This window comes from Pseudomonas sp. SCB32 (assembly GCF_009189165.1).
In the GTDB taxonomy this organism is placed as follows: domain Bacteria; phylum Pseudomonadota; class Gammaproteobacteria; order Pseudomonadales; family Pseudomonadaceae; genus Pseudomonas.
Genome location: NZ_CP045118.1, coordinates 3,384,790 through 3,615,475 on the forward strand (window position 1 = coordinate 3,384,790; position 230,686 = coordinate 3,615,475).

Here is a 230,686-nt window from a genome sequence, read left to right on the forward strand (position 1 = left end):
GGTACTTGGAGAGCGCGTCATGGCTGGAGAACAGGAAGGTGGCCAGGACGATGAGCAGGATGCCCTTCAGCGGCTGGTGGGCGCCGGACAACGGCGATTGCGGGGTACTCATCGGCTTGGGCGTGTGGCTGGTGGAAACGGGCACGACAGACTACCCAAGAAGTACGCCGGAAGCACCCACGACCTCGCCCCTCACCCACCGCGCCGTGCTGGCGTAGGGCCTATGACGCTCCGAGTTATACGCAGACTTTCGTGGTACCAGGGGTGCCGAGTCAGATCACAAAGCTGGCAATCAGGCGGGGTAAATAGGCGGAATCGGGAATCCCATCGCGGACGGAGTCCGCTCCTGCAAGATCAAAGGCCCCTCACCCTGACCCTCTGGGAGACGACGGCATGGATGCAGGAGGTAGAGCGACGCAGGATGCCAAAGCTGAGGCTGGGGTGAGGGGAAGCGCAGGCAGGGATTAACCCGGTAGACGACAGTTGCTCCTACGAGAGCAACGCGTGCCTCGTTACCTGTAGGAGCGGACTCCGTCCGCGATGCCTTTGCACTTCGCAGGGTGTGCTTTTCATACGGAATCAAGGTGCAGCGTTATCCGCCTGGACGGGTACCGTTTCGCCCTACGCCATCCTGCGAACCTTTCAAAGACCGTTGTCCCCGCACAGGGCACAAAAGAAAGCCCCGGCATGCCGGGGCTCTTCATCGACGGAGCGCGACCTATTGCCCGGCCTGCTTGCTCTCCGCGTCCTCGGCCTCGATCTCTTCCAGTGCCAGCTCCAACCCCCAGCTGGAGGCTTCCGTCACCGGAGCCGCCGCAGCAACGGACGCCGGCGCGGGGGCGGCAGCTGCCGCGGAGTTGGTCACCATGGCCGGGTTGTCCTTGTAGAGCTTGAGTTTCAGACGCAGGTTGTTCGCCGAGTCGGCGTTCTTCACCGCTTCGTCTTCACTGATCGCCCCTTCCACCGCCAGGTCGAACAGCGCCTGGTCGAAGGTCTGCATGCCCAGGGCGCGGGACTTGTCCATGATTTCCTTGATCGAGCTGAAGTCACCGCGCTTGATGATGTCGCTGATGGTCGCCGTGCCCAGCAGCACTTCCACCGCGGCGCGACGCTTGCCGTCCTGGGTGCGTACCAGGCGCTGGGAAACGAAGGCCTTGAGGTTGTTGCCCAGGTCGTTGAGCAGTTGCGGCCGGCGCTCCTCGGGGAAGAAGTTGATGATGCGGTCCAGCGCCTGGTTGGCGTTGTTGGCGTGCAAGGTGGAGATCGCCAGGTGGCCGGTGTCGGCGAAGGCCAGGGCGTGCTCCATGGTCTCGCGGTCGCGGATCTCGCCGATCAGGATCACATCCGGCGCCTGGCGCAGGGTGTTCTTCAGCGCGGCATGGAAGCTGCGGGTGTCCACGCCCACTTCGCGCTGGTTGATGATCGACTTGCGGTGCCGGTGCACGTACTCGATCGGGTCTTCGATGGTGATGATGTGGCCGCCGCTGTTGCGGTTGCGGTGGTCGATCAGCGCCGCCAGGGAAGTGGACTTGCCCGAGCCGGTACCGCCGACGAAGAGCACCAGGCCGCGCTTCTCCATGACGACCTTGAGCAGCACTTCCGGCAACTTCAGGTCTTCGAACAGCGGAATGTCCAGCTTGATGTTACGCGCCACGATGGACACTTCGTTGCGCTGCTTGAACAGGTTGATACGGAAACGGCCCACGCCCTGCACCGAAATGGCCAGGTTCATCTCCAGTTCGCGCTCAAAATCGGCACGCTGCTCCTCATCCATCAGGCCGTAGCCGATGCGCGCCACGTCACCGCTCTTGAGCGGTTCGTTGGACAGCGGCTTGAGGACCCCGTTGAACTTGGCACAGGGCGGCGCGCCGGTGGAAAGGTAGAGGTCGGAACCATCCTGGGTGGCCAGGATCTTCAGCATCGACTGGATATCCATAAGAACTGCATCCGTTCGCAAGGAGAGGTGAGGGGCGTCGTCCGATTCAACGACGCCTTCGGTATCGGAATTTTCCTTCGACTCTAGGCAGCGGCCAAGTAAGGCACAATGCCACCCCCTGAAAAATGCGACGTACGTCACCGCTCCCGTACAATGCCCATCCCGCCTGACTTTCCGAGGTAATACCTATGCCCGTCGCCATGGCCCGCCATATCCTGGTCAAGACCGCCGCCGAAGCCGAGCAGATCAAGCAGCGCCTGGCCCGTGGCGAGGATTTCGCCGCGCTGGCGCGCAAGCACTCCACCTGCGCCTCCGGCAAGCGCGGCGGCGACCTGGGGGAAGTCCGCCCGGGGCAGATGGTGCGCAGCATTGACCAGGTGATTTTCAAGAAACCCGTCGGCGTAGTGCACGGTCCGGTGAAGAGCCAGTTCGGCTACCATCTGGTCGAAGTCTATTTCCGCGACTGAGCCCGGTATGACCCCACAACAGATCGCCCGTTTCTGCCTGCAACTGCCCGGCGCCCGCGAGGACATCAAGTGGGGCAGCAACCGCGTGTTCTCGGTGGCGGGCAACAAGATGTTCGCCATCCTCGACTTTCTCGACGAAGGTGCCGGCGGCCTGGCCTTCAAGGTCGGCCCGGAGCTGTTCCTGGGCTATGTGGACCGCCCCGGCATCCGCCCGGCCCCCTATCTGGCGCGGGCCTTCTGGGTCGCCATGCAGCGCCCCTACCCCATGGGCGAGGCTGAACTGCGCGAGGCCCTGACCCGCTCGCACCAACTGGTGGTGGCCCGCCTGCCCAAGCGGCAACGCCTGGGCCTGCTGCTGGACGACGTACTATGAAGACCTTGAGCTGGGAAGGTCTCTGGCACTCGCCGAACGCCAGCTGGGAGTCGCTGCAACTGGGCGACGGCAATGCGCAAAGCCAACTGCGCGCCATCGACGAAGGCGGCGGCCCGTCCTATCAGCTGGACTATGAACTCAAGTGGGATGACCACTGGCGGCTGCGCGAGGCGCGCTTTGCCGTCGAGAGCAGCCGTGGCGTGCGTCAGCTTCACCTGCTGACCGATGGCGAAGGCCACTGGCGCACGGCCGAAGGCGAAACGCTGGGCGAGCTGGAGGGTTGTCTGGATATCGACATCTGGCCCACGCCCTTCACCAATACCTTCCCGATCCGCCGTCTGAATCTGGAAGACGGCCAGCGCGTGGAACTGGCCGTGGTCTACCTGGAAGCCCCGAAGCTGAAGCCGGTGCGCATGCGCCAGGGCTATACGCGGGTGGATGCGCGGCATTACCTCTACGAAAACCTCGAAGGCACGAATTTCCAGGCACTGCTGACCGTAGACGATGACGGGCTGGTGCTCGATTACCCGACGCTGTTCCGACGGACCTGAGGCCAATCGGCGTATAACGCGGGGCTTTATACGCCCTACGCTCGGCCCACCACCTACCTCTTCGTCCTACGAGAGCCTCTTCGACCGGTTTGCACGACACATCCGGCGCATTCCCTGTAGGAGCGAGCTTGCTCGCGAACAATGCCCCGCTGCGGAGCCAGGTTCGCGAGCAAGGACTGGGCGTCCCCCTCGGTCCTATAAAAACAGCCTCCGGAAAGAACGGCACTCATACATCCTCAAGGTAGTTCGTTAGCTTTCTTTCCTACACGCCTGGGCGGGTCCATCATGTCTTACCCACCCGCCGTTCCGATCCAAAGCTGCACATGCCCGCCGAATCCCGCTCCAGCGCCGCCACCACCCTGCAGGTGGTTTCCGTCGTCCTCTTCACCTTCCTTGCCTACCTGACCATCGGCATTCCGCTGGCGGTGCTGCCCGGCTACGTGCACACCGACCTGGGCTTCGGCTCGGTGCTGGCCGGTCTGGTGATCAGCATCCAGTACCTCGCCACCCTCCTCACCCGCCCCTATGCCGGGCGGGTGATCGACACTCTCGGCCCCAAGCGCGCGGTGCTCTACGGCATGGCCGGCTGCGCCGGCAGCGGTGCGCTGATGCTCGCCTCCTGGGCAACCCAAGGCGTGCCCTGGCTCAGCCTGGCGATTCTGATGCTGGCGCGACTGGTACTGGGCACCTCGGAAAGCCTGGTGGGCAGTGCGTCTATCAGTTGGGGTATCGACCGGGTCGGCGCGCCGCACACCGCCAAGGTGATTTCCTGGAACGGTATCGCCAGCTACGGCGCGCTGGCGGTCGGCGCGCCGCTCGGGGTGCTGATGGTCCAGCACCTGGGCCTGGCCAGCATGGGCCTGAGCATCATCCTGCTGGCGGCCCTGGGCTTCGCGCTGGCCTGGCCGAAGCGTCCGGCGGCACTGGTGCACGGCGAGCGGATGCCCTTCCACCATGTTCTCGGCCGCGTGCTTCCCCACGGTATGGGATTGGCCCTGGGCGGCATCGGCTTCGGCACCATCGCCACCTTCATCACGCTGTATTACGGCAGCCGCGGCTGGACCGACGCGGTGTATTGCCTGACGGCCTTCGGCGGCTGCTTTATCGGTGCGCGCCTGCTGTTCGCCCAGGCGATCAACCGACACGGCGGCTTCCGCGTCGCCATCGTCTGCCTGTCAGTGGAAAGCCTCGGCCTGACGCTCCTTTGGCTGGCACCCTCCCCCTGGCTGGCACTGGCCGGCGCGGCGCTGAGCGGATTCGGCTTCTCCCTGGTGTTCCCAGCCCTGGGCGTAGAAGCCGTCGGCCTGGTGCCTGCCTCCAACCGTGGCGCTGCACTGGGCGCCTATTCGCTGTTCATCGACGTGTCACTGGGCATCACCGGCCCATTGGTGGGGGCCATCGCCGGGGTCTTCGGCTTCGGCTCGATCTTCCTCTTCGCCGCGCTGGCGGCACTCAGCGGACTCGCACTCAGCCTGGTGCTGTACCAGCGCTCGTTCCGTCATTGAGCCTGGCGCCAAGGGCGCACAGCACTCGCTGAACCCGTCGGGGGCGCGCACGCGCAGCCCGACTGGCCGAGCCCGGACAGGCGGGGTATCACCCATGCCGGGGAAAATGCTCCTGCCTGAGGACCAGCAGCAAGGTCAACCTTGGTCGTATCAAGTCCGAAAAGTTTCGACCCCCTGCTATCATCGCGCCGCTGCGGCCTGCAAGAGGCCGACTACAACCAAAAGAACCAGCCAGAACAAGACGCCACTTCCCTGGTGACACACACCGGGGCGGGACGCCTTTTTCGTCTTGTCGGCACTGCACCATTAGCACAAGGGATACACCATGCTGCACCACCGCATCAGCCTGCTCGCGCTGGGCATTCTCGCGTCCACCGCGGCCCTGGCCGACGACCAGTCCACCGCCAAGGGCTTCGTCGAGGACGGTCACCTCGACCTGTTCTTCCGCAATGGCTACATGTACCGCGACTACAAGCACGGCCGTGACGACAAGTCCGAATGGGGCCAGGCCGCCACCGCGACCTTCACCTCCGGCTTCACCCAGGGCACCGTTGGCTTCGGCACCGATGTCTTCGGCATGTACGCCCTCAACCTGGACAAGAACGGCCAGCGCGCTGGCGCTCCGGGCATCGACTTCTTCAAGGTCGACGGCGACGGCAACCCGGCCAGCGACCTCGCCCGCGCCGGCGGCGCGGTGAAAGCCCGCGTCTCCAACACCGTGATCAAGTACGGCGACCAGATGCCGGCCCTGCCGGTACTCAGCTACGACAACTCCCGCCTGCTGCCGGAAACCTTCTCCGGCACCCTGGTCACCTCCAAGGAGATCGAAGGCCTGGAGCTGAACGTCGGCCGCTTCACCTCGGAAGTCCGCAAGAGTGCGGAAGGCCATGACAGCGGCGGCCTGAAGCGCATCGACGTCTACGGCGGCAGCTACAAGTTCACCAACAACTTCAGCGGCGCCCTGTACGCCCAGGACAACGAAGACGTTGCCCGTAAGCAGTACATGAACCTGAACTATGTCATCCCGATGGCGGATCGCGAGTCGGTGACCTTCGATTTCAACGGCTACAAGACCAAGCTGAACAAGGACTGGGCCGACGAGTTCAACAGCGGCAACCGCGACAACACCATCTGGAGCCTGGCGGCGACGTACAACATTGGCGTACACACCTTCATGGTCGCCCACCAGCGCAACAACGGCGATACCGGCTACCTGTACGGCGGCTACCAGAGCGGCGACTACATCGGCGACGGCGGTACCACCATCTGGCTGGCCAACTCCTACTGGTCCGACTTCAACGGCGAGGACGAACGTTCCTGGCAAGGCAGCTACAGCCTGGACTTCTCCGAGTACGGCGTGCCCGGCCTGAGCTACACCGTGGCCTACGTCTACGGCGACAACATCAAGACCGCCGACACCAGCAACGGCAAAGAGCGCGAAATCTTCAACCAGCTGAAGTACGTGGTACCCAGCGGCCCGGCCAAGGACCTGTCGGTCAAGCTGCGCGGCTCCTGGCTGCGCGTGTCCAACGACGCCCGCGCCTACAACGACGACGGCAACGAAGTCCGCGTATTCGTCGAGTACCCGATCAGCATCTTCTGATGCATTGACCGACGCTTGATGTGCAATGCCCCGTGGCAGCGATGCCACGGGGCGTTTTTCATTCCAGGCCGCGACGGCTGCGTAAACGCGACGGGCTCAGGGGCGTCAGTGACAGACGCGGGATAAGCAGGCACAGCAGCAGGATCAGCATGCCGGCCACGAAGAAGCCCAGGCGCCTGCCGCAGGGCCAAGGCCCGCAGCAGCGCCAACCGATGAACGGCGGGACTCAGCGCACCACGCTGTTGATGTCGTGGCGGTTGAGCGAGGTACGCATTTCCTCGTACCACTCCGGAATCGATTCCTTCAGGCGGTCCTTCGCCTCTTCCAGCTTGAACGGCTGGGTGTAGCGCTTCTTGCGGTACGAGTAGATGTAGTAGGTGCCGTTGCGGTAGAGGATGCGGTCGAAGGTGTAGAAGCCGATGTGCGTGCCGTTGCAGCGCGCAGTCAGCACCATGTCGCCCTCTTCGTAGGGCAGCACGCCCTCGGCGCATTCGTAGGTGAAGAACTCGCGCACGTCGTCCCAGTCCACGCCATCACTGCTGGCCCGCAGGAAAGCCTCGGCCTTTTCCTCGGAATCATCGGAATGATCGCTGTACCAGATGAACAGCGGGATACTCTGGTTGGTCTCGTCACCCAACCAGCTCTCGCCGTCCAGGTACTGCGCACCGCGCGCCAGGCTCGCCTGCATGCGGCGATGGCTCTGGCGGTACTCCTCCAGCGCCTCGTCAAAGGCCGGGTTGTCCTCGCCGAGCATCACCCCATCGATCGCCTTGATCGCAGCCACGCGTGCCTGGTAGTCGGCGTACAGCGCGGCATCCTGGATGACGGTGCAGGTGTCACGGGTCAGGCTCAGGCCAATCTCGGTGAAGTTGGCGCTGCCAAGGATCACAACGTCCGGTTCGACCAGGATCAGCTTCCAGTGCACGCTGTTCTGCGCGCGGAAGTCCACGTGCAGGGTCACGTTCGCGTCGGTGTCGCGCACGCAGAAATCGATGAACTCCGGCGACGAGAAGGAGTTGATGGTGCCGACCAGCAGATCGACCTTGTTGCCGTTCTCCACCAGGGTCTCGACCAGCGACTCGGTTTCACTGGCGGAGGCCGAGACAATGGTGATCAGCTTATCGCTGACCTGCTCCAGGTACTGCCTGAGCGAATTTTGCGCGTTTAAGATTTTCATACAGCCCCCACCGGAATTCTGAACACCCGAATTCTGAGGCAGGACAATGGGGGGTTTCAACTCTCACGCCGCTGACGCATGCAGGGAAAGGCCCTTCACCGACAAAATGAGGCCACTAGCGCCTCGGAGATCCCCCCGACTACCACAACCTATCCAACGACCGCAACCTCCAACCGAAGGGCCGGCGCCATTGTATTTACTCTGAAATAGAACTGACCTATTGTCAGAAGCTTCTTACAAGAAGTACCTGCCAGCCGAAGGAACGTGCTATGCATCTTGACGAGCTTAAGAATGCTGTGCTGCATCGTTGGAATCTACAACAGATCCATGACGTCGACTTCAACGGTCTTCCCCTGCTCCAACGCAGCCCAAGAACGATACTGGACATCGGTGCCAACCTGGGACAAAGCATTGTCTCCCTTCGCGTCCTCTTCCCGGATGCAGTGATTCACTCGTTCGAAGCCAACCCTCTGCTACTGCCCAGCCTCACTGAAGTGTCACAAGCCCTTCCTGGCACCAATTCAGTTCATGGCTTTGGCTTGAGCAACATAGAAGGGACGTTCGAACTGAACGTGCCGTACTCCGGCGAGACGCCCTATCTAGAAGAGTCATCCATCAAGATCGATTACTACGAACTCCCTTGGGTAAAGGAGAAATTCGAAGAGCGCGGCGGACTTTCGAAGCTCGAGAAAATTGAATGTCGCATCAGAAAAGGAGACCTGTTGCAGCTCTCACCAGACATCATCAAGGTGGACGTGGAAGGTGCAGAGGCGCTGGTACTGGAAGGCCTTCGCGAGACGATCCACAAGTATCACCCCACCATTCTCGTGGAAAACTCGGACTGGGCGAATGTCACGCAGCTTCTGAATTCACTGGGCTACCTACCGAGGAAATACGATCCGACGACGGCATCCATAGTTCCCATGGACGGCCCCACCACCAATACCTTCTATATCCACGAAACATCGCTCGCTTAGAGCCGCGGCTGCAATTTCAACCGAGTAGTGGCGACGCATCGGTAGCGCGCCACACTCTCCAACCTGTACACCGGGCCAGTCATGGCTGGGCCGAAACGGCTCGCTGGTTCAGCTAGGAAAGCGACACGTTGTACATCGCCGCGACGTTAGCGAAGCGCCCTACCAGTTGCCGGACATCTGCCTCTGCGACCGCCCTCCGGGGCTTGCCGCGCGCGAGGATGGACGTCTTCAGCGACGTCTCCCAAAGCGCTCTCTTCTTTGCTCGACCCTGGTCGTCGCCCTCGATGATCCAAGGGGCGACGACCAGCAGAAGCCGACAACCTGTCAACCGCACCGTGGGTGATGCCGTCCCAACACAACACTCAACAACTGACTGCGCTGCCTCTACGGCGACCGGGGATCAGTTCGAGTGAATGAAGGCCTGCAAACGCGATGGCGACCCTTAGGTATTCAGGGTGACCGGAGCTGCTGGCCGAGCGCGATTACTAACCCGCATTTCGCCGCGCAATATTCGCTGCTCGCGCCCGCTCCAACATCTCGACTTGCCTGCGAGCTTCCCCACGCTTTCGGGAGCGGGACACAAACGAGAGGATTAACAACAAGACTGCGGCCCCATAGGAAATGAATATCTGCATCAGAATGCACACAACCAATTCATCTCGGCCAAGCCGCTGACCACGTGTCATCAACAACGTCGGCACAACGGTGAGGCAGATAAAGGACAACAGCATCACGCTGAAGCGCTTCATCCAAGCGGTGGCAACAAGCATCAGCAAGGCTGGGATTAGCGCAAACACCGCCACATAGAACAGAAAGTTAGAAAGGTACTCAAGAGTGACCGGCTCTCGGTTCGATATGGGCAAAAGCGTAGCGTTGAACAGGAACGCAATTGCTATCAGCAGCAAATTGCTTGGTGCGCCGAGCTTCGGCACGGATTCCCTTCTCCTATTTGGCTCGTGGCATTCAAGCACGAACTTCATCTAATAGCTTCTCCGTTTCCCCCCATCTTCGCCCAACCCCGGCCGGGCTCTTTCCCCCATCTTCGGGAGCAATCACCTCCGCTCCCGCCGGCATCCAGCGGAGCGATCGACTGCTGCCGAATGCCGACACCGCCATTTGGCTTTCCGAATCCCGCTGGCGCGCTCACTTCCGCAGCGCCCAGGCGGCCTACGACCCGCGCGGCGATCCCTTGCGGGATGGCTCTGACCCCGAACCCGAAGAGCTCGACGAGCCCGAGGAGCAACCCCATGTGAAGCCGAGCGAACAGGGCCCTGCAGCTGATCAAGCAAGAGATCGAGCGGCTGTCGTGGTCGCGGCTCCCTAACGACAAGATGGCCGTCGGGATGATCCAGATGGCCTACGCCCAGGGCGACATCACCAACCAGCAGGAGCTGAACCTCCCCCAGGAGGCGGCCGACACCATTCACTGGCGCCACGCCGAGCTGCGCGAGACCCACATCAAGGCATGCATTGAAGGAACCGCAACATGACTACCCACCCCGTTGCTTCGATCGTTGACGACCAGGTCGCCGGCCTGATCATGCCGGCTGGAGCCAACATTGCCGCCGTACTCGGCCTGCCGCGCGAGACGCTGGTGGTAAATCTGCGGCGCCGTATGGCGCTAACCATCAAGCGGGACAGCAAGAACCTGGGGTGGGCCGTGAACGCCAAGCGTACAGCCACTCTCATCGGCGCCCTGCACACCTGCGCCTTCTTATTGTTCCTGATCATCGGCCCCGCCACCGCCGACCACATCACCGGCGAGCAACCCACGACGGCATTCGCCGCGAAGTGAGTCCACATGCAATCGGTCACCACGGTGCGCGCCTCATCCTGGGGCGCACTGTTCGACTGTGCCTTCAAGTGGGAAGGCATCCACCTCCGCAATATCCGCAGCCGTTCGGAGCCACGCGCTCTGCTCGGCACCGGGATCCATGCCAGCACGGCCACCTTCGACGCGGCACGGGTGAACCGCGAGCCGATCAGCGCCTATGACGCCTCCGAACTGCTGGCGCACACACTGCTTCAGCCGGAATTCGATGTGGACTGGCGCGGCTCCGACATCACTATGCGCGATGCCGAGTCCATCGGCCTCGCGCTGCACACGAAGTACTGCAACGACATCAGCCCCCCACTACGACTTCGTGGCCGTTGATCAAGCTCGCCAGCATCACAGCCGCCGCAATGAAAGAAGGCCTGACGACGAAGGACCCTGCGACGTCGATTGAGGAGCCTGGCCGCTCCAAAGAGCTGGCCGATCCCTTCAACCGGGAAGAGCCCGAGCGCGTCATCGCCCACCTCTACGAGAACCTTGGCAGGTACTCGCGCATCTACGCGGCGCTCTATGAGTTCCTGTTCTTCACCGGCATGCGGCCTGGCGAAGCCTTCGCTCTGCGTTGGGATGAGGTGGACGAGGAAGCCCGGCGCGCGCACGTGTGCCGAATCGTCGTCGATCGCGGCATCGAGGAGCGGGTCAAGACCAGGCACGAGCGGGACGTGCTCCTCAACGAACGGGCCCTGGGAGCGCTGAAAGAGGCCCGGCGGATCGCAAAATTGAAGGAGATGTCGTCGGTTTCTGAGTACTCCACGAGCCCATTCGTCTTTCCTCCAAGCAAGGGTGGGCTGTGGATCAAGGAGCCAAGTGTTACCATTAAGCACTTTCACGCCGCTCTTGATGTCCTTGGCATCCGCAGACGCCGGCAATACGACGCCCGACATACCTACGCAACCATGTGCCTAATGGCCGGGATGAATCCAGCATTCATCGCGGGACAGCTCGGCCATAGCGTTCAAATGTTGCTCTCGACCTACGCCAAATGGCTGAGTTCTACCTCCGATTGGAGCGAGCTCGAAAAGCTACCGACCAGAATCAAAAATGGTACGGAATTGGTACAGGAAGCAGAGGTAGGCAATTAAACACCTCTGGAAAGCCCGCAGGATAAGGTCTTGATCTCTACCGCTAACATCACCATGCAGTTCGGCGCCAAGCCGCTGTTCGAAAACGTTTCCGTCAAATTCGGCAACGGCAACCGCTATGGCCTGATCGGCGCCAACGGTTGCGGTAAGTCCACCTTCATGAAGATCCTCGGCGGTGAGCTGGAGCCGTCGGGCGGCCAGGTGATGCTGGAAAACGGTGTGCGCCTGGGCAAGCTGCGCCAGGATCAGTTCGCCTATGAAGACTTCACCGTGATCGACACCGTGATCATGGGCCACGAGGAGCTGTGGAAGGTCAAGGCCGAGCGCGATCGCATCTACTCCCTGCCGGAGATGAGCGAGGAAGACGGCATGGCCGTGGCCGAGCTGGAAGTCCAGTTCGCCGAGTTCGACGGCTACACCGCCGAATCCCGCGCCGGTGAGCTGCTGCTGGGCCTGGGCATTCCGCTGGAACAGCACTTCGGCCCGATGAGCGCCGTCGCTCCGGGCTGGAAGCTGCGCGTGCTGCTGGCCCAGGCGCTGTTCTCCGATCCGGATCTGCTGCTGCTCGACGAACCGACCAACCACCTGGACATCAACACCATCCGCTGGCTGGAAAACATCATCACGGCGCGTAACAGCACCATGATCATCATTTCCCACGACCGTCACTTCCTGAACAGCGTCTGCACCCACATGGCCGACCTGGACTACGGCGAGCTGCGCCTGTTCCCGGGCAACTACGACGAGTACATGACCGCGGCCGAGCAGGCCCGCGAGCGCCTGCTGTCGGACAACGCCAAGAAGAAAGCCCAGATCGCCGAGCTGCAGACCTTCGTCAGCCGCTTCTCGGCCAACGCCTCCAAGGCCAAGCAGGCCACCAGCCGTGCGCGCCAGATCGACAAGATCCAGCTGGAAGAGGTCAAGCCGTCCAGCCGCGTCAGCCCGTTCATCCGTTTCGAGCAGCACAAGAAGCTGCACCGCCAGGCGGTGACCCTGGAGAAGGTCAGCCAGGGCTTCGACGGCACCTCGCTGTTCAAGAACCTGAGCATGCAGGTGGAAGCCGGCGAACGCATCGCCATCATCGGCCCCAACGGTATCGGCAAGACCACCCTGCTGCGCACCCTGGTCGGCGAGATGGCGCCCACCGCCGGTGAAGTGAAGTGGACCGACAGCGCGGACGTGGGCTACTTCGCCCAGGACCACGCCGAGGACTTCGAGGACGACTACAACCTGTTCGACTGGATGGCCCAGTGGACCCAGGGCGGCGAGCAACTGGTGCGCGGCACCCTCGGCCGCATGCTGTTCTCCAACGACGAGATCAAGAAGTCGGTGAAGGTGATCTCCGGTGGCGAACAGGGCCGCATGCTGTTTGGCAAGCTGATCCTCAAGCGCCCCAACGTGCTGGTGATGGACGAGCCGACCAACCACCTGGACATGGAGTCCATCGAGTCGCTCAACCTGGCGCTGGAGAACTACCCGGGCACCCTGATCTTCGTCAGCCACGACCGTGAGTTCGTGTCCTCCCTGGCCACCCGCATCATCGAGCTGTCGGAAACCGGCGTGACCGATTTCAGCGGCACCTATGATGACTACCTGCGCAGCCAGGGCGTGATCGTCTGACGCTTCGCCGTTCATGAAAAAGCCCCGCCGATGCGGGGCTTTTTTCTGTGCGCTTTTCGCGGGCGCGGACTTTGTCCGCGATCGCGGGCATGGCCCGCTCCTACAGGGGAAATCCCAGGCCTCTATCTTCTTAACGTGACCTGCTTTCGTAAGAGCGGAGCAAAAGCGCAGCGCCTGTCAGCGCCCGGATGTCTGCATCAGCGCACTGCCCAGGCTGACGTCGAAGAACTGCGCCGCCGACGCCGCGAGATCACGGTGGATGGCTTTGCGATCCAGCCCCTGGCTGTCCGTACACAGGTCCGGAGTAGCCTCCAGCTCCTCTTCGGAACAGGGCGACATGAACACGAAGTGCCCCGCGCCATCGAGCACCCGCAGGTCCGGCTGCTGCGGCAGCTTGCGCGCCAGCGCGCCGGCATTCTTCTTCCAGTCCAGGACATGATCCTGGTTGCCGGTATAGAGCAGCACCGGCACTTGCACGTCTTCCAGCTCGCGGGCGCCGTACATCAGACTCAGCGGCGCCAGCAGCAACAAGGCCCCGACGCGGGGGTCGGCCATCGGCACCAGGTCGCTGCGGTCCGCGCGCAGTTTGCCCTGGTCGCTGCAGGCGTCGGCGTCATCCGGATGCTTCTGGCAGTACTTGATCAGCCGATCCAGGCTCGGCTGCGCGCCAGCGAGGATCAGCGCCGTCTCACCGCCCGCGGAGTATCCGATCACACCGATCTTGCGCGGATCGACAATCCGCGCGACCTCAGGGTCGAGCAGCGCCGCACTGATGGTTTCCGAGACCTGCAAGGGTCGGCCGTAGAGGTTGCTCACGGCGCCCAGGCGGCTGTGGTCATGCAGGTTGTCGCCGGGATGCAGCAGCGTCACCACGACGAACCCCTTGCGCACTAGCGCCTCGATCAGGTCACGCTGCGCCAGGGGTGTGCCGTAGTTGCCATGGGACATCACCAGCAGCGGAAAGCGACCGTTGGCAGTCTTGCCTTCATAGGCGACATCAACAATGAAATTGCCCAGGTGCAGCGGTCGCTCCGGGGCGCGCGTTGGATAGAAGGCAATGGCCTTCATCGGTTCCAGGTCCAGCGGATCACTTACCTGCAGGCGATGAAAACCCACGTTCCAGCCCGACACCGCCCAGGCTCCGCTACTGAAGGTAACGAGCAATAGAATCCACAACAGACGCTTCGCCATGGTGCAGTCCGCCCCGATGCGCATCCAGCTCAGGCGCCACGGGCCTCCACCACGCGTCATTTGGGAGCCTTGGGCGCCGCCTGGGAGATTCCTTGCATACTACGCGCCAGCCTGCAGGCGCCGGGAGAAGCGGACGGGCGGCCAACCCCCACAAACAAAAAAGCCCCGCAATGCGGGGCTTTTTCCTGATGCCTATTCGATCAGGCAGCGGCGAACTGGCTCGCGATGCTCGCCTGGGCGCCAGCGATGGCGTTGCGGCGCGGCTCGTCACCGTAGGCCAGACCTTCGGCGCGCACCACTTCGATGTCGGTGATGCCGAGGAAATTCAGCACCAGCTGCAGGTAGTTCTCGTGGGCGACACCGGTCGGCTGGCCGGCATGGATGCCGCCGGCGGTGGAGACGATGATCACTTTCTTGCCACCGGCCAGGCCGACCGGACCGCTTTCGGTGTAGCGGAAGGTCTTGCCGGCGACAGCGATGCGGTCGATCCAGACCTTCAGCTGGCTGGGGACGGAGAAGTTGTACATCGGTGCGCCGATGACGATGGCGTCGGCGGCCAGGAATTCTTCGATGCTGGTTTCACCCAAGGCCGCTTCGTGCTTCTGCGCGGCGTCGCGCATTTCAGCCGGGGTACCGGCGGCGACCAGGCTGGCGGACGACAGGTGGCTGATGGCGTCGGCGGCCAGGTCACGGTAGGTGACTTGAACGCCCGGCTCGGCGGCAACCCAGGCGGCAACCAGTTCGGCGCTGAGCTGACGGGAAGCGGAGTTGTCGCCGAGGATACTGGAATCGATGTGCAGAAGTTTCATGTGTGCGTTCTCCAAACAGGTAAGCCAGGTGGGTGGCGGAGTAATTCGTCGTTGGAGAAAAGACTACGCATGTAGCCAATCATCGATAAGTCAGCAAAAATGTGATGATTCGTCTCACCAGTAGGACAATCCCATGCAGGACCTCAATGATCTCTACTATTTCGCCAAGGTGGTGGAGTCCGGAGGGTTCGCCGCCGCCGGCCGCCTGCTGGGGCTGCCGAAGTCACGCCTGTCGCGGCGCGTGGCTGAGCTGGAAGCGCGCCTGAACGTGCGCCTGCTGCAGCGCACCACGCGCAAACTGGCCCTCACCGACCTGGGCGAGCGCTACTACCGGCACTGCCAGGCGATGCTGGTGGAGGCGGAAATGGCCGATGAAGTGGCCGCCCAGCTCAGCGCGGAGCCACGCGGGCGGGTCCGGTTGACCTGCCCGGTCGCCCTGGCGGAGACCTCGCTGAACGAGATGCTGCCTGGATTCCTGGCGGCCTATCCGCAGGTGAATCTGGAGCTGGTACTGACCAACCGTCGCGTCGACCTGCTCAACGAGGGGGTGGATGTGGCCTTGCGCGTCCGCGCGCCGGGCGATGAGGATCTGTCGCTTATTTCGCGCCGACTGCGCCCGGCGATGGCGGCCCTGGTGGCGGCGCCTGCGCTCCTGCAGGGACGGCAGCTGAGCCACCCGCAGGACCTGGCCAGCCTGCCCATCCTCGGCGCCATCGAGAGCGACCGGAAGGTGCACATGAAACTGCTCGGACCGCAGGGGGAAACCTGCGAATTGGCGCTGGAGGCACGCCTGGCGGTGGAGGACTTCAACCTTCGCAAGAACGTTGCCCTCGCAGGGCTCGGCGTGACCGTGCTGCCGAACTACTACTGCATCGAGGAACTGGCGGATGGGCGCCTGGTGCGCGTGCTGCCGACGTGGCGCGAGCCCGAAGCCAACCTGCAGGCGGTCTACCCGCACCGGCGCGGCGTTCTGCCGGCGGTGCGGGCGTTGCTGGACTATCTGGAAGAAGAGTTCTCGAAGGACGACTCGCCGTTATGAGGCGCCCTGCCCCAATCCCAGCACGACGCCAACCCAACCCAGCAGGCGCCCGCCGCTGAGCCAGTCGATCCAGAACAGCTGGTGCACCAGGACAATCGCCCAGAACACCAGCTGGAACGACAGCTTGCGGGTCTTGTGGCGGAACACCTGCTGGGCAAGCAATGCGCCCGGCCAGCCGCCGAGCAGCTCCAACAGGTGCAGGCTCTGTTCGGGGGTGCGCCACGCGTCCCGCTCGGCGCTGCGCTTGTCCCGCCAGTAGGCGAGGAAGGTCAGTACGCTGAACAGCGGATAGAGCAGCAGGAACCAGGCGAAGTAGCCGTCCTTCAGCCACACCATCGCGCCGCTGACCGGCAGCGCCAGCAGCACGGCCAACAGCAGCAGGGCCCGGCCGATGGAGCGTCGAGGTGGCGTCGGGAAGGCGACTTCCCGACCGCTGCGGGCCCGCTCACGGGTCGCCGCAGCACCCGGCTTGCGGCGGATATCCGGCTGGTCGATGGCCAGGCCAGCGAGTCGCGCGTGCTCCGCGCGGAGCCGGCCCTGCTTGTCTCTTCCCGGGACATAGCACACCGGGTCGCCACTCTGCGGACGGCGGTCGCCGCGAAATGCCGAGATGTGCAGGAAGAGTTCTTCGCCACCGGATTGCGGACGGATGAAGCCGAAGCCCTTGTCATCGTCCCAGCGGCTGATGATGCCGTTCTTTTCCATCGCCTTCGGACTCAGGGTTTGACGCTGCTCCAGTCGATCAAGCCGAACTGCCAGGTCGCCAGAATCAGCAGGCCGAACGCGATACGGTACCAGGCGAACACCGAGTAGCTGTGGCTGGCGATGAACTTCAGCAGGCCGCGCACGGCGATCATGGCGAAGATGAAGGAGGTCACGAAGCCCACGGCGAACACCGGCAGGTCATCGTGCTGGAACAGATGACGGTACTTGTACCCGGAGTAGACCGCCGCCCCCACCATGGTCGGCATCGCCAGGAAGAAGGAAAACTCGGTGGCGGCCTTGCGCGACATGCCGAACAGCAGGCCGCCGATGATGGTGGCCCCCGACCGCGAGGTGCCGGGCACCAATGCCAGGCACTGGGCACAGCCGACCTTGAGGGCATCCTTCCAGGTCATGTCGTCCACCGTCTCGGCACGGACAGTGTGCTCACGCCCCTCGGCCCAGAGGATCACCACGCCACCGATGACCAGTGCCACGGCGACGGTAATGGGGTTGAACAGGTAGTGATGGATCTTGTCGGCGAAGGCCACACCCAGTACCACGGCCGGCGCGAAGGCGATCAGCAGGTTGACGGTGAAGCGCTGGGCCCGCGCCTGGGTGGGCAGGCCGACGACGATGTCGAGGATCTTGCGGCGGAATTCCCACATTACCGCCAGGATGGCCGCCAGCTGGATGATGATGTTGAACGCCTCGGCGCGTTCACCGCCAAAGCCGATGACGTCCGCCACGATGATCTGGTGGCCGGTGCTGGAGACTGGCAGGAACTCCGTGAGCCCCTCGACCACCCCGAGAACGAATGCCTGGAAGGCACTCCACAAATCCATATCGCTTCCCCCGCGCGGCTCGATGGCTCGCCTTTTCTAATGATGTGTTCCGGCTGGGCCGGCCAACGAGGCCAGGACACAGGGTCCTGAACCTCGACAAGGCGTCGGCATGCTAAAGCATTGGCCACTGCTTACTACGTATTTAACGAAAAATTCTCATCCAGCCGGTACCTCCGATGGCCCCGGCCGCGACAGTCTATCGGTCGCGTGAAGCAGACCACCGAAGGGAGATGGCGTTCGCCAGGCGGTGAAAAATGCCCGCACGGAGTGATGCAATGACACACACCCGCCGGAAAGCCCATGGCCAGAGCCAGTTGTTAAATCCTTGAAACAGCTCGATCCCGCGCAAGGCCCGGCGAGCCGGGAAATACCAACCCAGGTCCGGCGAGGTGTTTCATCCACGAAACAGTAACTGATTCATCCTTGATCCAGGCCCGATTCCAGAGCCTTCGCCTGGATTTCCCCACGGCGCCACTGTAATGCCGATGCAACAGCTGCCCCACTACAGCGTCGACCGGACTCTCCAAGTCACTGATTCTGCAAGACAACGTAATTCCGGCACAGCAACTGCTTCCGCTCTGCATCGCTGGTACCAGCTCGGTGCATCACGTAGGAGCTACGGGCATGCCGGAGAGTATTGCAAGGACAATCGCCACCTGCTCGGCCCTGGTCGCAGTCTTTTGCGCCGCGCTTGCGCTACTGCCGTGGGCGGTGGCTCAGGGCGCCCAGGAGTCTGCGCTTCTCGACGGTGCCGGCCACGACGTCCATGGCAACCTCTCCAACGGCGCCGGGAACCCACGGGTAGCTGACGACGGTGAGCAACAGGTCTCCGAAACACTCGGCAGCGATTCGACCGCCGCCTTCAGGAGCCTGGCGAACTCATCGCAACGCACGACCAGCAACTTCCGCATCGACATGACTGCGGCCATCGATCACTCACAGAAAAACAGCAAGGCGGCAACCAGTCCCTACGGTCAGCACGCCAACTCCGCTGGCAGCGCAATGCGGCCCAGCCCTGGCAACATCACCGTCAAAGACGCCACCCTCCAGACCGGATCTGCATCAGCCGGCATGACCTTCGCTAATGACGGTTGCTACTCGGGTATCTCCGAGCACAATGGCGATACCTATCCCAATACCTGGAGCAACATGCTATGCCCCGGGGGCAACGAAACCGGCAATGCGGACAGCCGGGCCCTATACGCTCAGGGCCACCAGAACGGCTCCGCCACCGACAACGCAAGCGTCCATATGGCAGCCAGTGGTGGCCCCCCGCACCGCCACTCGCTGCCCATCGACGCCGGCTGCCCAGCCCGCGTTTCCGCCGGCAAGTCTCTCTTCAGCTAAACACGAAGGCCCCGTTTCCGGGGCCTTCGCCTTGTTCTCGTGAATCGCAAGCTCGCCATCCTGATGCCAGCCCTTGCAGGAGCGGGCCATGCCCGCGATCGCACGCTTGGCGTGCTCCTGCAGTGGAGCCTGTGCGTGGGAACATCCGCGATTGACTCGGCATGGAGCATCGCGGACAAAGTCCGGACCTATCGCAACTGATGCTTGTGCAGCAGCCGGTAGAACGTCGGCCGCGAAATCCCCAGCATCCGCGCCGCCACGCTAAGGTTGTCGCCGTGTCGCGCCAGGGCATCGCACATCGCCTGGCGCTCGGCGCCGAGCTTGTATTCCTCCAGGGTCACCAGCGGCTGGTGCGTGGGCTTGCCCTTCTGCCGCTCCAGACCCAGGTCGCGTGCTTCGATCTGCCGCCCCTCGGCCAGCACCAGTCCCCGGCGCACCCGATTGGCCAATTCGCGGACGTTGCCAGGCCAGTTGTGCTCCGCCATCGCCGCCAGGGCATCGTCGGAAAAACGCCGTGGCCGGCGGCCGGTCTCAACGCTGTAGAGGTGGGCGAAGTGATTGGCCAGCAGCGCCATGTCGCCATTGCGGTCGCGCAGCGGCGAGGTCGAGACCTGCAGGACGTTGAGGCGGTAGTACAGGTCCTCACGGAAGGTTCCCGCGCGAATCGCCGCCTCCAGATCGATATGGGTGGCCGCCAGCACCCGCACGTCGACATCGATCGGCTGACTGCCACCGACCCTCTCGAATTGCTTCTCCTGCAACACGCGCAACAGGTTGGCCTGCAGCTCCAACGGCAGATCGCCTACCTCGTCGAGGAACAGCGTGCCGCCATTGGCCTGCTCGAAGCGACCAATCTTGCGCTGGTGCGCGCCGGTGAACGCGCCCTTCTCGTGACCGAACAGCTCCGACTGGATCAGGTTTTCCGGGATCGAGCCGCAATTGATCGCCACGAACGGACGCACCGAGCGCCGCGATAGCCGGTGCAGCGTGCGCGCCACCAGTTCCTTGCCGGTGCCGCTCTCGCCACGTATCAGCACGGGGGATTCGGTCGGCGCGAACTTCGCCAGCAGTTTGCGCAGCTCGCGAACCTCGCGGCTCTCGCCCAGCAGCTCGTGCTGCCCTTCCTCGCTATGCACGCTGCCGCGCCCACGCAGGCGCGCCATGCCGAAGGCGCGCCCCAGGGTGACCTGCACCCGCGCCACGTCGAACGGCAAGGTGTGGAAGTCGAAGAACCACTCGCTGACGAAATCGCCGACCTCATGGATCGGCAATATGTCGGGACTCAGCACCGCGATCCATTCAGTGCCGCTGCGACTGATGAGCTCCTTGATCGACTCGGGACGATCCAGGTGCTCGGGCTGCAAGCGCAACAGACCGACGTCGCAGCTGCGCTCGCCGGCCAAATCCAGCCCGCAACTGTCCACCTCCCATCCAGCCGCCCGGAGTCCGGGTAATAGCCGCCGACAGTCATCGCAAGGATCAACTACCAGCAAGCGTCGAAGATTCGATGCCGCCTCAAGCATGCTCCCTTCCTTGGCGCCATTTTTTTGAAAAACTTTAAAAAACAGTCGTTTGGCGCTCCAATTTGTAACGCTAGCAATATATTGACGGCTCCATCGACCGTTTTTCTATAAGGTCAATGCCGAATCGGTCTCACCAGCCAAGCCCGCGCCGCTTGACTTCGAGACGGCGCACGAACTCCTCCAGCACCAGCTTGTAAAGTTCGTCGCCGAGGTACACATCCTCCACGCCGCAGTCGATATTCGGGTTGTCATTCACCTCGATCACCACCACCCGATCCCCGGACTGCTTCAGGTCCACCCCGTACAAGCCATTGCCGATCAGATTGGCGGTCTTCACCGCCAGCTCCACCACCTTGCGCGGTGCCTCGTGGACCGCCATGGTGCGGAAATCTCCACTGAGCTCTTCGGCCTCGGGGCTGTGGTCGTAGATCTGCCAATGGCCCTTGGACATGAAGTACTGGCAGGCGAAGATCGGTTTCTGGTTGAGCACGCCGATGCGCCAGTCGTACTCGGTATAGAAGAACTCCTGGGCCAACAGCAGCACCGAGCGCTCGAACAGCTCGGCGCTGGCGCTGAGCAGCTCCTCCTGGTTCGACACCTTGATCACCCCACGGGAGAAGCTGCCGTCGGGAATCTTCAACACCAGCGGGAAGCCCAGCCGCTCTCCAACCTTCTCCAGCTCCTGCGGGTTGTCCTTGTAGAGAATCTCGGTGGCCGGCATGCCCAGCTTGTGGCTGCGCAGCAGGTCCGCCAGGTAGACCTTGTTGGTGCAGCGCAGGATCGACACTGGGTCGTCCATCACCACCATGCCCTCGCTCTCGGCCTTCTTGGCGAAGCGGTAGGTGTGGTCGCTGACGCTGGTGGTCTCGCGGATCAGCAGCGCGTCGTATTCGGCCAGCCGCGAGTAGTCCTTCTTCTCGATCAGCTCGACGTCAATGCCGAGGCTGCGGCCGACGCGGATGAAGTTCTTCAGCGCCTTGGCGTCCGACGGCGGGAAGGCCTCTTCCGGATCGTGGAGGATCGCCAGGTCGTAGCGGTACTGCTTGCGCGAGCGCGGCTTGCGCCAGATCTGCCGGCTGAAGCTGTCCAGCGCATTGGCGAACAGGTCTTCCTGATCCTCGCGCAGCTTATGGATGTTGCCTGGCTTTACACCCTCGATGTGCCAGCCGCGGGTCTTGCGGAACTCCACCAGCAGAATCGGACAGGGAAACACCTCGAACAGCTGGCGCGCCAGGTCCTGCAGCGGCTCCATGTCGGTGCGACCGAAGTACAGGGTCAGGGTGAAACCGTCGGTATTGCCGTAGGGATGGTCGGCCAGCGCCTTGTCGAGGGTCTTCTCCAGGTCTTCCAGGGCCAGGCTGTAGAGGGATTTCTTCGCCAGCTCGCTGATGCTGCGTACCGACGGAATCACCTTGTGCCCGCGTGCCTCGGCCAACAGCGAGCAGTAATAACCGTGGCCCAGGTATTTGTAGTTGCGGCACAAGTTGATCACCTGCACACGCTTACCGTTGTCGTCATCGATGGGCATCTCCAGGTATTCCTGGGCGCTGACCACATCTTCACTGGGGTAGTAGGACGCCCAGTCTTCCTTGCGTTCGACGATGATGAACAACTTGCTCACGACACCTCCAGGGCGCAGGGGATAGCGCTTGCCGCGCTTTGAGTCAGGGACAATACTCCGCTGAATGCTGCTTCGACCGCGTGGCAGGGCAGTACGTTCGCGCCCTTCACCCAACCAACGTGCTCCATTCAGGTTAACGAATCCTTACCGGTATGAACCTGCACCTTCGCGCCGCCACCGCTGATGATCTGAACGCCCTGGTCGAGCTGGAAAACCGCTGCTTCGACTATGACCGCCTGTCGCGGCGCAACTTCCAGTGGATGATCACCCGGGCCCACGCCTCGCTGATCGTCGCCGAAGCCGACCGCAGCCTGCTGGGCTACGCCCTGGTGCTGTTCCACCAGGGCACCTCCCTGGCCCGTCTGTACTCCATCGCCCTCGACGAGCGCGCGCGCGGCATTGGCCTGGGGCAGAAACTGCTGGACCGTGCCGAGGCGGAAGCGATCGAAAACGACTGCGCCTACATGCGCCTGGAAGTCCGTCCGGACAATCGCGGCGCCATCATCCTCTACCAGCGCAACGGCTACCGTCCCTTCGCCACGGTGCGCGACTACTACGAGGACCACAGCGAAGCGCTCCGCTTCGAGAAACGCATCCGCCAGATCAGCGGCCACGCACCACGGCACGTGCCCTTCTACCGCCAGACCACCGAGTTCACCTGCGGTCCGTCCTGCCTGCTGATGGCCATGGGCGCACTGGAGCACGAAAGGGTTCTGGAGCGCCGCGAGGAGCTGCGCCTGTGGCGCGAAGCCACCACTATCTATATGACCGCCGGCCACGGCGGCTGCAGCCCGCAGGGCCTGGCCCTGGCCGCCTGGCGCCGGGGTTTTCGCGTGCAGCTGCAATTGTCGGAGGACGGCCCGCTGTTCCTCGACGGTGTACGCAGCGAAGAAAAGCGCGAGGTGATGCGCCTGGTGCATGACGACTTCACCCGCGAACTGGCGCAGAGCAACGTGGAGCAACTGCTGGTCAGTCAGCTGGACATCGACACCGCGCTGGAAGCCGGCGGCCAGCCACTGGTGCTGATCAGCAGCTACCGCCTGACCCGATCCAAGGCGCCGCACTGGGTGGTGGTCACCGACTGCGACGAGGACTTCGTCTACCTGCACGACCCCGACGTCGATCACAGCCAGCACCGCGAGCCACTGGACTGTCAGCATATTCCGGTGAGCCACGGAGAATTCGAGCAGATGAGCCGCTTTGGCCGCAGCAAGTTGCGGGCGGCGGTGGTGCTCTACAAGCGCTGAACGACAAAAATCGCGGGCATGGCCCGCTCCTACAGGGAAGCACCACGCCCCAGGCGACTGTAGGAGCGGGCCATGCCCGCGATAAGCGACCGGAGGACGCTCCAAATACGAAAAAGGCGCCCGCAGGCGCCCTCTTCCATCAGTCCCGATTCAAGGCACCAGCGCCATGCCCACACCAAAGCGGTTCCACGCATTGATCGTGGCAATCGCCAGGGTCAGGTTGACGACTTCCACCTCGCTGAAATGCTCGCGCAGGGCGTCGAACTGGTCCTGCGGCGCGTGTTTCTCGGCCAGCAGGGTCAGGCTTTCTGTCCAGGCCAGCGCGGCGCGCTCGCGCTCGGTGAAGAAGCGCGTTTCACGCCAGGCGCTCAGGGTCTGCAGGCGCGCCTCGGTCTCGCCGGCCTTGCGCGCGTCATTGGCGTGCATGTTCATGCAATAGGCACAGCCGTTGAGCTGCGAGGCGCGCAGGCGCACCAGTTCCAGCAGCGGGAGCTCCAGGCCGGATTTTTCCAGTGCCTGCTCCAGGCCGAGCATGGCCTTGTAGGCATCGGGGGACTTCTTCGGCCATTCGATACGTGCACTCATGATCTTCTCCAGTGGGTCCGCGGGATTGCGGGAATGGCGCTACGTTACCGCTGCGGGGCGCCGCTTCGAATAGCCAATTCCCGGCAATACCGGCAGACCAATGGGACCAATCGCCCGGCAGGCCTTGTAGAAGCGCGCCATGCGCGCGATTCGCGGGCATGGCGCGCTTCTACGGCAGGGCACAGATTCAGCGATCGATCCGCGTCGACAGGATGATCGACGACATGGTCCGCTCCACCCCGTCCAGCGCGCCAATGCGGTCAAGCACCGCATCCAGGTCGCGGATCGACAGCGCCTCGACGATCACGATCATGTCGAAGTTGCCGCTCACCGAATGCAGCGTCCTCACCTCAGCGATCTTCTCCAGCGCCTGCACCACCTGGTGTGACAGCTTCGGCAGCGCCGTGACCAGCACATGGGCACGCACCAGGGACTGCGCATAGCTGTCCGACACCTTGATCGAATAGCCGCTGATGATGCCCTGCTGCTCCAGCCGCTCGATCCGGCTCTGCACCGTGGAACGCGACACACCCAGTTTGCGCGCCAGCTCGGAAATCGACTCGCGGGCGTTGGCGCGCAGTAGGTTGAGCAGCATGGAATCGGAGTTTTTCGTGCTTTTGTTCATTTCATCTATCAATCTGTATAAAAGCTCTTAAGCATTTTGCAGATTCACGGATTCATTTCAACGACCCCCTTTGTAATAGTTAGCGCCAAGGCGAGCCCTCACAGCTCGCCATTTCTTTGCCCGCGCACCATCCATCGACTGGTCCCTGCGGGCCGCGATAAGCCTTGCCAAGCTGGTTGATCAAAACCGGCACGCCGAACAAAAGGGAGCCTCCAATGCACAAGAACCGCCACCCCCACACCCCCGGCAAGAAACCGGTAACCATCTTCGGTCCGGACTTCCCCTTCGCCTTCGACGACTGGATCGAACACCCCGCCGGCCTGGGCAGCATCCCCGCCGACAAGCATGGCCAGGAAGTGGCCATCGTTGGCGCCGGCATCTCCGGCCTGGTGGCGGCCTACGAGCTGATGAAGATGGGCCTCAAGCCCGTGGTCTATGAGGCCTCGAAGATGGGCGGTCGCCTGCGCTCGGAGACCTTCGAAGGCGCCGACGGCATCATCGCCGAGCTGGGCGGCATGCGCTTCCCGGTGTCGAGCACCGCCTTCTACCACTACGTCGACAAGCTCGGCCTGGAAACCAAACCCTTCCCCAACCCGCTGACGCCCGCCTCCGGCAGCACCGTGGTGGACCTCGAAGGCACCAGCCACTACGCCGAGAAGATGGCAGACCTGCCGGAAATCTTCCGCGAAGTGGCCCAGGCCTGGGCCGACGCCCTGGAAGACGGCGCACGCTTCTCCGAAATCCAGGACGCCATCCGCGAGCGCGACACCGTCAAGCTCAAGGCCCTGTGGGACGAGTTGGTGCCCAAGTGGGACGACCGCACCTTCTACGACTTCGTTGCCACCTCCAAGGCCTTCTCCCGCCTCTCCTACCGCCACCGTGAAATCTTCGGCCAGGTCGGTTTCGGCACCGGCGGCTGGGACTCCGACTTCCCCAACTCCATGCTGGAAATCTTCCGCGTGGTGATGACCAACTGCGACGACCACCAGCACCTCGTTGTCGGCGGCGTCGAGCAGGTGCCGCGCGGCATCTGGAGCCACGTGCCGGAACAATGCGCGCACTGGCCGGCCGGCACTTCCCTCGCCACGCTGCACAATGGCGCACCGCGTCCGGGCGTGAAGAAGATCGCCCGCGCCGCCGACGGCACCTTTGCCGTCACCGACTACTGGGGCGATACCCGCCACTACGCCGCCGTTCTGGCGACCTGCCAGACCTGGCTGCTGACCACCCAGATCGAGTGCGAAGAAGCGCTGTTCTCGCAGAAGATGTGGATGGCCCTGGACCGTACCCGCTACATGCAGTCGTCGAAGACCTTCGTGATGGTCGACCGCCCGTTCTGGAAGGACAAGGATCCGGAAACCGGCCGCGACGTGATGAGCATGACCCTCACCGACCGCCTCACCCGCGGCACTTACCTGTTCGATAACGGCGACGACAAGCCGGGCGTGATCTGCCTGTCCTACTCCTGGATGAGCGACGCCATGAAGATGCTGCCGCACCCGGTGGAGAAGCGCGTGCAACTGGCCCTGGACGCGCTGAAGAAGGTCTACCCGAAGGTCGACATCGCCAGCCACGTCATCGGCAACCCCATCACCGTCTCCTGGGAAGCCGACCCGCACTTCCTCGGCGCCTTCAAGGGCGCGCTGCCGGGTCACTACCGCTACAACCAGCGCATGTACGCGCACTTCATGCAGGACGACATGCCGGCCGAACAGCGCGGCATCTTCATCGCCGGTGACGACGTGTCCTGGACCCCGGCCTGGGTGGAAGGCGCGGTGCAGACCTCGCTCAACGCCGTGTGGGGCATCATGAAGCACTTCGGCGGCGCCACCCATCCGCAGAACCCCGGCCCGGGCGACCGCTTCGCCGAACTCGGCCCGATGGAGCTGCCTGACTGAGCCCCCGGCTTCCAAAGACGGTTACCCAAGCCTGACTCGCGCGGGATCGGAAGAAAGCGCACACTTTCCCGATCCCGCCTGCGCTCATTCGAGGAGATCACCATGTACCTGGCCCTATACCAGTGCCCACCCGGCCCCGACGACGTCGCCGGCAACCTGCGCCGCCTCGAGCAGGCCGCCCGGCAGGCGGTGCAGAGCGGCGCGGATCTGCTGGTCCTGCCGGAAATGTTCCTCAGCGGCTACAACATCGGCGCCAAACGCGTTGCCGAACTGGCTGAAGCCAGCGACGGCCCCTCGGCGGCACGCATCGCCGAAGTCGCCCGCCAGCACAGGATCGGCATTCTCTACGGCTACCCGGAGCGTGATGCCGGCGGCGCCATCTTCAACAGCGTGCAGCTGATCGACCGCCAGGGCGAACGGCGCGCCAACTACCGCAAGACCCATCTCTACGGCGACCTCGACCGCACCCAGTTCAGCGCCTCCGACACGCCGCCGGCGATCTTCGAGCTGGACGGCTGGAAGATCGGCCTGCTGATCTGCTTCGACGTCGAATTCCCCGAGGCCGTGCGCACCCTGGCACTGGCCGGCGCCGACCTGGTGCTGGTACCCACCGCCAACATGCGCCCCTACGAGTTCGTCGCCCAGGTGCTGGTGCCCACCCGCGCCTACGAGAACCAGGTGTTCCTCGCCTACGCCAACTACGCGGGCCCTGAAGGCGAACTGGAGTACTGCGGCCTGAGCTGCATCGTCGCGCCGGATGGCCAGGTGATGACCCAGGCCAAGCACGGCGAGGAACTGCTGGTGGCCGAGCTGGACCCGCAACGCATCGCCCTGGCGCGCGAAGGCTACAGCTACGTGCACCTGCGCCGGCCGGTGCTGTACCGGTCGTAAGCGATCAGCGCATTCGCACCCGGAAAAGTATCGCGGGCATGGCCCGCGATCAGATTCAGCCCCGCCTGAAGCCCCCCACAATGAACAACGGCGCCCGCAGGCGCCGTTGTTCATTCAGCCACGATCACCCATTGGCCTTCTTGATGATTGCCTCGGCGATATTCGCCGGCGCCTCGGCGTACTTGGTGAACTCCATCGAGTAGCTCGCCCGCCCCTGGGACATCGACCGCACGTCCGTGGCATAGCCGAACATCTCGCCCAGCGGCACCTCGGCGCGGATCACCTTGCCCGCAGGGGTGTCTTCCATGCCCTGGATCAGGCCGCGCCGGCGGTTGAGGTCGCCCATCACATCGCCCATGTATTCCTCCGGCGTCACCACCTCGACCTTCATCACCGGCTCCAGCAGCACCGCGCCGCCCTTCTGCGAGAGCTGCTTGGTGGCCATGGAGGCGGCGATCTTGAACGCCATCTCGCTGGAGTCCACGTCGTGGTAGGAGCCGTCGAACACCGAGGCTTTCAGGCCGATCAGCGGGTAGCCGGCGAGCACGCCGTTCTGCATCTGCTCCTCGATACCCTTCTGGATCGCCGGGATGAACTCGCGGGGGATCACGCCGCCCACCACTTCATTGACGAACTCCAGGCCATCCTTGCCTGCCTCGCCCGGTTCGAAGCGAATCCAGCAGTGACCGAACTGGCCGCGACCGCCGGACTGGCGGACGAACTTGCCCTCGATCTCGCACTTCCTGCGGATCGCCTCGCGGTAGGCCACCTGCGGCTTGCCGATGTTGGCCTCGACGTTGAACTCGCGGCGCATGCGGTCGACGATGATGTCCAGGTGCAGCTCGCCCATCCCGGAGATGATGGTCTGCCCGGTCTCCTCGTCGGTCTTCACACGGAATGACGGGTCTTCCTGGGCCAGCTTGGACAGGGCGATACCCATCTTCTCCTGGTCGGCCTTGGTCTTGGGCTCCACGGCCACCGAGATCACCGGGTCCGGGAAGTCCATGCGCTCGAGGATGATCGGCTTGTCGATGGCGCACAGGGTGTCGCCGGTGGTGACGTCCTTCATGCCGATCAGCGCGGCGATGTCACCGGCACGGCATTCCTTGATCTCCTCGCGCTGGTTGGCGTGCATCTGCACCATCCGCCCGACGCGCTCCTTCTTGCCCTTCACCGAGTTGAGCACGGCGTCGCCGCTGGAGAGCACGCCGGAATAGACGCGGGTGAACGTAAGGGTGCCGACGAAGGGGTCGGTGGCGATCTTGAAGGCCAGTGACGAGAACGGCTCGCTGTCGTCAGCGTGGCGCTCGTCGTGCTTCTCCTCGTCGTCCGGGTGGGTGCCCTTGATCGCCGGGATTTCCGACGGCGCCGGCAGGTAATCGATCACCGCATCGAGCACCAGCGGCACGCCCTTGTTCTTGAACGAGGAGCCCAGCACCGCCGGGACGATCTCGTTGGCCAGGGTGCGTTGGCGCAGGCCGGCCTTGATCTCCTCGACGCTCAGCTCCTCGCCTTCGAGGTACTTGTTCATCAGCTCCTCGTTGGCCTCGGCGGCGGCTTCGATCATGTGCGCGCGCCACTCTTCGGCCAGGGCCTGGAGTTCGGCGGGAATCGGTTCCTCGATGTAGCTGGTGCCCTGGTCGGCGTCGTTCCAGACGATGGCCTTCATCTTCACCAGGTCGATCTGCCCGGCGAAGGTTTCCTCGGAGCCAATGGCCAGCTGGATCGGCACCGGGTTGTGCCCCAGGCGTTGCTGGATCTGCTTGACCACCCGCAGGAAGTCGGCGCCCTGGCGGTCCATCTTGTTCACGTAGGCCAGGCGCGGCACGTGGTACTTGTTGGCCTGCCGCCAGACCGTCTCGGACTGCGGCTCGACACCGTCGGCGCCGCTGAACACCACCACCGCGCCATCGAGCACACGCAGGGAGCGCTCCACCTCGATGGTGAAGTCGACGTGACCGGGGGTGTCGATGATGTTGAAGCGGAACTTGTGGCCGTACTGCTTGGCGGAACCCTGCCAGAAGGCCGTGGTCGCCGCCGAGGTGATGGTGATGCCGCGCTCCTGCTCCTGCACCATCCAGTCCATGGTCGCCGCGCCGTCGTGTACCTCACCCATCTTGTGGTTCACCCCGGTGTAAAACAGGATGCGCTCGGTGGTGGTGGTCTTGCCGGCGTCGACGTGGGCGACGATGCCGATATTGCGGTAAAGCTCGATGGGCGTGGTGCGAGCCATGGCGTGCTCCGTATCTACTGGTTGACTGCCGGGCCTGCAGCTGCAGATCCGTTGCCTGCGCGGGACGGCGGGAAGCGGTGCGTCGGAAAAATCTACGCACAACAGGGTCAAGGTAGCGCGTCTTCGTGGCAATTCCAGTAGCGCAACGTTGCCGTCATGACCGTCCGACCGATTGCGTCGGCGGGCGCGGATAGCGTCGACTGACAGGCGTTTGCAGCGGACATGCAGGGTCGTTCGGCGCCCTGGTCCTCAGCTGTCCCGATGTTCTTCGCAAGCAGAAGCGGCAGCCCTGGGAACAGCCTGCGCCGGCCGAGACACCGCCGCCGCAAGCCTCCCACAACCAGACGAATACAAATATTTTAAATATCAACTACTTATAGATATAACTTAATCCATAAAATTACTATCATCCTGGAAAAACAATCCTCCCCACAGCCCTGGAAAGCCCGCATCCCTAGGCGTGCAGACCTAGGGCAGGCGCCAGACTGTCGCGACAGTTAAAGTAATTTCTAGAATATATTAATCGTTACATATCAATGTTTTATGGAATATTCAGAGAAATTACATAAGAAACGACCCAGCCTGACAACTCCGCTACTGGATTCGAACACCCTTCCGGGTCCATCCTTGAGCCACGCCCATTTGCCGGAGATCGCCACCATGAGCGATAGCATCACCATTGATTTCGTCTCCGACGTGGTCTGCCCCTGGTGCGCCATTGGCCTGAACGGCCTGCTGGAAGCCATGCGCCGCGTGGACGACGAACTGACTGTCGAGCTGCGCATCAAGCCCTTCGAACTCAACGCGGACATGCCCGCCGAGGGCGAGGACCTGGTGGAGCACCTGCAGCGCAAGTACGGCAGCAGCGCCGAGGAGATCGCCCGCAATCAGGAACACCTGCGCGCCATGGGCGAGGAAGTCGGAGTGCACTTCGACCTGAAGAAGCGCAACCGCATCTACAACACCTTCGATGCCCACCGCCTGCTGCACTGGGCGGCGGAGTCGCACCGAGACGTAGCCCTCAAGCAGGCCCTGCTGCACGCCTACTTCGGCGAAGGGCGAGACCCGAGCGATGCTGAAGTGCTGCTGGACGTAGCGGTCAGCGTCGGCCTGGATGCAGTGCGGGCGCGGGAAATCCTCGACAGCGACGCCTATGCCGACGAGGTGGTGAGCGAAGAGGACTTCTACACCAGCCACGGCATCCGTGCCGTGCCGGCGGTGATCCTCAACGGTCGCCAGCTGATTTCCGGCGCGCAGAGCGTGGATTACTACGAACAGGCGCTGCGCCAGGTAGCGCGCAAGCAGCCGCTGCCGGAGTGACGGCCGGCTCGCAGACCTGGGCGATTGGCCATACAGGCTTCATAGCGCCGCTACGGTAGCTTTCCCGAAGCGGGGTACAGCGCCGCCTGAGACTTGGCGGCAGCGTCATGGGCGGCGGCCGAACCTGGCGAATCCCTCCAGCAACACCATGATCGGCCTACCACCCTGGCCGCCAATCCGCTCATCGCAGATGGGCGCCTGCCTGACCGGCAAGGCCATCCCGGTCGCTGGCTGCTTCGTCCTGCCCCCCGGTCGGCGGGCCCTTCGGCGTGGGTGGTGTCTGCTAGCGTTATTAATGAGGGCAGTATCCGCTTCAGATCAATCAATGAGGAGGTGCGCCATGGCGATGGCTGACTGGCGCCTCGAAGGCGTCGAGTTCGTGTCCTGTAACTGCAACTGGGGTTGCCCGTGCCAATTCAGCTCCCCGCCGACCCACGGCAAGTGCGAAGCAGTGGTGAGCATGCGAATCGACAAGGGGCATTTCGAGAACCAGGTGCTCGACGGGCTCTGCTGGGTCGGCACTTTTGCCTGGCCTGGCGCCATTCATGAAGGCAATGGTCGCTGCCAGGTCTTCATCGAAGAGCGCGCCACCCCGGAGCAACGCGCGGCCCTGCTGACCATTCTGTCGGGTGCGGAAACCGTGCCGGGCGCTACGGTGTTCCAGGTATTCAGCACCACCCTCTCCGAAGTCCTCGAGCCTTGCTTTGTCCCTATCGAATTCACGATCGACATCGATGAGCGCAACGCGCACACCCGCATTCCAGACGTACTCGAGGTCAAGGGCGAACCGATTCGCAATCCCGTGACCGGTGAGCCGCAGCGGGCCCGCCTGACGTTGCCGGATGGCTTCGAGTTCACCGACGCAGAAATGGCCAGCGGCAGCTTCAATGCGCAGGGCGGCATCAGAATCAGCTCGCAAGGCAGCCACGGGCACTTCGCCCGCTTGCGCTTCACGGGACAGGGCGTGGTGCGCTGACGGTGTCGGAGCCCGGCTCCGGCCCCCGTGCGGCGTCCAGGTGGTTGAGCCGGCAATCGGCATTGCTGGTGATGTTGCTGTCCGTCCTGACCATGGTCGCATGGGTATTTCTGCTGGACCTTGCACGGCGCATGGCCGCTCCCGGGAGCATGCTGGAGATGGCCATGGAAGGCATGCCGATGCCATGGACACTGCGCGACGCCCTGCTGATGTTCGCCATGTGGAGCATCATGATGGTCGGCATGATGCTCCCCAGCGCGGCACCGATGTTCCTGCTTTATCAGCACACCCTCCGCCAGCGGCTCCCCGCCGACCAGCGAAACCTGGCGCTGCTGCTCTTCTGCGGCGCCTACGTGCTGGTCTGGGGCGGTTTCAGCCTGGTCGCCACGCTCCTGCAATGGCTGCTGGACCAGCGGGCGCTGCTCAGTATGGAGATGCGCAGCCAGAACCCATGGCTGGGAGCGGCCTTTCTGCTGGGCGCCGGCCTCTATCAGTTCCTGCCCGCCAAAGGCGCTTGCCTGCACCATTGCCAGTCTCCGCTGCAATTCCTGCTGGCCTACTGGCGGCCCGGCCCGTCCGGTGCGTGGCACATGGGGCTGGCCCATGGGCTGTATTGCCTGGGTTGCTGCTGGGCGTTGATGGGAGTGCTGTTCGTCGTGGGCTTGATGAACCTGCTCTGGGTCGCCCTGATTGGCGCCTATGTGCTGCTGGAAAAGTATCTGCCAGTGGGTGCCTGGCTCAGCCGCACGTCGGGGCTACTGCTGGTGTTGTGGGGCCTCCTGCTGCTGCACGGCGGCTAGTCACGACGTTTCCATGCTCCAGAAACACCAACGCCCCGAACCTGTCGGGGCGTTGGCTGAGCCTGCAGTCAGTGCACGCTCACGCGGCCTGCTGAAGCACCGCTCTCATGACGCATCGGCCGCTCAGAGCGCCGACCAGCCATCCAGCTGGCCGCCCAGGTCGGCGGAGTGCTCGGACAGCAGCGCGGCGTAGCCGCTGATGTGCTCGTGGCTGAGCTCCATCACCGGGTAGGCCAGGACCTGCCAGGGCAGCTGGTCGTTACCGTCGTACTCCGAGTAGGCCACTTTCTGGCCGTTCTGCAGCAGCATGATGGCGAAGTCCAGGGCGGACTGTTCGTCCGGGAAGATCACCGCGAACTCTACCTCGTGCTCGACGGAGAGGTCCTCACCGTCCTCCTGCAGGGCCCACAGGGCGTCGCCGATTTCGTCGTCCGGGAAAAGCTGCTTGTCGCGGCTCATGTCACTGCTCCAGTTGTAAGTCAGCGTGGCCGTCTGGACACGCGTGCGCAGGATACCCGTCCTGCATGACAAGTGCCGGAAAATCTCGCCGGCACCATCGTCAGCCGTGATGTTCATCATCACGCCTATTCACTTCAACCCTAGCCCAGTCGGCGAGATTATTCAGCAATCGGGCCTGTGGCCCTCCCACATCGAGTTGCCGATCATGAACCGCATCGACGAGGCCTACCGGATCACCTACGTCACCCTGGACGAGCTGCAGCTGCAGTTCGAAACCCAGATCGCGGTCACCGAAGCCGACGGCAGCCTCGCCCTGCACCGTGCGGCAACCCTGCCGGACGAACGCCGGGCCCTGCGCGAGCTGATCCGCCAGGAACCGCTGAATTCCGCCGCCTGAGAACCCGACAACCACTTTTGCCTGTAGGGCGTACAACCATTCGCGGTTGTACGCCGAACACCCAGCCTGCCCTCGCTTCTACCGCCAAGCCCGCACTGCCCTGAACCAAAGGGCGGATAACGTCAAAGGTCATCCGCCCCCCTCCCGCTCCAGCCAGTCCCGACTCACACCTGCAGCTGAATGCCGATCGGCAGGCTGCGAATGCGCTTGCCCGTAGCGGCGAACAGCGCGTTGGCCAGTGCCGGCGCCAAGGGCGGCACGCCGGGTTCGCCGACGCCGGTGGGCGGTACCGCCGAAGGCACGATATGCACCTCCACCGCGGGCATCTCGTTGATGCGCAGGACCTGGAAGTCATGGAAGTTGGACTGGTCCACCTTCCCGTCCGTGAGGGTGATGGCGCTGTGCAACGCCGCCGACAGCGCGAAGCCGATACCGCCTTCCATCTGCGCCTTGATCACGTCCGGGTTGATCGCCAGGCCACAGTCCACCGCGCAGACCACGCGGTCCACCTTGAAGCTGTGGTCCGCCTTGACCGTCACCTCCACCACCTGGGCCACAAAGCTGCCGAATGACTCATGCACGGCGATGCCCCGGCCACGCTGCTCGCCCTCGGCGCCCTTGGTCAGCGGCGCCTGCCAGTTGGCCCGTTGTGCCGCCAGCTCCAGTACGCCGCGATGCCGGGGATGATCCTTCAGCAACGCATGGCGGAACGCGTACGGGTCCTTGCCTGCGGCGATGGCGGCCTCGTCGATCAGCGTCTCGGTGGAGAACGCCGTATGGGTATGCCCTACCGAGCGCCACCACTGGGTCGGTACCGTGACGTTCTGGGCCAGGGCCTGCTCGATGCGCAGGTTGGGTACGGCGTACGGCAGGTCATCCGCACCTTCCACGGCGATCTTGTCGATACCGTCCTTCACCATGACCTTCTCGAAGGGGGTACCGACGATGAAGGACTGCCCGACCAGCCGTTGTTCCCACCCCACCAGGTTGCCCGAGGCATCCAGCGCCAGCCGCGCGCGATGCAGGAACGCCGGACGGTAGTAGCCGCCGCGCATGTCGTCCTCGCGGGTCCAGACCATTTTCACCGGGGCCTTGATGCCCTGCTCGCGGGCTGCCTTGGCGATGGCCGCCGCCTCCAGCACGTAGTCCGAGTGAGGATTGGCGCGCCGGCCGAAGCTGCCGCCGGCATACAACTGGGTGATCGACACCTGCTCCGGCGCAACGCCCAGCAACTGCGCCACTGCCGCCTGGTCGGCGGTCTGCCACTGCTCGCCATTCCAGATCTGGCAACCGCCGTCGTCCTTGAGCTGGACCACGCAGTTCAACGGTTCCATCGCCGCGTGCGCCAGGAACGGAAACTCGTACTCCGCCTCGATGACCTTGGCCGGCGGCTGCTTCAGGACCTTGTCGACATCCCCCTCACTGCGCGCCACCAGGCCGGGCTTGCCGGCCATCTCGCGGTACTGGGCGAAGATTTCCTTGCTGCCCATCCTGAAGGCCTTGCTCTCGTCCCACTCGACCTGCAAGGCATCGCGGCCCTGGCGCGCCGCCCAGGTGTTCTTCGCCAGCACCGCGACACCGGCGAAGCGCCGCTCGCTGCCGGGGAACTGCACCACCGCGACCACACCCGGCACCGCCTTGGCCTTGCTCGCATCGACCTTGGCCGGCACCCCGCCGAAACGCGGTGGGTGGGCGACGACCGCCACCAGCAGGTCCGGCAGCTGGATGTCCTGGGTGAACAGCGCCGAACCGTCGGTCTTGCCGTGGCTGTCGATGCGCGCCAGCTTCGCCTGGCCGATCAGCTTGAAGTCCTTCGGCTCCTTCAGCTTCACCTCGGCGGACACCGGTTGCCTGGCCGCCGCCTCAGCCAGTTCGCCGAAGCTGGCCTTGTGCCCGGAGGCAGCGTGGGTCACCACGCCGTCATGCACGTCGATCTGCGCGGCGGGTACCTGCCACTGTTCGGCGGCGGCGCCCACCAGCATGGCGCGGGCGCTGGCGCCGGCCTTGCGCAGTTGTTCGAAGGAGTTGGCCAGCGCTGTGCTGCCGCCAGTGCCCTGGATGCCGAAGGCCAGGTTGGCGTAACGCTTGGCGTCAACCGGCGCGCCCTCCACGCGCACCTGGGCCCAGTCGGCATCCAGCTCCTCGGCCACCAGCGTGGCAAGACCGGTGTAGCTGCCCTGCCCCATTTCCACGTGCTTGGCGATCACCGTCACCGTGCCGTCCGGGGCAATGCGTACAAACGCGTCGGGTTCGAAGTCGCCGGCCGCTTGCGCATCGCCGATGCGCGCGAGCAACGGCGCGAAATAAATGCCCAGGGCCAGGCCGCCGGCGCCACGAAGGAAATGCCGGCGGCTGAGGTTGAGGATGCCGCGCGACTGCGCCTCATCCTGATCGATGCGGGTATCGAGCATGTCGGTGCTCCTCAGGCCAGGGTCTTGGCGGCGTCGTGGATGGCGGCGCGAATCCGCGCATAGGTGCCGCAGCGACAGATGTTGCCGCTCATGGCGGTATCGATGTCGGCGTCGCTGGGCGCCTTGTTGGCGGCCAGCAGCGCGGTGGCCGACATGATCTGCCCGGACTGGCAGTAACCGCACTGCACCACGTCCAGCCGCCGCCAGGCATCCTGGACGGCCTTGCCGGCGGGCTGTTCGCTCACCGCTTCGATGGTGGTGACCTTCTTGCCCGTCACCGCCGACAACGGCGTGACGCAGGAGCGTGTCGGCTGGCCATCGATGTGCACCGTGCAGGCGCCGCACAACGCCATGCCGCAGCCGTACTTGGTGCCAGTCAGCCCGGCGACATCGCGCAGGGCCCAGAGCAGCGGCATCTCGCCAGGCGCATCGAATTCATGGTCCTTGCCATTGAGGTTCAGGGTAATCATCGGCGACTTCACCTCTTCCGCGGGTGATGGAGTGGCCGGCGCCTGCTGGCCCCGGCACGGATCGATTCAGCCTAGGCGCTTAGCCCGGCACGCGCCGCGACGATACGCGAACAATGCGCCAAGCGGTTTGCCTGGTCCTGCGCAGGCTTGCCTGAAACTGCCGGCGCTTGAATCAGACCGTGCCGGAATCCGCGCGCTCGCCCAGTGCCAGCGGCTCCCGCGGGTGCGTCCGCTCGCTGCGATCCCAGCCGTAGCGCCGTGCAAACCAGCCCTTCACGGCCTGGGTCAGCACCATGTACCCCAGCAGGATGCCCACCAGCCACGGCCAATAGGCCAGCGGCAAGGCCTGCATGCGGAACGAATGAGCCAGTGGTCCCATGGGCAGGAACAGCGCCAAGGCAACGATCGCCAGGGTCATCCCCAGCAGCGGCCAGGCCGCGCGGCTCTGCAGGAAGGGAATGCGCCGCGTGCGGATCATGTGAACCACCAGCAGCTGCGAGATCAGCCCCTCGACGAACCAGCCCGACTGGAACAGCGCCTGGTGCTGGGGTGCATTGGCATCCAGGGCGAACCACAGGACCAGGAAGGTGGCAATGTCGAACAGCGAGCTGATCGGCCCGAAGAACACCATGAAGCGCCCCAGCCCTCCTGGGTTCCACTGCTGGGGGCGGCGCAGCTGCTCGTCATCGACGTTGTCGAAGGGAATGGCGATCTGCGACAGGTCGTACAGCAGATTCTGCACCAGCAGTTGCAACGGCAGCATCGGCAGGAAAGGAATGAAGGCGCTGGCCACCAGCACGCTGAAGACGTTGCCGAAATTGGAGCTGGCGGTCATGCGGATGTACTTGAGCATGTTGGCGAAGGTCCGGCGGCCTTCGATCACCCCCTCTTCCAGTACCAGCAGGCTCTTTTCCAGCAGGATCAGGTCGGCGGCTTCCTTGGCGATGTCCACCGCCGAGTCCACCGAGATACCGATGTCCGCCGTACGCAGCGCCGGGGCGTCGTTGATGCCATCGCCAAGGAAACCCACCACGTGCCCGCGCTCGCGCAGCACGCGCACCAGGCGCTCCTTGTGGCCAGGGGTGAGCTTGGCGAACAGCGTGGCGTGCTCGGCCAGCTCGCCCAGCGTCACGTCGTCCAGGCTGTCCAGCTGGGGGCCAAGGAGCACGCCCTGCACCGGCAGGCCAACGTCGCGGCAGACCTTCAGGCTGACCCGCTCGTTGTCGCCGGTCAGCACTTTCACTGCCACGCCGTTTTCCGCCAGCGCACGCAGCGCTGGCGCGGTAGTTTCCTTCGGAGGATCGAGGAAGGCGATGTAGCCGGCCAGGCACAGCCCCGTCTCGTCGACCACGCCATAGCCATCACGCTCCGGCGGCAGCTCGCGGGTCGCCACCGCCACCACGCGCAGGCCCTCCTGGTTCAGGGCCTCGGCCACCGCACGGATGCTGGCCAGGCGCTCGCCGTCCAGCGGCACTACGGAGTCGCCCGCTTCCACCGAGACGCAGACGTCCAGTACCTCCTCCAGCGCGCCCTTGCAGATCAGCAGGTGGTAATCGTCAGGCTCGCGGACCACCACCGACATGCGCCGGCGAGCGAAGTCGAAGGGAATCTCGTCGACCTTGCGGTAGCGGCTGTCCACCCGCAACGCACGGCGCAACTCGACATGCTCGAGCACGGCCACGTCCAGCAGGTTCTTCAGCCCCGTCTGGTGGTGGCTGTTGAGGAAGGCCAGTTGCAGGACGCGGTCCTGGACCTGGCCGAAGGCGTCGGTGTGACGCTCCAGCACGACGCGGTCCTGGGTCAGGGTGCCGGTCTTGTCGGTGCAGAGGATGTCCATCGCACCGAAGTTCTGGATGGCGTCCAGGCGCTTGACGATGACCTTGCGCCGGCTCAGCGCCACCGCGCCCTTGGCCAGGGTCGAGGTGACGATCATCGGAAGCATTTCCGGAGTCAGGCCCACCGCCACGGACAGTGCGAACAGCGCCGCCTGCAGCCAGTCGCCCTTGGTAAAGCCGTTGATCAGCAGCACCAGCGGTGCCATCACCAGCATGAAGCGGATCAGCAACCAGCTGATCCTGTTCACCCCGGTCTGGAATGCGGTGGTCGCCGGCGCCGCCGCGATCACCCGCTCGGCCAACGAACCGAAGTAGGTCCGCGTCCCGGTGCCCACCACCACGGCCTGCGCCGAGCCGCTGATGACGTTGGTCCCCATGAAGCAGAGATTGTCGCGCTCCAGGGGATTGCCCTGACGGGCATCGCGCAGTTGGGCGAACTTCTCCACCGGCAGCGATTCGCCGGTGAGCGTCGCCTGGCCGACGAACAGGTCCTTGGCGCTGAGCAGCCGGACATCCGCCGGCACCATGTCGCCAGCCGAGAGCCACAGTACATCCCCGGGCACCAGCTGGCGGATCGGCACTTCCTCGCGGCGCGGCAGGCCTTCGCCATCCGGGCTGCGAAACACCGTGGCGGTGTTACTGACCATCGCCTTGAGCCGCTCGGCGGCGCGGTTCGAGCGCTTTTCCTGGACGAAGCGCAGCAAGGTGGAAATCACCACCATGCTGCCGATCACCACGGCGGCCTCGGCGTCCTCGGTCAGCCAGGAGATCGCCGCCAATACGCTCAGCAGCAGGTTGAAGGGGTTGCAGTAGCAATACCAGAGGTGCAGCCAGGCGCCGATCGGGCGCTCCTGTTCCACCTCGTTCAACCCCTCGCGCAGGCGTCGCTCCTCGGCCTCCGTCTCGCTGAGACCTTCACGGCGGCTGCCCAGGCGATCGAGCGCGGACTGGGGCTCCAGTACCGACCACTCGAGCAGGCTCCTGGCCACCGGCGCGGAAGCCTGTCGCCCCGCTGCGGCCCCACGCAGCAGGTCGCGCGCGGCGGGACGGCGCAACTGTCGGGCCGGAAAGCCCTTGTTGATGAATTCCAGCAAGTGTGTCCTGAAGCGATCCAGGCGCATGTTGACTCCCCAGTCCCGCCGGGCAATCGGCGGCAAAGGAAGTCTGTAGGGCCATTCTTAAGGACCAATGAAGACCGGCGGCGAGCCCTTGCCGTGCGTGGCCCTCAGGGTTACGGAGGGGGCTGCCGGCAAGCCAGCCCCGCCCAGACTCATCCTGCCTGCACGACGTCTGGCGCCTCAGAAATCGCGCTTGTAGAAGATATCCAGCGAACTGGCCAACCCGCTGGCCGCCTCCAGATAGACTTTCTTGCTCAGCAGGTAGCGCAAGGCGATGGTATTCGCCGGCTCAAACACCCCTACGCCATAGCGCAGGCTGAGCTTGTCGGAGAGCTGGCCGCTGGCGACCACGCTGGTACTGTTGCCGGTGCCTTCGGTATCCAGCTGGAAGTCCTGGATACCCAGCTTCTGCGCGACCTCGCCAGTGAGCGGCGCGCTACCGGCAAGACCCAGGGCCAGTGCCGCCTCGCCCATCATGTTGCTGTCCTCGCCGGTACTCATCGGCCGGCCCAGCACCAGGTAGGACAGGGCCTGCTGCTGGCTCATTGCAGGCTCCGAGAACACCTCGCTGCGCGGCTGGTCGGCACTGCCGGTGAGGCGCAGACCGGCGATCACGTCATCGACCTTGCGGATCGCCTCGATGTCCAGGTACGGCTGGTCAATGGGACCGGCGAACAACAAGCGGGCACGGCGGATCGTCAGTTTCTGTCCGTAGGCGCGATAGCGACCCTTGTTCAGGCGCAGCTCGCCACGGGTATCCAGGTTGTCGCCCACGTGCACCTGGCCAGCCAGCTCCGCGTTCAGGCCAAAGCCGGAAAAGGTCAGCTTGTCCTCGCCGACGACCACATCGACGTCCATGTGCAGCGAGGTGGCGGCCTTCTGCTCCTGCTTCTGACCGACGATCACGGTGTCGTCCGAGACCTTCACCGTCGACGGCGGTAGTTGGCGGATGGTGATCGCGCCACGGGGCACCTGTACCTTGCCGGAAATGGCCAGGCCCTCGCCTGCCATACGGATCGCCAGGTCAGGCTCAACCTCCAGCTCGGCGTACGGCTCGACCGTCACTGGCAGACGGTTGCCGCGTACGTTCAGGTCCACTTTCAGCGCCTCATTCCAGGCGATCCGCCCGGACAGGTTGCCGTTGCCTTGCTTCCCCGCCGTCCAGTGGCCGCTCAGGTCGACCTGCTCGCCGGCGATGCGTGCCTGCACCTGCAACTGCTCCAGGCGGGTCGGCAGATCGCCACCGGACACCTCGCCATCGACCAGACGCAACTCGCCGTCCACGCGGGGCGCCAACAGCCCGCCGGAAATCCGTCCATTACCGTGGAGCCGCCCCTTGAGGGTTTCCACCGCCGAGACGAAAGGCCGCGCAATGGACAGGTCCAGCCCGTCGAGGCTGAAGCTGCCGGTCAGGGGCTTGGATTTTGGTCGTGGGTCAAGCTGTACCTGGGCATCCAGGGTGCCCAGCTTCTCGCCATGGAACTGCAGGCTGGTATCGATGCGCCGGGGCGTCAGGCGGCTTTCCAGTTGCAGGCTCTGGTAGGGGAAGTCGACCCAGTCGTCCTGCTCCTTCAGGCGCAGCGTACCGCTGCCGGCATTGAGCAGGATCGAACCATTGGGGCCGCTGGCCGGCAGGTCCAGTTGCACGTCGCCATCCAGCTGGCCGCGCCAGGCGAAGTCCTCGGGCAGCCAGCGCGCCAGGCTGTCCAGCGGGAACTGGCGCAGGTGCAGGCGCAGGCGCGGGTCAGGCATCAGGCGCTGGTCTTCGGCACACAGGCTGGCCGGGCCCGACGCCCAGCAATGCGCGCCCAGGTTCAGCCGGCCATCGGCCAGCCGCTCCAGCTTCGCCGGCTGCTGCAGGCGCCAGTCCTGCCCACCGCTCTGGATGTCGCCTTGCGCCAGTCGGCCGCGCCAGTCGCGACCGTTCCAGGTGCCGTCCAGGCCCAATTCGAGAACCAACGGTTTGCCTTGCAGGTTCAGCGTGAGCTGTTGGCGCTGGCGGTCGCCGCTGCCTTCGAGCTTGAGCGTGCCCAGACGCGTGTCGCCGCTGCGCAGGCCCTGTACCTGCACGTCCAGACGGCCACGCTGGGCGGCGTCCAGTTTCGCCTCCGCGACCAGGGTGCGCAGGCTCTGGCCGCCATAGGCAACGCGCTGACCATTCAACGCCAGCTGGCCTTGCGGCGTCTGCAAGGTGCCCGCCAGGTCGAGCCGCCCACCCAGCTGGCCCGCCAACTGCGGCCATAGCTGCCCCAGCTGATTGAGGGCGAGATCCAGCCGCCCGGAGAGACGCTGGTCCAGTGCAGCCTGGCCGGTGATGCGGTTGTCGCCCAGTTGCAGGGTCAGCTCGTCCGCCTTCCAGGCCTGCCCGGCGCCCTCGGCGCGGGCCTTGAGCAGCGCCGGCTGGCCGCGCAGGCGCCCTTGCAGGTCGAGGTTCGCGGACAGGTTCAGGCTGCCGCCCTTGAGCGAGCCCTGGCTGCGCAGCGGACCACCCAAGCGGCCCGGCATTTCCTTCAGCCAGTAGGCGGGATCGAAGTCGCGCAGGTCCAGTGCGGCATCCCAGCTGACAGTGTCGGTAAAGCCGACTTTCACATGCCCCTCCGCCTTGCCCTGCCCCGCCACCAGCTGCAGCGACGGCAGGAAGACTTCCGAGAGATTGCCGGAAACCGGGCTGGCCAGGGTGAACGCACCCGCCGGGCCGTTCAGCGCGGCGTCAAAGTTGCCCAGGTAGGCACCGTCGCGGTACTGCACTTCAGCCTTGAGGCTGTGCACGCTCACCGGCGGCTCCTCGATGGCCGGGTACAGGCGCCGCCAGGGGAAATCCAGCCAGTCGAGCGTGGCGTCAGCGGCAAAGCCGTCCTGCCAGTCGAGCCGCCCCTGCACACCCAGCCGCTGCGCCTGTGCGGCGCTCAGGTCGAGTGCGGCGATATCCGCACCCTGGGCATCAACGCGGCCGCGCAGGGTCAGTACCACCGGACTGTCTTCGGCCGGCAGCAGGGCAGCGCCGGCGATCTGGTAGCCATTCTTCAAGTCGCCACCGGCATCCAGGCGGACCTGATTCAGCGTCAGCGTATCGGGTAGCGAGGCATCCGCCTTGAACCCATCGGCCAGCACCTGGGCCTTGGCCGGCAGGTTCTCCGCCAACGGTTGCAGATCGCCTTCCAGCGTGCCGTTGAGGTAACCGCTGCTCTGCGCCTGCAATTTCAGATGGCCCTGCAGCTCACCCTCGACCTGCAGCTGCAACGACCAGGGCTTGCCGCCCACGGCCGGAAGATCGAGGCTGCCCTGTGCCTGCAACGGCCAGCCGCGGGTGGGCTTGAGCAAGCCGGACAGCGACAGGTGCAGATCGCCACGGGCCAGCTTCGCCGACTCGATATGCAGGCCCTCCTGATCCCAGTGCGCTACCAGGTTGGCGTCGCGCAGCTGCTCCTGGTCATCGAGCAGGAAACGGCCAACGCGTACGTCGCCCAACTCCAGCGACAACGGCAGGTTAAGGCTCGGCAGTTGGACCGGGCCGGTAGACTCGCCCTTCTCGCTCGGCGGCAAGGTCAGCCGTATCTCACTAGCCGCCACGCGATTCAGGCACAGGGCCATGTGCAGCAAGCAGCCCGGCGACCAGGCGATGTCCGGCTCATCGAGCACCAGGCGGGTCGTGCCGTTGCTCCACTCCAGATGTTTCGCAGTGAAGGCGCCGGCCAGTCGGCCACTGAAGTCGTCTACCCTCAGTCCCGGTACCCGCTGCAGAGCCATCCGGCTGCCCGCTTCGGTGCCCAGCAACGCCGCCAGACCCGCGACCGCGAGCAGGATCAGGCCAAGCAGCACGCCCAGCAGCCAGCGCAGTGTGCGCATCCACTCGGCGCGGCTCATAGCTCAGGCCCCATGGAGAAGTGAATGCGGAGGCCGCCGTCCTCGTCGAGGCCGTCGGCCAGGTCCAGACGCAACGGCCCGACCGGGGACACCCAGCGGATGCCGATGCCCACACCGGTCTTGATTGAAGGGAAGTCCAGCGAGTTGAAGGCGTTGCCCTGGTCGACGAAGGCCGCCAGCCGCCAGCGCTCCGCAATCGGGTACTGGTATTCGACGCTACCGGCGACCATGTAGCGTCCACCGATGCGGTCGCCTTCGGAGTTCTTCGGCGACAGTGTCTGGTAGTCATAACCGCGAACGCTCTGGTCACCGCCGGCGAAGAAGCGCAGCGACGGCGGGATCGAGGAGTAGTCGTTGGTGGCGATGCCGCCCAGCTGGATACGCCCGAGCAGGCGCTGGCCGCCCCAGAAGCTGGTCAGCCCCTTGGCCAGCGCGTTGACATGGGCGACGTCGGCGTCCGCCAGGAAGCCCTGCTTGGCGCCCTTTACATCGAACTGCAGGCGATAGCCGTGGCTGGGGTCGACCTTGTTGTCCGCCTCCAGGATCGAGTACCCGATCCCCGGCATGAGGAAACTGCTCAGGCCCGAGTCATCGCCCAGTTTGTATTCTTCGCGCTGCCAGTTCAGCGACACCACCCGCTGCCAGCCGCTGTCGAGCTTGTGCTGCCATTCGCTGCCCAGCGTGAGCAGCTTGCTCTGGGTGTCCACCAGGTCTTCGTTCTGATAACCACTGGTGAAGCGCAACTTGTCGGTCAGCGGCGGGTCCAGCGGGATCTCGTACCAGGCGCCGACGTTCTGCCGGGGCGCGGACACTTCCGACTCGAAGCCCAGGCTGTGGCCCTGCGGGTTGACCCAGTGGCGCGTCCAGTTCGCCTTGGCGCGCGGCCCGACGTCGGTGGAGAAGCCCAGGCCCAGGCCCATGGTCCTGGGCTTGCGCACCTGCAGGTGGACATTGACCGGAATCACGTCGGAATCGGCCTTGGCCTGCGGCGCCGCGTCCACACGCACCCCGTCGAAGTAGCCGGAGGACTGCAACGCCTGATTGAGATCGGCGATCAGCTCGGAGTCATAGGGCGTGCCGTCCTTGAACGGCACCATGCGTTGCATGAGCTCGTCGTCGAACGGATAGTCGCCACTGAATTCGACCTTGCCGAGTGTCGAGCGCGGTCCGCTGACATATACCAGCTCGATGTCGGCAGCACCGGCCACCGGATCGATCCGCAACTGCTGCTGGCTGAATTGCCCGCGAAAGAATCCGAAGCGCGACGCCTGGTTCTGGATCAGCCGCTTGGCGTCCTCGTAGGCACCGTGATTGAGCTGCGCACCGGGTTTGAGTGCATCGCCACCGGGCACGCGGAAGCTCTTGAGCTGGGCCGCCGGCCCCTCCACCCGGATGGTGACGTTGCGCAGGCGCACCGGCTCGCCGGGTGTCACGTTCAGGCGCAGGGTCGCAGGCTCCCCGTCACTCACCCGGCTGCGAATGCGCGCCTGGTAGTAGCCCAGTGCCTGCGCGGCCTTCTGTGCCTGTTCCTCGGCCGTGCGCCGCATGCGCCGCAATGCCGCCTGATCACGCTCGCCAAGGCTGCCCACATAGGCCTCGATATTGGCCTTGAGCGCAGGGGTGGCAGGCGTGATGCGAACGTCGAGATGGGCTTCGGCCGCCAGCGCCCTCTGCAAGCAGAACGCCATTAACAGCAGCAGCCCAAGCAATCCTTGGACAAATCTCATGGCGCGGAATGCTAGCACGGGAAGTGGCGATCAAGCCGTATCCCAGAGCGCCGGAGTCCTCAAAAGCACTAGCCGCCCTGGCTGGCCAGCTGGCTTTCCGGTCTCGGATTGGGATGGAACAGCACGTGCTCGCGGATCGGCCCCAAGGCCACCTCACCCAACTCCTCGTAGCCGTGACGGCGGTAGAAATCCAGGTAGCGCGCGTTACCCGTGTCGAGCACCAGGCCCTGGGAACTGCCCTCCTCCGCGCACCAGGCATGCAGCGCATCGAGCAACTGCTCACCCAGGTGCTTGCCCTGGAATTCCGGGTGAATGCCAATCAGCGGCAGGATGTGGTACGGCCCTGGCGGCAGACAACCAAGCACGGCGGCGTGGTAGTCCAGGTAACGACGGGTGCAGCGAAAGCCGGTGGTGAGCAGCATGCGCATGCGCCACGCCCAGCTCTCGGTGATGTCCAGGCGCTGCTGGGGCGGCGCGATCAGCGCCACACCCACCAGGCGGTCCTCGCGCAGCAGGCCAATGGCCGGAAGCTCTTCGAGGAAGTGCTGGTTGGTCAGCTCGCGCACCGTGGCGCGCACGCGCTGGTCGAAGCCTGGGCGGTCGGCTTCGAACAGATAGGCGAAGGTGGGTTCGTGGCGGTAAGCGTGGTACAGCAGCGAGCGGACTTCGCGGCTATAGCCGCTGTCGAGCAGGCGCACTTCGGCGATCGAGTCAGGCATGCGGACGCCTCTTCTTGTGGTCGCTTCTTATGGTTGTCGGGCCCAGCCACGAAACACTAGCAGCGGCTCGCCAGGGTCGCCAGAATCGGCCTCATTGGGCTAGCATCATGCTTTTGCCAGGACGTCCAGGATGAAAATCGTCTCCTTCAATATCAACGGCTTGCGCGCACGTCCCCATCAACTGCAAGCCATCATCGAGCGCCATCAGCCGGATGTGATCGGCCTGCAGGAAACCAAGGTCGCCGACGACCAGTTCCCGCGCGAGGAAGTCGAAGCCCTCGGCTACCACGTGCACTACCACGGGCAGAAAGGCCACTACGGTGTCGCTTTGCTCTCCCGCCAGGAGCCACTGGAACTGCAGCGCGGCTTCCCCGGCGATGGCGAAGACGCACAACGCCGCTTCATCTGGGGCACCTTCAAGGATGCCCAGGGCAATCCCGTCACCGTGATGAACGGCTACTTCCCGCAGGGCGAAAGCCGCGAGCACCCGGTGAAATTCCCCGCCAAGCAGCGCTTCTACGCCGACCTGCAGGACCTGCTGGAAACCCGCTTCCAACCCAGCCAGCCGCTGGTGGTCATGGGCGACATCAACATCTCGCCGGAAGACTGCGACATTGGCATCGGCGAGGATAACCGTAAGCGCTGGCTGAAGACCGGCAAGTGCAGCTTCCTGCCGGAAGAGCGCGAGTGGCTGGCGCGCCTGAAGGGCTGGGGCCTGGTGGACAGCTTCCGCCTGCAGAACCCGGAGGTGAGCGACCGCTTCAGCTGGTTCGACTACCGCAGCCGCGGTTTCGAGGACGAGCCCAAGCGCGGCCTGCGCATCGACGTCATCCTCGCCTCCGAAGCGCTGCGCGAGCGCATCGCCGACACCGGCGTGGACTACGACATCCGGGGCATGGAAAAGCCCTCGGACCACGCGCCGATCTGGCTGCAACTGAAGTAACCCGGACAAACGACAAAGCCCGGTATCACCGGGCTTTGTCGTCCTTCACTCCGACCTCGGCATTACGCCGGATCAGGACTCATCCCCAACCGTGCCAACGCTCTTGCTGATAGCGCTGTAGGTGGTATTGAACCGCACGGTCTCGTTGAAGCCCTTGACGATTGCACCGAAGCGTTCCTTGGCGTCGAGCAGTTGCTTGAAGCGTGCGGCCAGGTCGGCGCCCTGGCGCTGCAGGCCGACTTCGCGGTCATCCAGCTCCTGTGCCCGAGCGCGTACCTGGCTCAGCTGACGCTCGATGCTCTGCTGTTCCTGCTGCAGGACGTCCGCACGCTTGGACGTTGCACGGTCACGACTTTCCACGGATTCCGCCAGGGCCTGAAGCGCACTGCTACGTTCGGCGAGGATCGCCGCGTTCTGCTCAGCCACACGCTCGATGCTGTGCTTTTCCTCCTGCAGACGCTGCTCCTGCTGGCACAGGCGCTCCTCCCGTTCGGCCAGCTGGCGCTCACGTTCCAGCGCTGCGGTGCGGCGTTCTTCGAGCGCCTCGCGCATATTCACCAGCTCCAGCTTCTGCTGCGACAGGCCTTGGGCCATACCCGCCAGCGAGTCGAGGGTGGATTGCACATCGTGCAGGACGCCATCGGTTTCCATCTCCGGCGACTGGAATGCCGCCGCAACGGACTCCACCGACGCCCGAGCAATGGCGGCATCAGTGCTGACATGTTCCTGCTGGAATTGAGCTTGGGCATTCATGGCGGAAAATTCCTTTGGGGAGAATTGGGGAAGAGTCTGGCTGGAAAGGAGAGTGGTTGCGGCGTCAGCCGAGAAGCTTTCGGATTCGGATATCTCCACGTCGGACGGCCCCTGGCAGATGACATCGGCCGCCGTACCGGAATGCCCGCTGGACGGCTGATCCGAAGCCCCCAGGCCCGAGCAGGCCGATTCGAGCTCGGCCAGGTCCTTTTCAAGCAATTCGAAGGCATCGACGACCTGCGCTGCGGGAGGCATATGCTCGACGGCGTTCTCCGTAGTGGTACACAACGAATCGATCGACATGTCCGACTCCTCTGCGCGAATAGAGATGTGGCCCGCCGAAAGAGATGGGCGAGGCGCATCCTGGGTACGAAGGGCCACGGAATGCACGAGAAGGGATTGAGTACTGCTTTCCTCCCCGCCCATGCCGGATGAGTGAGATACGGCGGTCTGTGCGGACGGCTGGGAGATGGTGATGGCAGGGAAGCCTTGCTCCTCCTGTCCGTCGAACCGCTTCGCATGTGAAGTCATGAAACGTCCTACCCTCAGGGTGATCGACCGCACCCCAGCCTTCGCACCGGTCGATGTTCCGATCAGTGCCTCTGGCCAGGTGGTGATTGCGCCTCGTCGCAGGTCTCCAGTCGAAGGGCAATCAGGCCGATGAGAAGAGTCGATGGGCTGCCACGCTCATCCGGTGATTGGGACGTGCAAGGCAGGTTGCAGGACGAATTCTTACAACTGCGCCTCATGAGGAATGTCAGAGGACTCCTGCATCGATGAAGGAAAACTATGCAAGGCTCCTTGGCTACCCCATCAAATGACAGGCAGGAAACTGCATCCGCTGGCGGCCGGTGGCGTGAGCGGCGGCGAACCGCCGAGCCACTTGCGGGAAATAAGGCCCCGTACGATCAGTTCCGGAGAGAGGCTGGAGGAGCCGCTGCTATAGCAGGCCGATCTCTTCACTGATACGAAACAGCTCGTCCAGTGTGTTGGCCGAAAGCTTCCGCATCAGTTGCCGCTTGTGCTGCCCAATGCTGGCTCCCGAGAGCGCAAGCAGCTCTGCCAGCGACGACACAGAATTTCCGCGATGCAGGCCATGCAGCACGGCAACCAGATGGGTGGGGAACACCAGCGCAGATTTCAGCCTGGGATCGTCCCCGATTGACAGGCGCGCATGCTCGGGAAAGATAGTCCCCCCGGACAGAACGGTCTCGATGGCACGTCCGATCAAGGCCGGACGATCATCCATCCGCAGGAAGCCAGACACACCTGTTCGAATGGCACGCTGAATGTTCAGCGATGTGCCGAGACTTGAGCACACCAGGACTGGGGTAGACGCTTCGAGCTGACCACCACGACGGAGCATCGAGACCAGCTCCATGCCATGAATATCGGGCAACTCCAGCGTCACCACCAGCAGGTCGCAATCACCCATCTTCAATTGACTCAGCGCCTGCCGAGCAAGCTTGAAATGGAGCTCGCACTGGTGGCCGCAGGCCTGCAAGAACCGACGGATTGCGATGAATTCGCGCCGTGACGGTTCGATGATTACGATTCGGGCCATATTGCTCCTTGTTGCGAAGGCCTCGATTCGCTGACCACAGGTGGGGCCTGACTCGGTGCAGCAAAGGCTCTCACTGTACCGGCCGGCCCCACAGGGTTCCGTTGAGCATTCTGCAAACGACGATGAACGCAACCTGGGACCCGATGGTTTAGGACATTCCCTTGTCCCGGGCACCATCTATCGCATCTGCGCTAGCACATCAGCCGATAAGAACGGTCAATACGTCTCCCCTTACGCATTGGCCCGCAAATTCACTCAACTACGGTTTTCGAAATGGCGGACAAGGTGCTGTTGAACTGCACCGTCTCGTTGAAGCTCTTGACGATGGTGCTGAACTTGTCCTTCGCACTCTGCAGTTGCTTGAGCCGTACTCCGAGCTCCTCGCTCTTGCGCTTGAGCGAACTTTCACGCTCGTCCAGCTCGCTTGCGCGCGCGCGCAAATTGGCCGACTGCTCGTCGATACGTTGCTGTTCGATCTGGATAGACTCGGCTCGCTTTGCCGTTGCCTTGTCACGCAGATCGACGGTCTGGGCCAGATCCTTGAGCGCTTCACTCCGCTCAGCCAGCAAACGAGTGTTCTCGGACGCCATGCGATCCAGATTGGCCTTGGCCTCCTTCAGATGGCTCTCCAATTGCAGCAGATGCTCCTCCTTGTCGCCGGCCAGGCGCTCGCGTTCCAGCAACTGATTGCTCCACTCGTCCAGCTCTTCCTGCAGGCGCCCTGCTGCCTGCTTTTGCTGGCTCAACCCCTGGGCCATGCCCGCAAGCGAGTTGAGCGTGCTCTGGACGTCGGAAAGGACATCATCCGGATCGGCATCGAGCTGAGGCACGCTCAGTGCGGCAGCCACTTCCTGCAACTCCGCCGAGGTGATCGGAACGGAGGCGCCCGGCGGCATATCAGTTTCAGGTAACACGTCATGCAGTTCTGTCATTGCAGATTCCTTATGGATCAAGATTCCTTGAAGCACCGCCGCTTCAAGGTTGCTGTTGGCTGCCTCCCAGCCGTCCTGGGTTCGCGCAGCGGGCGCGAATGCCGGCTCGTCCGATGCATGCGCCGCAGCTGTATCGATTACTGTTGCGTGGCTCGCCTCTGCGAGGCTCGATGCAAGCGCCTCAAGGAGCTCATACGCACTCGCTGCGTCCGCATCGGGAATTGAGCCCTGAGCCTGATCGAGTGCGACGGGCTCGGTCATCTCCAATTCCTTCACTTGATCCTGCTCTGCGATCACGCATTGCAAGTCGATACTCGGCACGTCCACCTCTCGCGGCTGGGCGAACGCCATCGCTGCAGGTGCTGGAAGTTCCTGTGCTTCCGATACGGACTGCTCAACAACGCCCTCGGATATCGGCTCATCCAGCACCACAACACTCGGCACTTCAGCCTGTTGATGCGGGGAGATCTCCATCGAAACGGGCTGATCAACAACGTCCGCAGCTACGGGCTCATCCATCAACGCGGTGGCTGGCTCCGCTGCCACTTGCGGCTCGGCGACTGCCATCGATTCCGCCGCAGGCAGCTCAACAACACCCGCAGATGCCGCTTCATCCGTCACCGCAACGACCGGCACCTCCTCCTCTTGCGGCACAGACAGTTCCATCGCTTGCGAGGCGGGTTGTTCACTGTCCGCAGCTACCGGCTCGTCCATCAACACTGTGGCTGGCTCCTCTGCCACTTGCGGCTCGGCGATTGCCATCGATTCCGCCGCTGGCAGCTCAACAACACCCGCAGATGCCGCTTCATCCGTCACCGCAACGACCGGCACCTCCTCCTCTTGCGGCGCAGACCGTTCCATCGCTTGCGAGGTGGGTTGTTCAACGTCCGCGGCTACCGGCTCGTCCATCAACACTGTGGCTGGCTTCTCTGCCACTTGCGGCTCGGCGATCGCCATCGACTCCACCGCTGGCAGCTCAACAACACCCGCAGACGCCGTTTCGCCCATGGCCACAGCGACCGGCACTTCCGTCTCTTGTGGCACAGACCGTTCCATCGCTTGCGATACGGGCTGTTCAACAACGTCCGCAGCAACCGCCCCATCCAGCAGCACTTCGGTCGACATCTCCGCTTCTTGCCGCTGGATGAGTTCCACGCCTTCCGACACGGGCTGTTCAGCCGTGTCCGCGGTGACCAGATCAGCCGTCACAACAAGGGATGGCACTGCTGCCCCGCGTGTCTCGTGGAATGCCTTCGCTTGCGCTACGAGCTGCTCGACCGGTTCCGCTGCTGTGGCGGGTGATTTGACCAGCCCTACCAGCCCGGGCAGTTCAGGCTCGGCCGGCACCTTCCCAGCGTCGCTGGATGCGTTGGCCAAGTGGTGTTGCAGGAAGTCCAGATCCACGGAGTCGGGGGGCACGGTATCCGGCAGCCCGAGCTCAACCGGCTCATTCAAGTCAGTCTCCGAAGCCACGCTGGGCACCTCCTGGTCCTGGCCGGAGTCATCCGACGTCTCGCCGGAGTGAGCTTCCGCCTGCTCATCCGCGACTCTTTGCCGCGACAATCGGGCAACCTGGGCAAAGTCCAGAATCATCTCGGTGCACAGCTCGAATCCCAGGCCTGCGATCGTCGGGGATGCGTCCGGTTCCTCTGGTTTTATCAGCGTGCTAACGGCGGCAGGCCGCCTGAACATCAAACCGGTCTTCGCCAGCAGATGCAGCCACGACCGCAGAGCCTGTGGCGGTAGTCTTATGCCTTTGAAAGTCAACTCTCGCGTTGCAGGCAAACTCAGCGCGCGCCTGCGCCAGGGACGTCCCCAGCACGTGGCCGAGGCATGGTGTACTGCCAGCGGAATCAGCTTGACGCGATGACCGGGGCCAGACGGGAGTGGCCTGGAAGCGATATGGGATTGGGTCATGATTACCTTCCAGCGAGGCGTGGAAACGGCGCAAGTGTCGCTCGGTCAATTGGCTGGCGTTATCAGGCTTTCCTGAAGCGCCCCGGGATTTTTCCGATCACCCCACCAACCTCCTGTCGCCACACCCGAGCAGGCTCAGCCACGTCGGGGCTGGCGCGTTTGCTTCGACTGAAAGTTGCCCGTCGAACGACCTCGGAGGATGCCTGCCAGATCCAGCAACGTCGTCAGCACGAACAACGGCACGATGAGCATGAGCATTGACGGCACCAATGCTGCGGCCCTATCCGGTAGTACGATCAATGAACCAGCCACCAGCATGATCGCCAGGATGATCACCAGCTTCATCAGCACCGACGCGAAATCGACGATCTCGTCCATCACGATCTCCACAACTCCCATCACAGACGCTTGTATAGCTGCGCCCGAAAGGAGCAGAAATCGGAAACTTCCGACAATCCACCGGTCATGTCCGAAGGCTGCGCCAACGGCTCTGCAATGAAGCAAAGCGTCATATCGATGCAATGATTCCGACTTAATCTGCCGCGCCATCGATGCCTCAAATGGAAATTGCTCAATGTCGTACAAGCCGAGCGCCAGCGATGCCCAAGCCTGGCCAGTCACCATCGCCTGGCTCATCATCGGATTCATCTGTTACGCATTCCCCTGGCAAGCGTTCGCTGCCCTGCCCTCATCCCATGGCGGCGAACCGGTGTTGCGCATCCAGGGCTCCAACACCATCGGTGCCCATCTGCTCCCGGAACTGGTCAAGGGGCTGCTGGCCAGCGAGGGTTATGCCAGCGTCAGCGCCCAGCCGGGCAAGGCTGAAAACGAACAGCGCATCGTTGGTCGCAGCGCTGACGGCAAGGAAGCCATCGTCGACCTGGCGGCCCACGGCTCCAGCACCGGCTTCGTCGCCCTCAAGGACAACACCGCCGAACTGGCGGCAGCCTCGCGACCGATCAAGGATGCGGAAGCGACTGGCCTCTCGGCGTCGGGAAACCTGCGTAGCGCCAAGGCCGAGCAGGTAATCGGCATCGATGGCCTGGCGATCATCGTCAATCCGGCGAACGCCCTGGACGAACTGACCACCGACAATCTGGCGCGCATCTTCTCCGGCGAAGTGAAAACCTGGGAGGAGCTCGGCGGCCGCGGCGGTGCGATCCACCTTTACGCCCGCGACGACAACTCCGGCACCTTCGACACCTTCAAGGAGCTGGTACTGGCCAGCCACGGCAAGGCGCTGGCCAGCGGTGCACAGCGCTACGAATCCAGCGACCAGCTTTCCACCGAGGTGAGCAAGGACCCGCAAGGCATCGGTTTCGTCGGCCTGTCGTCGATCCAGAAAGCCAAGGCGCTGCGCATCGCCGATGGCAACTCCCAGGCGATGCCGCCGTCGGCCACGTTGATCGCAACCGAGGACTATCCTCTCTCGCGCCGGCTGTTCCTCTACATGAAACCCGAGGAGTCCAACCGCTGGGCCCACGCGCTGCTGCAGTTTGCCCAGGGTGACCAGGGCCAGGCGCTGGTCAGCGCCAGCGGCTTCGTCGGCCAGCGCGTGCAAGCGGTGAAAATGACGCCCAGAGCAGGCATGCCCGAGGCGTACCAGACCCTGGCGCGCGACGCCCAGCGCCTGTCGGTGAATTTCCGATTCCGCGAAGGCAGCGCCACCCTCGATAACAAGGCCCAGCGCGACGTGGACCGTCTGCTGGCGTACCTGCAGCAGAACGGCAAGATGAACAAGCAGGCTGTGCTGGTCGGCTTTGGCGATCCGAAGCAGGACCCCGCTCGCGCCGAACTGCTCTCCAAGCTTCGCGCCATGGCGGTGCGCCGTGAGCTGGCGAAGGACGGTGTGATGTTCCGCGAGATCAGCGGCATGGGCGATGCCCTGCCGGTTGCGGCCAACAACGACGATGACGGCCGGGTCAAGAACCGCCGCGTCGAAGTCTGGGTTTACTGACCGTAACTGCGATCGGCGCCTGGACTTTTTCAGGTGCTGATCGCCCGGTCTGTGCGGATGTAGGAACTTGTTACGTTCCTTCGCTTGCCTACAGCCGGCGCTCTGCTATTTTTCCGCCAGTGACGCCGGGCCCCTCTGACGGTTGCCAACCGCCATGTCGGAGTCACTTTTCGACAACGACACTAAGGGAGGGGCCACATGACAGCTCTGCACGCTTTTTTGACCGAACCATTCCTCGGAACCGCCACCTGGTTCTGGCTGGCCTTCCTGGCCATCGTGATTCTTCTGCTCGTACTCGATCTGGGCGTTCTGCAACGCGATCACCATGAGATCGGCGTGCGCGAAAGCCTGGTGCTTTCCGCCGGTTACTTCGCCTGCGGCCTGGCCTTCGGTGGCTGGGTCTGGTTCGAGTTCGGCGCTACCCGCGCGGTGGAGTACTACACCGGTTTCCTCGTCGAACAGTCGCTCTCGATGGACAACGTGTTCGTCATGGCGATGATCTTCGGCTTCTTCGGCATCCCCCGCCGCTACCAGCACCAGGTCCTGTTCTGGGGCATCCTCGGCGCCATCGTCATGCGCGCGCTGATGATCGGCCTGGGCGCCGCGCTGGTGAAGGAGTTCGAGTGGATCATGTATGTGTTCGGCGCCTTCCTGCTGTTCAGCGGCGTGAAGATGCTGTTCTCCAAGCATGAGGACGAGCCGGACCTGGCCAACAATCCGGTGCTCAGGTTCCTGCGCAAGCGCATCCGCATGACCGACACCATCCACGAGCATCACTTCTTCGTACGGATGCCGGACGCCTCGGGCAAACTGGTGCGCTACGCCACCCCGCTGTTCCTGGCGCTGATCCTGATCGAACTGGCCGACCTGGTGTTCGCGGTGGACAGCGTGCCGGCGATCTTCGCCATCACTCAGGACCCGTTCATCGTCTACACCTCGAACATCTTCGCCATCCTCGGCCTGCGCGCCCTGTACTTCTCGCTGGCGGCGATGATCCACCGCTTCGTCTACCTGAAGTACGCCCTGGCCCTGGTGCTGGTGTTCATTGGCACAAAGATTTTCCTGCACGGCTTCATCGGCAAGATTCCCGCGGCCCTGTCGCTTGGCGTAACCTTCGGTCTGCTCGCCGGTGGCATCCTGCTATCGTTGATCAAGACCCGCAGCACCGGCGAGGAGCCGCTGGAAATCGTGAGCCAGGAGACTGTGCATGCAAGCACTGGAGGTGAGGATCGAAGCCGTTGAGTTTCGCGGCCGGGCCTATTGGCAGGTCCGCCTCGGCCGCCGCGCGCTGCGCTTCCCCCATGAGGCCGCCGCGCGCGCCTTCGCCGCCCAGTTGCATACGCGGCGGGAATGGTGGCTCGAACAGGCCAGGACCGACACGTCGGAGCCCTCAGAGCCGTAACCTCGCCTGTAGGAGAAGATTTGTCCTCGATGCTTCAGCGCAAGGGCTGTCGCAGGCATGGCCAGCTCCTACAACAGCCTGTGAACCCAGCGTTCCCCTGTAGGAGCGGGCCATGCCCGCGATTGCGCCCAGAGGGCGCCGCTGAAAAAGAAAAAGGCCCGCATCAGCGGGCCTTTTTCATGACTGCCGGGGATCAGCGGCCGCTGCGCAGCTCGTCACGCGGCACGTACTTGCCGATTTCGAACTTGCCGATGGCCGCGCGGTGCACTTCGTCCGGACCGTCGGCCAGGCGCAGGGTGCGCTGCATGGCGTAGAAGTAGGCCAGCGGCGTGTCGTTGGAGACACCGGCGCCACCGTGCATCTGGATGGCGCGGTCGATCACCTGCAGGGCGACGTTGGGCGCCACCACCTTGATCTGGGCGATCTCGCTCTGGGCGATCTTGTTGCCGGCGGTATCCATCATGTACGCGGCGTTGAGGGTCAGCAGGCGTGCCTGGTTGATCTCGATGCGCGAGTTGGCGATGAGGTCGATATTGCCACCCAGGCGGGCCAGCGGCTTGCCGAAGGCGGTACGGCTGACGGCGCGCTTGCACATCAGTTCCAGCGCGCGCTCAGCCATGCCGATGGACCGCATGCAGTGGTGGATGCGACCCGGGCCGAGGCGGCCCTGGGCGATCTCGAAGCCACGGCCTTCGCCGAGCAGGACGTTCTCATAGGGTACGCGAACGTTCTCGAAGAGCACTTCGGCGTGGCCGTGCGGGGCGTCGTCGTAGCCGAACACCGGCAGCGGGCGGAGGATCTTCACGCCGGGGGCATCGGTGGGCACCAGGATCATCGAATGCTGTTGGTGGCGCGGCGCGTCGGGGTTGGTCAGGCCCATGAAGATCATGATCTTGCAGCGCGGATCGCAGGCGCCGGAGGTCCACCACTTGCGGCCGTTGATGACCCACTCATCGCCGTCACGCACGGCGTTGGCCTGCATGTTGGTGGCATCGGAGGATGCAACGCCCGGCTCGGTCATGGCGAAGGCGGAGCGGATCTCGCCGCGCAGCAACGGCTCCAGCCAGGTGCGCTTGTGCTCTTCGCTGCCGTAGCGCACCAGCACTTCCATGTTGCCGGTGTCCGGCGCGGAGCAGTTGAATGGCTCGGAGCCGATCATCGAGCGCCCCATGATTTCGGCCAGCGGTGCGTATTCCATGTTGGTCAGGCCAGCGCCCAGCTCGGACTCGGGCAGGAACAGGTTCCACAGCCCCTCGGCCCTGGCCTTGGCCTTGAGCTCTTCCATGATCGGCGTCGGCTGCCAGCGGTCACCCTGGGCCACTTGCTCGTCGAACACCTTCTCGGCGGGATAGACGTAGGCTTCCATGAACGCGGTGACGCGCTCACGCAGGTCCTGAACCTTGGCGGAATAAGCGAAATCCATGGGGGGCTACCTTCTGGCGGCGAGTTGTTTGTCGTGGTGATGATGCTAGAACAGCGACGAGGATTTACCCAGTCTATTATCCGAATCAATGAACATTCATAACCCATATGGACCTGTGCGCCGGTTCGGGTATGATCGGCCTCAGAACAAATACAAGCGGAGCCCTGGAATGAACCTCAGCAAGGTCGACCTGAACCTGTTCATTGTCTTCGACGCGATCTATACCGAAGCCAACCTGACGCGCGCCGGACAGATCGTCGGCATCACCCAGCCCGCTGTCTCCAATGCCCTCGCCCGCCTGCGCGAAACCTTCAATGACCCGCTGTTCGTGCGCACCGCACAGGGCATGGTGCCCACCCCCATGGCGCAGAACATCATCGGGCCGGTGCGCAACGCGCTGCAGCTACTGCGCATCTCGGTGCAGGAGAGCCGCACCTTCACGCCCACCCAGGCGAACAAGACCTATCGCATCAGCATGACCGACCTCACCGAGGCCGTGATCCTCCCGCCGCTGTTCCAGCGCCTGCGCCGCCAGGCGCCGAACGTGCACATCGAGAGCTTCCTCTCCAAGCGCCGCGAGACCACCAAGGAGCTGGCCGCCGGCCGCCTGGACTTCGCCGTGGACGCGCCGCTGAACACCGATCCGCAGGTACGTCACGTCAAGCTGATGGAAGATCGCTACGTCTGCGCCATGCGCCAGGGCCATCCACTGGCCAAGGACAAGCTGAACCTGGAAGAGTACCTGTCGGTGGCGCACATCCAGATTTCCAGCCGCCGCAGTGGCCTGGGCTACGTCGATCTGTCGCTGGGCAAGATGGGCCTGCAACGCAAGATCGCCCTGCGCTCGCAGCACTACCTGATGGCATCGACCGTGGTGCAGCAGACCGACATGGTGGTGACCGTGCCCGAGCGCTTCGCCCGCCACCACGGGCTGCACTTCGTCGACCTGCCGGTACACGATGTGCCCAAGCTGGAAACCCACCTCTACTGGCACGAAAGCACCGACCAGGACCCGGCCAACCGCTGGATGCGCGAGCAGATCATCGAGCTGTGCCAGCAGGTGACGGCGCGTGAAGCGCGCGAGGCGGCGGAACGCGCGTGATGCATCGGGCGATGCCCGTCGATGGGTATCGCTTCGCTCCACGCCATCCTACGCAGCACCTGAGCACCTTGTAGGAGCGAGCTTGCTCGCGAACCGCCCAGCTGGGAAATTCCCGGCGAGCATTGTTCGCGAGCAAGCTCGCTCCGAAAGGGAAACTCCGCTGCATAAGCCACCCGTAGCCCCCGCCCTGCCGAAGTGCCTGCCCAACGAACAGGTCGGGGTCTGCCGGTGAACCCGTACGGCGTATAACGCTCCGCGTTATACGCCGATTGGCCTTGGCTTCAGAGCACCCCGGGCTTTGCCCCAGCGCTGGCGACAAGGCCAGGTGTACCGGCGTACAACCGCAAACGGTTGTACGCCCTTCCGCCCCGTTACAGGCTCCGCGCGATCACCAGCCGCTGCACGTCGCTGGTGCCTTCGTATATCTGGCACACGCGCACGTCGCGGTAGATGCGTTCCACCGGGTAGTCCTGCAGGTAGCCATAACCACCCAGGGTCTGGATCGCCGCGGAGCACACGCGCTCGGCCATTTCCGAGGCGAACAGCTTGGCCATGGAGGCTTCGGTCAGGCACGGCAGGCCGGCTTCGCGCAGGCTGGCGGCGTGGTGGACCATCTGCCGGGCCACGGCAATCTCGGTGGCCATGTCGCTGAGGCGGAAGGCCACGGCCTGATGCTGGATGATCGGCTTGCCGAAGGTCTCACGCTCGTGGGCATAGTCGCGGGCGTACTCGAAGGCCGCGCGGGCCATGCCGACCGCTTGCGAGGCAATGCCGATGCGCCCGCCTTCCAGGTTCGCCAGGGCAATGGCGTAACCCTGCCCCTCCTCGCCCAACCGGTAGCTGGCCGGGATGCGCACGTCATCGAAGGCGATCTGGCAGGTATCCGAGGCGTGCTGGCCGAGCTTGTCCTCGACACGCACCACGCGGTAGCCGGGCGTGTCAGTGGGCACGATGAAGGCGCTGATGCCCTTCTTGCCCGCCGCCGCATCGGTCACCGCAAAGACGATCACCAGGCCGGCATGTTTGCCGGAGGTGATGAACTGCTTGCTGCCGTTCAACACGTAGTGGTTGCCGTCGCGGCGCGCGCGGGTCTTCAGGAAGCTGGCGTCGGAGCCGGCCTGGGGCTCGGTCAGGGCGAAGGCGCCGATCATCTCGCCACGGGCCAGGGGCATCAGGAACTGGCGCTTCTGCTCGTCATTGCCGAACTTGGCGATGGGCATGCAGCCCACCGAGTTGTGCACGCTCATGATGGTCGAGCAGGCGCCGTCACCGGCGGCGATCTCTTCCAGCGCCATGGCGTAGGCCAGGTGGCCGGTCTGCGCGCCGCCCCACTCCTCTGCCACCAGCATGCCGAGGAAGCCGAGGTCGGCCATTTCCTTCAGCGCTTCGGCGGGAAAGCGGTGCTCACGATCCCATTCGGCGGCGAAGGGTTTCAGGCGCTCCTGGGCGAACTGGCGGGCAACGTCGCGGATCTGGATGTCTTCTTCACTGGGAATCATTCTTCGCTCCTTACGCCAGACGCTCGACCGCAATGGCCGTGGCTTCGCCGCCGCCGATGCACACCGCGGCCACGCCGCGCTTGAGGTCGTACTGTTTGAGCGCCGACAGCAGGGTCACGATGATCCGCGCACCGGAGGCGCCGATCGGGTGGCCCAAAGCGCAGGCGCCGCCGTGGACGTTGATCTTGTCGTGGGGGATGTCCAGCTCGCGCATGGCGGCCATGGCGACCACCGCGAAGGCTTCGTTGACCTCGAACAGGTCGACATCGTGCATCGCCCAGCCGTTGCGTTGCAGCAGGCGGTTCACCGCGCCCACCGGGGCGGTCGGGAACAGGTTCGGCGAATCGGCGAAGGACGCGTGTCCACGGATCGCCGCCAGCGGGGTGAGGCCGCGCTTCTCGGCTTCGGACAGGCGCATCAGCACCAGCGCGGCGGCGCCATCGGAGATGGAACTGGAGTTGGCCGCCGTCACGGTGCCGCCGTCGCGGAACGCCGGCTTCAGGGTCGGGATCTTGTCCAGCCTGGCCTTCGGCGGCTGCTCGTCTTCGCTGATGGCGCGCAGCTCCTTGCCGGACTTGACCGTCACTGCGACGACCTCGTCGGCGAAGCGGCCTTCGCTCATGGCCTTCTGCGCACGGGTCAGCGAGGCAATGGCGTAGTCGTCCTGCTGCTCGCGGGTGAAGCCGTATTTCTCGGCGCAGTCCTCGGCGAAGGTGCCCATCAGGCGGCCCCTGTCGTAGGCGTCTTCGAGGCCGTCGAGGAACATGTGGTCGAGCACCCTGCCGTGGCCCATGCGGTAGCCGCTGCGGGCGCGCTCCAGCAGATAGGGCGCGTTGGACATGCTCTCCATGCCCCCGGCCAGGGCCACGCGGGCGCTGCCGGCGAGCAGTGCGTCGTGCACCATCATCGTGGCTTTCATGCCCGAGCCGCACATCTTGTTCACCGTGGAGCACGGCGTGCCACGCGCAAGGCCGGCGCCCAGCACCGCCTGGCGCGCCGGTGCCTGTCCCTGGCCGGCTGCGAGCACGCAGCCGAGCACGGCTTCGTCCACTTCTTCCGCGCCCAGGCGAGCGCGCTCGACGGCAGCGCGGATGGCGGCCGCGCCGAGGGTGGCGGCATTCACATCCTTGAAGTCGCCGAGGAAGCCGCCCATGGGGGTGCGGACGGCGCTGACGATGACGATGGGATCGTTCATGGAATTCTCCTCCTGCTTACTTCGCGGCCATGCGGATGGCGCCGTCGAGGCGGATCACCTCGCCGTTGAGCATGCTGTTCTCGATGATGTGGCGGGCCAGGGCGGCGTATTCGTCCGGACGGCCCAGGCGCGGCGGGAACGGCACGCTGGCGCCGAGGGAATCGCGTACTTCCTGGGGCATGCCGGCCATCATCGGCGTCTCGAAGATGCCGGGGGCGATGGTCATCACGCGGATGCCCGAGCGTGCCAGTTCGCGGGCGATCGGCAGGGTCATGCCGACCACGGCGCTCTTGGAGGCGGAGTAAGCGGCCTGGCCGATCTGCCCGTCGAAGGCGGCCACCGAGGCGGTGTTGATGATGATGCCGCGCTCGCCACCGACGTCCGGCTCGTTGCGCGCCATGGCTTCGGCGGCCAGGCGCAGCATGTTGAAGGTGCCGATCAGGTTGATATTGATAGTGCGGGTGAAGCTTTCCAGCGCGTGCACGCCGTTGCGGCCGATGATCTTCTCCGCCGGCGCGACGCCCGCGCAGTTGGCCAGGCCGTGCAGCGCGCCGAAGGCGTCCAGCGCGATTTGTACGGCGGCCTTGGCGTCGGCCTCGCTGCATACGTCGGTCCGCACGAAGCGCGCGTTGGCCTCGCCCAGTTCGGCAACCTGCGCGGCGCCGGCTTCGGCATTGATGTCCGCCAGCACTACCTTGGCCCCGGCGCCCACCAGGGTCTTCGCGGTGGCCGCGCCCAGGCCGGAGCCGCCGCCGGTGATCAGGAATACCTTGTTCTGGATCTGCATGGAATCTCTCCGCTGAATTCAGTTGGCTGCCGAGCGTTCGGCCGCCTCGCGTTGCTTGGCGATCTCCTGGTTGCGCAGGAGGAACCGCTGGATCTTGCCGCTGGGGGTCTTGGGCAGTTCCTCGACGAACTCCACCTCCCGCGGGTAGCTGTGCGCCGACAATCGCTTGCGCACGTACTGTTGTAGTTCCTCGGCGAGCTCCGCGCCCGGCCGGAAGGAAGAACCGAGCACCACAAAGGCTTTGACCAGTTCGGTGCGTTCCGGATCGGGTTTTCCGATCACCGCCGCCTCGATTACCGCCGGGTGCTCGATCAGCGCGCTTTCCACATCGAACGGACCGACCCGGTAGCCGGAGGTGGTGATCAGGTCGTCGGCGCGGCCGACGAAGCTGATGCTGCCGTCCTCGTTCAGCTCCACGGTGTCGCCACTCAGGTAGTAGTCGCCGACGAAGGCCTTGGTTTCCATGCCCTGGTAGCCGGCGAACCACATCAGGGGCGACTGGCGGCGATCCATGGCGAGGATGCCGGGTTGGCCGACGGGCAGTTCGGCGCCCTGCTCGTCCAGCACCACTACGCGATGGCCGGGGATCGAGAAGCCGGCGGCGCCCAGGCGTACCGGGTGTTCCAGCGCATGGTGGTTGGCCAGGACCATGCCCAGTTCAGTCTGGCCGTAGTGGTCGTGAATGGTCACGCCGAGCTGTTCGGCGAACCAGCGGATCACTTCCGGCGTCAGCGGTTCACCGGCGCTGCTCACAGCACGCAGGCAGCCCTTGAGCGGTTTGGACACAGCCTCGCCGGCGGCGATCAGCAGGCGGTACGCGGTGGGCGAACCGGCCAGGTTGGTGATGCTGTACTTGCGCACGATGCGGCAGGTGCTTTCTACGCTGAAGGTGCCTTCGTAGAAAGTGATCGGGTGCCCCATGGCCAGCGGGCCGGTGACGCCGTAATACAGGCCATAGGCCCAGCCCGGATCGGCGAGGTTCCAGAACGAATCTTCCTCGCGCAGCCCCACTGCATCGCGCATGTAGCCGACGAAGGCGACGATGGCCTTGAGCGGCACGGCCAGCGGCTTGGCCAACCCGGTGGTGCCGGAGGTGAACATCAGCAGGAAGGGATCTTCACCACTGCGCAGCACCGGCTCGAATTCTGGCGAATGGCGTTCCAGTTCGGCCCAGAAGCTGTAGTCGCCGTGGCGGATGCCCTGGCCCTTCTGCCCGCCGACGGTGACCTGGGTCGGAGCGTCCGGCACGTCGTCGAGCTTGGCGCGGTTGGCGCCGTCGGTGACCACCACCTTGCTGCCGGCCAGCTTGACCCGGTGCTCGATGGCTTTCGGTCCGAAGGCGGTGAACAGCGGCTGGTAGACCGCGCCCAGGCGCCAGGTGCCGAGCACGGTGATCAGCAGTTCCGGAGTGCGTGGCAGCATGCCGGAAACGACGTCGCCAGGACGCACACCGAGGCTGTGCAGGAAGCTGGCGAAACGACCGGAAAGCTCCTTGAGCTGGGTGAAGGTATAGGAGGCGCTGTCGCCATCCTTGCCCTCCCAGAACAGTGCGACACGGCCGGGAATGGCGTGGCGGTCGCAGCATTCGACGCAGGCGTTGAGGGCGTCGAGGTTGCCGGCCAGGGTGGCGTCGGCGGTGGCGCGGTAGTCGAACTCGGCCGTGGCGGCGGTATGGGAACGCATCGCGGAACTCCTGGGTTGTTCTTGTGTGGAGTCCCCTGATATTCCCGCCGCAGAGCGGCGCGGGCAATGTCGAAAGGCGCCAATCTGGATGAGCGGATTGGACAGCCCTGGTGGTGCACTGTGAGGTGGGTTACGTGGCGGGGTCTTCGTAGGAGTGGACTTCGTCCGCGATGGATGCGGAGCAAGCGGTGATCGCGGACGAAGTCCGCTCCTACGAGAGCATTGGACGCTCTGCGGTCAGACGCGGAACTGATCCATCAATCCCTGCTGATGATTGGCCAGCTTGTTCAGCGACTGGCTCACCTGCGCCGATTCCTGCGCCTGGCTGGACAGCGATTCGGTCACGTCGCGGATGCCGGCGACGTTACGGTTGATCTCCTCGGCCACCGCGCTCTGTTCCTCGGCGGCGCTGGCGATCTGCAGGTTCATGTCGGTGATCACGCCGACCGCCTCGCCGATGCGTTTCAGCGCGGCCACGGCCTGCTCGACCTGGGACACGCTGTCCTGCGCCTGGCGGTGGCTGTTGTTCATCGCGCCGACCACGTCGCGGGTGCCGTTCTGCAACCCTTCGATGACCTGGCGGATTTCCTCCACCGAGTCCTGGGTACGCCGGGCCAGGTTGCGCACCTCGTCGGCGACCACGGCGAAACCACGCCCCGCCTCACCGGCGCGGGCGGCTTCGATGGCGGCGTTGAGGGCCAGCAGGTTGGTCTGCTCGGCGATGCCACGGATCACTTCCAGCACCGAACCGATCTGCTCGCTGCTCGCCGCCAGGCCTTCCACCTGGCTCATGGCGCTGCTCATGTCGCTGGCCAGCTCGTCGATCAGGCGGGTGGTGCTGTCGATCACGTTGAGACCGTCGCGGGTCGCGCCGTCGGCACCGCGCGCAGCATCGGCGGCCATCGCCGCGCTGTTGGCGACGTCGTGGGCGGTGGCGCTCATCTCTTGCGAGGCGGTAGCGACCTGGTCGACTTCGCGGAACTGCTGCTGCATGCCGGCGCTGGTCTGGCTGGCGATTTCCGAGGACTGGTCGGCGGTGGCGCGGGCATCCTGCACCGAGGATTTTACGTCGCGGATGATCGGTTGCAGCTTGTCGAGGAAGCGGTTGAACCATCCGGCCAGTTCGCCCAGTTCGTCTTTGCCGGAATAGTCCAGACGCTTGGTCAGGTCGCCCTCGCCGCTGGCGATGTTGCGCAGCATGGCGGCGACCTTGAGGATCGGCCGGGTCACGCCACGGGCGGTGAGCCACACCAGCAGCAGGCCAACCACGGCTGCGATCAGGCCGATGAGGCTCTGCCAGAGCGCACCACTGGAGCTGCGCTCATCCAGTTGTTTCTGCAGCTGCAGCGCCGGCGCCAGCAGGACATCCTGCGGCACGTCGAGTACCACGGCCCAGGGCTTGGTGGCGTCCGGAGTCGGCAGCAGCGGTTCGACCACGCGCAGCTGGCCGTCCTTCTCCAACACCTGGGGCCGGCCGGCGTTCTGCACGCCGAGCAATTCGCTGGCCTGGCCGGGGAAGGCCTTTTCCAGCGGTTTGCCGAGCAGGCTTTCGTCGCGGCTATAACCAGCCAGCAGACCGGCCGGGCTGACGATGCTGACGCTGCCGGCGCCGTCGTAGAGCTGGCGGTTGCCGTCGGCGCTGAGCTGCTGCAGGCGGCTGAGGCTGATATCGACGCCGATCACGGCGATGACCTTGCCCTGGTCCATCAGCGGGAAGGTCACGGTGGTCATCAGCACCGGCGAGCCGGAGGCGCTGTCGAAATAGGGGTTGAGCACGCAGGCCTTGCGCGTCTGCAGCGGGCACAGCTGCCAGGTGTTGAACGGGCTGCCGTCGAGCATGGGCGTGGTGTCGGCGATCATGTCTTCGTTCACCGCCAGGCTGCTCATCTCGCCGCCGGCTTTCTGCGCCCAGTAGGCGCCGAAGCGGCCCTTGTCGTTGCTGCCCGCCTCGGGCTGGTCGTGGAACAGCGCGTCCTGGCCGTCCAGCGCATTGGGCTCGAAGACCACGTAGAGGCTGAGCAGATTGGGGTTGCTCTTGAGCCCATCGCGCACCAGCAGGTTGAGGTCCTTGCGCACGCTCTCCGCGTCCGAGCCATGTTTGGTCGACTGCTCGCGCAGCTGGTTGACCTGGCGGGAGAACTGGTTGCCGAAGTGGTACACGTCGGTGAAGAAGCGCTGGATGATCTCCGCCTGCTGGTCGCTGCGCGCCTGCATCCGCAACTTGGCCGCGTCCTTGAGCATGTCGGCGTTGGCCGCCTTGATCAGCTGGGCGTCATGGTTCATCCGCAGCAACGAGAGGCCGACCAGCAGGCTGACGATGCACAGCAGGCAGAGTCCGGTCAGCAGCGTGATCTTCCACTGGATCGAGAGGCGGGACAGGGGCATGGTTGGCGTCCTTGGGCAACAAGCAATTCTTTGAGGTTTTATCGGCTTGTAAGGCGGCTACTTGAGCCGGGGCCTTAAATTTCAGGGGTCCTGGCGCATCAGCGCGCGGTACTGCCCCGGCGTCGAGCCGGTCCATTTCCGGAAGGCCTTGTAGAAGGCGCTGGTGTCGGCGAAGCCCAGCTCCTCGGCCAGGTCGGCGAAGTTGCCATCGCCGCTGTCCAGCCGGGCGATGGCGAGATCCCGGCGCAACTGGTCCTTGAGTGCCTGGTAGGACTGCCCCTCGGCGGCCAGCTTGCGGCGCAGGGTCGAGGGCGCCATGTAGAAGTGCCCGGCGAGGGCGTCGAGGTCCGGCCAGCGCTCGAACTTCAGGCTGCGCAGGTAGGCCTTGGTGCGCGCCGCGAGGCTCTGCGGGTCACGGTAGCGCACCAGGATGTTGGCCGGCGCACCCGCCAGGAAGCGCCGCAGTTCGCGCTCGTCGCGGCGCACCGGCAGGTCCAGGGCCTCGGCGTTGAACAGCAGGCGCGACTGGCGGCGGGCGAAGAGCAGGTTCTCGGTGAACATCACCCGGTAGTCCGAGAGATAGTCCGGTTGCGGGCAGCGCAGTTCGATGGCGAGGATCGGGATGCGCCGGCCCACCAGCCAGCAGGCCAGGCCGTGCAGCATCAGCCACAGGGTGAAGTAGCAGAAGGCGCGCGGCGCCGGGCCGTCCGGCTCGTCGAGGGTGATCGCGGCGAGGCCGTCCTGGCGGGTCAGCTGTGGCGTGAAGTCGTCGAAGATCAGGCCGATGAAGCGCAGCGCGGCGTTCAGCGCCGCGTCCAGGGTCGGCTCGCGGATCGCCGCGGCGACCATGAAGTTGAAACTGCCCGATTTCATCCGCCGGGCGTTCATGCCGAAGAACTCGTCGTCCATCGCCCGCGCCAGGCGCCGCCAGAGCCGCGCATAGGCCTGGCTGGAAACACGCGCGTAGGGCTTGCCGAACAGCTCGGCGGAAATGCCGGCGGCGACCAGCAACGGGCCCTCGTCCCCGCCGCAGCGACGAAACTCGGCCAGCGCCTCGGTTACCAGGCGGATGGAGATGGTGCCCTTCTCTACGCCCATGCCGCCTCGCGGTCATGGGCGTGAGGGTGTGTCGGGCGATCAGCCACGCTTGCTGCGCACCTCTTCGATGCTGATCTCGCGCATGCGGAACTTCTGGACCTTGCCAGTCACTGTCATCGGGAACTCGTCGCAGAAGCGGAAGTGGCGCGGCACCTTGAAGTGAGCGATGGCGGCCTTGCAGAAGGCGCGCAGCTCGTCCTCTCCGACGCTGTGGCCGGGGTGGAACTTGACCCAGGCCACCAGCTCCTCGCCGTACTTCTCGTCGGGAATGCCGATCACCTGGGCGTCGGCGACGGCGTGGTGGGTATAGAGGAACTCTTCGATCTCGCGCGGATAGATGTTCTCGCCGCCCCGGATGATCATGTCCTTGCTGCGGCCGACGATTCGCACGTTGCCCGCCTCGTCCATCTCCGCCAGATCGCCGGTGAGCATCCAGCGCGCCGGGCTGATCGCCTCCATGGTGGCCTGCGGGTTGTTCCAGTAGCCGAGCATCACGCTGTAGCCACGGGTGCACAGCTCGCCGATGGTGCCGCGCGGGACGATGCGGCCATCGGCGTCGATGATCTTGCTCTCCAGGTGCGGCTGGGTGCGGCCGACGGTGGTGACGCGGGTCTCCAGGTCATCCTCCGGGCCGGTCTGCAGCGACACCGGGCTGGTCTCAGTCATGCCGTAGGCGATCTGCACCTCGGCCATGTTCATCTCGTCGATCACCCGGCGCATCACTTCGATCGGGCAGGTGGCGCCGGCCATGATCCCGGTGCGCAAGGTCGAGAGGTCGAAGTCGCGGCGGCTGGGGTGGTCCAGCTCGGCGATGAACATGGTGGGCACGCCGTACAGCGCGGTGGCCTTTTCTTCCGCCACCGCCGCCAGGGTCGCCTCGGGTTCGAAGCTGGGCGCCGGGTAGATCATGGTAGAGCCGTGGGTCAGGCAGCCGAGATTGCCCATCACCATGCCGAAGCAGTGGTACAGCGGCACCGGGATCACCAGGCGATCGTGCTCGGTGAGGCCGAGGCTGTCACCGACCATCAGGCCGTTGTTGAGAATGTTGAAGTGGCTGAGCGTGGCGCCCTTGGGGAAGCCGGTGGTGCCGGAGGTGTACTGGATGTTGATCGGCTCGTCGAACTGCAGCAGCGCCTGGCGCTCGCTCAGCTCGGCGGCGGAAATCCCGGCGCCCAGCGGCGCCAGCTGGCTCCAGCGCAGGAAGCCGGCGGGAGCCTGGTCGGACAGGCTGATCACCCCGCGCAGCTCCGGCAGACGCTCGCTGGAGAGCTCGCCCGGACGGCCCTGCCCCAGTTCCGGCAACAGGCCGGCGAGCATGCCGTGGTAATCGGAGGTCTTGAACGCATCGGCGCACACCAGCCAGCGGCAGCCGGATTGCTTGAGCGCGTACTCCAGCTCGCTGCTGCGGTAGGCCGGGTTGATATTGACCAGCACGGCGCCGACCTTGGCGCTGGCGAATTGGGTGACGCACCACTGCGCACAGTTGGGCGCCCAGATCCCCAGGCGGTCACCGGGGCGCAGGCCCAGGGCGAGGAAGGCGCGGGCAATGCCATCGACCACCTCGGCCAGCTCAGTCCAGGTGTAGCGCAGGTCCTGGTGGCGGACGACCAGGGCCTCGCGCGGCCCGAAGCGCTCGACCGTGGCATCGAAGGCGTCGCCGACGGTCATGGCCAGCAGGGGTTTGTCCTGGCGGCCGCGGGTGTAACTCAGGTGGTTCATGGCTTTCCCTTGTTGTGCTTGTTCTGGGATCAACGCTGAACGTTCGACCGGGGCGACGACGGCTGGCGTCTGTGGCCGGCCCTGCTTGCTGGCCGCCGGCCGGTCTGACTGGCCGGTCGCGGGTTGCGACCATGTTTACGTTAACGTAAAGGTAAACGCAACCCCAGAACATCGTCGTCGATGCCGTACAGCCAATCCGTACATTGGAGGATAGCCAGTCACAAAACGTGCCATCAGATGGAAAGCCCATAGCTGGCGAGGGTTTGACACGTTTTTCAACTACCGGGGCCTATCCTTGGCCGGTTGCATTTCGCAACAGCTGGAACCCTGCCTGCCCCTGCGCTGGCACTGCCCCTCCGCGCACCTGCCCGATTGTCGAATCCGCTGTCTCAAGCGTCGCAAAGTGAAACAGCCGTATCCGTACGCCGCCAGGTGCGCTGGACCGGGGCATGAATTAGAATCCCGCGAAAATACCTACACGGATGTAGAAATTTTCCCACTCACGCCTGCGAATCACATCCATGACTAGTCGCCGTTCGATACTGAGCCTGCTTCTTGCCTGCGCCGCTGTTGTCTGTACATCGAACTCCTTTGCCGCTACGCCCCCCAAGGCGACACAAGCCAATCAACTGGTCCTGGCCTCCGGCAGCGCGCTGGTGGTAGACCTGCAGACCGACAAGGTCATCTATTCCAGCAACCCCAGCATGGTCGTACCCATCGCCTCGGTGACCAAGCTGATGACCGCGATGGTGACGCTGGACGCCAAGCTGCCGATGAACGAGCTGGTTACCGTCGACATCTCCGAGACCGCCGAGATGAAGGGCGTGTTCTCCCGCGTGCACCTGGGCAGCCAGATCAGCCGCGAGAAGATGCTGCTGCTGGCCCTGATGTCCTCCGAGAACCGCGCCGCCGCCAGCCTCGCGCACAGCTATCCGGGCGGCTCCAAGGCCTTCGTCGCGGCGATGAACGCCAAGGCCAAGTCCCTGGGCATGAACCACACCCACTACGTGGAGCCCACCGGCCTGTCGATCCATAACACCTCCAACGCCCAGGACCTGATCCGCCTGGCCAAGGCCGCCTACACCTACCCGCAGATCCGCCAGATGAGCACCACGGCGACCAGCGACGCACGCTTCAGCAAGCCCGGCTACTCGCTGAGCTTCTTCAACACCAACCCGCTGGTGCGTGGCGGCACGTGGGACATCCGTCTGACCAAGACCGGCTTCACCAACGACGCCGGCCACTGCCTGGTGATGATCACCGTGATGAACGGCCGTCCGGTCGCCCTGGCGCTGCTGGATGCCTTCGGCAAGCACACCCACGTTGCCGACGCTGGCCGTATCCGCCGCTGGGTGGAGACCGGCAAGGCCTCGCCGGTTCCCGCCGTCGCCCTGCAGTACAAGGCCCAGCGCAACCAGGCCCGCGCGGCCGGCGTCACCGCCACCGCCGAGTAACCCCTTCGGCTGGCGGAGTCCGCTCCGCCAGCCACCCTCTCGCTCCTCCTCTCCCTCGTCCCTGTCGCTTCCGCCCCACGGGATGGCATATCCATCACTTATATGCCAACCGTCATTCAATACTAATATGACGATCATAATATGACGAACCGCCGGAGCCTGCGATGAATGACATGAACCGTGAACGGAAGATCGCCGTCTGGGAGGCCGCCGCCGCCCAGATGCGCCAGCGCCTGGGCGAACCCGGCGTGATCGAGCTGCAAGCGCTGCGCAGCTTCACCCCGCTGGCGTTCTTCGAGGGCATCGGCAACGGCGACCTGCCCTCGCCCCCCATGAATGACCTGATCGGTTTCGTGCCGGTGGAGTGGGCGCCCGGCCGCTTCATCTTCCAGGGCACCCCGGACTTGCGCCACTACAACCCGCTGGGCACCGTGCACGGGGGCTACGCCGCCACCCTGCTCGACTCGGCCATGGGCTGTGCGGTGCACACCAAACTGGAGCCCGGTCTTGGCTACACCACCACCGACCTGCGCATCAGCTACATCCGCGCCCTGACCCGCGACACCGGGCCGATCCGCGCCGAAGGCACGCTGATCCATCTCGGCCGCTCGACCGCCCTGGCCGAGGGCCGCCTCTACGACGTGGATGGCCGGCTCTATGCCACCGGTTCCACTACCTGCCTGATCCTCGGACGCTGACCCACCAGGAGATCGACCATGACTTCCGTCGTCATCGCGGGTTACGCCCGCTCCCCGTTCCACTTCGCCAGGAAGGGCGCGCTGATCGACGTGCGCCCGGACGATCTCGCCGCGCAGACGGTGAAGGGCCTCGTTGCGCGCAGCGCCCTGGATGCCCGACTGATCGAAGACCTGATCATGGGCTGCGCCTATCCCGAGGCCGAACAGGGCATGAACCTGGCGCGTATCACCGGCTTCCTCGCCGGGCTGCCGGAGTCCGTGGCCGGCGCCACGGTGAACCGCTTCTGCGGCTCGTCGATGACTGCCATCCACTTCGCCGCCGGGCAGATCCAGCTGGGCGCCGGCGACGCCTTCATCTGTGCGGGCGTGGAGTCCATGACCCGCGTGCCCATGGGTGGTTTCAATGTTTCGCCCAACCCGCGCCTGCTGGCGGACTTCCCCCAGGCCTACATGCCCATGGGGCAGACCGCGGAGATCGTCGCCGAACGCTTCGGCATTTCCCGCGACGACCAGGAAGCCATGGCCGTGGGCTCCCACGCCAAAGCTGCCCGTGCGCGTGAACAGGGTCTGCTGGCGGCGGAGATCGTGCCCATCGACACGCCCAATGGCGTGGTCGACGAAGACGGCTGCATCCGCCCCGGCACCAGCCTGGAAGCCCTGGCTCAACTCAAGCCCGCGTTCGGCGGCAGCGTCACCGCCGGCACCGCTTCGCCGCTCACCGACGGTGCGGCGGCGGTGCTGGTGTGTAGCGAAGGCTTCGCCCGTGAACACGGGTTGGACATCCTGGCGCGAATCAAGGCGGTATCCGTGGTCGGCTGCCCACCGGAAATCATGGGCATGGGCCCGCTCCATGCCACCCGCAAACTGCTCGACCGCGCCGGACTGCGCATGGCCGACATCGACCTGGTGGAGATCAACGAAGCCTTCGCCAGCCAGGCCCTGGCGTGCCTGCGCGGGCTGGAGCTGGATATCGAGCGGGTGAACCTGCACGGCGGCGCCATGGCCATCGGGCATCCGCTGGGCGCCACCGGCGCGCGGATCACCGGCAAGGCGGCGGCACTGCTGAAGGAAACGGGTGGACACTATGCCATTGCCACCCAGTGCATTGGTGGTGGGCAAGGTGTGGCGACGCTACTGGAAGCCGTCCATTAAGCACGGAATCCTGTAGGAGCGCGCCATGCGCGCGAATCGCGGGCATGGCCCGCCCCTACAGGGAGAGTCCCCAGTTTGGGCGAAGACATCGCGGATGAAGTCCGCTCCTACGCGGTCGAGTAGATAGTAGGAGCGGACTTCGTCCGCGATCGTCTTTCAACACATGCCATGTCTGCCCTGAATCACCACCCCTCGCCCACCCTGCGTTAGAATGATACTCAGCATCCCATGATCCGCAGGAGACCCCGGTCATGCGTTATTCCGAAGACCACAAGGCCCAGACCCGAGAGCGCATCATCAACGAGGCGGCACAGCGCTTCCGCAGCGAAGGCGTCGACGCCACCGGCCTGCAGACGCTGATGAAGGCGCTGGGCCTGACCCATGGCGGTTTCTACGCACACTTCAAGTCCAAGGACGAGCTGGTGGAAATCGCCCTGCAGCAGGCCGCCGAGCAGCTGCGCCCGGTCGTCGACCAGCAGTTCGAAAAGACCGATCCGCTTCCCGGCTTCATCGACCAGTACCTGTCCCCCGGCCACCGCAATACGCCCGGCAAGGGCTGCCCGCTGCCGACCATCTCGGCTGAACTGGGTGCGCGCGGCCATGCCAGCGCCACCACCGACGCCATCGTCCAGGCGCGAATCGATGCCATCGAGAAGGCGCTGCCCAGCGAGCATGCCGAGGACGAGAGTGTCGCCCTGCTCGCCACCCTGATCGGCGCGTTGGTGCTGTCGCGCAGCGTGTCCGATCCGGAGATGTCCGACCGCATCCTGGAAAGCACCCGACGGCATCTGAAGCGGGAGATTGGCGCGACGGAGTGATCCTGCGGCCGGGCAGCATGGGTATCGCTTCGCTCCACCCATCCTACAAGCCGAGGAACTCTCCATTGTAGGAGTGGGCCATGCCCGCGATCGCGCGCATGGCGCGCTCCTGCACCAGATCCGCAGCGGAGTTTATTCGCGAGCACACGCGCTCCCACAAAAAACTCCACGCATAAAAAAGCCCCGGCACCAGGCCGGGGCAAGCTTTCGCCACTCAACGATTCACTCAGTCGACCGCGATGCCATAGCGCTGCGCCGGGGCGCTGCGGGACAGGTTCGGCGCCATCTTCAGCCGCGCTGCGGTGAAGGCTTCGAACTCGCCGGCATCCGGCAGCGCCGGCAGGGTCACCACTTCACCCTGGGCAAGGCCTGCCAGCGCGGCGTCCACCATGTGGTTCACGTCCATCAGCATTTCCGGCGGCAGTGCGGATATCTCGGTACCGGCGCGCTCCCAGATTTCGGTGCGGGTGGCGCCCGGCAGCACGGCCTGGATGCGCAGGCCCAGCGGCGCCAGTTCCTGCTGCATGGACAGGGTCAGGTTGAGCACGAAGGCCTTGGTGGCGCTGTAGCTGCCGTTGAACAACTCCGGCGCCAGGGCCAGTACCGAAGCGACGTTGATGATGGTGCCGCGACCGCGCCCGGCAAAGGCCTTGGCGGCGCTGCCGGCCAGGCGCGCGATGGCGGTGACGTTCAGCTCGATCATGCTTTCCAGGCGGTCAAGATCGGTTTCCAGCAGGGTGCCGTTGATCGCCACCCCGGCATTGTTCAGCAGCAGGCTGATGCTCTCGTCCTCACGCAGGCGGGCCTCGACGCGGGCGCGGTCTTCCTTGCGGGTAAGGTCGGCCTTCAGCACCTGCACCGAGACGCCGTACTGCTCGCCCAGGCCGGCAGCCAATGCATCCAGGCGCTGCTGGTCGCGGGCCACCAGCAGCAGGTCATACCCCTGGGCGGCAAGGCGCTGGGCATAGGTCGCGCCGATGCCGGAGGAAGCACCGGTGATCAGTGCGCGGCCCAGTTCGGATTTGGCATTCATGGTTTTTCTCCAGAGGCGCAATGCGCGCCGCATGCAAGGGGGATCAGGGCCCGAGGGGGCCGTCTGGAATGTCCGGCCCGCAATTGAATTACAGCCGTCATCTGAAGATTAATATTATGCAAGTAATATTATCTGTCAACAGCCTTGCAAACGCGTGAGGGCGACAAGGAGATCAAAGGAGTACAGCACTCCGACGTCAGTCAGCGGAGCGTGCGGAACAGAAGGTTGGAATCAGACCGGGCGACACCCGAAGCGAATGCCGCCCCTCCCCGGTGCCGCCTTAACGGGAGGACGGCATCACCGCAGGCTCGCCCTGCCGCCCCATTGCGGGCCGGCAGCCAGCACCGCAGGCGTCAGCAAGGCTGACGCCTGGCAGGTGTATTACTCCTGGACCGCCCAGCGGTTGAGCCAGTGCCAGCGATGCGGGAAACGCGCCTTCAGGCCCAGGCGGTCGACACGCCAGAACGCCGGCCATTCGCCCTTGACCCGCGCCAGCAGGCGCAGGTTGCGGTTCGGCGCGCTGAAGGCCTCGCGCAATTCCACCGGTACCGGGGCGGCATCTTCCACCATGCGCACCACCTCCGCCGGCAGCCACGTCCCGTCCGGCAGGCGCACGCGGAACGGCTGGCCGGGCGATGCGTACTCGGCAAAGCGCGGATCGAGGTAGATCCAGATCTCGGCCTCGCCGAGACGCTGCAGGCGCATCAGCAAGGTGCCAGGGCCGACGTTCTCGCCCTCGCCGACCAGGACTTCGCTGATGACGCCCGAATCGTTGGCCTTCAGCTCCAGCCCCTGCAGGCGCGACTGCAGCCAGTCGCTCTCCAGTCGACGCTGACGATCCAGGGTGTCATCCCCCGGTTGAGCTTCGCGGCGGTCGAACTCCACCAGGTCGCGCTGGCGACGGTCACGCTCGTCCTGGGCCTGCAGCACTTCCCCTCGGGTCGCCGCACCGGCGGCGAGCAGGCCACGCAGTTGTTGCAGGCGGCTTTCCGCGCTGCTCAACAGGCGCACAAGAGGCGCGCGTTCGCTTTCGCTGAGGGTCCGGCGCCCAGGTGCCACGGGTGCGGCCTTCGAGGGGTCGGACAGCAGCGCCAGGCGAGCACGCCATTCGGGGTTGTCCATGCTCATCAGCAGCTGGCCAGCCGTTACCTTGTCGCCGGGGCGGACCAGCACCTGTGCCACCTGCCCGGCCTCACGGGCCCGCAGCTCGCTGGATGGCAGGTGCAGTTGCGCGGGCGCCTCGATCAGCCAGAGGCCGAGCATTTCGCGCCCCACCAGGAACAGCAGCGGGCTGGTCACCACCAGCAGGATCAGATACCAGCGCAGCTTGAACGCCATGCGCTTGCCCGGCGCGTAAAGCACCTTGAGGCCCTGGTCCTGAGTGGGCTGTTGTTCCTTGGGGCTGGAGAATCGAATCTTCATGGGATGCTCAATGCGGGAAATGGGACCAGTCCTGCCAGTCGATTCCGGAAACCCCGGCCGCCTGCAGACGCGTACGCCAGCGCTCCACCTGCTGCTGCAGCTGGACGCGCGACGCCCCGGCCCAGGACTCTTCGGCCGACAATTGCGGCTCGACACTCTGCGCCAGTCGGAAACGCAGCGCCGGCCAACGCCGGGCAATGGACTCCGCAAGCTCCGCGCTGCGTTCGGGATTGCGGGTGTAGATCATCAGGCTGACCTGCTTGACACCGCGCTTGGGCAAGGCGCAAGGCACGCAGGGGCCGCCAGTGGACTCGGCGAACCAGCGCGGGTGGCTGGACAGCTCCAGCGGCCAGTAATCGAGCTGGCCGACGGCACCCACGGTATCCAGCCAGTCCTGCAGGCGACTGTCGGGCACCGGCCAGCCGAGCTGCTCGACCTCCAGATCCAGGTGCACGGCGTCGAAGCGGATGTCGCGAAGCTGGCCGAGCAGCGCCAGCAGGTCCTTTCGCCCGCTGGCGGACAGCCAGGCCGGGTCGCCCAGCAGCAGGACGACCTGCATGCCCTGGGCACGGGCGTCGGCCAGGGTCAGCTGGAGCTGCCCGCGCAGGGTCGGCATATCCGCGACCTGGCGTGCATCGAGTCCGACGTAGAGACGCTGCATGCCGGCGCTGCGCAGTGCCTTCAGTTCGGCGCTGCGGCTCGTAGGTTGCAGCAGGGCCTGGCTCTTCCACAGGTAGGCCCCCTGGTTCCAGGCCGCGCTCTGGGAGGGGCTGGCCTTCGCCTGCGCCTGCGTACCTGCCGGCGGCTGCCAACTGAGGTCCTGCACGCCGAGCAGCGGGCTCAATGCCTGGTCATCGTCGACGAACAGGCGCAAGGCGGCTTCGCGCAACCAGACCGCATGCCACGCGGCGATCAGGCGCAGGCCGCTGTCATAGCGTTCCAGCTCCACGGCCTGCTCTTCGCTGGGGCCGTCGGACGTTGCACGTTCCGAACGCAGGCGCTGCTCGCGCAGGGCCACAGCCGAGACGGCGAACTGCTCGCGCTCGCGCTCCAGGCCGTCCACGGCCTGCTGCTGGCCCTGCAGGGCCCTGGCCAGGTCCTGCAGCAACTTCTGGCGCTCGGCCTTCAACTGGGCCTGGGCCGCCCGTTGGCGCGCCTCCCCTTCCCGCCCACGGGCCTGACCGTATGACAACAGGTCGAAGGGTGCGGAGAAGTTCAGGCTGGCGACCAGGCCATTCCCGGTGCTGCTGGCCCCGTTACGGTCCTCGAGGCTCTGCGCAACGCTGAAACTGGAATCGATGCTGTCATACCAGGGCGACTTCCGGTTCCGCTCCGCATCGCGCAATTCATCCTGGCGCTCCTGCAGGCGCGGATGGCCTTCCAGCGCCTGGCGCCAGCTGGTCAGCGGCTGGACCCGCGCCGCCAGCGATTCCGCCTGCGCCTGCTGGCTGGGGGAGATATCCAGGCCGGAGAGTTCGGCGAGGCTGGAACGGGTATCGTCAAGCAGTCGCGCGCTGGTCTCGCAGCGGCGCTGCAGGGACTGCCACTGGCCGTCCAGCAGCTTCGCCTGGGACGGCAGCAACCAGCCCTGGCGCTGCCGCAAGGCCAGCCGCTCGCGGGCGCCCGACGCGGCGGGCAGCAGGGTCTGGCACCAACGGTTTTCCTCTTCCGCGCGCCACCAGTCGGCGTAGGCGCTGCGCAGCGCCAGCCGCTGTTCGGCCTTTTGCAGCAGGCGGCGGGATTGCTGCCGCTGCTGTTCGAGCTCGACGGCGGAGACCGCCTGCACTTGTCGCCGCAGGCTGCCCAGCAAGGGATGGCGCAAACCCAGCGCCATGTTCCGCCCGTAGTAGGTATCGATCACGCTCTCGGTCACCAGCTCGCGATAGTGGCCCGCGCTGGCCGCGCCGAACCACTCCCAGCCCGCTTCGGCCTCGCGCTGCTCCTTGAGTGCATCCAGGGCATGCAGGTTGGCGGCATTGGCTTGCAGGACGGCGCTGTCGTCGGCGCTTTCGAGGACCCGCGACAACGGCAGCACGTCGGCCTGGGAGAAGCCGGCGGCCAGCAGCAGGGAGCCAAGGAGCAGGTGACGCATCATCAGATCAGAACCTCTTTGCCTTACGCAGCACCCACCAGGGCGCCATGCTGGTTTCTTCATGGCCGCGGCGCAGGGCCTCGTTGAGCATGGCCACGGCGCTCCACAGGCGCATGACCAGCATGAACAGGGGGAAGACGAAGACCACCGGGAACAGTTTCAGGTCCTTGCGCGGACGCTCCGAAACCAGGACCAGCATGGCCAGGTACAACAGCAGGGTCATGCCCAGGTAGACCAGGTAGATGAGCGACGCCAGGGCAAGGAAGCGCGGCAAGGGCACGACCAGGGGACCGATCACGCAGTAGCCGAAGATGATGAACGGCAGCACCAGCTGGAAGAAGAAGCCGGTGATCAGCGTCATCAGAAAATTGGACCAGCCCAGCAGGCGCGGATTGAAGCTGTGGCGATGCTTGCGGATGTAGAGGAAGTACAGGTCGCCATCCCAGCGCAGCCGCTGCTGGAGGAACTGGAGGAACTTCACCGGCGCATCGGTATGCCCGATGGCGCCGGGCTCGAAGGGGATGCGCAAGGGCTTGCGGCCGAAGTAGTTCTTGATCCGCAGGGTGAGGTCCAGGTCTTCCGCCGTGTGGGTGTCCCAGCCGCCGATCTTGTCGAGGAAGCTGCGGCGGAAAGCACCGAAGGCCCCGGAGACGTTGTTCACCAGATTCCACTCGCTCAGGCCGATCTTGGCCATGTGGATCGACAACTGGTACTCCAGCGCCTGCATCGCCGTGGTCAGCGAAGCCCAGGCATTGCGCACCCGCAGGCTGCCGGCCACCGCCGGCACGTCGGGATCGGCGAAATGCCGGACGATCCGACTGACCATGTCGTTGTCGAAGGAGGTGTCGCCGTCCAGCGCCATGATGATCTCGCCGGTGCAATGCGCGAGGCCGGCGTTGAGCGACGACACCCGGCCGCCGCGCTGCCATTTGGCGATGGGTCGCAGCAGACGTCGCGGATACAGCGTCGAATCGACGCGGAAGTCCCGCACCGCCTGCATGGTGGGCTTGTTGACCGCCGCGCCATCGACCACAGGGATCATCTCGATGTAGCCCGGATAAGTCTGCTCGCACAGGCTCAGCAAGGTCTTCTGCACATCCAGACCTTCGCTGTAGCAGGTGATGATGCAGGACACCCGCGGGCGGTACCCGTTGTCCTTGGGCAGCTCGAAAGGCTTGCGCATGAACCAGCGCAGCACGCCGATCAGCACCATCAGGTTGAGCGGCACTTCCAGGAGCAGGAAGGCCGGCAGCAACTTGAAGGCCGCCTGGAAGAACCCGTCGCTACGGGCCAACTCCGCGATCAGCAGCAGCCATTGTTCGATGAAGGCTTCCATGCGTCAGCCGAGTTGTCCGCCCAGCCTGGCCAGCAGCAAGGCGGCGTCTTCCTGCTCCAACTGGTCGTCCGGCGCGGTGAAACCGGCAAGGCGGACCTCGATGCGCGTCGCCCGTTCCTGGGTCAGGCGCTCGGCGCCCTTGGCCAGGCGCTGGCGCACAACTTCCAACCCGGCGGCGTCGGTTTGCGGCATGAGCACCCAGAGCACTTCCTCGCTCATGCGCGAGCAGCGATCTGTCTCGCGCACGGCTTCCTGCAGGCGCTCCACCAGGCCATCGACCAGGGCGTGGCCACGCATCTCGCCCAGCTCGGAGAGGGTTTCCAGCAGATTGACGAAGCGCAGGCCAAGCAGGGAGAACGGCGGATTGCGGTGTCGCGTGGTCAGTTGCAACTGCCAGGTGAGCAGTTCCAGGAACGCCTGGCGCGGCAGCAGGCTGAGGCTGCCGAACCGTTCCATGTTCGCCGAGGTTGCGGCGAAGCCCTCGCGGCAGCGCAGGCGCCCCGCCTCGGCAATGCGGAAGTGGCGCACCTCGCGCACCCGCAACTTGTCCGGCTCATGATTCTGCCCGCAATCCAGGCAACGCGCCTCCACGGCGGCGTCGACGAAGAACGCCTGGCAGCTGCGGCAACGGTAGTTCTCAAGGGGGCGGTCGTAGTCACTGCCGATGTGGCGCAGACGCGTCAGGCAGTTCGGACACAACAGCAAGCCATCCTTGAGGAAGTGCTCCTGGGGTCCGACGTGGCCGCAGGTGAAGCAGTGCAGCGACGGCTGGCGACCGATGTCCAGGGCCTGGCACTCCGGGCACACGTCCACGTAGTTCAGGCGCCCCGAGCCGCAGCCGGTGCACAGGCGCAGACGGTCCAGCAATTCGCCCTCTTCGAGCCAGCCCTGCTGCCCCATCAGTTGCAGCCAGGAGAACGGGTTGATCTCCTCGCTGTCGCTCAGGGCTTCGAGAATCGGGTAGCGGTAATGCTGGGGCACGGCGGTGTCACGTACAGCGTGCACATCCCCGCGCGAGCGCAGCCAGAGCCAGGCCAGTACGCGCTCCTCGAAGCGAGCCGGAGCCTGCCCGCGATTGAACAGGCTGAAGCGCTCGCGCCACAGGCGCCAGAGCGGCGTGATTGCGCCCGCCTCGGCCGGCGGCGCACCGTCACCCAGCGCAATGCACCAGGGGTCAAGATCCTGGCAGCAATAGATCAGGGCAAAGCGATAGCGAGAGTCCTGACGCAGACTGCGGAGCATCTGCCCAGCCTGGAACCCGGGCAGGTCGATGATCAGCACATCGTAGGTCGATGCCGACTGCAGGGCGGCCAGATCAGCGTAATGATCCAGTTCACTGCCACGGTAGCGGGAGGAAGCGGTGCCAATGACTGCGGCCAGGGGTGACGCGGTATTCATGGAAAATCTCTGCGAGTTGTCCTTAACCTGATGGTCAATCATAGCAAAAAAGCATCAAAAATGCGGCGTTAATTTGTCGCAGCAATTAACAATTGATAACTTTTCGTCAATTTGTTGACGAATAAGCGCCACCAGAAACTGCGCCTCCTGAACGCTGTCACCTGATACGACACGCCTTTCGAGGCCTCATGGAGGCGGCTGCCGGAGACCATCCAGCACATTAGATTGTCCATTCTAGACGGCCAGCGCGAGGCTTCCACCCGTCTCCGTACAAGAATAAGCCAGGAGCGTCACCTGCACTTTCTGCCTGTCTACGAACCGGAACGATCCGGAGGAGGACATATGCGATTGCGCTGCTTTTTCCTGGGATGCCTGTGGGATGACGGGAATCTGACCAAAGTCGGCCACGTGCCAATGCTCTGCCAGCGCTGTGCGCGCTGCGGTGCGCAGCGTTACCTGGCAGCCAAAGCCGTGAGCCCGGAAGCGGAGATCTGAAGCCCGCCCAAAAGAAATGCCCGGAGCACGCAAGTGCTCCGGGCATTGGGGTGTCACCGGGCAACGATCAGTTGGCTACGAAAGCCTGGCTGGTGGTGATCGCCATGTCGCCGCCGGGCAGCTTCAGATCGCCGAGGCGCTCCAGGCTGTTGGCGTCGAAGATCGCCACGTCGTTGAAGGTACCGGAGAGGTAAAGCTTGGTGCCGGCCTTGTTGACGGTCAGGCAGTAGTAGGAGTGGTCGAGGTTCGCCGCCTTGACCAGCTTCTGCTCCTTGATGTCGTACTTGGTCAGGCGGTTGAGCACACCGTAGATGACGTTGCGGTCGGTCGGCGAGCGCATGCCGCTGAAGTACACCTCGGTGACCGGGCCGAAGTCGACGGTCTCGGTCTTGCCGGTGGCCAGGTCGATGTTGAAGAAGCCGTACAGGGCGTCGGCGGTGGCCGGGTCCTGCTTGGCGTCCTTGAACCTGGCGGCGGTGTAGAACAGCGAGAAATCACGCGAGTAGGTCTGCTGGTTCCACACGTAGAGCACATCCGGCGGCGAGTAGTTCGGGCGCTTCCAGTTGCGGCTGGGGATAGCCACATCGAACTTGCCGGTCTTCACATCCACCTTGTAGATGTCCGGGCCCGCCACGTAGAGGGTGCCGTCGTCACCGGTCTGCATGATGGTCAGCTGACGTGGCGCCGGGAAGGTGCGCACGGGCTTGGCCTCCATGCCGTCGGCCACCGAGTAGACCTGCAGGCGCGGCTGCTGCACCTCGTAATGCTCAGCGAGGATCTGCGTCGGGTTGGCGATGGCATAGATCTCCTTGCCGTCATGGCTGACGGTCATGGAGAACATCGCCCGCGCGTTTTCACCCGGCTTCTGCGCGATGGTGGCGTGGAACACCGGCTTGCAGTCGCTGAGCTGCAGGCCGTAGATGTCCGCGTAGTGGTTGGTCAGGATGTAGACCACCTTGCGATCCGGCGACAGCTGGGTCATGCCCGGGCCGTAGGCGCCGGGGATGGTGCAGGTCTTGAACAGCTTGTCGGTCTGCATGTCGATGACGTGCAGGTTGTTCGGGTAGTTGGTGCTGATCAGGTACTCGTGGCCACTTTCCAGCGCCTTGCTCTTGTCGGCGTCGGCATCAGCGGCGACGGCTTGCAGCGCGCAGGCCAACGAGAGGCCGCCGAGCGCGGCGGCGAATGCTTTTCTGGACATGCAGGTTTTCCTCTTGTTCTTCTGTCCGCTTATTTGTCGTCCGGGAATACGGTGCCGAGGTTGCGCCAGTTCTCGGCCGAGGCCTGCGCATCCTTGTTCCAGTCGGGGTAGGTACTCATCATGTCCGGCACCTGGGCCGGCCACCAGCAAGGGTCGGAGCAGCCGTAGAGGTCCGCTTCCATCGGCTGGCAGAGCGAGGACACACCGCCGAACACGTCGATTTCCCAGCCCGGGTCGGTGGTCGAGGCGCAACCTGCCACGGAGTTCATCGCCACCACGTCCTCGATGCGATCCTCGGCGGCGGCCTGTTCAAGCTTCTGTGCTTTGTTGTTGATGGCTTTCAGATGTTTCATGTCAGTGCGCCTTCCGCGGAGTGATGTGGCGGTCGATGAAGCCGGGGTTGGAAGCCATGATCCGGCTGTAGACCTCGATGCCGAAGTCGACCCAGTCCCTCATCAGTTCGCAGTAGTGGTAAGTGGGATGCGCCGGATCGCCGTAGCGCGCGTAGCTCTCGTGGTAGCAGCCGCCGGAGCAGAGGTTGCGGATGCGGCAGCTGGCGCAGCCGGTGTCGGTGCGGTCCAGGCGCTGCGACAGGAAGTCGTTCAGCTCGGCCTGCTTCACCCCTTCATGCACGTTGCCGAAGGTCGGCAAGGATGAGCCGGTGAAGCGGTGGCAGAGGTTCAGCTCGCCCTTGTGATCCACCGCCAGCATCTTCAGGCCGGCACCGCACGGCAGGGCCTTCTTCTGCCCTTCGTGGATGTCGGTGATCAGCTGGTGCAGGTTGGAGAAGCCGATGTTGCGCCCTTCCAGCGCCTCGTCCAGGTACCGCCGGCCGAGTGCCTTCATGTTGGCGAACACCTGCTTGAGCTCCTCCCCGGTGAGGTTGAAGCTGCTGATGTCGCCTGAGGTGACCGGCGCGAAACCGACCTCGGCAAAGCCCATCTCGTTGAACAGGTGGTCCCAGATGGTCTCGACGTCGGTGACGCCGGTGGTCAGGGTCACCCGCGCCCCAACCGGCCGCGAGGTATAGCGCGAAAGCAGCATGTCGGCCTTGCGCCGCACCACGTCATAGGTGCCCTGCCCGCCCACGGTGATGCGGTTGCGGTCGTGCACCGTCTTCGGCCCGTCGATGCTGATCGACAGACCGAAGCGATGTGCGTTGAGCCAGTCGATGATCTCTTCGGTGAGCAGCGTGGCGTTGGTGGTCATGACGAAGTCCACCGTCTTGCCCAGCTCGCCGAAGCGACGCTCGCAATAGGCGACCATGTGCTCGATCAGCGGGCGGTTGGACAGCGGCTCGCCACCGAAGAACACCACAGTGTAGCGCTGCTCGTCCGGCGACTCCTTGATCAGCATTTCCACCGAAGCCTCGGCGGTCTCCGCGCCCATCTTCTTGCCGGCGGAGGGCTTGTCCAGGTCTTCCTTGTAGCAGTAGGTGCAGCTCAGGTTGCAGCCGGTATTGACGTTCAGCACCACGGTGTTGAGCGCAGTGCGGTCAACCTTCTTGATGCCGATTTCAGGGGTCAGCGGCGACCCATCGCTGACCAGCTCCAGCGCGATCAGCTCGCGCAGGGTCTCATCGATTTCCTCGGCGGCAAAACGCCCGCCCAGGCGTTGGGTCAGCTCGTCCGGCGAGCAGGCATGCCCGCGCAGCGCGTCGATGATCCCACCGGTCAGCTCGTCGCTGGCGAACAGCGAGGAGCTGGGGATGTGGAACAACAGGCGGTCGTCGTCCACCCGCACTTCGTGCAGGTTGCGTTCGACCAGATTCAAGATGGCGCCCATGGCGACCTCCCGGAACTCTCAGGATGTGCCCGCCCGAAGGCGGGACTCACGCGTTCAGTTCATCCGATTCCGACTGTTATGGGATCGGCGGGTTGTTCCAACGCTGCACGGTCACGATCATGTGCCCTTCGCCCTTGTGCGACTGGCCCGCGTCGTCCACCGCGGCAATCACCTTCAGGTTGCCGGCGTTGTTGGTCATCATCTTGCGTGCCGGGTTCGGACCGGCGTCGCCCGGGGTGAAGATACCGGTGTCGGCATCCATCTCACCGGCGAACTTCACGTCCTGGTCTTCCTTGGCGCGGTCATCGAAGGGCTCAACCGACCACTGCGCGGGGAACACGCCGATGCGGAACGGCTTGCCGTCGGCGCCCTTGCCCCAGGCCTCGGCGTCGAAGCTGCCCTGGACCTTGGGCGTGGAGCCGCCGTTGCCGCCGATGCGGGCGACGGAAAACTCCGGCACCACCTTCACTTCGGCGATGTCCTTGTACACGGCCAGGTTGCCGCCCTTGGCGGTGCCGACGGTGACATCGTGCTCACCGAGCGCCGCCGCATCGCCGGCCTTGACCTTGACGGTCACGCGCTCAGGGGTCTGCGATACCACCGAGACCACATCCACGCCCTTGCCGAACGAAGGCTTGCCCTTCAGGCCGGTACCGACCACGGTGACCTCGGTCTCCGCGCCTGCCTTGATGTACGCCGGCTGAACGCCCAGCACGTGGCTGGTGCCGCTCTTGGCCGCGACGAAGTCCAGACCGCGTTCGTCGTGGGCCTTGTCGAACATGCGGCCCTGCATCTGGCCATTGAGAGCAGCGAACACCTGACGCATGCTCAGGTCACCCACGGTGACGTTGCCGCGCCACTCGTAGCCGTTGTACAGCACCGCGCTGCCTTCACCCTCGAACGCCTCGCCATCGGCGTACTGGCCCTTCACGCTGACCTTGAACGCATCGTCGCCGCTCTTGGCCACGCTCATGGTGCCGGCGAGGTCGCCCTTGCCCGGCATGTGCCCGGCGAAGCTCCACTCACCCGCCAGCGAATCGGCCTTCGGCCGGTGCTGCTTCCAGTCGCTCCAGGCCTGGCTGTCCAGCGGATAACGCTTGGCCAGTTCCGGAACCATGTCCTTCTTCGCCAGATCGAACCAGTCGCGATCGCGGGCCAGCGCCTGGTATTCCAGCGATGGCCAGCGGCCGAGGTGGAAGTTCACCAGCTTCTCCCACTCCGCCGCCGGGCGGCGCTGCAGGGCAATGCGCGCACCCGAGTGGCAGCGGGCGCACATCTGCTCGAAGTTGGTATCGAATTTCTCGACGGTGTTCAGCCGGCGTTCCAGGGCGTAGCGCACGCCGTCGGTTTCGCTGGGCGCCAGGCCCTGCTTGTCGGCAAGGAACTTGACCACCGAGCGACGCTCGTCATCGGTGATCTTCAGGCCGTACATCACCTGCATCCGCCCAATGCTCATCAGCCAGCCCTCGGGGGTCTTGCGCTGGTGGCTGATGCGGCTCAGGGAATTGTTGCCTTCGGGCGTGTGGCACGCCTGGCACTTGGCGTTGATGATCGCCTGGCCATCGGCGGCGTTGGCCGGCTGGTGCAGCGCTAGGGCCAGAGCGGCCAGGGTTCCGGCACCCAGACAGTGCCGAAGTCGTGTCATCTTCAAGGTCAGGCCTCCTCGGTATTCTTGTTGGTTATTCGTGCCCACCGATGGGCTAAGCGCGATGGTGTCGAACGCTTGCTAGCGATTTAGCAGTTTGTGTGCCACTCCTCTGCAGGCCCCGTCGTATCTGACCTGCAGAGGGATTTCGAGGAACTCCTGGCAATTTCGCGCAGGTCCGATGCGTCTAATTTCGCGATTGCTGTCTAACTCTGAGACACGGCCTCTGCGACGCCGTCCGAAGCAGTATGGCCGCGCTTTCGCAAAGCGCCGCCCGCCGGCAGCAACAGGGCGCCGAACAGCATGGTCAGCAGGCCGACCCAGACGAACGAGAGGAACGGGTAGCGACGGACCACCACCACGCTCTCGATATCGTCCCCCGGCTGCTTCAGCAGGCGCGCCGAGGCCGGCACCCAGACCTGCAGGTCACCGCTCCAGCCGCGCACGATGAACGGATGCAGCACGTAGCCACGGTCCGAGGCGAAGCGCGCGTAGTGGTAATCGAGAATCTCGCACAGCTGGCGTACCGGGCCCTGGTAGGCCGGCGGGTTGCCACGGCTGTCCTGGAACAGCGCGTGACCGGCGAGCGTGTGCTCGCCATCGCGCAGCTCCACCTTCGCCACCGCGTGATAGCCGGAGAAATCCGGGCGACTGGAATCGGGCGAGACGCGCATCTGCATGCCACCGATCACCGCGTGCCACTGTTCGAACGAAGTGCCGGGCGGAATGCTGATCTGCTGGTAGGTATTCAGCGCCGTGGCCGCCAGCCCGCCCACCAGAGCGATCACCGCACCGCCGTGCACCAGGGCCACCCCGCCGCTGTAGCGCAGGTTGCCCAGGCGTCGACTGCGCCACAGGCTCAGCGCGCCCCAGAACAGGCAGCAGCCCATCAGGAAGCCACCGCCGAGCAGCGCCGCGTCCAGCCAGGGCAGCACCGCCACCACGCTTTGCGAGAGCATGCCCTCTCCGTTGTAGCCGCCGCTCAGCCAGCCACCGCGCCAGCCGACCCAGAGCATCACGCCGACCATCGCCAGGGTGGCCAGCAGCGCCAGCCGGGGCCGGACGCTGCGGCGCAGGAAGCTGTAGCCGCCGATCAACCCGAGCAGCCCCAGCAGCGGCAGCAGCCCATTTGCCAGGCCGTAGCCATTGACGTCCCACTGGTCGAAGGCGCGGCGCAGGCTGTCCATCTCCTGGGTGGTGGCCCAGGCGGTCAGCGTCTCGAAGAACGGCTTCAGCTCGCTCGGCCGCTCCAGCCTCAGCCACTCGTAGAGATGCGCCTGGAGCAGCGCGCCGAGGGCCAGCAGCCCGGTACCGGCGAACAGGTAGATGGCCACGTCCAGGGTCCAGTCCGACGCCCCGCGTCGGCGCCCTGCCCCGGCTTGCGCGCGTCTTCCGGCAACCAGGTAGAACGCCGCGAGGATCAGCAGGATCAAGGCCAGCGCCAGGTGACTGAGCCATGAGGTGGTGCCGATGTAGCGGTGCGAGCTGGCCAGCACCGTACTGCGGGTCACCGCCATCGCCACGCAGGCCATGGCCGCCGCCAGCAGGCTGAGCAGCGGTAGCAGGCGGCGATTGGCGCCATCGGCGCGCCAGCGCCGGGCTCCGTGCAGCACCGCGCCGAGCAGCGCCCAGATGACGAAGGCCGAGGTCTGTACCGGGTCCCAGTGCCAGAGCTGGCCGAAGGTGAAGTCCTCCATCGCCCAGGCCATGCCCGCGCCGATGCCGGCGGTGAGCACCAGCCAGGCGCGGCGGCTGTAGCGCGGCATCACCCAGGCGTAGGCGCTACTGCCCTGCCCCAGCGCGCCGAGAGCGGCACCCGCCGGCGCCAGGGCCCAGGCGTAGGCACACAGGATCAGCGGCGCATGGAAGGACATCCAGAAGGTCTGCAGGTGCGCGTTCATGCCCTGGCTGGGCTGGTGTGCCAGCCACTCGCCGGGCGTGGCGCCGAAAGGCCCGAGCCAGGCGGCGGTGGCCGTGTACCAGGCGGCGATCAGCGCCATCCCGCGTCCGGCCCAGCCGTCCAGCTGGCGGCCGCTGAGGGCGGCGACCATGCAGAAGGTCGCCAGCAGCAGCACCGTGCCTTCATCGCCGCCCCAGAGGTTGGAGAATTTCAGGTAGGCCGGCAGCGCCGCGCTGCTGTAGAGCCACGCGTAGCGCAGCTGGAAGTGATCGGCCATGAGGTGCAGCGCCAGCGCGAGGCAGGCTCCGCACAGCACCCCCAGCGCCAGCGGCCAGGCCGGCAGGCGCAGGTTCGGGCGCAGCGCCCCCAGCGCGATCAGCACGGCAACCGCCCAGAGCGCGGCGTTGCCGAGCGACGGCAATGACCAGAGCAGTGCGCACCCAACGAACGCGGCGCACAACCCGACAAGCAATGACGACATCCTCTTCAAGCGAACCTCCCTTCTGACGGCGCCTGGTACGGCAGGCGTGTGGAGCCCTGCCCCTCTCACATTGCGTGCCAGCGGCAAAAACCCTTGGGAAACAATCCATTGGCCCATGCACCGGGGCGCGGGGCCGTGGCAATTCGCGACGGCTGTATCAGCCTGAGACATCCCGGACAGTTTTAGACGATGGACGATCGAGGTGGGCGCGAACCCCGTTGGCCATGGCTGGAAAAAAACGCCAGCCGCAATATCCGACTCCGTGCGTCGGAAATAGCGCGCTCACCCGCACCTGCCGGGGGTTTGCCGGTGCCGGCGGTGGATATCTGGGCGCTGCCGGTTATGCTTTTTTAAGACCTTGCCGCATCGCAAGGCCGCCTGTTTTCACGCTTCTCGCAATCCGTATGACGATGGCATCAGCCCCAGGGCCTGAGTGCGGCAACGGCAAGAAGGGACTCCGGCCTTTCACAGGAACAAGACGGAGAAGAACATGGCGCAGACCTACAGCCCCGCCGCGGGCAACGCACCTCACAGCGGCATCACCAAGGAGGAGCGCAAGGTCATCTTCGCTTCCTCCCTCGGCACCGTATTCGAGTGGTACGACTTCTACCTGTACGGTTCACTGGCGGCGATCATCGCCAAGCACTTCTTCGCAGGGGTCAACGAGACCACCGCGTTCATCTTCGCCCTGCTGGCCTTCGCCGCCGGCTTCGCGGTGCGCCCCTTCGGCGCCATCGTGTTCGGTCGCCTGGGCGACATGATCGGTCGCAAGCACACCTTCCTCATCACCATCGTGATCATGGGCCTCTCCACCGCCGTGGTCGGCCTGCTGCCGGCCTACGCCACCATCGGCGTGGCGGCACCGATCATCCTGATCACCCTGCGCATGCTCCAGGGCCTCGCCCTGGGCGGCGAGTACGGCGGCGCCGCGACCTACGTGGCGGAGCACGCACCACCGGGCAAGCGCGGCTTCTTCACTTCCTGGATCCAGACAACCGCAACCCTGGGCCTGTTCCTCTCGCTGCTGGTGATCATGGCCTGCCGCACCGCGCTGGGCACCGAAGCCTTCGAGTCCTGGGGCTGGCGCGTGCCCTTCCTGCTGTCGATCCTGCTGCTGATCGTCTCGGTATACATCCGCCTGCAACTCTCCGAGTCGCCGGTATTCCAGCGCATCAAGGCAGAAGGCAAGGCGTCCAAGGCACCGCTGACCGAATCCTTCGGCCGCTGGGACAACCTCAAGGTGGTGATCATGTCGCTGCTTGGCGGTACCGCCGGGCAAGCCGTGGTCTGGTACACCGGGCAGTTCTACGCGCTGTTCTTCCTGCTGCAGATCCTCAAGATCGACGCGCAGACCGCCAACTTCCTGATCGCCGGCTCCCTGCTGCTGGGCACGCCGTTCTTCGTGTTCTTCGGCAGCCTCTCCGACAAGGTCGGCCGCAAGCCGATCATCATGGCCGGCTGCATCCTCGCCGCGCTGACCTACATCCCGATCTTCCACGGCCTGACCCAGTACGGTAATCCGGACGTGTTCGCCGCCCAGGAGAAGAACCCGGTAACCGTGGTCGCCGACCCGGCCCACTGCTCGTTCCAGTTCGACCCGGTGGGCAAGGCCAAATTCGTCAGCTCCTGCGACCTGGCCAAGAGCCTGCTGGCGAAGAAAGCCATCCCCTACGAGAACATCCATGCCGAGACCGGCGCCGTGGCCCAGGTGCACATCGGCGACAAGATCATCGCCAGCTTCGAAGGCCGCGGCATGCCGGCGGCGGACTTCAAGGCGCAGTCCGAGGCCCTCACCGCGCAGATGGGCACCGCCCTCAAGGTCGCCGGCTACCCCGAGAAGGCAGACCCGGCGAAGATCAACCACCTGGCCATGCTGCTGCTCCTGACCGTACTGGTGATCTACGTGACCATGGTCTACGGGCCGATCGCCGCCTGGCTGGTGGAGCTGTTCCCGGCGCGCATCCGCTACACCTCGATGTCGCTGCCCTACCACATCGGCAATGGCTGGTTCGGCGGCTTCCTGCCCACCGTGGCCTTCGCCATGGTGGCCGCCACGGGGGACATCTACTACGGCCTCTGGTACCCCATCGTCATCGCGGTGATGACGGCGATCCTCGGCACCTTGTTCCTCCCGGAAACCAAGGACCGGGAGATTCACCACGGCTGAATGACGCACCCGCGGGACGTACGAGACTTCGCGCTCGTGCGCCCCGCCCCGCGCATCGGAAGCGCATCCCGGCAACGGAGGCTTCGGTCCGCATTCCCGCCCGCGGCGACCGGCCGGTGATTGGACAGGGCTTCCATGTGTCACTAGCGTGAAGCATCCAACTCCTCTTGAAAACGTCACGCCCAGGCGTCTCGACGACGCCCTGGATTGGCCCACTCCACCCATCTACGCCAGGCGTTGCCGGCACTGCTGAGGTTATCGCCGGCGAACGCCGCATCCATCGACTGAGGAAGGGAATCATGGCAAGCCAATGGCCGAGTCAGATCAAGCACGTGGTCGTGCTGATGATGGAGAACCGCTCGTTCGATCACCTGCTGGGGGATTACAAGAGCATCGACCCGAACTGCAACGGCGTGGACCGCAAGGCTCCACGCAGCAATGCGCTCACGCTGGCCAGCGGCGGGGCTCCCATCCAGATCACCCAGACTGCGGAGTTGGCCACGGACTTCAGCCTCTGGGCGCCTCCGCCCTGCGAGAAGCTCGCCCCCGGCACGGACCGCGAGGGCGTCGATCTCGGCCACGAATACGCCGACGTGGTGAAACAGCTCACCGACGGACAATCCTCGGACCTGGCGGCTCCGGGCATGGGCGGTTTCGCCCAGAACGCCTATGAAAAAGCCAGGAAGGATCTCAAGGTCCACAAGGTCTACGCGCAATCAATGGCCCAGCGGGCGATGAACTTCGTGCCCTTCGGCGCCGATTCGGCCAGCGACCCCTTGCCGGCCATCCAGGGCCTTGCCCGGCACTTCACCGTCTGCGACCGCTGGTTCTCCTCGGTGCCCGGCCCCACTTGGCCCAATCGGTTCTTCGCCATGCTCGGCAGCAGCCACGGACGCGTCACCATGCCCAGCAGCGGCACCCTGCTCGCGGGCATCAAGAGCCTGATCACGCAGTTCGGCGAGGAGAGCATCTTCTCCCTGCTCAAGGCCAACGGGCACGACGCGCGCATCTATTCCAACGGCAAGCTTCCCCTTGCCGCCATGATCAAGGAAGGCCTGCGGCACGCCTCCATCGATACCTTCAAAGCGGACGTCATCGACGACAACCTGCCAGAGCTGGCCTGGATCGAACCGGGCTATGGGCTGCTGTACGACACCCTCGGGCCGAATGACTCGCATCACCCCTCCGAAGACCTGCGGATTGGCGACCGCTTCATCGGGGAAGTCTTCAACGCGCTGCTGGAGAATCAGGACGTCTGGGAAAAGACAGTGTTCGTGCTGCTCTACGACGAGCATGGTGGCTTCTACGACCACGTGGTGCCACCGCAAACCATAGCCCCCGACGACCGGCCGCCGGACGTCACCTGGAGCGGCCAGCTCCCGTTCACCCGCCTGGGCGTCCGCGTGCCGGCGATCTTGGCCTCGCCGTGGCTGCAGCCGGGACTGTTGAAGTGCAGCGGCGACCTCGACCAGGAGCACTACGACCACACCAGCCTGCTGGCCTTCCTGTGCGATCACTTCGCGTTGCCTCGAGAGAAACTGGGTGGACGGGTCCAGCAGGCGAAACACTTCGGCAACGCCGATATCTGGAGAAGCGCGGCGGTGCTCGACAAGTCGTTCCGCCTCGACCCGACCCCGGACCCGGAATGCGCCTACCGCACGAGTACGGAAACGCCCCTGGCCACCAGCATCCGCCAGGTACTGGACACCGCACTGGCCTACTTCGACGGGCAGAACCTGAAGCAGACCTGGAAGGACAGCGCCGACCAGGTCAGCCAGGTCCTGACCCGTGGCGAACGCTCGATGGCCAACCCGGACAAGCTGGAGGCCAAGCTGCGGCGCATGCAGGACCTGATACTCAACGCCTCCAGCCCCACCACCGTCCCCAGGACCCTCGGCACCAGGGCGGCGCAGCCCACGGCTGAGGCCGCGCGCCTGCGTGTGCTCTGCCTGCATGGGGTCGGCCATGGCGAAGCCAGCCCGGACGAGTGGACCGTCGAGCCCGGCTGGCAAGCCCAATGGCGCTCCGCGATCAGCAGCAACCTGGCACGCAATGGTCGTGGTATCGCGCCGGAAGACATCGTTTTTCTCCGCTATGACGACCTGTTCGGCGAGGGCCCGGACTTCGCCCAGATCGCCCGTGGACTGGCCATGCTGCTGGACGAAACCAGCGACCGTGGGAGCGATGGCACGCGCTCATGGGGGGTGCCCGTCGACCAGATGTTGCGCTGGACGGTGGGCATGACGGTGCAATGGCTGGAGGACGCGGAGCTTCGTACCCGGCTCTGCGCCCGGCTGATGGACTGCGTGCGCACCCTCCAGCCGCAGATCATCTTCGCCCACAGCCTGGGCAGCCTGATCTGCTACGACGCCTTCCGGCGCGCAGTGGTCAAGCCTGGCCCGGCGCTGGACACCATCGACGGCCGGGTGTTCGTCAGCTTCGGCTCGCAGATCGCCCATCCGGTGGTCATGCGCGAGGTCTGGGGCGGCCGTGTCATGCGCCTGCACGACAACGACCGTGGCATCCGCCGCTGGTACAACCTGTACAACCCCAACGATCGCGTCTTCACCCGCCCCATCACCTCGCCGGACTCCGCGCGCATCGACCTGACCACCGAGTTCGACATTCCCCTGCGCGATGACCTGCTCGACCTCGACCACTCCGGCGCGGCCTACCTGGACGATGACACCAGCCAGACCAGCCTGTGGCCACAGCTGGCTCGCGGTACCGTGGCCGATCGCACCCTGGAGATTCCGGCCTTCCTCTCGCGCAGCGGGCAGCGCAAGCGCCGCGCCCTGGTCGTCGGCATCAACGATTACCCCAACCCGGACATGCGCCTCCATGGCTGTATCAACGACACCTACCTGATCAGCCGCATGCTCCAGGAGAGCGGCTATGACGCTGCCGACATCCGCCTGCTGCATGACGCCCGCGCGACCCGCGCCAACTTCGAAGAACGCCTCGAGTGGCTGGTCGAGGGCACCCGCTCCGGGGATGAGCGCCTCATCTTCTACTCGGGCCACGGCGCCCGTGTGCCGGCCAGCAACGACAGCCGCGAAGCGGACCGCATGGATGAAACCCTGGTGCTGTATGACTTCGACTGGAACGACACCGCCAGCCACTTCACCGACAAACTCTTCCGCCAGTTCTACAGTCACCTGCCGTTTGCAACGGATGGGCGCGGCGCCAGGCTCAGCGTGATCTTCGACTGCTGCTACGCCAGCGGCATGACCCGTGGCACCGGGCGCGTTCGCGGCATCACCGCGCCCAGTGACATCCGTCACCGCGCCTTGATGTGGGACGAGACCTCGGGCGAATGGGACGAGCGCCCCTATGCCCAAGGCGATGGCAATCGCGACTTCACCCAGTCGACCACCGAGGGGACGCGCCTGCTCCAGCGCCAGCGCCGCACCCAGGGCACCGCCATCGAGCTGCGCCCCGACGACACCAGGCACCTCCTGCGACAGGGGCGCCTCTACGGGCATAACGGCCCCTACCTGCCCTTGCTGCTGTTCGCCGCCAGGGAGAATCAGAAGGCCAGCGAATACGAGGCCGGAACCGCCAGCTATGGCGCCTTCACCTATTCGCTGGTCGAGCAGTTGCGCGGGGCCAGGAACGCCGGCAGCACCCTGAGCTTCGAAGACCTGGTCGCCCGCGTGGGCAATACGCTGGCCGCACGCTCTCCGGGGCAGACACCCGAACTGGTGGGACCGCGCAATATACGTAACTCGGCCTGCCCATGGCTCAGGCAGGAAGGGTAAAGAACCCGCTGCGCGTGCGGCGACCCGCGTCCCCATGAACCGGCCCCGCCGTCTCACTCGCTGTCGCAATGTGCGACAGCGAGTGCTTCCTCCACCGCCGAAAAATAAGAACAAATCCTTTAAATTCAATTAGTTGAATTACACATTCAGCATTGGCACAGCCGTTGCGATGCCCAACCTCAACGTTCCATGAACAGACCAACAAGAGGCAATCGCAATGCTCGCTTCCCTGCCCATCAAGCCCGAATCCCGCGCCTTCCTGCAGCGCGCGCCGAAAATGCTGATCGGCGCCGACTGGACCTCCGCCAGCGACGGCGCCCTGATGGACCTGCGCAACCCCGCCACCGGTGAGGTGCTCTGCCAGGTCCCGGCCGGCACCGCCGCCGACGTCGACCGCGCCGTGCGCGCCGCGCGCCAGGCCTTCGATGATTCGGCCTGGAGCCGCACCCGTCCGCGCGAACGGCAGAACCTGCTGTGGAAACTCGCCGACCTGATGGAACGCGACGCCGACCTGCTGGCCGAGCTGGAATGCCTGAACAACGGCAAGAGCGCGGCCGTCGCCCGCGTGATGGATGTGCAGCTGGCGATCGACTTCCTGCGCTACATGGCCGGCTACGCCACCAAGATCGAAGGCACCACCGTCGACGTGTCCATGCCGCTGATGCCCGAAGGCGACTTCCACGGCTACATCCGCCGCGAGGCCGTCGGCGTGGTAGGCGCCATCGTCGCCTGGAACTTCCCGCTGCTGCTGGCCTGCTGGAAACTCGGCCCGGCGCTGGCCACCGGCTGCAGTGTGGTCCTGAAACCCGCTGACGAAACCCCGCTGTCCGCCCTGAAACTCGCCGAGCTGGTGCTCGAAGCCGGCTACCCGGCGGGCGTGTTCAACGTCGTCACCGGCACCGGCATCACCGCCGGCGCCGCCCTCTCCCACCACCCGCTGGTGGACAAGCTGACCTTCACCGGCTCGACCCCGGTCGGCAAGCAGATCGGCAAGGCGGCCATGGACAACATGACCCGCGTGACCCTGGAGCTGGGCGGCAAGTCGCCGACCATCGTCATGGCCGACGCCGACCTCGCCACCGCCGCCGCTGGCGCCGCCCAGGCGATCTTCTTCAACCAGGGCCAGGTCTGCTGCGCCGGCTCGCGCCTCTACGTGCAGCGCAAGCACTTCGACAACGTGGTGGCCGACATCGCCGGCATCGCCAACGGCATGAAGCTGGGCAACGGCCTGGACCCGAGCATCGACATGGGCCCGCTGATCTCCGCCAAGCAGCAGAAGCGTGTGTTCGACTACATCGAACTGGGCCGCGACAAGGGCGCCACCATCGCCTGCGGCGGCGAGCAGTTCGGCCCTGGCTACTTCGTCAAACCCACGGTGATCGTCGACGTCGACCAGAAGAACCCGCTGGTGCAGGAAGAAATCTTCGGGCCGGTGCTGGTGGCCATGCCCTTCGACGACATCGACGACGCCCTGCGCCTGGCCAACGACAGCCCCTACGGTCTGGGCGCCAGCATCTGGTCCAACGACCTGTCGGCGGTGCACCGCATGGTGCCGCGCATCAAGTCCGGCTCGGTGTGGGTCAACTGCCACAGCGCGCTGGACCCGGCGCTACCCTTCGGCGGCTACAAGATGTCGGGCCTGGGCCGTGAAATGGGCGCCGCCGCCATCGAGCATTACACCGAGCTGAAATCGGTGCTGATCCGCCTGTAAGACCCTGTCGTCTACCTCGACCGGAGATCCCTTGCTCCGGTCTCTCGCATCCCCCGGTTGCCACAGTGGCCGGGGGATTTTTTTTGGCCGCTCGTTGTGCAGCAGGACCTGCATTTAGCGACACCGCCAAAACCGCCATCCAGCGCAAAAGCCGCGTTGCAGAGCTGCCCATAGCCACCACCCAGCAATGCATCATGTCGCTTTTGGCCATGCCCGTGGCGATCCTGAACAACCAGCAGGACACCCATCTGGCATAGCTTGAGCCCCGCGTGATGCTGGTTGTCCTGCGCGTCATTCCCGAGCCCCCAATCGACCCGCCAGGAACGGGATCGCCGGCTTCGTGGAACCCGCACCCGCCCGTGCCACCGCGCCATCCATAACAATTTCAATAAAAGGCCGACAGATGAGTGCACCTAGTGCGAAAGGCGCCAATGGCGATCTGGTGCAGGGTTTCAAACCCCGCCACGTAACCATGCTTTCCATTGCGGGAATCATCGGCGCAGGGTTGTTCGTGGGCTCCGGTCACGCGATTGCCGCCGCCGGACCCGCCGCCATAGTGGCCTACGCCCTCTCCGGGCTGCTGGTGGTACTGGTGATGCGCATGCTGGGGGAAATGGCCGTGGCCAGCCCCGACACCGGTTCCTTCTCCGCTTACGCAGGCCTCGCCATCGGCCGCTGGGCCGGCTTCACCATCGGCTGGCTGTACTGGTGGTTCTGGGTACTGGTCATCCCCATCGAGGCCATCGCCGCCGGGGTGATCCTCAACACCTGGTTCCCGCAGGTCGAGACCTGGGTCTTCGCCCTGTCGATGACGCTCCTGCTGACCATCACCAACCTGTTCAGCGTCGCCAAGTACGGCGAGTTCGAATTCTGGTTCGCCATGCTCAAGGTCGCCGCCATCGTGCTGTTCATCGGCCTGGGCGCGGCAGCCCTGCTCGGCCTGCTGCCGGGCCACCCGGTGAGCGGCCTGCAGAGACTGATGGGCGAACACGGCGGCTTCGCGCCCAACGGCTGGACGGCGATCTTCAGCGCGCTGATCACCACCCTGTTCAGCTTCATCGGCACCGAGGCGGTGACCATCGCCGCCGCCGAATCCAGCGACCCCAGCCGCAACATCGCCAAGGCCACCCGCTCGGTGATCTGGCGCATCAGCGTGTTCTACCTGCTGTCGATCCTGGTGATCATCTCCGTGGTGCCCTGGGATGACCCGCGCCTCGTCGAGCTGGGCTCCTACCAGCGTGCCCTGGAGCTGATGAACATCCCCCACGCCAAGCTGATGATGGACCTGGTGGTGCTGGTCGCGGTCGCCAGCTGCCTGAACTCCTCGGTCTACATCGCCTCGCGGATGATCTACTCGCTGAGCCGCCGCAATGACGCGCCGGCCTTCATCCAGCGCACCTCGGCGGCCGGCGTGCCGCGCGCGGCGGTGATCGCCAGCACCCTGATCGGCATGGGCACCACCCTGCTGAACTTCTTCGCCCCGGGCCGCCTGTTCGACTTCCTGCTGGCCAGCTCCGGCTCCATCGCCCTGATCGTCTACCTCGCCATCGCCGTGTCGCAGCTGCGCATGCGCGGCATCCTGCGTCGGCGCGGCCAGGTGCCGGTGTTCCGCATGTGGCTGTTCCCCTGGCTGACCTGGCTGGTGATCGGCATCATCAGCTTCATCCTCACGGTGATGTTCATCATGCCCTCGCACCGCGTGGAGGTCGGCTCGACCCTGGCGCTGACGGTGGTGATCATCCTCCTGAGCCAGACCAGCCGGCGCACGGCCCGCCACGGCGAGCGCGAAACCGCGCTCGGCCAGCGCGCCCCGACCGGCGCGGGCGGCTGATCCGGGCATGACGCGCCGCTGCGGCGGCATCTGACGAGCGAGGTGGCGATTGGTCGAACGGCGGCAATTCAGTGGTGCCATGCAGGGACGCAACCTGCGCTTCATTGCCGAACAGCAGAAAGAGCCCACTCGCCAGGCGCGGGTGGGCTTTCTGCTGCTCGAGCACTTTTCCCTGCCGGCTTTCACCCAGGCGCTGGATACCCTCGTCACCGCCAACCTGATCCGCGCCGAGACCTTCGCCACCCAGACCTTCAGCCTCGACGGCGAGTCGGTCACCAGCGACCTCGGCCTAGTCATCTGCCCCAGCGCGGCGCTGTCCTCGGCGCAACTCGCCGAACTTGACCTGCTGGTGGTCTGCGGCGGCCTGCGCACACCGCTGCGCGCAACGCTCGAGCTGACCCGCCTGCTGCAGATCGCCGCCGACAAGGGCATCAGCCTGGCCGGCCTGTGGAACGGCGCCTGGTTCCTCGGTCAGGCCGGGCTGCTGGACGGCTACCGCTGCGCCATCCACCCCGAACACCGCGCAGCCCTGGCGGAGATCGCCCGGCACAGCGAAGTCACCAGCGAGAGCTACCAGCTCGACCGCAACCGCCTGACCGCCGCCAGCCCAACCGGCGCCTTCAACCTGGTGCTGGAGTGGATCAACGCACGCCACGGCCGCGAACTGGTGGACGCCATCGTCGATATCCTCGCCTTCGAGGAATCGCGCTTCCGCCGCACCCGCCCAGCGTTGCACGAGAAGTTCAGCGAGCCGCTGCGCGAGGCGATCAACCTGATGAGCGCGAACATCGAAGAGCCGCTGAGCCAGGACCAGCTGTCGCAGTACGTCGGCCGCTCCAAGCGGCAGATCGAACGGTTGTTCCAGGAGCAGCTGGGGACTACCCCGGTGCGCTACTACCTCGAACTGCGCATCACCGAGAGCCGGCGCCTGTTGCAGCATTCCACCCTGCCGATGTACGAGGTGGCGCTGGCCTGCGGCTTCGTCTCGCCCAGCCATTTCAGCAAGTGCTACACCTCGTTCTACGGTTACTCGCCGTCCAAGGAAGTGCGCTACGGCAATGTGAAGTCGGGCAAGTGACATCCCTCTCCAACGCGCGCGAGGCCCTTGCAGGTCCGTAGGATGGCGTAGAGCGAAGCGAAACCCATCGACCCGGAGCACCGACAGCATGGGTATCGCTTCGCTCCACCCATCCTACGAAGCATGTGCGCTACGGCAATGTGAAGTCGGGCAAGTGACATCCCTCTTCAACGCGCGCGAGGCCCTTGCAGGTCCGTAGGATGGCGTAGAGCGAAGCGAAACCCATCGACCCGGAGCACCGACAGCATGGGTATCGCTTCGCTCCACCCATCCTACGAAGCATGTGCGCTACGGCAATGTGAAGTCGGGCAAGTGACATCCCTCTTCAACGCGCGCGAGGCCCTTGCAGGTCCGTAGGATGGCGTAGAGCGAAGCGAAACCCATCGACCCGGAGCACCGACAGCATGGGTATCGCTTCGCTCCACCCATCCTACGAAGCATGTGCGCTACGGCAATGTGAAGTCGGGCAAGTGACATCCCTCTCCAACGCGCGCGAGGCCCTTGCAGGTCCGTAGGATGGCGTAGAGCGAAGCGAAACCCATCGACCCGGAGCACCGACAGCATGGGTATCGCTTCGCTCCACCCATCCTACGAAGCTACGGCAATGTGAAGTCGGCGAAGTGAGCCCCTCCGGACTGCGCGCTTTTGTAGGAGCGGACCTTGTCCGCGAATGGCCAGTCTCGCAGAAGAGCATCGCGGAGAAGCTCCGCTCCTACGAGATCAAGAGCCCCTCACCGCCCCCCGAATCACCATGAAAAATGCCCGCACAAGGCGGGCATTTTCTTCAGCGACGAACCGATCAAGCCAGCGGCGGCGTGCTCGGCGGCACCAGGCGCTTGGAACCGGTGGCCTCGAAGGCCGCGGCGAAGCGCAGCAGCGCGGAGTCGTCATAGGCGCGACCGGCGAAGGTCAGGCCCACCGGCATGCCGATGTCGGCCATCACGCCCATCGGCACGGTAACGGTCGGCACGCCCAGGTGACGGATCGCCAGGTTGCCGTTGGCAACCCAGATGCCGTTGCTCCAGGCGATGTCGGCCGATTCCGGGTTCACGTCGGCGTCCGCCGGGCCCACGTCGGCCACGGTGGGGAACAGCACGGCGTCGAGCCTCAGGCCGTCCATCCAGTCTTCCAGGTCAAGCTTGCGGGTCCTCTCCAGGCCACGCAGGCCGTCCGGCAGGGTCTCGATCTGGTCCCAGGTCTTCAGGCCGCGCTTGGCCATGTTGACGTACTCATCCATGCCGGCGACCAGGTCGTCCTCGCGGTTCGGCAGAGTGCCCGGGTCGTGGGGGAAGATCTGCGGACCATCGACGTCGGCCAGCTTGTTCAGCTTGGGGTCGCCGTTGGCACGGAGGAAATCGTCGAAGCCCCAGCCGGACAGCTCCCACAGTTCGTCATGCATGAACTGCTCGGTAACGAAGCCACGGTTGAACACGGTCGGCGCGCCAGGGCGGTCGCCCTCGCAGTTGGAGACCAGCGGGAAGTCCACTTCGACGACTTCGGCGCCGGCGGCTTCCAGGGCCTTGCGGGCCTGTTCCCAGAGGTCGATGACAGAGGCGCGGGTGTTGATGCGCTGGCCGGTCGGGCCGCCGATGCCGGGCTTCTCGCTGGTGCCGGCCAGTTCGTCCTTGTTGATGAACATGCGCGGCACGCCCAGACGCTTGCCCTTCAGGGCTTCCGGACCAGCAGCCAGGTCCAGGTAGGACGCCGGGCGGACTTCGGAGACGGCGGGGATCGGCACCCACGGCTGCAGGCGCCACAGATCGCCACGCGTGTCGGTGTCTTCGGCGACCACTACGTCCAGCACTTCCAGCAGGTCGGCCATGGTGCGCGCGTAGGGCACTACCACGTCCATGGTCGGGGTCAGCGGCCAGTTGCCGCGTACCGAAATCACGCCACGGGACGGGGTGTAGGCGCACAGGCCGTTGTTCGAAGCCGGACCACGGCCGCTCGACCAGGTCTCTTCCGCCAGGCCGAAGGCCGAGAAGCTCGCGGCGGTCGCGGTGCCGGCACCGTTGGAGGAACCGGAGGCGAAGGGCGCGGTGAGGAACTTGCGGTTGTACGGGCTTTCCGCACGGCCGTAGACGCCGCGCTGCATGCCGCCGTTGGCCATGGGCGGCATGTTGGTCTTGCCCAGGCAGATGGCGCCGCCAGCGCGCAGGCGCTCGACGGTGAAGGCGTCGCGGTAGGCGACCAGGTCCTTGAAGGCCGGGCTGCCGGAGGCGGCGGTCAGGCCCTTCACCAGGTAGCTGTCCTTGGCGGTGTAAGGGATGCCGTCCAGCGGGCCGAGGGTCTCGCCACGGGCGCGACGGGCGTCGGAGGCTTCGGCTTCCTTCAGGGCCTCGGTGTTGCGCACGATCACGGCATTGAGCTTGGTCGGGCCATCGTAGGCGTCGATGCGCGCAAGGTAAGCCTGGACCAGTTCGACCGCGGTGGTGCGGCCCGACTCCAGGGCGTCACGCAGCTGCGCAATGGAAACTTCGGTTACCTCGATCATGCTTTCACCGTCGGCTGAAGGTTGGTGGGAAGGGGCAGGTCTGCGTCGCGACGGACGCAAACGGCGCAAGTCGGAAAATGCGTGTTCATCTCTATTCTCTTGTACTTCTTGTTACGCGACGGGAGTGGGTACACCGTCGGCCGGCGGCGTCCGGCAGCCCCCGGAGGACAAACCGGGAACAGGAGTATGGCAAGTAAGGCAAATAAAGCCGCCAGGGCGCACACACTGGCACGTCCGATCAGAATACACAACACGCGTAAATTAAAAAAAACGCCCGCCGACAGGGGAATCGGCGGGCTAAACGGGCGCCTGGGGGTCGCCCGCAGGAATAGAGATCAGCGCATCGCCAAGCCGATGCGCTGTTCGGGGGATCAGAAGCGGAAATAGGCCGACAGGGTGGTCTGGTCGAGGTCCACGTCACCAACCTTCAGGGTCTCCTGCTCCAGGCGCACGCCCAGGCCGCCGATCACGTCCATCTCGGCACCGTAGCCGTAGAGGGCGTCCAGGTCTTCGGAGTTGCCCGTCACGTCATCGTCGTCAGAGCGCCAGCCATGCACACCGGCGGTGCCGAACAGACGGATACGCTCCCCGATCGGAACGCCCAGGCGCACGTTGGCCTGAATAGACTGACCCTCGAATTTCTTGTCGCCGTCACTCATCTCGCCGAAATCGACCACCGCGCCTTCGAACGCCAGGTAGTTGTTCAGGCGATAGCCGGCGTAGACCTTGAAACTGTTGTCCTTGTCGTTGAACCGGGACTCATCGATCTCGCCCTGCGTGACACCGCCACCGACGTAGAGGCCCCTGTCGTCGGCGAACGCCAGCATCGGGGACGACAACAGGAACAGGGTGGAAATCATTTTTGCGACACGCATGAAAACTCCTTTCCGGTGACAATTACTGTCATCCGTACAAACTTGAAATGAATTGGATTCGGACAGACGCCGGCTCCCCGAATGGAAACCGCGCGTTTATCGCCAGATGGCGGAACGAATGAATAAGCGGAAGAACATCGAACCCGTTTGAATCACCCTCTCTATCCAGAACACAAGGCCAGGTAATTAAATCCAACGGGATATTCGGCTGACTATCGTAGGTTCTCGATAGTCGGGAAATGAACTTGCGAATGAAGCGAAGTGCAGGCCCGCAGGGCTCGGGCGCCACGGGGAGAACCAGTCGAATCAGTCATTGCGCTTTCACTGCGCTGTCAGTCGTGATCGTCCTCTTCGAAACAGCACCACGCTCTTTCCGTTATCGCGCGAGTGAACTTGAACGTTCATGGATTTGAATCGAAGCATCGTTGCTGGCTACTGGTTTTCTTCATATCAAGCAGCACAGCCAGCACTTCGAACGTGCTCGCTGATAATACGGTTTGCAGTCCCCGGATATATACCGCATGAAAACAGCGAGTCAGTCTCCCCCTGCCCCAACCCGCCACTGCGGCCTCCACCGTGATGCCCAGGGCACGAGAATCAGCTCGTCTTTTGTCGCCAAGGAAAATCAGAGCCGCTAATAGTGCTGAAGCGTTGTTCTGTCGTCATTTTCACGCGCCAGTGCAGAAAGGGTTCCAGGCGATACATACGAAATCTCCCACGGTCCTTTACCCTTGTGGGCCTATGAGCGCCGTCGATAGATTCCGTCTGCCACGGTCAATCCCGTGGCCGGGTGTCGCAGCCCGGACCAAGACAGAGCGCACGTAGCGCCATTGCACCTGCACAGGCGCTTTTTCATGCCTGCTGCTTTCGTGCATCTATGGCTGACCGTGCGGTGCGGGCTTATGCCCGGCCGGTTCTTGCTCCGTCTCCCGGTACTGCGACCTCCGCACGGTCCGCCACCCTACCTCGTGTCGCAGCGAAGGTGATGTGGCGGCTCCCTAACGCAAGTACGGAGCAAAGGAAATGCACTTCCCCCCTTTCACGCCCGCGCACCGCCATTTCCTTCACGTTTTCCCTGCCCTCCGCCCGGAGGTGCGCCATGCCTGACTTCCGTCCCATTCCCCTGACCACCCAGCCCCATGACGACGTGCTGTTCGTCAACGCATCGTCGCCCCCCGACCACCTTCACGAAACCGCGCTGCGGCGGCTGACCGCCGTCGAAGACATCCTGCGCCTGATGGAAGACGACACCGACCGCGGCCTGATCCACGCCACCGCGCGCCTCGCCTCAGCGCTGGCCCCCCTGGTGAGCGAGGCCCGGCAGCTCTACGAGCTGGCCCTGGATCGTCACGCACGCGCAGCGCAGGAGTCGGACCTATGACGCAGGTCGGTGACGCCGCGCAGCATCATTACGAAGCGGCGCTGGCAGGCCTCGCACAGATTCGCCAGTACCTGCCAACCGGCACTCGCATGGATGCGCTGGCACTGCTGGAGGATATCCGTGAGCACGTGGAGCAGGCGTTCTGGCAGGCCAGTCTACAGCAACGGGTGACCCCCGCCTCGGTGGCCGCGACGCCCTATTGCTGCGCCCTGCCCCTGCCCCCGCAACGACGTAAACACCTGGATGCGCTGCGCCGAGGCATGTTGATGGCCGAGCGCAGTTTTGCCACGAAAGGGGACGTCGCGCCCTGGAATGCACTGCTGTACGGGCGGTATCAGCATGGCAAGGGACATCGGCAGGAAAGTTTCGAATGCGGCTTCGTGATGCGCATGTTCCAGCTGTTGCACGAGGCCTGCGCGGAGCAGCAGCCTCGGGCGTCCAGCCGGTAGCGCCATTGGGCAAGTGCCACCCTTTAGCTGTCCTGAAGTCTGAAGCTTCAAAAAACGTGCATTGAAGTGCGGGCCTCCCGACGGTGAGATAAGCCCGGCAGACAGCACGCTGCCAATGGCCAATACAGAACAATGAAGAAGAGGCTCACCGCCCATGCGCAAGCTCATGAAGATACTCGCCCTGGCATCCACCACCTTGCTGAGCGCCCCCCTGGCGGCCCTGGCAGACGACACCGGCAAAGCCCGTACGGAAGCCTTCGTGGTGCACCGGCTCACCGACTTTCTCTACGCGATCGGCGAACCGAACTACTACCAGAAGAACTATTCGTACCTGTTGGTGGGGAAAGACCAGGCGCTGATGTTCGACTCGGGCGCCAACCAGAAGGAAGACATCACCCAGGTGGCCCGGCGGATTACAGACAAACCGCTGTCGGTGCTGCCCTCGCACCTGCACTTCGATCATCTGGGCGGGCTGCACAACTTCCAGAGCATCTACCTGATGGATACGCCCTTCACTCGCAAGTTCCGCCGTGCGGACGGGCTCTACCAGGTGCCGGAGCCGGTCTACCTGGGCAACATCGATCACATGACGCTGGCGCCATTCAAGGTGGCGCGGCTGGTGAAGCCCAACGAGGTGATCGACCTGGGCGGGCTGAAGGTCCGCCTGCTGAGCGTGCCGGGGCACACCCCGGACGAAGTCGCGCTGCACGACGAGGCGCACAACATCCTGCTCTCTGGCGACCACCTCTACCCTTCCTGGCTGCTGGCGGGGAACCTGAAGGATTACGTTGCCTCGCTGGATTCCACGCTGAAGCTGATCAACCCGCAGACCACCCTCTACGGCGCCCACGCCGACGAAGACCCGACCAAGGTGCCGGCCATGACCTACGCCGACGTCGTGGCGGTCCGCGACAAGATGCAGCAGATCCAGGCCGGCCGCGCCAAGGGCGAAGCCTTCAGCGACCCGGAGCTGATTAAAAGTTCGGAGCTGTACAAGGTGGAGAAGGACATCAGCATCCTCACCGACATCCAGTTCACCGATGGCCGTGGCTACGGCTACTGAGGACTGCTCTTTGTAGGAGCGAGCTTGCTCGCGAACCGGAGTCAGCCTGGCGCAGTGGTGCAGGCCTATAGCTCTCCATTCGCGCGCAAGCTCGCTCCTACACCTTCGCCCAACTCGCAGTAGCAAAAGGACTCTCCGGTCAGCCCCTACTCGCCAATCGACAGCAACCAGTCGATGAACGCCCGGACCTCCAGGCATTCGCGTTTTGCCTCGGGGCAGACGACGTAGTAGTTGTGCACTGCCGCTACCCAGATCGGCAGCGGGCGTACCAGGCGGCCTTCGTCGAGGTCACGGGCGGAGACGGTCTCATCGCTGAGCGCCACGCCGAAACCGTCCCGCGCCGCCTGCAGGACCATGCCGAAATCCTCGAAACGGATGTCCTCGGCGCCACCCCGGCTGTGGCCGGCCTCGGCCAGCCATTGCTGCCACTGCCGACCGTCATCCTCGTGCAGCAGACGGTGCCGCGTCAGGTCGGCAACTTCATGGATGGCCTGCGGCCCGCGCAGGTACTGCGGGCTGCACACGGGCGTCATGCGGATGCCATGCAGCAGGTGCCACCAGACGCCCGGCCAGGGCGGCGTACCGTAGATCACCGCCACATCGGCGCGGCGCCAATCCACCTGCGGCATGCCCGGCGCGGTGATCACGCTCACCCGCACTGAGCGCGATTCCTCCATGAAGCGCAGCAACGGCCGGCTCAGCCACTCCACGCCTTCGGCCGGCGGAATCGACAGGCAGATCTCCACCCGCTCCTCTTCGTTCCGGACGCCTGCCTGCAACGCCTGGACCGCCTCGGTGATCTCGCCCATGGCACTGGCCACGCGCTTCTGCAGCTCGCGCCCGCTGGCGGTCAGCACCAGTTGCCGGCCACGCTTCTCGAACAACTCCACGCCCAGGCTGTTCTGCAGCGACTTGACCTGCTGGCTGACAGCGCCGGTGGTGACGTGCAGCTCCACGGCGGCCGCCGCCAGACTGCCCAGCCGGGCAACGCTTTCGAACACTCTGAAGCTGTGAAGTGGAGGAAGCGCCATGTCTGCTCCGAAGTCGTACTTGGGCGCCGCCCAACCGTGGCAAAGGGTTATAGCAGGAGCGGCCGCCGCACGGGAGCGGATCGGGTAGTGAACGACGGCGGAAACAGAGCTGCCGGCACGCTCAGGACGGGGCCGGAAGGTCGCCCAGAGACGGCAACTTCAGAAATTGTATTCATTAACTTGTGTGATTGAACTCAAATTTAATGACATATCGTGTACATACTATTCAACACAGCTGACCCGGCAAGATTCCCGTCCCAGAGCCACTCGCGGCGCGCCATTGTGTAACCGATCGGTCAGTTTTCGGACCACCGGACAAAAACATGTATACAAATCAGTAGATATTTCCCACGGATTTTGTCTACAGTGGTCCCACAACAAAAACAAGCGAGTCCTCAGTCATGAATGATCGTTCAGCTGTAGCGTCCGTCGGAGCACGCCCGGAAGACGAGAACCTCGGTATCGGCGCCAATCTGGCGTACGGCCTGCAACACGTTCTGACCATGTATGGCGGCATCGTCGCCGTGCCCTTGATCCTCGGCCAGGCGGCCGGGCTCTCCCCCAGCGAAATTGGCATGCTGATCGCCGCCTCGCTCTTCGCCGGTGGCCTGGCCACCCTGCTGCAAACCCTGGGTCTTCCCTTCTTCGGTTGCCAGCTGCCGCTGGTGCAAGGCGTGTCCTTCGCCGGTGTGGCCACCATGATTGCCATCCTTGGCGGTGGCTATGAGGGCGGCGGCCTCCCCGCCGTGCTCGGCGCGGTGATGGCGGCGTCGTTCATCGGCTTCCTGATCACCCCGGTGTTCTCCCGCATCACCAAGTTCTTCCCGCCGCTGGTCACCGGTATCGTGATCACCACCATCGGCCTGACGCTGATGCCGGTCGCGGCGCGCTGGGCCATGGGCGGCAATCCCAAGGCGCCGGAATTCGGCAGCATGGCCAACATCGGCCTCGCTGCCATGACCCTGGTGATCGTCCTGCTGCTGAGCAAGCTGGGCAGTTCGTCGATCTCCCGCCTGTCGATCCTGCTGGCGATGATCATCGGCACCCTGATCGCCGCCGCACTGGGCATGACCGACTTCTCCCGCGTGGCCGAAGGCTCGATGGTGGCAATGCCGTCGCTGTTCCATTTCGGCATGCCGACCTTCCACATCTCCGCCATCATCTCGATGCTGATCGTGATCATGGTGACCCTGGTGGAAACCTCGGCGGACATCCTCGCGGTCGGTGAAATCATCGGCACCAAGGTCGACTCCAAGCGCCTGGGCAACGGCCTGCGCGCCGACATGGCGTCGAGCATCATTGCGCCGATCTTCGGCTCCTTCACCCAGAGCGCCTTCGCCCAGAACGTCGGCCTGGTCGCCGTGACCGGCGTGAAGAGCCGCTACGTGGTCGCCACCGGCGGCCTGATCCTGGTCACCCTCGGCCTGCTGCCGGTGATGGGCCGCGTCATCGCCGCCGTGCCCACCTCCGTCCTCGGCGGCGCCGGCATCGTGCTGTTCGGCACCGTGGCGGCCAGCGGCATCCGCACCCTGGCGACCGTGGACTACCGCAACAACATGAACCTGATCATCGTCGCCACCTCCATCGGCTTCGGCATGATCCCGATCGCCGCACCGAGCTTCTATGAGCACTTCCCGAGCTGGTTCGCCACCATCTTCCACTCGGGCATCAGCTCGGCGGCCATCATGGCCATCGGCCTCAACCTGCTGTTCAACCACTTCAAGACCGGCAACTCGGACCAGCAATCGGTGTTCGTCGCCGCCGAGGAACGCACCCTGCGCTATCGCGACATCGCCGCACTGAACGAAGGTGACTACTTCCAGAACGGCAAGCTGTTCGACTGCGATGGCAAGGAAGTCCCGCTGATCAACGACGATCACGATGACCACCACGCCCCCGGTCACAAGCGACAGCTGCGCGAGGCGGAAAACAGCCACGTCTGACCTGGCGACACGAACGAAAAGGCCCCGCATCTGCGGGGCTTTTTCTTTAGCTCTTGGCTCTTGGTGCTTGTAGGAGCGGGCTTGCTCGCGAACAGGATTTACCTGCAACTCCAGGCGTCAGGCGGGTTCGCGAGCAAGGACTGGGCGTCCCCCGCGGTCCTACAGACCCAGGCATGCCACGTAACCCGGGGCGCACGCCCTACCGATGATCGTATATCGCCATTTCCTCCTCGATGGGTGCCGCCCTCAGGGGCACCACGGTGGCGACGTCGACCATCGCAGCCGGCCCTTCGACCGCCAGCATGAGCGGTGCCGAGGGCCCGCCACCGGGCGGCGGATTGATCACTTCAACGATCAGGACACCTGCCCGCGCGACATCCTCGGGCAGCAACTGGAACGCCAGCCGGGTGCTGTCGGCCAGGGTCGTCTCGCGGCCCTCCCCGTTCACCTGCACCCGCACACCACGGGCGAACCCCACCCCACGCAGACAGATGTAGGTCGCCTGCTGGCTGGCGACCGCTGGTTGCGCGTCGACGATGTAGGCGATGGGGTTTTCCAGATCATCCTTGCGTCGGGTGTCACCCGCCGCTTCGCGGGTAAGGAACAGGGTGTCGAAGAGTTCGCTGAGCTTGTCGGTGGCCTGCTTGGCGAACATGCCGGCCAGGCAGGACATGCCGATCAGCCCATACAGATTTACGTTACTAGCCTCGCCGGTGACGCTGACGCCGAGAAAGCCGCCGCGGATGAACAGATAGAGGAGCATGGCGACGACCATGCCGATGAAGGGTTTGAGCGCGTACCACCAGATCCAGCTGGCCATGAGGCGTTCATTGCCGACGAAGTCGCCGAAGGACTTGGCGATATGCACGAAGCTGCCCAGGCCACCGGCGGACATGACCATCGCCAGCAACCGCGCGTCCGGCCCCGGACACCAGCCAACCAGGCACTGCACGTCGGGATCGCCGAGCACGCCCGGCGGCGGGAACTTCGGATAGAGCTGGGGCCACAGGGCGACCAGCAGGCAGATGAGCAACAGCGCAAGGCAGACCAACCCTGCGCCCATGATTCCGATCTGGATTGAATTGGCGCGGCGGCTCTTGCTGCGTGTGTCCATCTTGCGCTCCGGGCAATGGCCCAACGGGAGGGAAAGCGCCCTGCCGCGAAGAGCGATTGCCGCCTTCGCACGACGGACAGAGAAATCCACGTTAGCGCAGCCCGGCGGCTCTGCAAGAGGGAATTGCGAATATTTCGCGACTGTCTCCGCAGCGATACGTTGCGCTGCTGAAACAGTGCCCGGAATGGCCCGTCCTCAGGCCACTTCAGCCTCGGGCTGGACGTCGTCCAGTAGTCCGATAAATGCGCGCAATGCCGGCGTATCGGTGCCGCGCCGCCAGAACAGCCAGGTGGTGGCGTCGGCATGGTTCGGCGCCAGGCGATGGATGGCCACGTTACGGCCGCCGGCGAGGCTGTCGAACATCGCCCGCGGAATGATGGCTACGCCACCCCCCGCCGCGATGCAGGCGAGCATGCCGTGGTAGGACTCCATCTCGACGATCTTTCCCGGCACCACACGGTGCTCGGCGAACCAGGCCTCCAGGCGCTTGCGGTAGGAGCAGGTGTCGCGGAAGGCGAATACCGTCTCCCCCGCCACATCCCGCGCGTCATGCACCGGCGCGTGGGATTTGGCGCTCATCAGGACCAGTTCCTCGCGGTACACCGGCTGGCCGTCCAGCTGCGGGTGATTGGCCGGGCCGTCGGCGAAGGCGGCGATGAAGCGACCGGAGAGCACGCCGTCGATCATCTCGCCGGAGGGGCCGGTGGAAAGGTCCAGCTGTACCTTCGGGCAATGCTGGTGGTAGCGCGCCAGCATCTCGGGGATGCGCACCGCCGCGGTGCTCTCCATGGAGCCCAGGGAGAAGCTGCCGTGCGGCTCGGCGCCCACCGCCACCTGCCTGGCCTCCTCCACCAGGTCGAGGATGCGCTCGACATAATCGAGGAAGCTGCGCCCGGTAGGCGACAGACGGAGGCGCAGCTTCTCGCGGATGAACAGCTCGCTGCCCAGTTCGGCTTCCAGCTGCTTGATCCGCGTGGTGAGGTTCGAGGGCACGCGATGTAGACGGGCCGCAGCGGCAGTGATGCTGCCTTCCTGGGCGACGGCGCGGACGATTTCCAGCTGGGTGAGGTCCATGATTCTCTCCGAGAGAAAGAGTCTTTCTTGATTATTCATTTTACATGAATGTATCCGCATCTTAATTTCTGCTCCATACCGGAGCCAGCGCGCCCGGACGAACGACCGCCTTGCCCCCAATAGAACAAGCAGGACTCACCATGAACCAGATCGCCGCCATCCCCGCTGCCATCTCCCGCAGCCCCGCCAACGGCCAGGAACTGGCCCGCTACACCTTCGAAGACGCCGCCCAGCTGGAAGCTTCGCTGGCTCGCACCGATGCCGCCTTCCGCCAGTGGCGCGAAACCAGCATCGCCGAGCGCGTCGCCGTGCTGCGCAAGATGGCCGAGGTGCTGCGCGCCAACGTCGAGCCGATGGCCCGCATGGAAGCCCGGGAAATGGGCATGCCGGTCACCCAGGCCCGTGGTGAGATCAACAAGTGCGCCAACCTGTGCGACTGGTACGCCGAAAACGGCCCGGCCATGCTGGAAGACGAGAAGACCCCGATCGACGGCGCGTACATTTCCTACCTGCCGCTGGGCCCGGTACTGGCCGTGATGCCGTGGAACTTCCCCACCTGGCAGGTCATGCGTGGCGCGGTGAGCATCATCCTGGGCGGCAACACCTACGTCCTCAAGCACGCGCCGAACGTCATGGGCTGCGCCTATCAGCTGCGCGACGCCTGGCTGCAGGCCGGCCTGCCGGAAGGCGTATTCGAAGTTCTGAACGTCGAGCCGCCGCTGGTCTCCAAGGCCATCGCCGATGACCGCATCGCCTCCATCGCCGTGACCGGCAGCGTGGGCGCGGGCGCCGCCATCGCCTCCCAGGCAGGTGCCGCGCTGAAGAAGTGCGTACTGGAGCTGGGCGGTTCCGACGCCTTCATCGTACTGGCCGACGCCGACCTCGACGCCGCCGTGAAAGCCGCCGTCGCCAGCCGCTTCGGCAACTGCGGCCAGGTGTGCATCGCCGCCAAGCGCATGATCCTCGAAGAATCCATTGCCCCGGCCTTCACCGAGAAGCTGCTGGCCGCGGTCAAGGCGCTGAAGATCGGCGACCCGCTGGCGGACGACACCTTCGTCGGCCCCATGGCCCGCTTCGACCTGCGCGACGAGCTGGACGGCCAGGTACAACAGGCCATCGCTGACGGCGCCACCCTGCTGCTGGGCGGCCACAAGCTCGAAGGCGAAGGCAACTACTACGCGCCGACCGTGCTGGCCGACGTGAAGCCGGGCAACACCGCCTTCAAGAAGGAAATCTTCGGCCCCGTGGCCTCGCTGATCGTCGCCCGCGACGCCGAGCACGCCCTGGAACTGGCCAACGACAGCGAGTTCGGTCTCTCCGGCGCCATCTGGACCGCCGACAAGACCAAGGCCCAACAGATGGCCCGTCGCCTGGTCAGCGGTGGCGTGTTCATCAACGGCTTCTCGGCTTCCGATCCCCGTGTACCGATCGGCGGCGTGAAGAAGAGCGGCTTCGGTCGCGAGCTGTCGCACTTCGGCCTGCGCGAGTTCACCAACCCGCAGACCGTTTGGATCGACCGCAAGTAAGCCTTTGCTCTTGCAGGAGCGGACTTTGTCCGCGATGGGGTCCGGCGCGATGCGGGCCTATCGCGGACAAAGTCCGCTCCTACGTTCCCGTCTACATCGGTTCGAAGCGCGCTAATCAGGGTTTGGCCCCGTCCTTCTTGAACTGCAGCAGTTCCTGGGTGTTGAGCCGCAGATTCTCGGCCAGGCTGCCCTCGTCATTGACGAAATCCTCGACGCGCCAGCCTTGGGCCGTGTTGTGCAGCAACAGATCGAGCTGCTTGCCCTCTCCCGTCACCACGTCCTTGAGCGTCACGCTGGCCTTGAGCCGGTCGCCGTCAGCCGCCGCGAAGGTGAGCGTCTGGATGCGGATATCGCCCCAGTCCTGGCAATCGCACAGCGGGTCGCCGTTGAGGTAGCCGACTTCGCCTTCGGCGGCATCCTGGTCGGCCTTCATCAATGCGATCAGCGCAGCATCGAAGACATCCGCCTCCTTCAGCTGCTTGTTTGGCACACCCGGCCCGTCCGGCGTGTAGTTGGAGTAGATCTGCCGCAGGAAGCGTTCCGCGCTGGCGGTATCCGCCGCATCGGGTTTGCCGGCGGCCAGCGAAGCGCCGGCCATCGCCAGCAACATCAGCAGCGCCAGGATGTGTCGCAGGTAGCCCATGGTTCCCTCCAGCGTTTGGCCGCGCTTCAGGGCCCGGCCGTGGTTCGACGCAACGTGACGAGCTTAGCTCGCCCAGTGACCGGAGCGTGAATCTACACAGCCGCGTGATGGGCAGCGCAGTACCGTAGGGCGTACAACCGTTCGCGGCTGTACGCCGGCTGCCGCAGGCGCCCCTCCCGCGGGGCTATCGTCACGCCAAGCCGCCGTAGGATGGGTGGAGCCCCATCAACAGCAGTGCACGACGCTCGATGGGTATCGCTTCGCTCCACACCGTCCTACGGACCTGGCCAAGGACGGTTGCTCCCAGCAGTGACGGCATTGAGCGCGTCGATCAGGCTGCCATCGCCCCCTTCTTGTACTGCAACAGCTCGCGGGTGCTGCGCCGCAGGTTCTCGGCCAGGCTGCCGTCGCCGTTGATGCAGTCCTCGATACGCCAGCCATGGGCGGTGCGATGCAGCAACAGATCGAGGCTCTTCGCCTCCCCGTTCAGCACATCCTTGAGCACCACGCTGGCCTTCAGCCGATTGCCGTCGACCGAGGTGAAGGCAAGGGACTGGACCCTGATATCGCCCCAGTCCTGGCAATCGCACAGGGGGTCGCCATCCAGGTAGCCGCCCTCGCCCTCGGCGGCGTCCTGGTCGGCCTTCATCAGGGCCAGCAACGAGGCGTCGTAGACATCCCCCTCCTTCAATGAATCGTTCGGCACGCCGGGGCCATCCGGGGTGTAGCTGGCGTAGATCTGCCGCAGGAAGTGCTCGGCACTGGTGGTGTCCGCCGAGGCTGGCGACGTGGCGGCAAAGGACGCATCGAAGGTCATCAGCAGGCTCAGCAGCAAGGCGGACGCAGGTCGCAGCAATGACATGGGAGTCTCCATCGATCAGCCACGCAGCGAGGGCGCGGCGTTCCGTGACGCGGTTAGAGATGCGGTCGGTAGCCCTGCGCCAGCAGCCACCCCTGGAATGCCCGACGCCGTTCCGGCGGCAGGTCCGCCAGGACCTGGGCCTCCGGTTCCGCGCGAAGGCGCCGCAGCCAGGGCGCCAGTTCGAGTCCATCGATATGCCAGAAGCCCAACGGCTGATCGGCGCTGACCACCACCTCGGCCTCGTCGACGAAGGCTCCGCGCAACACCGGCGCACGCTCGATGCGCAGGCTGGCGAAATCCGCCGGCACGTGGCTCGGCTGCTCGTCCGGCCAGGTGCGGCGGGCCTGCCAGAACGGCTGGTCGACCCACTGCTCTTCACTGGCATAGAAGTCACGCCCGACCCGGGCGAAGCGCAGGAACAGCTGCTCGACCCGCTGCTGGTGGAAACGCTTGGCCAGCTCCGCGCGCTCCGGCGCACGCAGCAAGGTATTGATGACCACCGGCGCCTGCAGCGCCGACGACAGCGACTGGAAGATGCCGTTGCCCGATAACGGGTCCACCGCCATCGCCGCATCGCCCACGCGAATCCAGTTGTCCCCGCAGGCTTCCAGGCAGAGGATCGCCGTGCTGCTGCGGGCGTGCAGGTCCAGCTCGCGCTCCTCGGCGCCGGCGAAGAATTCCCGCACCCGCGTTGAAGCCGCACGGCGCTCGCGACAGTAGTCGAGCAGCTGATCGCGCGCCGGCAATTGGCTGCTGGCGACATCGAGGGTCAATTGCCAGTAGCAGCGCCCGTCGCTCAGCCGGGCCATCCAGGCCCAACCGTCCGGCAGGCTCTCTACCGCGCTGGCCAAGGGAGCGGGATCGCCCTGCCAGCGGTTGAGCAGGCTCAGGGTTTCCGGGCCGCGCCGGGCCTTCTGTCCTTTCTGGTTCAGCGGTGCCTGGCGGCCACGGGCTTCGACGAGGAAAGCGCCCTGCACTTGCCGATCGCCATCGAGCTTCACACGCCAGCCGGTGCCATCCGGCTCGACAGCCAGCACCTGGGCCTCGACCAGCTCGACGCCAGCGGCATTCAGGTCCTCGCGCAGCCCGGCATCGAAGCGCGGGCGGTCGAGGATGCATTCGATGTTCTGCGCGCTTTGGGCCCCGTTCCAGTGCACGCGCCTTTGCGAGGGCGGCGCGGCGCAGTCCAGGGCGTGGCTCAGCCCAGCACTTCGCAGTCCCTCCAGCACACGCTGGGAGACGCCTTCGACGGCGGCGAAGCGACGCCATTCACTGATGACCGTGACGGCATGGCCCAGGCGGCGCAGGCCGAGGGCGACGGCGGCTCCCGCGGGGCCGGCGCCGAGGACCAGGATCGGGCCCGCGCTCACACGTCCACCTTTCGCTCGATGCCGTGATAAGGCGCACGCTCACGCATCAGCTCGATCAGCTCCAGGTTCGACAGCTCCGGGCTCTCGGCCAGCATCGAAGCCAGATGCCCGCTGAACGCCGCACACCCCAGGCTGGCACCCGAGCGCCCGGCCAACCGCACCGCCGCCCCGAAGTCAGCCTGAGAACTGTCCAGCCAGGACCATTCCCGCTCGCGACAACGCGCGTCGCCCGTCACCCGGATCACTCCCGGATAGCTTGCCGGAAACACCGGCTCGCCCTGGGCCGGACTCGACGCACAGATCAGCACGCCAGCCTCCACCAGATGCGCCACGGCATCGCGCAGGACCGGCCGATCCTGCCGCACGCCAAGGCTCAGGTTGACCATGCGCACGCCCTGGCCACCCAACCAGTGCAGCGCGGCAGCGATCTGCAACGGGCTGGTCACGCCGCGTTCATCGAATACCTGGGCAACACACAGCCGTGCATCCGGCGCGTGGGACAGGATCGCCTCGCACACGGCGCTGCCGTGCCCCAGGGCATCGGCCTGCGGCTCACCTTCGCCATGGCAGTCACGGTTGAGATAGAAGCGCCGCCCGGCATTCACGCTTGCGCTTTGGGTCGTCGCGAAGCCGCTGTCGACCACGCCGATACGTAGTTCAGGCTTCATGTCGCTGCACCGGCTGAGCCTCGCGCACCCGCAGTTGCCCGTCCTGCAATTCCAGATGCAGGTCGGCGGCGGCCAGGGTCGACGTACGGTGACTGATCAGCAGCCGCGTACGCCCGGCGAACAGCCGGTCGATGGCCGCGATCACTTCGCGCTCGGTGCTTTCGTCCACCTGCGAGGTGGCTTCGTCGAGCACCAGGATCAAGGGGTCCTGCAACAGCGCGCGGGCAATGGCGATGCGTTGCTTCTGCCCACCGGAAAGCTGCTGGCCACGCTCGCCCAGCGGGCTGTCGAAACCCTCGGGGAGACTGGCGACCAGGCTGTCGAGTTGCGCCGCGCGGGCGGCTTTCTCGATAGCGTCGCGGGTCGACTCGGGCGCGCTGTAGGCCAGGTTGTCGGCGAGGCTGCCACGGAACAGCACGATGTCCTGGCTGACCACCGCCACGCGCCGGCGCAGGGCATGCAGGTCGAGCTCGCGCAGGTCCACGCCGTCCAGCAGGATGCGGCCCTGGTCGGGATCGTAGAAGCGTTGCAGCAGGTCGATCAGGGTGCTCTTGCCGACACCCGACGGACCGCTCAGGGCGACCTTGAGGCCAGCGGGAATCACCGCCTGCACGTTCTGCAGGACCGGCTGTGCGCGGCCGGGCCAGGCGTAGTGCAGGCTCTCCAGGCACAACTCGCCAACCACCGGCATCAGCCGTGGCGCGGCGGGGGAAACGATGGTGGCCTCCTCGCCCCGCAGTTCCATCACCCGGCCAAGGCTGACGGTCATGCGCTGCAGCGCGACATAGAGGCCGAGCAGACTCTGCACCGGCCCGATGGCCATGCCGAGGTAGGTGGAAAAGGCGATCAGCGAACCCAGCTGCCAGGTCCCCTGCACCACCCAGTAGCCGCCGACCAGGAAGGCACAGGCGCGGGACAGCGACATCAGGGTGCCGGGCACCGCCTGGGTGAAGAATTCGGTGAGCTGCAGGCGCAGCAGCTGGCCGAGGTAACCCTGCCCCAGCCCTTCCAGGCGCCCGGCTTCGCGGGATTGCTGGCCGGCGGACTGGATGAATTTCATTGCCGGCAGGGTCTCGACGAAGAACGACGAGAGGTCCGCCGAGCGCTCGCGCAGGCCGCGCGCCTCGCGCTCCACCTTGCGCCGCATCCAGCGCAGCCAGAGCACGTCCAGCGGGATCAGCAGCGCCACCAACAGCGAGAGCTTCCACGACAAGGTGAGCAGCATCACCAGCGCGCCGACCAGGCCGATCACGCTGGAGACGGCGGAGAACAGTGAGTCCACGGCGAAGCGCTGGATCTCGGCGACGTCACCGTCCAGCCGGGACATCAGGTCGCCGATGCGGCGGCGGCCGAAGAAGCTTGGCGACAGGGTTTGCAGGTGGCGGTACAGGGCATCGCGCAGGGCGAACAGGATACGCCCGGACAACCGTGTATGAAGGAAGCGGTTGAGGCCGGACAGCGCCGTGCCGACCAGCCCGACGACGATCATCGCCCCGGCCACCATCACCAGCACCGGGAAGTTTTTCGCCAGCAGGCCGTCGTCGATCAGCATCTTGGTCAGCCAGGGCTGCGCCAGCACCAGCAAGGAAGCGCAGAACGACAGCCCGAGCAGCCCGGCAATCGCCAGCTTGTGCGGGCGCACGAAGCCATACAGCCAGCGCAGCGACGACTTGAGCGCCTGCGGGTCGTCGCTCTCGATCAGGCGCGTGAAGAACATCATCCCACCTTGAGTTGCTTGAGCTTGCGATACAGCGTGGCGCGGCTGATGCCCAGCGCGTCGGCGGCGGCGGAGACGTTGCCCTGGTGGCGCTCCAGCGACTGGCGGATCAGCTCCAGTTCGTTCTCGCGGATGCTGCCGCTCTGCGGACGCTCCCCGGCGCTGAGTTCGTCCAGGGTGCTGTCGGGCAGATGGTCGACGCCGAGGCAGTCCTCGCCCTCCTCGCGCATGGCCAGCGCGGTGCGCAGGACCATCTCCAGCTGGCGGATGTTGCCCGGCCAGTGGTACTCGCGCAGCAGGCCGAGCAGTTCGGCGGAAAGCTTCACCTTCGGCGCGCCCATGCGCGCCAGCAGAGCGACGGCCAGCTCGGCGAGATCGTCGCGCTCGCGCAGGGCCGGCAGCTTCACGCTGATGCCGTTGACACGGTAGTAGAGGTCTTCGCGGAACTGCTTCTCTTCCACCAGGCGCTTGAGGTCGCGGTGGGTGGCGCAGATCAGCGCAACGTCGATGTCCTGTTCCTCACCGGCGCCCAGCGGCGCCACCTTGCGCTCCTGCAGCACGCGCAAGAGGCGCGCTTGCAGGGCCAGCGGCATGTCGCCGATTTCGTCGAGGAACAGCGTGCCGCCGTGGGCCTGTTGCAGCCGGCCGACCATGCCGCCGCGCCGCGAGCCGGTGAAGGCGCCGTCGCGGTAACCGAAGAGTTCGGACTCGATCAGACCTTCGGGAATTGCCGCGCAGTTCACCGCGACGAAGGGTTTGTCGCTACGCGCGCTGGCCTGGTGCAAGGCGCGGGCGACCACTTCCTTGCCGCTGCCGGTTTCGCCCAGCAGCAGCACCGGGAGTTCGTTGACCAGCCCCTGGCGAGCCATGCGCAGGGCGCGGGCGTAGCGCGGGTGGCTGCCAGCCAGGGCTTCGAGATCGGGGCCGGCCGCCTGGCGCGGCGTGCGGTTGCTGACCGGCACCCCGTGGCTGCGCAGCGGCGCCTGGAGGGTCTTGTAGAACAGCTCGCCCTTGGGCGTCTGCAGGCTGCCCACGCCGCCCTGGTAGAGCCGGCCGAGCAGCTGGTCGCCGCGCAGGCCGAGGAAGTCTTCGCTGCGCCGGCCGACCAGGCTTTCACGGGTGGCGCCGAGCAATTGGCAGGCCTGGCCGCTGACGGCCAGCACCTTGCCGTCCAGGCTCAGCGCGAGCAGCCCCTGCCAGGCGGAGTCCAGGTACTGGCGGCGATAATGGAAGGCGATCACCACCTGCCCCGGATGGCTGACGGCGAACAACCGCGCCTCAATCTGGAACACCGCGAGGCTGAGCAGCGAGAGGCTTTCCCGCGGGCCGGAGAGCGGTCCTTCGCGGGTCATGTCGAGCACGCCGAGGAAGTTGCCTTGCGGTCCCTCGATGGGCACCGAGGTGCAGGAGAAGCGGCTCAGGCGGTCGAGGAAGTGTTCACCGCAGTCGATCTGCGTGGCGCGCTTTTCCACCAGCGCGGTGCCCAGGGCGTTGGTGCCACGGGCGGCTTCGCTCCAGCAGGCGCCCTGGACGATATCGACCAGGCCCTTGCTCTGCATGTGATCGCGGGCGCCTTCCACCGAAAGAATCGTGGCGTCGGCATTGGCCAGGATGATCACGCCGTCGTGGCCCTGGCGCTGGTGCAGGTAGTCGAGTTCGGGGGTCGCCGCGTCGAGCAGCAGGCGGTTACCGGCCAGCAGGACATCCGGCTTGATGCGCGTGTCGAGGCCCTGCTCGGTGCCGCTGGCGCAGTCCAGGCCGTGGTCGAGGCTTCGTCGCCAGGAGGCGTCGATTTCCTCACGGAGCACACCGCTCGGGACTTCGCCTTCCTGTTGCAGGCGTTCGCGGGCCAGATGGGCTTCGCGCAGCAGGTCGCTGCTTATTGTTCTTGTAGTCATGCATCGCTCCGGTAGGTCCCGTCGCCAAGCTTCAGCACGGAACTCGCAGGCTGGTCAGGGCTGTGTACACCCCCCGGCGGCGTCAGTAAAGGGGAAGTCCTCGGTAGGAAGACTAGTCTTCACTACCCGGAGCCGAGCGCGACAATTCATTCGCCTGCTCTTCTTCCTACACCGCCTGCGAGGTGTGTTGACAGTGACTCGAGGCAGGTTTACGTTAACGTAAAGGTAAACATCCAAGCAAGAGCATTCCCATGCCCACGACCTACACCATCTCCGAGCTGGCCCGCGAACTGGACGTCACCACCCGCGCCATCCGCTTCTATGAGGAACAGGGGATGCTCAGCCCCGAGCGCCGTGGCCAGGAGCGCATCTACAGCCCGAAGGACCTGGTGGCCCTGAAGCTGATCCTGCGCGGCAAGCGCATCGGCTTCTCGCTGGCCGAGTGCAAGGAGCTGATCGACCTTTATGACCCCAGCAGCGGCAACACCAAGCAGCTGGAGACCTTCCTCGGCAAGATCACCGCGCGCCGCGCACAGCTGGAACAGCAGATGCTCGACATCGAGCAGATGAAACTGGAACTGGACACGGCCGAGGAACGCTGCCTGGCAGCCATGGCCGAGACCGACAAACCCCGGAAGCAGCGCGCCACGAGCTAAGACAAGCCCGGACCTTGCGAGCTAGAGGCAGGCAAGGCGAAAGACGCCGAGAACGCGGAGTTAACGCTTGTTAATGAGCAGTTCGAGGCGACTTTCAACGCAGCCTGACCGACGCGCAGCAGGTCCGATCCCTCATCCGATTACAAGTACAACAGGTGACCCCATGAGCTACCCCTCCCTCAACTTCGGCCTCGGCGAAACCATCGACATGCTGCGCGAGCAGGTGCAGGGCTTCGTCGCCAGCGAACTCGCCCCGCGCGCCGCGCAGATCGACGCCGACAACCTGTTCCCCATGGACATGTGGAAGAAGTTCGGCGACATGGGCCTGCTCGGCATCACCGTCGCGGAGGAATACGGCGGCGCCAACATGGGTTACCTGGCCCACGTCATCGCCATCGAGGAGATCAGCCGTGGCTCGGCGTCGGTCGGCCTGTCCTACGGCGCGCACTCCAACCTGTGCGTCAACCAGATCAAGCGCAACGGCTCGGCCTCCCAGAAGGCCAAGTACCTGCCCAAGCTGATCAGCGGCGAGCACATCGGCGCGCTGGCCATGAGCGAGCCAAACGCCGGTTCCGACGTGGTGTCGATGAAACTGCGCGCCGAGAAGCGCGGCGACCATTTCGTGCTGAACGGCAGCAAGACCTGGATCACCAACGGCCCGGACGCCAACACCTACGTGATCTACGCCAAGACCGAGCCGGAGAAAGGCGCCCACGGCATCACCGCCTTCATCGTCGAACGCGACTGGAAGGGCTTCAGCCGTGGCAGCAAGTTCGACAAGCTGGGCATGCGCGGCTCGAACACCTGCGAGCTGTTCTTCGATGACGTGGAAGTGCCGGAAGAGAACGTGCTGGGCGCGGTCAACGGCGGCGTGAAGGTATTGATGAGCGGCCTGGACTACGAGCGCGTCGTCCTCGCCGGCGGCCCGATCGGCATCATGCAGGCCTGCATGGACGTGATCGTCCCCTACATCCACGACCGCAAGCAGTTCGGCCAGAGCATCGGCGAGTTCCAGCTGATCCAGGGCAAGGTCGCCGACATGTACACCCAGCTCAACGCCAGCCGCGCCTACCTCTACGCGGTGGCCCAGGCCTGCGACCGTGGCGAGACCACCCGCAAGGACGCCGCCGGGGTGATCCTCTACACCGCCGAGCGCGCCACGCAAATGGCCCTGGACGCCATCCAGATCCTCGGCGGCAACGGCTACATCAACGAGTTCCCCACCGGCCGCCTGCTGCGCGACGCCAAGCTCTACGAGATCGGCGCCGGCACCAGCGAAATCCGCCGCATGCTGATCGGCCGCGAGCTGTTCAACGAGACGCGTTGATTGGGTTACTCGCTGCGCTCGCCCTTTGGGCCAGCGCAAGCGCTGTTCCGCGATAAAACCGCGGTCCCGCGTTCGCGGGGATGACGGGCGCGCTGGTCGCCCCACGTCGTTCCCGCGTAGCGGTTCCCGATAGGCGTCATTCCCGCGAACGCGGGAACCCAGAAAACAGCCCCGGAGCCATTCATGACCATCCTCGGCACCCAACTCAACACCCGTTCCCCGGAGTACGCTGCCAACGCCGCGACCATGCTGGAGAACGTCCAGGACCTGCGCGCCGTCCTCGGTCGCGTCCATGAAGGCGGCGGCGCCGCTGCCCAGGCCAAGCACACCGCGCGCGGCAAGCTGCTGGTGCGCGAGCGCATCAACCGCCTGCTCGACGCCGGCTCGCCCTTCCTCGAAGTCTCCGCCCTGGCCGCCCACGGCGTGTACGGTGAAGACGTCGCCGCCGCTGGCGTGGTCGCCGGCATCGGTCGCGTGGAAGGCGTGGAATGCATGATCGTCGGCAACGACGCCACGGTAAAAGGCGGCAGCTACTACCCGCTGACCGTGAAGAAACACCTGCGCGCCCAGACCATCGCCCAGCAGAACCGCCTGCCGTGCATCTACCTGGTGGACTCGGGCGGCGCCAACCTGCCGCGCCAGGACGAGGTGTTCCCCGACCGCGAGCACTTCGGCCGCATCTTCTTCAACCAGGCCAACATGAGCGCCCAGGGCATCCCGCAGATCGCCGTGGTGATGGGCTCCTGCACCGCCGGCGGCGCCTACGTGCCGGCGATGAGCGACGAGACCATCATGGTGCGCAACCAGGCCACCATCTTCCTCGCCGGCCCGCCGCTGGTGAAGGCCGCCACCGGTGAGGTGGTGAGCGCAGAGGACCTGGGCGGCGCCGACGTGCACTGCAAGACCTCGGGCGTGGCCGACCATTACGCCGAGGACGACGAACACGCGCTGGCCATCGCCCGACGCTGCATCGCCAACCTCAACTGGACCAAGCAGGGCAAGCTCAACAGCCTCGCCCCGCGCGCCCCGCTGTACGCCAGCGACGAGCTGTACGGGGTGATCCCGGTAGACAGCAAGCAGCCCTTCGACGTGCGCGAGATCATCGCCCGCCTGGTCGACGGCAGCGAATTCGACGAGTTCAAGGCGCTGTTCGGCACCACCCTGGTATGCGGCTTCGCCCACCTGCACGGCTACCCGGTGGCGATTCTCGCCAACAACGGCATCCTCTTCGCCGAGGCCGCGCAGAAAGGCGCGCACTTCATCGAGCTGGCCTGCCAGCGTGGCATTCCGCTGGTGTTCCTGCAGAACATCACCGGCTTCATGGTCGGCCAGAAGTACGAGGCCGGCGGCATCGCCAAGCACGGCGCCAAGCTGGTCACCGCGGTAGCCTGCGCCCAGGTGCCGAAGTTCACCGTGATCATCGGCGGCAGCTTCGGTGCCGGTAACTACGGCATGTGCGGCCGCGCCTACGACCCGCGCTTCCTGTGGATGTGGCCCAACGCGCGGATCGGCGTGATGGGTGGCGAACAGGCCGCAGGCGTGCTGGCCCAGGTCAAGCGCGAGCAGGCCGAACGCGCCGGCCACGCGCTGTCCGCCGAGGACGAGGCGAAGATCAAGGCGCCGATCCTCGAGCAGTACGAGCGCCAGGGGCACCCCTACTACTCCAGCGCGCGCCTGTGGGACGACGGTGTCATCGACCCGGCCCAGACCCGCGACGTGCTCGGCCTGGCCCTCTCCGCCTCGCTCAACGCGCCCATCGAAGCCACGCGCTTCGGCGTCTTCCGCATGTAAGGCCGCCGCCATGACCGAATATCAGAACATTGAGCTCGACATCGACCCGCGCGGCGTCGCCAATCTCTGGCTGAACCGCCCGGAGAAGAACAACGCCTTCAACGCCCAGACCATTGCCGAGCTGATCCAGGCATTGGGCGCCGTGGCCAACGACGACCGTGTGCGCCTGGTGGTGCTGCGCGGCCGTGGCCGGCACTTCTGCGGCGGCGCGGACCTTTCGTGGATGCAGGAATCCGTGCAACTGGACTACCAGGGCAACCTCAACGACGCCCAGCAGCTCGCCGAACTGCTCTACAACCTGCACCAGCTGAACAAGCCGACCCTCGCCATCGTGCAGGGCGCGGCCTTCGGCGGCGGCGTGGGGCTGGTGGCCTGCTGCGACATGGCCCTGGCCGCCGAGGATGCGCAGTTCTGCCTGTCCGAAGTGCGCATCGGCCTGATCCCGGCCACCATCGGCCCGTTCGTCACCAAGGCCATCGGCCAGCGCGCCGCCACCCGCTACGCCATGACCGCCGAGCGCTTCAGCGGCGTCCGTGCCCGCGAACTGGGCCTGGCGGACGAGCACTACCCGGCCGCCGAGCTGGACGAGAAAGCCGACGCCTGGATCGCCAACCTGCTGAACAACAGTCCGGCGGCGCTGGTCGCCTGCAAGGCGCTGTTCCATGAAATCGGCGCCGGCGAACTGAATCCCGAACTGCGCCGCTACACCGAAGCGGCCATCGCCCGCATCCGTATCAGCCCCGAGGGGCAGGAAGGCCTGCACGCCTTCCTGGAAAAACGCAAACCGGCCTGGCAGGAGCAAGTCTGATGAGCAAGATCGATACTCTGCTGGTGGCCAACCGCGGCGAGATCGCCTGCCGCGTGATGCGCACCGCCAAGGCCCTGGGCCTGACCACCGTGGCCGTGCACAGCGCCACCGACCGCAACGCCCGCCACGTCGAAGAGGCGGACATCGCCATCGACCTGGGCGGCGCCAAACCCGCTGAAAGCTACCTGCGCGCGGACGCCGTTCTCGCCGCCGCCAAGGCCGCCGGCGCCCAGGCCATCCACCCCGGCTACGGCTTCCTCTCGGAGAACGCCGGCTTTGCTCGTGCCTGCGAAGAGGCCGGGCTGATCTTCCTCGGCCCGCCGGCCAGCGCCATCGACGCCATGGGCAGCAAGTCCGCCGCCAAGGCGCTGATGGAAACCGCCGGCGTGCCGCTGGTGCCCGGCTACCACGGCGAGGCCCAGGACTACGCCACCTTCCAGCGCGAGGCGCAGCGCATCGGCTACCCGGTGCTGCTGAAAGCCGCCGCCGGCGGTGGCGGCAAGGGCATGAAGGTGGTCGAGCGCGAGGCCGAGCTGGCCGAGGCGCTGGAATCCGCCCAGCGTGAAGCGCAGTCCGGTTTCGGCGACTCGCGCATGCTGGTGGAGAAATACCTGACCAAGCCGCGCCACGTGGAAATCCAGGTGTTCGCCGATAAGCACGGCAACTGCCTGTACCTCAACGAACGCGACTGCTCGATCCAGCGCCGCCACCAGAAGGTGGTGGAAGAAGCGCCGGCTCCGGGCCTCTCCCTCGAACTGCGCCAGGGCATGGGCGAAGCCGCCGTGCGCGCCGCCCAGGCCATCGGCTACGTCGGCGCCGGCACCGTGGAATTCCTCTACGACGAAGGCAGCGGCCAGTTCTTCTTCATGGAGATGAACACTCGCCTTCAAGTGGAACACCCGGTCACCGAAGCCATCACCGGCCTCGACCTGGTCGCCTTGCAGATCCGCGTCGCCCGTGGCGAGCCGCTGCCGATTACCCAGGAACAGGTGCCGCTGATCGGCCACGCCATCGAAGTGCGCCTCTACGCCGAAGACCCCGAAGGTGGCTTCCTGCCCGCCAGCGGCCACCTCGCGCTGTACCGCGAACCTGCCGCCGGCCCCGGTCGCCGGGTGGACAGCGGCATCCGCGAAGGCGACGACATCTCGCCGTTCTACGACCCGATGCTGGCCAAGCTGATCGCCTGGGGCGAAAACCGCGAGGAAGCGCGCCAGCGCCTGCTGTCGATGCTCGGCGAAACCGCCGTCGGCGGCTTCAAGACCAACCTGGCCTTCCTGCGCCGCGTGCTGGCCCATCCGGCCTTCGCCGAGGGCGAGCTGGATACCGGCTTCATCGCCCGCTACCAGGACACCCTGCTGCCCGCCCCCACCGCCCTGCCCGAGCGCTTCTGGCAGCTGGCCGCCGAGGCGTGGGTGCAGAGCGAAGCCGCCCGCGTGCGCGGTGACGATATCCATTCGCCCTGGTCCGCCCAGAGCGGCTGGCGCAGCGGCCTGCCGGGGGAAACCGACCTGCACCTGCTGGCAAAGGGCGAATCCCATGTGGTGCGCCTGCGCCATGCCGACGGCCAGCGCATCGCCCATCTCGACGGCCAGTGGCTGGATGTGAAGGACGGTGAAATCCGCCGCCGCCATCAGGTGATCCGCCGTGGCGACCACCTCTATCTGGAGTGGAACGGCGAGCTGGTCAGCGTGCAGCGCTTCGACCCCATCGCTGAGGCCGAGGCGGCCCACGCCCACCACGGTGGACTGGGCGCACCGATGAACGGCAGCATCGTGCGCATCCTGGTCGAACCCGGCCAGAGCGTCGAAGCCGGCGCCGCCCTGGTGGTGCTCGAAGCCATGAAGATGGAACACAGCATTCGCGCGCCGCACGCTGGCGTGGTGAAATCGCTGTATTGCAGCGAAGGCGAACTGGTGTCGGAAGGTACGGCGCTGGTGGAGCTGGAAGAAGCCAGCGCCTGAACCTGGCCTTGATGCGGCTTTCTGGGCTCCCGCGTCCGCGGGAGTGACGAGGTCAAGCGACGCACCACGCTTTCCCGTCATCCCCGCGAACGCGGGGACCCAGAAGACGCAGCGCACCCGTTTCACAAACGAACACGAGGTTCCCCCATGTCCCTCCCCCAATCCGTCCGCCTGGTCGAAGTCGGCCCGCGCGACGGCCTGCAGAACGAGAAACAGCCCATCGCCGTCGCCGACAAGGTGCGCCTGGTGGACGACCTCACCGCCGCCGGCCTGAGCTACATCGAGGTCGGCAGCTTCGTCTCGCCCAAGTGGGTGCCGCAGATGGCCGGCTCGGCGGAAGTCTTCGCCGGCATCGGGCAGAAAGCCGGCGTCACCTACGCCGCGTTGGCTCCTAACCTGAAGGGCTTCGAGGCCGCGCTGGAATCCCAGGTCAAGGAAGTCGCGGTGTTCGCCGCAGCCTCCGAGGCCTTCTCGCAGAAGAACATCAACTGCTCGATCAAGGAGAGCCTGGAGCGCTTCATCCCGGTGATGGAAGCGGCCCGCCAACACGGCGTGCGTGTGCGCGGCTACGTCTCCTGCGTGCTCGGCTGCCCCTACCAGGGTGAAGTGGACGTGGCGCAGGTCGCGGCCGTCGCCGCAGAGCTGCACGCCATGGGCTGCTACGAAGTCTCCCTGGGCGACACCATCGGCGTCGGCACCGCCGGGGCCACCCGCCACATGTTCGAAATCGTCGGCCAACGCGTGCCGCGCGCACAGCTCGCCGGTCACTTCCACGACACCTACGGCCAGGCCCTTTCGAACATCTACGCAAGCCTCCTGGAAGGCATCGCCGTGTTCGACAGCTCGGTGGCCGGCCTGGGCGGTTGCCCCTACGCCAAGGGCGCCACCGGCAACGTCGCCACCGAGGACGTGCTCTACCTGATGAACGGCCTGGGCATCCACACCGGTATCGACCTGGACAAGCTGATCGACGCCGGCCAGCGCATCTGCGCGGTGCTCGACAAGCCCAACGGCTCCCGCGTGGCCAAGGCGCAGCTGGCCAAGCGCTGACAGCTGATTCGACCTGTAGGAGCGCCCCATGGGCGCGATCGCGGGCATGGCCCGCTCCTACGGGAGAACTCCCGCGCATTCCCACAAGAGACTTCCGCTCCTCCTACATCCCCGCGTCCGTGCCACACTGGTTAGATAAGAAAAACCGGACGGACGCCCGAGATGACCCCACTGTGGACCCCCTCCCCCGAACGCATCGCCGCCACCCGGATGGATGCCTTCCGCCGCAAGGTAGCGCAGGAGCATGGGCTCGACCTGCCCGACTACGCCGCCCTGCACGCCTGGAGTATCGCCGAGCGCGAAGCCTTCTGGCTGGCCATCGTCGACACCTTCGGCGTGCAGTTCCATGAAGCGCCCAGCACCGTGCTCGAAGAAGGCCCGGAGATGCCCGACGCGCACTGGTTCCCCGGCGCCACCCTGAATTTCGCCGAGCACCTGCTGCGCCGCCGTGATCACCATCCAGCGCTGATCGCCATCAGCGAGGACGAACAGCGCGAAGTGCTCAGTCACGCCGAACTGGCCGCCCAGGTCGCCGGCCTGCAACTGGCCCTGCGCGACGCCGGGGTCGGTGTCGGCGACCGGGTTGCGGCCTTCATGCCCAACACCTGGCAGACCGTGGTCGGCATGCTCGCCACCGCCAGCCTGGGTGCCACATGGTCGAGCTGCTCGCCGGACTTCGGCACCCAGGGCGTGATCGACCGCTTCGGCCAGATCGAACCCAAGGTGCTGATCGCCTGCGCCTGCTACCGCTACGCCGGCAAGACCCTGGACCTGACCACCAAGCTCAACGAGATTCTCTCCCAGCTGCACAGCCTGGAGCAGCTGGTGATCGTCCCCTACGCCCGCCCCGATGCACGGCCGGCCGATTACCTGACCCTGGCCCGGGTCGATCTCTGGCAGGACTTCTACCAACCCGGCGGCGAACCGGTGTTCACCCCCGTGCCCTTCGACCACCCGCTGTACATCCTCTACTCCTCCGGCACCACCGGCGTACCCAAATGCATCGTCCACGGCACCGGCGGCGTGCTGCTGCAGCACCTGAAGGAACACGGCCTGCACGCCGACCTGGGGCCCAACGACACGCTGTTCTACTACACCACCTGCGGCTGGATGATGTGGAACTGGCTGGTCTCGGGCCTGGCCCAGGGCGCCAGCCTGGTGCTCTACGACGGCTCGCCCTTCCACCCGGGCCCGGAGCGGCTGATCGACCTGATCGACGCCGAGGGCATCAGCGTCTTCGGCACCAGCGCCAAGTACATCGCCGCGCTGGAAAAGGCCAACGTGCGGCCGCGCCAGACCCACTCGCTGGAGCGCCTGAAAGCCATCCTCTCGACCGGCTCGCCGCTGGCCCACGAGAGCTTCGACTACGTCTACCGCGACCTCAAACCCGACCTGTGCCTGTCGTCGATTTCCGGCGGCACCGACATCGTCTCCTGCTTCGCCCTGGGCAACCCGGCCGCGCCGGTCTGGCGTGGAGAATTGCAGTGCAAGGGCCTGGGCATGGCGGTGGAAGTCTGGGACGAAGCCGGCAAGCCGGTGCGTGGCGAGAAAGGCGAGCTGGTCTGCGTGCGGCATTTCCCGTCGATTCCGGTGGGTTTCTGGAGCGACGAGAACAACGAGAAATTCCTCGACGCCTACTTCGCCACCTTCCCCGGCGTCTGGGCCCACGGCGACTACGCCGAGGAAACCGAACACGGCGGCCTGGTGATCCACGGCCGCTCGGATGCGGTGCTCAACCCCGGCGGCGTGCGCATCGGCACGGCGGAAATCTACCGCCAGGTGGAAAAGATCGAGCAGGTGCTGGAGTCCATCGCCATCGGCCAGGAGTGGCAGGGCGATGTGCGCGTGGTGCTGTTCGTCCGCCTGCGCGAAGGCGTGGCGCTGGATGAGGCATTGCAGGAACGCATCCGCCAGACCATCCGCGCCAACACAACCTCTCGCCATGTGCCGGCGAAAATCCTCGAAGTGGCGGATATCCCGCGCACTCTGAGCGGCAAGATCGTCGAACTGGCGGTCCGCAACGTTGTGCACGGGCGGCCAGTGAAGAACACCGATGCGCTGGCCAATCCGCAGGCGCTGGAGTTGTTCAGGGATCGGAAAGAGCTGGAGAGCTGAGGTTCGCCGGCGGCGGCGCATCTTTGCATTGCCCTCACCCCAGCCCTCTCCCTCAGGAGAGGGGGCTGATTGTGCCGGCTGACGCCACGGTTTCATCCTGCCCCTGACGGTCCCCTCTCCCGCTTGAGGAGCGGGGCACGCAGCCAGGGCTAGGGTGAGGGGCTCTTGCTCTCGTAGGAGCGGAGCTTCTCCGCGATCCGGCCGGCAGGCCGGCCTGTTCCGCCATCGCGGGCATGGCCCGCTCCTACAGGGAATGCCGGAGCTCGGCGCTTTTGTAGGAGCGGGCCATGCCCGCGATCAGCGCCCAAAGGGCGCTCCCACAAATCAGACGCCGCCCGGATGCGTGGTCCGGGTGGCGCTGATCAGGCGTCGTCCAGCGACTCGGTGCCCAGCTCGTCCCACACCGCTTCGGCGAGGTGGAAGGTGGCGTTGGCGGCGGGGATACCGCAGTAGATCGCGCTCTGCAGCAGCACTTCCTTGATCTCTTCGCGGGTCACGCCATTGTTGCGCGCGGCGCGCAGGTGCAGCGTGAGCTCGCCCTCGCGGTTCATACCGATCAGCATGGCGATGGTGATCAGGCTGCGGGTATGGCGCGGCAGGCCGGGGCGGGTCCAGATGTCACCCCAGGCGTGGCGGGTGATCATTTCCTGGAATTCCTCGTTGAAGGCCGTGCGGTTCTGCAGGCTGCGGTCGACGTGGGCATCGCCCAGCACTGCGCGGCGGACCTGCATGCCGGCTTCGTAGCGTTCTTTTTCGTCCATCTCAAACTCCAGAATGAGCCTGTAGCAGCGCCCCATGGGCGCGGATCGCGGACAAGGTCCGCTCCTACAGTGTTTCTGGGTCCCCGCGTTCGCGGGGATGACGAGTGAGAGCACATGTTCTCCCTCGTCACTCCCGCGAACGCGGGAGCCCAATAAGCAGTTGTTTCTACGGAAATGGCGTAATCAGGCGCGCAGGAAGGCCAGCACACGCTGGCTGAAGGCATCGGCGGCCTGCACGTTGGACAGATGCGCGGCGCGGAATTCCACCAGCTCGGCGCCCGGAATGCGCGCCTGCAGGAAGCGGCCGTCCTCGGTCGTGGTCACCGGGTCGGCAGCGCCACAGACCACCAGGGTCGGCGCGCTGATCGCACCGATCTCGCCACGGAAATCGGCATCACGCACAGCGGCGCAGTTGGCTGCGTAACCTTCCGGCGAGGTCTGCGCCAGCATACCCACGATGGGCTCGACCTTGCCCGGCTCCGCCTCGGCGAAGTCGGCGGTGAACCAGCGCGAGATCGAGGCGTCACGCAGGTTGCGCATGGCCTCGGCGCCGCCGCTGAGCACGGTCTCGATGCGCGGGTTCCAGATTTCCGGGGTGCCAATCTTGGCGGCGGTGTTGCACACCACCAGGCGCGAGAGGCGCTCCGGCGCATGGATGGCCAGCCACTGGCCGATCAAGCCGCCCATGGACAGGCCGCAGAAATGCGCGCGCGGGATGACCAGCGCGTCCAGCAGGGCCAGCACGTCGCAGCCATTCTGCTCGATGCTGTACGGGCCGGGGGTGACCAGCGAGGCGCCGTGACCACGGGTGTCATAGCGCAGCACGCGGAAGTGCTCGGTGAAGGCCGGGACTTGCGCGTCCCACATGTGCAGGTCGGTGCCCAGGGAGTTGGACAGCACCAGCACCGGCGCGTCGGCCGGTCCTTCCAGTAGATAGTTCAGGTCGCCATCGGCGAGACGTACGACAGGCATGCAAGGCTCCTAGCGCAAAGAAAGTTCGTGGTGTTCGGCCAGCGCGCGCTCGACCCAGCGGCGCGCCTGGCCCAGGTAATGGGCGGGATCGAGCAGGCGATCCAGCTCTCCGGCATTCAGTTGAGCGGCAACTTCGGCGTTGGCGCCGAGTACCTCGCGCAGGTGCGCGCCCTCGTTCACCGCCTGTTTGCAGCACTGCTCCACCAGGTGGTGTGCGGCGTCGCGGCCGATGCGCTGGGCCAGGGCGATGCTTACGCCTTCGGCGAGCACCAGGCCACGTGTCAGGTCGAGGTTCGCCAGCATGCGCTCGGCATCCACTTCCAGGCCCGGCACCAGGCCCAGCGCCTGTTGCAGCGCGCCCGAGACGAGGCAGCACAGCTCCGGCAGGCTTTCCCATTCGGCGTGCCACAGGCCGAGGCTGCGCTCGTGCTCCTGGGGCATGGCGGCGAACAGGGTCGAGACCAGGCCGGGCGCGCGGATGGCCGCGCCGATCAGCACGGCGGCGCCCACCGGATTGCGCTTGTGCGGCATGGTGGAGGAACCGCCCTTGCCCGGCGCGGAAGGTTCGAAGACTTCGCCGGCCTCGGTCTGCATCAGCAGGCTGAGATCGCGGCCCAGCTTGCCGAGGCTGCCGGCGATCAGACCGAGCAGGCTGGCGAACTCCACCAGGCGGTCGCGCTGGGTGTGCCAAGGTTGTTCGGGCAGTTGCAAGTTGAGCTCTTGCGCCAGTGCTTCGGCCACGGCAAAGCCCTGCTCACCCAGCGCAGCAAGGCTGCCGGAGGCGCCGCCGAATTGCAGGCACAGCAGACGCGGCTTGAGTTCGTTCAGGCGCTGGCGATGGCGGGTGATCGCCCCCAGCCAGCCGGCGATCTTCATGCCGAGGGTGACCGGCGTGGCGTGTTGCAGCCAGGTACGGCCGACCATGGGTGTGCCGGCATGGGCTTCTGCCTGGGCGGCGAGCGCATCGGCCAGCTGGGCGAGGTCGTTTTCCAGCAGCTCGATGGCGGCACGCAATTGCAGAACCAGCCCGGAGTCCATGGCGTCCTGGCTGGTGGCGCCCAAATGCACGTAGCGCTCGGCTTCAGCGTCCTCGGCGGCGATGCGCTTGCCCAGCGCTTTCACCAGCGGGATCGCGGAATTGCCGGCGCTGCAGATGGCCTGAGCCAGTGCATCGAAATCGTAGTGTTCGGCGCGGCAAGCGGCAGCGATGGGCGCCACGGCGCTCGCCGGGATCACGCCCACGCCGGCCTCGGCACGGGCCAATGCGGCCTCGAAGTCGAGCATGCCCTGCACCCGGCCGTGGTCGCTGAAGATCGCGCGCATGGCGGGCTGGGTGAAGTAGGCGTCGAACAGAAGGTTGGTGCTCACTTGGGTGGCTCCGGAGATCGGCAGGCGTATGCGGGACAGTATGACCGCAGAGCAGGAGTCTGCAGGAGACTCCCAATGGCTGCGCGCAAGGGCGTCGGCTTGCGTAGGGCGAATAACGCGCCAGCGTTATCCGCCGAACAGGAACCGGCGGATAACCTGTTCCGGGTTATCCGCCCTACGCGGCGACGAAGACCAGTCGATCACACCCGCTCGACGACCAGCGCCACACCCTGCCCTACGCCCACGCACATGGTGCACAGGCCGAGCTTGCCGCCAGTCTTCTGCAGCTGGTGCACAGCGGTCAGCACCAGGCGGGCACCGCTGGCACCCAGCGGGTGGCCGAGGGCGATGGCGCCGCCGTTGGGGTTGACCCGCGCGTCGTCATCGGCGACGCCGAGTTCGCGGGTTACCGCCAGGCCCTGAGCGGCGAAAGCTTCGTTCAGCTCGATGACATCGAACTGCCCCATCGACAGGTTCAGGCGCTCCAGCAGCTTGCGCACCGCCGGCACCGGGCCGATGCCCATCACGCGCGGAGCGACGCCGGCGCTGGCCATGCCGAGCACCTTGGCGCGCGGGGTCAGGCCATGCTTCTTCACCGCTTCGGCGCTGGCGAGGATCAGCGCCACGGCGCCGTCGTTGACGCCCGAGGCATTGCCGGCGGTGACGGTCTTGCCCTCGCCGTTGACCGGCTTGAGCTTGGCCAGCGCTTCCAGGGTGGTGTCCGGGCGCGGGTGTTCGTCAGTGTCGACGACTGTCTCGCCCTTGCGACCTTTGATCACCACCGGGACGATTTCCTCGGCGAAGTAGCCGGCAGCCTGGGCGGCCCCGGCTCGCTGCTGGCTGCGCAAGGAAAACGCATCCTGGTCGGCGCGGTTGACCTGGTACTCATCGGCCACGTTGTCGGCGGTCTGCGGCATGGCATCCACGCCGTACTGCGCCTTCATCAGCGGGTTGATGAAGCGCCAGCCGATAGTGGTGTCCTCGATCTTCTGGCCGCGGCCGAAGGCGCTGTCGGCCTTGCCCATCACGTAGGGTGCGCGGGACATGGATTCCACGCCACCGGCGATGACCAGTTCGGCCTCGCCGCTGGCGATGGCACGGAAGGCGGTGCCCACCGCGTCCAGGCCCGAGGCGCAGAGTCGGTTGAGAGTGACGCCCGGCACGCTTTCCGGCAGGCCGGCCAGCAGCAGCGCCATGCGTGCCACGTTGCGGTTGTCCTCGCCGGCCTGGTTGGCGCAGCCGAGGTAGACCTCGTCCAGCGCGGCCCAGTCGACCTGCGGGTTGCGCTCCACCAATGCCTTCACCGGCACGGCGGCGAGATCGTCGGCGCGCACGCTGGAAAGCGAGCCGCCGAAGCGGCCGATGGGCGTGCGCACGGCGTCGCAGATGAAGACCTCGCGGCTCATTCCTCACCTCCCAGCTGGCCGTGGGCGGCGGCGGTGCGGGCCTCCAGGGCACGCAGGGCTTCCAGTTCGACTTCGGTCGGCGCGATGGTTTCGGCTACCTGCTCGGTAAAGCGGATCGCCCAGCCGGTGTTCTCGATCACCTGCTCGCGGGTCACACCCGGGTGCAGCGAGGTGACGATGAATTCGTTGCTGCCGGCTTCCGGCTCCATGATGCAGAGGTCGGTGATGATCGCCACCGGCCCCTTGCCCGGCAGGCCGAGGCGCTGGCGATGATCGCCACCTTCACCGAAGCCGACCGAGGTGACGAAGGCCAGCTTGTCGACGAAGGTGCGGTGGGACTGCTTGAGGATGATCAGCACTTCCTTGGCGGAACCGGCGATCTCCGGCGCGCCGCCGGCACCGGGCAGGCGCACTTTCGGCTTGTTGTAGTCGCCGATGACGGTGGTGTTGATGTTGCCGAAGCGGTCGACCTGGGCCGCGCCGAGGAAGCCGACGTCGATGCGCCCGCCCTGCAGCCAGTAGCGGAAGATTTCGCCAGTGGGCACTACGGTGTCGGCGGTCTCGGCCAGCTCGCCGTCGCCGATGGACAGCGGCAGCACGCTGGGTTTGGCGCCGATGGGGCCGGATTCGTAGATCAGGACCACGTCGGGCGATGCGGTCAGGCGCGCGAGGTTGGCGGCCTTGGACGGCAGGCCGATGCCGACGAAGCAGACGGCGCCGTTCTTCAGGCGGCGGGCGGCGGCCACGGTCATCATTTCATTGGTGCTGTAGGCGCTCATTACTTGGCCTCCGCGAGTTTGGTACGGAACTCTGCAAAGTCTTGGGTGCCACGGATGTAGGTATCGATCCAGGCGTTGAAGGTGTCGCGGTCGCGGGCAATCGGGTCCCAGGCCTGGTAGAAGCGGTTGTCGCGCTCGGAGTAGCCGTGGGCGTAGGACGGGTGCGAACCGCCGGGCACCAGGCAGACGGCGGACAGCGCCCAGGTCGGCAGTACGCAGGAGTTCATCGGCGCGTCCAGGTCGTCGACGATTTCCTCGACGGTGACGATGCAACGCTTGGCGGCCAGGGCGGCTTCCTTCTGCACGCCGAGGATGCCCCACAGCAGCACGTTGCCCTTGCGGTCGGCCTTCTGCGCGTGGATCACGGTGACGTCCGGGCGTACCGAAGGCACGGCGGCCAGTTGCTCGCCGGTGAACGGGCAATTGATGAACTTGATGTTCGGGTTGACCTTCGGCAGGTCGGAGCCGGCGTAGGCGCGCAGCACAGCGAACGGCAGGCCCGAAGCGCCGGCGACGTAGGAGTTGGCGAGGTCGGCGTGGCTGTGTTCGTCGATCTCCAGATCACGAGGCCAGCCCTTCTCCACCGCGTCACGCAGGCGATGCAGCGAACCGACACCGGGATTTCCGCCCCAGGAGAAGGTCAGCTTGCGCACGCAGCCGGCACCGATCAGCAGGTCATAGACCAGGTCGGGCGTCATGCGTACCAGGTGCAGGTCTTTCTTGCCCTGGCGGATCAGCTCGTGGGAGGCAGCGGTCGGGATCAGGTGGGTGAAGCCTTCGAGGGCGACGGTGTCGCCGTCGTTGACGAAGCGCTCGACCGCTTCGCGGAGAGTCAGGAGTTCAGCCATGGTCGGTCTCGTTGTGTAGGGGGTGCCGATGGGAAAACAGTACCGTCGGGGGGATGGGCGAACAATGCGATAATCGACTATTGGTGCGAATATCGAACACTTCTCTTAGGGGACTAACGGACCGCTAACGAGGTGTAGACGGAGCCCTAACCGGCGACAGAAAGGCAACCGGCAAGGCTCTTCGTAGGATGGGTAGAGCTTGCGAAACCCATCGGTCATGGGCAACGAGCGTCAGGGCAGCATGGGTTTCGCTGCGCTCTACCCATCCTACGGCGTATCGAGATCGGATCAGGCGTCCTGCAGGGCGCGCGGACGGTTGCTGCGGTCTTCCGCATCGGCGGAAACGGCCTGCTGCAACTGGAAGTCGAACTCGATCTCGGCGAAGCGCCCTTCCACGCCGCGCGCCTTGGCGGCGGCTGCGTCCTCGACGAAACGTACCTCCCCGACCAACCCGTCGCGGGTCGCATAGGCGAAGTCGTCCCACAGGTACTGGTCACCAGCCAGGTTGATCTGCGTGGTCAGGTGGCGATGCCCCGGCGCGGAGATGAAGAAGTGGATGTGCGCCGGGCGCTGGCCGTGGCGGCCCAGTTGATTGAGCAGCTCCTGGGTCGGGCCGTCCGGCGGGCAGCCGTAGCCGCTGGGCACGATGCTGCGGGCCTTGTAGCGGCCTTCCGCGTCGGTGACGATGCGGCGGCGCAGGTTGAACTCGGACTGGGTGCTGTCGAAGTACGAGTAGGTGCCGTTGGTGTTGGCGTGCCAGAGGTCCACCACGGCGCCGGCCAGCGGTTTGCCCTGCGGGTCGAACACGCGGCCGGAGAGGAACATCACGGTGCCTGCGTCCTTCCCGTCATCCATGCGCGCTTCGCCTTCGGACAGCGGCGCGCCGGCCACGTACAGCGGGCCTTCGATGGTCCGCGGGGTGCCGCCTTCGATGCCCACCGCGGCGTCCTGGGCGTCCAGCAGCAGGTCGAGGTAGTGCTCGATGCCCAGCCCGGCCACGACCAGCCCGGCTTCCTGGCGCGCGCCGAGGCGGTTGAGGTAGTCCACCGCCTTCCAGAACTCGTCGGGAGTGACGTGCATGTCTTCGATGAGCTTCGCGGTGTCCTGCAGGATGCGCAGGACGAGGTTCTTCACCCGCGGATTGCCGGCATCGTTCAGGGCGCCGCTGGCTTCTTCGAAGAACTTCTGGATGTCGGCAGTCTGGGAAATCTTCACGGTCATGGTGCGATCCTCAAGTCTTGTTCTTGTCGAGTCGTACGGAACGAAAATCAGCGGTCGTCGGCATGGATCGAGGACGGATGGCGGCAGAGCCCGTCGACCTCGATGTCCATGTAGGGGAACAGCGGCAGCTGCATCAGGGTGTCGTGCAGCTCCTCGACGCTGGCGAGGTCGAACACGCTGTAGTTGGCGTAGTGCCCGGCGATGCGCCACAGGTGGCGCCACTTGCCCTCACGCTGCAGGCGCTGGGCCAGTTCCTTCTCGTCGGCCTTGAGCTGGGCGGCTTTTGCCGGGTCCATGTCGAGGGGCAATTTCACGGTCATCTTCACGTGGAACAGCATTGGGTTTTCTCCGTTAGTGGCGGGCGAAACGCGCCAGGCGCTCTTCGTCGAGGCTCAGGCCAAGGCCGGGCGTGCGCGGCACGTGCAACTGGAAGTCGCGGTATACCGGCGCTTCGGTGACGATTTCCTCGGTGAGCAGCAGCGGGCCGAACAGCTCGGTGGCCCAGGTGAGTTTTTCCAGGGTGAGGAAGGCGTGGGCCGAGGCCAGGGTGCCGACCGCGCCTTCCAGCATGGTTCCGCCATACAGCGCGATGCCGGCCGCCTCGGCGATCTGCGCGGTGCGCAGCACGGCGCGCGGGCCGCCGTTCTTGGCGATCTTCAGGGCGAAGATGCTGGCCGCGCCGTCGGCCGCGAGGCTGAAGGCGTCGGCCACACTCTCGATGGATTCGTCGGCCATGATCGGCGCCGGGCTGCGCTGGTTCAGGCGCACCTGGCCGCTGCGATTGATGCGCGCGATGGGCTGCTCGATCAGGTCGATGCCGTTCTCGCCGAGCACCTGGCAGCCGCGGATGGCCTGGGATTCGTCCCAGCCCTGGTTGACGTCCACCCGCACGCTGGCGCGCTCGCCCAGGGCTTTCTTGATCGCCACCACATGCTTGAGGTCCTGCTCCAGCGGGTTGGCACCGATCTTCAGTTTGAAGATGCGATGCCGGCGCAGTTCCAGCATCTGCTCGGCTTCGGCGATGTCGCGCGCCGTGTCGCCGGAAGCCAGGGTCCAGGCCACTTCCAGGCTGTCGCGCACGCGGCCGCCGAGCAGTTCGCTGACCGGCAACCCCAGGCGCTTGCCCTGGGCGTCGAGCAGCGCGGTTTCCACCGCCGAGCGGGCGAAGGTGTTGCCCTTGATCGACTTGTCCAGGCGCTGCATGCAGGCGTTGATGTTGCTGGCGTCCTGGCCGACCAGCAGCGGCGCGAAGTGCACGTCGAGGTTGGCCTTGATGCTTTCCGGGCTCTCGTTGCCGTAGGCCAGGCCACCGATGGTGGTGGCTTCGCCGAGGCCTTCGATGCCGTCGGAGCAACGCAGGCGCAGGATGACCAGGGTCTGCTGCTGCAGGGTGTGCATCGCCAGCTTGTGCGGGCGGATGGTCGGCAGGTCGACGATGATCGATTCAAGATGTTCGATGACGGGGCTGCTCATGACAGTATTTCCGTTCGGGTTACTGGAGGGTGGGCGCTGCCCACACGGTCGATTCAGCCGAGGTCGCCGCCACCCACCGGCAGGGTCACGCCGGTGATGTAGCTGGCGTCGTCGGAGGCGAGGAAGAGAATCGCGCCGACCTGTTCGTCGATGGTCCCGTAGCGCTTCATCAGGCTGCTGTCGACGGTCTGGTCGACGATCTGCTGGTACCAGACCTTCTCCTGTTCGCTCTGCTGCGCCGCATTGCGCGGAATGCGCCGGGGCGGCGCCTCAGTGCCGCCGGGGGCGGTGGCATTCACCCGTACGCCGCGCTCGGCGGTCTCGAAGGCCAAACAGGCGGTGAGCGCATTCACTCCGCCTTTCGCTGCGCCGTAAGGCACGCGGTTAACCCCACGGGTGGCGACGGAGGAAACGTTGACGATGGCGCCAGCGCCCTGCTCCAGCATCGGCACCAGCGCCGCGCGGCAGCACCACAGGGTGGGGAACAGCGAGCGGCGCACCTCGGCTTCGATTTCCTCCTCGGCGTAGTGCTCGAAGGGCTTGGCCCAGATGGTGCCGCCGACGTTGTTGACCAGGATGTCGAGGCGGCCGAAGCGCCCGAGCGCCTGGGCGACCACGCTCTGGCAGTCAGCGAAGCGTTCCAGGTCTGCGGTCAGGGTGAGCACTTCGCCGTACTGGCCGAAGGTATCCTGCAGTTCGTGGACGATCTCGGAGCGGTCCACGGCGATGATCTTCGCGCCCTCTTCCGCCAGCCGCTCGGCGACACGCCGGCCGATGCCCTGGGCGGCGCCGGTGACGAGGGCGATCTTGTTGTTGAATCGGTTCATGGTGACCTCGTTGGGTTCACTGTAGGAGCGCGCCATGCGCGCGATCGCGGGCATGGCCCGCTCCTACATGCGTGCGGGGTTCAGGCAGCGCTGGCGGCGAACTTTTCGTAGTAGAAATTCGCCGGGGTGATGCCCTGTTCGCGGATGTACTGGCTGACCGCCTCGACCATCGGCGGCGGACCGCAGAGGTAGATGTCCACCTCGCCGTCGTTGAGGTGCGCAGGCTCGATGTGCTGGGTGACGTAGCCCTTGCGTGGGTAACTGCTCTCCGGGCTCGCCACGCAGGCGCTCCAGGTGAAGTTCGGGATGCGCGCGGCGAAGGCTTCCAGGCGGTCCATCTCCACCAGGTCGAAGTCGTGGGTGACGCCGTAGATCAGGTGCAGCGGATGCTCGCTGCCGCGCTCGGCGATCTGTTCGAGCATCGCGGTGAAGGGCGCAAGACCGGTGCCGCCGGCCAGCAGCAACAGCGGCCGCCTGATCTCGCGCAGGTAGAAGCTGCCCAGCGGGCCGGCCAGGGTCATGGCGTCGCCGGCTTTGGCCAGGCCGGTGAGGAAGCTGCTCATCAGCCCGCCCGGCACATTGCGGATCAGGAAGCTGACCTCGCCATCCTTCTGCAGCGAGCTGAAGGAGTAGGCGCGGCTCTGCCCGCTGCCCGGCACCTGCAGGTTGACGTACTGCCCCGGCAGGAAGGCCAGCCGGTTCAGCGCTTCGCCCTTGATCGACAGCAAGAGGGTGCTTTCGGAGAGCTGGCGCACCGCGCTGATGCTGGCCTCGAAGCTGGCCTGGGCGGTCTTGCAGACCTGCGAGGAGGCCGGCACCCGCACCACGCAATCGCTCTGCGCGCGCATCTGGCAGGTGAGCACGTAGCCCTGCCCGGCTTCGTCCTCGGTCAGCGCGTCCTCAATGTACTCCTGGCCCAGATCGTAGCGGCCGGCCTCGGCGAAGCACTTGCAGGTGCCGCAGGCGCCGTCGCGGCAGTCCAGCGGGATGTTGATGCCCTGGCGGTAGGCCGCGTCGGCCACGGTCTCGCTGGGGCTGGCGTCGATGAAGCGGGTAACACCGTCTTCGAAATTGAGGGCGATCTTGTGGTTCATGGCATGCACCTCGGCACCGGGCTGGCAGCAGTACGCGCGGCGAATTTACGCGCGCAGCGGCTGCCCTGCCGGCGGGGTTAGATGTGGTAGATGTCGATGACCTGGCGGACGTAGTCGTTCTTCAAGACCACCTTCTTCGCCTTCACCAGCGGCTGCTCGCCGCGCACGTCGAGGGTGTAGAAGCTGGTGCCGAAGTGGCTGTCGACGGTCTTGTAGCGGAAGCTCAGGGTGTGCCAGTTGAAGCGCACCTGGCACAGCCCGTCGGCCTCGCCGAGCACCTCGATGTTGCTGAGGTTGTGCGAGGTGCGGGTGTCCGGCAGGGTCGCGCTGGAACGCTCGGTCTTGATGCGGAACACGCGGTCTTCCAGGCCGCCACGGTTGCCGTACCAGATCAGCGAGATTTCCCGCTGCGGGTCTTCGGTGAGCTGGTCGCGGTCGTCCCAGGAGGGCATCCAGAAGGTGGCGTCGGCGGCGTACAGTTCCAGCCAGGAATCCCAGTCCTTGTCGTCGAGGTAGCGGGCTTCGCGGTAGAGGAAGTCGCGGACGGTCTCATAGCGGCTCATCACACGCCCTCCTCTTTCACTGCAATGCGGTTGGCCTGCTCGGCCGCCAGCGCGTCGATCATGGTCTGCTGCCAGTACTGGTGCTGCAGCACGAACAGGCCTTCGTCCTCGGTGCGCACGCCGGAGAGCGCCGGCGCCAGCTCGATTTCCCGCGCTGCCTCATCGGCGCCGTCGATCCAGTGCTTCGCGCCACGCGACATGTCGTTCCAGCCGCCGGCGCTGCCCTGGTAGGCCTGCTGGCAGGAGCGGAATTCCTCCAGGTCGTCCGGCGTGGCCATGCCGCTGACGTTGAAGAAGTCCTCGTACTGGCGGATGCGCTGGGCGCGCGCCTCACTGCTCTCGCCCTTGGGCGCGATGCAGTAGATGGTGATCTCGGTGCGGTTGACGTCGATGGGCCGGGCGATGCGGATCTGCGAGCTGAACTGATCCATCAGGTAGACGTTGGGGTACAGGCAGAGGTTGCGCGAGTTCTCGATCATCCAGTCGGCGCGGGCCTGGCCGTGGTCACGGGCCAGTTCGTCGCGGCGCTCGAAAGCCGGACGCGCCTCGGGGTTCGCCCAGCGGGTCCAGAGCAGCAGGTGGCCGTGGTCGAAGGAGTAGAAACCGCCGCCCTGCTTGGCCCAGCCGCCGGCGCTCATGGTCTTCACTTCCTCGCCGGCTTCGCGCTGCTGGCGCTGGTTCTGGGTAGCGGCGTAGTTCCAGTGCACGGAGCTCACATGGTAGCCGTCGGCGCCGTTCTCGGCGGTGAGCTTCCAGTTGCCTTCGTAGATGTAGCTGGAGGAACCGCGCAGCACTTCCAAGCCTTCGGGGGACTGGTCGACGATCATGTCGATGATCTTCGCCGACTCGCCCAGGTGCTCCACCAGTGGCTTGACGTCGGCCTTCAGGCTGCCGAAGAGGAATCCGCGGTAGGACTCGAAGCGCGCCACCTTGGTCAGGTCGTGGGAGCCTTCGCAGTTGAAGCCGTCCGGGTAGCCGGCCTCGGCCGGGTCCTTGACCTTGAGCAGCTTGCCGGAGTTGTTGAAGGTCCAGCCGTGGAACGGGCAGGTGTAGCTGGAGCGATTGCCGGACTTGTGCCGGCAGAGCATGGCGCCCTTGTGACTGCAGGCATTGAGGAAGGCGTTGAGCACGCCGTCCTTGTTGCGTGCGATGAAGATCGACTGGCGACCGATCATGGTCGTGAGGAAGTCGTTCTTCTCGGGAATCTGGCTTTCATGGGCGAGGTAGACCCAGTTGCCTTCGAAGATGTGCTTCATCTCCAGGTCGAACAGGCGCGGGTCGGTGAACATTTCCCGCCGGCAGCGGTAGACACCCTTCTCGGGGTCTTCTTCGAGCAGCGAACGCAAGTAGTCGATACCCAGGGACATGGCCGGGGCCTCCGTTGTTTTTGTTCAGGCAGGCTCAGGTTATGGCTGGGTTGGCGGGGGCAATATCCGCTTTGTGCAGAGTGCTATCCAGTTTCTGCAGGCGGCTGAAGCAGATGGGCTGGCGGCTCCTGGCGGGGCCGCCAGCAAGGGGCTCAGAGGTGGAAGACGACGCCGTATTCGCCGGCGACCTGCACGGTTTTCGGGACATCCACGGGGCCGGGTGGCACCTCGCGGTCCAGCGCGCGGAACATCTCGATGGCCTGGCTGCCGGCGCCGGTCACTTCGATCATCTCGCCGCCGCCGAGGCCGAAGTTGAAGCCATGCAGGGTGCCGGCGGGAATATGGATCAGCGTCCCGGCATGGCAGGCCGCCGTACGCCCGGCGACGGTGAAGGAGACCTCACCCTGGAGCACGTAGAAGGACTCGTCCCAGTCGTGGGTATGCAGCGGCGGGCCGGCGCCTTCCTCGCCCGACTGGAAGGTGATCCGCTGCGCCGCCGAGTCCGTATCGGCCACCAGCACGTTGATGCGGATACCGACGACGTTGAGGGCGGGGCTCCGCTCGCCCGGCGCGAGAATGAACGGGTTGGAAATCATGGACATGGCCTCCCCTTGGGGCGGCGCAAAATGCACACGCCTCTTTCCAGTAGAGTTCATCGACAAAAGCCAGGCGGGGAATCGGAAGAACGGCAGGGAACGCGTCGCGCTTTCATAGGGACAACGGTCTGTTGTGTTCCCGTAGGATGGCGTAGAGCGTCGCGAAACCCATCAGTTCCGTGCGCCAACAGCATGGGTATCGCTTCGCTCCACCCATCCTACGAGCCGGTGATTTCTGGGAATCCACGATGTACGGCGAATCAGCCGCGACGCTTGAGCGTCTCCGACGGCAGCTCCCCGAACTGCTGGCGATAGCTCTCGGAAAAGCGCCCCAGGTGCAGGAATCCATAATCCAGCGCCAGCTCGGTAACGCTGCGCACCGGGCAGGCCGGGTCGGCCAGGCAGGCGCGGATGCGCTCCAGCTTGAGGCGCCGGATGTACTGGCGCGGCGTGGTGCCGGCCTGGCGCTCGAACAACGCGTAGAGCGAGCGCAGGCTCATGGATGCCTGGCGGGCCAGGGCCTCGACGTCGATGTCCTCGCGCAGGTGGCCCTCGATGTACGCCTCGATGCGCTCGAAGGAAGCGCTGGCGCCGGCGATCGGCTCGCGGCTGACGTTGCTCTTGAGCAGGGTCAGCAGCTTGCTGGCGACTATCTGCTGGTAGTGCTCGTCGACCCGCGCCAGGCGCTCGCTGGCCTCGGACTCCTGGCAGACCATCGACAGCAGGTTGACGAAGCCTTCCAGCTCACCGAGCTGGTAGCGGCTCTCGGTGAAGCGCACGCCAGCGCGCGGATGACTCCAGCGCTGCTCGGCACAGATGGCTTCGAGCAGGGTCACCGGAATCTTCAGGATGAATTTCTCGCAGTCGTCCGAGTAGGTCAGGTCGACCGGATCGTCCGGGTTGATCAGCAGCAGCTCGCCTGGCGCCAGGTAGTGCTCCTGGCGCTGGCCGCGCCACAGGCAGTGGCCGCTGAGCAGGATCTGCAGGTGGAAGATGCTTTCCAGCGCCGGCGAGGTGACGCGCACCGCGCCGCCGTAGCTGATGCGGCACAGGTCGAGGCTGGCGAAGCGCCGGTGGTTGAGGCTGGCCTGCGGATGCCCGTGGGCCGGCAGGCGCAGGTCGTGGGTGCCCACGTGCTGGTTGACGTAGCCGGACACCGCGTAGGGGTCGGCGCGTTCGAACACTCGGCTACGTTCGCTCAGCAGGTTTTGCATACAAGGCACTCACGGTTGTTGTCGGCCGCGATCTGCGCCGCGGTCGCTCCAGTCTAGGCGAGCGGCGCGAAGAGGGAACGGGACCGAGATGAATGGCAACACACTCCCTTGCCCGCACGCTCTCAGGTGGCGTCGGCGTGGCTGACCAGGCCCTTGATCACCACGGCGGCGGTGGCAATGGCGGCCGGGACGATCAGCGCGGTCAGCACCTGTTCGAAGTTCCAGCCGAGGCCCAGCAGGGTGGCGCCGATCCAGGCACCCAGGATGGCGCCGAAGCGGCCGATGCCGAGCATCCAGGACACCCCGGTGGCGCGCCCCTGGGTTGGGTAGAAGCGCGCGGCGAGCGATGGCATGGCCGACTGCGCGCCGTTCACGCACATGCCGGCAGCCAGCACCAGGGTCGCCAGCAGCGTGACGGTGCCCAGGCTTTGCCCCACGCAATAGGCGAACACACCGGCCAGGCAGTAGAAGATGCCGATCACCTTGTGCGGATTGAACCGGTCCATGGCCCAGCCCACCGCCACCGAGCTGAGTACTCCGCCGAGCTGGAACAGCGCGCCGATGAAAGCGGCCTGCTCCATGCTCGCGCCGGCATCGCGCATCAGGGTCGGCAGCCAGCTGGTCAGCAGGTAGACGATAACCAGGCCCATGAAATAGGTCAGCCACAGCAGCAGGGTGCCGGCGCTGTAAGTACCGGAGAAGATCAACCGGAACACGTTGCCGCCCTGTACCGTCTTCTGCTCCGGGATGCTGAAGTCGCGCGCGGCGACCACCTCGGCCGGCGCGATGGGCGCCAGCACGCGCCTGACCTGCTCCGCCCCGCGATTACGCACCACCAGGAAGCGCGCCGACTCCGGCAGCCATACCAGCAGCACCACCGCCAGCACCAGCGGCAGCACGCCGCCAAGCAGCAGCAGGCTGTGCCAGCCGTAGGCCGGGATCAGCTTGGCGGAGACAAAACCGCCCGAGGCCATGCCCAGGTTGAAGCCGCAGAACATACTGGTCACCAGCAGCGACTTGAGGCGTTCGGGGGTGTACTCGGAGAGCAGCGTGGTGGCGTTGGGCATCGCCGCCCCCAGCCCCAGGCCAGTGAGGAAGCGCAGTGCCAGCAGCTGGTCGAGGTTTGCGCTGTAGGCCGAGATCAGGCTGAAGAGGCCGAACAGGAACACCGCCACCACCAGCACGCCCTTGCGCCCGAAGCGGTCGGCCAGCGGGCCGGAGCCCAGCGCGCCGAACACCATGCCGATCAGCGCAGCACTCATCACCGGGCCGAGGCTGGCGCGGTCGATCCCCCAGTCCTGGGTCAGCGCCGGGGCGATGAAGCCCATGGCGGCGGTATCCAGGCCATCCAGGAAGACGATGAGGAAGCACAGCAGCACGATGCGGCACTGGTACAGCGACAGCGGCTGGGCGTTGATGAAGGTCTGGACGTCGAGCGTGCCGGCAGCGGGCACGTGGGCGGAGCTGGTCATGCGAAGGCTTCCTGCGAAGGGTTCGTCGCAGCAATGCCAGCCACGCCGGCACCGCTCTCGACGGACAGGAATGAGGCGCAAGCCGGAGCACGCACGGACCGGCAATCAAGGCAGGCGATGAATGCCCAGGCTGACGCTCATTGTTGTTATTGCCCCGCCCGGCCGGGCGGGGTTGGGCCAACAGTACGGAGAGTCACCGGGCGGTTCAATTCGATGATCGCCTATGCGTTCGATTAGCGAACAGCTTTGGCCGTCATTGTCGCCGCTGGCCGCCGTTTCAGATCGATAACCGCACAACCCGGTCCGGATCGACATCGTTACCACCGCGCCGCTTGTTCACCACCAGTTCGCCGATAGCGATCAGCCGGGTGCGGGTGACGTTGCGGGTCAGGCCCAGCAGGTTCGCCGTGTGCACCTGGTTGCAGTGGCAGAAGCGGTAGGCCGCGCGCAGCAGGGCATCCTCCACCCGCGCATGCAGGTTGCCGCCCTGCTCCTCGAACAGCCGCTGGAAAGCCTGCTGCAGCAGTTGCTCCGCGCCGAGGGAATCCAGGCGCGGCTCATCGCTGCGCTCGATACGCAGGTTGGACAGGTGCAGGTCTTCCGCGCGCACCACGCCATCGCGACAGATCAGCAGGGTGTGGTGGATGACGTTCTCCAGCTCGCGGATGTTGCCCTGCCACGAATAGCTGCGCAGCTTCTGCGCCGCCTCGGCGCTCAACTGACTCGGGCCGTAGCCCAGGCGCCGGCTGTACTCGGCGATGAAGTGACGGATCAGCGGCAGGATGTCGCCGGGCCGCTCGCGCAGCGGCGCCAGCTCCAGGCTGACCACATTGAGCCGGTAGTAGAGGTCCTCGCGGAAGTGCCCGGCGTTGATCGCCTTCTCCAGCTGCACATTGGTGGCCGCCAGCACCCGCACGTTGATCGGGATGCTCCTGCGCGAGCCCAGGCGCACCACTTCGCGCTCCTGCAGCACGCGCAGCAGCTTGACCTGGATCGGCATCGGCAGGTCGCCGATCTCGTCGAGGAACAGCGTGCCGCCGTCCGCCTCTTCGAACCAGCCGGCCTTGGCCGCCAGCGCGCCGGTGAAGGCGCCCTTCTCGTGGCCGAACAGCTCGGCTTCCACCAGGGATTCGGAGAAGGCCCCGCAGTTCACCGCCACGAACGGCCCGCCGCGCCGTGCGCTGAGGTTGTGGATGTGCCGCGCCACCAGCTCCTTGCCGGTGCCGGTCTCGCCGATGATCAGCACGCTGGCCTCGCTGGGCGCGACCTGTTGCAGGTGGTCGAGCAGCGCCTTGGATTTCGGGTCCTCGAAGACCTGGGCAGTGGCGCGGATGGAGGTGGCCAGCGCGGGGGTCTTGGGCAGGGTCAGCAGACCCTCGGGTGTGGTCGCGCTCATGAGTAGAAGGTCGGTTGCGGCAGTTGCTGGTTCAGCGCCCAGTCGCCCAGCTCGCGGACCTTATAGTCCACCGGGTCGTGCAGGGTCTGGGTACGCAGATTGCGCCAGTAGCGGTCGATGCGCAGCGCGGCATGGGTGGAGCGCGCGCCGGTGACTTCGAACAGGCGGTTGCAGATCTCCAGGCCGTTGCGGGTAGCCGCGACCTTGGCGGTGGCGATGGCCACGGCCAACCGGCCGCGTTCCTCGGCGTCCAGCGCAGCGCCCTTGCTCCAGGCTTCGTCGAGCAGTTGCGCGGCACGGCGCACCAGCAGGCGGGTGCTTTCCAGGCCAACCCAGAACTCGCCGTAATGCGCGAGCACGTAGGGATCTTCGGCGACCGTGGGGACGCTGGCGCGGAACCACGGGCGGGCTTCCTTCAGCGTGTATTGCCGCGCTTCCTCGAACGCGCCTTCGGCGATGCCGAGGAAGACGTGGGTGAAGATCAGCTGGGCGATCAGCGGGCGCAGGCAGGCGAACGGCGTGCTCAGCGGGCCCGGATCGAGCAGCAGTTCGCTCTCCTCCACCCGCACGCGCTCGAAGGTGGCGCTGCCGCTGTCGGTCTGGCGCTGGCCCATGTTGTCCCAGTCGTGGGCCAGGCTGATGCCGCTGCGCGCGGTGGGGATGGCGGCGATAAGCAGCTTGCCGCCCTCGCCGTCCAGCGCGGAGGCGATGAGCATTTCCGAGTCCAGCGCGCCGGAGCAGAAGCTCTTGCGCCCGGAGAACTCGCGCCAGCCGGCGAAGGTGCGCGACACGGTGCGGGTATCCAGCGGGTTCAGCGCGTTGCCCCAGAACCATTGATTACGTGCGGTCAGCTCGAACCACGGCTGCCACTGCTCGGGGCGCGAGAACAGGCGCACGGTGGCCAGCATCAGGTGCTGGAAGCCGAACACGTGGGCGATGGAGCTGTCGACCACGGCGAACTGGCGGACGATGTCCAGCGTGGTACTCCAGTTAGCGCCCAGGCCGCCGTACTCAGTGGGGATGATCAGCGACAGCAGGCCGCTCTGGCGCAGCACATCGCGCTCGGCCTTCGGCGTACCGCCACGGATGTCGCGCTCGGCAGCGGTTTCGGCGAAACCGGCGGCCAGGCGTTGGGCAATTAGCCCAGGGGTCAGTGCGGTCTGACCGGGTGTCTGTGCGTCGAGACGCGTCTTGGCGTTCACGCTCGCTTCCTTCTGAATGGGTTAATCGCTTTCTGGGTCCCCGCGTTCGCGGGGATGACAGCCCTTGGCACGCCTGTGGGCGAGGATGCGTCGTCACCCCCGCGAACGCGGGGGCCCAATGAACAACGCCTTAGCTCGCAGCCCGCACCGGCAGCACGTCGTTGGCGATCATTTCGCCGAACGGCCCGGTGAGGTTGGTCACGCCGCGCCCGGCGAGGCTGGCGTAGGGCTCGGGCAGCAACGGGAAAACCAGCTCGGCGAAGCGGTAGGCCTCCTCCAGGTGCGGGTAGCCGGAGAAGATGAAGCTGTCGATCCCCAGGTCGGCGTACTCCTTGATGCGCTCGGCGACCTGCTGCGCATCGCCCACAAGCGCGGTGCCGGCGCCGCCGCGCACCAGGCCGACGCCGGCCCAGAGGTTGGGATGGATCTCCAGCTGGTCGCGGCGTCCGCCGTGCAGCGCGGCCATGCGCCGCTGGCCTTCGGAGTCGAAGCGGGCGAAGGACTTCTGCGCATTGGCGATGGTTTCGTCGGAGATGTTGGCGATCAGCTTGTCGGCGGCCTTCCACGCTTCCTCGGCGGTCTCGCGGACGATCACGTGCAGGCGGATGCCGAACTTCACGCTGCGGCCCTGCTTCGCGGCCTTCTCGCGCACATCGGCGATCTTCTGCGCGACCGCCTGCGGCGGCTCGCCCCAGGTCAGGTAGACGTCCACCTGCTCGGCGGCCAGGTCATGGGCCTCGGCGGAGGAGCCGCCGAAGTACAGCGGCGGGTAAGGCTTCTGGATCGGCGGATAGAGTGCCTTGGCGTTCTCCACCTGCAGGTGCTTGCCGGCGAAGTCCACGGACTCGCCCTGCAGCACGCGGCGCCAGATGCGCAGGAACTCGTCGGTGACTTCGTAGCGTTCGGCATGGCTGAGGTGGATGCCGTCGCCACGGTTTTCATCCGGGTCGCCGCCGGTGACCACATTAATCAGCAGGCGCCCGCCGGACAGGCGATCCAGGGTCGCGGCCATGCGCGCGGAAACGGTCGGCGAGATGATCCCCGGACGGATCGCCACCAGGTAGCGCAGGCGCTCGGTAAGCGGCGCCAGGGCCGAGGCGACCACCCACGAATCCTCACAGGAGCGGCCGGTGGGAATCAGCACGCCGTAGTAGCCGAGGGAGTCGGCGGCCTGGGCGATCTGCTTGAGATAAGGCAGCGATACCGGGCGGGCGCCCTCGCTGGTGCCGAGGAAGTGGCCGTCACCATGGGTGGGCAGGAACCAGAATACGTTCATGGTTGAATCCTCAAGCGGTCTTCAGCAGTAACGGATGGGCGGCGAACAATGGCGCGGCGCGCTCGGCGGCCAGCTGGATGCGGGCACGCAGGGTGTCGCTGGTGATCTGGTAGTTGGCGAAATCCGCCTCGCTGGCATACACGCCAATGGGCAGGGTGATCGACTGGAAGAAGCTGAACAGCGGACGCAACTGGTGGTCGAGGACCAGCGCGTGGCGCTCGCTGCCACCGGTGGCGGCGAGCAGCACCGGGGTGTCGACCAGGGCGTGCATCTCCACCAGGTCAAACAGGTGCTTGAGCAGGCCCGGATAAGAGCCGCGGTAGACCGGCGAGGCAACCACCAGCAGGTCGGCGGTCTCGATCTCGCGCAGGGTTTGCTCCAACTCGGCGGAGAGTTCCTGGCGCGACAGCGCGGCGCCCAGAGGGCGGGCGATGTCGGCCAGTTCGATCAATCTGGCGTCTATCGGAAGCTGCTCGCCGAGGGCGTCCAGCACGGCCTGGGTAAGCACCAGAGTGCGCGAGGGGCGATAGGTGCCGCCGGAGACGGCGACCACTTTGATGGGGCGGGTCATGGGTTTTCCCTGTTGACTGTTGCGCTAGGTACAGAGCGCTTCAGCAAGGGTTGTACCAACCTCCGCAAGGGCCCGTAGCAACAGGGAAATGTGCGATTTCAGCGCAGTTTGCCGGGGTTTCGCCGGGGATTCCTGTCAGCCTGGCAACAACGCTGCTGATCCGCTGTTGCCAGGGCAACACCCTGGTGCCACCGATCAGGCGGCGACTTCACGCGTGCCGTGGGAAATCTTCAGCCCTTCGAGTTCGGCCAGATAGTCCTCGACGCTGATCAGCCCGACGCAGGGCATCGCGCCCCGCTGGTCGAGTCGCCCCGCCGCAAGCTTGCGCGCCAACGCCACGGCCGCCATGCAGGGGATGTTCGGGCCGTGGTCGTCCAGGGCGATCAGCTCCCAGCACAGCGTCAGTGCGTTGCCCGCCTCGTCCGCGCCCTTGACCTGCACGAACATGCCGCTGCGGCCGTCGCCCAGCGGCTGCATCGCCACCGCCAGCCGGTGCAGGCCATTGCTCAGGGCCGCGGCGTTCTTCAAGAGTCGCGCGCGTACCAGCCAGGACAAGCCCCAGGTACCGAGCTGGGTGATCCGCAAACCCAGGCCCGCGGAAAAACGCACCTCGCGCACGCCGGGGTAGCGCTGCGGGAACAGCTCCAGGTCCGGCACGTCGCAGTGGGCCACCCAGCGCCGGCCGAGCGGTTTGGGGAAGCGGTGCACGCTCAGGCCCTGCCAGCCGTGCACGGCCTGCCACTGGCCTTCGCGCCACTGGCGCAGCGGCTTGCCGCAATAGCCCAGGACGGCGGCCAGGGTGGCGATGCCGGGGATCTTCGCCGAGGAACTGATGCCGTGGTGAATGCTGTCCAGCCGCTGGAAGCGCGAGCGCAGCTGGTCGACCACCGCCGCGCTGAGCGCCGGGACCGAGCTGGCGCCGCTGCACACCAGTACCCCGGCGCGGCGGGCGGCACGGTCGAGCTCGCCGATACCGCAGACGAAGCGTCGCGCGTCGGCAAGATCGATGTAATGGGCCCGTGCACCGATAGCGGCACGAGCAACGCGGTAGTCCTGGCCCTGAAAGGGCCCGGCGGTGGAGATGACCAGATTGACCTTGAGCTCAATGAGCCGGCCAGCCAGCGTCGGCTGGTTCATGTCCAGGCACACGGCCTCGCCGCCTACCTCGCGCGCCAGCGCACTGGCACGCTTCTGGTCGCGTCCGCCGACCAGCACGCGAATCCCTTCGATCCCACTCAGGCGCCGAACGATCAGGCTGCCGAAATTGCCATAGCCGCCCAGTACCAGGACGCGAAATGACGGTTCAACTGACACAGACATCAATACTCCCTACACCCGCCGGCCTCATGCCAGCTCCCTCATCCAGGTTTCGCGCCGATGTGCCTCGGCAACGCATCGTCCAGCGGCCACCATGTAGCCCTGGACTCGATGTAGTAATGCCCTTCGGGCTTTGTCAGCAGCGGCTCGTCCAAGGTTCCCGCGCGCACGCGCAACACGTCCGGGCGCGAGTCGCGGGCGCTGTAGATCGGCGAGCCGCAACAGCCGCAGAACACCCGGCGCTTGTCCTCCGAGGAGCGGAAGTGCACCAATGCCTGCGCACCGGCCAGCAGCCTGAAGGCGTCGCTGGCAACCGGGACATTGGTGGCGAACGGACCGCCCTGGGCCTTGCGGCACTGCCCGCAATGGCAGACCTGGATCGGCGCCAGCTCACCGCTGATCGCATAACGCACCGCACCGCACAGACAACCGCCGGTATGCATCGCCCCGCCCCCTGTTCGCAGCCGCAAAGGCCTGGAGTCTAGAACAAGGGCGCGAACCTTCACCACCTCACCGACAACGGACGCGAATCCGGTCTCAGGCCTCGGGGCCCCAGCCCAGCGGATAGAGCAACTCTTCCTTGTAACCGGCCCAGACCCGTACCGCCGCCGGGAAGCTCGCATCCAGTGCCGCGTCACCGCTGTCGACCAGCAGTGGCCGGCCCTCCAGGGTGCCGAGCTTGCGCTTGGTGGCGATCACCCGCAGGCGGTCGATGCCGATGGCGCGCAGCACGCGCGGGCTGATCTGCTGGTTGCCGCGACCGAGGATGTGGCCCTGGCCACCAATGGCGGTGACCAGCAGGAAGGCCGGATGGCCATCCACCAGTTCGTACAGTTGCGACTCGGTGACGTCACGGGCGATCACCTCGCCGTTCTCGATCACGTCCACACCCAGCAGCGTGGTCTCCAGGTGCAAGTCGGCGGCCAGTCCATGCAGGGTCGAGCCGGGGCCGAAGACGTAGCGCACACCCGCTTCCCAACTGTCCTCCAGCCAGGCAGCGAGATCGGCCAGCACCAGTTCCTCGGTCTCCATGCCAGCCTGTTTGACGTGCTGCATGAAGTGCCCTTCCTCGGGCACGGTCAGCTCGGCGTACCAGCGCGCGGCGACACGGCCGTCACGCAGGGCGGCTTCGTCGAGGTCGCGCACCTCGCCCTGGGTCAGGCGCACCAGCCCCCCCTCGACCAACCGCAGCGCCAGCGCACCGGCGGCGCGCGGGCTGATGGCGTAGACCCCGGAGTGGATCTTCACCCCGGCGGGAATCCCCAGCACCGGCTGGCCCTCGCGCGCCACTTCGGCAACATCGCGCGCGGTGCCGTCGCCACCGGCGAAGAGGATCAGCGCAACGCCAGCGTCCTGCAGTGCCTGCACGGCGTGACGGGTATCCGCCGCCGAACTGCGCTCACCCTCGATCTCACCGACCAGCCGATGAGCGAAACCCATCTCAGCCAGCAGGTCGGCGCCCATCGGCCCCGGAAACGTGAGGAATTCCAAACGCTCGCGTTCGGGCAGCAACTGCTCCAGCGCCACCCGCGTGCGCTCCGCCGCCCGAGGCTGCGCGCCGCGCGCCAGGGCCAATTCGGCGACCCCGTCGCTGCCCTTGAGCGCGCTCGGTCCGCCGATACCGGCCAGCGGATTGATGATCAGGCCTATGCGAAAGCCGTCCATACTCACCTCGAAGGGACTCCAGATCGAATACCCGGTGCAATGCCGGGTCGACCTTCACTATAACGACATGCAGTAGACCGGGATCTTGCGGTTGGCACCCAACCTGCGAGGGCACAGTCGACTGCCGCTGTTGGTGACGATTCTCCGCCGCCGTCCGCGACGGCCTTTGTCACCGAGGCTTCATGTGATCTGCCTAGACTGCATTCAACGTTGTAGAGGAGACCGGCCATGAGCTTGCAACACCAGCAGAACCCCGCCCCGCGCCCTGCGCCCCGTGATCCGCAGCAACCGGTGGGCGGCTCGATCATCGACGCTCAGGGCCGCGAGATTCCGATCACCGAGGACATGATCCAGCGTGCCTGCCGCGAGCTGGAAAAGAGCGTCGAGTCGCCGCGCCGGTGAGCGCGCAGCCCCGTCCGCCCTACTCCCCGACCCGGTTGGCGCCCAGCGCCGTCAGCAGGTTTTCCAGGCACGGCGCATCGCCCTGGATGTCCACCCACAGCCCGGTGATTTCCCGCCGCGGCGGATAGTGCTTGCGCAGGGCGTCGAACGCCTTGCGCCGTGCCTCCACATCCCCCACCAGACTGCGCCGGAAAGCCGCGTCATCGCTGCGCGGGTCGTACACCGCACGGCACAGCATGGCCAGCGCCCAATCCGGATCGCACTCTTCTTTCAAGCTCAGTTCGGCCAGCCATTGGGCTGGCAGCAAATCATCCAGGCTCACCTCGGGCGAGCGTCCGAGCCAGGCGCAGAAGGCGTCGTAGATCTGCGCCGTGCCGCGCAGCTTGCCGTCCAGGCTGTAGCCGGCGATGTGCGGCGTGGCGATGCGGCAGCGCGCGGCCAGGTCGACGTCCACCTGCGGCTCGCCTTCCCACACGTCCAGCGCCACGTCCAGATCGGCGCCGGCTTCCAGATGCGTCCGCAGTGCGGCGTTATCCACCACGCCGCCACGGCTGGCATTGATCAGCCAAGTTCCCGGACGCAGCGCCTTGAGGCGCCCGGCGTCGATCAGGTGGCGCGTCGGGTTGTCACCATCGCGGGTCAGCGGCGTGTGCAGGCTGATCACATCGCACTCGCGCAGCACTTCTTCCAGGCTGCGGAAGTCACCACCCTCGACGGCGGCGCGCGGCGGATCGCAGACCCGCACATCCCAACCCAGGCCACGCAGCACATCCACCAGGCGTCCGCCGACCTGACCGGCGCCAATCACGCCGTAACGGCGCTCGGCCAGCTTCGCCCCGTGCACTTCGGCCAGGGCCAGCAGGCTGCCCAGCACCCAGTCCACCACGCCGCGGGCGTTGCAGCCCGGCGCGCTGGACCAGGCGATGCCAGCCTCGGCGAAATAGTCGAGATCGAGGTGATCGGTGCCAATGGTGCAGGTGCCGACGAACTTCACCTGGCTGCCTTCGAGCAGGGCGCGGCTGACGTCGGTGACCGAACGCACCAGCAGTACCTCCGCATCGCCCAGGGCGGCGCGGTCGATACCCCGTCCGGGCAGGCGACGGATTTCACCGTGACCGCCGAAGAAGGCTTCGACCAGGGGAATGTTTTCATCGGCAAGGATACGCATGGGCTGACTCCAGAAATCGGCACCGACTACTTTACCAGCGAGTCGAGCGATGCAGGCACGATCATCCGCACGGCAGACACCTGCAGGAGCGCCCCATGGGCGCGATCGCGGGCATGGCCCGCTCCTACAGGGGAAATGAATACACTCGTACGGCCGACACCAAGCTTTGCTGACCGGCTGGACAACCCTTAAACTGGCCGGCTTCTTTCCGCTTCCCGCCGCCAGAAAAGGATCGCCGTGACCAGCATCGCCCAGCCCGTCTCCCGTGGACGGCGCGCCCGCACCGAGTTCAAGGAACTGCTCAGCCTCGCCACACCGATCATGATCGCCCAGCTGGCCACTACCGCCATGGGCTTCGTCGATGCGGTGATGGCCGGCAGCGTCGGTCCGCGTGACCTCGCGGCGGTGGCGCTGGGCAACTCGATCTGGATTCCGATCTTCCTGCTGATGACCGGCACCCTGCTCGCCACCACGGCTAAGGTGGCGCAGCGCCACGGCGCCGGCGACCAGCCCGGCACCGGCCCGCTGGTGCGCCAGGCATTGTGGCTGGCGCTGCTGGTCGGCCCGCTGGCGGCGGCTACCCTGTGGTTCCTCTCCGAGCCGGTGCTGCGCGCGATGAAGGTCGAGGAAGCACTGATCGAACCCAGCTGCTTCTACCTGCGCGGCATCGCCTGCGGCCTGCCGGCGGTGGCGCTGTACCACGTGCTGCGCTGCTACAGCGACGGCCTGGGGCGCACCCGGCCGAGCATGGTGCTGGGCATCTGTGGACTGATGCTGAACATTCCAATCAACTGGATGCTGATCTACGGCCACCTCGGCTTCCCGGCGCTCGGCGGCCCCGGCTGCGGCTGGGCCACCGGCTCGGTGATGTGGTTCATGCTGCTGGGCATGCTGTTCTGGGTGAACTGGGCCAAGGTCTACAAGCCGAGCCAGCTGTTCGCCCACTGGGAACTGCCGAACCTCAAGGTGATCGGCGGCCTGGTGGCGGTCGGCCTGCCGATTGGTATCGCGATCTTCGCCGAATCGAGCATCTTCTCGGTGATCGCCCTGCTGATCGGTGAACTGGGCGAGAAGGTGGTGGCGGGCCATCAGGTGGCGCTGAACTTCAGCGCGCTGGTGTTCATGATCCCCTACTCGCTGGCGATGGCGGTGACGGTGCGCGTGGGTCAGGCCCTCGGCGCTGGCGCGCCGCGCGATGCGCGTTTCGCCGCGGGCGTCGGCATGGGCGCCGCGCTCGCCTACGCGTGCATTTCCGCCAGCGGCATGCTGCTGATGCGCGAGCACATCGCCGCGCTCTACACCCAGGACCCGGAAGTACTGGCGCTGGCAGCTTCGCTGCTGGTGTTCTCGGCGCTGTTCCAGTTCTCCGACGCCGTGCAGGTCACCGCTGCCGGCGCCCTGCGCGGCTACCAGGACACCCGCGCGACCATGATCATGACCCTGTTCGCCTACTGGGGCATCGGCCTGCCGGTAGGCTACAGCCTGGGCCTGGCCCACTGGCTGCAGGAACCCACCGGGCCGCGCGGCTTGTGGGAGGGCCTGATCGTCGGCCTGACCTGCGCGGCGGTGATGCTGTGCATCCGCCTGGCACGCAGCGCCCGGCGGCAGATCGTGCTGAACGAGCAGCGCCTGAGAGGCGTCGCCGGCTGAACCTCAGTCGGCGACCGGTAGCGCCAGCGATTCCTTGGGACGACTGCTGAGGGTGGTGCCCACCGAGGCGAAGATGATCGCAACGATGGCCAGCCACTGATGCGAAGTGAGCTGTTCACCGAGGAACACCAGTCCGGAGATCGCACCGAACGCCGGTTCGATGCTCATCAGGGTGCCGAAGGTGCGCGCCGGCAGGCGCATCAGGGCAATCATTTCCAAGGTGTAGGGCAGCGCGCTGGAGAGCACCGCCACGCCCAGCAGCGCCGGCAGGATGCTGGTATCCAGCAACGCGGTGCCGGCGTGGGCGAAGCCGATGGGGGCCACGCAGATCGCCGCGATGGTCACCCCCAGCGCCGCGCCCTGGGCACCGAGGTCATTACCGGCGCGCTGGCCGAAGATGATGTACAAGCCCCAGCACACGCCCGCCGCCAACGCCAGCGCGGCGCCCTTGGGGTCCACACCGTGGCCCAGGTCACCGATCGGCAGCAGCAGCCAGAGGCCGAACACCGCCATGCCGATCCACAGGAAATCAATCGGCTTGCGCGAGTAGTACAGCGCCACCGCCAATGGGCCGGTGAACTCCAGCGCCACCGCGATCCCCAGCGGCACGGTCTGCAGCGCCATGTAGAACATCAAGTTCATGCCGCCCAGGGTCACGCCGTAGGCGATCAGCGGCATCAGCGCCTTGCCCTTCAGCGACGTACGCCACGGCCGCAAGATCGCCAGCAGCATGATCGCGGCGAACACCAGGCGCATGGCCGTCACGCCTTCGGCGCCGACTACCGGAAACAGGCTCTTGGCCAGGGAGGCGCCGGACTGGATCGAGGCCATGGATACGATCAGCAGGAGAACCGGCAGGACAGTGGAGATAAAGCGGGAGCGAGGCATGATGCGGACCTGAACAGGCGTTGCAACGGTTGGGAATTCTTGGTTGACTGTTAAGCGCAACATAATGCGCAAAAAGGCCAGAATGAGCAATATATTGCCCACCATTTCCGAACGACCCAGCGTGCTGGTACACGTCGCCGACAACGTAAAGGCGCATCGCCGTAGCGCGGGCTTGAGCCAGGACGCACTGGCCAAGGCATCCGGCGTCAGCCGGCGGATGCTGGTCGGCATCGAGAGCGGCGACACCAATGTCAGCCTCGCCACCCTGGACCGTATCGCCGCCGCCCTGAACGTCACCTTCGCCGACCTGGTGCGGCCGCCGTCCACCGGCGGCCTGTCCCGTGTCGATGCCGTGGCCTGGGGCGGCCAGCAGCCCGACAGCCGCGGCACCCTCCTCGCCAGCACACCGGCCGCTCGCCAGGCCGAGCTTTGGCACTGGTCCCTGGCTCCCGGCGACCGCTACAACGCCGAGCCGGATGCCGAGGGCTGGTACGACATGGCCTATGTGATCGAGGGACGACTGACCATCGTGCTCGCCGATGAGACCGTGGAGGTCGAGGCCGGCGGTTTCCATGTGTTCAAGAGCAGCCAGCCGTTTTCCTACCAGAACCATGGGGATGTGCTGGTGCGGTTTGTACGCAACGTCGTGAACTGAGCGTTTCGCCGCCTCTTTAAGAGCTCCCGATGGGCGCTGATCGCGGGCATGGCCCGCTCCTACGGGTCAGCGAGGCACCGGAATCTTGTAGGAGCAGGCCATGTCTGCGACCGGTCGCGCGCCGAGACATCGCGGACGGAGTCTGCTCCTACGTTGTCTTCTGGGTGATTCCCCTTCGGGCCAGCGCAAGCGCTGTTCGCGATGAAGCCGCGTCCCGCGTTCGCGGGGAAGACATGTACAGAGCGCCAGTGCATGAAACGTCACTCCCGCGAAGGCGGGAGCCCAAAAGACAGTGGCTCCTACGTGGGCGCATGATGCCGGTGTTCACATAGAGCACCGAGTCATCCGCGATGGATTTCGCGGACAAGGTCAGCTCCTACGGGAGCAGCACACCGTCCTGGCTTTGGCACTTGAAGACTTCCAGCGAAACGTCCGCGCACTCCGAACGGCCCCTTTTCAGGAGGCCTCGTTGAATCGGCGTTTCAGGGGTTGAGCGACATGGATGTCGCGAGAGCCGCGATGGGCCATGGATGGCCCTTCGTGGGGGGACGCCTAGTTCGGGCCCCTGAAACTCCGATTCGACGAGGGAATTTTTCGCCTAAGCGAAAAACCGGATGGAGGGGCAAGACTTTTTGGTTCCTTTTGTGAGGGCGGCTATCCGACGTTTGCCAAAAGGGACTCGCCCGAGGGGGCGAAACAAAAACTCTCAGCGCATGCCGAAGCGGCGCAGAAACACCCAAGCGCGAATGAAAAAAGCCCGCACAAATGCGGGCTTTTTCTTTAACGCTGAAGGTCAGCTGCCCTGCGGCATCTCCCCCCGCGCCAGTCGGGCATTGATATCGACGATCACCCCCGGCAGGTCGGCAATGGTGTCGATCAGGTAGTGCGGCCGCGAACCCTCGAAGATCTGGCCAATGCGGCGGCGCTCCTGATCCAGCTTGTCCGCCGGCAGCGCCTTGAACTGCTCATAGGTCAGACCCAGGGCATTACCCGAGCAGGTCAGCGCCACGGTCCACATCCCGGCACTGCGGCCTTCGAGGATACCCGGCCAGGTGTCGTCGACCTTCACGCAGGCCGCCACATCGTTGATCCCCAGGGCGATCACGTTGGCCAGCGCCTGGGCCGGGTGCGGACGGCCGTTGGGTACTTCGTCGGTGGCTACAACATGGTCGGCGACGTAACCGTTGGTCTTGGCTAGGGCCACCACCTTCTCCATCACCACTGCCGGGTAGCCGGAGCAGGAACCGACCTTCAGGCCCTGCTTGCGCACGGCGGCGATTGCATCGAGTGCGCCGGGGATCAGCGCCGAGTGCTCGGCGATCTTCTCGATCTGCAGCGGCATGAAGCGCTCGTAGATCGCGGTGACGTCATCGTCGCTCGGCACACGGCCGAACTTGGCCTTGTAGCGCTCGGCGATGGCGGGAATGTCGCACAGGGTGCGGATGTGGTCCCACTTGCCCATGCCCATCGGGCCGCGGGCTTCTTCCAGGCTGACCTGGACGCCGAACTCGGCGAAGGCTTCGACGAAGATCTGGGTCGGCGCGAAGGAGCCGAAATCGACCACGGTGCCAGCCCAGTCGAGGATGACGGCTTGCAGTTGCTTGGGTTGTTCGTAGTTCATGAGATTCAATCCTGTGGCAATCGGCCAGGGTCAGATTTCGAAGACTTCCATCTCTTTCAGGGTCTCGGCGATGGCCGCGACCGCTGCACGCATGCCGCTGCCATCGACCTGGCCGATGCAGCCCACGCGGAAGGTTTCCACCTGGGTCAGTTTGCCCGGATAGAGGATGTAGCCCTTCTCGCGCACGCGGCCGTAGAACTCGGTGAAGCTGTAGCGCGGATCACGCGGGGCGTGGAAGGTGACGATGATCGGCGCCTGGATTTCCGCCGGCAGGAAGCTGCGGAAACCCAGCCTGCCCATCTCGGCCAGCAGAGTCTGGCAGTTGTTTGCGTAACGCTGATGACGGGCCGCGAGACCGCCCTCCTCCTCGTACTGGCTCAGCGCTTCATGCAGCGCGGCGACCACGTGGGTTGGCGGAGTGAAGCGCCACTGGCCGGTCTTGGCCATGTAGGCGTTCTGGTCCTGCAGGTCCATGGACAGCGAATGGCAGTTGCCGGCGCTGGCGTTCAGCGCACAGGTACGGGCGAAGACGAAGCCCATGCCCGGCACGCCTTCCAGGCACTTGCCGGAGGCGGCGATCAGTGCGTCGAAGGGGACGTTGCGGGCGTCGATGTCGAGCGCGCCGAAGGAACTCATGGCATCGATGATCAGGCGCTTGCCGTGGGCCTCGATGACCTTGGCGATGTCCTGCAGCGGGTTGAGGATACCGGTGCTGGTCTCGCAGTGGATCAGGGCGACGTGGGTGACGCTCGGGTCGGCGCTGAGCAGACGATCGACGTCGGCGGCGGTGGTCGGTACGTCTTCTTCGGTTTCGAAGGTTACGAACTCGCGGCCGATCACCTGGCAGATCTTCGCCAGGCGCTTGCCATAGGCGCCGTTGATCAGCACCAGCACCTTGCCGTCGCGCGGCACCAGGGTGCCGACGGCCGCTTCCACGGAGAAGGTGCCGCTGCCCTGCAGGGGCACGCAGGTGTGGGTCGCCTCACCGTGGATGATCGCCAGCAGGCGTTTGCAGACATCGGCGGTCAACTCGTTGAAGTCGCTGTCCCAGGAGCCCCAGTCGACCATCATGGCGCGACGGGTGCGGGGGGATGTGGTCAGCGGACCGGGAGTCAGCAGGATGGGGGCTCGCTCGGCAGTGCTCATGCTCGATTCCTCTTTCTTGGGAACGTCGTCAGGGCGGAATTCGGTTGGGCCCGGCGTCATTGCCGCGGCTTGGGCATAACTTGCCGGGACGCCTGATATCGTTCAAATTGTTTATCACGATGCACCGCATAAGCCGGACATATGCCTTATGAACCTCTTCCAGCTCAGAGCCTTCGACGCGGTCGCCCGCGAACGCAGCTTCACCCGCGCCGCCGAGCGCCTGTTCATCAGCCAGCCCGCGGTCACCGGGCACGTCAAGGCCCTGGAGGAGCACTACCAGGTCAACCTGTTCCGTCGCACCGCGCGGGGCGTGGAGCTGACCGAGGACGGTGTGCGCCTGTCGGCCATCAGCCGCACGCTGTTCGCCCTGGAGGAAGAAGCCGAAGCCATGCTCGATGCCAGCCGCGAGCTGGTGACCGGACGCATCGAGGTGGCCGCCGACGGCCCGCACCTGGTGATGCCGATGCTTGCCCGCCTGCGCGCGCGCTACCCCGGCATCACCGTCAACCTGCGCCTGGGCAATGCCCAGGAAACCCTCGCCGCGCTACTCGACGAACATGTCGACATCGCCGTACTGACCGAGATCGAGCCGCGTCCGGGACTGTTCCTGCGCGAGCTGGTGGAATCGCGCATCTGCGCCCTGGTGCCCGCCAGCCATGCCTGGAGCGCACACGAAGGCGAGCTGCCACTGGCCGAGCTGGACCAGCAGATCATGGTGCTGCGCGAGCCGGACTCCATCACTCGCCGCACCTTCGACGCGGCCTGCACCGAGCAGTCGGTGCAGCCGCGCGTGCTGCTGGAACTGGACAGCCGCGAGGCGGTGACCGAGGCCGTGGCGGCGGAACTGGGGATCGGTATCGTGTCGTCGCTGGAGATCAGCCCGGACCCACGGGTGAAGGTTGTCCCGCTCGGCGGCGACGGGTTGCTGAACCGCCACGCCATCGGCTGCCTGGAACGGCGCCGGGGGTTGCGGGTGGTGAGTGCGTTTCTGGAGTTGGCGGAAGAAGGGTAAGACAGGTTCTGCGTAGGATGGGTAGAGCCTGCGAAACCCATCGTTCATCGGCACCGGGCATCAGGACAGCATGGGTTTCGCTTCGCTCTACCCATCCTACGGCTCTGGCGGAACCTGTGGCGCGAACAGCCACGGCGCCACGGTTGTACGCCCTACGCCGGCAGATCCTCCCGCACCAGATCGAGGAAGGTCGCCACGATCCGCCGCGTGCTCTGCTCGCGCAGGCACACCAGCGTCTCGCTCATGCGCCAGTGACAATCGAGGATCGGCAGCGCATGCACGCGGGCATCCGCGCCCAACTCGGCGGCGGAGACCACGCCGACGCCAATCCCCACCGCCACCGCTTCCAGCGACGCCTCACGGCCTTCCACCTCGATGGCCGGGCGGATGCGCAAACCGGCGCGGGCCATCTCTTCTTCGAGCATCTGCCGAGTCACCGAACCCTGTTCGCGCAGCACCAGCGGCATCTCGTCGAGGTCGGCAAGCTCGATGGACTCGCGCCCGGCCCAGGGATGCCCGAGGCCGACGAAGGCGACGATGGGGTCGCTGCGCAGGGTGAAGGTCAGCAGGCGATCGTCCTGTACCTCGCGCCCCAGCAGAGCCAGATCGGCGTGGTAGTCGAAGAGCCGCTGCAGGGATTCATCGGTATTGCCCGTCTCCAGTTTCACCCGAATGCCCGGATGGCGCTGGCAGAAGCGCGCGATCTGCGGCAACACGTGCACCGGCGCATCCACCGCCAGGGTAAGGCTGCCGGTCTGCAGGGCGCTGGACTCCTGCAGCAGCTCCTGCGCCTCGGCCTCGATGACGAACAGCCGCTGCGTCACCGCCAGCAGGCGCTCGCCCAGTTCGGTCAGGCGCACCGAGCGCTTGTTGCGGTGGAACAGCAGCACCCCATAGCGCTCCTCGAGCTTGCGCACCTGGTCGGAAACCGCCGGCTGGGTGAGGAACAGGCGCTCGGCGGCGCGGGTGAAACTGCCGTGCACGGCGACGGCATGGAAGGCCTTGAGCTGGGCGTGGGAAACGGACATGGGCAGGCCTCTGGCACGGTGATTTGACCGCGCTCAAATACGTCGAACGCGATACGACCGAATAGTCATTGGCGCAGGACACTACCGCCATGGCCCCTTCTCATACAAGCCCAGCTTATTTTTGAAATCTGATAAATCGATTTCAGTTATTTATTCGAAATTGTTTCCATCCCTCCACCGCCGCTACCCGCGACGGTACCCGGATAGCCTCAGCGCTTCTGACCCGCACCGCACAGACGGTGCGACGTGCTTACAAAACAAGAACAAGACAGGCGTTACCCCACTGACAGCCGGCACAGCACAACAACAACAACAAAGAGGTCAGATCATGCTCAACCCTCAAGGCACCGCTTCGCCGCGCTCGCCCCTTGCATCGATGAAACGCTGGCGCTGGCAGATCTTCGCCATTACCTGGCTGGCCTATGCGGCCTTCTACTTCACCCGCAAGGCCTTCTCGGTGGCCAAGCTCGGCATTGCCGAAGACCCCACCTTCCATCTCGACAAGATCGCGATGGCCAACCTCGACGCCATCTACCTCGCCGCCTATGCCGTGGGCCAGTTCACCTGGGGCGTCTTCGCCGACCGCTTCGGCCCTCGCGTGGTGGTGCTCGGCGGCCTGCTGATCTCCGCTGCGGCCGCACTGGTAATGGGCAGCTTCGCCACCTTGCCGATCTTCGTCACCTGCATGGTGGTACAGGGTCTTGCGCAGTCCACCGGCTGGTCCGGGTTGTGCAAGAACGTCGGCAGCTTCTTCGCCACCCATGAGCGTGGCCGCGTACTCGGGCTCTGGAGCACCTGCTACGCCTTCGGCGGGCTGGTGGCCTCGCCGTTCGCCGGCTGGTGGGCCTACGAAGTGTTCGGCACCTGGCACGCGGCCTTCTATTCCAGCGCCGCAGTCGTCGGCGGCGTGGCCCTGCTGTTCCTGCTGTTGCAGCGCAACCGCCCGGAAGACGTCGGCCTGCCGCCGGTGGAAACGGACGTTCAGCAACCTGAAGCGGTGCGCTACGCCGGCTTCAAGCCGGAAGGCCAGAACGGCAACTCGCTGCGCATTCTCGGCAAGGTGCTGCGCAACCGCACCGTGCTGACCCTCGGTCTTGCGTACTTCCTGCTCAAGCCGGCGCGCTACGCCATCCTGCTGTGGGGCCCGGTGATCGTCTATGAACGCATGCCGTCGCTGGGCAAGGTCGGCGCGGCGATCCTGCCGTCGGCCTTCGAGGTCGCCGGGCTGCTCGGCCCGATCCTGATCGGCTACGCCTCGGACCGCCTGTTCGGCGCCCGCCGCATGCCGGCCTGCGTGCTCAGCCTGCTCGGCCTGACCGTTTTCCTGGCGCTGTTCGTCCCGTCGATGCAGACCGGCAGCAGCCTGATGGTGCTCGGCCTGCTGTTCATGATGGGCCTGACCCTGTACGGACCGGACTCGATGATCAGCGGCGCCGCCGCCGTCGACTTCGGCACCGGCGAAGCGGCCGGCACCGCGGCGGGCTTCGTCAACGGCTGCGGCTCGGTCGGCGCGATCCTCGGTGGCCTGCTGCCGGGCTACTTCGACACCTACACCGTGTTCATCGGCTTCACCGTCGCCGCGCTGATCGCCGCAGGCGTCCTGATCCCGCACTGGAACAGCCGCCCCGAGAACGCCCGCAAGAACCAAACGAGCCAAGAGCCGCAACTGACCCCGCGCCCCGTGCGCTCCTGAGCAACTCCCCTGCTTTCCCCTCCCTAGCCGGCTGAGGGGCCGGGCGAGGCCGCATAACGCGTGCCTCGCTCTTTTTTCCAGAGCCCCGCGCACTGCACCGGACCCCGCGAGGGTCTTGTGTCATTTGTTCCGCACGAATAATACTGATTATCATTCAGAAAATATTCCTGCTGGACGCCCTTGTGAGCACTTCCAACCTCGACGCGGTCTTTCTGGCCCAGCGCCTGCCCCTGCTACGCACGCTGATGCGGATGGTGAAGAACCCGAGCATCGCCGAAGACCTGGTGCAGGAAACCTACCTGCGCGTCGCCCGCACCCTGCTCGAACGCCGCATCGATCACCTGGAACCCTTCCTCTTCCAGACCGGCCGCAACCTCGCCCTGGATCACCTGCGGCACCTGCGCATGCAATCGCGCACCCTGCTCGACGACGTTCCCGTGGAGGTGCTGCAAGCCGTGCCGGCGCCCGGCTCCAGCGCCGAGGACCAGCTGCACGCGGAGAAGCTGCTGGAGCGCCTGGGCGCCACCCTCGGCCAGTTGAGCGAGCGCCAGCGACGCATCTTCATCCTCAGCCGCCTGCATGGCTGCGGCTACGCGGAGATCGCCGAGCAGCTCGGCGTTTCCCCCAGCACGGTGCAAAAGGAGCTGAAGCTGATCATGGCGATCTGCGTTGGCCTGGTCAGCCGCCTGGAGGAGCCGGTATGACGGACTACCCCTCTTCTACCGATTCGACAAGAATACGCGGCCGCCAACCCCAGGACCGCCCCGAGGACCGCCCAGTGCCCGACGCCACGCCCGACGACCAGCAGATGGCCGAGGCCCTCGACTGGCTGATGCTCGAGGACGACATGGATGCCGCGACACGCCAGCGCTTCGACGCCTGGCTCGCCGCCAGCGAAGGCAATGCACGGGCCTACCGGCGGGTACGCGATGCCTGGCAGTCACCCTTGCTGAGCGCCGCGGCGGCGCGCCTGGAGCAACGACTCGCGGCGCCCCCTCGCCGTCGGTCACTGTGGAAACCAGTGGCCGCCACCGCAATGCTGGTCCTGGCGGTCGGTGTCGCGCTGCAGAGTGACCTGCTGCTGCGCCTGCGCGCCGACCACCTGACCGCCGTGGGCGAACGGCAGAACCTCAACCTGGCGGACGGCTCGCGGATCCTGCTCAATACCGACACCGCCCTATCCAGCCGCATCGACGAACAGCAACGCGTCGCCCACCTCTACCGAGGCGAGGCGTACTTCGACGTCGCCCATGACCGCAGCCGCCCCTTCGAGGTGGAAGCCGGGCCGGTGCAGGTGACGGTGCGCGGCACCGCCTTCGCCGTGCGCTACCTGGGCAACGAAGCGGAAGTCAGCGTGCAGCGCGGCGAAGTGGACCTGCGCACGCCGCTGGACAACGCCCGCGTCAGCCTCAGCGCCGGCGACAGCATCCGCGTCGGCCCGCAAGGCTTCGGCGAGCGCCAGCACAGCGTCGAACAGCAATCACAGTTGGCATGGGTCAAGGGCCGCATGGTGTTCGAGAACTGCCCCCTCAGCCAGGTGCTCGCCGAACTCCGGCGCTATTACCCCGGCTGGATCGTGAATACCAACGAGCGCCTGGAGAACGTCAGCGTCACCGGCAACTGGCGCCTGGACGATCCGCTGGGCGTGGCGCGCTCGCTGGCGCAGATCACCTCCGCGCAATTGCACGAGTACCCCAAACTGCTGGTCCTCAACTGACCGCACCTCCTGAACAGAAAGTTTTTTTACGCGGTCACTCCGGCTCGTTCGTTTAGTCAGAATCCAATGCAATAGATTCGCATTTACATATGCGAAAGACGACTGACTAAGAGAGCCCTTCGATGACCCTTGCTTCTTCGCGTGCCCCCTTGCGCCGCCTCTCCGCCCCGGCCGGAATCTCGCTGCTGGCCCTGTCCATCGGACTGGCCAGCCTGCCGGCCGCCTCCGCCCGCGCGGCGGACACGGCAGGCAGCCAGGCCCAGGTCGGCTACCGCTTCGACATCCCCCGCCAGCCGCTGGCCCAGGCACTGAACGCGTTCAGCGCGGTGACCGGCTGGCAGGTCGGCGTTGCCGGCGAACTGGCCGAGGGCATCGAGTCGCCCGGGATCAACGGCCGCTTGCCGGCCGACCAGGCGCTGAAGGGTTTGCTCGCTGGTACCGGGCTGAGCGCGCGCACCCTCGGCCCGCGCAACGTGGTGCTGGAGCGCAAGCTGTCGAGCGTGGCGGAAATGCAGCCCCTCACCATCACCGCCACCCGCCAGGCGCAGAGCGTGACCCTGGTGCCGAGCACAGTGGACGTGGTCGACCGCACCGAGCTGGACCGCAAGAACGTCAACACCATCAAGGAACTGGTGCGCGACATGCCCGGCGTCTCCGTCGGCGGCACCGGCAGCCGCGCCGGCACCACCGGCTACAACATCCGCGGCATCGACGGCGATCGCATTCTGACGCAGGTCGATGGCGTCGAAGTTCCCAACAGCTTCTTCAACGGCCCCTACGCGCAGACCGAGCGCAACTACGTCGACCCGGAAATCGTCAAGAGCGTGGAGGTGCTGCGCGGCCCCGCCTCGGCCCTCTACGGCAGTAACGCCATCGGCGGCGCGGTGAGCTACTTCACCCTGGATGCCGACGACATCATCAAGGAAGGCAAGGACACCGGTGCGCGCCTGAAGACCGGCTACAGCTCCGCCGACGACAGTTGGCTGACCTCCGGCACCGTGGCCGGCCGCACCGACGCCTTCGACGGCCTGCTGCACCTGAGCCAGCGCAACGGCCACGAGACCGAATCCTATGGCAGCACCGGCGGCACCGGCCTGTCCCGCACCGAAGCCAACCCACAGGACGCGCGCACCACCAACGTGCTCGGCAAGCTAGGCTGGAAGTATGCCGAGGGCGAGCGTTTCGGCCTGGTCTACGAGAAGTACAAGGACGACCGCGACACCGACCAGAAGAGCGCCTACGGCGGGCCCTATTATGGCGGCAAGCCCGTGATCCCGGATCGCGTGCTGCCCGGCGGCATGTACCAGTGGCGCACCGGCAACGACACCATCACCCGCGAACGCTTCGGCCTGGAGCACGATCTGCTGCTCGACAGCGCGATGGCCGACCACGCCCGGTGGACCTTCAACTACCAGACCGCGAAGACCGACCAGAGCACCGAAGAGTTCTACTACCCCGTCACCCGCCAGGTGCTGCGCACCCGCGACACGCTGTACAAGGATCGCCAGTGGGTGTTCGACCTGCAGCTGGACAAGGCCTTCCTCGTCGGCGAGACCGACCACCTGCTGACCTACGGCACCACCCTGAAGCGACAGAAAGTCACCGGCTACCGCGAAGGCGACGCCACCTGCCTCGCGGCCGGCCGTGGCTGCTCGGCCCCCGGCGCGCCAAGCTCGGTGCCCGACGACAGCCTGGAGCGCACCAGCGATTTCCCCGATCCGACCATCGACACCTACGCGCTGTTCGCCCAGGACCAGATCAGCTGGAATGCCTGGACCTTCCTGCCCGGCCTGCGCTACGACTACACCCGCCTGAAGCCGCACATCACCGAGGAATTCCTCAATTCCGTGGACCAGAGCGGCGAAGGCGAAGTCAGCAGCGAAGACAAGAACTGGCACCAGCTCTCGCCCAAGTTCGGCGTGACCTACGCCTTCAACGACAACTACCTGTGGTTCGGCCAGTACGCCCAGGGCTTCCGCACCCCGACCGCGAAGGCGCTCTACGGCCGCTTCGAAAACCCCGGCGCCGGCTACCGCGTCGAGCCGAACCCGGGCCTCGATCCGGAACGCAGCCAGAGCTACGAGACCGGGCTGCGCGGCAACTTCAAGGACGGCTCCTTCGACGTCGCAGTGTTCTACAACAAATACCGCGACTTCATTGACGAGGACGCCATCACCCCCGGCTACAGCGAGCCGACCTTCCAGAGCAACAACATCGAGAACGCCATCATCAAGGGCGTGGAACTCAAGGGTCGCCTGGAACTGGGCGCCTTCGGCGCGCCGCAGGGCCTCTACACCAAGGGCGCGGTGGCCTATGCCTACGGCGAGAACCAGGACACCGGCGAGCCGATCAACAGCGTCAACCCGCTCACCGGCGTGTTCGGCCTGGGCTATGACGAGCAGGCCGGCCGCTACGGCGCCCTGCTCGACTGGACCCTGGTCAAGCACAAGGACCGCGTCGACGACAGCAACTTCAACGCCCCCGACGGCACCAGCAGCCAGTTCAAGACACCGGGCTTCGGCATCCTCGACCTCACCGGCTACTACAAGCTGACCGACGACCTGACCGTCAACGCCGGCCTCTACAACCTCACCGACAAGAAGTACTGGCTGTGGGATGACGTGCGCGGCTACGACGGCGTCGGCGAAGCCTCGGTGCTGGCCCCGGCCAACCTCGACCGCCTGACCCAGCCGGGGCGCAACTTCTCGGTCAACCTGGTGTGGGATATCTGATCCCACCCAGCCCGTTCCCAGTAGGAGCGGGCCATGCCCGCGAATCGCGCGCATGGCGCGCTCCTACAGGGAGCACCGAATCTACCCAGACAATCTTTACGCTGCTCCGAGACCTTGTTCGTCTCGTCTGCAAAGCCCCCGAAATTTCAAGGAATTGGACATGACCACCATGGAACTCCCCACCCTGCGCTCGCAACGCCTCAACGCGCTGACCCACGCCCCGCACGGGCGTCTCGACCATGCCGTGAAGGCCCGCGATCCCTTCTCCAGCCGCGAGAACTTCGCCCGTTTCGTGGTCGCCCAATACCTGTTCCAGTCCGAGCTGCAGGCGCTCTACCAGGACGCCGAACTCGGCGCGATCTTCCCCGACCTGCCACAGCGCTGCCGCGCCGAGCAGGCCTGCCTGGACCTGGCCGACCTGGATACCGAAGTACCGGCCCCGGTAGCCGGTGCCCTGGCGAAACCGAGCCGGGCCCATGCCCTGGGCTGGCTGTTCGTTTCCGAAGGTTCCAAGCTCGGCGCCGCGTTCCTGATCAGGCGCGTCGCTGCCCTGGGGCTGGACGAGAACACCGGCGCGCGCCACCTGGGCGAGCCGGAAGGTGGCCGCGCCGAAGGCTGGAAGCGCTTCACCCGCACCCTCGATGCCCTGGATCTCAGCGACGCCGAAGAACGCGAAGCAGAAGCCGGCGCCATCGCCGCTTTCGAACGCTTCGCCCACCTGCTGCAGCACAGCTATGACAGTGCCGCCGCCACCGCCTGAGGCCATCCGGGTCGCGCCGGTCGAAGCGGCGCACGCAGCCTCGACCGGCGCCGCTCGCTCACGGCTGGCGCGCTGGGCGTTCGCGCTGCTCGCCTATACCAGCCTGGGCGTAGGCATGGTCGGGCTGGTGGTGCCGGGCTTGCCGACCACCGAGTTCGTCCTGCTCGCCGCCTGGGCCGCCGCGAAAAGCTCGCCGCGCCTTTCCGCCTGTCTGGAGAACCACCGCCTGTTCGGCCCGATCCTGCACAACTGGCGCAACGGCCGCGCTGTCGCCCGCCGCGCCAAGATCAGCGCCAGCGTCGCGATGCTCGCGGCCCTGGCGGTCATGCTGGTCACTTTGCCCCACGGCCTGTGGCTGTATGCGGTGATTCTCGGCATGGCGGTTGGCAATCTGTGGATCTGGTCGCGTCCGGACATGCCCCGGCCGTAGTCAGCGCGAGGTCGCGGGCCTATGCTGGAAGTCCGATCCACACTGCCAGCCAGAGCCATGAGCCAACCCACCAGCAAAGTCGACGCCGTCCTCGCCGAAGCACAACGCCGCCGCGAAAGCAGTTACCGCGAAAAGGCCCTGAAGATGTATCCCTGGATCTGCGGTCGCTGCGGCCGCGAATTCAGCGGCGTGCGCCTGCGCGAACTGACCGTCCACCACCGTGACCACAACCACGACAACAATCCCGAGGACGGTTCCAACTGGGAACTGCTGTGCCTCTACTGCCACGACAATGAGCACCAGCGGCAGGTGGACCTGCACTACCAGAACGGTAATGACGCCGGCGCCAAGGGTCCGAAGGTGACCCACAAGGGGCTGGCCGGGTTGGCCGATCTGCTGAAGAAGAAGGACGACGGGCAGGCCTGACGACCGCTCCTACAAGAGCCCGTTCATCACACTGAAGGCCGGCGTGTCTGTAGGAGCGAGCTTGCTCGCGAACGAGCCCCGCTGCGGAGCCATTCGCGAGCAAGCTCGCTCCTACGAAGAGCAGTTCAGCGCAGCTCTGCCATGATCTCCAGCGAACATTGCCGCGGTACGTAGGATGGGTAGAGCGAAGCGAAACCCATGCTGCCCCGGCACGCGAGCCTGATGGGTTTCGCTTCGCTCTACGCCATCCTACAAAGCCTTCAGCGCAACCCGGCGACGATCTCCAGCGAACGCAGCCGCAGTTCGTGGTCGTAGATGTCGCTGGTGAAGATGATCTCATCCACCCCGGTCTGCTCCAGCAGGATTTCCAGGCGGCTGCGCACCTTCTCCGGACCACCGATCACTGCCAGGCCGAAGAAGTTGCCCACAGCATCCTGCTCGTGGGGCAGCCACAGGCCGGCCATGCTCTTCACCGGCGACTTCTGCTTCAGGCTGTCGCCACGGATCAACGCCAGCACCCGCTGGAAGGCAGTGGTCGCCAGGTATTCGGCTTCCTCGTCGGTGGGCGCGGCGATCAGCGGCACGCCGATCATGGCGTAGGGCTTGTCAAGCACCGCCGATGGCTGGAAGTTCTCGCGGTAGATGCGCAGCGCGTCATGCAGGTAGCGCGGTGCGAAGTGCGAGGCGAAGGCATAGGGCAACCCCTTCTGCGCGGCCAGATGGGCGCTGAACAGGCTGGAACCCAGCAGCCAGATCGGCACGTTGGTGCCCTCGCCCGGAATGGCCAACAGCGACTGCTGCGAACGGCGCGGGCCGAGGAGCATTTCGAGTTCGGCGACCTGCTCGGGGAAGTCGGCGCCATCGCCCAGGCGGTCGCGGCGCAGCGCGCGCATGGTGGCCTGGTCGGCGCCCGGCGCGCGGCCCAGCCCCAGGTCGATACGGCCCGGATAGAGGGTTTCCAGGGTGCCGAAGTTCTCCGCCACCACCAGCGGCGGATGATTCGGCAGCATCACCCCGCCAGAGCCGACACGGATGCGCTCGGTCTTGCCGGCGATGTGGCCGATCAGCACGGCGGTGGCCGAACTGGCGATGCCGTCCATATTGTGGTGCTCCGCCAGCCAGTAGCGGGTAAAGCCCAGGCGCTCGACGTGCCGGGCGACCTCGACGGCGTGGTGCAACGCCTCGGCAGCGGTGCCCTGGTCGCGCACGGGCACCAGGTCGAGCATGGAGAAAGCGATATCGGACAGGGACTTCATAGGCACTCCGCTTCAGGTCACGCAGACGCCGCGCAGATGGGGCGCCACGGACAGGACTTTGAGCGTGACTCTATCGGCCCCCTCCCCGACTGACCACTCGTCGGGATCGATAGTACTCATGAAGGTCAGTGATACAGAAACAGCGCGGCGCCATCATCGCTTCACGCAACCGTCACCGCCCTGTCATCTGCCACCCGGAGAATGGCCTCAGCTGAAGGACCAGCGCCCATCAAACAGAAAGCCCGCGATCAGCGGGCTTTTTGCTTTGTGGCGGCCACCTCAGGGACGGTTCTTCACCATCTCGAACAGCTTCAGGCGATCGCTCAGTTCCTGCAGGGTGTGGCGGAACGGATCGTGCTGCTCGCTGGTGGTGGGGTCGACGAAACTCCACACGATCACTTCGCTGGAGCTGGGCAGCTCGTCGCCTTCGTGATTGGACTTGTCGCACAGGTCGATCAGGTAATCGAAATGCTGGCCGCTGAATTCGTCGATGGACTTGCTGCGCAGACCCTCGGTGGAAATGCCGGCGTGCTCCAGCACCTCGCGGGCGCGCGGATCGATAGCGCTGGGATGAATGCCGGCGCTGAAGGCTTCGAAGTGCTCGGCATCGGAATGCCGCAGCAGTGCCTCGGCAATCGGGGAACGGGCATCGTTGCCGATGCAGACGAACAGGACTCGGCGTTTCTCGGTCATCACTACCTCAGCTCGGACTCGGGTTCGGCCCCTTATACGCCAGGTTTTATGACAGAGCCGTGTCGGAACGATGAAGGCGCCCTGGGGACGGCACAATTCAACTCAGTACGATGTAGTCGCTGCGCTGCACGACTCCGCGATGCTCGCCGGCCAACAGGTGAACGTAACGGCCGCCGGCCTGGTCGATGGGCAGGCAGTCGTCCACGTCCAGCAGCGCATCGGTGTGCGGCTTGTCCCAGCCGCGCGGCAGGCGGTGCTTGCCCAGCGCCTTGGCCTGCGCCGCATCGCGGGCAACCACCAGCAGATAATGGTGCGCCTCGCCGAACTGGCCGGGTTCATAGCCACCCAGGTTGATGAAGAACAGCCGCGGCTCGCCCGGCGCCGGTTGCTGGTCACTGAACACCACGCGATAACCGTCGATGCCATCGACCTCCAGCCAGGAGTCGATGTGCAGTCCCTGCGGGCTGCCGAACCAGGCGTCGCGCAGCTGTGGGTAGCTGGCTTCGAGGCTGTCCGCCACGGCGAACACCACGTCGTGTACCTCGATCTTCGCGCGCGGATGGCGCCCGCCCAGCATCACCACCAACAACATCGCATCCTCTCCTTTCGAACCGCAGCCGCTCTGCGACGGCCATTTCCTGACAAAGGGGCACATCCTAATGAAAAAAACGCCCCAATCGCTATATAGCTTTGTATATTTTGAATCCCCGTATCCGGCTGTACCGATCCATGAGCACACCTTCGACCATCACCAGCAAGCGCTCCGGCTACTCGCGCCCCAGCCTCAGCATTCGTGACCGCAATCGCCAGCGCATTCTCCTCGCCGCCGGCGAAGAGTTCGCCGACAAGGGCTTCAGCGCCGCCAAGACCCAGGACATCGCCGCGCGCGCCGAGGTGCCCAAGTCCAACGTCTACTACTACTTCCATACCAAGGAAAACCTCTACCGGCGCCTGCTGGAGAACGTGGTGGAGGCCGTGCTGGAAGCCTCCGCCCTGCTGCGCGAATGCGACGACCCGGCCTGGGCGCTGCCCGCGCATATCCGCGCGCGCCTGCACATCGCCCGCCAGTGGCCGCAGGCCTACAAGGTCTTCGCCAGCGAGATGCTGCATGGTGCTCCGCACCTGCCCCCGGAGTGGCTGCAACGCCTGCGCGCGGAATCCATCCGCAGCCTCGACTGCATCGCCGCCTGGATCGATCGCGGCCTGCTCGCCCCGGTGGACCCGCAGCACCTGCTGCTGAGCATTTCCGCGGCCACCCGAACCTATGTGGATTTCGACTGGCAGATCGCGATGATCACCGGCAAGGCGCAACCCGACGACAGCGACTTCGAGGCGGCCGCGGCGACCATCACTCGTCTGGTCCTGCGCGGCACCGAGCCCGAGCCTGCCACACGGCTGCGCCCCCTGCCGCTGTAGCGCCAGTCTGAGGCTGCACTAAGCTGAGAATGTCCGCACGGCCATGCGCCGTGCCCACATTCGTCTGGGAGACGCCATGAAATCGCTACAGATCGCCGCCGCGCTGCTGATCCCCGCCTCGCTGTGCCTGATGCAGCCCGCTGCCGCAGCCTCTGCCGCCGCCATCCCCATGCTCAACTTCGACTGCCCGAACGACATCCAGGTCCACACCGACGAGGGTGGGCCGGTCTACATCAACGGCAAGGAAGCCAAGATCAAGCAGAGCGATGACAAGTACATCGAGGCCAAGGGCGATGGCGTGACCGTCTCCATCAGCCTCAATGACGACGGCAGCGCCACCGTCTCCTATACCGGGCCCAAAGGCGCCAACGGCGTCTGCGAGGCCGCCGAAGGCGACTGAATCAGGGCTTCGGCGCCCTCGCCAGACAGCGCTTGTAGCGCTCGTCCACGCGCTGGGCGAACCAGGCGGTGGTCAACTGGCGGGTGATCTTCGGGCTGTGCAGCGTGATGCCGGGCAGGATCGCCCGTGGCAACGGTTTGCCGGCGGCGCGTTCGCCCAGCGCGAAGACCTTGGCGTACAGCGCTGATTTGGCGAACTCCGGCGTTTCGCCCTTCTCCAGATCGCGACGGATATCCCGCTCGCTCATCCCCAGGCGCGGCCCCAGGGTGCGCACGGCCTTCTCGGTGCTGCCGGCGTCGTAGCTGCCGTAGAGGATCAGGTCGCCATCCAGCGCCAGGTTGACGCCACTGGCCTCGCTTACCGCGCGCTGGAAAGCGGCATTGCGGCTGGCGTACCAGCCGGCGTTGAAATCGGCGAAACGGTACAGCGGTTGCGGGTAGTTCGCCGGGTAGCCCAGCAAGTGCAGCGTGCCGAAGTACATGCCGCCGCGCCGACTGAACACTTCGCGGCGAATGGTGCGATCCACCGTGTAGGGATAGCCGTCGGCATGGGCTTCGGCGAATTCGACGCTGACCTGCATCGGCCCGCCGGTATGCACCGGGTTGAAGCGCCCGAACAGCTGCTGGCCCAGCGGAACGCTACCGATGAAGTCATCGAAGATGGCACTCAATTCCTTCTCCGTGCGCACCGCCGCCAGACGCTGGCTGTAGCTGCGCCCATCCGGCGACTTCAGGCTCAATGCGGCATCGATCAGCAGGCCCGGCACGTGCAGCTTGCCGGCGCGCCGGTCGATCTCGCCGCGCGCGATCTTGCCCAGTCCGGGTACCGCCGGGTCCGCCGTGTAGTTGGACTCCTGCTCGGTCACCGCCAGCACCGAGCAGAGGTTCTCGGTGGTCGGCGCAATGTGCTGGGTGGTGAAGGCAACCTGGATGTCGCGCGCCCAGCCGGGGCGGTCGGCGACGCTGGCCGGCATCAGCTTCACGACCTTGGCTCGCACGTCCTCCGGGGTCGCTTCCGGCGTGCTCGTCCGCGTGCCGCAACCGGCCAGCGCCAGCAGCGCGGCCAGGCCCAGCAGGCGGAGATTCTTGATTCGAGGAAGAGGCCTGTCCAGGCCGGGGATATCTGCCGTCAGGGCAGCCGCATTCATAGTCCGTTCCTTGCTTGGAGACCGCCTACAGGACCTGTACCGCACGGTGCAGGTTCCCCGGCATTGTCAGCCAAGCAGGGATTTCAGCGCCAGGCCAGCCGCTTCAGGCTGAGGCTCCAGCCGCGCTGCATGCCGGCGGCGGCGAGCAGGATGGCGACCACACCGAGCCACTGCAGCGGCGACAGGCGATGGCCGAAGGCGAACCAGTCGACGAAGATCGCCGCAATGGGATAGATGAACGACAGCGCACCGGTCAGCGTCGTCGGCAGTTTCTGGATGGCGCCGTAGAGCAGCACGTACATGATCCCGGTATGAACGATGCCCAGCGTGGCCAGGCTGGCCCAGGCGGTGGTCGCCTGCGGCAGCGGCGAGAAGTTGGCCCAGGGCGCCAGCAACAGTACGCCGGTCACCGTCTGGATCAACGCGATCAGGTGCGGCGGCACGCCGCTCAGGCGCTTGATGATCAACGCCGCCACCGCATACAACGCCGCCGCACCAAGGGCCAGGGCGATGCCGCCGAGGTAGTCGCTGCCCACCTGCCCCGCCTCGCCCTGCCCTACATCAGAATGCGCACTGACGATGGCCAGCATGCCGAGGAAGGAAACACCCAGCCAGGCCATCTTCTGCGCGCTGAGGCGCTCGCCGAGAAACAGCGCGCCCAGCAATACCAGCAGGAACGGCTGCACGTTGTACACCGCCGTGCCGATGGCGATGGACGCCCGCGAATAGGAGCCGAACAGCAGCACCCAGTTGCCGACGATGGCCACGCCGCTGAGCAGTGCCAGGCCGAAGGTGGCACGGGTGACGATGCCGGGGCGCAGGAAGCCCATCAGGCCGCAGATCAGCAGCAGGGTCGCGGCGCCGAACACACAGCGCCAGAACACCACATCCAGGACCGGTTGCCCGGACAGCAGCACCAGCCAGCCGATGGTGCCGCAGATCAGCATGGCGCTGACCATCTCCAGGGTGCCGCGTCGAATCTGCTCGTTCATGGTTCACCTCCTTATCGTTGGCGACCAGTATGAACAGGCGAATCGGCGCACTCCATTGCCTGAAATAGGAAGAATCCGATATTCACCTTTACTATCAAGGCAACTTTCGACATTTACCATTCGAGGCCACCATGACCGACGAAATCGACCAATTGCTGATCGCCGCGCTGATGGAAGACTCCCGCCTTTCCCTCAAGGCCCTGGCCCAGGTCAGCGGCCTCAGCGCCCCCAGCGTCGCCGAGCGGCTGCGCAAGCTGGAGGAACGGCAGGTGATCACCGGCTACACGGTGAACGTCGACCCACGCGCCTTCGGTTACCAGCTGCAGGCCATCGTCCGCGTGCGTCCGCTGCCGGGGCGGTTGCAGGAGGTGGAGAAGCAGATCATGGCGATTCCCGAATTCACCGAGTGCGACAAGGTCACCGGCGAGGATTGCTTCTATGCGCAGATGTGTGTGCGGTCGATGGAGCAACTGGATGAGTTGCTGGATCACCTGAATGGATTTGCCGAGACCAATACCGCCATCGTGAAGAAGACGCCGGTGAAGCGGCGGTTGCCGCCGATGGCGTGACGGGTCGCAACAAAGAGCATCGCGGGTGCGACTTAGAACAACCCCATCTGCCGATCGATCAACGCACTGAAATCGTCCTCCACGAACGGCAGGATGGCGTCGGCAATCGGCTGCAATTGCCGGCTGACGTAATGGTCGTAGTCGATGGGCGAGGCCAGCGTCTCCAGCGGCTCCGGGCCGTTGACCGTGATCACGTAGCTGATCCAGCCCCCGCGCTGGTACTGCCGCGGACGTCCCTGCCGTTCGTTGTACTCATCGGCGATCCGTGCCGCCCGCACATGCGGCGGGACATTGCGTTCGTACTCGCCCAACTGCCGGCGCAGCCGCTTGCGGAAGATCAGCAGCTCATCCTGCTCACCCGCCAGCGTGCGGTTCACGTAATCACGGACGTAGTCCCGATACGGCTGGCGCTGGAAGATGCGCAGGTACAGCTCCTGCTGGAACTGCTGGGCCAGTGGCGACCAGTCGGTGCGCACAGTTTCCAGGCCCTTGAAGACCATTTCGTCGCTGCCGTCGGCGCGCCGTACCAACCCGGCGTAGCGCTTCTTGCTGCCCTCCTCCGCGCCCCGGATCGTGGGCATCAGGAAGCGTCGGAAGTGCCGTTCGAACTGGATCTCCAACGCGCTTTCCAGGCCGTACTCCTCGCGCAAGTGCTCGCTCCACCACTGGTTGACGTGGCGCACCAGGGCGCGACCGATCTCGGCGGCCTCTTCCTCGCTGTGGGCACGGCCGAGCCAGACGAAGGTGGAGTCGGTATCGCCGTAGATCACCCGGTGACCTTGCGCCTCGATCAGCTCGCGGGTGCGGCGCATGATCTCGTGGCCGCGCATGGTGATGGACGACGCCAGGCGCGGGTCGAAGAAGCGGCAGCCGCTGGAGCCGAGCACGCCGTAGAAGGCGTTCATGATGATCTTCAAAGCCTGGGACAGCGGCGCATTGCCGTCACGCTTGGCGGCGTCACGGCCCTGCCAGACGCGCTCGACGATGGCCGGCAGGCAGTGCTGGGTGCGCGAGAAGCGCCCACCCCGGAAGCCGGGAATCGAGGCCTCGTCCGACGGATCGCTCAAGCCCTCGACCAGCCCCACCGGATCGATCAGGAAGGTGCGGATGATCGACGGGTACAGGCTCTTGTAGTCCAGCACCAGCACTGACTCGTAGAGCCCCGGCCGCGAGTCCATGACGAAGCCGCCGGGGCTGGCCTCCGGTGCCTTGCCGCCGAGGTTCGGCGCGACGTAGCCCAGGCGGTGCATCGGCGGCAGGTACAGGTGGGTGAAGGCCGCCACCGAGCCGCCGCTGCGGTCCGCCGGCAGGCCGGTGACGCTGGCGCGTTCGAGCAGGAAGTCGAGGATGCGGGTCTTCTCGAAGATGCGCGTGACCAGCTCGCAGTCCTTGAGGTTGTATTTCGCCAGCGCGGGCTTGTCCTCGGCGAAACGACGGTCGATCTCGGCCATGCGATCGTAGGGGTTGTCGATCGACTTGCCCTCGCCCAGCAGGTTCTGCGCAACGCTTTCCAGGCTGAACGAGGTGAAGCTCCAGAACGCCGAGCGCAGCGCCTCGATGCCGTCGATGATCAGCCGCCCGGCCGCCGCCGCGAAGTAGTGATTGCCCGAGGCGTGCTGCCGCCAACCCATCTCGTCGCCGCCACGCCCCAGGCGCAGCGGGATGTCCAGGCGCTTGGCGTGTTCCTGCAGGACGCGCAGGTCGAACTGCACCAGGTTCCAGCCAATGATGGCGTCCGGGTCGTGCGCGGCCAGCCACTGGTTGAGTCGCTCGAGGATTTGCGCGCGGCTGTCGCAATACTCCAGTTCGAAATCACGCTCGACATCGACGCCATTGGCCGGGCCGAGCATGTAGACCTGGCGCTGGCCGCAGCCTTCCAGTGCAATGGAGTAGAGGTCGCCACGGATATTGGTTTCGATGTCCAGCGAGACCAGTTTCAGTGTCGGCCGGTAGTCCGGCACCGGGCGCAATTGCGCGTCGACGACGCTGCCGGTATCCCCCATCTTGCCGCTGAAGGTCACGGGGGCGGTGATGAAGCGCTCCATCAGATAGCGCTCGGGCGGGCGGATGTCCGCCTCGAACACCTCGACGCCGGCCTCGCGCAGGCGCTTTTCCAGGTTCATCAGTTGGCGATGCTGCTGGCAGTACAGGCCCAGCACCGGGCGTTGCTGGAAGTCACGCAGGCCCAGCGGACGCAACTCGGCGCCGCGCTCACCCGCCAGCAGTTTCTCGGCGCGGGCACGCTGTTCGGCAGGCACGAAGGCCACCGACGTCTGCGGCGGCAGCAGCACATGCCGGGGCCCCTCGTCGGTTGCCAGCCAGAAGCCCACCTCGGTGCCTTCGGGCGTATCCCGCCAATGTCGGGTCAGGACGAAACCCTGCCTTGCCTCCACGCTCTAACCACCCGTCTGTCGAATCACGCCCCATTCTACCGGTCCGCCCAGGGATTCGTTGCAAGGCGTGTAAATCCGACCGATGCGTTTGACGCACGCCCCGCGTCTGCCCAAGCTAGCGGGCTTTCGTTTGCCTGCCAGGATTCGCCTGTGACCGTTTCGCCCCGCCACTGGACCCGCCCTCTCCTCGCCAGCCTCTGCATCGCCACCCTGCTTTCGGGTTGCGGCCTGTTCGGCAAAAAGCCCGAAGAAGCCAAGGCGCCGACCTATTCCAGGGCCGACTGGTCGGACCTGCCGAAAACCGCCGACAGCGACGTCGTGCAAGGCTTCAACGCCTGGCGTTCGGCCTGCTCGGTGCGTTTGAAGAAGGACGAGATCTGGGCCGCCACCTGTAACCAGGCGCTGGGCGTGCCGGCCTCGCCGGCGGCGATCCGCCAGTTCATGCAGGACCATCTGCAGCCCTACCAGCTGCGATCCGGCGAAGGCAGCGAGACCGGCCTGATCACCGGCTACTACGAACCGGTCTACCGCGGCAGCCTGGAGCGCAACGCGCAGCACGGCGTGCCGGTGTATGGCGTGCCGTCGGACCTGGTGGTGGTGGCGCTGGACAGCGTCTACCCCGAACTCAAGGGCAAGCGCCTGCGTGGCAAGCTCGACGGCAATACCCTGAAACCCTACGCCGATGCCGCCGGCATCCGCCGCGAGGGCGTCAATGCGCAGGTTCTGGCCTGGCTGAGCGACCCGATGGACCTGCAATTCCTGCAGATCCAGGGCTCCGGCCGCGTGCAACTGGACTCCGGGCGCCAGCTGCGCCTGGGCTACGCCGAGCAGAACGGCCGCCCCTACAAGCCGGTGGGTCGCTGGCTGGTGGAACAGGGCGAGCTGAGCAAGGACGAAGTGAGCATGCCGCGCATCCGCGACTGGGCCCGCGCCCACCCGCAGCGGGTCGACGAGCTGCTGGCGAGCAACCCCAGCTACGTGTTCTTCAGCCAGCGTCCGGACAGCAACGAAGGCCCGCGCGGCTCGCTGAACGTGCCGCTGACCCCTGGCTACAGCGTGGCCATCGACCGCAAGGTGATCCCGCTGGGCAGCCTGATGTGGCTCTCCACCACCCGCCCGGATGGCGCGCCGGTGGTGCGCCCGGTGGCGGCCCAGGACACCGGCGGCGCCATCGTCGGCGAAGTCCGCGCGGACCTGTTCTGGGGTACCGGCGATGCCGCCGGTGACCTGGCCGGACACATGAAGCAGGAAGGTCAGCTGTGGCTGCTCTGGCCCAAGGGCGCGGAGCTGCCAGGCGCCTGAGCTCATCGCCGACCGTAGGGCGTATGACGTTCGACGTTATACGCCGCTTGACCGTGATCCCAAGGCGCTCCGAGTCCACCCCCGGCGCCAGCGACGCGCCGTGGTGTAACGGCGTACAACTGCGAACGGTTGTACGCCCTACGCTCCCGATCACCACCGTAGGAAAGCCAGCCTCCCGAGCTAGAGGAAATTCCTACTCGCCCTACAGAGCTCCCTGAATCCCCGGCCTCGCCGCCTCCAGGACAATCGTCAACGAACCGAGGGTTCCAGCCACCCGCCACACCCTCGGACTCGCTCTCGCCCCCCCTGATCGCGGTGACTGCCATGAACCACAAACAACTCCGCTCCAAGCGCGGCCAGCGGCCCCGTAGCAGCTGGCCTCTGGACTCCGACGTGCTCTGCTGGCTCGCGGCGATTGCGCTGATGCTGCTTTTTTTCGAGGCTGACCGGATGTTCGTGCCCCATCTGTCCGGCATTGCCAGCGCCGATATCCTGCACAGCATCCCCCAGCCGGCTAACGCACCCACCGCATTGACGACCTCCGCACGTCTCGCCGTCCACTGAACGGGAGCGCGTCAGCTGCCCTGGCGAAACTGCCCCGGCGTCATCCCGCTCCAGCGGCGGAAGGCCTTGGCGAAGGCGCTTTCATCGGAGAAGCCGAGCCGCTCGGCGACCTCGGCCAGGCGCGGCGACTCACGCAGCAACTGCTCAGCCATGCCATGCAGCACCTGCTCGCGCAGCAGCTTGAAGCTGGTGCCTTCGTCCGCCAGCTTGCGGTTGAGATGCCGGCCACTGAGGGCCAGTTGTTCGGCGACCCGTTCCTTGCCCCAGCGCGGCTGCTGGCGCAGCAAGTGCTGGACCTGCGCCGCCAGACTCTGCGCGCCCAGGCGCTGGAGCTGCGCGTCGGCCAGCGCGCGCAGGTGCTCGCGCATCAGGGCGTTGGCCTGGATCAAGGGCACTTCGAGGTCCGCCAGAGCAAAGCACAGGGCGTTTTCCGTTTCAGCGAAACCGACGCCGATAGGGCAGCCCAGCACCTGCTCATAGCAGGCCTGTTCCGCGCGCGCCGAGTGGCACAGGGTCAACCGTGTCGGCGTCACCCGTTCGCCGGTGATCCAGCGGGTCAGGTGTACCAGGCTGGCCAACGCCGCCTCCACCCGCTCCTCGCGTCGTACCCCGTAGCTGGGCCGGTAGACCAGGCGCACCCGGGCAGTATCGCGTTCGAGCTGGAACTCGCTGCCCTCGGCGATGATCGGGTAGTACTCCAGCAAGGCCTCCAGCGCCTCGCCGAAATGCTCGCAGCTCATCAGCAGCGCGCCAACCATGTCCAGATGGCCGACCTGCAGGGCGCTGCCCAGGCGCAGCCCCACCAGCGGGTCGTCGGAGGCGGCGCACAGGCCCTGCCATATGCGGTCCTGCACGGCCAGCGGGATACGCGCCTCCACGGGCAATTCGGTGGGCAACGGCAAGCCCAGGCGCTGCGCGGCCTGGAGGATGCCCTGGGCATAGTGGACTGTGATCGAAGGGCTGTGAGGCATGGTCCCGAATTAACCGCGCGAAGTCTCGATTGAGCCATTACCCAAGGGTAACGGTTCCTTATGCTTGCCAACTACAACGATAAAGACAACCAAGAGTCGCCTTGCATGCACGATATACACGGAGCCACGCCCCGCGCGCCGACCATGCCTTCGCCCGCCCCTGCCCGACAGGAGGCCGGCGATGCCTGACGTCCACCTCGAATTCTCCGGCGGTTCGATGATCGCGCTGAACGCCATCATCGCCCTGATGATGTTCGGCGTGTCGCTGGAACTGCGCCGCGACGACTTCACCCGCATCTTCCGCCAACCCAAGGCGCCGGCGATCGGCATGCTGGTGCAGTTCCTGCTGCTGCCCGCCGCCACCTGCCTGCTGACCATCGTCCTGCCGATCGACCCGGAACTGGCCCTGGGCATGATCCTGGTCGCCACCTGCCCCAGCGGCACCTTCTCCAACATCATGACCTGGATGGCCCGCGGCAACGTCGCGGTGTCGGCCAGCGTCACCGCCGTGTCGGGCCTCAGCGCGGGCATCTTCACCCCGCTGAACTTCGCTCTCTATGCCGGCCTCAACCCGGCCACCCGCGAGCGCCTCACGCAGATCCACATCGACCCGCTGGAACTGGTCGGCGTGGTGCTGCTGGTGCTGATCCTGCCGATGCTGCTGGGCATGGCCCTGGGGCGACAGAAGCCGCAACTGGCGCGGCGCCTGGAGAAGCCGCTGCGGCAGCTGTCGCTGCTGGTGATGCTCGGCTTCGTCGGCATGGCCTTCGGCAAGAACTTCCAGCAGTTCATGGCCTGGTTCCACCTGTTCTTCTGGCTGGTACTACTGCTCAACGGTACCGCGCTGCTGCTCGGCTACACCTGCGCGCGGCTGTGGAAACTGCCGGACGCCGACGTGCGCGCCGTCACCCTGGAAAGTGGCATCCACAACTCGGCGCTGGGCATGGCGCTGATCCTCACCTTCTTTCCCCAGGCCGGCGGCATGCTGCTGATCGCGGCCTTCTGGGGCTGCTGGCAATTGTTCTCCGGACTCGTTCTGGCGCAATGGTGGGCGCGCCACGAGCCGCGCGATGCAGTGCTGTCCGCCGCCCCCGAGGCCAACCAATGAACGCCCCCGCCATCGCCCTGGGTGGCTTCATCCTGCTGGCCTACACCCTGGAAGCCGTGACGGGTTTCGGCAGTGTGGTAGTGGCGCTGTCCCTCGGTGCGCTACTGATGCCGATCGATGTGCTGCTGCCGATCCTGGTGCCGCTGAATATCGCCATGACCGGCTACCTGGTCGGTCGTCACTGGCGGCTGATCGACCGCGCGCTGCTGCTGCGTACCGTGTTGCCGGGCATGCTGCTGGGCATGGGCATCGGCTACCTGCTGCTGCCGCACCTGGACCCGCTGCCGCTCAAGCGCGGCCTGGGCGTGCTGCTCCTCTGGTTCGCTGGCCGCGAACTGTGGCGCCTGCGCGCCAACGCCCCGGCGCGCGGCCATACGCCGACCTGGATGGTGCGCCTGGCCACCGGCGCCGCTGGCATCTGCCACGGCCTGTTCGCCTCGGGCGGGCCTCTGCTGGTCTACGCCCTGGCTACCCGCCCACTGGACAAGGCGCGACTTCGCGCCACCCTGGTGTGCGTCTGGTTCACCCTGAACGGCCTGCTGACCCTGGCCTTCCTCCTCGACGGACGCCTGCGCCCGGCGCTGCCCCAGGTGCTCGCCTATGCGCCCCTGCTGCTGCTCGGGGTGTGGCTGGGCGAACACCTGCACCAGCGCTTCGACGAACGCCATTTCCGCCTCGCCATCCACTGCCTGCTGCTGGTCAGCGGCACCCTGCTGCTGTCGCCATGGAGTCTCCTGTGAGCTACGACATCATCATCAAGAACGGCCTGTACTTCGACGGCAGCGATGCACCCGGCAGCCCTCGCCACATCGGCATCAAGGACGGCCGCATCGACACCCTGAGTGTAAGCCCGCTGGACGAAAGCGGTTGCACGGACGTGATCGACGCCGCCGGCAAGTGGGTCACCCCCGGCTTCCTGGAAATCCACTCGCACTACGACGCCGAGGTGATCGCCGCACCGGCGCTGAAGGAGTCGGTGCGGCACGGCGTGACCACGGTCTCCGTCGGTTCCTGCTCGATCAGCATGGTGCTGGGCGAGGCCGAGGACTGCTCCGACCTGTTCACCCGCGTCGAGGCGGTGCCGCGCGAGCAGGTGCTGCCGATCCTGCGCGACAAGCGCACCTGGAAGGACGCCAGCGGCTACCGTGCCTTCTACGAACAGCAGCCCCTGGGACCGAACCTCTGCTCCTTCCTCGGCCATTCCGAGCTGCGCGTGGCGGTGATGGGCCTGGAGCGCGCCATCAGCGGCGCAAAGCCAAGCGAAGCCGAGCTGCAGCGCATGGAGGAACTGCTGGAGCAGGCGCTGGATGCCGGCTGCTTCGGCCTCTCGGTGATGACCACGCGGCTGGACAAGATGGACGGCGACCGCGCCTGGTCCAGCCCCCTGCCCTCCACCTTCGCCAGCTGGAAGGAATTCTCCCGCCTGTTCGCCGTGCTGCGCCGGCGCAACGCGCTGATGCAGGGCGCGCCGAATGCGGTCACCAAGATCAACGTGTTCGCCTTCCTCTACCAGGCCCACGGTTGGTTCCGCCACCCACTCAAGTGCTCGATGCTCACCGCGCTGGACCTGAAATCCCAGCCCTTCATGCACCGCATCACCCGCGCCTCCGGCTGGGTCGCCAATCGCCTGCTGCGCGGCCGCTACCGCTGGCAGACCCTGCCCGCACCCTTCGTCGTGCGGATCGAGGGGCTGAACATGAACGGCTTCGAGGAGTTCGGCGCCGGCGAAGTGCTGCGCGACATCAAGGACCCGGACGAGCTGTACACGCGCATCCAGGACCCAGCCTTCCGTGAGCGCTTCAAGAAGGACATCAAGGCCACCCTCAGCCTCGGCCTGTGGCACCGCAACCTGTCCGACTGCTGGGTGCGCGAGTGCCCGGACGCGTCGCTGGTTGGGCGCAACTTCGAGGACATCGGCCGCGAGCGCGGCATGGATGCGGTGGACGCCTTCTTCGAGCTGGCCGGCCAGTACCGTAACGCGCTGAAGTGGACCACCTGCTACGGCAATCACCGTCCGCAGATCATGCGCAAGCTGCTGGCGAGCCCCTGGACCCAGCCGGGCTTCGCCGACTCCGGCGCGCACCTTGCGTCCCACGCGCAGTACAACTTCCCGCTGCGCTTCCTCAAGTACGTGCGCGATGCCGAGCTGGCCGGCGAGGCGTTCATGGACACCGGCCACGCGGTGCACCGGCTGACCGGTGAGCTGGCGGATTTCGCCGGGATCGATGCCGGCTATATCCGTGTGGGCGACCGTGCAGACCTTGTGGTAGTAAACCCGGCCGGATTGACCGAGGAGCTGGACGAGGTCAGCGAAGCGCCCATGGAAGTGATAGGCCTGACACGGCTGGTGAAGCGTAACGATGCGGCGGTGGATGCCACGCTGATCAATGGACGCGTGGCGTATCGGCGTGACAGCGGCTTCCCTGAAGCGCTGGGCAAGGAGCGGCTGTTCGGGCGGTTCCTGCCGGGACGGGATGTATTAAGCCGGCCGCAGGAGGCGTCGGCCGGAGCGCCAGCTTACGGCCGCTGACCAGGCGCACCAGCGCATGCGTGTAGGAGCGGGCCATGCCCGCGATGCTCTTTCTCCCCGCTTCAGCCCGAACCTGGGCACGGGGATTTCGCGGGCATGGCCCGCTCCTACAACAGCACCTACGCCGACAGACACGGCGCGCATCCCTTGCGACCGTCCAACCCGCCGAGATTGGCGGGTATACGCGCACTCACTAGATGCGCGCCCTTGTGTCCGTCCGCTGTACCCGCACCATGCCCCCGCTCTAGCGCTTCGCCGATCCGTCCCTCGCCTTGCTGCGAGAGCCTCCGCGCGTGCGCAAAATCGATACCGTGCTGCGCCGTCACCGCAGCGTGCTGTTCGCCTTCACCTTCTCCCCGCCCATCGGCTGCTGAGCCGGACGCCGCGCGTTTTCGCACAGGTTTTTCCGCATTTCGATTTCGCTCACCGGCATCCGCCGGCGGGCTCGTTCGCATGTGTTGGCCCCGCCGCTGGAACGCCGGGCAAGAGAAGGTTTCCATGAACAATTCGCCCTCCCTCCAGCCGTCTTCCTTGAACAAGCCGCTGCTGGCCGTGCTGCTGTTCGCCGTGTCCATCGTCGGCCTGAGCCTGGGCGCTACCCTGCCGCTGGTGGCCCTGCGCCTGCTCAACGACGGCGCCAGCGCGCTGCAGATCGGCATCCTCTCGGCGGTGCCGGCGGCCGGCATGACCCTCGCCGCCACCCTGGTCGTCCGCGCCTGCCAGCTGATGAGCCGGCGCCGCCTGTACCTGCTGTGCTTCGTGCTCTGTAACGCGAGCACCGCCGCCATCGAGTTCAGCGGCCACTCGCTATGGCTGCTGGCCGCCGCGCGCCTGGCCCTGGGTGTCGGCATGGGCATTGCGATCATCCTCGGCGAGGCCTGGGTCAACGAACTGTGCGGCGAGAACAATCGCGGCACCGTCGTCGCGCTGTACGCCACCAGCTTCACCGCCTTCCAGTTGCTCGGCCCGACCCTGGTGGCGGTACTCGGCGCGCAGGCGCCCTGGATGGTGGTGCTGGTCAGCGCCGGGCACCTGGTCGCCCTGGCCACGGTGGCTTTCGCCATGCCGGAGGAAGGCATCCACGAGCACGTGGAAGAGCCGCGCAGCTTTTTCCTGGCCGGCTTCCTGCGAGTGGCGCCGGCGCTGTGCATGGGCGTGCTGTTCTTCTCCTTCTTCGACAGCGTGGTGCTGTCGCTCTTCCCGGTCTACGCCTCCAGCCACGGCTACGCGGTGGGCATCGCCGCCTTCATGGCGACGGTGATCCTGCTCGGCGACATGATCTGCCAGTTGCCGCTGGGCTGGCTCTCCGACCGCCTCGACCGCCCGACCCTGCACCTGGCCTGTGGCGTGGCGTGGCGTGGCGTGGCGTGGCGGCCACCATGATCGGCCTTGCCCTGCCCTGGCTGATCACCCAACCATCGCTGCTGTGGCCGGCGCTGATGCTGCTGGACGCAGTGGCCGGTGGTGTCTACACCTTGGCCCTGGTGCTGATCGGCCAGCGCTTCCGTGGCCGCGACCTGGTCACCGCCAACGCCGCCGCCGGCATGCTCTGGGGCGTCGGCAGCCTGCTCGGGCCGCTGCTCAGAGGCAGCCGGATGGACCTCGGTCCGCAGGCGTTGGCAGCGGGGTTGTTCGTGGCAACGGCGGCGACCTCGTTGCGCCGGGCGGCCGTGCGTACCGCCTGAAGAGCACTCTCGACGCCAGGCCGAGCGAAGGGGTTGCCGGAAATCGATCGCGGACGGAGTCCGCTCCTACGCAAGGTTTGGCATCGGACATCCCTGCAGGGCCGCGCCATGCGCGCGATCGCAGGCATGGCCCGCTCCTACAAGGGCTGCCATGTTCAGGATCAAAGAGGAACCGGCGGAGCGGATAGCTCCGCCGTTGTGCCGGGCAAGGTGCCCGAAACGGATTGCGCGGGAAGCGCGGGGGAAACGGTCTGCCGGGAGCGGGTAGCCCCACCCGAAGGCTGGCAGGCCGGCTGGCCACCGTAAGGTGGCCGGAAAGCTTGCCGGAAGCGCCCGGTAAGGCGCTCCCGGCACGAACGTCAGCCGATAGTCATCAGGCTGGCGTTGCCGCCGGCGGCGGCGGTGTTGACGCTCAGGGCGCGTTCGATCAGCAGGCGTTCCAGCGGGATGTCGGTTTCCCCGCGGTTAAGCCCGGTAACGCCGACGATGGCGCCCTTGCGCTTGGATGCCTGTTCGCAGACCGCACGCAGCTGATCGGAATCACCGTGGTGCAGGATGGCGTCGAAGGCGCTGTCGGTGGCGGCCCAGTCGGCGATCAGGTCGATGCGCTTCTGCACCTCCTTCGGCAGGCTGGTGACCAGTTCGCTCTGCGCCTGCAGGACCAGCGCACGGCTGCCCACGGACAGCACGGCAGCCAGTTGCGCCAGCAGGTCGCCACGCTCCTCGGCCAGGCACAGCACGTGTTCGCGCGGCAGCAGGCTGTAGGTGTTGCGCTCGCCGGTCGGGCCGGTCAGCACCTGTACGGTGTAGCTCTGCGACAGCTCGGCGTAACCGCCGATCAGCGCGGCCAGCGCCGGCTCGTTCTGGCTGGCCCACTGGGTCAGCGCATCCACTGCCTTGCTCGCCACGGCCGGACGCCCGATCGCTTGCGCACCGTCGCCCTGCAGTTGCCTGGCCACCGCGTCCTGCGGGCGGGTCGAGAGCAGGCGGTACAGGTACAGCGGGCCACCGGCTTTCGGACCGGTGCCGGACAGGCCTTCACCGCCGAAGGGCTGCACGCCGACCACGGCGCCGACCACGTTGCGGTTGACGTAGAGGTTGCCGACGTGGGCGCTCTCCACCACCTGGGCGATGGTCTCGTCGATACGGGTGTGCACACCCAGGGTCAGGCCGTAGCCGCTGGCGTTGATCTGCGCGAGCAGCTGGTCCAGCTCGGCGCGCTCATAGCGCACAACGTGCAGCACCGGGCCGAAGATTTCACGCTTGAGCTCGCTGAAGCTGTCCAGCTCGATCAGGGTCGGCACGACGAAGGTGCCGCGCTTGATCTCCTCGGCATCGACACGGGCGCTCTGGAACACCTTGCGGCCTTTGTCGCGCATGGTCTGGATGTGCTTGTCGATGTTGCCCTTGGCTTCCTCGTCGATCACCGGACCGATGTCGGTGTGCAGGCGCTCCGGCGCGCCAATACGGTACTCGGCCATGGCGCCCTTGAGCATGGCGACCACGCGGTCGGCCACGTCGGCCTGCACGCACAGTACGCGCAGGGCCGAGCAACGCTGGCCGGCGCTGTCGAAGGCGGAGTTGACCACGTCCACCACCACTTGCTCGGCCAGCGCCGAGGAGTCGACGATCATGGCGTTGAGGCCGCCGGTTTCGGCGATCAGCGGGATGGTGCGGCCCTGGGCGTCGAGGCGGCCGGCGATATTGCGCTGGAGGATGCCGGCCACTTCGGTGGAACCGGTGAACATCACGCCACGCACGCGCACGTCTCCGACAAGACGGGCGCCGACGGTTTCACCACGGCCCGGCAGCAGCTGCACGGCGCCGACCGGTACGCCGGCTTCGAGAAGGATGCGCACGGCCTGCGCGGCGATCAGCGGGGTCTGCTCGGCCGGCTTGGCCAACACGGTGTTACCGGCGGCCAGGGCGGCGGCCACCTGGCCGCTGAAGATCGCCAGCGGGAAGTTCCACGGGCTGATGCACACCACTGGGCCCAGCGGGCGGTGGCTGTCGTTGGCGAAGTGGGTGCTGGCCTGGGCGCCGTAGTAACGGAGGAAGTCCACCGCCTCGCGCACTTCGGCGATGGCGTTGGCGAAAGTTTTGCCCGACTCGCGCACCAGCACGCCCATAAGCTGCTGGATCTCGGCTTCCATCAGGTCAGCGGCACGCTGCAGGATGGCGCCGCGCTCGGCCGGCTGGGTGGACTGCCAGATTTGCGCGCTGGACAGCGCGCCGAGGATGGCGTTGTTCACGTCGGCTTCGCTGGCTTCATGCACGTGGCCCACGATATCGCGCAAGTCGGCCGGGTTGCGTACCGGCTGCGGTTCGCCCGGTGCGGCATCCACCAGGCCGAGGATCGGCGCGGCCAGGTAGGCGTGGTTGGTGCTCGACAGCAGCGCCGAGGACAGCGAACCCAGACGGTGCTCGTTGGCCAGGTCGATGCCGGCGGAGTTCTGGCGTGCCTCGCCGTACAGCTCACGCGGCAGCGAGATGCGCGGGTGCGGCAGACCCAGGGTGCCTTCCTGTGCAGCCATCTGCTCGACCTGCAGTACCGGGTCCAGCACCAGGTCCTTGAGGGAGATGCTGTGGTCGGCGATGCGGTTGACGAAGGAGGTGTTGGCGCCGTTTTCCAGCAGGCGGCGAACGAGATACGCCAGCAGGGTTTCATGGCTGCCCACCGGTGCGTAGATACGGCACGGACGGTTGAACTTGCCGTCGGCGACCTTGCCCACCACCTGCTCGTACAGCGGCTCGCCCATGCCGTGCAGGCACTGGAACTCGTACTGGCCCGGGTAGTAGTTCTGCCCGGCGAGGTTGTAGATGGCCGACAACGAGTGGGCGTTGTGGGTGGCGAACTGCGGGTAGATGGCTTCCGGAACGGCCAGCAGCTTGCGCGCGCAGGCCAGGTAGGAAACGTCGGTGTACGGCTTGCGGGTATAGACCGGGTAGCCCTCCAGGCCGTTGACCTGGGCCATCTTGATCTCGCTGTCCCAGTAGGCGCCCTTCACCAGGCGGATCATCAGGCGGTGGCGGCTGCGCTTGGCCAGGTCGATCACGTAGTCGATCACGTACGGGCAGCGCTTCTGGTAGGCCTGGATGACGAAGCCGATGCCGTTCCAGCCGGCGAGGCTCGGCTCGAAGCACAGACGCTCCAGCAGGTCGAGGGAGATTTCCAGGCGGTCGGCTTCCTCGGCATCGACGTTGATGCCGATGTCGTAGTCGCGGGCCATCTTCACCAGACCCAGAACGGTCGGGTACAGCTCGTCCATCACGCGCTCGTACTGGGCGCGGCTGTAGCGCGGGTGCAGCGCGGAGAGCTTGATCGAGATGCCCGGGCCTTCATAGATGCCACGACCGTGGGAGGCCTTGCCGATGGCATGGATGGCCTGCTCGTAGGACGCCAGGTAGCGCTTGGCGTCCTCATCGGTCAGCGCAGCTTCGCCGAGCATGTCGTAGGAGTAGCGGAAGCCCCTGGATTCCATGGTGGCCGCATTCGCCAGCGCCTCGGCGATGGTCTCGCCGGTGACGAACTGCTCGCCCATCAGGCGCATGGCCATGTCCACGCCCTTGCGGATCAGCGGCTCGCCGGACTTGCCGATGATGCGGTTGAGCGCCGAGGACATGCCGGCTTCAGTGTGGGTCGAGACCAGCTTGCCGGTGATCAGCAGGCCCCAGGAGGCCGCGTTGACGAACATCGACGGGCTCTGGCCCAGGTGCTGGCTCCAGTTGCCGCTGCTGATCTTGTCGCGGATCAGCGCGTCACGAGTGGCCTTGTCCGGGATGCGCAGCAGCGCCTCGGCCAGGCACATCAGCGCCACGCCTTCCTGGGACGACAGGGAGAACTCCTGCAGCAGACCCTGCACCAGGCCCTGGCGGCCACCGGCGTTCTTCTGGTTGCGCAGCTTCTCGGCAATGCCCAGGGCCATCTTGTTGGCGGCGTCGGCCTGCTCTTTCGGCAGACGGGCCAGGTCCAGCAGCATCGGCAGCGCCTCGGTTTCCGGGCGGCGATAGGCGGCGGTGATGGCGGCGCGCAGGACCGACTGCGGCAGGATGCTTTCGGCGAAATCGAGGAAGACCTGCAGTCCCCGCTCGCTCAGCGAGTCCACGGACTCTTCGCCTGCGGCGGCGGCCAGCCCGGAGTGCTCGGCGGGAGTCAGTCCACCCTCGACCTGTTCCAGGTACGTGAAGATCGCCTGCTTGATCAGCCAGTGCGGGGTACGGTCGAGCTGCTGGGCGGCGAGCTTGAGACGTTCACGGGTGGCGTCGTCGAGCTTCACGCCGAGGGTAGTGGTGGCCATGGGTCGTCCTATTGTTAAAGTTTGGAGCATGCAAAGCGGCGCAAGGTTAAACCGTCGCCCACAAAGGTGCAACCAGGTGCAACCACTCTTTCCCGACCGCCCCGAACCCTGGAAACACGACGCACCACGGGCTCTAGCACTCAGCACCCAAGAGCCATGCCGACAGGCGAGCAAGACGAAGGTGTAACCCGCAACGGGAATAGGTTGCACCTCAACGCAAGGCGAACCTGGACAGCATAGGCCAGGGCGCGGCGGGTTGCGCTCGCGGAGGCGATTGCGGGATGGGGAACGAACGGACGAATTCAGCCCCCTGAACGAGGGACAATCACGAGGGATTGCCCAGGCGGGATGCGAGGCCAGCCGGTGCAACCGGCCGCCCCGCCGAACTGGATTACTTCAGGCGCCGTTCCGCCGCGATTTCCGGCAGATCGGTGCGACGCAGGTAGGTGAGCAAGGGCTCGCTGAAGTTGAGGCGATCATTGATGTTCTGTGCAACGAGGATTTCCAGGCACTCGCGGCTCAGGGTCATGACATCCCCCGCCCGTAGCGCCCAGACGAATTCGCAGGCCGGCCGGATACTGTCCTCGACCACGTCCATGCCAAAGGAATCCTCGCTGAAACGCACGATGTACTTGCCCGTCTTGCGGTTGAAGCCGACAAAGCCGCGAAGGCCGTCGGCCGCGGCGCAGATGTCGCTGGAAGTGAAGGCCATGGTTCCCCCCTGGACCGGATTGTTATGGGTTTCGCACGCAGGAGGAGCCGCTCTGCCGGCGGCTGGATCGTTCATTCTGCACCACGCCGGGCAGGCCCGACTGTGGGCTTTCGCAGGAGCGGACTGCGTCCGCGATGCTCTTTCGCTCGGACCATCGCGGACAGAGTCCGCTCCTACAAGAGCCCCTGCCCGCCCTGCCCTTACGCCCCCTGCGCTAGGTGCCGCGCAATCACCTGCCGCAGCGGCGGCAGGCCCTGGGCCAGGCGCAGGCCGGCATTACGCAGCAGGCGCACCGGTGGGCGCGGGTCGGTGTACATGCCGACGATCAGGCGTGTGGCCTGGTACAACGGCCAGGTCGCCAGGCGATGGGCCGTGGCGTAACGGCGCAGCGGCCAGGCGCCGCCGATATCGCCGCCGCGCCGATGGGTGGACAACACCTCCGCTGCGAGCCGGCGCTGGCTCTGCAAACCGAAGTTGAAGCCGTGGGCGGTGACCGGATGCATGCCGACGGCGGCATCGCCGATCAGCGCACTGCGCGGCCCCACGAAGCGGTCGGCGAAAACACCCACCAGCGGGTAGGTATGGCGCGGGCCGAGCAGCTGCATCGCACCCAGGCGGCGGTCGAAGCGTCGCTCCATCTCATGGGCGAAGGCTGTCTCGTCCAACTCCAGCAGCGGCGCCATCTCGCGCTGCGGGAGGGTCAGTACCACCGAGGAGCGGTCACCATTGACCGGCAGCAGCGCCAGGGTCTGGCCGTAGCCGAACCATTCCCAGGCCACGTTGTGGTGCGGTCGTTCGTGGGCCATGCGGCAGACCATCATGGTCTTGCCGAAATCCTCCATGCTCGCGCCAATGCCGAGCATCCGCCGCGTTTCGGAGAAACGGCTGTCGGCGGCGACCAGCAGGCGCGCGCGCACCACGCTGTCATTGTCCAGCGTAAGTTGCACGCCGTCGCGCTCCATCCGCAGCGAGCGCAAGGCCCGGCCGCAGACCAGCGATACATCCGGGCACTCGTGCACGGCATCGAAGGCCACGCGGCGAATCACCTGATTGGCCACGAAGTAGCCCAACTGCTCGGCGCCCGCCTGCCCCGCCTCGATACGCAGCGCGAACAGCGACGAGCCGTTGAGCACCTGGGCATCGCGCAGCGGCGAGATCTCCTGCGGGTCGATGCGCGACCACATCCCCAGGCGTTGCAACTCGGCGCGGGAGGCGTGGGTCAGGGCGATCTCGCGGCCGTCCTCGGCCGGCTCGGCCAGGCTCGCAAGGGGCTGGCGTTCGATCAGCAGGACCGACAGGCCGTTGCCGGACAACGAGCGAGCCAGGCATAGCCCGGCGGGGCCGGCGCCGACGATGGCGATGTCCACGTGCATGGGTGACTCCTTTCGCAGGGATAGGCGGTCCCGGAGTCTAGGTTGGCCGCACAGCGCTTTCGTTGCCGTGGATCAGTACGGCGCAGCGCCGCCCCTGCGGCAGCGCGGCGCATACCTCTTCAGGGGCATGTCGCGGCTCAATGGAACAGTCGCGTACCCAGCTCGCGACTGGCCTCCAGCAGCACCGGCAGGAAGCGCGTCTCCAGCTCCTGGCGCGACACCCGCCCGGCATGGGTGCCGACGTTCAGCGCCGCCAGCACCTGACCGGCAGAGTCCTTCAGCGGCACGGCAATGGAGCGCAGGCCGACCTCCAGCTCCTGGTCGATGATCACCCAGCCCTGCTGGCGGATCTCGGCGACGCTCGCCCGCAGCATGTCCGGCGTGTGCACGGTGCGGCTGGTCTTCACCTGCAGGTCGGCGTGGGCCAGGTAGTCCTCCAGCGCTTCGTCATCCAGGCCGGCGAGCAGGATGCGTCCCATCGAGGTGCAATAGGCCGGCAGCCGGCTGCCGACGCTGAGGTCCACCGAAATCAGGCGCTGCGGGGTGGCGGAGCGGGCGATGTAGAGGATTTCGTCGCCTTCCAGGGTCGCCATCGAACACGCCTCATGCAACTGCTCGCTCAGGCGATCGAGGATCGGCTGGGCGGTGACCGCCAGGGGCGTGGACGACAGGTAGGCGTGACCGAGGGTCAGCACCTTGGGCAGCAATGAGTAGGTACGCCCGTCGGAAGTGACGTAGCCCAGCTTCATCAGGGTGTGCAGGCAGCGACGCACGGCGGCCCGAGGAATCTCGGTGCGATGGCTGATCTGCGCGATGGTCAGGTGGCGCTTGCGCTCCTGGAACGCATGGATCACCGCCAGGCCTCGGGCCAGCGAGGTCATGAAATTCGGGTCACCGGTGAAAGCCTCGATGCGCTTGGCCGGCGAGGCAATGATCGGCGGAGCGAGGGGCGGCAGGCTGGCGCGGGGGGCGTCGGTCATTTCTTGTTGTTCCTGACAGGCGGGTTCCGGGCGATTATCGATACGACCGGGCGATTATCGCAACAGGAGTGACCGATTATCGAACAGAGCTTGATACCCCATCGAAGCGGGCGTCATCCGCGATCAGCGCCTGACGCATAACCCGACCCGGGCGACAGCACAGCGACAGGCCCGCGCCGACGAAAACCGAGGCGTAATCGCAGATCAGATTGGCTTGTCGATGCCGTCGTAGACTTTCTGCAACGCGTCCAGGCGATCCCTGTAGCGTTGCTTCAGGCATGCCTTGTTGGCCCCACAGGCGCGCCGCTGCTCCAGCCACGCCAGCTGTGAATCGCCCAGGCTGCCACGCATACCCATGGCGAACAGCCCTCTGAGCAAGCGATAGGTGGTCGCCATCTGCACATCCAGTTCGGACAGCTGGCGATCGGCACAGATGGTTTTCTCGTCAGCCTGTTTTGCCCTGCCGCAGTCGAAGCTGGCGGCAGTGGCTGGCAGCGCGGCATAACCCAGGGCACATGCGATACCCAGCGTCATGCCACGCATCACCTTCATTGCTGGCCTTCGAACCAGGCGAGCTTGTCCCGCAGCCGCACGACCTCGCCCACGATCACCAGCGTCGGCGCATGCACCTCATGCTCAGCCACCAGCTCAGGCAGGCTGGCCAGCGTACCGGTGAATACCCGCTGATGCACGGTAGTGCCTTGCTGAACCAGCGCTGCCGGGGTATCGGCGGAACGGCCATGGCGCACCAGTTGCTCGCAGATCACCGGCAAGCCGACCAAGCCCATGTAGAACACCAGGGTCTGCCCCGGCGCGACCAGGTCGTTCCAGGGCAGATCGGTCGTGCCGTCCTTCAGGTGGCCGGTCACGAAGCGCACCGACTGCGCGTAGTCGCGATGGGTCAGCGGGATGCCGGCGTAGGCGGCGCAACCGCTCGCTGCGGTGATGCCGGGCACGACCTGGAACGGGATGCCGTTGGCCGCCAGTTCGTCGATCTCTTCACCACCACGACCGAAGATGAACGGGTCGCCACCCTTCAGACGCAGCACGCGCTTGCCCTGCAGAGCCAGCTCGACCAGTTTGCGATTGATCTCGTCCTGCGGCACGGCGTGATCCGCGCGGCGCTTGCCGACGTAGAGGCGATCGGCGTCGCGGCGGCACAGCTCGAGAATCGCCGGAGCGACGAGGCGGTCGTAGAGCACCACGTCAGCCTGCTGCATCAGCCGCAGGGCGCGGAAGGTCAGCAGGTCGGGATCGCCCGGACCGGCACCGACCAGATAGACCTCACCGCGGGACTCGGGCTGCGGCGACTCCAGCTTGTCCGCCAGCAGGCGTTCAGCTTCGTTCGGCTGACCGGACAGCATGCGTTCGGCCACCGGCCCCTGGAACACCTCCTCCCAGAATTTGCGGCGCTGTTGCAGGTCCGGCAGACGCTGCTTCACGCGCTCACGGAAGCGGCTGGCAAGCCCGGCCAGCTGGCCGTAGGTCGCGGGAATCCAGGTTTCCAGCTTGGCCCGCAGCAGGCGCGCCAGTACCGGCGCATCGCCACCACTGGACACGGCCACTACCAGCGGCGAACGGTCGACGATGGCCGGGAAGATCACGCTGCACAACGCGGGCGCATCAACTACGTTGACCGGCACGCCACGCTCGTTGGCATCGCGGGAGACCTGCGCGTTGAGCGACTCATCGTCGGTAGCGGCAATGACAAGCACGCATTCCTGCAAATCGCTCTGGAGGTAAGGGCGCAGGAGCAATTCGCCCGCGCCCTCCTCGGCCAGCTCACGAAGCTCGGAGTGCACCTCGGGCGCCACGACTCGCAACACCGCGCCAGCGTCGCTCAGCAGGCGCGCCTTGCGCAGTGCGACATCACCGCCGCCGACCAGTAGCGCGCGACGTCCGCGCAGGATGTGGAACAGCGGCAGGAAGTCCATTTCAGCCGATGACCTCGATGCCGGCCATGTACGGCTTCAGCACGTCCGGTACGCGGATCGAGCCATCAGCCTGCTGGTAGTTCTCCAGCACGGCGACCAGGGTGCGGCCCACGGCCAGGCCCGAACCGTTGAGGGTATGCACCAGCTCCGGCTTGCCGGTCTCCGGGTTGCGGTAGCGCGCCTGCATGCGGCGAGCCTGGAAGTCGCCACAGTTGGAGCAGGAGGAAATCTCGCGGTACTTGTCCTGGCTCGGCACCCAGACTTCAAGGTCGTAGGTCTTGGCGGCGCCGAAGCCCATGTCGCCAGTGCACAGCGCGAGGGCGCGGTACGGCAGCTCCAGGGCCTGGAGGACCTTCTCGGCGTTGCCGACCAGGCTTTCCAGCGCTTCCCAGGATTTGGACGGCTCGACGATCTGCACCATCTCGACCTTGTCGAACTGGTGCTGGCGGATCATGCCGCGGGTATCACGGCCCGAGGCGCCGGCTTCGCTGCGGAAGCAAGGGGTATGGGCGACGAACTTCAGCGGCAGCTCCTTCGCGTCGAGGATCTGGCCGGCAACGATGTTGGTCAGCGAGACTTCGGCAGTCGGGATCAGGTACAGATCGGCTTCGTCTTCACGCTGGATCTTGAACAGGTCTTCCTCGAACTTCGGCAGCTGGCCGGTGCCCTGCAGCGCCGGAGCCTGCACCAGGTACGGGGTGTAGGCTTCTTCGTAGCCGTGCTCGCGGGTGTGCAGGTCGATCATGAACTGCGCCAGGGCACGGTGCAGACGGGCGATCGGGCCGCGCATCAGGGCGAAGCGGGCGCCGGACAGGCGTGCGGCGGTCTCGAAGTCCAGCCAGCCGTGTTGTTCGCCCAGGGCAACGTGGTCCTTGATCTCAAAATCGAAGGAGCGCGGAGTGCCCCAGCGACGGACTTCGACGTTCTGCTCCTCATCCTCGCCCACCGGCACGGACTCGTGGGGCAGGTTCGGGATGTTCAGCAGCAAGGTATCCAGTTCGACCTGGATGGCGTCCAGTTCGCGCTTGCCCGACTCCAGCTCCTCGGCCATGCGATTGACCTCGGCCTTCAGCGGCGCGACGTCTTCGCCATTCTTCATGGCCAGGCCGATCGCCTTGGAACGCGAGTTGCGCTCGGCCTGCAGGGTCTCGGTACGGGTCTGCACGGACTTGCGCTGGCTCTCCAGCGCTTCGATGCGCGCCACATCCAGGGTGAAGCCACGGGTAGCCAGGCGTTCGGCCACTTCTTGCGGCTGGGTACGAACCAGTTTGGAATCGAGCATGGTGTGTTCTCGTGTCTAGTGTCAGGCGGCGCTCGCGGGCGCCACTTCAGGATCTTCTGCGTCTGCGGGGACTGGCCTGGTCGAGGCTTGCCAGATGGCGCAACTTCTCGCCGATCTTCAGCTCCAGTCCGCGCGGTACGGGTTGGTAATACTGGCGCGGCTCCATGGACTCGGGGAAGTAGTCTTCCCCGGCCGCGTAGGCATCCGGCTCATCATGGGCATAACGGTACTCGTCGCCATAGCCCAGGTTCTTCATCAACTTGGTCGGCGCGTTGCGCAAATGCAGCGGCACCTCCAGCGAGCCACTCTCCGCCACGTCACGGCGAGCCGTATTGTAGGCGTTGTAGACGGCGTTGCTCTTCGGCGCGCAGGCCAGATAGACGATGGCCTGCGCAATCGCCAGCTCGCCTTCCGGGCTGCCCAGGCGCTCCTGCACGTCCCAGGCATTAAGGCACAGCGTCAGCGCACGGGGGTCGGCGTTGCCGATATCCTCGCTGGCCATGCGTACCACGCGGCGGGCGATATAGAGCGGATCGCAGCCGCCGTCGAGCATGCGCGAATACCAGTACAGCGCCCCGTCCGGGCTGGAGCCGCGCACGGATTTATGCAGCGCGCTGATCTGGTCGTAGAAGGCCTCGCCACCCTTGTCGAAGCGGCGGCGCGAGTCGCCCAGCAGGTTCTGCAGCAGCTCGGCGCTGATCTCACCGTTGTCTTCGGCGAGGTCGGAGGCGTTTTCCAGCAGGTTGAGCAGGCGGCGGCCATCGCCGTCGGCGGCGGCCATGAGGATGGCGAAGCTTTCGTCCGGCAGGCTCAGGTTGCGCTTGCCCAGGCCCTTGTCTTCGCTCAGCGCGCGCTGCACCAGGCGGCGCAGGGCCGCTTCGTCCAGGCTTTTCAGCACATAGACGCGGGCGCGGGACAACAGCGCGTTGTTCAGCTCGAAGGACGGGTTCTCGGTGGTCGCACCGATGAAGATCAGGGTGCCGTCTTCGACATAGGGCAGGAAGGCATCCTGCTGGCTTTTGTTGAAGCGATGCACCTCGTCGACGAAGAGGATGGTGCGACGGCCGTACTGCGCGGCGTGCTGCTTGGCCACTTCCACCGACTGGCGGATTTCCTTCACACCCGAGAGCACCGCCGAGATCGTCTCGAAGTGCGCGTCGGTGACCTGGGCCAGCAGCTTCGCCAGAGTGGTCTTGCCGACCCCGGGCGGGCCCCAGAAGATCATCGAGTGCAGCGCACCCTGCTCCAGCGCCTCGCGCAGCGGCTTGCCGCGGGCGAGCAGGTGCTCCTGGCCGACGTACTCGTCCAGGCTGGTCGCGCGCAGGCGCGCGGCCAGGGGCTGGGAAACGGGGGCGGAGCGAAACAGATCCAAGGGTCTTACCTATAACTCAAACGGGCGCGAGGCCTCGGTCATTCCTGGATGACGTCGACGCCCTTGGGCACCTCGAAGACGAACTGCTTGGCGTCCATCGCCTCGTTCATCTTCACGTCAAAGAACAGGATGTTGGTGCGCTGGCCGACGCTGTCGATCAGCTGCATGTCGTTCACCACACCGCTGCGGAAGGAAATCCGCAGGCTGTCGAACAGCGTGTCCTTGGACTTGGGCTTGAGGACGAAGTCGACCACGTTGCCGCCGTCTTTGGCAGTGATGTCGAAGCTCTGACCAATCTTCGAGACATCGCCGGAAAGCAGCAGCGCCGGGGTCTGGGTCAGGCGCTGGTCGAGCTTCTGGATAGTCACCTGCTCCAGGTCCGGGTCATACAGCCAGATCTTCTCGCCATTGGAGATGAGCAGCTGCTCGTTCGGCGCATCGGTGTGCCAGCGGAACAGGCCGGGGCGCTTGAGGCCCAGGGTACCGGCGGTTTCCTGCAGGCGGGTGCCGCTGCCATCCAGGGTCAGCTGGGAGAAGCGCGCGGTCATTGTCTGGGCCTTGGTGAGCATCCCGCTCAGGCGCTGCGCAGCGGCCTCGTCGGCATGGGCCTGGACACCGGCGACAGCCAGCGCAGCAACGAACAACAGGCGGATCAGACGCATCGAAATCCTCGAAGTCGAATCAATCACGGATCGGGGCCGGCGCGATGACTTCGCGCGAGCCATTGGTATTCATCGCGGTGACCACGCCGGCCATTTCCATCGCCTCGATCATCCGCGCGGCACGGTTGTAGCCGATTTTCAGCTTGCGCTGCACGGCAGAGATGGAAGCCCGGCGGCTTTCGGTCACGAAGCGTACGGCTTCGTCGTAGAGCGGATCGTCCTCGCTGCCCTCGCCACCTTCGCCGCCGCCACCTTCGAACGAACCGCCGCCACCGCCTTCATCGGCGCCAGCGAGGATGTCCTCGACGTAGTTCGGCGCGCCACGCAGCTTCCACGCCTCAACCACGCGGTGCACTTCATCGTCGGAGACGAAGGCGCCATGGACGCGGATCGGCAGGCCGGTGCCCGGCGGCAGGTAGAGCATGTCGCCGTGACCCAGCAACTGCTCGGCGCCACCCTGGTCGAGGATGGTGCGCGAGTCGATCTTGCTGGACACCTGGAATGCGATACGGGTCGGAATGTTTGCCTTGATCAGGCCGGTGATCACGTCCACCGATGGACGCTGGGTCGCCAGGATCAGGTGGATGCCCGCCGCACGCGCCTTCTGGGCGATACGGGCGATCAGTTCTTCCACCTTCTTGCCGACGATCATCATCATGTCGGCGAACTCGTCGACCACCACCACGATGGTCGGCAGAGTCTGCAGCAGCGGCGCCTCGTCTTCCATGCTCTCGCGGCGGTACAGCGGGTCGGTCAGCGGCGCGCCAGCCTCCTCCGCATCCTTCACCTTGCGGTTGAAGCCGGCGAGGTTACGTACGCCCATGGCCGCCATCAGCTTATAGCGGCGCTCCATCTCGGCGACGCTCCAGCGCAGCGCGTTGGCGGCCTCCTTCATGTCGGTGACCACCGGACAGAGCAGGTGCGGAATGCCTTCGTAGATCGACAGTTCCAGCATCTTCGGGTCGATCATGATCAGTCGCGCCTCTTCCGGCGTGGACTTGAACAGGATCGACAGGAGCATGGCGTTCACGCCCACCGACTTACCGGAACCGGTAGTACCCGCCACCAGCAGGTGCGGCATCTTCGCGAGGTCCGTGATGATCGGGTTGCCGCCGATGTCGTGGCCCAGGGCCAGCGGCACGGTGGACTTGTGCTCGTCGTATTCCGGCGTCATCAGCACTTCGGAGAAGCGCACCATCTGCCGGTCTTCGTTGGGAATCTCGATGCCGACGGTGGTCTTGCCGGGGATGACTTCCACCACGCGGACACTGATCACCGCCAGCGAGCGCGCCAGGTCCTTCGCCAGGTTGGAGATACGGCTGACCTTCACGCCAGCAGCCGGCTGGATTTCGAAACGGGTGATCACCGGCCCCGGATGCACGGACTCGACGATGACTTCGACGCCGAACTCCTTGAGCTTGATCTCCAGCAGGCGCGACATGGCCTCCAGGGACTCGGGCGAATAGCTCTGCTTCTTCTCGGAAGCCGGGTCGAGGATCGACAGTGGCGGCAGCGTGCCTTCCACGGCGGTATCGACGAACAGCGGCGCCTGCTTTTCCTTCAGCACGCGCTTGCTAGGCTCGACGGGCTTGGCGGGCGGCGGCGGCACATCGATCTTCGGCGCCACGCGCTTCTCGCGCTCCTGCACGCTCTTGACCAGGGCTTCCTCGCGCTCGATCAGGCGCTCCTTGACCTTGGCCTGCTCGCGACGGTCGGCAACGATGGGCGCGGCGACTTCGGCCACACGCTCGTCCACCTCGCGCAACTGGGCGACCAGCTGCTTGTGCTCGCTGCGGGCGCTCCACCAGCGGTTGGCGGCATTTTGGATCAGTTCGAAGAGATCGAGGGTGATCTTGCCGGTAACGTCCATGACCTTGAACCAGGACAGGTCGGCGAAGACGGTCATGCCGAACAGGAACAGCGCCAGGAACAGCAGGGTACTGCCCTGCACGTTCAAGGCATTGACCCCCAGCTGTCCCAGGCTTTCGCCCAGGGCGCCGCCGGCAGTGGCCGGCATGTGGCCGCCAGTGGCATGGAAATGGATGTAGGCCAGCGCGGAGCCGGCCAGCACCAGGAAGACCAGCCCGATCAGACGCCAGGAGAACAGCCAGCCGCTCCACTCCCAGGGCAGGTGGCGCTTGCGGAAGACCTGATAGGTCTTCACCGCCAGCAGCAGCGGGAACAGGTAGGCGAAATAGCCCAGCACCATGAACAGGATGTCGGCGCTCAGGGCACCCAGGCGACCGGCAGCATTCTGCACCTGATCGACGTGACTGGAGTGACTCCAGCCCGGATCGGACGGATCATAGGTGAGCAACGCCATCCACAGGTAAAGGCAGAGCGCGCCCAGCGCGATCAACGCCCCTTCCTTCAGGCGATAGTGCAGTTGCTGACGCCAGGCGGCGGCATGGCTTGCTGTGGTGGTGTCCTTCAAAACGCGTCTATTCCTGCGCTTTACGCGCGTCCGAGAGTCGTTGAGCCTCAAAACGGGCCTATTGTACGGCTTTGGCCAGCCGATGCCAGCGAGCCCGGAAGCGTCCGACAGCGCTTTTGCCGGCTTTCCGAGGTTCGGTGTAGCATAGCCCATCACCGATTTTCGGCTGCTCAATTGGAGCATGCATTCTCTTACGTGACAAAGGCTTATGGAGTCTTTTTATGAGTGAAGTCAAGCATTCGCGCCTGATCATCCTGGGCTCCGGCCCTGCCGGCTACACCGCGGCCGTGTACGCTGCTCGCGCCAACCTCAAGCCTGTTGTCATCACCGGTATCCAGCCCGGCGGCCAGCTCACCACCACCACCGAAGTCGACAACTGGCCGGGCGACGTCGAAGGCCTGACCGGTCCGGCTCTGATGGAGCGCATGCAGCAGCACGCCCAGCGTTTCGATACCGAGATCGTCTACGACCACATCCACACCGCCGAGTTGCAGCAGAAGCCCTTCACCCTCAAGGGTGACAGCGGCACCTACACCTGCGACGCGCTGATCATCGCCACCGGCGCTTCCGCGCAGTACCTGGGCATGTCCTCCGAGCAGGCCTTCATGGGCAAGGGCGTGTCCGCCTGCGCCACCTGCGACGGTTTCTTCTACCGCAACCAGGTGGTCTGCGTGGTTGGCGGCGGCAACACCGCCGTGGAAGAGGCACTGTACCTGTCCAACATTGCGAAAGAAGTTCACCTGATCCACCGCCGCGACAAGCTGCGCTCGGAGAAAATCCTACAGGACAAGCTGTTCGAGAAGGCCCAGAACGGCAACGTGCGCCTGCACTGGAACACCACCCTGGACGAAGTCCTGGGCGACGACATGGGCGTGATCGGCGTGCGCCTGAAGGACGCCGAAAGCGGCGCAACCCGCCAGCTGGACGTTTCCGGCGTGTTCATCGCCATCGGCCACAAACCCAACACCGACCTGTTCACCGGCCAACTGGACATGCATGACGGCTACCTGAAGATCAAGGGCGGCGCCGAAGGCAACGCCACCCAGACCAGCATCGAAGGCGTGTTCGCCGCCGGCGACGTGGCCGACCACGTTTACCGCCAGGCGATCACTTCCGCCGGCGCCGGCTGCATGGCCGCGCTGGACGCCGAAAAGTTCCTCGACGACAACTGATCGGCCAAAGGGGAGGCCCGCCCTCCCCTCCTCCGCCCATGCTCAACTGGCTATCTCGCGACAACTTCGACTTCCCTCCCCTGGACAAGGCCCTGCACGAGCCCAACGGCCTGCTCGCGGCCGGCGGCGACCTCGACCCGCGCCGCCTGATCCAGGCGTACCGTCACGGCTGCTTCCCCTGGTACCAGGACGGCCAGCCGATTCTCTGGTGGTCGCCCGATCCACGCACCGTGCTGTTCCCCGGCGAACTGCATGTCTCCCGCAGCCTGGCCAAGCTCATCCGCCAGCAGCGCTACCAGGTCACCATCGACCAGGCCTTCGAACAGGTCATCCACGGCTGCGCCGGACCACGCGACTACGCCGACGGCACCTGGATCACCACGCCGATGCAGCAGGCCTACTGCGAACTGCATCGCATGGGCGTCGCCCACTCGGTGGAAGCCTGGGACGGCAGCGAGCTGGTCGGCGGACTGTACGGACTGGCCATCGGTCGGCTGTTCTTCGGCGAGTCCATGTTCAGCCACGCGGACAATGCTTCCAAGGTGGCGTTCGCCACCCTGGTGCAACGCCTCAAGGCCGCAGGTTTCGAGCTGATCGACTGCCAGATGCCGACCCAGCACCTGCACAGCTTCGGCGCGAGAGCCATATCCCGGCGCGAATTCGCAGCTTATCTGCGCCGCCACCTCGACCAATCGCCATTGCAGGACTGGACTTCGCAAGCGGACCAGCCCAGCCTGGCTTAAACTTGTCAGAGGGTCCTCGCAGGGGTTGAAGATGACCGAGCTCGCCCGCCTGAAGTTTTACGCCACACAGCCGCACCCATGCAGCTATCTGCCCGAAGAGCAGGCCACCACCCTGTTCCTCGACCCCAGCCAGCCCATGGACGCGCAGCTGTACGCCTCGCTTTCGGAGGTCGGCTTCCGGCGTAGCGGCGAGCACCTGTACCGCCCCCACTGCCAGCACTGCACCGCCTGCATCCCGGCACGCATCCCGGCGGCCAATTTCCTCCCCAACCGTCAGCAGAAACGCATCCTCAAGCGCAACGCGGACCTCGAGGTCATTCGCAAGCGGCCGACCTTCACCGAGGAGTACTACGCGCTGTACATGCGCTACATCGAACAGCGCCACGCCGACGGCGACATGTACCCGCCCAGCCGCGACCAGTTCGCCACCTTCCTGGTTCGCGACCTGCCGTTCAGTTGCTTCTTCGAGTTCCGCCTGCAGGGCCGCCTGCTGGCCGTCGCGGTCACTGACGTCCTGCCCAACGGACTCTCGGCGGTCTACACCTTCTATGACCCCGACGAAGAGCGCCGCAGCCTGGGCCGCTTCGCCATCCTCTGGCAGGTCGCCGAGACCCATCGCCTGGGTCTGCACGCGGTCTACCTCGGCTACTGGATCAAGAACTGCCGAAAGATGAACTACAAGACCCAGTACCGGCCGATCGAGCTGTTCGTTAACCAGCGCTGGGTCGTGTTGAACTGATCCATTACACGCCAGTTGGCGTTACGGCGCATTTTCAGGCACAATGTGTGCCTTTTTTAATGGCCTGAAACTTCAGGCAACCATAGATACCGAGGGCTCTACTGCATGTCGAAAGAAGACAGCTTCGAAATGGAAGGCACTGTCGTCGACACCCTGCCCAACACCATGTTCCGCGTGGAGTTGGAGAACGGGCACGTCGTTACCGCGCACATCTCCGGCAAGATGCGCAAGAACTACATCCGCATCCTGACCGGCGACAAGGTTCGCGTAGAACTGACGCCCTACGACCTGTCCAAGGGTCGTATCACCTACCGCGCCCGCTGACGGACGGTAGCGCCGGAAGCCAGATCCGGCACACAGAAAAACGCCCGGCATTGCCGGGCGTTTTCGTTTGCGCCTGACGCTCGTCAGGCCGGCTCTACGGCGATCACTTCAAACTCGAAGGCCAGCTCGCCATCCTTCAGGTCCACATGGGCCACACCACCGTGCTCGGCCAGCTCGCCGAACAGGATCTCCTCGGCCAGCGGCCGCTTGATCTTGTCCTGGATAAGCCGCGCCATCGGACGCGCACCCATCTGCGGGTCGTACCCCTTTTCCGCCAGCCAGTTACGCGCCGCGTCACTGACCTCGATCTGCACGTGCTTGTCCTCGAGCTGCGCCTGCAGTTCGGTGAGGAACTTGTCGACGATGTTCTTGATGGTTTCGAGACTGAGGCGGCCGAACTGGATGATGGTATCCAGGCGATTGCGGAACTCAGGCGTGAAGCTCTTCTTGATCACTTCCATGGCGTCGGTCGAGTGATCCTGCAGCGTGAAGCCGATGGAGGCTCGCGCCGCGATTTCCGCGCCGGCGTTGGTGGTCATGATCAGGATGACGTTGCGGAAGTCCGCCTTGCGCCCGTTGTTGTCGGTCAGGGTGCCGTGGTCCATCACCTGCAGCAGCAGGTTGAAGACTTCCGGATGCGCCTTCTCGATCTCATCCAGCAGCAGCACGCAGTGCGGTGTCTTGGTGATCGCTTCAGTCAGCAGGCCGCCCTGGTCGAAACCGACGTAGCCCGGAGGCGCGCCGATCAGACGGGATACGGTGTGCCGTTCCATGTACTCGGACATGTCGAAGCGCACCAGCTCCACCCCCAGCGCCTTGGCCAGCTGACGAGCCACTTCGGTCTTGCCCACCCCGGTCGGGCCGGAGAACAGGAAGGAGCCGACCGGCTTGTCCGGTGACTTCAGGCCCGCACGGGACAGCTTGATCGCGGTGGACAGCGATTCGATGGCCGCAGCCTGGCCGAACACGGTCAGCTTCAGGTCGCGCTCCAGATTGCGCAGCAGCTCTTTATCGGAGCTGGAGACGTGCTTCGGAGGAATGCGCGCGATCTTCGCGACGATGTCCTCGACCTGCGGCACCTCGATGCGCTTCACGCGTTTCTCTTCCGGCTGCAGGCGCTGGTAGGCGCCCGCTTCGTCGATCACGTCGATGGCCTTGTCCGGCATGTGGCGATCGTTGATGTAGCGCGCAGCCAGTTCGGCGGCGGCACGCAGCGCCTCGTCGCTGTACTCGACATGGTGGTGCTGCTCGAAGCGTGGCTTCAGGCCCTTCAGGATGCCATAGGTATCCTCGACGGACGGCTCGGTGACGTCGACCTTCTGGAAGCGACGCGCCAGAGCACGGTCCTTCTCGAAGATGCCGCGGAATTCCTGGAAGGTGGTGGAACCGATGCAGCGGATTTCGCCAGAGGACAGCAACGGCTTGAGCAGGTTGGACGCATCCATCACCCCGCCCGATGCCGCGCCGGCACCGATGATGGTGTGGATCTCGTCGATGAACAGCACCGCATGCGGACGCTTGCGCAGCTCGTTGAGCAGCGCCTTGAAGCGCTTCTCAAAATCACCACGGTACTTGGTGCCCGCCAGCAACGCGCCCAGGTCCAGGGAATAGACGACGCTGTCGGACAGCAGGTCCGGCACCTGGCCGTCGACGATGCGTTTGGCCAGGCCTTCGGCGATGGCGGTCTTGCCGACGCCCGCTTCACCGACCAGCAGCGGGTTGTTCTTGCGGCGGCGCGCCAGAATCTGCGCGACACGCTCGACTTCGGATTCACGACCGACCAGCGGATCGATGCGCCCCTGGCGCGCCAGGTCGTTCAGGTTGCTGGCATAGGCGTCCAGCGGATGGCTGGAGGTCGAAGACTCACCGCCCTCCTCGTCCTGCATATCCTGTTCGTTTTCCTGATGCTCGGCATGGCCCGGCACCTTGGAAATGCCGTGGGCGATGTAATTGACCACATCGATGCGCGCGACGCTCTGCTGCTTGAGCAGGAACACCGCCTGGCTTTCCTGCTCGCTGAAGATGGCCACCAGCACATTGGCGCCAGTCACTTCGCGCTTGCCGGAGCTCTGCACGTGGAACACCGCGCGCTGCAACACGCGCTGGAAGCCCAGGGTCGGCTGGGTCTCGCGATCCTCATCATGCTGAGGGATCAGTGGCGTAGTGGAGTCGATGAACTCCTGCAGGTCCCGCCGCAGCTTGTCCAGGTTAGCTCCACACGCTCTCAGGACCGTTGCGGCAGCTTCGTTATCCAGAAGCGCCAACAGCAAGTGCTCAACGGTCATGAACTCATGCCGCTTCGCCCGCGCCTCCTTGAAGGCGAGATTGAGGGTGACTTCGAGCTCTCGATTCAACATGACTTCACCTCGCTCCCAAACATCCGCATCAACCTTCTTTCTCTATTTCGCACAACAGTGGATGTTGGCTCTCCCTCGCATATTGATTGACCTGCATGGCTTTGGTTTCAGCGACATCGCGGGTAAAGGCCCCGCAGTTCGCCTTGCCTTGAGTATGCACAGTCAACATGACCTTGGTTGCCTGCTCGCGGTTCATGTTGAAGTACAACTCGAGCACCTCAACCACGAAATCCATCGGGGTGTAATCATCGTTGAACATGATGACCCGATACATGGGCGGCGGCTTCAGCGCGGGCTTGGCTTCCTCGACCGCGAGCCCCGTCCCTTCGTCCTCCAATGGATCCGGGCGGTCCTGATTGAATGTTAGTCGAATCTGGCTACTTGCATGCATGCTGGAATAAAAGCTTTACGAGTGGGTGAATGAGGGGGCCAACCGGAGTTTGAATCGCCTCTCAGGCCCAGACGATGCCGCCTTGACTAACGGCAAAAGGGTGTTACAACCAAAGGATACCCCCCGGAGGGTATCAGGGGTTCCGGACGTCCGTCGCCAAAAAAGGCCGTGGCGGAATCGAAGTGGATGATACTCCAGCGATGGAGTCCTTTGCAGAGGGATATCAGCATGCTCAGCGGTAAGGTCAAGTGGTTCAACAACGCCAAGGGCTATGGATTCATCCTGGCTGAAGGCCGAGATGAGGACCTGTTCGCTCATTACTCGGCAATCCAGATGGATGGCTACAAGACACTCAAGGCCGGCCAACCCGTCAGCTTCGAGATCCTGCAAGGTCCGAAGGGGCTGCATGCGGTTAACATTCAACCCATCAACGCCAGCATATCCGCCTCCTCCGCCCAGACTGCCCCGAGCAGCGAGATGCAGAACATCACGGCAGAGGCCTGATCCCCAGGATCAGCAGAATGAAAAAAGGCCGGCATCAGCCGGCCTTTTTTTATGGGCACTTCACGCCGGATCACATCTTGGCAATGATCGCGTCACCGAACTCCGAGCAGGACAGCAGCTTGGCACCGTCCATCAGGCGCTCGAAATCGTAGGTAACGGTGCGGGCAGCGATGGCACCGTTCACACCCTTGATGATCAGGTCGGCCGCTTCCGGCCAGCCCATGTGGCGCAGCATCATTTCGGCGGAGAGGATCACCGAACCCGGGTTCACCTTGTCCAGCCCCGCGTACTTGGGCGCAGTGCCGTGGGTTGCCTCGAACATGGCAACCGAGTCGGACAGGTTGGCCCCCGGCGCGATGCCGATGCCACCTACTTCCGCCGCCAGGGCATCGGAGAGGTAGTCACCGTTGAGGTTCAGGGTGGCGATCACGTCGTACTCGGCCGGACGCAGCAGTATCTGCTGCAGCATGGCGTCAGCGATCACGTCCTTCACCACGATGTTCTTGCCGGTATTGGGGTTCTTGAACTGCATCCAAGGGCCGCCATCGAGCAGCTGGGCGCCGAACTCATCGCGAGCGAGCTCGTAGCCCCAGTCCTTGAAGGCGCCCTCGGTGAACTTCATGATATTGCCCTTGTGAACGATGGTCACGGAGCTGCGATCATTGTCCACGGCGTATTGCAGGGCCTTGCGCACCAGGCGCCTGGTGCCTTCCAAGGAAACCGGCTTGATGCCGATGCCGCAGTTTTCGGTGAAGCGGATCTTCTTGACGCCCATTTCCTCGGTGAGGAACTTGATGACCTTCTGGGCCTCGGGAGTGCCAGCCTTCCACTCGACGCCGGCATAGATGTCTTCGGAGTTCTCGCGGAAGATCACCATGTCCACGTCGCCGGGCTTCTTCACCGGGCTGGGCACGCCTTCGAACCAGCGCACCGGGCGCAGGCAGACATAGAGATCGAGCTGCTGGCGCAGGGCCACGTTCAGCGAGCGGATGCCGCCACCGACCGGCGTGGTCAGCGGCCCCTTGATGGAGACGACGTAGTCGCGAACGGCATCCAGGGTTTCCTGGGGCAGCCAGGTGTCCTGGTCGTAGACCTGGGTGGCCTTCTCGCCGGCGTAGACTTCCATCCACGCGATCTTGCGGTCGCCTTTGTAGGCTTTCTCGACGGCTGCGTCGACGACCTTGATCATGACCGGGCTGATGTCGACGCCAATGCCATCACCCTCGATGAACGGGATGATCGGGTTCTTCGGTACATTCAAGGACATATCGGCGTTGACGGTGATTTTGTCACCGGCCGGCACCTGGATCTTTTGGTATCCCATGCTGAACTCCGCTTTTTGGTTGAAACCCTCTTGCAGCCACTGAGGGTAGCTCACAAGTCGGTGATCGAACTACATCATTCCTTAGTCTAAAAAAGGGACGCGCATCACCCTGCCTTTAGGGTGGTATACTGCCCGCCATGACTTAATGGTCATCGAGGTCCGAGCAGTCTGGGACCAGACTCTCTCCTCGCCACGGCGGAGTCCACACCAGGAAACCGTCGTACAACGCTCTACTGGCGCCCCAATATCCCCGCGGCAAATCTCGAAGGTCGGTCAACCACTTCGTTGAACGCAAGCGTGTACCAACGCGATTCGAGACTCTGTGCGCGCCCAGCAAAGAAGAGAGTTAGAACGAGATGTCCATCCGCTCGAAGATCACCTACACCTTCACCGACGAAGCACCAGCCCTTGCAACCTACTCGCTGCTTCCCATCGTAAAAGCCTTCGCCGCCTCCGCCGGCATTGACGTAGAAACCCGCGACATCTCTCTTGCAGGCCGTATCCTGGCCTCCTTCGCCGACAAGCTCGGCGACAAGGCCATCGCAGACGATCTGGCCTACCTGGCCCAACTGGCCACCGCCCCCGAAGCCAACATCATCAAGCTGCCGAACATCTCCGCTTCGGTACCGCAGCTCAAGGGCGCCATCGCCGAGCTGCAGAAACTGGGCTTCACCGTTCCGGACTTCCCGGAAGACCCGCAGACCGACGAAGAGAACGACACCCGCGCCCGCTACGCCAAGGTCCTGGGCAGCGCCGTGAACCCGGTCCTGCGCGAAGGCAACTCCGACCGCCGCGCTCCGGCCGCCGTGAAAGCCTACGCCCGCAAGCACCCGCACAGCATGGGCAAGTGGAGCATGGCTTCGCGCTCCCACGCCGACTACATGCGTGGCGGCGACTTCTTCTCCAGCGAGCAGTCGGTCACCATTCCGAAGGCCGGTGAAATTCGCATCGAATTCGTCGGCAAGGACGGCAAGGTCGAGACCAAGAAGACCCTGAAGATGCAGGACGGCGAAGTCCTCGACAGCATGTTCATGAGCTGCAGCAAGCTGCGCGCCTTCTTCGAGAAGACCCTGCGGGACTGCAAGGAAACCGGCGTCATGTGGTCCCTGCACGTCAAGGCCACCATGATGAAGATCTCCCACCCGATCGTCTTCGGCCACGCCGTCACCGTCTACTACAAGGACGTGTTCGAGAAGTACGGCCAGCTGTTCGAAGAGCTGGGCGTGAACCCGAACAACGGCATCTCCAGCGTCTATGACAAGATCAAGTCGCTGCCGGCCTCGCAGCAGGAAGAAATCCTGCACGACATCCACGAGGTGTACAGCCACCGCCCGGAAATGGCGATGGTCGACTCGGTCAAGGGCATCACCAACCTGCACATCCCCAGTGACGTGATCGTCGACGCCTCCATGCCGGCCATGATCCGCAACTCGGGTCAGATGTGGGGCAAGGACGGCAAGCAGAAAGACACCAAGGCCGTGATGCCGGAAAGCACCTACGCCCGCATTTACCAGGAAATGATCAACTTCTGCAAAACCAACGGCGCGTTCGACCCGACCACCATGGGCAGCGTACCGAACGTCGGCCTGATGGCGCAGAAGGCCGAGGAATACGGCTCCCACGACAAGACCTTCGAAATGGAAGCCGACGGCACCATGCGTGTAGTCGACGCCGACGGCAAGGTCCTGATGCAGCACGAAGTGCAGGCCGGCGACATCTGGCGCGCCTGCCAGACCAAGGACGCCCCGATCCGCGACTGGGTCAAGCTGGCCGTTACCCGCGCCCGCCAGTCCAACACTCCGGCCATCTTCTGGCTGGACCCGGAGCGCGCACACGACAACCAGCTGCGCAAGAAGGTCGAGCTGTACCTGAAAGACCACGACCTGACCGGCCTGGACATCAGCGTCAAGGGCTACAACGAAGCCATCCGCACCAGCATGGAGCGCCAGCTGCGCGGCCTGGACACCATCTCGGTGACCGGCAACGTCCTGCGCGACTACCTGACCGACCTGTTCCCGATCATGGAGCTGGGCACCTCGGCCAAGATGCTGTCCATCGTTCCGCTGATGGCGGGCGGCGGCATGTACGAGACCGGCGCCGGCGGTTCGGCTCCGAAGCACGTACAGCAGTTGGTGGAAGAGAACTACCTGCGCTGGGATTCCCTGGGCGAATTCCTGGCTCTTGCCGTCTCCTTCGAAGAAGAAGGCATCAAGACCAACAACGCCAAGGCCAAGGTGCTGGGCAATACCCTGGACATCGCCACCGGCAAGCTGCTCGACAACAACAAGTCGCCGTCGCGCAAGATCGGTGAGATCGACAACCGCGGCAGCCACTTCTATCTCGCCATGTACTGGGCCCAGGCCCTGGCCGAGCAGAACGACGACGCCGAGCTGAAAGCCCACTTCAGCACGCTGGCCAAGACCCTGACCGAGAAGGAAGCGGCCATCGTCGCCGAACTGAACGGCGTCCAGGGCAAGCCGGCCGACATCGGTGGTTACTACCGTTCCAACCCGGAGCTGACCTCGCAGGTCATGCGTCCGAGCGCGACCTTCAACGCCGCGATCGACGCACTGGCGTAAGCCACTTCGCGTGACAGCAGAACCCCCGGGCCTTCCCGGGGGTTCTGCTTTCTGCGCCCGACAACGTTAAACTCGCGCTTTCCGCAATTATCCGAAAGGGAATCCACACCCATGCGCTGGCTAGCACACGTCACCGTCGCCACCATCGTCGAAGACCAGGGCCGATTCCTGCTGGTGGAAGAAATGTCCGCAGACAAAAAGCAGGTCTTCAACCAGCCGGCCGGCCACCTGGAAGCCAACGAAAGCCTGCTTGAAGCCGCTGTGCGCGAAACCCTCGAGGAAACCGGCTGGGACGTCGAGCTCACTGCCGTCACAGGCATCTACCTGTACACCGCACCGAGCAATGGCGTGACCTACCAGCGCGTCTGCTTCGCCGCCCGCCCCTTGCGCCATCATCCCGAGCGCGCACTGGACGACGGCATCCTCGGCGCCTGCTGGATGACCCGCGAGGAACTCGCCGTGCAACCCGAGCGCTGGCGCAGCCACCTGGTCCTGCGCTGCATCGACGACTACCTGGAAGGCGAACGCTTCCCGCTGGCCTTGATCCGCAACTGACCCACCCTGGCACCACCAGCCAAGCCTGAGCCGCTCGGCTCTGGTAGAATCTCCGCCTTTACCTGCACCCGTGATGCGCCACCATGCCTGATTCCTCCTCTTCTTCGCTGCAAAGCCCCCAGAACACCCGCGTCATCGTCGGCATGTCCGGCGGCGTGGACTCCTCCGTCTCAGCCCTCCTGCTCAAGGAACAGGGCTACCAGGTGGAAGGCCTGTTCATGAAGAACTGGGAAGAGGACGACGGCACCGAATACTGCACCGCCATGACCGACCTGGCCGACGCCCAGGCCGTCTGCGACCGCATCGGCATCAAGCTGCACACCGCCAACTTTGCCGCGGAATACTGGGACAACGTCTTCGAGCACTTCCTCGAAGAGTACAAGGCCGGCCGCACGCCGAACCCGGACATCCTCTGCAACCGCGAGATCAAGTTCAAAGCCTTTCTCGACTACGCCGTCGCCCTGGGTGCCGACCTGATCGCCACCGGCCACTACGTGCGCCGCCGCGACATCGACGGCCGCAGCGAGCTGCTCAAGGGCCTGGACCCGAACAAGGACCAGAGCTACTTCCTCCACGCCGTGGGCGGCGAGCAGATCGGCAAGACCCTGTTCCCGGTCGGCGAACTGGAAAAGCCCGAGGTGCGTGCCATCGCCGAGAAGTACGGCCTGGCCACTGCGAAGAAGAAGGACTCCACCGGCATCTGCTTCATCGGCGAGCGCCGCTTCAGCGACTTCCTCAAACAGTACCTGCCGGCCCAGCCGGGCGACATCGAGACCACCGACGGCACGGTCATCGGCAAGCATGTCGGCCTGATGTACCACACCATCGGCCAGCGCCAGGGCCTGGGCATCGGCGGCCTGAAGAACGCCGACGACAGCCCCTGGTATGTGCTGGAGAAGGACCTGGTGCGCAACGTCCTGGTTGTCGGCCAGGGCAATGACCACCCGTGGCTATTCTCCCGCGCTCTGCACGCCTCGCACATCTACTGGGTCAACCCCATCGACCTGGACCGGCCCAGGACCCTGCGCGCCAAGGTGCGCTATCGCCAGGCCGACCAGGACTGCGTGCTGGAGCGCACCGAGAACGGCTATCGCGCCGTGTTCGACGAGCCGCAGCGCGCCGTTACCCCGGGCCAGTCCGTGGTCTTCTACGATGGCGAAATCTGCCTCGGCGGTGGCGTCATCGAATCGGCCGAACCCGCATTCGCTAAGGACCGTAAATGAGCGATCTGCACGACCAGATCATTGCCCTCTCTGGTGTTTTCGAAGCCGCAGCCCTGGTAGACCGCCTCGCCCGCACCGGGCAGATCCCCGAGGCGCCGCTGGGCTGCATGCTCGGCAGCCTGCTGGTGCGCGACCCGAAGACCACCCTCGATGTCTACGGCGGCGACACTGCAAACCTGCGTGAAGGGCTCCGCGCTCTGGTCAGCGCGCTCGAGCGCGACCCCAACAGCCTGCAACGCGAACCGCTGCGCTACGCCCTCTCGCTGATCGGCCTGGAACGTCAGCTGAACAAGCGCGACGACATGCTCGACATCATGGGCAGCCGCCTGGACCAGATCCAGCAGCAGGTACAGCACTTCGGCCTGGTCCACGAAAACGTCATCGCCTCCTGCGCCGGCCTCTACCAGGACACCCTGAGCACCTTCCGCCAGCGCATCCAGGTGCACGGCGACATGCGCTACCTGCAGATCAATGCCAATGCCGCGCGCATCCGCGCCCTGCTGCTGGCTGGCATCCGCTCCGCCCGTCTGTGGAGGCAGCTCGGCGGCAATCGCTGGCAGATGCTGTTCAGCAGGAAGAAAATGCTCAACGAACTGCGCCCCCTGCTACGCGGCTGAAACACCACCAACCGGTCGCCGCAAAGGCGACCGGAGCGCCGCTTTCGTGTATGATGTGCGCCCTTTTCGTTGACCTCCAGCCACGAGAACGCCCCATGCAGCTTTCCTCCCTTACCGCGGTTTCCCCCGTTGACGGCCGTTACGGCAGCAAAACCAGCGCCCTGCGTCCGATCTTCAGCGAGTACGGCCTGATCCGTTTCCGCGTCCTGGTGGAGGTCCGCTGGCTGCAGCGCCTCGCCGCCCACGCCGGCATTCCCGAAGTGGCCCCCTTCTCCGCCGAAGCCAATGCCCTGCTCAACCAGCTGGCCGATGACTTCCAGTTGGAGCACGCGCAGCGCATCAAGGACATCGAGCGCACCACCAACCACGACGTAAAAGCCGTGGAATACCTGCTCAAGGAGCAGGCCGCCAAGCTGCCGGAACTGGCCAAGGTCAGCGAGTTCATCCACTTCGCCTGCACCTCCGAGGACATCAACAACCTGTCCCACGCCCTGATGCTGCGCGAAGGCCGTGACACCGTGCTGCTGCCGCTGATGCGCCAGATCGCCGACTCCATCCGCGAGCTGGCGGTGAAGTTCGCCGACGTGCCGATGCTTTCGCGCACCCACGGCCAGCCGGCCTCCCCGACCACCCTGGGCAAGGAACTGGCCAACGTCGTCTACCGCCTGGAGCGCCAGATCAAGCAGGTTGCCTCGGTCGAGCTGCTGGGCAAGATCAACGGCGCCGTAGGCAACTACAACGCCCATCTGTCGGCCTATCCGCAAGTGGATTGGGAAGCCAACGCCCGCGAATTCATCGAAGGCGACCTGGGCCTGAACTGGAACCCCTACACTACCCAGATCGAGCCGCACGACTACATCGCCGAGCTGTTCGACGCCATCGCGCGCTTCAACACCATCCTCATCGACTTCGACCGCGACGTCTGGGGCTACATCTCCCTGGGCTACTTCAAGCAGAAGACCGTCGCCGGCGAGATCGGCTCCTCGACCATGCCGCACAAGGTAAACCCGATCGACTTCGAGAACTCCGAAGGCAACTTAGGGATAGCCAACGCACTGTTCCAGCACCTGGCCAGCAAGCTGCCGATCTCCCGCTGGCAGCGTGACCTCACCGACTCCACCGTGCTGCGCAACCTGGGCGTCGGCTTCGCCCACAGCGTCATCGCCTACGAAGCCAGCCTCAAGGGCATCGGCAAGCTGGAGCTGAACGCCGCGCGCATCGCCGACGACCTGGACGCCTGCTGGGAAGTCCTGGCCGAGCCGGTACAGACCGTCATGCGCCGCTACGGCATCGAAAACCCCTACGAGAAGCTCAAGGAGCTGACTCGCGGCAAAGGCATCAGCGCCGAAGCCCTGCAGGTGTTCATCGAAGGTCTCGACATGCCCGCCGAAGCCAAGGCCGAACTGAAGAAACTGACTCCCGCGAACTACATCGGTAACGCTGCCGCCCAAGCCAAGCGCATCTGAGATTCGCCCTGACTTTGCACGCCCGGCTGTGCCGGGCGTTTTTGTTTCAAGGACTTACACATGAATCCTGCTATTCCTCTTCAGCTTTTGGGCGGCATCAGCGCCGAAGAATTCCTTCGCGATTACTGGCAGAAAAAGCCTCTGCTGGTACGCCAGGCCATCCCGGATTTCAAGAGCCCGCTGGAGCCTGACGAACTGGCCGGCCTGGCCCTGGAAGAGATGATCGAGTCGCGCATCGTCGTCGAACACGGCGACAGCCCGTGGGAACTGCGCCGCGGCCCGTTCAAGGAAGACGCCTTCAAGGACCTGCCCGAGCGCGACTGGACCCTGCTGGTGCAGGCCGTCGACCAGTTCATCCCGGAAGTTGCCGAACTGCTGGAGCACTTCAAGTTCCTGCCCAGCTGGCGCATCGACGACGTGATGATCAGCTACGCCGCACCGGGCGGCGGTGTAGGCCCGCACTTCGACAACTACGACGTGTTCCTGCTGCAGGGCCACGGCCAGCGCCGCTGGAAGATCGGCCAGACCTGCGACGCCAGCAGCCCGCTGCTGCCCCACGCCGACCTGCGGATCCTCGCCGAATTCGAAGAAAGCGCTGAATGGGTGCTCGAACCCGGCGACATGCTCTACCTGCCGCCGCGCATCGCTCACTACGGCATCGCCGAAGACGACTGCATGACCTACTCGGTCGGCTTCCGCGCACCCAGCGCCGCCGAAGTGCTGACCCACTTCACCGACTTCCTCGCCCAGTTCCTCTCCGACGAGGAGCGCTACAGCGACGCGGGCATGGCAGCGGTGAAAGGCGATGAAGACCAGCACAAGATCCAGCGCGACGCCCTCGACCGCCTGAAGAACCTGCTGCAGGAGCACATGAGCGACGAGCGCCTGCTGCTCACCTGGTTCGGCCAGTTCATGACCGAGCCGCGCTACCCGGAACTAGTCGCCGGCGAAGAGATCGAGGAAGACGAGCTGACCGCCGCAATCACCGACGGCGCCGTGCTGATCCGCAACCCCAGCGCCCGCATGGCCTGGAGCGAGGTGGACGTCGGCCTGCTGCTGTTCGCCAGCGGCCAGACCGTAGTCCTGCCGGAGAAGCTGCGCGAATTGCTCAAGCTGGTGTGCTCGGCGGAATCGCTGCACGTGGGCAATCTCGGCCAATGGCTGGCCGATGAGGATGGGCGTAAGCTCGTTGGAGAACTGATCAAACAAGGCAGTCTGGAGTTCGCCGATGAGTAGCAAGATCAGGGTTCGCGTGGCGGACTGGCAAAAGGATAATGCCGACCTGCGGCGCATTCGCGAGGCGGTGTTCATCGCCGAGCAATCGGTGCCGCCGGAACTCGAATGGGACGCCGAGGATGTCGAAGCCGTGCACTTCCTGGCCTTTGAAGGCGACTACGCCATCGGCACCGCCCGCCTCCTGCCGGACGGGCACATCGGCCGCGTTTCCGTCCTCAAGGACTGGCGCGGCCTCAAGGTCGGCGACCTGCTCATGCGCGCCGCCATCGAGCAGGCCGAGAGCCAGGGCCTGAAGCGCCAGCTACTGACCGCACAGGTCTATGCCATCCCCTTCTACGAACGACTAGGCTTCAAGGTAGCCAGTGGCGAGTTCCTCGACGCCGGCCTCCCCCACGTGGACATGGTGCGCGAAAGCGACTGAGGCATTGAAATGGACAACGTCCCGGAACAAGACGATCTGCCGGTAGAACTGCCGGACATCGAGTTTCAGTCACCGGGACGTTTCGCCGTCCACAACCCTCCCAGCGAAGCGCTGCCACCCGAGACGCTCGAGCCCGCCCCCTTCCGTCTCGGCGAAAACGACCAGCTGCATCGCTTCAACAAGCCTGAAGCCGCCCGCGCCCATGCCCTGGCATTGATGCAACAGGCGCAGCGCACGCTCTACCTCTACACCCCCGACCTGGAGCCCTGGCTGTACCACCACAGCAGCATCCAGGAAGCCTGCACCCGGATGCTACTGAGCAATCCGCGCAATCGCCTGATGATCCTGGTGCGTGACAGCACCCGCGCGGTGAAGGACGGCCATCGCCTGCTGAATCTCAGCCGACGCCTGTCCAGCTACTGCCAGATCCGCCGGATCAATCCTGATTATCCGAGCGAAGAGCACGCCTTCCTGCTGGCCGACGACTGCGGCCTGCTGCTGCGCCCGGAACCCGGCGACTATGCCGGCTACGTGTTCTACAACAATCCCGGCCGAACCCGCCAGTTGCTGGAGCAGTTCGAACAGGCCTGGAACACCAGCCTCCTCGATCCGAACCTGCGGAGCTTCCTGCTTTGACCCGACGCCCTCTCGCTCTGCTCCTCGCCTGCAGCATCAGCCTGGCCGCCATCGCCGCGCCCCGCACCGAGGTCATCCCGCTCAACTACCGCACCGCGGAAGACATGCTGCCGGTGGCACAGTCCGTAGTGGGCAACGAAGGTCGGGTCACCGCCTATGGCAACCAGCTCATCGTGAATGCCGAGCTGGCGAAGATCCGCGAGCTGCAGCAAGTGCTCAGCCAGCTGGACACCCGCCCTCACCAACTGCTGATCAGCGTCGACACCAGCGACGGCAGCCAAAGCAACCAGAGCGGCTACTCCGTGAATGGCTCGGTCAGCGCCGGCAACGTGGAAATCCAGTCCGGCCGCGGCGAAGTGAACGGCCGTGACCAGGTGCGCATCATCAACCGCTCCACCAACAGCCGTGGCGGCGGCACCCAGCAGGTGCGCACCACCGAAGGCTCTCCGGCACTCATCCAGGTCGGCCAGAGCCAGCCGGTGACCAACGCAGGCATCGGCCCGTACGGCCAGGTCTACAGCCAGACCGAGTTCCGCGACGCCAACCAGGGCATGTACGTGACCGCCAGCATCACCGGCAACCTCGTACACATCACCCTGAGCACCCGCAACGACCGCTTCAACGGCAACTACCAGGGCTCGATGAACACCAGCTCGACCGAAACCAGCGTCAGCGGCCCGCTCGGCCAGTGGATCGAAGTCGGCGGCGTCAGCGAGAGCAACCAGAGCACCCAGAGCGGCTACACCCGCCATTACAGCACCCAGGGCCGCAACGACAGCAGCCTGCGGGTGAAGGTCGATGTCGTCGACTAAGCCTTCCGCAGGTGACTTGCCAGTCCCCGTTAGACCTTCGTGTAGTAGCCCAAAAAAAACACTACAAAACGTTTGACGAACGCTCGTTTGAACGTGCATGATGGCCTCGCTCCCGCTAACCAGAGGGTCTCAAAGCCCTCCGGACCGAGCCTGTGGCCCACCCGCCGCGCCGGTCCGTGTTGTTAAGCCCACAAGGCGGATCGACGAGGTTGCGACTGGCAAGAGGTTGTCCTGAGGGACGGGGAAGCAAGCCTTAGCAACAGTACGAAGTGACGGATTCAGCCGTCCACCATCGCCCAACGGCTGCCACGAGCCGGCAAGCGATTCTGGATGTCACCGCTGCAGTCACCAGTCTGTAAGCCGCTCTACCCCATTCCTCCAGCGTCACTCCTTCTTTACCGGTCGCACCTTCGCCATCCCGCGGCGAGCAACCCGCAGTCAATTCCGTGCAGATACGGGTTTTGAGTGGGGAAGTCGGTGCTCAACCACACACATACTTTGAAGGATTGACCATGTCCGCTTATCAAAACGACATCAAGGCCGTTGCCGCTCTGAAAGAGAAAACTGGCAACAGCTGGAGCGCTATCAACCCCGAGTCGGTTGCCCGTATGCGCGCTCAGAACCGCTTCAAGACTGGTCTGGACATCGCCAAGTACACTGCGGCCATCATGCGCAAGGACATGGCCGAGTATGACGCCGACGCTTCCGTCTACACCCAGTCCCTGGGCTGCTGGCACGGCTTCATCGGTCAGCAGAAGCTGATCTCGATCAAGAAGCACCTGAAGACCACCAACAAGCGCTACCTCTACCTGTCCGGCTGGATGGTTGCCGCGCTGCGTTCCGACTTCGGCCCGCTGCCCGACCAGTCCATGCACGAGAAGACTGCCGTTTCCGGCCTGATCGAAGAGCTGTACACCTTCCTGCGCCAGGCTGACGCCCGCGAACTGGACCTGCTCTTCACCGCTCTGGACAGCGCTCGCGCTGCCGGCGACAAGGTCAAGCAGGACGAAATCCAGGCTCAGATCGACGGCTACGAAACCCACGTAGTACCGATCATCGCCGACATCGACGCCGGTTTCGGTAACCCGGAAGCGACTTACCTGCTGGCCAAGAAAATGATCGAAGCCGGTGCCTGCTGCATCCAGATCGAGAACCAGGTTTCCGACGAGAAGCAGTGCGGCCACCAGGACGGCAAAGTGACCGTTCCGCACGAAGACTTCCTCGCCAAGATCAACGCTGTTCGCTACGCGTTCCTCGAACTGGGCGTTGACGACGGCGTGATCGTTGCTCGTACCGACTCCCTGGGCGCCGGCCTGACCAAGCAGATCGCCGTGACCAAAGAGCCGGGCGACCTGGGCGACCAGTACAACTCCTTCCTGGACTGCGAAGAAGTTTCCGCTGCCGAACTGCAGAACGGCGACGTGGTGATCAACCGCGGCGGCAAGCTGCTGCGTCCCAAGCGCCTGGCTTCCAACCTGTTCCAGTTCCGCAAGGGCACCGGCGAAGACCGTTGCGTTCTGGACTGCATCACCTCGCTGCAGAACGGCGCCGACCTGCTGTGGATCGAAACCGAGAAGCCGCACGTTGGCCAGATCAAGGGCATGGTTGACCGCATCCGTCAGGTCATCCCGAACGCCAAGCTGGTTTACAACAACAGCCCGTCGTTCAACTGGACCCTGAACTTCCGCCAGCAGGTGTTCGATGCATTCGTCGCCGAAGGCAAGGACGTTTCCGCCTACGACCGCGCCAAGCTGATGAGCGTCGAGTACGACGAGACCGAACTGGCCCAGATCGCCGACGAGAAGATCCGTACCTTCCAGCGTGACGGTTCCGCCCACGCCGGCATCTTCCACCACCTGATCACCCTGCCGACCTACCACACCGCCGCGCTGTCCACCGACAACCTGGCCAAGGGCTACTTCGCCGACCAGGGCATGCTGGCCTACGTGAAGGGCGTTCAGCGTCAGGAACTGCGTCAGGGTATCGCCTGCGTCAAGCACCAGAACATGGCTGGCTCGGACATCGGCGACAACCACAAAGAGTACTTCGCTGGCGAAGCCGCTCTGAAGGCCTCCGGCAAAGACAACACCATGAACCAGTTCCACTAAGGAACCCGGGTCGACCGGCCCCTCGGGGCCGGGAGGCACTGCAAAACCCCGGCCCCTGCCGGGGTTTTGCTTTTTTACGCTTGGCCGAACCGCCAACCACCCTCTCCCCGCCCGCCAAGGGCAGATCCGCGCCGACATGCCAGCCTCGGGCTTCCTTTATATGAACGGAATGCCCCTCCATGAACGGAACACCCAAACGAAACCGCCTCGCCCTCGCCGCCGACCTCATCCAGCACCTCCCGCGCCGCCTTCATGAGCCACTGCTGAGCCGCCTGTTCTGCTCCCAGGTACGCTTCGCTGGCACCGCCAACGTGCGCATCCAGAAGCTGTCCGACGATGAAGTGCGAATGAGCCTTGCCAATCGACGCCGCGTCCGTAATCACATCGGCGGCGTACACGCCGCGGCAATGGCATTGCTCGCCGAATCCGCTAGCGGCTGCATGGTCAGCATGAACCTGCCCGATCACAAGCTGCCGCTGATCAAGCACCTCAAGGTCGACTACCTGCGCCGAGCCAGCGGCGGACTGCGCGCCATCGCTACGCTGACGGCGGAGCAACGTCGCGCAATGCTGGAGGAGGACAAGGGTGAGACCCAGATTCAGGTCAGCGTGCTGGACGATACCGGCAGCGAACCGGTCCGCTGCGAAATGCACTGGGCCTGGATCACGAAATGGAAATGAACCACCCCGAAAAGAGGGGCGTCCGACAAAACCGGGAGGCGATAATTGAATGTTTCAGGGGTGGCGAAAGAAAAGGCCCGCCGCTTATATGTAGTAAAGTTACGGATATACGACACTGCAAATGATAATATTTATCATATGATAGATACTATTTTATTGCAGCCAAATACCTCGAAAGTACTATTCGACCAAAGCCGAAGTGCCGGCACACTAGGCGCGCAGGACCGCACAGGCAGAGGGCTCACGGAAATGCAAAAGCCTTTTGCCCGTTTTAGAAGCGTCTGTTTGTGTTGGAAAAATTTACTTGCAGAAGGCTTTGGGCATAAAATTGGAAAGATGACCTGAACCCTTAGCTCACTATCCTTGAGTTGTCGGGTTCGCGCAGTCGGGCCATTGCAGCCCGGAACCCAAGACAATCGTTTTTTGTAGGAAGGAGTATCGGCATGCCCAATCCAGCTGAACTTGCAGCTCAACACTGGGGACTCGCCGCCTTCCTTTTAGGAGTGCTGGGCCTGCTCGGCTTCATGCTAGGGGTTTCCAGCCTGCTTGGCAGTAAGGCATTTGGTCGCAGCAAGAACGAACCGTTCGAATCCGGGATCGTTCCTACCGGCAGCGCACGCCTGCGCCTGTCGGCAAAATTCTATCTGGTCGCGATGCTTTTCGTGATCTTCGACGTCGAAGCCCTCTTCCTCTTCGCCTGGTCCGTGTCCGTCCGTGAAAGCGGTTGGGCCGGTCTGATCGAGGCAACCATTTTCATAGCAATTCTGTTGGCAGGTCTTGTCTACCTGTGGCGTATCGGCGCGCTCGATTGGGCGCCGGCGGCACGTCGCGCACGGCAGGCGAAGCTAAAACAATGAGGCTTTGGCGATGCAATACAAACTTACCCGGATCGACCCGGATGCGCCCAATGATCAATACCCGATCGGCCAGCGCGAAACGGTAGAAGACCCGCTCATCGAAGGGCAGGTCCACAAGAACATCTTCATGGGCAAGCTGGAAGATGTTCTCAACGGTGCAGTCAACTGGGGTCGCAAGAACTCCCTTTGGCCGTACAACTTCGGCCTGTCCTGCTGCTACGTGGAGATGACCACGGCGTTCACCGCGCCGCACGACATCGCCCGTTTCGGCGCCGAAGTGATCCGTGCATCGCCGCGTCAGGCCGACTTCATGGTCATCGCCGGCACCTGCTTCATCAAGATGGCCCCGGTCATCCAGCGCCTGTACGAGCAGATGCTGGAACCCAAGTGGGTGATCTCGATGGGTTCGTGCGCCAACTCCGGCGGCATGTACGACATCTACTCGGTCGTTCAGGGGGTCGACAAGTTCCTCCCCGTGGACGTTTACATCCCCGGCTGCCCGCCCCGTCCGGAGGCGTTCCTGCAAGGCCTGATGCTGCTGCAGGAATCCATCGGCCAGGAGCGTCGCCCGTTGTCCTGGGTTGTCGGCGATCAAGGCATCTACCGTGCCGACATGCCTGCCCAGAAGGATCTCAAGCGCGAACAGCGCATTGCGGTCACCAACCTGCGCAGCCCCGACGAAGTGTGATCCGGCCCTCCACGAGAGGCCCGTTTTCACTCCACCGTTGACCGAGTGTGACTTAAGACTATGAATGCAGACTCCGCTCTGTACATCCCGCCCTACAAGGCAGACGACCAAGACATCGTCGTCGAACTGAATTCCCGCTTTGGCGCCGAGACCTTCACCGTCCAGGCCACCCGCACCGGCATGCCGGTGCTCTGGGTGCCCCGTGAGCGCCTGATCGAAGTCCTCAGCTTCCTGCGCAACGTGCCCAAGCCGTACGTCATGCTCTATGACCTGCACGGTGTCGACGAGCGCCTGCGCACCCACCGTCGCGGCCTGCCGGGCGCCGACTTCAGCGTGTTCTACCACCTGATGTCGCTCGAGCGTAATAGTGATGTGATGATCAAGGTGGCCTTGTCCGAAGGCGACCTGAACCTGCCCACCGCCACCCGTATCTGGCCGAACGCCAACTGGTACGAGCGTGAGGTCTGGGACATGTACGGGATCACCTTCAATGGTCACCCGCACCTGACCCGCATGCTGATGCCGCCGACCTGGGAAGGTCACCCGCTGCGCAAGGACTACCCGGCGCGCGCCACCGAGTTCGATCCCTACGCGCTCTCCGCCGCCAAGCAGGACCTCGAGCAGGAAGCCCTGCGCTTCAAGCCCGAAGACTGGGGCATGAAGCGCCACGGCGAGAACGAGGACTTCATGTTCCTCAACCTCGGCCCGAACCACCCTTCCGCCCACGGTGCGTTCCGCATCATCCTGCAGCTGGACGGCGAAGAGATCCTCGACTGCGTTCCGGAGATCGGCTACCACCACCGTGGCGCTGAGAAGATGGCCGAGCGCCAGTCCTGGCACAGCTTCATTCCCTACACCGACCGTATCGACTACCTCGGCGGCGTGATGAACAACCTGCCGTACGTGCTCTCGGTCGAGAAGCTCGCCGGCATCAAGGTGCCGCAGCGCGTCGACGTCATCCGCATCATGATGTCGGAGTTCTTCCGCATCCTGAACCACCTCCTCTACCTGGGTACCTACATCCAGGACGTGGGTGCGATGACCCCGGTGTTCTTCACCTTCACCGACCGCCAGCGCGCCTACAAGGTCGTCGAAGCCATCACCGGTTTCCGCCTGCACCCGGCCTGGTACCGTATCGGTGGCGTCGCTCACGACCTGCCGCGCGGCTGGGACAAGCTGGTTCGCGAGTTCCTCGACTGGATGCCCAAGCGCCTGGACGAGTACGAAACCGCCGCCCTGAAGAACAGCATCCTGCGTGGCCGTACCATCGGCGTTGCCGCGTACAACACCAAGGAAGCGCTGGAATGGGGCACTACCGGTGCCGGCCTGCGCGCCACCGGCTGTGATTTCGACCTACGCAAAGCCCGCCCCTACTCCGGCTACGAGAACTTCGAGTTCGAAGTACCGCTGGCGGCCAACGGCGACGCCTACGACCGCTGCATGGTCAAGATGGGTGAAATGCGCCAGAGCCTGCGCATCATCGAGCAGTGCCTGAAGAACATGCCCGAAGGCCCATACAAGGCCGACCACCCGCTGACCACTCCGCCGCCCAAAGAGCGCACGCTGCAGCACATCGAAACCCTGATCACCCACTTCCTGCAGGTTTCCTGGGGCCCGGTCATGCCGGCCAACGAAGCCTTCCAGATGGTGGAAGCGACCAAGGGCATCAACAGCTACTACCTGACGAGCGATGGCAGCACCATGAGCTACCGGACCCGCATCCGGACGCCCAGCTTCGCGCACCTGCAGCAGATTCCGTCGGTGATCAACGGCAGCATGATCGCTGACCTGATCGCCTATCTGGGCAGTATCGACTTCGTTATGGCCGACGTGGACCGCTGATCATGAGTACCCTTATCCAGACTGATCGTTTCGAACTCAGCGAAACCGAGCGCTCGGCCATCGAGCACGAAATGCATCACTACGAGGACTCCCGCGCGGCGTCCATCGAAGCCCTGAAGATCGTCCAGAAACAGCGAGGCTGGGTGCCGGATGGCGCCATCCCCGCTATCGCCGACATCCTCGGCATTCCGGACAGCGACGTCGAAGGCGTGGCTACCTTCTATAGCCAGATCTTCCGCCAGCCCGTCGGCCGCCACATCATCCGCGTCTGCGACAGCATGGTCTGCTACATCGGCGGCCACGAGTCCGTGGTTGGCGAGATCCAGAAGCAGCTGGGCATCGGCCTCGGCCAGACCACCGCCGACGGCCGCTTCACCCTGCTGCCGGTGTGCTGCCTGGGCAACTGCGACAAGGCCCCGGCGATGATGATCGACGACGACACCTTCGGTGACCTGCGTCCCGACGGCGTCGCCAAACTGCTGGAGGCCTACGCATGAGTCGCCTCACCTCCTACGGCACCCCCAACCGCACCGCGCGCGCGGCCGAAACCCATCCGCTGACCTGGCGCCTGCGTGACGACGGCGCCCCGGTCTGGCTGGAGGAGTACCAGTCGAAGAACGGCTACGCCGCCGCGCGCAAGGCGCTGGCGCAGATGGCCACCGACGACATCGTCCAGACCGTCAAGGACTCCGGCCTCAAGGGCCGCGGCGGTGCGGGCTTCCCCACCGGCGTGAAGTGGGGCCTGATGCCCAAGGACGAATCCCTCAACATCCGCTACCTGCTGTGCAACGCGGACGAGATGGAGCCCAACACCTGGAAGGACCGCATGCTCATGGAGCAGCTGCCGCACCTGCTGGTGGAAGGCATGCTGATCTCCGCGCGCGCCCTCAAGGCCTATCGCGGCTACATCTTCCTGCGCGGCGAGTACGTCGACGCCGCCCGCAACCTGAACCGCGCCATCGATGAAGCCAAGGCCGCAGGCCTGCTGGGCAAGAACATCCTCGGCAGCGGTTTTGATTTCGAGCTGTTCGTGCACACCGGTGCCGGCCGCTACATCTGTGGCGAAGAGACCGCGCTGATCAACTCGCTGGAAGGCCGCCGCGCCAACCCGCGCTCCAAGCCGCCCTTCCCCGCCGCCGTCGGCGTCTGGGGCAAGCCGACCTGCGTGAACAACGTCGAGACCCTGTGCAACGTGCCGGCGATCGTCGAGCACGGCGTCGACTGGTACAAGGGCCTCGCCCGTCCGGGCAGCGAAGACATGGGCACCAAGCTCATGGGCTTCTCCGGCAAGGTGAAGAACCCCGGCATCTGGGAACTGCCCTTCGGCCTTCCGGCCCGCGAGCTGTTCGAGGACTACGCCGGCGGCATGCGCGACGGCTACAAGCTCAAGGCCTGGCAGCCGGGCGGCGCCGGTACCGGCTTCCTCCTGCCGGAGCACCTGGACGCCCTGTTCTACGCCGGCGGCGTCGCCAAGGTCGGCACCCGTATGGGTACTGGCCTGGCCATGGCGGTGGACGACAGCGTCAACATGGTTTCCCTGCTGCGCAACATGGAAGAGTTCTTCGCCCGCGAATCGTGCGGCTGGTGCACTCCGTGCCGCGATGGCCTGCCGTGGAGCGTCAAGGTATTGCGCGCGCTGGAGAAAGGCGAAGGCGCCCAGGGCGACCTGGAAACCCTCGAGCAGCTCGTCAACTTCCTCGGCCCAGGCAAGACTTTCTGTGCCCACGCACCGGGTGCCGTCGAGCCGCTGGGCAGCGCACTGAAGTATTTCCGTCCCGAGTTCGAAGCGGGCATCTCCCGCCAGGCTCAGGCCGTACAAGCACCGCAGACCGTCGGCGCTTGATGCTTTGTTCGCCGGGCGCAAGCGCCCGGCGTTGTTTCGTTGTAGTGCCGCGGCGCGCCGCCGGCCCGATGAAACCGTGATTTCTATTAGCCACGCCCGCTGACAACGGGCCAACGAAGACTTAGACCCATGGCCACGATCCACGTAGACGGCAAGACGTTAGAAGTCGACGGAGCGGACAACCTGTTGCAGGCCTGTCTCTCCCTCGGTCTCGACATCCCCTACTTCTGCTGGCACCCGGCGCTCGGTAGCGTCGGCGCATGCCGCCAGTGTGCGGTCAAGCAGTACACCGACGAGAACGACAAACGCGGTCGCCTCGTCATGTCCTGCATGACCCCCGCCACCGACAACACCTGGATTTCCATCGAGGACGAAGAGGCCAAGCAGTTCCGCGCCAGCGTCGTCGAATGGCTGATGACCAACCACCCGCACGACTGCCCGGTCTGCGAGGAAGGCGGTCACTGCCACCTGCAGGACATGACGGTGATGACCGGCCACAACCAGCGCCGGTACCGCTTCACCAAGCGCACCCACCAGAACCAGGAACTCGGCCCGTTCATCGCCCACGAGATGAACCGCTGCATCGCCTGCTACCGCTGCGTCCGTTACTACAAGGACTACGCCGGCGGCACCGACCTGGGCGTCTACGGCGCGCACGACAACGTCTATTTCGGCCGCATCGAAGATGGCGTGCTGGAGAGCGAATTCTCCGGCAACCTGACCGAGGTCTGCCCGACTGGCGTGTTCACCGACAAAACCCACTCCGAGCGCTACAACCGCAAGTGGGACATGCAGTTCGCCCCGAGCATCTGCCATGGCTGCTCCAGCGGCTGCAACATCAGCCCCGGCGAGCGCTACGGTGAAATCCGCCGCATCGAGAACCGCTACAACGGCTCGGTGAACCACTACTTCCTGTGCGACCGCGGCCGCTTCGGCTACGGCTACGTAAACCGCGAAGACCGTCCGCGCCAGCCGCAGCTGATGCTGAGCAAGCAGAAGCTCTCGCTGGACGGCGCCCTGGACCAGACCGCTGCCCTGCTCAAGGGCCGCAAGGTCATTGGCATCGGTTCGCCGCGCGCCAGCCTGGAAAGCAACTACGCCCTGGCCGAACTGGTCGGCGCGCAGAACTACTACAGCGGCATCTCCGCTGACGAACTGCAGCGTCTGCAGCTGGTCCTGAAAGTCATGCAGGACGGCCCGCTGCCGGTGCCGACCATCCGTGACATCGAAGACCACGACGCGGTATTCGTGCTCGGCGAAGACCTGACCCAGACCGCTGCCCGTATCGCCCTGGCCCTGCGCCAGTCGGTGAAAGGCAAGGGCGAGGACATGGCCGCCGCGATGAAGATCCAGCCGTGGCTCGACGCTGCGGTGAAGACCATCGCCCAGCACGAGATGAACCCGCTGTTCATCGCCAGCCTCGATGAAACCCGCCTGGACGACGTCGCCGCCGAGTGCGTGCACGCCGCCACCGAAGACCTGGCTCGCCTGGGCTTCGCCGTGGCCCACGCCATCGACCCGAGCGCCCCGGCCGTGGCCGGCCTCGACGCCGAAGCCTCCGCCCTCGCCCAGCGCATCGCCGATGCCCTGGTTGCCGCCAAGCGTCCGCTGGTCATCGCCGGCACCTCGCTGGGCAGCAACGCCCTGATCGAAGCCGCAGCCAACATCGCCAGCGCGCTGAAGAGCCGCGAGAAGAACGGCTCCCTGAGCCTGGTGGTTCCGGAAGCCAACAGCCTGGGTCTGGCTCTCTTCGGCGGCGAGTCCGTCGAAGCCGCCCTTGCGCAGCTGACCTCCGGCACCGCCGATGCCGTGGTGATCCTGGAGAACGACCTGTACCGCCGCGCCGACGCCGCCGTTGTCGACGCCGCCCTGGCCGCTGCGAAGATCATCGTCGTCGCCGATCACCAGCAGACCGCCACCAGCGCCAAGGCCACTGTCCTGCTGCCGGCTGCCAGCTTCGCCGAAGGCGATGGCACCCTGGTCAGCCAGGAAGGCCGCGCCCAGCGCTTCTTCCAGGTCTTCGATCCGACCTACTACAACGCCGACAACCTGGTCCGCGAAGGCTGGCGTTGGCTGCACGCCCTGCACAGCACCCTCGAGGGCAAGCGCGTCGACTGGACCCAGCTGGACCACGTGATCGACGCCGTCGTCGCCGCCAAGCCGCAACTGGCCGGCATCCGCGACGCCGCGCCGAACGCCGCGTTCCGCATCAAGGGCCTGAAGCTGGCGCGCGAGCCGCACCGCTACTCCGGCCGTACCGCCATGCGCGCCAACATCAGTGTCAGCGAGCCGCGCCAGCCGCAGGACATCGACTCCGCGTTCGCCTTCTCCATGGAAGGCTACGCCGGCAGCGCCGAACCGCGTCAGCAGATTCCGTTCGCCTGGTCTCCGGGCTGGAACTCCCCGCAGGCCTGGAACAAGTTTCAGGACGAAGTCGGCGGTCACCTGCGCGCAGGCGACCCGGGCATTCGCCTGATCGAGGCCAAGGGCGAGGCCCTGTGGTTCAGCGAGATTCCCGCGCCGTTCCACACCTCCGCCAGCCAGTTCAAGGTGGTGCCCTTCTATCACCTGTTCGGCAGCGACGAGAACTCCGCCAAGGCCGCCCCGGTGCAGGAGCGCATCCCGCAGACCTACGTCACTCTGGCCAAGTCCGAGGCTGACCGTCTGGGCGTCAACGAAGGCGCGATCATCCGCCTGACCGTCAAGGGCCAGGAACTGCGCCTGCCGCTGCGCGTGAGCGAACAGCTGGGCGCCGGTCTGGTCGCCCTGCCGATCGGTCTGCAAGGCATTCCTGCCGGCGTCATCGGCGCTGTCGCTGAAGGTCTGCAGGAGGCTGCACAATGAGTTTGATGAGCATGAGCTGGCTGACCCCCGCCGTCGTCGACATCATCATTGAAGTCATCAAGGCCATCGTCATCCTGCTCGCCGTGGTTGTCTGCGGCGCGCTGCTGAGCTGGGTCGAGCGTCGTCTGCTCGGCCTCTGGCAGGACCGCTACGGTCCGAACCGGGTCGGCCCCTTCGGTGCCTTCCAGCTCGGCGCCGACATGCTGAAGATGTTCTTCAAGGAAGACTGGACCCCGCCGTTCGCCGACAAGATGATCTTCACCCTCGCCCCCATGATCGCCATGGGTGCGCTGCTGGTGGCCTTCGCGATCATCCCGATCACCCCGACCTGGGGCGTCGCGGACCTGAACATCGGCATCCTGTTCTTCTTCGCCATGGCTGGCCTGACCGTGTACGCAGTGCTGTTCGCCGGCTGGTCGAGCAACAACAAGTTCGCCCTTCTCGGCAGCCTGCGCGCCTCGGCCCAGACCATCTCCTACGAGGTGTTCCTGGCCCTGTCGCTGATGGGCATCGTGGCCCAGGTCGGCTCGTTCAGCCTGCGCGACATCGTCGATTACCAGGCCCAGCACATGTGGTTCATCATCCCGCAGTTCTTCGGCTTCATGACCTTCTTCGTCGCCGGCGTCGCCGTGACTCACCGTCACCCGTTCGACCAGCCCGAAGCCGAGCAGGAACTGGCCGACGGTTACCACATCGAGTACGCCGGCATGAAGTGGGGCATGTTCTTCGTCGGCGAGTACATCGGCATCGTGCTGGTGTCCGCGCTGCTGGCGACCCTGTTCTTCGGCGGCTGGCACGGTCCCTTCGGCATCCTGCCGCAGATTCCGTTCATCTGGTTCGCCCTGAAAACCGGCTTCTTCATCATGATGTTCATCCTGCTGCGGGCCTCGATTCCACGCCCGCGCTATGACCAGGTGATGGCCTTCAGCTGGAAGTTCTGCCTCCCGCTGACCCTGATCAACCTGCTGGTGACCGGCGCAGTCGTGCTGGCGGCCCAGTAAGGAGCAAGACAATGATCAAATACATTTTCGAAGTCGTGCACGGCACCTACACCCAGCTGCGCAGCCTGGTGATGATCTTCGGCCATGCCTTCCGCAAGCGTGACACCCTGCAATACCCGGAAGAACCCGTGTACCTGCCGCCGCGCTACCGTGGCCGCATCGTCCTCACCCGCGACCCCGACGGTGAGGAGCGCTGCGTTGCGTGCAACCTGTGCGCCGTTGCCTGCCCGGTCGGCTGCATCTCCCTGCAGAAAGCCGAGACCGACGACGGTCGCTGGTACCCCGAGTTCTTCCGCATCAACTTCTCCCGCTGCATCTTCTGCGGCCTGTGCGAAGAAGCCTGCCCGACCACCGCGATCCAGCTGACCCCGGATTTCGAGATGGGCGAGTTCAAGCGCCAGGACCTGGTCTACGAGAAGGAAGACCTGCTGATCTCCGGCCCCGGCAAGAACCCGGACTACAACTTCTACCGCGTTGCCGGCATGGCCATCGCCGGCAAGCCGAAAGGCGCCGCGCAGAACGAGGCCGAACCGATCAACGTCAAGAGCCTGCTGCCGTAAGGAGACGTCGCGTGGAATTCGCTTTCTACTTCGCCGCCGGCGTCGCCGTGCTGGCAACCCTCCGGGTCATCACCAACAGCAATCCGGTGCATGCCCTGCTCTACCTCATCGTTTCGCTGCTCGCCGTATCGATGACCTTCTTCAGTCTCGGCGCTCCGTTCGCCGGTGCCCTGGAGATCATCGTCTACGCCGGCGCGATCATGGTGCTGTTCGTCTTCGTGGTGATGATGCTCAACCTGGGCCCGGCGATTGCCGAACAGGAACGCAAGTGGCTCAAGCCCGGCGTATGGATCGGCCCCGGCGCGCTGTCCCTGGTGCTGATGGTCGAGCTGCTGTGGATGCTGTCGCGCCACCCGAGCGGTGCCGGCATCGGCCACACCGTCGTGGACGCCAAGGCCGTGGGCATCAGCCTGTTCGGTCCTTATCTGCTGGTCGTCGAACTGGCCTCGATGCTGCTACTGGCAGCTCTGGTCGCCGCCTACCACCTCGGCCGCCACGAAGCGAAGGAATAACGCCATGAACACAATCCCTCTCGAACACGGACTGGCGCTCGCCGGTGTGCTGTTCTGCTTCGGCCTGGTAGGCCTGATGGTACGACGCAACATCCTGTTCGTACTGATGAGCCTGGAAGTGATGATGAACGCCGCCGCACTGGCCTTCGTGGTCGCCGGTAGCCGCTGGGCCCAGCCCGACGGCCAGGTGATGTTCATCCTGGTGCTCAGCCTGGCTGCCGCCGAGGCGAGCATCGGTCTGGCGATCCTGCTCCAGCTGTATCGCCGCTTCCATACCCTCGATATCGACGCTGCAAGCGAGATGCGCGGATGAACCTGCTGCCCCTTACATTCCTGTTCCCCCTGGTCGGCTTCCTGCTGCTGTCTTTCTCTCGCGGCAAGTGGTCGGAAAACTTCTCGGCACTGGTCGGTGTCGGCTCCGTGGGCCTGGCCGCCCTCTCCGCCTTCTGGTCG

Annotated in this window: 194 protein-coding genes and 2 pseudogenes (2 of these 196 running past the window's edge); 94 read left to right on the forward strand and 102 right to left on the reverse strand. The window is 65.3% G+C overall.

Annotated elements, in window-relative coordinates:
- Together GA645_RS15530 and GA645_RS15540 are read right to left on the reverse strand one after the other, a co-directional pair.
- A protein-coding gene (locus GA645_RS15530) for a DMT family transporter (RefSeq protein ID WP_152228124.1) crosses the window boundary here: on the reverse strand, positions 1-112 show its 5' portion. Its footprint begins 773 nt before the window's first position; 112 of the gene's 885 nt are visible here — the first part of the coding sequence; the start codon lies at positions 110-112; the stop codon falls past the left edge of the window.
- Between the two features lie 606 nt (positions 113-718).
- On the reverse strand, positions 719-1,936 hold the full coding sequence (locus GA645_RS15540; protein WP_152223912.1) for a PilT/PilU family type 4a pilus ATPase: 1,218 nt from the start codon (positions 1,934-1,936) through the stop codon (positions 719-721).
- Between the two features lie 188 nt (positions 1,937-2,124).
- On the opposite strand from GA645_RS15540, the gene GA645_RS15545 reads away from it, so the two are divergent.
- The 5 genes from GA645_RS15545 (at position 2,125) to GA645_RS15565 (ending at position 6,435) form a co-directional block, all read left to right on the forward strand.
- Positions 2,125-2,403, forward strand: coding sequence for a peptidylprolyl isomerase (locus tag GA645_RS15545; RefSeq protein ID WP_152223913.1), 279 nt, complete (start codon positions 2,125-2,127; stop codon positions 2,401-2,403).
- Between the two features lie 7 nt (positions 2,404-2,410).
- The gene (locus GA645_RS15550) at positions 2,411-2,776 is read left to right on the forward strand and encodes an MmcQ/YjbR family DNA-binding protein (protein ID WP_152223914.1); all 366 of its coding nucleotides are present in this window, start codon (positions 2,411-2,413) and stop codon (positions 2,774-2,776) included.
- A complete protein-coding gene (locus tag GA645_RS15555; RefSeq protein WP_152223915.1) occupies positions 2,773-3,327 on the forward strand; it encodes a putative glycolipid-binding domain-containing protein in 555 nt (184 codons plus the stop codon). The genes GA645_RS15550 and GA645_RS15555 overlap by 4 nt, the downstream gene beginning before the upstream one ends.
- Positions 3,328-3,650: 323 nt before the next feature.
- Complete coding sequence (locus tag GA645_RS15560; protein ID WP_152223916.1) at positions 3,651-4,832, forward strand: MFS transporter; 1,182 nt, start codon at positions 3,651-3,653, stop codon at positions 4,830-4,832.
- A 325-nt stretch (positions 4,833-5,157) separates the two neighbouring features.
- Positions 5,158-6,435, forward strand: coding sequence for an OprD family porin (locus tag GA645_RS15565; protein ID WP_152223917.1), 1,278 nt, complete (start codon positions 5,158-5,160; stop codon positions 6,433-6,435).
- 226 nt (positions 6,436-6,661) lie between these two features.
- On the opposite strand, the gene GA645_RS15570 is transcribed toward GA645_RS15565, so the two are convergent.
- Complete coding sequence (locus tag GA645_RS15570; RefSeq protein WP_152223918.1) at positions 6,662-7,612, reverse strand: phospholipase D family protein; 951 nt, start codon at positions 7,610-7,612, stop codon at positions 6,662-6,664.
- A gap of 269 nt (positions 7,613-7,881) precedes the next feature.
- Between GA645_RS15570 and GA645_RS15575 the strand changes: the two genes are divergently transcribed.
- Positions 7,882-8,589 (forward strand): FkbM family methyltransferase, encoded by a 708-nt coding sequence (locus GA645_RS15575; protein WP_152223919.1) that lies wholly within the window; start codon positions 7,882-7,884, stop codon positions 8,587-8,589.
- A 485-nt stretch (positions 8,590-9,074) separates the two neighbouring features.
- Here GA645_RS15575 and GA645_RS15580 read toward each other — a convergent pair whose 3' ends face one another.
- Complete coding sequence (locus GA645_RS15580; protein WP_178119555.1) at positions 9,075-9,569, reverse strand: hypothetical protein; 495 nt, start codon at positions 9,567-9,569, stop codon at positions 9,075-9,077.
- Between the two features lie 372 nt (positions 9,570-9,941).
- On the opposite strand from GA645_RS15580, the gene GA645_RS28840 reads away from it, so the two are divergent.
- The 5 genes from GA645_RS28840 to GA645_RS15605 are packed head-to-tail and all read left to right on the forward strand — an operon-like array spanning position 9,942 to position 13,125.
- A complete protein-coding gene (locus GA645_RS28840; protein WP_178119556.1) occupies positions 9,942-10,079 on the forward strand; it encodes a hypothetical protein in 138 nt (45 codons plus the stop codon).
- Positions 10,076-10,384 (forward strand): hypothetical protein, encoded by a 309-nt coding sequence (locus GA645_RS15590; RefSeq protein WP_152223922.1) that lies wholly within the window; start codon positions 10,076-10,078, stop codon positions 10,382-10,384. The genes GA645_RS28840 and GA645_RS15590 overlap by 4 nt, the downstream gene beginning before the upstream one ends.
- 6 nt (positions 10,385-10,390) lie before the next feature.
- Positions 10,391-10,744, forward strand: a complete 354-nt coding sequence (locus GA645_RS15595; protein WP_256675930.1) for a hypothetical protein — start codon at positions 10,391-10,393, stop codon at positions 10,742-10,744.
- Positions 10,741-11,505: a site-specific integrase gene (locus GA645_RS15600; protein ID WP_256675931.1), complete on the forward strand. Its 765-nt coding sequence runs from the start codon at positions 10,741-10,743 to the stop codon at positions 11,503-11,505. Before GA645_RS15595 ends, GA645_RS15600 begins: the two co-directional genes overlap by 4 nt.
- A gap of 30 nt (positions 11,506-11,535) precedes the next feature.
- Positions 11,536-13,125 carry an ABC-F family ATPase gene (locus GA645_RS15605; RefSeq protein ID WP_152223923.1) on the forward strand — a complete coding sequence of 530 codons (1,590 nt, stop codon included), beginning with the start codon at positions 11,536-11,538 and terminating at the stop codon, positions 13,123-13,125.
- A gap of 177 nt (positions 13,126-13,302) precedes the next feature.
- Here the strand turns inward: GA645_RS15605 and GA645_RS15610 are convergent, their stop codons facing one another.
- Together GA645_RS15610 and GA645_RS15615 are read right to left on the reverse strand one after the other, a co-directional pair.
- Positions 13,303-14,316 carry a dienelactone hydrolase family protein gene (locus GA645_RS15610; RefSeq protein WP_152228127.1) on the reverse strand — a complete coding sequence of 338 codons (1,014 nt, stop codon included), beginning with the start codon at positions 14,314-14,316 and terminating at the stop codon, positions 13,303-13,305.
- Positions 14,317-14,516: 200 nt separating this feature from the next.
- Complete coding sequence (locus tag GA645_RS15615) at positions 14,517-15,125, reverse strand: FMN-dependent NADH-azoreductase (RefSeq protein WP_152223924.1); 609 nt, start codon at positions 15,123-15,125, stop codon at positions 14,517-14,519.
- Between the two features lie 133 nt (positions 15,126-15,258).
- Here GA645_RS15615 and GA645_RS15620 point away from each other — a divergent pair, with 133 nt between their 5' ends.
- A complete protein-coding gene (locus tag GA645_RS15620; protein WP_152223925.1) occupies positions 15,259-16,164 on the forward strand; it encodes a LysR substrate-binding domain-containing protein in 906 nt (301 codons plus the stop codon).
- Here the strand turns inward: GA645_RS15620 and GA645_RS15625 are convergent.
- Together GA645_RS15625 and GA645_RS15630 are read right to left on the reverse strand one after the other, a co-directional pair.
- Positions 16,159-16,869: a DUF1294 domain-containing protein gene (locus GA645_RS15625; RefSeq protein ID WP_152223926.1), complete on the reverse strand. Its 711-nt coding sequence runs from the start codon at positions 16,867-16,869 to the stop codon at positions 16,159-16,161. The genes GA645_RS15620 and GA645_RS15625 overlap by 6 nt on opposite strands.
- 11 nt (positions 16,870-16,880) lie before the next feature.
- Positions 16,881-17,711 carry an undecaprenyl-diphosphate phosphatase gene (locus GA645_RS15630; RefSeq protein ID WP_152223927.1) on the reverse strand — a complete coding sequence of 277 codons (831 nt, stop codon included), beginning with the start codon at positions 17,709-17,711 and terminating at the stop codon, positions 16,881-16,883.
- Between the two features lie 624 nt (positions 17,712-18,335).
- Between GA645_RS15630 and GA645_RS15635 the strand changes: the two genes are divergently transcribed.
- Positions 18,336-19,058 (forward strand): hypothetical protein, encoded by a 723-nt coding sequence (locus GA645_RS15635; RefSeq protein ID WP_152223928.1) that lies wholly within the window; start codon positions 18,336-18,338, stop codon positions 19,056-19,058.
- Positions 19,059-19,246: 188 nt separating this feature from the next.
- Here GA645_RS15635 and GA645_RS15640 read toward each other — a convergent pair whose 3' ends face one another.
- Both GA645_RS15640 and GA645_RS15645 read right to left on the reverse strand, forming a co-directional pair.
- Complete coding sequence (locus GA645_RS15640) at positions 19,247-20,581, reverse strand: sigma-54 dependent transcriptional regulator (protein ID WP_152223929.1); 1,335 nt, start codon at positions 20,579-20,581, stop codon at positions 19,247-19,249.
- Positions 20,582-20,711: 130 nt separating this feature from the next.
- A complete protein-coding gene (locus GA645_RS15645) occupies positions 20,712-22,202 on the reverse strand; it encodes a RimK family protein (RefSeq protein WP_152223930.1) in 1,491 nt (496 codons plus the stop codon).
- A 152-nt stretch (positions 22,203-22,354) separates the two neighbouring features.
- On the opposite strand from GA645_RS15645, the gene GA645_RS15650 reads away from it, so the two are divergent.
- Complete coding sequence (locus GA645_RS15650; RefSeq protein ID WP_152223931.1) at positions 22,355-23,449, forward strand: GNAT family N-acetyltransferase/peptidase C39 family protein; 1,095 nt, start codon at positions 22,355-22,357, stop codon at positions 23,447-23,449.
- A 150-nt stretch (positions 23,450-23,599) separates the two neighbouring features.
- On the opposite strand, the gene GA645_RS15655 is transcribed toward GA645_RS15650, so the two are convergent.
- Both GA645_RS15655 and GA645_RS15660 read right to left on the reverse strand, forming a co-directional pair.
- Entirely contained in the window at positions 23,600-24,034 is a 435-nt protein-coding gene (locus tag GA645_RS15655) for a carboxymuconolactone decarboxylase family protein (protein WP_152223932.1), read from the reverse strand.
- 187 nt (positions 24,035-24,221) lie between these two features.
- Complete coding sequence (locus GA645_RS15660; protein ID WP_256675932.1) at positions 24,222-24,629, reverse strand: Lrp/AsnC family transcriptional regulator; 408 nt, start codon at positions 24,627-24,629, stop codon at positions 24,222-24,224.
- Between the two features lie 245 nt (positions 24,630-24,874).
- Here GA645_RS15660 and GA645_RS15665 point away from each other — a divergent pair, with 245 nt between their 5' ends.
- Complete coding sequence (locus tag GA645_RS15665) at positions 24,875-26,557, forward strand: NAD(P)/FAD-dependent oxidoreductase (protein WP_152223934.1); 1,683 nt, start codon at positions 24,875-24,877, stop codon at positions 26,555-26,557.
- A gap of 102 nt (positions 26,558-26,659) precedes the next feature.
- Entirely contained in the window at positions 26,660-27,448 is a 789-nt protein-coding gene (locus GA645_RS15670; RefSeq protein ID WP_152223935.1) for a carbon-nitrogen hydrolase family protein, read from the forward strand.
- 124 nt (positions 27,449-27,572) lie between these two features.
- On the opposite strand, the gene fusA is transcribed toward GA645_RS15670, so the two are convergent.
- The gene (fusA, locus tag GA645_RS15675; protein ID WP_152223936.1) at positions 27,573-29,681 is read right to left on the reverse strand and encodes an elongation factor G; all 2,109 of its coding nucleotides are present in this window, start codon (positions 29,679-29,681) and stop codon (positions 27,573-27,575) included.
- A 660-nt stretch (positions 29,682-30,341) separates the two neighbouring features.
- On the opposite strand from fusA, the gene GA645_RS15680 reads away from it, so the two are divergent.
- From GA645_RS15680 to GA645_RS15690, 3 genes are all read left to right on the forward strand, one after another.
- Positions 30,342-31,001 carry a DsbA family oxidoreductase gene (locus GA645_RS15680; protein WP_152223937.1) on the forward strand — a complete coding sequence of 220 codons (660 nt, stop codon included), beginning with the start codon at positions 30,342-30,344 and terminating at the stop codon, positions 30,999-31,001.
- A 346-nt stretch (positions 31,002-31,347) separates the two neighbouring features.
- Complete coding sequence (locus tag GA645_RS15685) at positions 31,348-31,977, forward strand: DUF1326 domain-containing protein (RefSeq protein ID WP_256676191.1); 630 nt, start codon at positions 31,348-31,350, stop codon at positions 31,975-31,977.
- A gap of 71 nt (positions 31,978-32,048) precedes the next feature.
- On the forward strand, positions 32,049-32,777 hold the full coding sequence (locus GA645_RS15690; RefSeq protein WP_152223939.1) for a DUF2182 domain-containing protein: 729 nt from the start codon (positions 32,049-32,051) through the stop codon (positions 32,775-32,777).
- A gap of 123 nt (positions 32,778-32,900) precedes the next feature.
- Here the strand turns inward: GA645_RS15690 and GA645_RS15695 are convergent, their stop codons facing one another.
- A complete protein-coding gene (locus tag GA645_RS15695) occupies positions 32,901-33,236 on the reverse strand; it encodes a ribonuclease E inhibitor RraB (RefSeq protein ID WP_152223940.1) in 336 nt (111 codons plus the stop codon).
- A gap of 205 nt (positions 33,237-33,441) precedes the next feature.
- Here GA645_RS15695 and ptrC point away from each other — a divergent pair, with 205 nt between their 5' ends.
- Positions 33,442-33,633: a type III secretion system co-regulatory protein PtrC gene (gene ptrC, locus GA645_RS15700; protein WP_152223941.1), complete on the forward strand. Its 192-nt coding sequence runs from the start codon at positions 33,442-33,444 to the stop codon at positions 33,631-33,633.
- A 164-nt stretch (positions 33,634-33,797) separates the two neighbouring features.
- Here ptrC and GA645_RS15705 read toward each other — a convergent pair whose 3' ends face one another.
- The 6 genes from GA645_RS15705 to GA645_RS15730 form a co-directional block, all read right to left on the reverse strand.
- Complete coding sequence (locus GA645_RS15705; RefSeq protein WP_152223942.1) at positions 33,798-36,044, reverse strand: xanthine dehydrogenase family protein molybdopterin-binding subunit; 2,247 nt, start codon at positions 36,042-36,044, stop codon at positions 33,798-33,800.
- An 11-nt stretch (positions 36,045-36,055) separates the two neighbouring features.
- Positions 36,056-36,514, reverse strand: a complete 459-nt coding sequence (locus tag GA645_RS15710) for a (2Fe-2S)-binding protein (protein WP_152223943.1) — start codon at positions 36,512-36,514, stop codon at positions 36,056-36,058.
- A gap of 172 nt (positions 36,515-36,686) precedes the next feature.
- On the reverse strand, positions 36,687-39,470 hold the full coding sequence (gene mgtA / locus GA645_RS15715; RefSeq protein WP_152223944.1) for a magnesium-translocating P-type ATPase: 2,784 nt from the start codon (positions 39,468-39,470) through the stop codon (positions 36,687-36,689).
- A gap of 177 nt (positions 39,471-39,647) precedes the next feature.
- The gene (locus tag GA645_RS15720) at positions 39,648-43,313 is read right to left on the reverse strand and encodes a translocation/assembly module TamB domain-containing protein (RefSeq protein ID WP_178119629.1); all 3,666 of its coding nucleotides are present in this window, start codon (positions 43,311-43,313) and stop codon (positions 39,648-39,650) included.
- A gap of 14 nt (positions 43,314-43,327) precedes the next feature.
- Positions 43,328-45,058, reverse strand: a complete 1,731-nt coding sequence (locus GA645_RS15725) for an autotransporter assembly complex family protein (RefSeq protein ID WP_372239758.1) — start codon at positions 45,056-45,058, stop codon at positions 43,328-43,330.
- Between the two features lie 68 nt (positions 45,059-45,126).
- Positions 45,127-45,777, reverse strand: a complete 651-nt coding sequence (locus GA645_RS15730; protein WP_152223946.1) for an N-acetyltransferase — start codon at positions 45,775-45,777, stop codon at positions 45,127-45,129.
- A 130-nt stretch (positions 45,778-45,907) separates the two neighbouring features.
- Here GA645_RS15730 and xthA point away from each other — a divergent pair, with 130 nt between their 5' ends.
- Positions 45,908-46,720, forward strand: coding sequence for an exodeoxyribonuclease III (xthA, locus tag GA645_RS15735; RefSeq protein ID WP_152223947.1), 813 nt, complete (start codon positions 45,908-45,910; stop codon positions 46,718-46,720).
- 72 nt (positions 46,721-46,792) lie between these two features.
- On the opposite strand, the gene GA645_RS15740 is transcribed toward xthA, so the two are convergent.
- The 4 genes from GA645_RS15740 to GA645_RS15755 form a co-directional block, all read right to left on the reverse strand.
- The gene (locus tag GA645_RS15740; RefSeq protein WP_152223948.1) at positions 46,793-48,004 is read right to left on the reverse strand and encodes a hypothetical protein; all 1,212 of its coding nucleotides are present in this window, start codon (positions 48,002-48,004) and stop codon (positions 46,793-46,795) included.
- 409 nt (positions 48,005-48,413) lie between these two features.
- Positions 48,414-49,037: a response regulator transcription factor gene (locus tag GA645_RS15745; RefSeq protein ID WP_152223949.1), complete on the reverse strand. Its 624-nt coding sequence runs from the start codon at positions 49,035-49,037 to the stop codon at positions 48,414-48,416.
- A gap of 251 nt (positions 49,038-49,288) precedes the next feature.
- A complete protein-coding gene (locus tag GA645_RS15750) occupies positions 49,289-51,886 on the reverse strand; it encodes a hypothetical protein (RefSeq protein WP_152223950.1) in 2,598 nt (865 codons plus the stop codon).
- Positions 51,887-52,021: 135 nt separating this feature from the next.
- Positions 52,022-52,264 carry a hypothetical protein gene (locus GA645_RS15755; protein WP_152223951.1) on the reverse strand — a complete coding sequence of 81 codons (243 nt, stop codon included), beginning with the start codon at positions 52,262-52,264 and terminating at the stop codon, positions 52,022-52,024.
- 196 nt (positions 52,265-52,460) lie between these two features.
- Here GA645_RS15755 and GA645_RS15760 point away from each other — a divergent pair, with 196 nt between their 5' ends.
- The 3 genes from GA645_RS15760 to GA645_RS15770 all read left to right on the forward strand — a co-directional run bounded on the left by GA645_RS15760 (position 52,461) and on the right by GA645_RS15770 (position 55,245).
- A complete protein-coding gene (locus tag GA645_RS15760; RefSeq protein ID WP_152223952.1) occupies positions 52,461-53,843 on the forward strand; it encodes a substrate-binding domain-containing protein in 1,383 nt (460 codons plus the stop codon).
- 198 nt (positions 53,844-54,041) lie between these two features.
- On the forward strand, positions 54,042-55,085 hold the full coding sequence (locus GA645_RS15765) for a TerC family protein (RefSeq protein ID WP_152223953.1): 1,044 nt from the start codon (positions 54,042-54,044) through the stop codon (positions 55,083-55,085).
- Entirely contained in the window at positions 55,051-55,245 is a 195-nt protein-coding gene (locus GA645_RS15770) for a hypothetical protein (RefSeq protein ID WP_152223954.1), read from the forward strand. Before GA645_RS15765 ends, GA645_RS15770 begins: the two co-directional genes overlap by 35 nt.
- Positions 55,246-55,438: 193 nt before the next feature.
- Here GA645_RS15770 and GA645_RS15775 read toward each other — a convergent pair whose 3' ends face one another.
- Positions 55,439-56,668: an acyl-CoA dehydrogenase gene (locus GA645_RS15775; protein WP_152223955.1), complete on the reverse strand. Its 1,230-nt coding sequence runs from the start codon at positions 56,666-56,668 to the stop codon at positions 55,439-55,441.
- Positions 56,669-56,837: 169 nt separating this feature from the next.
- Here GA645_RS15775 and GA645_RS15780 point away from each other — a divergent pair, with 169 nt between their 5' ends.
- Entirely contained in the window at positions 56,838-57,770 is a 933-nt protein-coding gene (locus GA645_RS15780) for a LysR family transcriptional regulator (RefSeq protein WP_152223956.1), read from the forward strand.
- 371 nt (positions 57,771-58,141) lie between these two features.
- Here GA645_RS15780 and GA645_RS15790 read toward each other — a convergent pair whose 3' ends face one another.
- From GA645_RS15790 to GA645_RS15820, 8 genes and pseudogenes are all read right to left on the reverse strand, one after another.
- The gene (locus tag GA645_RS15790) at positions 58,142-59,269 is read right to left on the reverse strand and encodes an acyl-CoA dehydrogenase family protein (protein WP_152223957.1); all 1,128 of its coding nucleotides are present in this window, start codon (positions 59,267-59,269) and stop codon (positions 58,142-58,144) included.
- A 10-nt stretch (positions 59,270-59,279) separates the two neighbouring features.
- A complete protein-coding gene (locus tag GA645_RS15795) occupies positions 59,280-60,464 on the reverse strand; it encodes an acetyl-CoA C-acyltransferase (RefSeq protein ID WP_152223958.1) in 1,185 nt (394 codons plus the stop codon).
- Positions 60,465-60,480: 16 nt separating this feature from the next.
- Positions 60,481-61,251, reverse strand: a complete 771-nt coding sequence (locus GA645_RS15800) for a 3-hydroxyacyl-CoA dehydrogenase (RefSeq protein ID WP_152223959.1) — start codon at positions 61,249-61,251, stop codon at positions 60,481-60,483.
- 18 nt (positions 61,252-61,269) lie between these two features.
- A complete protein-coding gene (locus GA645_RS15805; protein ID WP_152223960.1) occupies positions 61,270-62,934 on the reverse strand; it encodes an acyl-CoA synthetase in 1,665 nt (554 codons plus the stop codon).
- Positions 62,935-63,171: 237 nt separating this feature from the next.
- Positions 63,172-63,927: a methyl-accepting chemotaxis protein gene (locus tag GA645_RS29305; protein WP_372239809.1), complete on the reverse strand. Its 756-nt coding sequence runs from the start codon at positions 63,925-63,927 to the stop codon at positions 63,172-63,174.
- Positions 63,928-64,077: 150 nt separating this feature from the next.
- Positions 64,078-65,319, reverse strand: a pseudogene (locus tag GA645_RS29310) (chemotaxis protein); the annotation flags it as partial.
- 81 nt (positions 65,320-65,400) lie between these two features.
- Positions 65,401-66,417, reverse strand: coding sequence for an AraC family transcriptional regulator (locus GA645_RS15815; RefSeq protein ID WP_152223962.1), 1,017 nt, complete (start codon positions 66,415-66,417; stop codon positions 65,401-65,403).
- Between the two features lie 39 nt (positions 66,418-66,456).
- Complete coding sequence (locus GA645_RS15820) at positions 66,457-68,136, reverse strand: AMP-binding protein (protein WP_152223963.1); 1,680 nt, start codon at positions 68,134-68,136, stop codon at positions 66,457-66,459.
- A gap of 521 nt (positions 68,137-68,657) precedes the next feature.
- Here GA645_RS15820 and pbpG point away from each other — a divergent pair.
- The 4 genes from pbpG to GA645_RS15840 all read left to right on the forward strand — a co-directional run bounded on the left by pbpG (position 68,658) and on the right by GA645_RS15840 (position 72,258).
- Positions 68,658-69,590, forward strand: a complete 933-nt coding sequence (gene pbpG / locus GA645_RS15825) for a D-alanyl-D-alanine endopeptidase (protein ID WP_152223964.1) — start codon at positions 68,658-68,660, stop codon at positions 69,588-69,590.
- Between the two features lie 164 nt (positions 69,591-69,754).
- Positions 69,755-70,288: a PaaI family thioesterase gene (locus GA645_RS15830; RefSeq protein ID WP_152223965.1), complete on the forward strand. Its 534-nt coding sequence runs from the start codon at positions 69,755-69,757 to the stop codon at positions 70,286-70,288.
- An 18-nt stretch (positions 70,289-70,306) separates the two neighbouring features.
- Positions 70,307-71,440: a thiolase family protein gene (locus GA645_RS15835; protein WP_152223966.1), complete on the forward strand. Its 1,134-nt coding sequence runs from the start codon at positions 70,307-70,309 to the stop codon at positions 71,438-71,440.
- Positions 71,441-71,691: 251 nt separating this feature from the next.
- On the forward strand, positions 71,692-72,258 hold the full coding sequence (locus tag GA645_RS15840) for a TetR/AcrR family transcriptional regulator (protein WP_152223967.1): 567 nt from the start codon (positions 71,692-71,694) through the stop codon (positions 72,256-72,258).
- Positions 72,259-72,484: 226 nt separating this feature from the next.
- Here GA645_RS15840 and GA645_RS15845 read toward each other — a convergent pair whose 3' ends face one another.
- From GA645_RS15845 to GA645_RS15865, 5 genes are all read right to left on the reverse strand, one after another.
- Positions 72,485-73,291, reverse strand: a complete 807-nt coding sequence (locus GA645_RS15845; protein ID WP_152223968.1) for an SDR family oxidoreductase — start codon at positions 73,289-73,291, stop codon at positions 72,485-72,487.
- Between the two features lie 381 nt (positions 73,292-73,672).
- Positions 73,673-74,713, reverse strand: a complete 1,041-nt coding sequence (locus GA645_RS15850) for an efflux RND transporter periplasmic adaptor subunit (protein ID WP_152223969.1) — start codon at positions 74,711-74,713, stop codon at positions 73,673-73,675.
- A gap of 7 nt (positions 74,714-74,720) precedes the next feature.
- Positions 74,721-76,808, reverse strand: a complete 2,088-nt coding sequence (locus GA645_RS15855) for a TolC family protein (RefSeq protein ID WP_152223970.1) — start codon at positions 76,806-76,808, stop codon at positions 74,721-74,723.
- A gap of 4 nt (positions 76,809-76,812) precedes the next feature.
- On the reverse strand, positions 76,813-78,141 hold the full coding sequence (locus tag GA645_RS15860) for a glycosyltransferase (RefSeq protein WP_152223971.1): 1,329 nt from the start codon (positions 78,139-78,141) through the stop codon (positions 76,813-76,815).
- Positions 78,142-78,144: 3 nt separating this feature from the next.
- Positions 78,145-79,539 carry a diguanylate cyclase domain-containing protein gene (locus GA645_RS15865; RefSeq protein ID WP_152223972.1) on the reverse strand — a complete coding sequence of 465 codons (1,395 nt, stop codon included), beginning with the start codon at positions 79,537-79,539 and terminating at the stop codon, positions 78,145-78,147.
- Positions 79,540-79,881: 342 nt separating this feature from the next.
- Between GA645_RS15865 and GA645_RS29190 the strand changes: the two genes are divergently transcribed.
- Positions 79,882-80,034, forward strand: coding sequence for a PSPA7_2676 family Cys-rich small protein (locus tag GA645_RS29190; protein WP_306092904.1), 153 nt, complete (start codon positions 79,882-79,884; stop codon positions 80,032-80,034).
- 67 nt (positions 80,035-80,101) lie between these two features.
- Here GA645_RS29190 and peaD read toward each other — a convergent pair whose 3' ends face one another.
- The 5 genes from peaD to ccsA form a co-directional block, all read right to left on the reverse strand.
- Complete coding sequence (gene peaD, locus GA645_RS15870; protein WP_152223973.1) at positions 80,102-81,235, reverse strand: quinohemoprotein amine dehydrogenase subunit beta; 1,134 nt, start codon at positions 81,233-81,235, stop codon at positions 80,102-80,104.
- Between the two features lie 29 nt (positions 81,236-81,264).
- A complete protein-coding gene (gene qhpC, locus GA645_RS15875; protein ID WP_152223974.1) occupies positions 81,265-81,588 on the reverse strand; it encodes a quinohemoprotein amine dehydrogenase subunit gamma in 324 nt (107 codons plus the stop codon).
- A 1-nt stretch (position 81,589) separates the two neighbouring features.
- Entirely contained in the window at positions 81,590-83,020 is a 1,431-nt protein-coding gene (peaB, locus tag GA645_RS15880; protein ID WP_152223975.1) for a quinohemoprotein amine dehydrogenase maturation protein, read from the reverse strand.
- 76 nt (positions 83,021-83,096) lie between these two features.
- Positions 83,097-84,665 carry a quinohemoprotein amine dehydrogenase subunit alpha gene (peaA, locus tag GA645_RS15885; protein ID WP_178119630.1) on the reverse strand — a complete coding sequence of 523 codons (1,569 nt, stop codon included), beginning with the start codon at positions 84,663-84,665 and terminating at the stop codon, positions 83,097-83,099.
- A gap of 206 nt (positions 84,666-84,871) precedes the next feature.
- The gene (gene ccsA / locus GA645_RS15890) at positions 84,872-87,046 is read right to left on the reverse strand and encodes a cytochrome c biogenesis protein CcsA (protein WP_152223977.1); all 2,175 of its coding nucleotides are present in this window, start codon (positions 87,044-87,046) and stop codon (positions 84,872-84,874) included.
- Positions 87,047-87,536: 490 nt separating this feature from the next.
- Here ccsA and GA645_RS15895 point away from each other — a divergent pair, with 490 nt between their 5' ends.
- The 5 genes from GA645_RS15895 to GA645_RS15915 all read left to right on the forward strand — a co-directional run bounded on the left by GA645_RS15895 (position 87,537) and on the right by GA645_RS15915 (position 97,594).
- Positions 87,537-89,213, forward strand: a complete 1,677-nt coding sequence (locus GA645_RS15895) for an MFS transporter (protein WP_152223978.1) — start codon at positions 87,537-87,539, stop codon at positions 89,211-89,213.
- Between the two features lie 299 nt (positions 89,214-89,512).
- A complete protein-coding gene (locus tag GA645_RS15900; RefSeq protein WP_152223979.1) occupies positions 89,513-92,974 on the forward strand; it encodes an alkaline phosphatase family protein in 3,462 nt (1,153 codons plus the stop codon).
- A 217-nt stretch (positions 92,975-93,191) separates the two neighbouring features.
- Complete coding sequence (locus GA645_RS15905; protein ID WP_152223980.1) at positions 93,192-94,685, forward strand: aldehyde dehydrogenase; 1,494 nt, start codon at positions 93,192-93,194, stop codon at positions 94,683-94,685.
- Between the two features lie 403 nt (positions 94,686-95,088).
- Positions 95,089-96,516 carry an amino acid permease gene (locus tag GA645_RS15910; protein ID WP_152223981.1) on the forward strand — a complete coding sequence of 476 codons (1,428 nt, stop codon included), beginning with the start codon at positions 95,089-95,091 and terminating at the stop codon, positions 96,514-96,516.
- A gap of 79 nt (positions 96,517-96,595) precedes the next feature.
- Entirely contained in the window at positions 96,596-97,594 is a 999-nt protein-coding gene (locus GA645_RS15915; protein WP_152223982.1) for a GlxA family transcriptional regulator, read from the forward strand.
- 799 nt (positions 97,595-98,393) lie between these two features.
- Here the strand turns inward: GA645_RS15915 and GA645_RS15920 are convergent.
- Together GA645_RS15920 and GA645_RS15925 are read right to left on the reverse strand one after the other, a co-directional pair.
- Positions 98,394-100,088, reverse strand: coding sequence for an amidase (locus GA645_RS15920; RefSeq protein WP_152223983.1), 1,695 nt, complete (start codon positions 100,086-100,088; stop codon positions 98,394-98,396).
- Between the two features lie 371 nt (positions 100,089-100,459).
- Entirely contained in the window at positions 100,460-100,963 is a 504-nt protein-coding gene (locus GA645_RS15925) for an outer membrane beta-barrel protein (protein ID WP_152223984.1), read from the reverse strand.
- A 1,099-nt stretch (positions 100,964-102,062) separates the two neighbouring features.
- Here GA645_RS15925 and GA645_RS15930 point away from each other — a divergent pair.
- From GA645_RS15930 to GA645_RS15940, 3 genes are all read left to right on the forward strand, one after another.
- On the forward strand, positions 102,063-102,344 hold the full coding sequence (locus tag GA645_RS15930) for a hypothetical protein (RefSeq protein ID WP_152223985.1): 282 nt from the start codon (positions 102,063-102,065) through the stop codon (positions 102,342-102,344).
- A complete protein-coding gene (locus tag GA645_RS15935; protein ID WP_152223986.1) occupies positions 102,341-102,793 on the forward strand; it encodes a hypothetical protein in 453 nt (150 codons plus the stop codon). The genes GA645_RS15930 and GA645_RS15935 overlap by 4 nt, the downstream gene beginning before the upstream one ends.
- A 154-nt stretch (positions 102,794-102,947) precedes the next feature.
- On the forward strand, positions 102,948-103,856 hold the full coding sequence (locus tag GA645_RS15940; protein ID WP_152223987.1) for an MBL fold metallo-hydrolase: 909 nt from the start codon (positions 102,948-102,950) through the stop codon (positions 103,854-103,856).
- Between the two features lie 146 nt (positions 103,857-104,002).
- On the opposite strand, the gene GA645_RS15945 is transcribed toward GA645_RS15940, so the two are convergent.
- A complete protein-coding gene (locus tag GA645_RS15945) occupies positions 104,003-104,887 on the reverse strand; it encodes a LysR substrate-binding domain-containing protein (protein ID WP_152223988.1) in 885 nt (294 codons plus the stop codon).
- Between the two features lie 401 nt (positions 104,888-105,288).
- On the opposite strand from GA645_RS15945, the gene GA645_RS15950 reads away from it, so the two are divergent.
- Positions 105,289-106,830: a nucleobase:cation symporter-2 family protein gene (locus GA645_RS15950; protein WP_152223989.1), complete on the forward strand. Its 1,542-nt coding sequence runs from the start codon at positions 105,289-105,291 to the stop codon at positions 106,828-106,830.
- A gap of 199 nt (positions 106,831-107,029) precedes the next feature.
- Here GA645_RS15950 and GA645_RS15955 read toward each other — a convergent pair whose 3' ends face one another.
- Positions 107,030-107,944 carry a hypothetical protein gene (locus tag GA645_RS15955; protein WP_152223990.1) on the reverse strand — a complete coding sequence of 305 codons (915 nt, stop codon included), beginning with the start codon at positions 107,942-107,944 and terminating at the stop codon, positions 107,030-107,032.
- A 195-nt stretch (positions 107,945-108,139) separates the two neighbouring features.
- Positions 108,140-109,018, reverse strand: a complete 879-nt coding sequence (locus GA645_RS15960) for a LysR family transcriptional regulator (protein WP_152223991.1) — start codon at positions 109,016-109,018, stop codon at positions 108,140-108,142.
- 140 nt (positions 109,019-109,158) lie between these two features.
- Here GA645_RS15960 and GA645_RS15965 point away from each other — a divergent pair, with 140 nt between their 5' ends.
- On the forward strand, positions 109,159-110,544 hold the full coding sequence (locus tag GA645_RS15965) for an NAD-dependent succinate-semialdehyde dehydrogenase (protein ID WP_152223992.1): 1,386 nt from the start codon (positions 109,159-109,161) through the stop codon (positions 110,542-110,544).
- Positions 110,545-110,659: 115 nt separating this feature from the next.
- Here the strand turns inward: GA645_RS15965 and GA645_RS15970 are convergent, their stop codons facing one another.
- From GA645_RS15970 to GA645_RS15995, 6 genes are all read right to left on the reverse strand, one after another.
- A complete protein-coding gene (locus tag GA645_RS15970) occupies positions 110,660-111,187 on the reverse strand; it encodes a DUF3828 domain-containing protein (RefSeq protein ID WP_152223993.1) in 528 nt (175 codons plus the stop codon).
- 331 nt (positions 111,188-111,518) lie between these two features.
- A complete protein-coding gene (locus tag GA645_RS15975) occupies positions 111,519-112,049 on the reverse strand; it encodes a DUF3828 domain-containing protein (protein ID WP_178119557.1) in 531 nt (176 codons plus the stop codon).
- A gap of 53 nt (positions 112,050-112,102) precedes the next feature.
- Complete coding sequence (locus GA645_RS15980; protein WP_152223995.1) at positions 112,103-113,419, reverse strand: NAD(P)/FAD-dependent oxidoreductase; 1,317 nt, start codon at positions 113,417-113,419, stop codon at positions 112,103-112,105.
- Positions 113,416-114,087 carry a S8 family serine peptidase gene (locus GA645_RS15985; RefSeq protein ID WP_152223996.1) on the reverse strand — a complete coding sequence of 224 codons (672 nt, stop codon included), beginning with the start codon at positions 114,085-114,087 and terminating at the stop codon, positions 113,416-113,418. Before GA645_RS15985 ends, GA645_RS15980 begins: the two co-directional genes overlap by 4 nt.
- Positions 114,077-115,804: an ABC transporter ATP-binding protein gene (locus tag GA645_RS15990; RefSeq protein WP_152223997.1), complete on the reverse strand. Its 1,728-nt coding sequence runs from the start codon at positions 115,802-115,804 to the stop codon at positions 114,077-114,079. The genes GA645_RS15985 and GA645_RS15990 overlap by 11 nt, the downstream gene beginning before the upstream one ends.
- Entirely contained in the window at positions 115,804-117,702 is a 1,899-nt protein-coding gene (locus tag GA645_RS15995) for a sigma-54-dependent Fis family transcriptional regulator (RefSeq protein ID WP_152223998.1), read from the reverse strand. The genes GA645_RS15990 and GA645_RS15995 overlap by 1 nt, the downstream gene beginning before the upstream one ends.
- A 251-nt stretch (positions 117,703-117,953) precedes the next feature.
- On the opposite strand from GA645_RS15995, the gene GA645_RS16000 reads away from it, so the two are divergent.
- From GA645_RS16000 to GA645_RS16030, 7 genes are all read left to right on the forward strand, one after another.
- Complete coding sequence (locus tag GA645_RS16000; RefSeq protein WP_152223999.1) at positions 117,954-118,358, forward strand: MerR family DNA-binding transcriptional regulator; 405 nt, start codon at positions 117,954-117,956, stop codon at positions 118,356-118,358.
- Positions 118,359-118,521: 163 nt separating this feature from the next.
- The gene (locus GA645_RS16005) at positions 118,522-119,685 is read left to right on the forward strand and encodes an isovaleryl-CoA dehydrogenase (protein ID WP_152224000.1); all 1,164 of its coding nucleotides are present in this window, start codon (positions 118,522-118,524) and stop codon (positions 119,683-119,685) included.
- Between the two features lie 183 nt (positions 119,686-119,868).
- On the forward strand, positions 119,869-121,476 hold the full coding sequence (locus tag GA645_RS16010; protein ID WP_152224001.1) for a carboxyl transferase domain-containing protein: 1,608 nt from the start codon (positions 119,869-119,871) through the stop codon (positions 121,474-121,476).
- Positions 121,477-121,486: 10 nt separating this feature from the next.
- Complete coding sequence (locus GA645_RS16015) at positions 121,487-122,284, forward strand: gamma-carboxygeranoyl-CoA hydratase (protein ID WP_152224002.1); 798 nt, start codon at positions 121,487-121,489, stop codon at positions 122,282-122,284.
- Positions 122,284-124,245, forward strand: a complete 1,962-nt coding sequence (locus GA645_RS16020; protein ID WP_152224003.1) for an acetyl/propionyl/methylcrotonyl-CoA carboxylase subunit alpha — start codon at positions 122,284-122,286, stop codon at positions 124,243-124,245. Before GA645_RS16015 ends, GA645_RS16020 begins: the two co-directional genes overlap by 1 nt.
- 147 nt (positions 124,246-124,392) lie before the next feature.
- Positions 124,393-125,295, forward strand: a complete 903-nt coding sequence (locus GA645_RS16025; RefSeq protein ID WP_152224004.1) for a hydroxymethylglutaryl-CoA lyase — start codon at positions 124,393-124,395, stop codon at positions 125,293-125,295.
- Between the two features lie 162 nt (positions 125,296-125,457).
- Positions 125,458-127,410 carry an acetoacetate--CoA ligase gene (locus GA645_RS16030; RefSeq protein ID WP_152224005.1) on the forward strand — a complete coding sequence of 651 codons (1,953 nt, stop codon included), beginning with the start codon at positions 125,458-125,460 and terminating at the stop codon, positions 127,408-127,410.
- Positions 127,411-127,772: 362 nt separating this feature from the next.
- Here the strand turns inward: GA645_RS16030 and pcaC are convergent, their stop codons facing one another.
- From pcaC to GA645_RS16145, 23 genes are all read right to left on the reverse strand, one after another.
- Positions 127,773-128,171 (reverse strand): 4-carboxymuconolactone decarboxylase, encoded by a 399-nt coding sequence (pcaC, locus tag GA645_RS16035; RefSeq protein ID WP_152224006.1) that lies wholly within the window; start codon positions 128,169-128,171, stop codon positions 127,773-127,775.
- Positions 128,172-128,354: 183 nt separating this feature from the next.
- On the reverse strand, positions 128,355-129,143 hold the full coding sequence (gene pcaD / locus GA645_RS16040; RefSeq protein ID WP_152224007.1) for a 3-oxoadipate enol-lactonase: 789 nt from the start codon (positions 129,141-129,143) through the stop codon (positions 128,355-128,357).
- A 9-nt stretch (positions 129,144-129,152) separates the two neighbouring features.
- On the reverse strand, positions 129,153-130,466 hold the full coding sequence (locus GA645_RS16045) for a 3-carboxy-cis,cis-muconate cycloisomerase (RefSeq protein WP_256676192.1): 1,314 nt from the start codon (positions 130,464-130,466) through the stop codon (positions 129,153-129,155).
- Positions 130,467-130,711: 245 nt separating this feature from the next.
- Entirely contained in the window at positions 130,712-131,917 is a 1,206-nt protein-coding gene (pcaF, locus tag GA645_RS16050; RefSeq protein ID WP_152224009.1) for a 3-oxoadipyl-CoA thiolase, read from the reverse strand.
- Positions 131,914-132,696, reverse strand: a complete 783-nt coding sequence (locus GA645_RS16055) for a CoA-transferase subunit beta (protein ID WP_152224010.1) — start codon at positions 132,694-132,696, stop codon at positions 131,914-131,916. Before GA645_RS16055 ends, pcaF begins: the two co-directional genes overlap by 4 nt.
- Complete coding sequence (locus GA645_RS16060; protein ID WP_152224011.1) at positions 132,696-133,544, reverse strand: CoA transferase subunit A; 849 nt, start codon at positions 133,542-133,544, stop codon at positions 132,696-132,698. The genes GA645_RS16055 and GA645_RS16060 overlap by 1 nt, the downstream gene beginning before the upstream one ends.
- 288 nt (positions 133,545-133,832) lie before the next feature.
- A complete protein-coding gene (catA, locus tag GA645_RS16065) occupies positions 133,833-134,765 on the reverse strand; it encodes a catechol 1,2-dioxygenase (protein WP_152224012.1) in 933 nt (310 codons plus the stop codon).
- Positions 134,766-134,812: 47 nt separating this feature from the next.
- On the reverse strand, positions 134,813-135,103 hold the full coding sequence (catC, locus tag GA645_RS16070; RefSeq protein WP_152224013.1) for a muconolactone Delta-isomerase: 291 nt from the start codon (positions 135,101-135,103) through the stop codon (positions 134,813-134,815).
- Between the two features lie 13 nt (positions 135,104-135,116).
- Positions 135,117-136,238: a muconate cycloisomerase family protein gene (locus tag GA645_RS16075; protein WP_152224014.1), complete on the reverse strand. Its 1,122-nt coding sequence runs from the start codon at positions 136,236-136,238 to the stop codon at positions 135,117-135,119.
- A 53-nt stretch (positions 136,239-136,291) separates the two neighbouring features.
- Positions 136,292-137,065 carry a 1,6-dihydroxycyclohexa-2,4-diene-1-carboxylate dehydrogenase gene (locus GA645_RS16080; protein ID WP_152228131.1) on the reverse strand — a complete coding sequence of 258 codons (774 nt, stop codon included), beginning with the start codon at positions 137,063-137,065 and terminating at the stop codon, positions 136,292-136,294.
- Positions 137,066-137,145: 80 nt separating this feature from the next.
- The gene (gene benC, locus GA645_RS16085) at positions 137,146-138,159 is read right to left on the reverse strand and encodes a benzoate 1,2-dioxygenase electron transfer component BenC (RefSeq protein WP_152224015.1); all 1,014 of its coding nucleotides are present in this window, start codon (positions 138,157-138,159) and stop codon (positions 137,146-137,148) included.
- 77 nt (positions 138,160-138,236) lie between these two features.
- Positions 138,237-138,722: a benzoate 1,2-dioxygenase small subunit gene (gene benB, locus GA645_RS16090; protein ID WP_372239763.1), complete on the reverse strand. Its 486-nt coding sequence runs from the start codon at positions 138,720-138,722 to the stop codon at positions 138,237-138,239.
- Positions 138,722-140,089: a benzoate 1,2-dioxygenase large subunit gene (benA, locus tag GA645_RS16095; RefSeq protein WP_152224017.1), complete on the reverse strand. Its 1,368-nt coding sequence runs from the start codon at positions 140,087-140,089 to the stop codon at positions 138,722-138,724. Before benA ends, benB begins: the two co-directional genes overlap by 1 nt.
- Before the next feature lie 152 nt (positions 140,090-140,241).
- Positions 140,242-140,691, reverse strand: a complete 450-nt coding sequence (locus GA645_RS16100) for a cupin domain-containing protein (protein WP_218572328.1) — start codon at positions 140,689-140,691, stop codon at positions 140,242-140,244.
- Between the two features lie 254 nt (positions 140,692-140,945).
- A complete protein-coding gene (locus GA645_RS16105; RefSeq protein WP_152224018.1) occupies positions 140,946-141,899 on the reverse strand; it encodes an AraC family transcriptional regulator in 954 nt (317 codons plus the stop codon).
- A 122-nt stretch (positions 141,900-142,021) separates the two neighbouring features.
- Positions 142,022-143,371, reverse strand: a complete 1,350-nt coding sequence (locus tag GA645_RS16110) for an MFS transporter (RefSeq protein WP_152224019.1) — start codon at positions 143,369-143,371, stop codon at positions 142,022-142,024.
- 277 nt (positions 143,372-143,648) lie between these two features.
- The gene (locus GA645_RS16115; protein ID WP_152224020.1) at positions 143,649-144,767 is read right to left on the reverse strand and encodes a sigma-54-dependent Fis family transcriptional regulator; all 1,119 of its coding nucleotides are present in this window, start codon (positions 144,765-144,767) and stop codon (positions 143,649-143,651) included.
- A complete protein-coding gene (locus tag GA645_RS16120) occupies positions 144,764-145,969 on the reverse strand; it encodes an acyl-CoA dehydrogenase family protein (protein ID WP_152224021.1) in 1,206 nt (401 codons plus the stop codon). The genes GA645_RS16115 and GA645_RS16120 overlap by 4 nt, the downstream gene beginning before the upstream one ends.
- Before the next feature lie 130 nt (positions 145,970-146,099).
- Positions 146,100-147,245, reverse strand: coding sequence for an FMNH2-dependent alkanesulfonate monooxygenase (gene ssuD / locus GA645_RS16125; RefSeq protein WP_152224022.1), 1,146 nt, complete (start codon positions 147,243-147,245; stop codon positions 146,100-146,102).
- A 10-nt stretch (positions 147,246-147,255) separates the two neighbouring features.
- Complete coding sequence (msuE, locus tag GA645_RS16130; protein WP_152224023.1) at positions 147,256-147,816, reverse strand: FMN reductase; 561 nt, start codon at positions 147,814-147,816, stop codon at positions 147,256-147,258.
- A 195-nt stretch (positions 147,817-148,011) separates the two neighbouring features.
- Positions 148,012-149,136, reverse strand: coding sequence for a saccharopine dehydrogenase family protein (locus tag GA645_RS16135; RefSeq protein ID WP_152224024.1), 1,125 nt, complete (start codon positions 149,134-149,136; stop codon positions 148,012-148,014).
- 38 nt (positions 149,137-149,174) lie between these two features.
- Complete coding sequence (locus GA645_RS16140; RefSeq protein ID WP_152224025.1) at positions 149,175-149,576, reverse strand: GFA family protein; 402 nt, start codon at positions 149,574-149,576, stop codon at positions 149,175-149,177.
- 94 nt (positions 149,577-149,670) lie between these two features.
- Complete coding sequence (locus tag GA645_RS16145; RefSeq protein ID WP_152224026.1) at positions 149,671-150,798, reverse strand: ATP-NAD kinase family protein; 1,128 nt, start codon at positions 150,796-150,798, stop codon at positions 149,671-149,673.
- Between the two features lie 228 nt (positions 150,799-151,026).
- On the opposite strand from GA645_RS16145, the gene GA645_RS28845 reads away from it, so the two are divergent.
- A complete protein-coding gene (locus tag GA645_RS28845) occupies positions 151,027-151,200 on the forward strand; it encodes a PA1571 family protein (RefSeq protein WP_178119558.1) in 174 nt (57 codons plus the stop codon).
- 19 nt (positions 151,201-151,219) lie between these two features.
- Here GA645_RS28845 and pdxB read toward each other — a convergent pair whose 3' ends face one another.
- Positions 151,220-152,368 (reverse strand): 4-phosphoerythronate dehydrogenase PdxB, encoded by a 1,149-nt coding sequence (gene pdxB, locus GA645_RS16150; RefSeq protein ID WP_152224027.1) that lies wholly within the window; start codon positions 152,366-152,368, stop codon positions 151,220-151,222.
- A 237-nt stretch (positions 152,369-152,605) separates the two neighbouring features.
- On the opposite strand from pdxB, the gene GA645_RS16155 reads away from it, so the two are divergent.
- Positions 152,606-154,018 (forward strand): MATE family efflux transporter, encoded by a 1,413-nt coding sequence (locus tag GA645_RS16155; protein ID WP_152224028.1) that lies wholly within the window; start codon positions 152,606-152,608, stop codon positions 154,016-154,018.
- A 3-nt stretch (positions 154,019-154,021) separates the two neighbouring features.
- Here the strand turns inward: GA645_RS16155 and rhtA are convergent, their stop codons facing one another.
- Positions 154,022-154,906, reverse strand: coding sequence for a threonine/homoserine exporter RhtA (gene rhtA / locus GA645_RS16160; RefSeq protein ID WP_152224029.1), 885 nt, complete (start codon positions 154,904-154,906; stop codon positions 154,022-154,024).
- 64 nt (positions 154,907-154,970) lie between these two features.
- Here rhtA and GA645_RS16165 point away from each other — a divergent pair, with 64 nt between their 5' ends.
- Positions 154,971-155,561: a helix-turn-helix domain-containing protein gene (locus GA645_RS16165; protein WP_372239764.1), complete on the forward strand. Its 591-nt coding sequence runs from the start codon at positions 154,971-154,973 to the stop codon at positions 155,559-155,561.
- A gap of 793 nt (positions 155,562-156,354) precedes the next feature.
- On the opposite strand, the gene phnX is transcribed toward GA645_RS16165, so the two are convergent.
- Together phnX and GA645_RS16175 are read right to left on the reverse strand one after the other, a co-directional pair.
- Positions 156,355-157,182: a phosphonoacetaldehyde hydrolase gene (gene phnX / locus GA645_RS16170; protein ID WP_152224031.1), complete on the reverse strand. Its 828-nt coding sequence runs from the start codon at positions 157,180-157,182 to the stop codon at positions 156,355-156,357.
- A gap of 30 nt (positions 157,183-157,212) precedes the next feature.
- Complete coding sequence (locus tag GA645_RS16175) at positions 157,213-158,328, reverse strand: 2-aminoethylphosphonate--pyruvate transaminase (RefSeq protein WP_152224032.1); 1,116 nt, start codon at positions 158,326-158,328, stop codon at positions 157,213-157,215.
- 148 nt (positions 158,329-158,476) lie between these two features.
- Between GA645_RS16175 and GA645_RS16180 the strand changes: the two genes are divergently transcribed.
- Positions 158,477-159,340 carry a LysR substrate-binding domain-containing protein gene (locus GA645_RS16180; RefSeq protein WP_152224033.1) on the forward strand — a complete coding sequence of 288 codons (864 nt, stop codon included), beginning with the start codon at positions 158,477-158,479 and terminating at the stop codon, positions 159,338-159,340.
- Between the two features lie 152 nt (positions 159,341-159,492).
- On the opposite strand, the gene GA645_RS16185 is transcribed toward GA645_RS16180, so the two are convergent.
- Entirely contained in the window at positions 159,493-160,368 is an 876-nt protein-coding gene (locus tag GA645_RS16185) for a LysR substrate-binding domain-containing protein (RefSeq protein ID WP_152224034.1), read from the reverse strand.
- 328 nt (positions 160,369-160,696) lie between these two features.
- On the opposite strand from GA645_RS16185, the gene GA645_RS16190 reads away from it, so the two are divergent.
- The 7 genes from GA645_RS16190 to GA645_RS16220 all read left to right on the forward strand — a co-directional run bounded on the left by GA645_RS16190 (position 160,697) and on the right by GA645_RS16220 (position 168,126).
- Positions 160,697-162,061, forward strand: a complete 1,365-nt coding sequence (locus GA645_RS16190) for an MFS transporter (protein ID WP_152224035.1) — start codon at positions 160,697-160,699, stop codon at positions 162,059-162,061.
- A gap of 182 nt (positions 162,062-162,243) precedes the next feature.
- The gene (locus GA645_RS16195) at positions 162,244-162,765 is read left to right on the forward strand and encodes an RNA polymerase sigma factor (protein ID WP_152224036.1); all 522 of its coding nucleotides are present in this window, start codon (positions 162,244-162,246) and stop codon (positions 162,763-162,765) included.
- Positions 162,766-162,869: 104 nt separating this feature from the next.
- On the forward strand, positions 162,870-163,778 hold the full coding sequence (locus GA645_RS16200) for a FecR domain-containing protein (protein WP_152228135.1): 909 nt from the start codon (positions 162,870-162,872) through the stop codon (positions 163,776-163,778).
- 122 nt (positions 163,779-163,900) lie between these two features.
- Complete coding sequence (locus GA645_RS16205; protein WP_152224037.1) at positions 163,901-166,510, forward strand: TonB-dependent receptor; 2,610 nt, start codon at positions 163,901-163,903, stop codon at positions 166,508-166,510.
- A gap of 160 nt (positions 166,511-166,670) precedes the next feature.
- A complete protein-coding gene (locus tag GA645_RS16210; protein ID WP_152224038.1) occupies positions 166,671-167,270 on the forward strand; it encodes a biliverdin-producing heme oxygenase in 600 nt (199 codons plus the stop codon).
- Positions 167,251-167,700, forward strand: coding sequence for a YbaN family protein (locus GA645_RS16215; RefSeq protein ID WP_256676193.1), 450 nt, complete (start codon positions 167,251-167,253; stop codon positions 167,698-167,700). The genes GA645_RS16210 and GA645_RS16215 overlap by 20 nt, the downstream gene beginning before the upstream one ends.
- A 57-nt stretch (positions 167,701-167,757) precedes the next feature.
- Entirely contained in the window at positions 167,758-168,126 is a 369-nt protein-coding gene (locus GA645_RS16220) for a YajD family HNH nuclease (protein ID WP_152224039.1), read from the forward strand.
- A gap of 260 nt (positions 168,127-168,386) precedes the next feature.
- Here the strand turns inward: GA645_RS16220 and GA645_RS16225 are convergent, their stop codons facing one another.
- The 3 genes from GA645_RS16225 to GA645_RS16235 form a co-directional block, all read right to left on the reverse strand.
- Entirely contained in the window at positions 168,387-169,382 is a 996-nt protein-coding gene (locus GA645_RS16225; RefSeq protein WP_152224040.1) for an LLM class flavin-dependent oxidoreductase, read from the reverse strand.
- Positions 169,383-169,661: 279 nt separating this feature from the next.
- Positions 169,662-170,075, reverse strand: coding sequence for an arsenate reductase ArsC (locus GA645_RS16230; RefSeq protein WP_152224041.1), 414 nt, complete (start codon positions 170,073-170,075; stop codon positions 169,662-169,664).
- 97 nt (positions 170,076-170,172) lie between these two features.
- Positions 170,173-170,667 carry a DUF1543 domain-containing protein gene (locus GA645_RS16235; RefSeq protein WP_152224042.1) on the reverse strand — a complete coding sequence of 165 codons (495 nt, stop codon included), beginning with the start codon at positions 170,665-170,667 and terminating at the stop codon, positions 170,173-170,175.
- A gap of 137 nt (positions 170,668-170,804) precedes the next feature.
- Between GA645_RS16235 and GA645_RS16240 the strand changes: the two genes are divergently transcribed.
- Both GA645_RS16240 and GA645_RS16245 read left to right on the forward strand, forming a co-directional pair.
- Complete coding sequence (locus GA645_RS16240) at positions 170,805-171,491, forward strand: TetR/AcrR family transcriptional regulator (RefSeq protein WP_152224043.1); 687 nt, start codon at positions 170,805-170,807, stop codon at positions 171,489-171,491.
- A 76-nt stretch (positions 171,492-171,567) separates the two neighbouring features.
- Positions 171,568-171,891, forward strand: coding sequence for a hypothetical protein (locus GA645_RS16245; protein WP_152224044.1), 324 nt, complete (start codon positions 171,568-171,570; stop codon positions 171,889-171,891).
- A gap of 1 nt (position 171,892) precedes the next feature.
- On the opposite strand, the gene GA645_RS16250 is transcribed toward GA645_RS16245, so the two are convergent.
- Positions 171,893-173,038, reverse strand: a complete 1,146-nt coding sequence (locus GA645_RS16250) for a DUF1615 domain-containing protein (protein WP_152224045.1) — start codon at positions 173,036-173,038, stop codon at positions 171,893-171,895.
- Between the two features lie 83 nt (positions 173,039-173,121).
- Entirely contained in the window at positions 173,122-174,030 is a 909-nt protein-coding gene (locus GA645_RS16255; RefSeq protein WP_152224046.1) for a DMT family transporter, read from the reverse strand.
- 131 nt (positions 174,031-174,161) lie between these two features.
- On the opposite strand from GA645_RS16255, the gene GA645_RS16260 reads away from it, so the two are divergent.
- Positions 174,162-174,599 carry an Lrp/AsnC family transcriptional regulator gene (locus tag GA645_RS16260; protein ID WP_152224047.1) on the forward strand — a complete coding sequence of 146 codons (438 nt, stop codon included), beginning with the start codon at positions 174,162-174,164 and terminating at the stop codon, positions 174,597-174,599.
- A gap of 32 nt (positions 174,600-174,631) precedes the next feature.
- On the opposite strand, the gene GA645_RS16265 is transcribed toward GA645_RS16260, so the two are convergent.
- Entirely contained in the window at positions 174,632-176,992 is a 2,361-nt protein-coding gene (locus GA645_RS16265; RefSeq protein ID WP_152224048.1) for a DNA polymerase II, read from the reverse strand.
- 150 nt (positions 176,993-177,142) lie between these two features.
- On the opposite strand from GA645_RS16265, the gene GA645_RS16270 reads away from it, so the two are divergent.
- Positions 177,143-178,294 (forward strand): murein transglycosylase A, encoded by a 1,152-nt coding sequence (locus GA645_RS16270; RefSeq protein ID WP_152224049.1) that lies wholly within the window; start codon positions 177,143-177,145, stop codon positions 178,292-178,294.
- A 324-nt stretch (positions 178,295-178,618) separates the two neighbouring features.
- The gene (locus tag GA645_RS16275) at positions 178,619-178,858 is read left to right on the forward strand and encodes a hypothetical protein (protein ID WP_152224050.1); all 240 of its coding nucleotides are present in this window, start codon (positions 178,619-178,621) and stop codon (positions 178,856-178,858) included.
- Between the two features lie 11 nt (positions 178,859-178,869).
- Here GA645_RS16275 and GA645_RS16280 read toward each other — a convergent pair whose 3' ends face one another.
- A complete protein-coding gene (locus GA645_RS16280) occupies positions 178,870-179,829 on the reverse strand; it encodes an AraC family transcriptional regulator (RefSeq protein WP_152224051.1) in 960 nt (319 codons plus the stop codon).
- 181 nt (positions 179,830-180,010) lie between these two features.
- Here GA645_RS16280 and GA645_RS16285 point away from each other — a divergent pair, with 181 nt between their 5' ends.
- From GA645_RS16285 to GA645_RS16300, 4 genes and pseudogenes are all read left to right on the forward strand, one after another.
- On the forward strand, positions 180,011-180,937 hold the full coding sequence (locus GA645_RS16285; protein ID WP_152224052.1) for a bile acid:sodium symporter family protein: 927 nt from the start codon (positions 180,011-180,013) through the stop codon (positions 180,935-180,937).
- Entirely contained in the window at positions 180,934-181,677 is a 744-nt protein-coding gene (locus GA645_RS16290) for a sulfite exporter TauE/SafE family protein (protein WP_152224053.1), read from the forward strand. Before GA645_RS16285 ends, GA645_RS16290 begins: the two co-directional genes overlap by 4 nt.
- Positions 181,674-183,467: an amidohydrolase family protein gene (locus tag GA645_RS16295; protein ID WP_152224054.1), complete on the forward strand. Its 1,794-nt coding sequence runs from the start codon at positions 181,674-181,676 to the stop codon at positions 183,465-183,467. Before GA645_RS16290 ends, GA645_RS16295 begins: the two co-directional genes overlap by 4 nt.
- A gap of 531 nt (positions 183,468-183,998) precedes the next feature.
- A pseudogene (locus tag GA645_RS16300) lies at positions 183,999-185,152 on the forward strand (MFS transporter).
- 359 nt (positions 185,153-185,511) lie between these two features.
- Here the strand turns inward: GA645_RS16300 and putA are convergent.
- From putA to ftsK, 10 genes are all read right to left on the reverse strand, one after another.
- Positions 185,512-189,450, reverse strand: coding sequence for a trifunctional transcriptional regulator/proline dehydrogenase/L-glutamate gamma-semialdehyde dehydrogenase (gene putA, locus GA645_RS16305; RefSeq protein WP_152224055.1), 3,939 nt, complete (start codon positions 189,448-189,450; stop codon positions 185,512-185,514).
- Positions 189,451-189,841: 391 nt separating this feature from the next.
- Complete coding sequence (locus tag GA645_RS16310; RefSeq protein ID WP_152224056.1) at positions 189,842-190,162, reverse strand: DUF2025 family protein; 321 nt, start codon at positions 190,160-190,162, stop codon at positions 189,842-189,844.
- 200 nt (positions 190,163-190,362) lie between these two features.
- Positions 190,363-191,535, reverse strand: a complete 1,173-nt coding sequence (gene ubiM, locus GA645_RS16315; RefSeq protein ID WP_152224057.1) for a 5-demethoxyubiquinol-8 5-hydroxylase UbiM — start codon at positions 191,533-191,535, stop codon at positions 190,363-190,365.
- Between the two features lie 137 nt (positions 191,536-191,672).
- Positions 191,673-192,515, reverse strand: coding sequence for an IclR family transcriptional regulator (locus GA645_RS16320; RefSeq protein ID WP_152224058.1), 843 nt, complete (start codon positions 192,513-192,515; stop codon positions 191,673-191,675).
- A 204-nt stretch (positions 192,516-192,719) separates the two neighbouring features.
- Positions 192,720-193,049 (reverse strand): lysozyme inhibitor LprI family protein, encoded by a 330-nt coding sequence (locus GA645_RS16325; RefSeq protein ID WP_256675937.1) that lies wholly within the window; start codon positions 193,047-193,049, stop codon positions 192,720-192,722.
- Between the two features lie 14 nt (positions 193,050-193,063).
- Positions 193,064-194,449 (reverse strand): siroheme synthase CysG, encoded by a 1,386-nt coding sequence (gene cysG, locus GA645_RS16330; protein ID WP_152224060.1) that lies wholly within the window; start codon positions 194,447-194,449, stop codon positions 193,064-193,066.
- Between the two features lies 1 nt (position 194,450).
- Positions 194,451-195,731, reverse strand: coding sequence for a serine--tRNA ligase (serS, locus tag GA645_RS16335; RefSeq protein WP_152224061.1), 1,281 nt, complete (start codon positions 195,729-195,731; stop codon positions 194,451-194,453).
- Positions 195,732-195,777: 46 nt separating this feature from the next.
- Positions 195,778-197,103, reverse strand: coding sequence for a replication-associated recombination protein A (locus GA645_RS16340; RefSeq protein WP_152224062.1), 1,326 nt, complete (start codon positions 197,101-197,103; stop codon positions 195,778-195,780).
- A gap of 38 nt (positions 197,104-197,141) precedes the next feature.
- The gene (gene lolA / locus GA645_RS16345; RefSeq protein WP_152224063.1) at positions 197,142-197,765 is read right to left on the reverse strand and encodes an outer membrane lipoprotein chaperone LolA; all 624 of its coding nucleotides are present in this window, start codon (positions 197,763-197,765) and stop codon (positions 197,142-197,144) included.
- A 19-nt stretch (positions 197,766-197,784) separates the two neighbouring features.
- Positions 197,785-200,250 carry a DNA translocase FtsK gene (gene ftsK, locus GA645_RS16350; protein ID WP_372239765.1) on the reverse strand — a complete coding sequence of 822 codons (2,466 nt, stop codon included), beginning with the start codon at positions 200,248-200,250 and terminating at the stop codon, positions 197,785-197,787.
- Positions 200,251-200,420: 170 nt separating this feature from the next.
- Between ftsK and trxB the strand changes: the two genes are divergently transcribed.
- The 4 genes from trxB to infA all read left to right on the forward strand — a co-directional run bounded on the left by trxB (position 200,421) and on the right by infA (position 203,177).
- On the forward strand, positions 200,421-201,371 hold the full coding sequence (gene trxB, locus GA645_RS16355) for a thioredoxin-disulfide reductase (protein WP_152224065.1): 951 nt from the start codon (positions 200,421-200,423) through the stop codon (positions 201,369-201,371).
- Between the two features lie 38 nt (positions 201,372-201,409).
- Complete coding sequence (gene aat, locus GA645_RS16360; RefSeq protein WP_152224066.1) at positions 201,410-202,114, forward strand: leucyl/phenylalanyl-tRNA--protein transferase; 705 nt, start codon at positions 201,410-201,412, stop codon at positions 202,112-202,114.
- A 31-nt stretch (positions 202,115-202,145) separates the two neighbouring features.
- Complete coding sequence (locus tag GA645_RS16365) at positions 202,146-202,853, forward strand: arginyltransferase (RefSeq protein WP_152224067.1); 708 nt, start codon at positions 202,146-202,148, stop codon at positions 202,851-202,853.
- A 105-nt stretch (positions 202,854-202,958) separates the two neighbouring features.
- Entirely contained in the window at positions 202,959-203,177 is a 219-nt protein-coding gene (gene infA / locus GA645_RS16370; RefSeq protein WP_002553999.1) for a translation initiation factor IF-1, read from the forward strand.
- Positions 203,178-203,260: 83 nt separating this feature from the next.
- Here infA and clpA read toward each other — a convergent pair whose 3' ends face one another.
- Both clpA and clpS read right to left on the reverse strand, forming a co-directional pair.
- On the reverse strand, positions 203,261-205,534 hold the full coding sequence (gene clpA, locus GA645_RS16375) for an ATP-dependent Clp protease ATP-binding subunit ClpA (RefSeq protein WP_152224068.1): 2,274 nt from the start codon (positions 205,532-205,534) through the stop codon (positions 203,261-203,263).
- Positions 205,535-205,562: 28 nt separating this feature from the next.
- Positions 205,563-205,925 (reverse strand): ATP-dependent Clp protease adapter ClpS, encoded by a 363-nt coding sequence (gene clpS / locus GA645_RS16380; RefSeq protein WP_152224069.1) that lies wholly within the window; start codon positions 205,923-205,925, stop codon positions 205,563-205,565.
- Positions 205,926-206,153: 228 nt separating this feature from the next.
- On the opposite strand from clpS, the gene cspD reads away from it, so the two are divergent.
- Positions 206,154-206,429, forward strand: coding sequence for a cold shock domain-containing protein CspD (gene cspD, locus GA645_RS16385; RefSeq protein ID WP_152224070.1), 276 nt, complete (start codon positions 206,154-206,156; stop codon positions 206,427-206,429).
- Positions 206,430-206,499: 70 nt separating this feature from the next.
- On the opposite strand, the gene icd is transcribed toward cspD, so the two are convergent.
- Positions 206,500-207,753: an NADP-dependent isocitrate dehydrogenase gene (gene icd, locus GA645_RS16390; protein WP_152224071.1), complete on the reverse strand. Its 1,254-nt coding sequence runs from the start codon at positions 207,751-207,753 to the stop codon at positions 206,500-206,502.
- Positions 207,754-208,109: 356 nt separating this feature from the next.
- Between icd and GA645_RS16395 the strand changes: the two genes are divergently transcribed.
- From GA645_RS16395 to nuoL, 22 genes are all read left to right on the forward strand, one after another.
- Positions 208,110-210,332 carry an NADP-dependent isocitrate dehydrogenase gene (locus tag GA645_RS16395; protein WP_152224072.1) on the forward strand — a complete coding sequence of 741 codons (2,223 nt, stop codon included), beginning with the start codon at positions 208,110-208,112 and terminating at the stop codon, positions 210,330-210,332.
- Between the two features lie 111 nt (positions 210,333-210,443).
- Positions 210,444-210,887: an NUDIX hydrolase gene (locus GA645_RS16400; RefSeq protein ID WP_152224073.1), complete on the forward strand. Its 444-nt coding sequence runs from the start codon at positions 210,444-210,446 to the stop codon at positions 210,885-210,887.
- Between the two features lie 83 nt (positions 210,888-210,970).
- Positions 210,971-212,110, forward strand: coding sequence for a tRNA 2-thiouridine(34) synthase MnmA (gene mnmA, locus GA645_RS16405; protein ID WP_178119559.1), 1,140 nt, complete (start codon positions 210,971-210,973; stop codon positions 212,108-212,110).
- Positions 212,107-212,727, forward strand: coding sequence for a high frequency lysogenization protein HflD (hflD, locus tag GA645_RS16410; RefSeq protein WP_152224074.1), 621 nt, complete (start codon positions 212,107-212,109; stop codon positions 212,725-212,727). Before mnmA ends, hflD begins: the two co-directional genes overlap by 4 nt.
- Positions 212,728-212,822: 95 nt before the next feature.
- On the forward strand, positions 212,823-214,193 hold the full coding sequence (gene purB, locus GA645_RS16415) for an adenylosuccinate lyase (protein WP_152224075.1): 1,371 nt from the start codon (positions 212,823-212,825) through the stop codon (positions 214,191-214,193).
- A gap of 60 nt (positions 214,194-214,253) precedes the next feature.
- Positions 214,254-215,429 carry a cupin domain-containing protein gene (locus tag GA645_RS16420; protein ID WP_152224076.1) on the forward strand — a complete coding sequence of 392 codons (1,176 nt, stop codon included), beginning with the start codon at positions 214,254-214,256 and terminating at the stop codon, positions 215,427-215,429.
- Positions 215,422-215,850, forward strand: coding sequence for a GNAT family N-acetyltransferase (locus GA645_RS16425; protein ID WP_152224077.1), 429 nt, complete (start codon positions 215,422-215,424; stop codon positions 215,848-215,850). The genes GA645_RS16420 and GA645_RS16425 overlap by 8 nt, the downstream gene beginning before the upstream one ends.
- A 9-nt stretch (positions 215,851-215,859) precedes the next feature.
- On the forward strand, positions 215,860-216,486 hold the full coding sequence (locus GA645_RS16430) for a histone acetyltransferase HPA2 (protein WP_152224078.1): 627 nt from the start codon (positions 215,860-215,862) through the stop codon (positions 216,484-216,486).
- Positions 216,483-217,298: a secretin N-terminal domain-containing protein gene (locus GA645_RS16435; RefSeq protein WP_152224079.1), complete on the forward strand. Its 816-nt coding sequence runs from the start codon at positions 216,483-216,485 to the stop codon at positions 217,296-217,298. The genes GA645_RS16430 and GA645_RS16435 overlap by 4 nt, the downstream gene beginning before the upstream one ends.
- A gap of 512 nt (positions 217,299-217,810) precedes the next feature.
- Entirely contained in the window at positions 217,811-219,406 is a 1,596-nt protein-coding gene (locus tag GA645_RS16440; protein WP_152224080.1) for an isocitrate lyase, read from the forward strand.
- Between the two features lie 179 nt (positions 219,407-219,585).
- Positions 219,586-220,086, forward strand: a complete 501-nt coding sequence (locus tag GA645_RS16445) for a DUF4442 domain-containing protein (RefSeq protein WP_152224081.1) — start codon at positions 219,586-219,588, stop codon at positions 220,084-220,086.
- Positions 220,087-220,529: 443 nt separating this feature from the next.
- Complete coding sequence (gene ndhC, locus GA645_RS16450; protein WP_015477476.1) at positions 220,530-220,943, forward strand: NADH-quinone oxidoreductase subunit A; 414 nt, start codon at positions 220,530-220,532, stop codon at positions 220,941-220,943.
- 10 nt (positions 220,944-220,953) lie between these two features.
- On the forward strand, positions 220,954-221,631 hold the full coding sequence (locus GA645_RS16455) for an NADH-quinone oxidoreductase subunit B family protein (RefSeq protein WP_015477477.1): 678 nt from the start codon (positions 220,954-220,956) through the stop codon (positions 221,629-221,631).
- Between the two features lie 60 nt (positions 221,632-221,691).
- On the forward strand, positions 221,692-223,473 hold the full coding sequence (gene nuoC / locus GA645_RS16460) for an NADH-quinone oxidoreductase subunit C/D (protein WP_152224082.1): 1,782 nt from the start codon (positions 221,692-221,694) through the stop codon (positions 223,471-223,473).
- Positions 223,470-223,970: an NADH-quinone oxidoreductase subunit NuoE gene (gene nuoE, locus GA645_RS16465; protein WP_169887231.1), complete on the forward strand. Its 501-nt coding sequence runs from the start codon at positions 223,470-223,472 to the stop codon at positions 223,968-223,970. The genes nuoC and nuoE overlap by 4 nt, the downstream gene beginning before the upstream one ends.
- Positions 223,967-225,316 (forward strand): NADH-quinone oxidoreductase subunit NuoF, encoded by a 1,350-nt coding sequence (nuoF, locus tag GA645_RS16470; protein WP_081520490.1) that lies wholly within the window; start codon positions 223,967-223,969, stop codon positions 225,314-225,316. The genes nuoE and nuoF overlap by 4 nt, the downstream gene beginning before the upstream one ends.
- 129 nt (positions 225,317-225,445) lie before the next feature.
- On the forward strand, positions 225,446-228,160 hold the full coding sequence (gene nuoG, locus GA645_RS16475; RefSeq protein WP_152224083.1) for an NADH-quinone oxidoreductase subunit NuoG: 2,715 nt from the start codon (positions 225,446-225,448) through the stop codon (positions 228,158-228,160).
- A gap of 11 nt (positions 228,161-228,171) precedes the next feature.
- Positions 228,172-229,161, forward strand: coding sequence for an NADH-quinone oxidoreductase subunit NuoH (gene nuoH, locus GA645_RS16480; protein ID WP_152228141.1), 990 nt, complete (start codon positions 228,172-228,174; stop codon positions 229,159-229,161).
- Between the two features lie 11 nt (positions 229,162-229,172).
- Positions 229,173-229,721, forward strand: a complete 549-nt coding sequence (gene nuoI, locus GA645_RS16485; RefSeq protein ID WP_084311083.1) for an NADH-quinone oxidoreductase subunit NuoI — start codon at positions 229,173-229,175, stop codon at positions 229,719-229,721.
- Positions 229,722-229,732: 11 nt separating this feature from the next.
- Positions 229,733-230,233, forward strand: coding sequence for an NADH-quinone oxidoreductase subunit J (gene nuoJ / locus GA645_RS16490; RefSeq protein WP_152224084.1), 501 nt, complete (start codon positions 229,733-229,735; stop codon positions 230,231-230,233).
- Between the two features lie 4 nt (positions 230,234-230,237).
- The gene (gene nuoK, locus GA645_RS16495) at positions 230,238-230,546 is read left to right on the forward strand and encodes an NADH-quinone oxidoreductase subunit NuoK (RefSeq protein WP_024765121.1); all 309 of its coding nucleotides are present in this window, start codon (positions 230,238-230,240) and stop codon (positions 230,544-230,546) included.
- Positions 230,543-230,686, forward strand: partial view of an NADH-quinone oxidoreductase subunit L gene (gene nuoL / locus GA645_RS16500; protein WP_152224085.1) — the start only. It continues 1,704 nt past the right edge of the window; the window shows 144 of its 1,848 coding nt (coding positions 1-144); its start codon is at positions 230,543-230,545; the stop codon falls past the right edge of the window. Before nuoK ends, nuoL begins: the two co-directional genes overlap by 4 nt.

What these genes read in the sequence shown, in the direction of transcription:
- GA645_RS15540 (WP_152223912.1), bottom strand. Translation starts at nt 1,936, where the DNA reads ATGGATATCCAGTCGATGCTGAAGATCCTGGCCACCCAGGATGGTTCC.
- GA645_RS15545 (WP_152223913.1), top strand. Translation starts at nt 2,125, where the DNA reads ATGCCCGTCGCCATGGCCCGCCATATCCTGGTCAAGACCGCCGCCGAA.
- GA645_RS15550 (WP_152223914.1), top strand. Translation starts at nt 2,411, where the DNA reads ATGACCCCACAACAGATCGCCCGTTTCTGCCTGCAACTGCCCGGCGCC.
- GA645_RS15555 (WP_152223915.1), top strand. Translation starts at nt 2,773, where the DNA reads ATGAAGACCTTGAGCTGGGAAGGTCTCTGGCACTCGCCGAACGCCAGC.
- GA645_RS15560 (WP_152223916.1), top strand. Translation starts at nt 3,651, where the DNA reads ATGCCCGCCGAATCCCGCTCCAGCGCCGCCACCACCCTGCAGGTGGTT.
- GA645_RS15565 (WP_152223917.1), top strand. Translation starts at nt 5,158, where the DNA reads ATGCTGCACCACCGCATCAGCCTGCTCGCGCTGGGCATTCTCGCGTCC.
- GA645_RS15570 (WP_152223918.1), bottom strand. Translation starts at nt 7,612, where the DNA reads ATGAAAATCTTAAACGCGCAAAATTCGCTCAGGCAGTACCTGGAGCAG.
- GA645_RS15575 (WP_152223919.1), top strand. Translation starts at nt 7,882, where the DNA reads ATGCATCTTGACGAGCTTAAGAATGCTGTGCTGCATCGTTGGAATCTA.
- GA645_RS15580 (WP_178119555.1), bottom strand. Translation starts at nt 9,569, where the DNA reads ATGAAGTTCGTGCTTGAATGCCACGAGCCAAATAGGAGAAGGGAATCC.
- GA645_RS28840 (WP_178119556.1), top strand. Translation starts at nt 9,942, where the DNA reads ATGGCCTACGCCCAGGGCGACATCACCAACCAGCAGGAGCTGAACCTC.
- GA645_RS15590 (WP_152223922.1), top strand. Translation starts at nt 10,076, where the DNA reads ATGACTACCCACCCCGTTGCTTCGATCGTTGACGACCAGGTCGCCGGC.
- GA645_RS15595 (WP_256675930.1), top strand. Translation starts at nt 10,391, where the DNA reads ATGCAATCGGTCACCACGGTGCGCGCCTCATCCTGGGGCGCACTGTTC.
- GA645_RS15610 (WP_152228127.1), bottom strand. Translation starts at nt 14,316, where the DNA reads ATGGCGAAGCGTCTGTTGTGGATTCTATTGCTCGTTACCTTCAGTAGC.
- GA645_RS15615 (WP_152223924.1), bottom strand. Translation starts at nt 15,125, where the DNA reads ATGAAACTTCTGCACATCGATTCCAGTATCCTCGGCGACAACTCCGCT.
- GA645_RS15620 (WP_152223925.1), top strand. Translation starts at nt 15,259, where the DNA reads ATGCAGGACCTCAATGATCTCTACTATTTCGCCAAGGTGGTGGAGTCC.
- GA645_RS15625 (WP_152223926.1), bottom strand. Translation starts at nt 16,869, where the DNA reads ATGGAAAAGAACGGCATCATCAGCCGCTGGGACGATGACAAGGGCTTC.
- GA645_RS15630 (WP_152223927.1), bottom strand. Translation starts at nt 17,711, where the DNA reads ATGGATTTGTGGAGTGCCTTCCAGGCATTCGTTCTCGGGGTGGTCGAG.
- GA645_RS15635 (WP_152223928.1), top strand. Translation starts at nt 18,336, where the DNA reads ATGCCGGAGAGTATTGCAAGGACAATCGCCACCTGCTCGGCCCTGGTC.
- GA645_RS15640 (WP_152223929.1), bottom strand. Translation starts at nt 20,581, where the DNA reads ATGCTTGAGGCGGCATCGAATCTTCGACGCTTGCTGGTAGTTGATCCT.
- GA645_RS15650 (WP_152223931.1), top strand. Translation starts at nt 22,355, where the DNA reads ATGAACCTGCACCTTCGCGCCGCCACCGCTGATGATCTGAACGCCCTG.
- GA645_RS15655 (WP_152223932.1), bottom strand. Translation starts at nt 24,034, where the DNA reads ATGAGTGCACGTATCGAATGGCCGAAGAAGTCCCCCGATGCCTACAAG.
- GA645_RS15660 (WP_256675932.1), bottom strand. Translation starts at nt 24,629, where the DNA reads ATGCTGCTCAACCTACTGCGCGCCAACGCCCGCGAGTCGATTTCCGAG.
- GA645_RS15665 (WP_152223934.1), top strand. Translation starts at nt 24,875, where the DNA reads ATGCACAAGAACCGCCACCCCCACACCCCCGGCAAGAAACCGGTAACC.
- GA645_RS15670 (WP_152223935.1), top strand. Translation starts at nt 26,660, where the DNA reads ATGTACCTGGCCCTATACCAGTGCCCACCCGGCCCCGACGACGTCGCC.
- fusA (WP_152223936.1), bottom strand. Translation starts at nt 29,681, where the DNA reads ATGGCTCGCACCACGCCCATCGAGCTTTACCGCAATATCGGCATCGTC.
- GA645_RS15680 (WP_152223937.1), top strand. Translation starts at nt 30,342, where the DNA reads ATGAGCGATAGCATCACCATTGATTTCGTCTCCGACGTGGTCTGCCCC.
- GA645_RS15685 (WP_256676191.1), top strand. Translation starts at nt 31,348, where the DNA reads ATGGCTGACTGGCGCCTCGAAGGCGTCGAGTTCGTGTCCTGTAACTGC.
- GA645_RS15690 (WP_152223939.1), top strand. Translation starts at nt 32,049, where the DNA reads ATGTTGCTGTCCGTCCTGACCATGGTCGCATGGGTATTTCTGCTGGAC.
- GA645_RS15695 (WP_152223940.1), bottom strand. Translation starts at nt 33,236, where the DNA reads ATGAGCCGCGACAAGCAGCTTTTCCCGGACGACGAAATCGGCGACGCC.
- ptrC (WP_152223941.1), top strand. Translation starts at nt 33,442, where the DNA reads ATGAACCGCATCGACGAGGCCTACCGGATCACCTACGTCACCCTGGAC.
- GA645_RS15705 (WP_152223942.1), bottom strand. Translation starts at nt 36,044, where the DNA reads ATGCTCGATACCCGCATCGATCAGGATGAGGCGCAGTCGCGCGGCATC.
- GA645_RS15710 (WP_152223943.1), bottom strand. Translation starts at nt 36,514, where the DNA reads ATGATTACCCTGAACCTCAATGGCAAGGACCATGAATTCGATGCGCCT.
- mgtA (WP_152223944.1), bottom strand. Translation starts at nt 39,470, where the DNA reads ATGCGCCTGGATCGCTTCAGGACACACTTGCTGGAATTCATCAACAAG.
- GA645_RS15720 (WP_178119629.1), bottom strand. Translation starts at nt 43,313, where the DNA reads ATGCGCACACTGCGCTGGCTGCTGGGCGTGCTGCTTGGCCTGATCCTG.
- GA645_RS15725 (WP_372239758.1), bottom strand. Translation starts at nt 45,058, where the DNA reads ATGAGATTTGTCCAAGGATTGCTTGGGCTGCTGCTGTTAATGGCGTTC.
- GA645_RS15730 (WP_152223946.1), bottom strand. Translation starts at nt 45,777, where the DNA reads ATGCCTGACTCGATCGCCGAAGTGCGCCTGCTCGACAGCGGCTATAGC.
- xthA (WP_152223947.1), top strand. Translation starts at nt 45,908, where the DNA reads ATGAAAATCGTCTCCTTCAATATCAACGGCTTGCGCGCACGTCCCCAT.
- GA645_RS15740 (WP_152223948.1), bottom strand. Translation starts at nt 48,004, where the DNA reads ATGACTTCACATGCGAAGCGGTTCGACGGACAGGAGGAGCAAGGCTTC.
- GA645_RS15745 (WP_152223949.1), bottom strand. Translation starts at nt 49,037, where the DNA reads ATGGCCCGAATCGTAATCATCGAACCGTCACGGCGCGAATTCATCGCA.
- GA645_RS15750 (WP_152223950.1), bottom strand. Translation starts at nt 51,886, where the DNA reads ATGACCCAATCCCATATCGCTTCCAGGCCACTCCCGTCTGGCCCCGGT.
- GA645_RS15755 (WP_152223951.1), bottom strand. Translation starts at nt 52,264, where the DNA reads ATGGACGAGATCGTCGATTTCGCGTCGGTGCTGATGAAGCTGGTGATC.
- GA645_RS15760 (WP_152223952.1), top strand. Translation starts at nt 52,461, where the DNA reads ATGTCGTACAAGCCGAGCGCCAGCGATGCCCAAGCCTGGCCAGTCACC.
- GA645_RS15765 (WP_152223953.1), top strand. Translation starts at nt 54,042, where the DNA reads ATGACAGCTCTGCACGCTTTTTTGACCGAACCATTCCTCGGAACCGCC.
- GA645_RS15770 (WP_152223954.1), top strand. Translation starts at nt 55,051, where the DNA reads ATGCAAGCACTGGAGGTGAGGATCGAAGCCGTTGAGTTTCGCGGCCGG.
- GA645_RS15775 (WP_152223955.1), bottom strand. Translation starts at nt 56,668, where the DNA reads ATGGATTTCGCTTATTCCGCCAAGGTTCAGGACCTGCGTGAGCGCGTC.
- GA645_RS15780 (WP_152223956.1), top strand. Translation starts at nt 56,838, where the DNA reads ATGAACCTCAGCAAGGTCGACCTGAACCTGTTCATTGTCTTCGACGCG.
- GA645_RS15790 (WP_152223957.1), bottom strand. Translation starts at nt 59,269, where the DNA reads ATGATTCCCAGTGAAGAAGACATCCAGATCCGCGACGTTGCCCGCCAG.
- GA645_RS15795 (WP_152223958.1), bottom strand. Translation starts at nt 60,464, where the DNA reads ATGAACGATCCCATCGTCATCGTCAGCGCCGTCCGCACCCCCATGGGC.
- GA645_RS15800 (WP_152223959.1), bottom strand. Translation starts at nt 61,251, where the DNA reads ATGCAGATCCAGAACAAGGTATTCCTGATCACCGGCGGCGGCTCCGGC.
- GA645_RS15805 (WP_152223960.1), bottom strand. Translation starts at nt 62,934, where the DNA reads ATGCGTTCCCATACCGCCGCCACGGCCGAGTTCGACTACCGCGCCACC.
- GA645_RS29305 (WP_372239809.1), bottom strand. Translation starts at nt 63,927, where the DNA reads ATGCAGCAGCAGTTCCGCGAAGTCGACCAGGTCGCTACCGCCTCGCAA.
- GA645_RS15815 (WP_152223962.1), bottom strand. Translation starts at nt 66,417, where the DNA reads ATGGGCGTAGAGAAGGGCACCATCTCCATCCGCCTGGTAACCGAGGCG.
- GA645_RS15820 (WP_152223963.1), bottom strand. Translation starts at nt 68,136, where the DNA reads ATGAACCACCTGAGTTACACCCGCGGCCGCCAGGACAAACCCCTGCTG.
- pbpG (WP_152223964.1), top strand. Translation starts at nt 68,658, where the DNA reads ATGACTAGTCGCCGTTCGATACTGAGCCTGCTTCTTGCCTGCGCCGCT.
- GA645_RS15830 (WP_152223965.1), top strand. Translation starts at nt 69,755, where the DNA reads ATGAATGACATGAACCGTGAACGGAAGATCGCCGTCTGGGAGGCCGCC.
- GA645_RS15835 (WP_152223966.1), top strand. Translation starts at nt 70,307, where the DNA reads ATGACTTCCGTCGTCATCGCGGGTTACGCCCGCTCCCCGTTCCACTTC.
- GA645_RS15840 (WP_152223967.1), top strand. Translation starts at nt 71,692, where the DNA reads ATGCGTTATTCCGAAGACCACAAGGCCCAGACCCGAGAGCGCATCATC.
- GA645_RS15845 (WP_152223968.1), bottom strand. Translation starts at nt 73,291, where the DNA reads ATGAATGCCAAATCCGAACTGGGCCGCGCACTGATCACCGGTGCTTCC.
- GA645_RS15850 (WP_152223969.1), bottom strand. Translation starts at nt 74,713, where the DNA reads ATGAAGATTCGATTCTCCAGCCCCAAGGAACAACAGCCCACTCAGGAC.
- GA645_RS15855 (WP_152223970.1), bottom strand. Translation starts at nt 76,808, where the DNA reads ATGATGCGTCACCTGCTCCTTGGCTCCCTGCTGCTGGCCGCCGGCTTC.
- GA645_RS15860 (WP_152223971.1), bottom strand. Translation starts at nt 78,141, where the DNA reads ATGGAAGCCTTCATCGAACAATGGCTGCTGCTGATCGCGGAGTTGGCC.
- GA645_RS15865 (WP_152223972.1), bottom strand. Translation starts at nt 79,539, where the DNA reads ATGAATACCGCGTCACCCCTGGCCGCAGTCATTGGCACCGCTTCCTCC.
- GA645_RS29190 (WP_306092904.1), top strand. Translation starts at nt 79,882, where the DNA reads ATGCGATTGCGCTGCTTTTTCCTGGGATGCCTGTGGGATGACGGGAAT.
- peaD (WP_152223973.1), bottom strand. Translation starts at nt 81,235, where the DNA reads ATGTCCAGAAAAGCATTCGCCGCCGCGCTCGGCGGCCTCTCGTTGGCC.
- qhpC (WP_152223974.1), bottom strand. Translation starts at nt 81,588, where the DNA reads ATGAAACATCTGAAAGCCATCAACAACAAAGCACAGAAGCTTGAACAG.
- peaB (WP_152223975.1), bottom strand. Translation starts at nt 83,020, where the DNA reads ATGGGCGCCATCTTGAATCTGGTCGAACGCAACCTGCACGAAGTGCGG.
- peaA (WP_178119630.1), bottom strand. Translation starts at nt 84,665, where the DNA reads ATGACACGACTTCGGCACTGTCTGGGTGCCGGAACCCTGGCCGCTCTG.
- ccsA (WP_152223977.1), bottom strand. Translation starts at nt 87,046, where the DNA reads ATGTCGTCATTGCTTGTCGGGTTGTGCGCCGCGTTCGTTGGGTGCGCA.
- GA645_RS15895 (WP_152223978.1), top strand. Translation starts at nt 87,537, where the DNA reads ATGGCGCAGACCTACAGCCCCGCCGCGGGCAACGCACCTCACAGCGGC.
- GA645_RS15900 (WP_152223979.1), top strand. Translation starts at nt 89,513, where the DNA reads ATGGCAAGCCAATGGCCGAGTCAGATCAAGCACGTGGTCGTGCTGATG.
- GA645_RS15905 (WP_152223980.1), top strand. Translation starts at nt 93,192, where the DNA reads ATGCTCGCTTCCCTGCCCATCAAGCCCGAATCCCGCGCCTTCCTGCAG.
- GA645_RS15910 (WP_152223981.1), top strand. Translation starts at nt 95,089, where the DNA reads ATGAGTGCACCTAGTGCGAAAGGCGCCAATGGCGATCTGGTGCAGGGT.
- GA645_RS15915 (WP_152223982.1), top strand. Translation starts at nt 96,596, where the DNA reads ATGCAGGGACGCAACCTGCGCTTCATTGCCGAACAGCAGAAAGAGCCC.
- GA645_RS15920 (WP_152223983.1), bottom strand. Translation starts at nt 100,088, where the DNA reads ATGATCGAGGTAACCGAAGTTTCCATTGCGCAGCTGCGTGACGCCCTG.
- GA645_RS15925 (WP_152223984.1), bottom strand. Translation starts at nt 100,963, where the DNA reads ATGCGTGTCGCAAAAATGATTTCCACCCTGTTCCTGTTGTCGTCCCCG.
- GA645_RS15930 (WP_152223985.1), top strand. Translation starts at nt 102,063, where the DNA reads ATGCCTGACTTCCGTCCCATTCCCCTGACCACCCAGCCCCATGACGAC.
- GA645_RS15935 (WP_152223986.1), top strand. Translation starts at nt 102,341, where the DNA reads ATGACGCAGGTCGGTGACGCCGCGCAGCATCATTACGAAGCGGCGCTG.
- GA645_RS15940 (WP_152223987.1), top strand. Translation starts at nt 102,948, where the DNA reads ATGCGCAAGCTCATGAAGATACTCGCCCTGGCATCCACCACCTTGCTG.
- GA645_RS15945 (WP_152223988.1), bottom strand. Translation starts at nt 104,887, where the DNA reads ATGGCGCTTCCTCCACTTCACAGCTTCAGAGTGTTCGAAAGCGTTGCC.
- GA645_RS15950 (WP_152223989.1), top strand. Translation starts at nt 105,289, where the DNA reads ATGAATGATCGTTCAGCTGTAGCGTCCGTCGGAGCACGCCCGGAAGAC.
- GA645_RS15955 (WP_152223990.1), bottom strand. Translation starts at nt 107,944, where the DNA reads ATGGACACACGCAGCAAGAGCCGCCGCGCCAATTCAATCCAGATCGGA.
- GA645_RS15960 (WP_152223991.1), bottom strand. Translation starts at nt 109,018, where the DNA reads ATGGACCTCACCCAGCTGGAAATCGTCCGCGCCGTCGCCCAGGAAGGC.
- GA645_RS15965 (WP_152223992.1), top strand. Translation starts at nt 109,159, where the DNA reads ATGAACCAGATCGCCGCCATCCCCGCTGCCATCTCCCGCAGCCCCGCC.
- GA645_RS15970 (WP_152223993.1), bottom strand. Translation starts at nt 111,187, where the DNA reads ATGGGCTACCTGCGACACATCCTGGCGCTGCTGATGTTGCTGGCGATG.
- GA645_RS15975 (WP_178119557.1), bottom strand. Translation starts at nt 112,049, where the DNA reads ATGTCATTGCTGCGACCTGCGTCCGCCTTGCTGCTGAGCCTGCTGATG.
- GA645_RS15985 (WP_152223996.1), bottom strand. Translation starts at nt 114,087, where the DNA reads ATGAAGCCTGAACTACGTATCGGCGTGGTCGACAGCGGCTTCGCGACG.
- GA645_RS15990 (WP_152223997.1), bottom strand. Translation starts at nt 115,804, where the DNA reads ATGTTCTTCACGCGCCTGATCGAGAGCGACGACCCGCAGGCGCTCAAG.
- GA645_RS15995 (WP_152223998.1), bottom strand. Translation starts at nt 117,702, where the DNA reads ATGACTACAAGAACAATAAGCAGCGACCTGCTGCGCGAAGCCCATCTG.
- GA645_RS16000 (WP_152223999.1), top strand. Translation starts at nt 117,954, where the DNA reads ATGCCCACGACCTACACCATCTCCGAGCTGGCCCGCGAACTGGACGTC.
- GA645_RS16005 (WP_152224000.1), top strand. Translation starts at nt 118,522, where the DNA reads ATGAGCTACCCCTCCCTCAACTTCGGCCTCGGCGAAACCATCGACATG.
- GA645_RS16010 (WP_152224001.1), top strand. Translation starts at nt 119,869, where the DNA reads ATGACCATCCTCGGCACCCAACTCAACACCCGTTCCCCGGAGTACGCT.
- GA645_RS16015 (WP_152224002.1), top strand. Translation starts at nt 121,487, where the DNA reads ATGACCGAATATCAGAACATTGAGCTCGACATCGACCCGCGCGGCGTC.
- GA645_RS16020 (WP_152224003.1), top strand. Translation starts at nt 122,284, where the DNA reads ATGAGCAAGATCGATACTCTGCTGGTGGCCAACCGCGGCGAGATCGCC.
- GA645_RS16025 (WP_152224004.1), top strand. Translation starts at nt 124,393, where the DNA reads ATGTCCCTCCCCCAATCCGTCCGCCTGGTCGAAGTCGGCCCGCGCGAC.
- GA645_RS16030 (WP_152224005.1), top strand. Translation starts at nt 125,458, where the DNA reads ATGACCCCACTGTGGACCCCCTCCCCCGAACGCATCGCCGCCACCCGG.
- pcaC (WP_152224006.1), bottom strand. Translation starts at nt 128,171, where the DNA reads ATGGACGAAAAAGAACGCTACGAAGCCGGCATGCAGGTCCGCCGCGCA.
- pcaD (WP_152224007.1), bottom strand. Translation starts at nt 129,143, where the DNA reads ATGCCTGTCGTACGTCTCGCCGATGGCGACCTGAACTATCTACTGGAA.
- GA645_RS16045 (WP_256676192.1), bottom strand. Translation starts at nt 130,466, where the DNA reads ATGCGCGCGATCTTCAGCGACCACGGCCGGGTGCAGGGCATGCTCGAC.
- pcaF (WP_152224009.1), bottom strand. Translation starts at nt 131,917, where the DNA reads ATGAGCCGCGAGGTCTTCATCTGCGACGCCGTGCGCACGCCCATCGGC.
- GA645_RS16055 (WP_152224010.1), bottom strand. Translation starts at nt 132,696, where the DNA reads ATGAGCGCCTACAGCACCAATGAAATGATGACCGTGGCCGCCGCCCGC.
- GA645_RS16060 (WP_152224011.1), bottom strand. Translation starts at nt 133,544, where the DNA reads ATGGCTGAACTCCTGACTCTCCGCGAAGCGGTCGAGCGCTTCGTCAAC.
- catA (WP_152224012.1), bottom strand. Translation starts at nt 134,765, where the DNA reads ATGACCGTGAAGATTTCCCAGACTGCCGACATCCAGAAGTTCTTCGAA.
- catC (WP_152224013.1), bottom strand. Translation starts at nt 135,103, where the DNA reads ATGCTGTTCCACGTGAAGATGACCGTGAAATTGCCCCTCGACATGGAC.
- GA645_RS16075 (WP_152224014.1), bottom strand. Translation starts at nt 136,238, where the DNA reads ATGAGCAGCCCCGTCATCGAACATCTTGAATCGATCATCGTCGACCTG.
- GA645_RS16080 (WP_152228131.1), bottom strand. Translation starts at nt 137,065, where the DNA reads ATGAACCGATTCAACAACAAGATCGCCCTCGTCACCGGCGCCGCCCAG.
- benC (WP_152224015.1), bottom strand. Translation starts at nt 138,159, where the DNA reads ATGAACCACAAGATCGCCCTCAATTTCGAAGACGGTGTTACCCGCTTC.
- benB (WP_372239763.1), bottom strand. Translation starts at nt 138,722, where the DNA reads ATGAGCCGCTATGAGACCGTCCGCGACTTCCTCTACCGCGAAGCCCGC.
- benA (WP_152224017.1), bottom strand. Translation starts at nt 140,089, where the DNA reads ATGTCCCTGGGTATCGACTACTTGCGTTCGCTGCTCGAAGAAGACCCC.
- GA645_RS16100 (WP_218572328.1), bottom strand. Translation starts at nt 140,691, where the DNA reads ATGTCCATGATTTCCAACCCGTTCATTCTCGCGCCGGGCGAGCGGAGC.
- GA645_RS16105 (WP_152224018.1), bottom strand. Translation starts at nt 141,899, where the DNA reads ATGCAAAACCTGCTGAGCGAACGTAGCCGAGTGTTCGAACGCGCCGAC.
- GA645_RS16110 (WP_152224019.1), bottom strand. Translation starts at nt 143,371, where the DNA reads ATGACCAGCTCCGCCCACGTGCCCGCTGCCGGCACGCTCGACGTCCAG.
- GA645_RS16115 (WP_152224020.1), bottom strand. Translation starts at nt 144,767, where the DNA reads ATGAGCGCGACCACACCCGAGGGTCTGCTGACCCTGCCCAAGACCCCC.
- ssuD (WP_152224022.1), bottom strand. Translation starts at nt 147,245, where the DNA reads ATGAACGTATTCTGGTTCCTGCCCACCCATGGTGACGGCCACTTCCTC.
- msuE (WP_152224023.1), bottom strand. Translation starts at nt 147,816, where the DNA reads ATGACCCGCCCCATCAAAGTGGTCGCCGTCTCCGGCGGCACCTATCGC.
- GA645_RS16135 (WP_152224024.1), bottom strand. Translation starts at nt 149,136, where the DNA reads ATGTCTGTGTCAGTTGAACCGTCATTTCGCGTCCTGGTACTGGGCGGC.
- GA645_RS16140 (WP_152224025.1), bottom strand. Translation starts at nt 149,576, where the DNA reads ATGCATACCGGCGGTTGTCTGTGCGGTGCGGTGCGTTATGCGATCAGC.
- GA645_RS16145 (WP_152224026.1), bottom strand. Translation starts at nt 150,798, where the DNA reads ATGGACGGCTTTCGCATAGGCCTGATCATCAATCCGCTGGCCGGTATC.
- GA645_RS28845 (WP_178119558.1), top strand. Translation starts at nt 151,027, where the DNA reads ATGAGCTTGCAACACCAGCAGAACCCCGCCCCGCGCCCTGCGCCCCGT.
- pdxB (WP_152224027.1), bottom strand. Translation starts at nt 152,368, where the DNA reads ATGCGTATCCTTGCCGATGAAAACATTCCCCTGGTCGAAGCCTTCTTC.
- rhtA (WP_152224029.1), bottom strand. Translation starts at nt 154,906, where the DNA reads ATGCCTCGCTCCCGCTTTATCTCCACTGTCCTGCCGGTTCTCCTGCTG.
- GA645_RS16165 (WP_372239764.1), top strand. Translation starts at nt 154,971, where the DNA reads ATGCGCAAAAAGGCCAGAATGAGCAATATATTGCCCACCATTTCCGAA.
- phnX (WP_152224031.1), bottom strand. Translation starts at nt 157,182, where the DNA reads ATGAACTACGAACAACCCAAGCAACTGCAAGCCGTCATCCTCGACTGG.
- GA645_RS16175 (WP_152224032.1), bottom strand. Translation starts at nt 158,328, where the DNA reads ATGAGCACTGCCGAGCGAGCCCCCATCCTGCTGACTCCCGGTCCGCTG.
- GA645_RS16180 (WP_152224033.1), top strand. Translation starts at nt 158,477, where the DNA reads ATGAACCTCTTCCAGCTCAGAGCCTTCGACGCGGTCGCCCGCGAACGC.
- GA645_RS16185 (WP_152224034.1), bottom strand. Translation starts at nt 160,368, where the DNA reads ATGTCCGTTTCCCACGCCCAGCTCAAGGCCTTCCATGCCGTCGCCGTG.
- GA645_RS16190 (WP_152224035.1), top strand. Translation starts at nt 160,697, where the DNA reads ATGCTCAACCCTCAAGGCACCGCTTCGCCGCGCTCGCCCCTTGCATCG.
- GA645_RS16200 (WP_152228135.1), top strand. Translation starts at nt 162,870, where the DNA reads ATGGCCGAGGCCCTCGACTGGCTGATGCTCGAGGACGACATGGATGCC.
- GA645_RS16205 (WP_152224037.1), top strand. Translation starts at nt 163,901, where the DNA reads ATGACCCTTGCTTCTTCGCGTGCCCCCTTGCGCCGCCTCTCCGCCCCG.
- GA645_RS16210 (WP_152224038.1), top strand. Translation starts at nt 166,671, where the DNA reads ATGACCACCATGGAACTCCCCACCCTGCGCTCGCAACGCCTCAACGCG.
- GA645_RS16220 (WP_152224039.1), top strand. Translation starts at nt 167,758, where the DNA reads ATGAGCCAACCCACCAGCAAAGTCGACGCCGTCCTCGCCGAAGCACAA.
- GA645_RS16225 (WP_152224040.1), bottom strand. Translation starts at nt 169,382, where the DNA reads ATGAAGTCCCTGTCCGATATCGCTTTCTCCATGCTCGACCTGGTGCCC.
- GA645_RS16230 (WP_152224041.1), bottom strand. Translation starts at nt 170,075, where the DNA reads ATGACCGAGAAACGCCGAGTCCTGTTCGTCTGCATCGGCAACGATGCC.
- GA645_RS16235 (WP_152224042.1), bottom strand. Translation starts at nt 170,667, where the DNA reads ATGTTGTTGGTGGTGATGCTGGGCGGGCGCCATCCGCGCGCGAAGATC.
- GA645_RS16240 (WP_152224043.1), top strand. Translation starts at nt 170,805, where the DNA reads ATGAGCACACCTTCGACCATCACCAGCAAGCGCTCCGGCTACTCGCGC.
- GA645_RS16245 (WP_152224044.1), top strand. Translation starts at nt 171,568, where the DNA reads ATGAAATCGCTACAGATCGCCGCCGCGCTGCTGATCCCCGCCTCGCTG.
- GA645_RS16250 (WP_152224045.1), bottom strand. Translation starts at nt 173,038, where the DNA reads ATGAATGCGGCTGCCCTGACGGCAGATATCCCCGGCCTGGACAGGCCT.
- GA645_RS16255 (WP_152224046.1), bottom strand. Translation starts at nt 174,030, where the DNA reads ATGAACGAGCAGATTCGACGCGGCACCCTGGAGATGGTCAGCGCCATG.
- GA645_RS16260 (WP_152224047.1), top strand. Translation starts at nt 174,162, where the DNA reads ATGACCGACGAAATCGACCAATTGCTGATCGCCGCGCTGATGGAAGAC.
- GA645_RS16275 (WP_152224050.1), top strand. Translation starts at nt 178,619, where the DNA reads ATGAACCACAAACAACTCCGCTCCAAGCGCGGCCAGCGGCCCCGTAGC.
- GA645_RS16280 (WP_152224051.1), bottom strand. Translation starts at nt 179,829, where the DNA reads ATGCCTCACAGCCCTTCGATCACAGTCCACTATGCCCAGGGCATCCTC.
- GA645_RS16285 (WP_152224052.1), top strand. Translation starts at nt 180,011, where the DNA reads ATGCCTGACGTCCACCTCGAATTCTCCGGCGGTTCGATGATCGCGCTG.
- GA645_RS16290 (WP_152224053.1), top strand. Translation starts at nt 180,934, where the DNA reads ATGAACGCCCCCGCCATCGCCCTGGGTGGCTTCATCCTGCTGGCCTAC.
- putA (WP_152224055.1), bottom strand. Translation starts at nt 189,450, where the DNA reads ATGGCCACCACTACCCTCGGCGTGAAGCTCGACGACGCCACCCGTGAA.
- GA645_RS16310 (WP_152224056.1), bottom strand. Translation starts at nt 190,162, where the DNA reads ATGGCCTTCACTTCCAGCGACATCTGCGCCGCGGCCGACGGCCTTCGC.
- ubiM (WP_152224057.1), bottom strand. Translation starts at nt 191,535, where the DNA reads ATGCACGTGGACATCGCCATCGTCGGCGCCGGCCCCGCCGGGCTATGC.
- GA645_RS16320 (WP_152224058.1), bottom strand. Translation starts at nt 192,515, where the DNA reads ATGACCGACGCCCCCCGCGCCAGCCTGCCGCCCCTCGCTCCGCCGATC.
- GA645_RS16325 (WP_256675937.1), bottom strand. Translation starts at nt 193,049, where the DNA reads ATGACGCTGGGTATCGCATGTGCCCTGGGTTATGCCGCGCTGCCAGCC.
- cysG (WP_152224060.1), bottom strand. Translation starts at nt 194,449, where the DNA reads ATGGACTTCCTGCCGCTGTTCCACATCCTGCGCGGACGTCGCGCGCTA.
- serS (WP_152224061.1), bottom strand. Translation starts at nt 195,731, where the DNA reads ATGCTCGATTCCAAACTGGTTCGTACCCAGCCGCAAGAAGTGGCCGAA.
- lolA (WP_152224063.1), bottom strand. Translation starts at nt 197,765, where the DNA reads ATGCGTCTGATCCGCCTGTTGTTCGTTGCTGCGCTGGCTGTCGCCGGT.
- trxB (WP_152224065.1), top strand. Translation starts at nt 200,421, where the DNA reads ATGAGTGAAGTCAAGCATTCGCGCCTGATCATCCTGGGCTCCGGCCCT.
- aat (WP_152224066.1), top strand. Translation starts at nt 201,410, where the DNA reads ATGCTCAACTGGCTATCTCGCGACAACTTCGACTTCCCTCCCCTGGAC.
- GA645_RS16365 (WP_152224067.1), top strand. Translation starts at nt 202,146, where the DNA reads ATGACCGAGCTCGCCCGCCTGAAGTTTTACGCCACACAGCCGCACCCA.
- infA (WP_002553999.1), top strand. Translation starts at nt 202,959, where the DNA reads ATGTCGAAAGAAGACAGCTTCGAAATGGAAGGCACTGTCGTCGACACC.
- clpA (WP_152224068.1), bottom strand. Translation starts at nt 205,534, where the DNA reads ATGTTGAATCGAGAGCTCGAAGTCACCCTCAATCTCGCCTTCAAGGAG.
- clpS (WP_152224069.1), bottom strand. Translation starts at nt 205,925, where the DNA reads ATGCATGCAAGTAGCCAGATTCGACTAACATTCAATCAGGACCGCCCG.
- cspD (WP_152224070.1), top strand. Translation starts at nt 206,154, where the DNA reads ATGCTCAGCGGTAAGGTCAAGTGGTTCAACAACGCCAAGGGCTATGGA.
- icd (WP_152224071.1), bottom strand. Translation starts at nt 207,753, where the DNA reads ATGGGATACCAAAAGATCCAGGTGCCGGCCGGTGACAAAATCACCGTC.
- GA645_RS16395 (WP_152224072.1), top strand. Translation starts at nt 208,110, where the DNA reads ATGTCCATCCGCTCGAAGATCACCTACACCTTCACCGACGAAGCACCA.
- GA645_RS16400 (WP_152224073.1), top strand. Translation starts at nt 210,444, where the DNA reads ATGCGCTGGCTAGCACACGTCACCGTCGCCACCATCGTCGAAGACCAG.
- mnmA (WP_178119559.1), top strand. Translation starts at nt 210,971, where the DNA reads ATGCCTGATTCCTCCTCTTCTTCGCTGCAAAGCCCCCAGAACACCCGC.
- hflD (WP_152224074.1), top strand. Translation starts at nt 212,107, where the DNA reads ATGAGCGATCTGCACGACCAGATCATTGCCCTCTCTGGTGTTTTCGAA.
- purB (WP_152224075.1), top strand. Translation starts at nt 212,823, where the DNA reads ATGCAGCTTTCCTCCCTTACCGCGGTTTCCCCCGTTGACGGCCGTTAC.
- GA645_RS16420 (WP_152224076.1), top strand. Translation starts at nt 214,254, where the DNA reads ATGAATCCTGCTATTCCTCTTCAGCTTTTGGGCGGCATCAGCGCCGAA.
- GA645_RS16425 (WP_152224077.1), top strand. Translation starts at nt 215,422, where the DNA reads ATGAGTAGCAAGATCAGGGTTCGCGTGGCGGACTGGCAAAAGGATAAT.
- GA645_RS16430 (WP_152224078.1), top strand. Translation starts at nt 215,860, where the DNA reads ATGGACAACGTCCCGGAACAAGACGATCTGCCGGTAGAACTGCCGGAC.
- GA645_RS16440 (WP_152224080.1), top strand. Translation starts at nt 217,811, where the DNA reads ATGTCCGCTTATCAAAACGACATCAAGGCCGTTGCCGCTCTGAAAGAG.
- GA645_RS16445 (WP_152224081.1), top strand. Translation starts at nt 219,586, where the DNA reads ATGAACGGAACACCCAAACGAAACCGCCTCGCCCTCGCCGCCGACCTC.
- ndhC (WP_015477476.1), top strand. Translation starts at nt 220,530, where the DNA reads ATGCCCAATCCAGCTGAACTTGCAGCTCAACACTGGGGACTCGCCGCC.
- GA645_RS16455 (WP_015477477.1), top strand. Translation starts at nt 220,954, where the DNA reads ATGCAATACAAACTTACCCGGATCGACCCGGATGCGCCCAATGATCAA.
- nuoC (WP_152224082.1), top strand. Translation starts at nt 221,692, where the DNA reads ATGAATGCAGACTCCGCTCTGTACATCCCGCCCTACAAGGCAGACGAC.
- nuoF (WP_081520490.1), top strand. Translation starts at nt 223,967, where the DNA reads ATGAGTCGCCTCACCTCCTACGGCACCCCCAACCGCACCGCGCGCGCG.
- nuoG (WP_152224083.1), top strand. Translation starts at nt 225,446, where the DNA reads ATGGCCACGATCCACGTAGACGGCAAGACGTTAGAAGTCGACGGAGCG.
- nuoH (WP_152228141.1), top strand. Translation starts at nt 228,172, where the DNA reads ATGAGCTGGCTGACCCCCGCCGTCGTCGACATCATCATTGAAGTCATC.
- nuoI (WP_084311083.1), top strand. Translation starts at nt 229,173, where the DNA reads ATGATCAAATACATTTTCGAAGTCGTGCACGGCACCTACACCCAGCTG.
- nuoK (WP_024765121.1), top strand. Translation starts at nt 230,238, where the DNA reads ATGAACACAATCCCTCTCGAACACGGACTGGCGCTCGCCGGTGTGCTG.